General features: G+C 32.7%; 207 protein-coding genes, 1 tRNA gene and 2 pseudogenes (1 of these 210 cut by a window edge). 92 read left to right on the top strand and 118 right to left on the bottom strand.

Annotated features, from left to right (window positions below; all coding sequences use genetic code 11):
- The 12 genes from ACSVH2_RS07095 to ACSVH2_RS07040 all read left to right on the top strand — a co-directional run.
- Positions 1-2,817, top strand: the 3' portion of a protein-coding gene (locus tag ACSVH2_RS07095; RefSeq protein ID WP_438092467.1) for a hypothetical protein. 636 nt of this gene lie to the left of the window's left edge; 2,817 of the gene's 3,453 nt are visible here — the last part of the coding sequence; its start codon lies off the left edge, out of view; the stop codon is at positions 2,815-2,817.
- 80 nt (positions 2,818-2,897) lie between these two features.
- The gene (locus tag ACSVH2_RS07090; RefSeq protein ID WP_438092466.1) at positions 2,898-4,088 is read left to right on the top strand and encodes a glycosyl hydrolase family 17 protein; all 1,191 of its coding nucleotides are present in this window, start codon (positions 2,898-2,900) and stop codon (positions 4,086-4,088) included.
- Between the two features lie 53 nt (positions 4,089-4,141).
- A complete protein-coding gene (locus ACSVH2_RS07085; protein ID WP_438092465.1) occupies positions 4,142-5,590 on the top strand; it encodes a glycoside hydrolase family 30 protein in 1,449 nt (482 codons plus the stop codon).
- Positions 5,591-5,612: 22 nt separating this feature from the next.
- Positions 5,613-7,961 (top strand): MFS transporter, encoded by a 2,349-nt coding sequence (locus ACSVH2_RS07080; RefSeq protein WP_438092464.1) that lies wholly within the window; start codon positions 5,613-5,615, stop codon positions 7,959-7,961.
- Between the two features lie 10 nt (positions 7,962-7,971).
- Complete coding sequence (locus ACSVH2_RS07075) at positions 7,972-8,907, top strand: glycosyl hydrolase family 17 protein (RefSeq protein ID WP_438092463.1); 936 nt, start codon at positions 7,972-7,974, stop codon at positions 8,905-8,907.
- 91 nt (positions 8,908-8,998) lie between these two features.
- Positions 8,999-10,699, top strand: coding sequence for a family 16 glycosylhydrolase (locus tag ACSVH2_RS07070; protein ID WP_438092462.1), 1,701 nt, complete (start codon positions 8,999-9,001; stop codon positions 10,697-10,699).
- A 389-nt stretch (positions 10,700-11,088) separates the two neighbouring features.
- Positions 11,089-14,136 carry a SusC/RagA family TonB-linked outer membrane protein gene (locus tag ACSVH2_RS07065; RefSeq protein WP_438092461.1) on the top strand — a complete coding sequence of 1,016 codons (3,048 nt, stop codon included), beginning with the start codon at positions 11,089-11,091 and terminating at the stop codon, positions 14,134-14,136.
- An 11-nt stretch (positions 14,137-14,147) separates the two neighbouring features.
- A complete protein-coding gene (locus ACSVH2_RS07060) occupies positions 14,148-15,623 on the top strand; it encodes a RagB/SusD family nutrient uptake outer membrane protein (RefSeq protein ID WP_438092460.1) in 1,476 nt (491 codons plus the stop codon).
- Positions 15,624-15,636: 13 nt separating this feature from the next.
- A complete protein-coding gene (locus ACSVH2_RS07055) occupies positions 15,637-17,244 on the top strand; it encodes a hypothetical protein (protein WP_438092459.1) in 1,608 nt (535 codons plus the stop codon).
- 13 nt (positions 17,245-17,257) lie between these two features.
- Positions 17,258-18,904 carry a glycoside hydrolase family 16 protein gene (locus ACSVH2_RS07050; RefSeq protein ID WP_438092458.1) on the top strand — a complete coding sequence of 549 codons (1,647 nt, stop codon included), beginning with the start codon at positions 17,258-17,260 and terminating at the stop codon, positions 18,902-18,904.
- Positions 18,905-19,196: 292 nt separating this feature from the next.
- Entirely contained in the window at positions 19,197-19,784 is a 588-nt protein-coding gene (locus tag ACSVH2_RS07045) for an RNA polymerase sigma factor (protein WP_438092457.1), read from the top strand.
- Positions 19,785-19,843: 59 nt separating this feature from the next.
- Complete coding sequence (locus ACSVH2_RS07040; protein ID WP_438092456.1) at positions 19,844-19,987, top strand: hypothetical protein; 144 nt, start codon at positions 19,844-19,846, stop codon at positions 19,985-19,987.
- Positions 19,988-20,005: 18 nt separating this feature from the next.
- Here the strand turns inward: ACSVH2_RS07040 and ACSVH2_RS07035 are convergent, their stop codons facing one another.
- Complete coding sequence (locus ACSVH2_RS07035; protein ID WP_438092455.1) at positions 20,006-20,665, bottom strand: endonuclease III domain-containing protein; 660 nt, start codon at positions 20,663-20,665, stop codon at positions 20,006-20,008.
- A 66-nt stretch (positions 20,666-20,731) separates the two neighbouring features.
- Here ACSVH2_RS07035 and bcp point away from each other — a divergent pair, with 66 nt between their 5' ends.
- Positions 20,732-21,184 carry a thioredoxin-dependent thiol peroxidase gene (bcp, locus tag ACSVH2_RS07030; protein WP_438092454.1) on the top strand — a complete coding sequence of 151 codons (453 nt, stop codon included), beginning with the start codon at positions 20,732-20,734 and terminating at the stop codon, positions 21,182-21,184.
- 45 nt (positions 21,185-21,229) lie between these two features.
- Here bcp and ACSVH2_RS07025 read toward each other — a convergent pair whose 3' ends face one another.
- Positions 21,230-22,687, bottom strand: coding sequence for a TonB-dependent receptor (locus tag ACSVH2_RS07025; RefSeq protein ID WP_438092587.1), 1,458 nt, complete (start codon positions 22,685-22,687; stop codon positions 21,230-21,232).
- A gap of 136 nt (positions 22,688-22,823) precedes the next feature.
- Between ACSVH2_RS07025 and ACSVH2_RS07020 the strand changes: the two genes are divergently transcribed.
- The 3 genes from ACSVH2_RS07020 to ACSVH2_RS07010 are packed head-to-tail and all read left to right on the top strand — an operon-like array spanning position 22,824 to position 24,593.
- Complete coding sequence (locus ACSVH2_RS07020) at positions 22,824-23,591, top strand: MBL fold metallo-hydrolase (protein ID WP_438092453.1); 768 nt, start codon at positions 22,824-22,826, stop codon at positions 23,589-23,591.
- Between the two features lie 5 nt (positions 23,592-23,596).
- Complete coding sequence (locus ACSVH2_RS07015) at positions 23,597-24,088, top strand: hypothetical protein (RefSeq protein WP_438092452.1); 492 nt, start codon at positions 23,597-23,599, stop codon at positions 24,086-24,088.
- A 19-nt stretch (positions 24,089-24,107) separates the two neighbouring features.
- The gene (locus tag ACSVH2_RS07010; RefSeq protein ID WP_438092451.1) at positions 24,108-24,593 is read left to right on the top strand and encodes a hypothetical protein; all 486 of its coding nucleotides are present in this window, start codon (positions 24,108-24,110) and stop codon (positions 24,591-24,593) included.
- Positions 24,594-24,630: 37 nt separating this feature from the next.
- Here ACSVH2_RS07010 and ACSVH2_RS07005 read toward each other — a convergent pair whose 3' ends face one another.
- Genes ACSVH2_RS07005 through ACSVH2_RS06990 form a run of 4 tightly spaced genes read right to left on the bottom strand, consistent with a single transcriptional unit; the run spans position 24,631 to position 28,787 of the window.
- Positions 24,631-25,275: an alpha/beta hydrolase gene (locus ACSVH2_RS07005; RefSeq protein WP_438092450.1), complete on the bottom strand. Its 645-nt coding sequence runs from the start codon at positions 25,273-25,275 to the stop codon at positions 24,631-24,633.
- Positions 25,275-25,598 carry a hypothetical protein gene (locus tag ACSVH2_RS07000; RefSeq protein ID WP_438092449.1) on the bottom strand — a complete coding sequence of 108 codons (324 nt, stop codon included), beginning with the start codon at positions 25,596-25,598 and terminating at the stop codon, positions 25,275-25,277. Before ACSVH2_RS07000 ends, ACSVH2_RS07005 begins: the two co-directional genes overlap by 1 nt.
- A gap of 10 nt (positions 25,599-25,608) precedes the next feature.
- Entirely contained in the window at positions 25,609-26,862 is a 1,254-nt protein-coding gene (locus ACSVH2_RS06995) for a dihydroorotase (RefSeq protein ID WP_438092448.1), read from the bottom strand.
- Positions 26,859-28,787 carry a vWA domain-containing protein gene (locus ACSVH2_RS06990; protein WP_438092447.1) on the bottom strand — a complete coding sequence of 643 codons (1,929 nt, stop codon included), beginning with the start codon at positions 28,785-28,787 and terminating at the stop codon, positions 26,859-26,861. Before ACSVH2_RS06990 ends, ACSVH2_RS06995 begins: the two co-directional genes overlap by 4 nt.
- 170 nt (positions 28,788-28,957) lie before the next feature.
- Here ACSVH2_RS06990 and ACSVH2_RS06985 point away from each other — a divergent pair, with 170 nt between their 5' ends.
- Complete coding sequence (locus tag ACSVH2_RS06985) at positions 28,958-30,061, top strand: lactonase family protein (protein WP_438092446.1); 1,104 nt, start codon at positions 28,958-28,960, stop codon at positions 30,059-30,061.
- A gap of 3 nt (positions 30,062-30,064) precedes the next feature.
- Here the strand turns inward: ACSVH2_RS06985 and ACSVH2_RS06980 are convergent, their stop codons facing one another.
- The 3 genes and pseudogenes from ACSVH2_RS06980 to ACSVH2_RS06970 form a co-directional block, all read right to left on the bottom strand.
- Complete coding sequence (locus tag ACSVH2_RS06980) at positions 30,065-31,411, bottom strand: DEAD/DEAH box helicase (protein WP_438092445.1); 1,347 nt, start codon at positions 31,409-31,411, stop codon at positions 30,065-30,067.
- Positions 31,412-31,635: 224 nt separating this feature from the next.
- Positions 31,636-32,391, bottom strand: a complete 756-nt coding sequence (locus ACSVH2_RS06975; protein WP_438092444.1) for a response regulator transcription factor — start codon at positions 32,389-32,391, stop codon at positions 31,636-31,638.
- 145 nt (positions 32,392-32,536) lie between these two features.
- Positions 32,537-32,707: pseudogene (locus tag ACSVH2_RS06970) on the bottom strand (transposase); the annotation flags it as partial.
- Between the two features lie 176 nt (positions 32,708-32,883).
- Here ACSVH2_RS06970 and ACSVH2_RS06965 point away from each other — a divergent pair.
- The 6 genes from ACSVH2_RS06965 (at position 32,884) to ACSVH2_RS06940 (ending at position 39,191) form a co-directional block, all read left to right on the top strand.
- Complete coding sequence (locus ACSVH2_RS06965; RefSeq protein WP_438092443.1) at positions 32,884-35,211, top strand: arylsulfatase; 2,328 nt, start codon at positions 32,884-32,886, stop codon at positions 35,209-35,211.
- A 119-nt stretch (positions 35,212-35,330) separates the two neighbouring features.
- Positions 35,331-36,122 (top strand): hypothetical protein, encoded by a 792-nt coding sequence (locus ACSVH2_RS06960; RefSeq protein WP_438092442.1) that lies wholly within the window; start codon positions 35,331-35,333, stop codon positions 36,120-36,122.
- A gap of 168 nt (positions 36,123-36,290) precedes the next feature.
- A complete protein-coding gene (locus ACSVH2_RS06955; protein ID WP_438092441.1) occupies positions 36,291-36,986 on the top strand; it encodes a hypothetical protein in 696 nt (231 codons plus the stop codon).
- A gap of 84 nt (positions 36,987-37,070) precedes the next feature.
- On the top strand, positions 37,071-37,694 hold the full coding sequence (locus tag ACSVH2_RS06950) for a hypothetical protein (RefSeq protein WP_438092440.1): 624 nt from the start codon (positions 37,071-37,073) through the stop codon (positions 37,692-37,694).
- A gap of 81 nt (positions 37,695-37,775) precedes the next feature.
- A complete protein-coding gene (locus tag ACSVH2_RS06945; protein WP_438092439.1) occupies positions 37,776-38,240 on the top strand; it encodes a hypothetical protein in 465 nt (154 codons plus the stop codon).
- 219 nt (positions 38,241-38,459) lie between these two features.
- Positions 38,460-39,191 carry a DUF2490 domain-containing protein gene (locus ACSVH2_RS06940; RefSeq protein WP_438092438.1) on the top strand — a complete coding sequence of 244 codons (732 nt, stop codon included), beginning with the start codon at positions 38,460-38,462 and terminating at the stop codon, positions 39,189-39,191.
- A gap of 55 nt (positions 39,192-39,246) precedes the next feature.
- On the opposite strand, the gene ACSVH2_RS06935 is transcribed toward ACSVH2_RS06940, so the two are convergent.
- The 11 genes from ACSVH2_RS06935 to ACSVH2_RS06885 form a co-directional block, all read right to left on the bottom strand.
- Positions 39,247-40,512, bottom strand: coding sequence for a BamA/TamA family outer membrane protein (locus ACSVH2_RS06935; protein WP_438092437.1), 1,266 nt, complete (start codon positions 40,510-40,512; stop codon positions 39,247-39,249).
- Positions 40,513-40,698: 186 nt separating this feature from the next.
- Positions 40,699-41,298 carry a hypothetical protein gene (locus ACSVH2_RS06930; protein ID WP_438092436.1) on the bottom strand — a complete coding sequence of 200 codons (600 nt, stop codon included), beginning with the start codon at positions 41,296-41,298 and terminating at the stop codon, positions 40,699-40,701.
- Positions 41,299-41,522: 224 nt separating this feature from the next.
- A complete protein-coding gene (locus ACSVH2_RS06925) occupies positions 41,523-42,593 on the bottom strand; it encodes an AI-2E family transporter (protein WP_438092435.1) in 1,071 nt (356 codons plus the stop codon).
- A gap of 40 nt (positions 42,594-42,633) precedes the next feature.
- Positions 42,634-43,326 (bottom strand): ion channel, encoded by a 693-nt coding sequence (locus ACSVH2_RS06920; protein WP_438092434.1) that lies wholly within the window; start codon positions 43,324-43,326, stop codon positions 42,634-42,636.
- Positions 43,327-43,361: 35 nt separating this feature from the next.
- Entirely contained in the window at positions 43,362-44,930 is a 1,569-nt protein-coding gene (locus tag ACSVH2_RS06915; protein ID WP_438092433.1) for an MFS transporter, read from the bottom strand.
- Between the two features lie 3 nt (positions 44,931-44,933).
- A complete protein-coding gene (locus ACSVH2_RS06910; RefSeq protein WP_438092432.1) occupies positions 44,934-45,998 on the bottom strand; it encodes an HlyD family secretion protein in 1,065 nt (354 codons plus the stop codon).
- A gap of 12 nt (positions 45,999-46,010) precedes the next feature.
- The gene (locus ACSVH2_RS06905; protein WP_438092431.1) at positions 46,011-47,282 is read right to left on the bottom strand and encodes a TolC family protein; all 1,272 of its coding nucleotides are present in this window, start codon (positions 47,280-47,282) and stop codon (positions 46,011-46,013) included.
- A 115-nt stretch (positions 47,283-47,397) separates the two neighbouring features.
- Positions 47,398-47,931 (bottom strand): hypothetical protein, encoded by a 534-nt coding sequence (locus ACSVH2_RS06900; RefSeq protein WP_438092430.1) that lies wholly within the window; start codon positions 47,929-47,931, stop codon positions 47,398-47,400.
- Positions 47,932-48,019: 88 nt separating this feature from the next.
- Positions 48,020-48,784, bottom strand: a complete 765-nt coding sequence (locus ACSVH2_RS06895) for a TIGR02757 family protein (protein ID WP_438092429.1) — start codon at positions 48,782-48,784, stop codon at positions 48,020-48,022.
- Complete coding sequence (locus ACSVH2_RS06890) at positions 48,777-50,459, bottom strand: LIC_10190 family membrane protein (protein WP_438092428.1); 1,683 nt, start codon at positions 50,457-50,459, stop codon at positions 48,777-48,779. The genes ACSVH2_RS06895 and ACSVH2_RS06890 overlap by 8 nt, the downstream gene beginning before the upstream one ends.
- A 4-nt stretch (positions 50,460-50,463) precedes the next feature.
- Positions 50,464-51,123 (bottom strand): ABC transporter ATP-binding protein, encoded by a 660-nt coding sequence (locus ACSVH2_RS06885; RefSeq protein WP_438092427.1) that lies wholly within the window; start codon positions 51,121-51,123, stop codon positions 50,464-50,466.
- 159 nt (positions 51,124-51,282) lie between these two features.
- Here ACSVH2_RS06885 and folE point away from each other — a divergent pair, with 159 nt between their 5' ends.
- On the top strand, positions 51,283-51,963 hold the full coding sequence (gene folE / locus ACSVH2_RS06880; protein ID WP_438092426.1) for a GTP cyclohydrolase I FolE: 681 nt from the start codon (positions 51,283-51,285) through the stop codon (positions 51,961-51,963).
- 33 nt (positions 51,964-51,996) lie between these two features.
- Here the strand turns inward: folE and ACSVH2_RS06875 are convergent, their stop codons facing one another.
- The 6 genes from ACSVH2_RS06875 to ACSVH2_RS06850 all read right to left on the bottom strand — a co-directional run bounded on the left by ACSVH2_RS06875 (position 51,997) and on the right by ACSVH2_RS06850 (position 57,642).
- On the bottom strand, positions 51,997-52,320 hold the full coding sequence (locus tag ACSVH2_RS06875; protein WP_438092425.1) for a DUF6787 family protein: 324 nt from the start codon (positions 52,318-52,320) through the stop codon (positions 51,997-51,999).
- Positions 52,321-52,346: 26 nt separating this feature from the next.
- The gene (locus tag ACSVH2_RS06870) at positions 52,347-52,781 is read right to left on the bottom strand and encodes a DUF6146 family protein (protein WP_438092424.1); all 435 of its coding nucleotides are present in this window, start codon (positions 52,779-52,781) and stop codon (positions 52,347-52,349) included.
- Positions 52,782-52,890: 109 nt separating this feature from the next.
- On the bottom strand, positions 52,891-53,853 hold the full coding sequence (locus ACSVH2_RS06865; RefSeq protein ID WP_438092423.1) for a D-2-hydroxyacid dehydrogenase: 963 nt from the start codon (positions 53,851-53,853) through the stop codon (positions 52,891-52,893).
- A 52-nt stretch (positions 53,854-53,905) separates the two neighbouring features.
- Positions 53,906-55,003: a 3-phosphoserine/phosphohydroxythreonine transaminase gene (gene serC / locus ACSVH2_RS06860; RefSeq protein ID WP_438092422.1), complete on the bottom strand. Its 1,098-nt coding sequence runs from the start codon at positions 55,001-55,003 to the stop codon at positions 53,906-53,908.
- A gap of 133 nt (positions 55,004-55,136) precedes the next feature.
- Positions 55,137-56,552: a T9SS type A sorting domain-containing protein gene (locus ACSVH2_RS06855; protein ID WP_438092421.1), complete on the bottom strand. Its 1,416-nt coding sequence runs from the start codon at positions 56,550-56,552 to the stop codon at positions 55,137-55,139.
- A gap of 31 nt (positions 56,553-56,583) precedes the next feature.
- Positions 56,584-57,642 carry an acyl-CoA reductase gene (locus tag ACSVH2_RS06850; RefSeq protein WP_438092420.1) on the bottom strand — a complete coding sequence of 353 codons (1,059 nt, stop codon included), beginning with the start codon at positions 57,640-57,642 and terminating at the stop codon, positions 56,584-56,586.
- A 63-nt stretch (positions 57,643-57,705) separates the two neighbouring features.
- Here ACSVH2_RS06850 and ACSVH2_RS06845 point away from each other — a divergent pair, with 63 nt between their 5' ends.
- A complete protein-coding gene (locus ACSVH2_RS06845; protein ID WP_438092419.1) occupies positions 57,706-58,056 on the top strand; it encodes a 4Fe-4S dicluster domain-containing protein in 351 nt (116 codons plus the stop codon).
- Between the two features lie 51 nt (positions 58,057-58,107).
- Here ACSVH2_RS06845 and ACSVH2_RS06840 read toward each other — a convergent pair whose 3' ends face one another.
- A complete protein-coding gene (locus ACSVH2_RS06840) occupies positions 58,108-60,600 on the bottom strand; it encodes a TonB-dependent receptor plug domain-containing protein (RefSeq protein ID WP_438092418.1) in 2,493 nt (830 codons plus the stop codon).
- A gap of 133 nt (positions 60,601-60,733) precedes the next feature.
- On the opposite strand from ACSVH2_RS06840, the gene ACSVH2_RS06835 reads away from it, so the two are divergent.
- From ACSVH2_RS06835 to ACSVH2_RS06795, 9 genes are all read left to right on the top strand, one after another.
- On the top strand, positions 60,734-61,900 hold the full coding sequence (locus ACSVH2_RS06835; RefSeq protein WP_438092417.1) for a hypothetical protein: 1,167 nt from the start codon (positions 60,734-60,736) through the stop codon (positions 61,898-61,900).
- Between the two features lie 141 nt (positions 61,901-62,041).
- Positions 62,042-63,136, top strand: a complete 1,095-nt coding sequence (gene ychF, locus ACSVH2_RS06830) for a redox-regulated ATPase YchF (RefSeq protein WP_438092416.1) — start codon at positions 62,042-62,044, stop codon at positions 63,134-63,136.
- 110 nt (positions 63,137-63,246) lie between these two features.
- On the top strand, positions 63,247-64,392 hold the full coding sequence (locus ACSVH2_RS06825) for an FIST signal transduction protein (protein ID WP_438092415.1): 1,146 nt from the start codon (positions 63,247-63,249) through the stop codon (positions 64,390-64,392).
- Positions 64,393-64,396: 4 nt separating this feature from the next.
- Entirely contained in the window at positions 64,397-65,914 is a 1,518-nt protein-coding gene (locus ACSVH2_RS06820; protein ID WP_438092414.1) for an ATP-binding protein, read from the top strand.
- Between the two features lie 103 nt (positions 65,915-66,017).
- On the top strand, positions 66,018-67,874 hold the full coding sequence (locus ACSVH2_RS06815) for a DNA topoisomerase IV subunit B (RefSeq protein WP_438092413.1): 1,857 nt from the start codon (positions 66,018-66,020) through the stop codon (positions 67,872-67,874).
- Between the two features lie 6 nt (positions 67,875-67,880).
- Positions 67,881-68,291 carry a nucleotidyltransferase substrate binding protein gene (locus tag ACSVH2_RS06810; RefSeq protein ID WP_438092412.1) on the top strand — a complete coding sequence of 137 codons (411 nt, stop codon included), beginning with the start codon at positions 67,881-67,883 and terminating at the stop codon, positions 68,289-68,291.
- Positions 68,291-68,596, top strand: coding sequence for a nucleotidyltransferase domain-containing protein (locus ACSVH2_RS06805; RefSeq protein WP_438092411.1), 306 nt, complete (start codon positions 68,291-68,293; stop codon positions 68,594-68,596). Before ACSVH2_RS06810 ends, ACSVH2_RS06805 begins: the two co-directional genes overlap by 1 nt.
- A gap of 14 nt (positions 68,597-68,610) precedes the next feature.
- Complete coding sequence (locus ACSVH2_RS06800) at positions 68,611-71,322, top strand: DNA gyrase/topoisomerase IV subunit A (protein ID WP_438092410.1); 2,712 nt, start codon at positions 68,611-68,613, stop codon at positions 71,320-71,322.
- Positions 71,323-71,331: 9 nt separating this feature from the next.
- Positions 71,332-73,005: a formate--tetrahydrofolate ligase gene (locus ACSVH2_RS06795; protein ID WP_438092409.1), complete on the top strand. Its 1,674-nt coding sequence runs from the start codon at positions 71,332-71,334 to the stop codon at positions 73,003-73,005.
- A gap of 46 nt (positions 73,006-73,051) precedes the next feature.
- On the opposite strand, the gene ACSVH2_RS06790 is transcribed toward ACSVH2_RS06795, so the two are convergent.
- From ACSVH2_RS06790 to ACSVH2_RS06745, 10 genes are all read right to left on the bottom strand, one after another.
- The gene (locus tag ACSVH2_RS06790) at positions 73,052-73,909 is read right to left on the bottom strand and encodes a TerC family protein (protein WP_438092586.1); all 858 of its coding nucleotides are present in this window, start codon (positions 73,907-73,909) and stop codon (positions 73,052-73,054) included.
- 33 nt (positions 73,910-73,942) lie between these two features.
- On the bottom strand, positions 73,943-74,314 hold the full coding sequence (locus tag ACSVH2_RS06785; protein ID WP_438092408.1) for a DNA topoisomerase IV: 372 nt from the start codon (positions 74,312-74,314) through the stop codon (positions 73,943-73,945).
- A 21-nt stretch (positions 74,315-74,335) separates the two neighbouring features.
- Positions 74,336-74,563, bottom strand: coding sequence for a DUF6095 family protein (locus ACSVH2_RS06780; RefSeq protein ID WP_438092407.1), 228 nt, complete (start codon positions 74,561-74,563; stop codon positions 74,336-74,338).
- 1 nt (position 74,564) lies between these two features.
- Positions 74,565-75,029: a hypothetical protein gene (locus ACSVH2_RS06775; protein ID WP_438092406.1), complete on the bottom strand. Its 465-nt coding sequence runs from the start codon at positions 75,027-75,029 to the stop codon at positions 74,565-74,567.
- Positions 75,030-75,041: 12 nt separating this feature from the next.
- A complete protein-coding gene (murQ, locus tag ACSVH2_RS06770; protein WP_438092405.1) occupies positions 75,042-75,854 on the bottom strand; it encodes an N-acetylmuramic acid 6-phosphate etherase in 813 nt (270 codons plus the stop codon).
- Between the two features lie 4 nt (positions 75,855-75,858).
- Positions 75,859-76,239 (bottom strand): PH domain-containing protein, encoded by a 381-nt coding sequence (locus ACSVH2_RS06765; protein WP_438092404.1) that lies wholly within the window; start codon positions 76,237-76,239, stop codon positions 75,859-75,861.
- Positions 76,240-76,442: 203 nt separating this feature from the next.
- The gene (locus ACSVH2_RS06760; RefSeq protein WP_438092403.1) at positions 76,443-76,784 is read right to left on the bottom strand and encodes a DUF5615 family PIN-like protein; all 342 of its coding nucleotides are present in this window, start codon (positions 76,782-76,784) and stop codon (positions 76,443-76,445) included.
- A gap of 1 nt (position 76,785) precedes the next feature.
- Positions 76,786-77,025: a DUF433 domain-containing protein gene (locus tag ACSVH2_RS06755; RefSeq protein ID WP_438092402.1), complete on the bottom strand. Its 240-nt coding sequence runs from the start codon at positions 77,023-77,025 to the stop codon at positions 76,786-76,788.
- A gap of 41 nt (positions 77,026-77,066) precedes the next feature.
- The gene (locus tag ACSVH2_RS06750) at positions 77,067-77,735 is read right to left on the bottom strand and encodes a ZIP family metal transporter (protein ID WP_438092401.1); all 669 of its coding nucleotides are present in this window, start codon (positions 77,733-77,735) and stop codon (positions 77,067-77,069) included.
- Positions 77,736-78,497, bottom strand: a complete 762-nt coding sequence (locus ACSVH2_RS06745; protein ID WP_438092400.1) for a class I SAM-dependent methyltransferase — start codon at positions 78,495-78,497, stop codon at positions 77,736-77,738.
- Between the two features lie 169 nt (positions 78,498-78,666).
- Between ACSVH2_RS06745 and ACSVH2_RS06740 the strand changes: the two genes are divergently transcribed.
- Complete coding sequence (locus ACSVH2_RS06740) at positions 78,667-79,833, top strand: THUMP domain-containing class I SAM-dependent RNA methyltransferase (protein WP_438092399.1); 1,167 nt, start codon at positions 78,667-78,669, stop codon at positions 79,831-79,833.
- Between the two features lies 1 nt (position 79,834).
- On the opposite strand, the gene ACSVH2_RS06735 is transcribed toward ACSVH2_RS06740, so the two are convergent.
- A complete protein-coding gene (locus tag ACSVH2_RS06735; RefSeq protein ID WP_438092398.1) occupies positions 79,835-81,346 on the bottom strand; it encodes a thioredoxin-like domain-containing protein in 1,512 nt (503 codons plus the stop codon).
- A gap of 166 nt (positions 81,347-81,512) precedes the next feature.
- Positions 81,513-81,842, bottom strand: a complete 330-nt coding sequence (locus tag ACSVH2_RS06730) for a hypothetical protein (protein WP_438092397.1) — start codon at positions 81,840-81,842, stop codon at positions 81,513-81,515.
- A 205-nt stretch (positions 81,843-82,047) separates the two neighbouring features.
- On the opposite strand from ACSVH2_RS06730, the gene ACSVH2_RS06725 reads away from it, so the two are divergent.
- Positions 82,048-82,278, top strand: a complete 231-nt coding sequence (locus tag ACSVH2_RS06725; protein ID WP_438092396.1) for a hypothetical protein — start codon at positions 82,048-82,050, stop codon at positions 82,276-82,278.
- Between the two features lie 12 nt (positions 82,279-82,290).
- Here the strand turns inward: ACSVH2_RS06725 and ACSVH2_RS06720 are convergent, their stop codons facing one another.
- From ACSVH2_RS06720 to rlmD, 3 genes are read right to left on the bottom strand one after another with little or no spacing between them, the layout of a single operon-like run.
- Positions 82,291-83,043, bottom strand: coding sequence for a DUF6048 family protein (locus ACSVH2_RS06720; protein ID WP_438092395.1), 753 nt, complete (start codon positions 83,041-83,043; stop codon positions 82,291-82,293).
- Positions 83,015-83,524 (bottom strand): DUF6452 family protein, encoded by a 510-nt coding sequence (locus tag ACSVH2_RS06715; RefSeq protein WP_438092394.1) that lies wholly within the window; start codon positions 83,522-83,524, stop codon positions 83,015-83,017. Before ACSVH2_RS06715 ends, ACSVH2_RS06720 begins: the two co-directional genes overlap by 29 nt.
- Before the next feature lie 25 nt (positions 83,525-83,549).
- Positions 83,550-84,965, bottom strand: coding sequence for a 23S rRNA (uracil(1939)-C(5))-methyltransferase RlmD (gene rlmD, locus ACSVH2_RS06710; protein WP_438092393.1), 1,416 nt, complete (start codon positions 84,963-84,965; stop codon positions 83,550-83,552).
- Positions 84,966-85,042: 77 nt separating this feature from the next.
- Between rlmD and ACSVH2_RS06705 the strand changes: the two genes are divergently transcribed.
- From ACSVH2_RS06705 to ACSVH2_RS06680, 6 genes are all read left to right on the top strand, one after another.
- Positions 85,043-85,591 carry a DUF1697 domain-containing protein gene (locus tag ACSVH2_RS06705; RefSeq protein WP_438092392.1) on the top strand — a complete coding sequence of 183 codons (549 nt, stop codon included), beginning with the start codon at positions 85,043-85,045 and terminating at the stop codon, positions 85,589-85,591.
- Between the two features lie 43 nt (positions 85,592-85,634).
- Positions 85,635-86,879 carry an NRAMP family divalent metal transporter gene (locus ACSVH2_RS06700; RefSeq protein WP_438092391.1) on the top strand — a complete coding sequence of 415 codons (1,245 nt, stop codon included), beginning with the start codon at positions 85,635-85,637 and terminating at the stop codon, positions 86,877-86,879.
- A gap of 132 nt (positions 86,880-87,011) precedes the next feature.
- On the top strand, positions 87,012-88,292 hold the full coding sequence (rocD, locus tag ACSVH2_RS06695) for an ornithine--oxo-acid transaminase (protein ID WP_438092390.1): 1,281 nt from the start codon (positions 87,012-87,014) through the stop codon (positions 88,290-88,292).
- Positions 88,293-88,329: 37 nt separating this feature from the next.
- A complete protein-coding gene (locus ACSVH2_RS06690; RefSeq protein ID WP_438092389.1) occupies positions 88,330-88,764 on the top strand; it encodes a DUF5362 family protein in 435 nt (144 codons plus the stop codon).
- A gap of 99 nt (positions 88,765-88,863) precedes the next feature.
- Positions 88,864-89,055, top strand: coding sequence for a hypothetical protein (locus ACSVH2_RS06685; RefSeq protein ID WP_438092388.1), 192 nt, complete (start codon positions 88,864-88,866; stop codon positions 89,053-89,055).
- On the top strand, positions 89,045-89,584 hold the full coding sequence (locus tag ACSVH2_RS06680; protein ID WP_438092387.1) for a Smr/MutS family protein: 540 nt from the start codon (positions 89,045-89,047) through the stop codon (positions 89,582-89,584). Before ACSVH2_RS06685 ends, ACSVH2_RS06680 begins: the two co-directional genes overlap by 11 nt.
- A 73-nt stretch (positions 89,585-89,657) precedes the next feature.
- Here ACSVH2_RS06680 and ACSVH2_RS06675 read toward each other — a convergent pair whose 3' ends face one another.
- Positions 89,658-90,032, bottom strand: coding sequence for a hypothetical protein (locus ACSVH2_RS06675; RefSeq protein ID WP_438092386.1), 375 nt, complete (start codon positions 90,030-90,032; stop codon positions 89,658-89,660).
- A gap of 296 nt (positions 90,033-90,328) precedes the next feature.
- Between ACSVH2_RS06675 and ACSVH2_RS06670 the strand changes: the two genes are divergently transcribed.
- The 4 genes from ACSVH2_RS06670 (at position 90,329) to ACSVH2_RS06655 (ending at position 93,114) form a co-directional block, all read left to right on the top strand.
- A complete protein-coding gene (locus tag ACSVH2_RS06670) occupies positions 90,329-90,661 on the top strand; it encodes a ribonuclease Z (protein WP_438092385.1) in 333 nt (110 codons plus the stop codon).
- Between the two features lie 6 nt (positions 90,662-90,667).
- Positions 90,668-91,576 carry a ribonuclease Z gene (locus ACSVH2_RS06665; protein WP_438092384.1) on the top strand — a complete coding sequence of 303 codons (909 nt, stop codon included), beginning with the start codon at positions 90,668-90,670 and terminating at the stop codon, positions 91,574-91,576.
- Between the two features lie 73 nt (positions 91,577-91,649).
- Positions 91,650-92,294: a pyridoxamine 5'-phosphate oxidase gene (pdxH, locus tag ACSVH2_RS06660; protein ID WP_438092383.1), complete on the top strand. Its 645-nt coding sequence runs from the start codon at positions 91,650-91,652 to the stop codon at positions 92,292-92,294.
- Between the two features lie 319 nt (positions 92,295-92,613).
- Positions 92,614-93,114, top strand: a complete 501-nt coding sequence (locus ACSVH2_RS06655) for a CAP domain-containing protein (protein WP_438092382.1) — start codon at positions 92,614-92,616, stop codon at positions 93,112-93,114.
- Between the two features lie 91 nt (positions 93,115-93,205).
- On the opposite strand, the gene fumC is transcribed toward ACSVH2_RS06655, so the two are convergent.
- Positions 93,206-94,603, bottom strand: a complete 1,398-nt coding sequence (gene fumC / locus ACSVH2_RS06650; protein WP_438092381.1) for a class II fumarate hydratase — start codon at positions 94,601-94,603, stop codon at positions 93,206-93,208.
- Between the two features lie 184 nt (positions 94,604-94,787).
- Here fumC and ACSVH2_RS06645 point away from each other — a divergent pair, with 184 nt between their 5' ends.
- Positions 94,788-94,961 (top strand): hypothetical protein, encoded by a 174-nt coding sequence (locus tag ACSVH2_RS06645; RefSeq protein ID WP_438092380.1) that lies wholly within the window; start codon positions 94,788-94,790, stop codon positions 94,959-94,961.
- 54 nt (positions 94,962-95,015) lie between these two features.
- On the opposite strand, the gene ACSVH2_RS06640 is transcribed toward ACSVH2_RS06645, so the two are convergent.
- Positions 95,016-97,469, bottom strand: a complete 2,454-nt coding sequence (locus ACSVH2_RS06640; RefSeq protein ID WP_438092379.1) for a TonB-dependent receptor domain-containing protein — start codon at positions 97,467-97,469, stop codon at positions 95,016-95,018.
- Between the two features lie 72 nt (positions 97,470-97,541).
- Complete coding sequence (locus tag ACSVH2_RS06635) at positions 97,542-97,883, bottom strand: arsenate reductase family protein (RefSeq protein ID WP_438092378.1); 342 nt, start codon at positions 97,881-97,883, stop codon at positions 97,542-97,544.
- A gap of 74 nt (positions 97,884-97,957) precedes the next feature.
- On the opposite strand from ACSVH2_RS06635, the gene ACSVH2_RS06630 reads away from it, so the two are divergent.
- Both ACSVH2_RS06630 and ACSVH2_RS06625 read left to right on the top strand, forming a co-directional pair.
- A complete protein-coding gene (locus tag ACSVH2_RS06630; protein WP_438092377.1) occupies positions 97,958-98,884 on the top strand; it encodes a CPBP family intramembrane glutamic endopeptidase in 927 nt (308 codons plus the stop codon).
- Positions 98,885-98,911: 27 nt separating this feature from the next.
- Positions 98,912-99,952: an AMP-binding protein gene (locus ACSVH2_RS06625; RefSeq protein ID WP_438092376.1), complete on the top strand. Its 1,041-nt coding sequence runs from the start codon at positions 98,912-98,914 to the stop codon at positions 99,950-99,952.
- Between the two features lie 47 nt (positions 99,953-99,999).
- On the opposite strand, the gene ACSVH2_RS06620 is transcribed toward ACSVH2_RS06625, so the two are convergent.
- The 6 genes from ACSVH2_RS06620 to ACSVH2_RS06595 all read right to left on the bottom strand — a co-directional run bounded on the left by ACSVH2_RS06620 (position 100,000) and on the right by ACSVH2_RS06595 (position 109,267).
- On the bottom strand, positions 100,000-101,616 hold the full coding sequence (locus ACSVH2_RS06620) for a M1 family metallopeptidase (RefSeq protein ID WP_438092375.1): 1,617 nt from the start codon (positions 101,614-101,616) through the stop codon (positions 100,000-100,002).
- Between the two features lie 5 nt (positions 101,617-101,621).
- The gene (locus ACSVH2_RS06615) at positions 101,622-103,256 is read right to left on the bottom strand and encodes an RluA family pseudouridine synthase (protein ID WP_438092374.1); all 1,635 of its coding nucleotides are present in this window, start codon (positions 103,254-103,256) and stop codon (positions 101,622-101,624) included.
- A gap of 39 nt (positions 103,257-103,295) precedes the next feature.
- Positions 103,296-105,764, bottom strand: a complete 2,469-nt coding sequence (locus ACSVH2_RS06610) for a DUF748 domain-containing protein (protein WP_438092373.1) — start codon at positions 105,762-105,764, stop codon at positions 103,296-103,298.
- A gap of 118 nt (positions 105,765-105,882) precedes the next feature.
- On the bottom strand, positions 105,883-106,314 hold the full coding sequence (locus tag ACSVH2_RS06605; RefSeq protein ID WP_438092372.1) for a hypothetical protein: 432 nt from the start codon (positions 106,312-106,314) through the stop codon (positions 105,883-105,885).
- Positions 106,315-106,340: 26 nt separating this feature from the next.
- The gene (locus tag ACSVH2_RS06600) at positions 106,341-107,606 is read right to left on the bottom strand and encodes a hypothetical protein (protein WP_438092371.1); all 1,266 of its coding nucleotides are present in this window, start codon (positions 107,604-107,606) and stop codon (positions 106,341-106,343) included.
- 32 nt (positions 107,607-107,638) lie between these two features.
- The gene (locus ACSVH2_RS06595; RefSeq protein ID WP_438092585.1) at positions 107,639-109,267 is read right to left on the bottom strand and encodes an acyl-CoA carboxylase subunit beta; all 1,629 of its coding nucleotides are present in this window, start codon (positions 109,265-109,267) and stop codon (positions 107,639-107,641) included.
- A gap of 176 nt (positions 109,268-109,443) precedes the next feature.
- On the opposite strand from ACSVH2_RS06595, the gene ACSVH2_RS06590 reads away from it, so the two are divergent.
- From ACSVH2_RS06590 to ACSVH2_RS06575, 4 genes are all read left to right on the top strand, one after another.
- Positions 109,444-110,088, top strand: a complete 645-nt coding sequence (locus ACSVH2_RS06590) for a DUF47 domain-containing protein (protein ID WP_438092370.1) — start codon at positions 109,444-109,446, stop codon at positions 110,086-110,088.
- A 25-nt stretch (positions 110,089-110,113) separates the two neighbouring features.
- Positions 110,114-111,439 carry an anion permease gene (locus ACSVH2_RS06585; protein ID WP_438092369.1) on the top strand — a complete coding sequence of 442 codons (1,326 nt, stop codon included), beginning with the start codon at positions 110,114-110,116 and terminating at the stop codon, positions 111,437-111,439.
- A 133-nt stretch (positions 111,440-111,572) separates the two neighbouring features.
- Positions 111,573-112,796 (top strand): porin, encoded by a 1,224-nt coding sequence (locus tag ACSVH2_RS06580; protein WP_438092368.1) that lies wholly within the window; start codon positions 111,573-111,575, stop codon positions 112,794-112,796.
- 96 nt (positions 112,797-112,892) lie between these two features.
- Positions 112,893-113,657 (top strand): dienelactone hydrolase family protein, encoded by a 765-nt coding sequence (locus ACSVH2_RS06575; protein ID WP_438092367.1) that lies wholly within the window; start codon positions 112,893-112,895, stop codon positions 113,655-113,657.
- Positions 113,658-113,824: 167 nt separating this feature from the next.
- Here the strand turns inward: ACSVH2_RS06575 and lpxD (ACSVH2_RS06570) are convergent, their stop codons facing one another.
- Together lpxD (ACSVH2_RS06570) and prfB are read right to left on the bottom strand one after the other, a co-directional pair.
- Positions 113,825-114,823, bottom strand: a complete 999-nt coding sequence (gene lpxD / locus ACSVH2_RS06570; RefSeq protein ID WP_438092366.1) for a UDP-3-O-(3-hydroxymyristoyl)glucosamine N-acyltransferase — start codon at positions 114,821-114,823, stop codon at positions 113,825-113,827.
- 109 nt (positions 114,824-114,932) lie between these two features.
- Positions 114,933-116,028, bottom strand: a protein-coding gene (prfB, locus tag ACSVH2_RS06565; protein WP_438092365.1) for a peptide chain release factor 2 whose coding sequence is annotated in 2 segments (ribosomal slippage) — positions 114,933-115,964 and positions 115,966-116,028 — 1,095 coding nt in all. Because the reading frame shifts where the segments join, the coding sequence is not laid out codon by codon here.
- 46 nt (positions 116,029-116,074) lie between these two features.
- Here prfB and ACSVH2_RS06560 point away from each other — a divergent pair.
- The 3 genes from ACSVH2_RS06560 (at position 116,075) to ACSVH2_RS06550 (ending at position 120,379) form a co-directional block, all read left to right on the top strand.
- Positions 116,075-117,100, top strand: a complete 1,026-nt coding sequence (locus ACSVH2_RS06560; protein ID WP_438092364.1) for a threonine aldolase family protein — start codon at positions 116,075-116,077, stop codon at positions 117,098-117,100.
- Positions 117,101-117,194: 94 nt separating this feature from the next.
- Positions 117,195-119,258: a S9 family peptidase gene (locus ACSVH2_RS06555; RefSeq protein ID WP_438092363.1), complete on the top strand. Its 2,064-nt coding sequence runs from the start codon at positions 117,195-117,197 to the stop codon at positions 119,256-119,258.
- An 80-nt stretch (positions 119,259-119,338) separates the two neighbouring features.
- Positions 119,339-120,379: a PLP-dependent cysteine synthase family protein gene (locus ACSVH2_RS06550; protein WP_438092584.1), complete on the top strand. Its 1,041-nt coding sequence runs from the start codon at positions 119,339-119,341 to the stop codon at positions 120,377-120,379.
- A 63-nt stretch (positions 120,380-120,442) separates the two neighbouring features.
- Here ACSVH2_RS06550 and ACSVH2_RS06545 read toward each other — a convergent pair whose 3' ends face one another.
- From ACSVH2_RS06545 to fahA, 6 genes are all read right to left on the bottom strand, one after another.
- Positions 120,443-122,230 (bottom strand): ABC transporter ATP-binding protein, encoded by a 1,788-nt coding sequence (locus ACSVH2_RS06545; RefSeq protein ID WP_438092362.1) that lies wholly within the window; start codon positions 122,228-122,230, stop codon positions 120,443-120,445.
- Positions 122,231-122,355: 125 nt separating this feature from the next.
- On the bottom strand, positions 122,356-124,266 hold the full coding sequence (locus ACSVH2_RS06540) for an SPFH domain-containing protein (RefSeq protein WP_438092361.1): 1,911 nt from the start codon (positions 124,264-124,266) through the stop codon (positions 122,356-122,358).
- 282 nt (positions 124,267-124,548) lie between these two features.
- On the bottom strand, positions 124,549-125,259 hold the full coding sequence (locus ACSVH2_RS06535; protein ID WP_438092360.1) for a YebC/PmpR family DNA-binding transcriptional regulator: 711 nt from the start codon (positions 125,257-125,259) through the stop codon (positions 124,549-124,551).
- A gap of 105 nt (positions 125,260-125,364) precedes the next feature.
- Positions 125,365-127,389 carry a S41 family peptidase gene (locus ACSVH2_RS06530; protein ID WP_438092359.1) on the bottom strand — a complete coding sequence of 675 codons (2,025 nt, stop codon included), beginning with the start codon at positions 127,387-127,389 and terminating at the stop codon, positions 125,365-125,367.
- A 6-nt stretch (positions 127,390-127,395) separates the two neighbouring features.
- Positions 127,396-128,478: a glycine cleavage system aminomethyltransferase GcvT gene (gcvT, locus tag ACSVH2_RS06525; RefSeq protein ID WP_438092358.1), complete on the bottom strand. Its 1,083-nt coding sequence runs from the start codon at positions 128,476-128,478 to the stop codon at positions 127,396-127,398.
- Positions 128,479-128,541: 63 nt separating this feature from the next.
- Positions 128,542-129,825 carry a fumarylacetoacetase gene (fahA, locus tag ACSVH2_RS06520; RefSeq protein WP_438092583.1) on the bottom strand — a complete coding sequence of 428 codons (1,284 nt, stop codon included), beginning with the start codon at positions 129,823-129,825 and terminating at the stop codon, positions 128,542-128,544.
- A gap of 110 nt (positions 129,826-129,935) precedes the next feature.
- Here fahA and glyA point away from each other — a divergent pair, with 110 nt between their 5' ends.
- The 4 genes from glyA to ACSVH2_RS06500 all read left to right on the top strand — a co-directional run bounded on the left by glyA (position 129,936) and on the right by ACSVH2_RS06500 (position 134,386).
- On the top strand, positions 129,936-131,210 hold the full coding sequence (glyA, locus tag ACSVH2_RS06515; RefSeq protein ID WP_438092357.1) for a serine hydroxymethyltransferase: 1,275 nt from the start codon (positions 129,936-129,938) through the stop codon (positions 131,208-131,210).
- A gap of 125 nt (positions 131,211-131,335) precedes the next feature.
- Positions 131,336-132,427: an efflux RND transporter periplasmic adaptor subunit gene (locus ACSVH2_RS06510; protein WP_438092356.1), complete on the top strand. Its 1,092-nt coding sequence runs from the start codon at positions 131,336-131,338 to the stop codon at positions 132,425-132,427.
- A complete protein-coding gene (locus tag ACSVH2_RS06505) occupies positions 132,427-133,683 on the top strand; it encodes an ABC transporter permease (RefSeq protein WP_438092355.1) in 1,257 nt (418 codons plus the stop codon). The genes ACSVH2_RS06510 and ACSVH2_RS06505 overlap by 1 nt, the downstream gene beginning before the upstream one ends.
- A gap of 28 nt (positions 133,684-133,711) precedes the next feature.
- On the top strand, positions 133,712-134,386 hold the full coding sequence (locus ACSVH2_RS06500; RefSeq protein ID WP_438092354.1) for an ABC transporter ATP-binding protein: 675 nt from the start codon (positions 133,712-133,714) through the stop codon (positions 134,384-134,386).
- Between the two features lie 245 nt (positions 134,387-134,631).
- Here the strand turns inward: ACSVH2_RS06500 and ACSVH2_RS06495 are convergent, their stop codons facing one another.
- Positions 134,632-135,204 (bottom strand): pentapeptide repeat-containing protein, encoded by a 573-nt coding sequence (locus tag ACSVH2_RS06495; RefSeq protein WP_438092353.1) that lies wholly within the window; start codon positions 135,202-135,204, stop codon positions 134,632-134,634.
- A 202-nt stretch (positions 135,205-135,406) separates the two neighbouring features.
- Complete coding sequence (locus ACSVH2_RS06490; protein WP_438092352.1) at positions 135,407-135,700, bottom strand: GIY-YIG nuclease family protein; 294 nt, start codon at positions 135,698-135,700, stop codon at positions 135,407-135,409.
- A gap of 296 nt (positions 135,701-135,996) precedes the next feature.
- Here ACSVH2_RS06490 and ACSVH2_RS06485 point away from each other — a divergent pair, with 296 nt between their 5' ends.
- Complete coding sequence (locus tag ACSVH2_RS06485) at positions 135,997-137,037, top strand: GMP reductase (RefSeq protein WP_438092351.1); 1,041 nt, start codon at positions 135,997-135,999, stop codon at positions 137,035-137,037.
- A gap of 5 nt (positions 137,038-137,042) precedes the next feature.
- Positions 137,043-137,570: an NUDIX hydrolase gene (locus ACSVH2_RS06480; RefSeq protein WP_438092350.1), complete on the top strand. Its 528-nt coding sequence runs from the start codon at positions 137,043-137,045 to the stop codon at positions 137,568-137,570.
- Between the two features lie 38 nt (positions 137,571-137,608).
- Here the strand turns inward: ACSVH2_RS06480 and ACSVH2_RS06475 are convergent, their stop codons facing one another.
- The 14 genes from ACSVH2_RS06475 to ACSVH2_RS06410 all read right to left on the bottom strand — a co-directional run bounded on the left by ACSVH2_RS06475 (position 137,609) and on the right by ACSVH2_RS06410 (position 150,394).
- Complete coding sequence (locus ACSVH2_RS06475; protein WP_438092349.1) at positions 137,609-137,923, bottom strand: HepT-like ribonuclease domain-containing protein; 315 nt, start codon at positions 137,921-137,923, stop codon at positions 137,609-137,611.
- Positions 137,924-137,954: 31 nt separating this feature from the next.
- Positions 137,955-138,254 carry a nucleotidyltransferase family protein gene (locus ACSVH2_RS06470; RefSeq protein ID WP_438092348.1) on the bottom strand — a complete coding sequence of 100 codons (300 nt, stop codon included), beginning with the start codon at positions 138,252-138,254 and terminating at the stop codon, positions 137,955-137,957.
- A gap of 50 nt (positions 138,255-138,304) precedes the next feature.
- On the bottom strand, positions 138,305-138,712 hold the full coding sequence (locus ACSVH2_RS06465; protein WP_438092347.1) for a nuclear transport factor 2 family protein: 408 nt from the start codon (positions 138,710-138,712) through the stop codon (positions 138,305-138,307).
- A gap of 239 nt (positions 138,713-138,951) precedes the next feature.
- Positions 138,952-139,308 carry a hypothetical protein gene (locus ACSVH2_RS06460; protein ID WP_438092346.1) on the bottom strand — a complete coding sequence of 119 codons (357 nt, stop codon included), beginning with the start codon at positions 139,306-139,308 and terminating at the stop codon, positions 138,952-138,954.
- A gap of 319 nt (positions 139,309-139,627) precedes the next feature.
- A complete protein-coding gene (locus ACSVH2_RS06455; RefSeq protein ID WP_438092345.1) occupies positions 139,628-140,056 on the bottom strand; it encodes a hypothetical protein in 429 nt (142 codons plus the stop codon).
- 80 nt (positions 140,057-140,136) lie between these two features.
- Entirely contained in the window at positions 140,137-140,853 is a 717-nt protein-coding gene (locus ACSVH2_RS06450; RefSeq protein WP_438092344.1) for a hypothetical protein, read from the bottom strand.
- 10 nt (positions 140,854-140,863) lie between these two features.
- On the bottom strand, positions 140,864-141,244 hold the full coding sequence (locus tag ACSVH2_RS06445) for a hypothetical protein (RefSeq protein WP_438092343.1): 381 nt from the start codon (positions 141,242-141,244) through the stop codon (positions 140,864-140,866).
- A 404-nt stretch (positions 141,245-141,648) separates the two neighbouring features.
- Positions 141,649-142,257: a DUF559 domain-containing protein gene (locus ACSVH2_RS06440; protein ID WP_438092342.1), complete on the bottom strand. Its 609-nt coding sequence runs from the start codon at positions 142,255-142,257 to the stop codon at positions 141,649-141,651.
- 243 nt (positions 142,258-142,500) lie between these two features.
- The gene (locus ACSVH2_RS06435; protein WP_438092341.1) at positions 142,501-144,180 is read right to left on the bottom strand and encodes a hypothetical protein; all 1,680 of its coding nucleotides are present in this window, start codon (positions 144,178-144,180) and stop codon (positions 142,501-142,503) included.
- Positions 144,181-145,887 carry an McrB family protein gene (locus ACSVH2_RS06430; protein ID WP_438092340.1) on the bottom strand — a complete coding sequence of 569 codons (1,707 nt, stop codon included), beginning with the start codon at positions 145,885-145,887 and terminating at the stop codon, positions 144,181-144,183.
- Between the two features lie 8 nt (positions 145,888-145,895).
- Positions 145,896-146,540 carry a hypothetical protein gene (locus ACSVH2_RS06425; RefSeq protein ID WP_438092339.1) on the bottom strand — a complete coding sequence of 215 codons (645 nt, stop codon included), beginning with the start codon at positions 146,538-146,540 and terminating at the stop codon, positions 145,896-145,898.
- 1 nt (position 146,541) lies between these two features.
- Entirely contained in the window at positions 146,542-148,062 is a 1,521-nt protein-coding gene (locus tag ACSVH2_RS06420) for a DNA cytosine methyltransferase (RefSeq protein WP_438092338.1), read from the bottom strand.
- A complete protein-coding gene (locus tag ACSVH2_RS06415) occupies positions 148,055-149,266 on the bottom strand; it encodes a DNA cytosine methyltransferase (RefSeq protein ID WP_438092337.1) in 1,212 nt (403 codons plus the stop codon). Before ACSVH2_RS06415 ends, ACSVH2_RS06420 begins: the two co-directional genes overlap by 8 nt.
- Positions 149,267-150,001: 735 nt before the next feature.
- Positions 150,002-150,394, bottom strand: coding sequence for an HU family DNA-binding protein (locus ACSVH2_RS06410; protein ID WP_438092336.1), 393 nt, complete (start codon positions 150,392-150,394; stop codon positions 150,002-150,004).
- A gap of 499 nt (positions 150,395-150,893) precedes the next feature.
- Here ACSVH2_RS06410 and ACSVH2_RS06405 point away from each other — a divergent pair, with 499 nt between their 5' ends.
- From ACSVH2_RS06405 to ACSVH2_RS06385, 5 genes are all read left to right on the top strand, one after another.
- The gene (locus tag ACSVH2_RS06405) at positions 150,894-151,718 is read left to right on the top strand and encodes a DUF4189 domain-containing protein (protein ID WP_438092335.1); all 825 of its coding nucleotides are present in this window, start codon (positions 150,894-150,896) and stop codon (positions 151,716-151,718) included.
- Positions 151,719-151,882: 164 nt separating this feature from the next.
- Positions 151,883-152,128 carry a hypothetical protein gene (locus ACSVH2_RS06400; protein ID WP_438092334.1) on the top strand — a complete coding sequence of 82 codons (246 nt, stop codon included), beginning with the start codon at positions 151,883-151,885 and terminating at the stop codon, positions 152,126-152,128.
- Positions 152,118-152,861 (top strand): zeta toxin family protein, encoded by a 744-nt coding sequence (locus tag ACSVH2_RS06395; RefSeq protein ID WP_438092333.1) that lies wholly within the window; start codon positions 152,118-152,120, stop codon positions 152,859-152,861. The genes ACSVH2_RS06400 and ACSVH2_RS06395 overlap by 11 nt, the downstream gene beginning before the upstream one ends.
- A 255-nt stretch (positions 152,862-153,116) precedes the next feature.
- Positions 153,117-154,235: a vWA domain-containing protein gene (locus ACSVH2_RS06390; RefSeq protein WP_438092332.1), complete on the top strand. Its 1,119-nt coding sequence runs from the start codon at positions 153,117-153,119 to the stop codon at positions 154,233-154,235.
- 510 nt (positions 154,236-154,745) lie between these two features.
- A complete protein-coding gene (locus ACSVH2_RS06385; protein WP_438092331.1) occupies positions 154,746-156,209 on the top strand; it encodes a magnesium chelatase in 1,464 nt (487 codons plus the stop codon).
- Between the two features lie 176 nt (positions 156,210-156,385).
- On the opposite strand, the gene ACSVH2_RS06380 is transcribed toward ACSVH2_RS06385, so the two are convergent.
- From ACSVH2_RS06380 to ACSVH2_RS06350, 7 genes are all read right to left on the bottom strand, one after another.
- On the bottom strand, positions 156,386-156,973 hold the full coding sequence (locus tag ACSVH2_RS06380; RefSeq protein WP_438092330.1) for a hypothetical protein: 588 nt from the start codon (positions 156,971-156,973) through the stop codon (positions 156,386-156,388).
- A 447-nt stretch (positions 156,974-157,420) separates the two neighbouring features.
- Positions 157,421-157,494: transfer RNA gene (locus ACSVH2_RS06375), tRNA-Arg, on the bottom strand.
- Between the two features lie 71 nt (positions 157,495-157,565).
- The gene (locus ACSVH2_RS06370; protein WP_438092582.1) at positions 157,566-157,709 is read right to left on the bottom strand and encodes an SsrA-binding protein; all 144 of its coding nucleotides are present in this window, start codon (positions 157,707-157,709) and stop codon (positions 157,566-157,568) included.
- Between the two features lie 61 nt (positions 157,710-157,770).
- Positions 157,771-158,655: a hypothetical protein gene (locus tag ACSVH2_RS06365; RefSeq protein ID WP_438092329.1), complete on the bottom strand. Its 885-nt coding sequence runs from the start codon at positions 158,653-158,655 to the stop codon at positions 157,771-157,773.
- Between the two features lie 80 nt (positions 158,656-158,735).
- Complete coding sequence (locus tag ACSVH2_RS06360) at positions 158,736-160,502, bottom strand: M56 family metallopeptidase (RefSeq protein ID WP_438092328.1); 1,767 nt, start codon at positions 160,500-160,502, stop codon at positions 158,736-158,738.
- A gap of 1 nt (position 160,503) precedes the next feature.
- Positions 160,504-160,863, bottom strand: coding sequence for a BlaI/MecI/CopY family transcriptional regulator (locus ACSVH2_RS06355; RefSeq protein ID WP_438092327.1), 360 nt, complete (start codon positions 160,861-160,863; stop codon positions 160,504-160,506).
- Positions 160,864-161,000: 137 nt separating this feature from the next.
- Entirely contained in the window at positions 161,001-162,224 is a 1,224-nt protein-coding gene (locus tag ACSVH2_RS06350) for an MDR family MFS transporter (RefSeq protein WP_438092581.1), read from the bottom strand.
- A 155-nt stretch (positions 162,225-162,379) separates the two neighbouring features.
- Here ACSVH2_RS06350 and ACSVH2_RS06345 point away from each other — a divergent pair, with 155 nt between their 5' ends.
- The 6 genes and pseudogenes from ACSVH2_RS06345 to ACSVH2_RS06320 all read left to right on the top strand — a co-directional run bounded on the left by ACSVH2_RS06345 (position 162,380) and on the right by ACSVH2_RS06320 (position 165,557).
- Positions 162,380-162,562, top strand: coding sequence for a hypothetical protein (locus ACSVH2_RS06345; protein WP_438092326.1), 183 nt, complete (start codon positions 162,380-162,382; stop codon positions 162,560-162,562).
- 12 nt (positions 162,563-162,574) lie between these two features.
- Positions 162,575-162,958 (top strand): annotated as a pseudogene (locus tag ACSVH2_RS06340) (DUF1684 domain-containing protein); the annotation flags it as partial.
- Complete coding sequence (locus tag ACSVH2_RS06335; protein ID WP_438092325.1) at positions 162,958-163,608, top strand: TatD family hydrolase; 651 nt, start codon at positions 162,958-162,960, stop codon at positions 163,606-163,608. The pseudogene ACSVH2_RS06340 and the gene ACSVH2_RS06335, both read left to right, overlap by 1 nt.
- A 45-nt stretch (positions 163,609-163,653) precedes the next feature.
- Positions 163,654-164,373, top strand: coding sequence for a tRNA threonylcarbamoyladenosine dehydratase (locus tag ACSVH2_RS06330; RefSeq protein WP_438092324.1), 720 nt, complete (start codon positions 163,654-163,656; stop codon positions 164,371-164,373).
- A 61-nt stretch (positions 164,374-164,434) separates the two neighbouring features.
- A complete protein-coding gene (locus tag ACSVH2_RS06325; protein ID WP_438092323.1) occupies positions 164,435-164,896 on the top strand; it encodes a DUF1648 domain-containing protein in 462 nt (153 codons plus the stop codon).
- Position 164,897: 1 nt separating this feature from the next.
- Positions 164,898-165,557: an HAD family hydrolase gene (locus tag ACSVH2_RS06320; RefSeq protein ID WP_438092322.1), complete on the top strand. Its 660-nt coding sequence runs from the start codon at positions 164,898-164,900 to the stop codon at positions 165,555-165,557.
- A gap of 45 nt (positions 165,558-165,602) precedes the next feature.
- Here the strand turns inward: ACSVH2_RS06320 and ACSVH2_RS06315 are convergent, their stop codons facing one another.
- The 4 genes from ACSVH2_RS06315 to ACSVH2_RS06300 form a co-directional block, all read right to left on the bottom strand.
- The gene (locus ACSVH2_RS06315) at positions 165,603-165,827 is read right to left on the bottom strand and encodes a hypothetical protein (protein WP_438092321.1); all 225 of its coding nucleotides are present in this window, start codon (positions 165,825-165,827) and stop codon (positions 165,603-165,605) included.
- 84 nt (positions 165,828-165,911) lie between these two features.
- Positions 165,912-167,198, bottom strand: a complete 1,287-nt coding sequence (locus ACSVH2_RS06310; protein ID WP_438092320.1) for a cryptochrome/photolyase family protein — start codon at positions 167,196-167,198, stop codon at positions 165,912-165,914.
- Between the two features lie 112 nt (positions 167,199-167,310).
- On the bottom strand, positions 167,311-168,009 hold the full coding sequence (locus ACSVH2_RS06305) for an SDR family NAD(P)-dependent oxidoreductase (protein ID WP_438092319.1): 699 nt from the start codon (positions 168,007-168,009) through the stop codon (positions 167,311-167,313).
- A 50-nt stretch (positions 168,010-168,059) separates the two neighbouring features.
- Positions 168,060-168,530 carry an SRPBCC family protein gene (locus ACSVH2_RS06300; protein WP_438092318.1) on the bottom strand — a complete coding sequence of 157 codons (471 nt, stop codon included), beginning with the start codon at positions 168,528-168,530 and terminating at the stop codon, positions 168,060-168,062.
- A 137-nt stretch (positions 168,531-168,667) separates the two neighbouring features.
- Between ACSVH2_RS06300 and ACSVH2_RS06295 the strand changes: the two genes are divergently transcribed.
- Entirely contained in the window at positions 168,668-169,522 is an 855-nt protein-coding gene (locus tag ACSVH2_RS06295) for a DUF2911 domain-containing protein (RefSeq protein ID WP_438092317.1), read from the top strand.
- 53 nt (positions 169,523-169,575) lie between these two features.
- Here ACSVH2_RS06295 and ACSVH2_RS06290 read toward each other — a convergent pair whose 3' ends face one another.
- The 9 genes from ACSVH2_RS06290 to ACSVH2_RS06250 all read right to left on the bottom strand — a co-directional run bounded on the left by ACSVH2_RS06290 (position 169,576) and on the right by ACSVH2_RS06250 (position 178,636).
- The gene (locus tag ACSVH2_RS06290; protein ID WP_438092316.1) at positions 169,576-171,297 is read right to left on the bottom strand and encodes a sodium:solute symporter family transporter; all 1,722 of its coding nucleotides are present in this window, start codon (positions 171,295-171,297) and stop codon (positions 169,576-169,578) included.
- A gap of 110 nt (positions 171,298-171,407) precedes the next feature.
- Entirely contained in the window at positions 171,408-173,885 is a 2,478-nt protein-coding gene (locus ACSVH2_RS06285; RefSeq protein WP_438092315.1) for a PIG-L family deacetylase, read from the bottom strand.
- A gap of 98 nt (positions 173,886-173,983) precedes the next feature.
- Positions 173,984-174,364 carry a hypothetical protein gene (locus tag ACSVH2_RS06280; RefSeq protein WP_438092314.1) on the bottom strand — a complete coding sequence of 127 codons (381 nt, stop codon included), beginning with the start codon at positions 174,362-174,364 and terminating at the stop codon, positions 173,984-173,986.
- A 235-nt stretch (positions 174,365-174,599) separates the two neighbouring features.
- Positions 174,600-175,142, bottom strand: coding sequence for a hypothetical protein (locus ACSVH2_RS06275; protein WP_438092313.1), 543 nt, complete (start codon positions 175,140-175,142; stop codon positions 174,600-174,602).
- Between the two features lie 132 nt (positions 175,143-175,274).
- On the bottom strand, positions 175,275-175,805 hold the full coding sequence (locus ACSVH2_RS06270) for a mechanosensitive ion channel domain-containing protein (RefSeq protein ID WP_438092312.1): 531 nt from the start codon (positions 175,803-175,805) through the stop codon (positions 175,275-175,277).
- A 2-nt stretch (positions 175,806-175,807) separates the two neighbouring features.
- A complete protein-coding gene (locus tag ACSVH2_RS06265; RefSeq protein WP_438092311.1) occupies positions 175,808-176,395 on the bottom strand; it encodes a Maf-like protein in 588 nt (195 codons plus the stop codon).
- Positions 176,382-177,314 carry a geranylgeranylglycerol-phosphate geranylgeranyltransferase gene (locus ACSVH2_RS06260; RefSeq protein ID WP_438092310.1) on the bottom strand — a complete coding sequence of 311 codons (933 nt, stop codon included), beginning with the start codon at positions 177,312-177,314 and terminating at the stop codon, positions 176,382-176,384. Before ACSVH2_RS06260 ends, ACSVH2_RS06265 begins: the two co-directional genes overlap by 14 nt.
- Before the next feature lie 49 nt (positions 177,315-177,363).
- On the bottom strand, positions 177,364-177,891 hold the full coding sequence (locus ACSVH2_RS06255; protein ID WP_438092309.1) for a KdsC family phosphatase: 528 nt from the start codon (positions 177,889-177,891) through the stop codon (positions 177,364-177,366).
- Positions 177,875-178,636 (bottom strand): Rossmann-like and DUF2520 domain-containing protein, encoded by a 762-nt coding sequence (locus ACSVH2_RS06250; RefSeq protein WP_438092308.1) that lies wholly within the window; start codon positions 178,634-178,636, stop codon positions 177,875-177,877. The genes ACSVH2_RS06255 and ACSVH2_RS06250 overlap by 17 nt, the downstream gene beginning before the upstream one ends.
- Positions 178,637-178,791: 155 nt before the next feature.
- Between ACSVH2_RS06250 and ccsA the strand changes: the two genes are divergently transcribed.
- From ccsA to ACSVH2_RS06235, 3 genes are all read left to right on the top strand, one after another.
- Positions 178,792-181,911 (top strand): cytochrome c biogenesis protein CcsA, encoded by a 3,120-nt coding sequence (gene ccsA / locus ACSVH2_RS06245; RefSeq protein ID WP_438092307.1) that lies wholly within the window; start codon positions 178,792-178,794, stop codon positions 181,909-181,911.
- Between the two features lie 84 nt (positions 181,912-181,995).
- Complete coding sequence (locus ACSVH2_RS06240) at positions 181,996-182,601, top strand: glutathione peroxidase (RefSeq protein WP_438092306.1); 606 nt, start codon at positions 181,996-181,998, stop codon at positions 182,599-182,601.
- Positions 182,602-182,792: 191 nt separating this feature from the next.
- Positions 182,793-183,167 carry a hypothetical protein gene (locus tag ACSVH2_RS06235; protein ID WP_438092305.1) on the top strand — a complete coding sequence of 125 codons (375 nt, stop codon included), beginning with the start codon at positions 182,793-182,795 and terminating at the stop codon, positions 183,165-183,167.
- Positions 183,168-183,223: 56 nt separating this feature from the next.
- Here ACSVH2_RS06235 and ACSVH2_RS06230 read toward each other — a convergent pair whose 3' ends face one another.
- Complete coding sequence (locus ACSVH2_RS06230) at positions 183,224-183,724, bottom strand: N-acetyltransferase family protein (protein ID WP_438092304.1); 501 nt, start codon at positions 183,722-183,724, stop codon at positions 183,224-183,226.
- A gap of 73 nt (positions 183,725-183,797) precedes the next feature.
- On the opposite strand from ACSVH2_RS06230, the gene menD reads away from it, so the two are divergent.
- From menD to ACSVH2_RS06180, 10 genes are all read left to right on the top strand, one after another.
- The gene (gene menD / locus ACSVH2_RS06225; protein WP_438092303.1) at positions 183,798-185,459 is read left to right on the top strand and encodes a 2-succinyl-5-enolpyruvyl-6-hydroxy-3-cyclohexene-1-carboxylic-acid synthase; all 1,662 of its coding nucleotides are present in this window, start codon (positions 183,798-183,800) and stop codon (positions 185,457-185,459) included.
- A 30-nt stretch (positions 185,460-185,489) separates the two neighbouring features.
- A complete protein-coding gene (locus tag ACSVH2_RS06220) occupies positions 185,490-186,725 on the top strand; it encodes an HD domain-containing protein (protein WP_438092302.1) in 1,236 nt (411 codons plus the stop codon).
- A gap of 124 nt (positions 186,726-186,849) precedes the next feature.
- Positions 186,850-187,869: a UDP-3-O-(3-hydroxymyristoyl)glucosamine N-acyltransferase gene (gene lpxD / locus ACSVH2_RS06215; protein ID WP_438092301.1), complete on the top strand. Its 1,020-nt coding sequence runs from the start codon at positions 186,850-186,852 to the stop codon at positions 187,867-187,869.
- Positions 187,870-187,887: 18 nt separating this feature from the next.
- Positions 187,888-189,276, top strand: coding sequence for a bifunctional UDP-3-O-[3-hydroxymyristoyl] N-acetylglucosamine deacetylase/3-hydroxyacyl-ACP dehydratase (locus ACSVH2_RS06210; RefSeq protein ID WP_438092300.1), 1,389 nt, complete (start codon positions 187,888-187,890; stop codon positions 189,274-189,276).
- 74 nt (positions 189,277-189,350) lie between these two features.
- Positions 189,351-190,136: an acyl-ACP--UDP-N-acetylglucosamine O-acyltransferase gene (lpxA, locus tag ACSVH2_RS06205; RefSeq protein WP_438092299.1), complete on the top strand. Its 786-nt coding sequence runs from the start codon at positions 189,351-189,353 to the stop codon at positions 190,134-190,136.
- A gap of 92 nt (positions 190,137-190,228) precedes the next feature.
- A complete protein-coding gene (gene efp / locus ACSVH2_RS06200) occupies positions 190,229-190,795 on the top strand; it encodes an elongation factor P (protein WP_438092298.1) in 567 nt (188 codons plus the stop codon).
- 76 nt (positions 190,796-190,871) lie between these two features.
- Positions 190,872-191,801, top strand: a complete 930-nt coding sequence (locus tag ACSVH2_RS06195; protein ID WP_438092297.1) for a UDP-3-O-(3-hydroxymyristoyl)glucosamine N-acyltransferase — start codon at positions 190,872-190,874, stop codon at positions 191,799-191,801.
- A 2-nt stretch (positions 191,802-191,803) separates the two neighbouring features.
- A complete protein-coding gene (locus tag ACSVH2_RS06190) occupies positions 191,804-192,163 on the top strand; it encodes a nuclear transport factor 2 family protein (protein ID WP_438092296.1) in 360 nt (119 codons plus the stop codon).
- A gap of 97 nt (positions 192,164-192,260) precedes the next feature.
- Entirely contained in the window at positions 192,261-193,133 is an 873-nt protein-coding gene (gene sucD / locus ACSVH2_RS06185; RefSeq protein ID WP_438092295.1) for a succinate--CoA ligase subunit alpha, read from the top strand.
- An 80-nt stretch (positions 193,134-193,213) separates the two neighbouring features.
- The gene (locus ACSVH2_RS06180) at positions 193,214-195,574 is read left to right on the top strand and encodes a DUF7619 domain-containing protein (RefSeq protein WP_438092294.1); all 2,361 of its coding nucleotides are present in this window, start codon (positions 193,214-193,216) and stop codon (positions 195,572-195,574) included.
- A 240-nt stretch (positions 195,575-195,814) separates the two neighbouring features.
- Here the strand turns inward: ACSVH2_RS06180 and ACSVH2_RS06175 are convergent, their stop codons facing one another.
- Positions 195,815-196,288 (bottom strand): hypothetical protein, encoded by a 474-nt coding sequence (locus tag ACSVH2_RS06175; RefSeq protein WP_438092293.1) that lies wholly within the window; start codon positions 196,286-196,288, stop codon positions 195,815-195,817.
- 204 nt (positions 196,289-196,492) lie between these two features.
- Here ACSVH2_RS06175 and ACSVH2_RS06170 point away from each other — a divergent pair, with 204 nt between their 5' ends.
- Positions 196,493-197,563 carry an IS110 family transposase gene (locus ACSVH2_RS06170; RefSeq protein WP_438092292.1) on the top strand — a complete coding sequence of 357 codons (1,071 nt, stop codon included), beginning with the start codon at positions 196,493-196,495 and terminating at the stop codon, positions 197,561-197,563.
- Positions 197,564-198,001: 438 nt separating this feature from the next.
- Here ACSVH2_RS06170 and ACSVH2_RS06165 read toward each other — a convergent pair whose 3' ends face one another.
- Together ACSVH2_RS06165 and ACSVH2_RS06160 are read right to left on the bottom strand one after the other, a co-directional pair.
- Complete coding sequence (locus ACSVH2_RS06165) at positions 198,002-198,607, bottom strand: hypothetical protein (protein ID WP_438092291.1); 606 nt, start codon at positions 198,605-198,607, stop codon at positions 198,002-198,004.
- Positions 198,608-198,751: 144 nt separating this feature from the next.
- Positions 198,752-199,243 carry a thermonuclease family protein gene (locus ACSVH2_RS06160; protein WP_291251719.1) on the bottom strand — a complete coding sequence of 164 codons (492 nt, stop codon included), beginning with the start codon at positions 199,241-199,243 and terminating at the stop codon, positions 198,752-198,754.
- Between the two features lie 97 nt (positions 199,244-199,340).
- Here ACSVH2_RS06160 and ACSVH2_RS06155 point away from each other — a divergent pair, with 97 nt between their 5' ends.
- From ACSVH2_RS06155 to ACSVH2_RS06140, 4 genes are all read left to right on the top strand, one after another.
- The gene (locus ACSVH2_RS06155; protein WP_438092290.1) at positions 199,341-200,144 is read left to right on the top strand and encodes a hypothetical protein; all 804 of its coding nucleotides are present in this window, start codon (positions 199,341-199,343) and stop codon (positions 200,142-200,144) included.
- Positions 200,145-200,212: 68 nt separating this feature from the next.
- The gene (locus ACSVH2_RS06150; protein WP_438092289.1) at positions 200,213-200,665 is read left to right on the top strand and encodes a DUF5675 family protein; all 453 of its coding nucleotides are present in this window, start codon (positions 200,213-200,215) and stop codon (positions 200,663-200,665) included.
- A gap of 12 nt (positions 200,666-200,677) precedes the next feature.
- Positions 200,678-200,941: a hypothetical protein gene (locus tag ACSVH2_RS06145; RefSeq protein ID WP_144071029.1), complete on the top strand. Its 264-nt coding sequence runs from the start codon at positions 200,678-200,680 to the stop codon at positions 200,939-200,941.
- Complete coding sequence (locus tag ACSVH2_RS06140; RefSeq protein WP_235893295.1) at positions 200,931-201,173, top strand: hypothetical protein; 243 nt, start codon at positions 200,931-200,933, stop codon at positions 201,171-201,173. The genes ACSVH2_RS06145 and ACSVH2_RS06140 overlap by 11 nt, the downstream gene beginning before the upstream one ends.
- Positions 201,174-201,358: 185 nt before the next feature.
- On the opposite strand, the gene ACSVH2_RS06135 is transcribed toward ACSVH2_RS06140, so the two are convergent.
- The 18 genes from ACSVH2_RS06135 to ACSVH2_RS06050 all read right to left on the bottom strand — a co-directional run bounded on the left by ACSVH2_RS06135 (position 201,359) and on the right by ACSVH2_RS06050 (position 230,060).
- Positions 201,359-201,781, bottom strand: coding sequence for a DUF6943 family protein (locus ACSVH2_RS06135; protein ID WP_438092288.1), 423 nt, complete (start codon positions 201,779-201,781; stop codon positions 201,359-201,361).
- A 1,399-nt stretch (positions 201,782-203,180) separates the two neighbouring features.
- Positions 203,181-203,816 carry an SOS response-associated peptidase gene (locus tag ACSVH2_RS06130; RefSeq protein WP_438092287.1) on the bottom strand — a complete coding sequence of 212 codons (636 nt, stop codon included), beginning with the start codon at positions 203,814-203,816 and terminating at the stop codon, positions 203,181-203,183.
- Between the two features lie 15 nt (positions 203,817-203,831).
- On the bottom strand, positions 203,832-204,965 hold the full coding sequence (locus ACSVH2_RS06125) for a restriction endonuclease (RefSeq protein WP_438092286.1): 1,134 nt from the start codon (positions 204,963-204,965) through the stop codon (positions 203,832-203,834).
- A gap of 30 nt (positions 204,966-204,995) precedes the next feature.
- Positions 204,996-206,252 (bottom strand): Y-family DNA polymerase, encoded by a 1,257-nt coding sequence (locus tag ACSVH2_RS06120; RefSeq protein WP_438092285.1) that lies wholly within the window; start codon positions 206,250-206,252, stop codon positions 204,996-204,998.
- The gene (locus ACSVH2_RS06115; protein ID WP_438092284.1) at positions 206,252-206,701 is read right to left on the bottom strand and encodes a LexA family protein; all 450 of its coding nucleotides are present in this window, start codon (positions 206,699-206,701) and stop codon (positions 206,252-206,254) included. Before ACSVH2_RS06115 ends, ACSVH2_RS06120 begins: the two co-directional genes overlap by 1 nt.
- A gap of 389 nt (positions 206,702-207,090) precedes the next feature.
- Positions 207,091-208,155 (bottom strand): hypothetical protein, encoded by a 1,065-nt coding sequence (locus tag ACSVH2_RS06110; protein ID WP_438092283.1) that lies wholly within the window; start codon positions 208,153-208,155, stop codon positions 207,091-207,093.
- Positions 208,156-208,169: 14 nt separating this feature from the next.
- Positions 208,170-208,721: a hypothetical protein gene (locus tag ACSVH2_RS06105; RefSeq protein ID WP_438092282.1), complete on the bottom strand. Its 552-nt coding sequence runs from the start codon at positions 208,719-208,721 to the stop codon at positions 208,170-208,172.
- Positions 208,718-209,413 (bottom strand): hypothetical protein, encoded by a 696-nt coding sequence (locus ACSVH2_RS06100; RefSeq protein ID WP_438092281.1) that lies wholly within the window; start codon positions 209,411-209,413, stop codon positions 208,718-208,720. Before ACSVH2_RS06100 ends, ACSVH2_RS06105 begins: the two co-directional genes overlap by 4 nt.
- Position 209,414: 1 nt before the next feature.
- Complete coding sequence (locus ACSVH2_RS06095; protein WP_438092280.1) at positions 209,415-213,962, bottom strand: DEAD/DEAH box helicase; 4,548 nt, start codon at positions 213,960-213,962, stop codon at positions 209,415-209,417.
- A gap of 56 nt (positions 213,963-214,018) precedes the next feature.
- On the bottom strand, positions 214,019-215,866 hold the full coding sequence (locus tag ACSVH2_RS06090; RefSeq protein WP_438092279.1) for a DUF262 domain-containing protein: 1,848 nt from the start codon (positions 215,864-215,866) through the stop codon (positions 214,019-214,021).
- A 73-nt stretch (positions 215,867-215,939) separates the two neighbouring features.
- A complete protein-coding gene (locus ACSVH2_RS06085) occupies positions 215,940-218,972 on the bottom strand; it encodes a type I restriction endonuclease subunit R (RefSeq protein ID WP_438092278.1) in 3,033 nt (1,010 codons plus the stop codon).
- Between the two features lie 6 nt (positions 218,973-218,978).
- Positions 218,979-219,728 (bottom strand): restriction endonuclease subunit S, encoded by a 750-nt coding sequence (locus tag ACSVH2_RS06080; protein ID WP_438092277.1) that lies wholly within the window; start codon positions 219,726-219,728, stop codon positions 218,979-218,981.
- A complete protein-coding gene (locus ACSVH2_RS06075; protein ID WP_438092276.1) occupies positions 219,725-221,905 on the bottom strand; it encodes a type I restriction-modification system subunit M in 2,181 nt (726 codons plus the stop codon). Before ACSVH2_RS06075 ends, ACSVH2_RS06080 begins: the two co-directional genes overlap by 4 nt.
- Before the next feature lie 9 nt (positions 221,906-221,914).
- Positions 221,915-224,671, bottom strand: coding sequence for a hypothetical protein (locus ACSVH2_RS06070; RefSeq protein ID WP_438092275.1), 2,757 nt, complete (start codon positions 224,669-224,671; stop codon positions 221,915-221,917).
- Between the two features lie 418 nt (positions 224,672-225,089).
- Complete coding sequence (locus ACSVH2_RS06065) at positions 225,090-227,216, bottom strand: VapE domain-containing protein (RefSeq protein WP_438092274.1); 2,127 nt, start codon at positions 227,214-227,216, stop codon at positions 225,090-225,092.
- Positions 227,217-227,313: 97 nt separating this feature from the next.
- Positions 227,314-227,595, bottom strand: a complete 282-nt coding sequence (locus ACSVH2_RS06060) for a helix-turn-helix domain-containing protein (protein WP_011964270.1) — start codon at positions 227,593-227,595, stop codon at positions 227,314-227,316.
- A gap of 89 nt (positions 227,596-227,684) precedes the next feature.
- Positions 227,685-228,572 (bottom strand): hypothetical protein, encoded by an 888-nt coding sequence (locus tag ACSVH2_RS06055; RefSeq protein WP_438092273.1) that lies wholly within the window; start codon positions 228,570-228,572, stop codon positions 227,685-227,687.
- Between the two features lie 270 nt (positions 228,573-228,842).
- The gene (locus ACSVH2_RS06050; RefSeq protein WP_438092272.1) at positions 228,843-230,060 is read right to left on the bottom strand and encodes a tyrosine-type recombinase/integrase; all 1,218 of its coding nucleotides are present in this window, start codon (positions 230,058-230,060) and stop codon (positions 228,843-228,845) included.
- Positions 230,061-230,686 lie beyond the last annotated feature (626 nt).

Here is a 230,686-nt window from a genome sequence, read left to right as displayed (position 1 = left end):
CTAAGTGCCATAATAGTTGATAAAGCCGAACCAAGTGAAGCGTTAAAAGCTAATATAGTTTGGTCATTAGGATTAAATAAACCAATATATTTACTTTCCTCATTGCAACTTTCTGCCTTTAGAAAAAAACAAAAAATTCAAACAGAAACAGACATCAAAGGCGAAAAAGGCGCATATTTTGTTTCAACGGATATTGAATTAGATAAGAAGGAAGTAAAAAGTTGGAAGATTATAGCCAATGTTAACCAAAATCAATCACAAGTTATTCAACTTGCGGATTCTATTTGTAATGATAAAACATTAAATGATCAACTGACTAATGATATTGAGTTAGGTACCAAAAATTTGGTAGCTCTTAACGCTACTGCCGATGGTTTACAATTCACTGCTGATAAGCGAAAAGATACCCGACATTTTTCAAACGTGTTGTTTAATATTATGCGTGGCGGAATTTTTGACAACAATTATCAAATTGAGAAAGGTGATTTTGTTAACTATATAGCCAAAGCAAATAAGGATGTTTCAGAAAAAAACACTGTTTTTTTAAATAACTTGCCTTTAACTTTCGAGTACGCTCATCTTCAACAATTGATTTCAAAAATTGACGATGCTGATTTAATTCGACTTTGCACGGAGTATCTTCCGTTAAAATTTAGTAGACGTCATGGCGATCCTAGTCGACCTTGGAATAAGTTTTCTATCAATACTAGAAGCGAAATTGATGGCTCAAAAATATTAGATTATGAAGGAAACTGGCGTGATATTTTTCAGAATTGGGAATCTTTAGCCAATGCATTTCCTGAATTTATAGATGGAATGATTCACAAGTTTTTGAATGCTTCTACTTTTGATGGCTATAATCCGTATCGTGTAACAAAAGAAGGCTTTGATTGGGAAACTATTGAACCAGATAATCCTTGGTCTTACATTGGGTATTGGGGCGATCATCAGATTATTTATCTATTAAAATTTTTGGAATTTATTGAGAAATACCAACCCGGTAAATTGAATTCATATTTTTATAATGAGTGTTTTGTTTACGCTGCTGTGCCTTATACAATTAAATCGTATCAAGATATTCTACAGAAACCCAAAGACACCATTGAATTTAATCACGAATGGGATTCAAAAATCAATAAGCGCAGAAATAGTATAGGTGCTGATGGTGCTTTGTTACGAGATAATAATGACGAAATTTATCATGTTAACTTAATAGAAAAAATATTGGCTACCGTTTTGGCCAAAATGTCAAATTTTATTCCAGAAGCTGGAATTTGGATGAATACACAACGTCCAGAATGGAATGATGCTAATAATGCTTTGGTGGGTAATGGCGTTTCAATGGTTACGTTATATTATTTAAGAAGATTTTTGAAATTTTTCCAACAACTATTAGAAAATTCAGACCAAGAAACTATCAAGATTTCAAACGAAATGGTAGAATTTTATCATGCCATTAGAGAAAGTCTTATTGCTTTTCAACCACTTTTATCAGGTTCTATTACTAATCAAGACCGAAAAAAAATACTTGATTCTTTAGGTCAAGCCGCATCAGAATATCGTTTTCAAGTTTACAACAGTGGATTTTGGGGTAAGAAAAGAACCCATTCAATGGCTGGATTGAAAACGTTCACACAAGTGAGTATTGATTTTATTGAGCACGCTATTAAAGCTAACCAAAGAGAAGATAAATTATTTCATGCCTACAATTTAATGTCGGTTGAAAATGATGGTGTTTCTATTTCCTACTTACCAGAAATGTTAGAAGGACAAGTAGCCGTTTTAAGTTCAGGATTTTTGAATGGTCAAGAGTCATTAGAAATTTTAGATGCCTTGCGTCATAGCGCCTTGTATAGAAAGGATCAAGACAGTTATATTTTGTATCCAAACAAGGAATTACCGAAGTTTTTAGAAAAAAATACAATTCCTCAAGAAAAAATTGAAAAATCAGCTTTACTCTCAAAGTTGCTTCAAAATAATAATTACCAAGTAATCAATAAAGACATAAAAGGAGGATATCATTTTAATGGTAATTTTCATAATGCCAATGACTTAAAAGCGGCACTTTTACTATTAGAAAACAATCAAGAATACAGAGAATTGGTTTCAATAGAATCGGAAAGTGTTTTACAAATTTTTGAAGATGTCTTCAATCACAAAGCTTTCACAGGTCGATCTGGAACTTTTTATGGTTATGAAGGTCTAGGTTCTATTTATTGGCACATGGTTTCCAAATTATATCTTGCAGTTTTAGAGGTGACAAACCAAGCCATTAACAATAACGAAGATCAAAGTCTAATTAATTCTCTTATTACTCATTTTGAACAAATTGGCGCAGGTATTGGTGTTCATAAATCTCCAGAGGTTTATGGTGCTTTCCCTACTGATCCTTATTCGCATACACCATTCAATAAAGGAGCACAACAACCTGGAATGACTGGTCAGGTAAAAGAAGATATTCTGACTCGTATTGGTGAATTGGGCTTAAAGATGAAAGATGGAAAATTATTTTTTCAACCTAATTTACTTCACAGAAATGAGTTTTTGCAAAGTGAAACTGAAGCTACATTCGTGCTTGTTAATGGAAATACAAAAACCTTAACATTAGAGAGTGATAGCTTAGCATTTACCGTTTGCCAAGTTCCAATAATTTACAGAATTTCAACATCCAATAAGATAGAATTATTTTATGAAAATGGAACAAATGAAGTTCTCAATACGCTTGAGTTAAATCAACAAATAAGCAACAAAATATTTAATAGAACAGGAGAAATTTCACTAGTAGTGGTTTACTTAAGTAAAGATTTCTTAAGATAATGAATAAGATTTTTTACATAGTATTACTCTTATTTTTATCTTGTAACAAACATAATACCCGAAATTTAGTTTCAAAAGAAATGACCGCAGAAAAATTATTAGGAAATACAAAGTATCAGGCGATGTCTTATGGAGGATACAGAGCCAATTCTAGAAGAGTACAACCCACCATTGCGCAGCTGAAAGAGGATATGAAAATCCTTTCTGCTATGGGCATTAAAATTATCAGGACTTATAATGTTCATCTACCAGAATCAGTAAATGTGCTGAAAGCTATAAAAGAACTAAAGCATGAAGATCCAAATTTTGAGATGTATGTAATGCTCGGAACATGGATTGATTGTAAAAATGCGTGGACGGGATTTGAACCTAATCATAACGAAGAAAGCGAAAGAAACGCTTCCGAAATAGCGCGAGCTGTTGAATTGGTTAATGAATATCCAGAGATTATAAAAGTAATTGCAGTAGGAAACGAAGCAATGGTGAAATGGGCAACCGCTTATTATGTGCAGCCATCCGTAATTTTAAAATGGGTAAATCATCTTCAGGATCTTAAAAAGACTGGTAAATTATCAAAAGATTTGTGGATTACAAGTTCAGATAATTTTGCATCTTGGGGTGGCGGTGATAAAGAATACCACACCAAAGAACTTTTTGAATTAATCAAAGCAGTAGATTACATATCAATGCATACCTATCCAATGCACGATACTCATTACAATCCAGTTTTTTGGGGAATTTCTGAAAATGAATTTCAATTTTCTAAAGAAAAACAATTAGACATAGCGATGCAACGCGCAGTGGATTATGCAAAATCACAATACAATGCCGTTAGAAAATATATGCAAAGTTTGGGTATCGAAAAACCAATTCACATAGGCGAAACAGGTTGGGCCACGTTTTCAAATGAGCTTTACGGCAGTAAAGACTCTAAAGCAGTAGACGAGTACAAAGCTGGAATTTTTTATCACAAAATGCGCGATTGGACAGACAAAGAAGGTATCTCTTGCTTTTATTTTGAAGCTTTTGACGAGCCATGGAAAGATGCAGGAAATCCGAATGGCTCCGAGAATCATTTTGGTTTACTCACTGTTGATGGTAACGCAAAATATGCAGTTTGGGATTTGGTAGATAAAGGTGTTTTTAAAAAATTGAAGAGAGACGGCAACACCATTCAAAAAACATTCAACGGGAATTTGAATACACTTTTAGATTCTGTAGAAATGCCTCCAAAAAGAGAATTTGACAAGGAATTAATTAAGATAAAGTGAATTGAATTATGAAAATTCAAAATTTTTTATTTCTCGCATTACTATTTAGTATTATGAACACTCAAGCTCAAAAGAAAAATTGGCGTGTAGAAGTATACGAAACTTCCGAAAAAGGAAATGCTTTAACGAAAATTACAACTTTTTCAAAAAATGAAAATTCTAGTGTTATTATTTTAAATCCAGAACAAAAATTTCAAACCATAACAGGTTTTGGAGGATCTTTTACCGAAGCTTCCGCTTCATTACTGAATAAATTGAGTAATGAAAACCGAAAGAAAATTCTAAATGCTTACTTTAGTAAAGAAGGTGCAAATTATTCACTTACAAGAACTCACATTGCTTCATGCGATTTTTCATTAAGCAATTACACGTATGCTAAAGTTGAGAATGATTTAGACTTAAAACATTTTTCCATTGAAGATGACAAAGACGATTTAATTCCAATGATATTGGAAGCTAAAGCTATTTCAAAAGATGGTTTTAATATCATTGCATCTCCTTGGACTTGTCCACCTTGGATGAAGGACAATAAAAAATATATTGGTGGAAAATTATTGCCTCAGTTCAATGATACTTTTGCTTTGTATTTTTCAAAATATCTTGATGCCTATAAAAAAGAAGGAATTTCAATTTGGGGAGTTACGGTTATCAATGAACCTCACGGTAATGGCAACAATTGGGAAAGCACCAATTTTTCTCCATCAGAAATGACAGAATTTGTTCAAAATCATTTAGGTCCAAAATTAGAAAAAGATGGCTGGAGTGATACAAAAATATTGGGTTATGATCAAAATAGAGCTGGTATAAAAGAATGGGTAGACGTGATGTATAAAGATGAAAAGTCATCTAAATATTATGACGGTTTGGCCATTCATTGGTATGAAAGTACCTATGAAGTATTTCCAGAAGACCTACAATATGCCCACAAAAAAGCACCAAATAAATATTTAATTCAAACCGAAGCTTGTGTCGATTCTGAAATTCCACATTGGAACGACGATGCTTGGTATTGGAAAAAAGAAGCCACCGATTGGGGTTGGGATTGGGCCAGTGAAAAAGAGAAATATTTACACCCAAAATACGCTCCAGTAAATCGTTATGCAGTTGATATTATAGGTTGTTTGAACAATTGGGTTGATGGATGGGTTGACTGGAATATGGTTTTAGATACACAAGGTGGACCAAATTGGTTCAAAAACTGGTGTGTTGCTCCTGTAATTGTAGATCCTAATAAAGACGAAGTATATTTTACACCGTTGTATTACGTTATGTCACATTTTAGTAAATTCATGCGTCCAGGTGCCATAAAAATTGGATGTACTATAAGTAATAGTGATTTGATGTCAACTGCTGTGCAAAATCCGGATGGTTCAATTGCTGTAGTAGTTTTTAATCCAACAGAAAATGGGCAAACATTAGAGATTAAATTAGAAAATAAAATTTCAATTATTTCCATTGATAAAAAAGCTTTACAAACCATACTGATAAAACATAATAATTAAACAATCTAAAAAAATACCTTATATGTCAAATAGTAATTCAAATTCCACGACTTTAGTTCCTATGGGTCAAAAAATAGCTTTTGGCTTGGGTATGTTGGCCAACCAAATGTTTCCTGCTGCTTTAGGTATTTTTATGGTAGTATTAGTAGAAAATTTAGGCATGCCATCTTGGATGTGGGGTGTTTTATTTTTTGTACCAAGAGTTGTCGATGCCTTTTTTGATCCTATCATGGGTTTCATTTCTGACAATACTAAATCGGTTTGGGGAAGAAGAAGACAGTATGTTTTTATTGGTTCCATAATAATGGGAGTTGCATTCATGATTATGTGGCAATTACATAGAGAAGATAGTGTAATGTACAATTTTACCTTTTTTCTAACGTTTTCACTAATATTCCATATTGGACTTTCAATTTTTAGTGTTCCTTATGTTGCCATGGGTTATGAGATGAGTGATGATTTTCATGAGCGTACAAGCATTATGGCAATTTCTCAATGGATTGGACAATGGGCATGGGTAATTGCACCATGGTTTTGGGTGATAATGTATGATCCTTCTTGGTTCCCAAATGCAGATACAGCAACAAGAACATTGGCAGTTTTAGTTGGTGGAATATTTATGATATTAGCTATGGTTCCTGCAATTTTTATTAAAAGTAAATCAACTAAGTTTGATGATAATTTACAACCACTAACTATTAAAACTATAGGCGGAAGTTTAAAAGAAATTTTAATTAGTTTCAAAGAAGCATTTTCTAATAAACCTTTCAGAAAATTGTGTATTGCTACATTTTTTATTTTTAATGCTTTTAATACCGTTGCCGGTTTTACTTTTTTTATAGTTGTTTATTATTTATTTAATGGAGATACTGCTGCAGCAGGAATTTGGCCTACACTTTTTGGATGTGGAGGTGCTTTAGCAACCACATTCGTAGTAATTCCTATTGTAGCTTGGATAGCCAAAAAAATGGAGAAAAAAAGAGCTTTTTTGATTTGTCAAGGTATCTCTATTTTCGGTTACATATTGTTGTGGTTTCTTTTCATTCCAGGTAAACCTTACATGTTTTTGTTTGCTTTGCCTTTCTTTTCTTTTGGGATTGGAAGTTTGTTTACATTAATGATGTCAATGACAGCTGATGTTTGTGACATGGACGAGTTAGAGTCGGGAAAACGAAGAGAAGGAGTTTTTGGAGCCATTTATTGGTGGATGGTTAAGTTTGGTTTTGCTATAGCTGGATTATTGACAGGAGTTATTATGTCTGTAGTTTCTTTTAAAGCTGGTGCTCCAACGCAACCCGAAGGTGCAGTTACAGGTTTAAGAATTTTCTTTTCTGGCGTTCCAATTTTCGGAACTTTGGTAGCCATGTGGGTGATGTGGAATTATGATTTAACAGAGAAAAAAGCTAGAGATATTAAAAAAGAATTAGATACCAGAAAAGGGAAAGTAAAAGTTCAATCATCGGCCTATCTTTCAGGAAAATTACTTTCGCTATTAAAAAATAAGTCATTAAATACAATTGCTGGAAAAGATCTAAGTTCAAAAAGTGAAGCCGAAATGAAGATGGAATTTTCTAAAGTTTTAGAAAATGGCTTACACGGAATTTGTTTTAGTCCTTACATCGAAGGTCAAAATGAGAGAGATATTTTGTCGGCAGAACAAATAAAAAGAAGATTAGACATTATTGCGCCACATACTAAATGGATTCGTACTTTTTCTTGCACCAAAGGAAATGAATTAGTACCTGAAATTGCACATCAAAAAGGATTAAAAACAATTGTTGGTGCTTGGATTAGCAATGATATGGATAGAAATGAAAAAGAAATTCAATCACTAATTGCTTTAGCCAAAGCTGGATTAGTTGACGTTGCAGCTGTTGGGAACGAAGTGCTTCATCGTGATGAAATTTCCGAACAACAAATTATTACTTATATCAAAAGAGTTAAAGAGGCATTGCCTCAAATTCCTGTTGGCTATGTTGATGCCTATTATCAGTTTTTAGAAAGACCCAATTTAGTTTCTAATTGCGATGTACTTTTGGTAAACTTCTATCCGTTTTGGGAAGGAGCAAATATTGATTATTCGATATCCTATTTGCAAAACATGTTAGAGCTTACAAAAAATGTAGCTAAAGGCAAAAAAATTATTGTGACAGAAACTGGTTGGCCAAGTAAAGGTGATACCATAGAGCAAGCAATTCCATCAGAAATTAATGCTATGAAATATTTTGTCACTACTCAAGATTGGGCAAGTAACAATAATCTAGAGTTATTTTATTTTTCCTCTTTTGATGAGTCTTGGAAAATGAAAGATGAAGGAACCATTGGAACGGCTTGGGGAATTTGGGATAAAAATGAAAATTTAAAATTTTAAAATAAGCAGTATGTCATATAGAGAAGGTCATGATTTTTCAATTAAAAATTATTCTAATGAAAATCAATTTCAAAACACAAATGAAAACGACACTCCAAGAATAGATTTTTCTGAAATCTCTTCAAAAAAGTTGGCTGAATTGTGGAACGAAACTTTAGCGAAAGGAATGCACGGTATTTGTTTCAGTATGTATGAAGACGGCCAAAAACCTGGAGACATTATTACAGCAGAACAAGTTAATAGACGTATTCAAATATTAAAACCATACACCAAATGGGTTCGTTCTTTTTCATGCATTGAAGGAAATGAACATATACCTAGAATTGCTCATGAAAACGGAATGAAAACCCTTGTTGGCGCTTGGCTAGGAGATGATTTAGAACTAAATGAAAGAGAAATTGAAAGTTTAATCGAATTAGCCAATGAAGGTTGTGTTGATATTGCTGCAGTAGGTAATGAAGTAATGTATAGAGGTGATTTAACCGAAGAACAATTGTTGAATTACATCAACCGTGTTAAAGAAGCGTTACCTAATATTCCGGTGGGTTATGTAGATGCTTATTATGAGTTTTCTCATCGTCCAAATATTACCGAAGCTTGCGATGTTATCCTCACGAATTGTTATCCCTATTGGGAAGGTTGTCCAATCGAGTACTCTTTACCTCACATGCAAAGTATGTTTTGGTCTGCCAGTGGTGCTGGAAATGGAAAGCGAGTAATCATTACTGAAACAGGATGGCCTAGCGAAGGAGGATTTCTAAAAGGTTCTATAGCTTCTAATGAAAATGCCATGAGATATTTTATTGAAACCCAGCAATGGGCAACTCAAAATAATATTGAAACATTCTATTTTTCTTCTTTTGATGAGTCATGGAAAGTTGGCCCTGAAGGTGCAGTAGGAGCGTATTGGGGATTGTGGGATAAGAATGAAAAATTAAAATTTTAAACTAACCAAATTATAAATTTCTAATAAATTAAAAATAGAGGTGTTAAAAGAGTAATGCTTTTTTAAATCCTAATGATTACAAAAAATAAATATGAAAAAAAGTTTTTTATTCCAAGCACTGTTAACCCTATTATTAGCTTCACAATATGGGTATTCTCAAGTTGACGTTGTCTATAATAATTTAGTTTGGTCAGATGAATTCGACAACAATGGAGCAGTTGATTCAAACAAATGGTATCACCAAACCCAATTACCGGCTGGTGGTAGTTGGTTTAATAACGAAGTACAACATTATACTAATTTAATTTCCAATTCGTTTGTAGATAATGGAAACTTGAATATAGTAGCAATAAAAGAACCTTTTACCGACCAAGGAGTTACTAAACAGTATACTTCTGCACGTTTAAATGCTAAATTTGCTTTTAAATATGGTCGAGTAGATATACGAGCCAAAGCTCCAAACGGACAAGGAACATGGCCTGCTTTGTGGTTATTGGGCAAAAATGTAAATGAAGATGGTGGTTTTTTTGATTCTAATTTTGGGACAACAAGTTGGCCTGCCTGTGGTGAAATTGACATCATGGAACATGGAATATTTCCTGGCCAACCAGTTAATTATATAGGTGCTGCTATTCATACACCGTCTTCTTCTGGAAATACTGTTAATAAGGGAGGAATTCAAGCTTCGGATATAGCACAAAATTATCATGTTTATTCCATGAATTGGTCTCCAAACCAAATTTCATTTCTACTTGACGGAGTTTTATTTTATACCTACAATCCATCTGTAAAAAACGCAAGTACTTGGCCATTTGATGCTGACCAATATATTTTATTAAATATTGCCATGGGAGGATTTGCAGGAACTATTCCAGCAAATTTCACTCAAACTTCTATGATAATTGACTACGTTAGAATTTATCAAAACACGGCTGTTGATACCGAATCGCCAACAAATTTTGTAGCTTCTTTAGGTGCGGTTACAGGATCTTCTGTTGAATTATTAATGAATGCAAATGATAATTCGGGAACTATTGCCTATACCATTTCTTATCCAGGTGGACCAACTACTACCGTTTATAATCCATCAGGAGTGCAAAAATCAGTAATTATTCCAAATTTGGCATCAAACACTAATTATACTTTTACAATTGCTGCAACTGATATGTCTGGAAATACAGTTACTAATAGTCCAATAGTTTTGAATGCCACAACTAGTTTTAATCCACAATGTTCGGGTAGCGATACTCAAGCATCAGAAGGTGCTTTTACATTGGGTTATAATTACACCTTTCAAACTATCGGAACAGATGTAAAAATCACATTTGAATTATTAGACAGTAAAGTGGGTTTAGTTGCTTTTTTAAGAAGTCAATCTCCTTTTACTGAAACACAAATGTCTAATGTTTCAGGGCAAACTTTTACCCAAACCATAACTGGACAAACTCTAGGTTCTACTATCAGTTATGCTGTTAAGTTTGCCTATGCTGGAGGATTGGCTGTTACTCGATACATTTCTTATGTGGTAGGAAGTAATTGTTCATTAGGTATACAAAATGAAACTGCTTTCAAACAATTGGTTTATCCTAATCCAGTTGATGATAATTTGCATTTACAATTATCTGATAACCAAAACAAAATTACACTTAGCGATGTTGTTGGTAAAATACATCTTGTTGATTTGGTCAATTCTGATCACATTTTAGATATGAGTAGTTTCAAAACTGGAATTTACTTTTTAAGAGTTGAAAATTCTCATGGAATTCAAAACTTAAAAGTTATTAAGAAATAATGATTAATAGTTTTAGAATTATAAATGAATAAAATTTTTATTTAGTTGTATGCTTATTTGACATAATTCTATTGAATTGTTTTCTTATTTTGTATTGATAAAATAGTTTTTCAATAAATAGGAAAACGAAAAATATTACATTTTTTTGAATTCAACACATGAGTTTTACCTATACATTACCTTAACAATAACGTTTGAGATTGGTCTTTTTTAGCTTTTTAAAAAAGATTTTTTTCTTGACATATGTAAAGTTTGTTAAAGAAACTTAATGCGAATGCAGTATTCTCTAATAATTTACATTTTTTTTTCGTTGTATACTTTTTGTAGTGGTAATTTTTAAGATAATAACAATACTATTGATAAATTTACAAATCAAAAACCAATTTATTATGAAATCAAAATTACTTCTAATCGTTTTCATGCTTTCTTCCTCATTTGCATTTTCTCAAGTGTTCGAAGTTTCTGGAACGGTTATCGATGCTATTTCTGGACAACCCTTACCAGGAGTTAATGTAGCAGTCAAAAATCAAAGCATTTCTACGACAACAGATTTTGATGGAAATTTCAAACTACCTAAAATTCCATCTGGTTCTGTGCTTGTGGTCAGTTATGTTGGGTACAAAAATTATGAAACCAAAGTTGACAAAAATGAAAAACTTTCTATCCGACTTTCCGAAGATACCAAAAATCTTGAGGAAGTTGTTGTCATTGGTTATGGTAGTAAAAAGAAAAAAGATGTAACTGGTGCAGTTACTGTAGTATCTGCCAAAACTATTGAGCAATTGAAACCTTTCAAAGTGGAACAAGCTTTACAAGGAACGGTTGCAGGTGTAACAGTTACACAACAATCTGGTGCTCCAGGTGCAGGATTAGATATACGAATTAGAGGTATCGCAACTAATGGGAATAATGCTCCGTTAGCAATCATTGATGGATATCAAGGAGATTTAAGTTTGTTAAATCCAGATGATATTGAATCCATTACAGTTTTGAAAGATGCACAAGCTGCTATTTATGGAACTATTGGTGCCAATGGTGTTTTATTAATTACAACAAAAAGTGGTAAGAAAAACCAAAAGACAAAAGTTTCTTTCAACTCCTATGTAGGAATGCAAGAAACAAGTAGAGAATTATCTCTTTTAGACGCTACGGAATATGCACTTTTATTAAATGAAAGTTATGCCAATGGTGGGCAACCAGTACCTTATCCAGACGTTTCTGGCTTAGGTTCGGGAACTAACTGGCAAAATGAAGTTTTTCAACAAGCACCTGTTGTAAATACAGACTTTTCTATAATGGGTGGTTCTGAGAAAATCACTTATACTTTTAGTGCTTCTGATTTAACACAAGAAGGAATTGTTGGAAGTGGAAAATCAGATTTCAAAAGAAATACAGCAAGATTGGGATTGAATGCTGATTTATCAGATAAATTTAAATTACAAACTAATATTATTTATACCTATATTGATAGAGATGCTTTAAACGAAAATGGTCTTGGTTCGGTTTTGTTTAATGCTATCAATACACCATCTACTTTACCAGTATATGATTCGAATGGAAATTATACTCTTGTGCCAAGTACGCCAGGTTTTGGTATTGAAGTTATTAATCCTTTAGCTCAAATTGATAATACTTTTAATGATTATAAGTTGAAAAAACTTAGTGGAACTTTCGCTTTGGAATATAAAGTTATAAAAGATTTAAAATTAACTGGAAGAATGGGTTTCAACTCATCTAATAGTAGAGGAAAATCGTTTGCTAAAGAAGTTGATTATGGTGGTAAAGTTTTTGATGTAACTAGAAGTAGTGTTTCTCAAAATGCTATTGAAGATAATAATTACACCTTTGACTTTTTTGCAGATTATAATTTTAAACTTTTAGAAAACCATAATTTCAAAGCCACTCTTGGAACTACAGTATACAAAGAGTATGGTTCTGGGCTTTTTGCTACAGGATTTGATGTGCCAAACAATACATGGCATAATGCCGATATTGCATTAGCATTGGGAACAAGTCCAAATGGAGGACGCGATGTAGGTTCTTATGCTTATGATGAAAGAAGACTTTCTTACTTTGGTAGATTAGAATATGACTACAGTCAAAAATATTTAGTTTCATTAATGGTTAGACGTGACTCTTCTACAAAGTTTGGTCCCGATAATAAAACAGGTATTTTCCCTTCGGTAACTGCTGGTTGGAAAATCTCAGATGAAAGTTTCTTTAACAAATCAAATTCTTTTAATTTCTTAAAATTAAGAGCTAGTTATGGTATTCTAGGTAATGACCAAATTCGTAACAATGGTTATGTAGGTTCGTTGAGCGGAGAAGGTACTTATGTTTTTAACGGCACTTTAGTAAATGGTGTTGCTATTGGTGTGTTACCCAATCCAAAATTACAATGGGAAGAAGCTAAGAAATTTGACGTTGGTTTAGACGCTAATTTTTTCAACAATAAAATAGAAACTGTTATCGACTATTTCATTGACACAAGGGATAAGTTGTTAATCAGTAATATTCCAGTTTCAGGAATCACAGGAGTTTATGCACCAGGTTCAGGTTCGCCAACAATCAACGCGGGTTCTGTTGAAAATAGCGGTTTAGAATTTACAATAAATTATAAAGAGTCTATATCAGATAATTTTAAAATTTCTTTGGGATATAACATTACAACATTAAAAAATGAAGTTACCGAAGTGAACAACAGTACTGGATTTTTAGAAGGTGGATCTTTCGGTGTTGGTCAACCAGCAATATCTAGAATGGAAGTTGGTCAACCTCTGGGATATTTTTATGGTTTTCAAACCGATGGAATATTTCAAAATGCTGCTGAAGTAGCGGCACATCCTTCACAATTAGCATTGGGTGCTAATGCTGCTCCAGGAGATATTCGTTATAAAGACTTAAATAATGATGGCGTTATCAACTTTGACGACAGAAAAAATATTGGCGATCCTATTCCTGATGTCACAATGGGACTTAATCTTAACTTAAATTATAAAGGATTTGATTTTGTTGCCTATACATTTGCTTCAATTGGAAATGATATGGTTAGAAATTATGAAAGAACGCTATCAGATGTAAATAGGTTAAATTATGTTTTGGGAAGATGGACTGGCGAAGGTACAAGTAATACAGTTCCAAGAGTTACAACTGCTGCAACGGCTAATAATGTTTTTTCTGATTACTTTGTAGAAGATGCATCATTTGTTCGTATTCAAAACGTTCAATTAGGTTATACAGTTAACAGTAAAGATTCTGAGAAAATGGGGATTAGCAAACTTAGAATTTATACCTCATTAAATAATTTATACACTTTTACAAAATACAGAGGATTTGATCCTTCTGCTTCTAGTGGAAGCCCAATAGGTGGTGGAATAGATTATGGATTTTATCCAACACCAAGAACATTTATTGTTGGACTTAATATTAATTTTTAAAATTTAGAAACATGAAAAATAGAATATTAAAAGCAGTAATTGCTATTGTAGTTTTCACTACTATAAGTGTTTCTTGCTCTGACGAGTTTGTAAACAGAGATCCTGTTTATTCCATCGATTCAGAAAACTACTTTAATTCAGAATCCGATTATAATCAAGCTTTAATAGCAGCTTATGATTTACTTCAAGCTTCCTATGTTAATGTGCTTCTTGGTGAAATAGCTTCTGACAATACACTATCAGGTGGAGAAAGTGCTAGTGATGTCCCAGGATTTCAACAAGTAGATGAAATGACACATACTTCCAATAACAGTAATTTGAGAGATATATGGAATTGGATGTTTGCTGGGGTAAATAGAGCCAATTATATCTTAGAATTTAAAGACAAAACAGACTTTGATGGTAAAGAACAGATTATTGCAGAAGCACGTTTTTTAAGAGCTTATTATCAGTTTGAATTGGTAAAATGGTTTGGAGGAATACCAATGAAAGGTGATGCCCGATTTAAGCTTAATGACGAAAAAACAATTCCACGTTCAACTGTAGATGAAGTGTATACTTCTATTGAAAATGATTTGTTATTAGCTATAGCTGATTTAAGTGCCACTGCTCCTGAAACAGGAAGAGCAACAAAAGGTGCTGCTCAAGCACTTTTAGGGAAAGTTTATTTATATCATGAAAAGTTTGTAGATTCTGCTAATATATTTGAAACACTTATTACAACTGGTGGTTATTCATTAGTATCCAATTACAATACTATTTTTGAAAACAATAATGAAAATAATGTAGAGTCAGTTTTTGAAGTACAATATACTGACGGTGAAGGTGCCGGATTTGGTTGTCTTCAATGTAGTGAAGGTAATGTAGCTGTTGGATTTAATGGAATTAGAAATTATTCAGGACCAGTATTTGATTCTGGTTTTAGTTTTAATGTGCCAACACAACAATCTTATGATGCTTATGAAGTAGGTGATAATAGGAGAGACGTTGCTATTTTAAACATAGTAACATGGGCAGCAGCAAATAATGCTACTTATGGAACAGGATATAAACATACTGGTTTTTTCAATAGAAAATATTTGCCACGTCAAGGAGATTTAAACATAGGTGATCAAAATTTAACCAATCCAAACAATTACAGAGCCATCCGCTATGCTGATGTGCTTTTGATGGCAGCAGAAGCTAACAATCGCGGTGCAATTGATGATGCTAAAGCTAGACAATACTTAAACGAAGTGAGAAGAAGAGCATTTGGTGATACTAATCATGACATCACTGCATCAGGACCAGCTTTAACTGATTTCATTTTAAATGAAAGAAGACTGGAATTAATGGGAGAAGGTCACAGATTTTTCGACTTAGTAAGAACAGGAAGAGCGCAACAAGCTATTACTAATTTTACACCAAATAAAAATGAATTATTTCCAATTCCAATTGAAGAAATTCAATTTTCAAATGGCAATTGGCAACAAAATCAAGGATATTAAAAAAAAATAAAATATGAAAAAAGTAATTGTATTTAGTATAATTTTTTTGAATGTCCTCTTGGGATGTTCGGATGAAAATAGTGATGTAAATCTTGATGCTTTGGAAGCACCAACTAATATTTCAGCACTAATGACGGTAAAACAAGATAATTCAGGAAAAGTAACAATAACTCCAAAAGGAGAAGGTGTTACCCGTTTTGAAGTATTTTATGGTGATGGAACTGTTGAACCAGCCTATGTTGTCCCTGGCAATTCAGTTACGCACAACTATTTAGAAGGAGTTTATCAAGTAAAAATTGTTGGTTCCACAGTAAATGGAAAACGTACCGAAGCTATTCAAGAATTGACGGTTTCGTTTTTGCCTCCAACAAACTTAAATGTAACTCTGACAACTGGAACAAATCTTTCGGTTAATGTGTCTGCAACTGCCAATTTGGAAACTTATTTTCAAGTATACTTTGGGGATGTTACAAATGAAGTTCCTGTAAGTTTCATGGAAGGAGAAGTTGTTAATCATGTATATGCAGTTTCAGGTACTTATCTAGTTAGAGTTGTGGCATTAAGCGGTGGCGTGGCAACAACAGAATATACAGAAAATGTATCTGTAACTAACTTATTACCTGCACCAACACCACCATGGCCATCAACGAATGTGATTTCAATGTTCAGTGATTCCTATACGAATGTACCAGTTGACACATGGAGAACTTCATGGTCTCAGGCAAACTTAGAAGATATTTCTATTAGCGGTAACGCTACCAAGAAATATACTTCATTAAACTTTGTAGGTATAGAAGCAACCACTTCTCCAATTAATGCAACTGCAATGACTTATTTCCACACTGATATTTGGTCTTCTGATTTTACTCAATTTAAAGTGAAACTTGTTGATTTTGGTGCTAATGCTGTATTTGGCGGTGGAGATGATGTTGAACACGAAATTACCATCAATTCTCCTGCACAAAATACTTGGGTTAGTTTAGACCTGCCGTTAAGTTCATTCACAGGATTAACAACTCGTGCGCATATTGCTCAGCTAATATATGTAGGTGCACCTTCTGGAACTACAACAGTGTATGTTGATAACGTGTATTTTTATAATTTAGGAGCACCACCAACTACACCAACAGCAGCTGCGCCAACTCCAACATTACCTGCTGGAAACGTAATTTCTATGTTTAGTAATGCTTATACAAACGTACCAGTCGATACTTGGAGAACAAGTTGGTCAGCGGCAACATTAACGGATGTACAAGTTGCTGGTAATGATACTAAAAAATATACTTCACTAAATTTTGTAGGAGTTGAAACAGTAGCTAGTCAAATAAATGCTTCATCGATGACCCATTTTCATGTAGATGTTTGGACGCCAAATATGACAGCTTTTAGAATAAAACTAGTAGACTTTGGTGCCAATGGAGCCTATCAAGGTGCACCAAATGATGACACCGAGCATGAGTTAACTTTTACCCCAACACAATCTGGATGGAATAGTTATGATATTCCATTATCAGATTTTACGGGTTTGTTAAACAGAAGTCACATTGCTCAATTGATTTTCTCAGGAAATCCGTCAGGTGCAGGAACTGTATATATTGATAACGTTTATTTCCACAATTAATAAAAAAAATAAAATGAAAAAAATAGTAAATATACTTTCAATTTTGACCCTATTTTTAGTGGTCGGTTGTCAAGAAGATGAAAAATCCTTTGGTGATTTGAAAGCACCTGCGGACCTTCAAGTTGCAGTTGATATAGTAGGGAAGACTGCTGATTTACCATATGGTGATGGTTCGGGTATTGTTAAATTTACCGCTACTGCTGACAATGCAATTTCCTATAAATATATATTTAGTGATGGGACATCTGCTAATGCTCCGAGCGGTATTTATGAAAAGCGTTTCACTCAAACAGGAACAAATACTTATTCTGTAAATGTAATCGCGACAGGAACAGGAGGAATAACAACAAACACCACACTTGAAGTTGAAGTAAGAAGTGACTTTTCAGATGATGAAGCAGTTCAATTTTTAACTGGCGGTACTCAAAAAATTTGGTATTGGGCAGCTGCTGAGCCAGGTCATTTGGGTGTTGGACAAAACGATAGTGATGCTACTAAAAATTATTATGCCAATTATTATCAAGCTGCACCTTTTGAAAAAGCAGGTTCTCCAAATAGTAGTTGTCTTTATGATAATAAATTGACATTTTCATTACAAAGTGGACAGTTAAAGTATGAATTGGATAATGGTGGGCGTACTTTTTTTAATGCTGCTTTTCTCAGTGTTGCTGGTGGAGGTGGTCCAGATGATAATTGTTTAAACTATGATACTAGTGGTCTTAAAACTGTTTCACTTTCGCCATCTGAGTCTGTAGTTGTTGCTAATAATGTTCCTGGTCAAACTAGAGGAACGATGTTAAATTTCTCTGATGGTGGTTTTATGGGATATTACATCGGACAGAGTTCCTATGAAATCTTATCTATTACTGCTAATAGAATGGTGGTAAGAGCTGTAATGGGTGGAAATCCAGCTTTAGCATGGTATCATATTTTTTCTACTTCACCTCCAATACAAGATCCAGTTTCAGATTATACCAATTTAGTTTTTTCTGATGAATTTGATGTAGCTGGTGCTCCAGATCCAACAAAATGGGGTTATGATATTGGTGCTGGTGGCTGGGGAAATAATGAACAACAATTTTATACTAACAGTCCAGAAAATGTTACGGTTACAGGTGGAAATTTAAGAATAACTGCCAAAGCACAGACCCAAGGAACGTCCAATTATACTTCTGCTAGATTAAAATCGGAGAATAAGTTTGAATTTACTTATGGTAAAATTGAATTTAGGGCTAAAATGCCAACTGGTGGTGGAACATGGCCAGCATTGTGGTCTGTGGGTCAAGATATCGCAACAAATACGTGGCCAGCCTGTGGAGAAATAGATATTATGGAGCATAGAGGCAACACGCCAAATGTTATTCATGGTACTTGTCATTATCCTGGAGTATCTCCTGGAGCAGGCAACACTAATAGTACAACTATTCAAAATGCTTCAACAGAATTTCATGTATACAAAGCTATTTGGACACCAACGGCTATTAAGTTTTACGTAGATAATGTATTATATCATTCAGTGGCCAATTCAAATTCTCTACCATTTAACAGTGATTTCTTTTTGATAATGAATGTTGCAATGGGGGGAACTTTTGGAGGCGCAATAGATCCAGCATTTGTTCAATCAACTTTGGAAGTAGATTACGTTAGAGTATATCAATAGCAATATTCAATAAATCTGTTTTAGATTAATAAAAAAAAGGTTAAAATTTATTTAACCTTTTTTTTATTTCACAATTTTACAGAACAAATTTTATAAGCATAAGCAAAGTAAATTAATGGTGTTTTGATGTTTTTTTGTGTTTTTTCATCTTTTTTTTATTTTTTATTTGTTTTTTAAATTAAAATATTGTTAAATTTGGTTCATAAATAATTCACAAACAGCTTTTGCCTATAGAAAACAATTACTTTTTAGATTAAAAATATTTTTTTAACCCTTACTAAAAGGTAATGTTATGGCAAAATTGCAACTTCCTGATGCTTTATTAGTTAATAAGTATATTGCTGGAGATGAAAATTCTCTAGCTATATTAATTAATAGACACCAATCAAAAATATATGGTTATATCTATTCTAAAGTTTTAGATAGAGATGTCACCGAAGATATTTTTCAAGAAACTTTCTATAAAGTCATATACACTTTAAAAGAAAAAAAATACTACAATGAAGAAGGTAAATTTCTTTCATGGGTTTTACGTATTGCCAGTAATTTGATTATTGATAAGTTTAGAAATGATAAAAAAATGCCTTTAAATCGTGATACTGATGATTTATCAGTTTTTTCAAAAATTACGGATAACTCACATAATATTGAAAATATCTTAATTAAGGATCAAGTGAACATCGATTTAAAAGCAATAATTGAAAAATTACCACATGATCAAAAAGAGGTAATTATGATGCGTTACTTTCTGGAAATGAGTTTCAAAGAAATTGCTGATTTAACAGGTGTTAGTGTCAATACTACCTTAGGTAGAATGCGTTATGCTATGACAAACTTGCGTAAGGTTATCGAAAAAAATAAAATTTATTTGCCAACATAAACAATAAAAAGTATTTTTTTGCGTTACTATATAAACAACTTAAAATTAATTGTTAGTATATGGCAAAACTTTACTCTAAAAGAAAATTAGCACAAAAAACTATGTTACCAAAAAAAGAAACAATTCGATTAATTTTACAATATTCTTGTGCATTGAATATTATTAAAATTGGCAACATGAACTTCGAAACTATAGCTAATTAAGAAACAGTCCGATATAATTTATCGGACTGTTTTTTTTAAATATTCCTTTAAAACTGTTTTTCTTCCTATTGTTTTGGTGATTATATCTTTTTCTAAATCCCAACCTCGTGCCGGAGAATATTCCCTACCATACCAAATAATTTGAAGGTGTAAATCATTCCAAATTTCTTCTGGAAAAATAGCTTTGGCGTCTTTTTCTGTCTGAACTACATTTTTTCCATTAGTAAGATTCCATCGATACATCAGTCTGTGAATATGAGTATCAACCGGAAAAGCTGGCACACCAAAAGCTTGCGACATTACTACACTTGCGGTTTTATGACCTACCGCTGGTAATCTTTCCAATGCTTCAAACGATTGTGGTACTTGACCATTGTGCTCTTCAATCAATATTTCAGACAAGCCATAAATTCCTTTTGATTTCATAGGTGATAATCCGCATGGGCGTATTATTTCCTTTATTTCTTCTACAGAAAGTTTTACCATATCATAAGGATTATCAGCTTTTTCAAATAGTAAAGGAGTAATTTGGTTTACTCGAACATCAGTACATTGAGCGGAGAGTAAAACAGCAATTAATAGAGTATAAGGATCTTTGTGATTAAGCGGAATTGGTATTTCGGGATATAATTCTTTTAACGTATTTATAACAAATGTTACGCGTTCTTTTTTAGTCATTTTTGTATTTTTATGATATGCAATTTATCAACTTTGCACAAAAGTAAACTTTAAACAATAAATATAATGACAACACTAAAAAAAGGTGATAAAGCACCAAACTTTTCAGAAAAAGACCAAGACGGAAATCTGCATACACTAGCAGATTATAAAGGTAAAAAGCTAGTTGTTTTCTTTTATCCAAAGGCAAATACGCCAGGTTGTACCGCTGAGGCATGTGACTTGAGAGATAATTTTGAACGTTTTGTCGCCAATAATTACGCGCTACTTGGAGTTAGTGCTGATAATGCAAAAGCGCAATCCAACTTCAAAAATAAATATGAATTTCCTTTTCCATTATTAGCCGATGAGAATAAGTCGGTAATACAAGCTTTTGGCGTTTGGGGACCAAAAAAGTTTATGGGTAAAGAGTATGACGGAATTCATAGAACTACTTTTGTCATCGATGAAGAAGGAATAATTGACGAAGTCATTACCGAGGTAAAAACCAAAACACACGCTTCACAAATATTGAAATAATCAATAATAAAAAAAGCCAAGAATTTATTTTCTTGGCTTTTAATTTTATGCTTTTTCTAAAACTTTATTAGGGTCGTAACCAAATAAGTGGTGTTCTTTAATTAAATCAGCAATTCCTTCAGGCAACATTTTTTCCCAACCAGGAGTTCCGTTGGTAATCATTTTTAAAACTTCACGAGAGAATATTTTTAAGTGACTTTTATCAAAATCAGTAATATCAACTACTTTACCATTGTAGGCAAAAAATTTATATAACTCTTTCATTCTCGGATGCACTTTTAAGTTTTGAGAAGTAATAATTTCACCATTTTCATCTTCCATTGGATACAAGAAAACTTTCAAGTCACGGTAAAATAATTTTCCAAAAGCTTCCAAGATTCCACCACTCAAATGACGGTAATATTTTTCATCAAAAATATCTACCAAGTTATTAACTCCCATTGCCAATCCCATTCTGGCTTTAGTATAACTTGAAAAATATTCGACAACTTTATAATATTCTTGGAAATTTGATATCATTACAGTTTGACCTAGATTGCAAAGCAACTCAGCTCTATCCATAAAATCTCTTTCATCAATTTCACCTTCAGAACGTAAATTAGAAAGTGTAATTTCAAAGATAACTAACGTATTCTCTTTTTCAACCTTGCTTTCCTCCAAGAACATTTTTAATGATTTCTCATACATATCAATGTTTACTTGCGTAACAGGGCGAAAACTTCCTCTCAAAGCCAAGATATTCTTTTTGTAAAGTATGGATGCTGGTAAAATGTTTTTCCCATCTGGACCAAACATTACCGCATCAGTCATTCCATTTTTAACCAACTGCAAACTCATTAATCTGTTATCAACATTTTCAAAACGCGGACCTGAAAAGTTAATAGTATCAATTTCTAGTTGGTCTTTATCCAAATGGTCATATAAATAGCGTAGTAATTTTTTTGGGTCATTGTATTTGTAAAATGCACCGTAAATAAGATTTACGCCTAGAATTCCTAATGTTTCTTGTTGAAGTCTAGCATCAGTTTCTTTAAATCGAATGTGAAGCGAAATTTCATTATAGTCTTCATCAGGTTCGACTTGATATTTTATTCCAACCCAACCATGACCTTTAAATTGTTTAGCAAAATCAATGGTTGCGACAGTATTTGCATAGCTGAAAAACATTTTATGAGGATGTTTGTCTCTTTTTAAACGTTTTTCTATCAATTCAACTTCGTGAGAAAGCATCTTTTTTAAACGACTTTCGGTAACATAACGGCCATCATCTTCAATACCATAAATAGCATCACTAAAGTCTTTATCATAAGCAGACATAGCTTTTGCAATAGTTCCTGATGAACCACCAGCTCTAAAAAAATGCCTTACGGTTTCTTGACCAGCACCAATTTCTGCGAAAGTACCATAAATGTTATCATTCATGTTAATGCGCAATGCCTTATCTTTGATTGCAGGAATTTGCTCTATGGCTTTGTCTCCTTTGAGCTTTATGTTTGTTACAATATTATTCATGGTAGTATTTATTCATTGCAAAGTTAGTAAAATAGCCATTTTAATAAAAAGATAATTAACTCTATTTTTGCAATTAACTATTATTAAAATCAAACTTTAAAATAACCCTATCAAAAATCGTGCTATAATGCAAGTTTATTTTCTTGGCACCGGAACTTCACAAGGTATTCCAGTAATTGGAAGCAATCATCCCGTTTGCATGAGTACTGACTCAAGAGACAAACGGCTACGTGTTTCAGTTTGGATAAGTTGGGACGATTGTTCAATAATAATTGATTGTGGTCCTGATTTTAGACAACAGATGCTCACTTCGGGTTGCACTAAAATGGATGCATTATTATTTACCCACGAGCATGCTGATCATACTGCAGGTTTGGATGATATACGACCTTTTTTCTTTAAACAAGGGAAAAATATTCCGGTTTATGCACATAAACGTGTATTAGAAAATTTAATGAGACGATTTGACTATATATTTGAAACAGAAAATAAATATCCCGGCGCACCAAGTGTAGAAACTTTTGAAGTGGTAAATAATATTGATTTTATAATTGGAAACAAGACTATTATTCCAATTAATGTAAATCACGGAAATTTAGCTGTTTTTGGGTATCGTATTCAAGATTTTGTATATTTAACAGATGTAAAAACAATTGATGATTCAGAAATCGAAAAGTTGAAAGGCATAAAAGTATTGGTTGTAAATGCGTTACGTGAAGAAGCACATCATTCTCATTTTAGTTTGCAAGATGCTTTAGATTTTATACATTTGATACAACCTCAAGTTGCTTATTTAACCCATATAAGTCATTTGTTAGGTTTTCATGAAGAGGTTCAAAAACGATTACCGCCAAATGTTTTTTTGGCTTATGACAATTTAAAAATTACTATTTAGCATTTATGAAAAATTCTTTATTTCTATACCTTTTTATCATTGCATTGTTGATGAATATTTTTACCTATAAATATTTCACTACTAAAACTGAAAGTGAATTAAAGTCGATGTCTTCGTCTCTTAAAAAAGCAAAAGACAGTGTGGCTACTTTAAGTAATACACTAGACGACACCAATTATTTTTCTCTTGAACACAATGATAGAGCACAGAATTATTTAAATCAGAATGATTTACCCGCTTTTGAAGAAAAAGTAAAGCAATCGCTATTAGCTTTTAATGATGATGCAGCAGGAAATAAATATATTGATCAACCAAAAATGGGTGAGCAAAAGTTCATTATTAACAAAATTAAAATTTTGAACCACCGTTGGATCATTGCTGATTATAGTAACGGCAGTCTATGGGGTGAAGTGCTTTTGAAATATTTTATAAACGAAGATGGAACGATTTATTTTGAAACCATGAATTCTTATTTATACACTTTAGATTTAAATTAATAACTCATACTTATCTGTAATGAAAAAAATAGCCACCCTTTGTATTTTGTCTATTATCATTTACTCCTGTAAATTGACTGATCAGAATGATGAAGATGTACAAGTAACAACAAATACAGTTGCTAAGGACTCCAGTGTAGTGAACGACAAAGATGAAAATGGTTGTTTAGCATCTGCAGGTTATGTTTGGTCAAAAGTAAATAAAGAATGTGTCAAAGGATATTCAGGAATTCAGTTAAATCCAATGGATGACGCAAATAATGAAGATGAAACGGTTAGTGCTTATGTCTTATTTAACGAGGATGCTAGTAAGGCTGAGGTTTTCTTGCCAAAAGATACTACATCAATTGTTTTAACAAGAAGTGCAGAAGGAAAACCATGGGTTTATCAAGATTGGCAACTTATTGCTTGGAAAGGATATGTTCTGAAAAAAGGTGGCGAAAATAAATTTTCTGGTGATGCCGAAATGGGTAAAAAAGTTTTGGGTAGTGATACAGAACAGTAAAATATTAGATTTTAAATATTAGATATATAATTTAGTTTTATTTGAGTAACCAATTTTTAAAGTCAAAGAAATTTTGTGGCGCTACACCATGTCCAACAGGATATTCTTGATAAATTAATTCAATTCCCAAACTTTCTAAAACAGGTTTTGATTTTCTTGCCCATTCCACAGGAATAACTTGATCAACAGTTCCATGAGAGGCAAATACTTTTAAAGTGCTCAAGTCGTTCTCTTTAAAATCGTCAACAGCCATTTCTGTATTTAAGTAACCACTCATGGCTACTAATCGTTGTACTTTTTCTGGATAAGACAAAGCTACAGCATAACCTAAAATAGCACCTTGACTAAAGCCAATCAACGCCACGTTAGCACTATCAATAGGATAAGTCGTTATTAATTCATCAATAAATCCAACAATTACATCTCTTGAAGCTCTTGCTTGACCTATATCTGAAAATTTATTCTCATCTGCATCAAAATTGATAGCATACCAAGCATAACTACCATACATCAAATCAAATGGTGCGCGAGCAGAAACAATATAATAATCATCTGGAAGTTCTGAAGCGAAAGAAAATAAGTCTTCTTCGTTGCTACCATAACCATGAAGCAATAGGAGTAAAGGATTTTTATCTTTCTTGATTTTTGGTTCTCTAATTAAGTAATGCAATGATAAAGCCATTATAAACTTTTAAATGTATTTTGAAAAAACGAACCCACTATAGGTAATTCTCTTTTAATTCCTTGCAAAGCACCAGTGAAGCCATAAATCCAAAGAATAAAATAGAATAGGTAAAATGCTGAAGTAGCAGTCCAACTATTGGCATAACCAACGAAATAGCCCAACAAAAAGAAGGAGAGAAACAACCCTAAAGCTTGTCGGATATGAAATGAAGCAAATTCACTTTTGTTTTCTTCTTGGTTCATGAAAATCGCAATGATACTTCCAATAATGGTTAGGTAGGCAATGATAGCGGTGTTTTTTGATTTTTCTAAATTTTCCATGTCGTTCAAATTATGATTTCACTAATTTTCCTTTGTTATAAATCCCAATTACTCCGCCTTTCATCTCTTGTTCAAAAAAAGCAGAATTCTTCGATTTTGAAAGTATATTTTCTTTGGTGAATTTCCAATTATCTTCGGTAGTAAATAATGAAAATGAAGCTTTATTGTTTTCTTTAATACTATGACTATCAATATTTAAAATAGCTTTACCAGAAGTTAATTTATCTATAATCACTTCTAAAGGCAATACGGTCATTAGTGCTGAAAAAGCACTTTCCAATCCGATGGTTCCATTTTTTGCCAAATCAAATTCCATCTTTTTATTTTCAATATCTATCGGATTATGGTCACTCGTGATGCAATCAATGGTATTATCTAACACACCTTGAAGTAATGCTTTTCTATCCTCATTGGTTCGCAATGGTGGCGACACTTTATAACGAGTATCAAATCCATCTAGTTTTTCATCGGTTAAGACTAAATGGTGAACAGAAACACTACAAGTAACTTGTAATCCTTTGCTTTTGGCTTCTTTTATCATTGCTACCGATTTAGCTGTTGAGATTGTCGGGATATGAATTTTTCCTCCAGTATATTCCAATAAAAACAAGTTTCTTGCCACAATCAATTCTTCGGCCAAATTTGGAATGCCTTTTAATCCTAATCTTGTAGAAACGATACCTTCATTGGCAACACCATTTCCTTTTATATTTTCATCCTGGCAAAATACCAAAACTAACCCATCAAAATCTTGAACATATTGAAGACCAATTTTAAGTAAATTAGCATTAGACAAACTTTTTCCATAATCGCCAAAAGCAACAGCACCAGCATTTTTCATATCAAAAAGTTCGGCTAAATCTTTGCCTTCACTTCCTTTTGTCAAAGCTCCAATGGGATATAAATCAGTAACGGCGTTGGCAGCTTTTTGTTTTACAAAATGTATTTGGGATTGGTTGTCAATAATTGGGTAGGAATTGGGCTGTAATGCAATGCCTGTAAAGCCACTTTTGGCAGCTACTTCTAATCCATTAGTTATAGTTTCTCTATCTTCAAAACCTGGTTCGCCTAATGAAACGCTTGTATCAAACCAACCTTGCGAAACATGCAATCCTTCTTGCTGAAATTCTTCATGAGTTGTTTCTTTAGGAATTGAAGTGCCAATTTTCTCAATGATACCATTTGTAATTTTCAAATCAACAGTTTGATTATGAAAAGGACTTTGTGCATCGATTATGGTTGCTTTTCGGATGATTAAATTCATTTTACAAATTTTTGAATGAGCATTTCTAATACTAAGAAGAGTAGGGTAAGCATCACAAACCATTTCCAGATTTGCGTATCGGTTCTGTCGGTTTGAATGGTGTTAAAAACCGTTTCTATGTCCTCAATTTCTTTGAAATTTGAAGCAACTTCTGGATTGGCTAATCCCAAATTGCTTTCGGTTCTACTGTAATTAAAACTAATATTTTGCACCAAATTATCTCCGTTAACTATGCTAAAGTTTCCAGCTTCATTCGGATTGTTGTCAAAAGTCATTTTTACTTTAGTGTTGAGTAACTGTTGAACGGGAATAAAACTTTCACTGTTATTTTTAACTTTAAGTATTTCATCTTTAGACAGCAAGGCATCAACAACAAAAGTTTGACTTTCACCTATTGTCATCGCATTAATACCCGTTTTCATACTGTTTTGTGCCATGTTATAGAACAAGGGAACAATTAAAGGTGAATTTTGAAAATTACTATTGGTCTTATTTATTGGAGCAGCAAAAACATATACCGATGACAAAGGATTGGACAATGAAGTGAGAAAAGCAGTTTGGTCTTCAAAGCTCAAAATAGCCGGTGTTGTGCTACTCAAACTAAATGATTTTTTAGTAGATGGATACTGGAAGTTGTCTATTTTCTTCTCAAATACAGCACTAAAAACGGGATGATTGAAATTAATTTTGGTTACTTTTTTTTCTGTATTTAACTCTTCTTTTAATTGGAGTGCACCAAAATTCCCTAAAAACCCATTCATGCTATTTTGATTAACCTCTAGCGAAGGAATTACAACAAGGTTTCCGCCTTTGTTCACAAATGATTTTAAGGTAGTTTGTAATGCTTGTGGAATTTCATTTAATTCATTCAACACTATGGCATCTTGTTTTTCAATCAAGTTATAATCCAAATTAGCAACAAGAAAATTAGAATAAACAAACTCATCATTCGTATAAATCCGCGACAAGAAATTACTTTTATTATCATCGCCAATACTGATTACATTTGTTTTACTTGGTTTAGCAATACTAAAATAATAGGTGTTGTCATACGCCAACCCTTTATCCGAAATAGAAACATAACCATGAAAATCTTCTTTTGGAATGGTGAAATTAACCGTCTTAGTATTGGTATCAAAACTAAGTAAGGTCTTAGCTGTCAGTTTATTATTATTGTAAAGCGCAATGGGAATTTCTTTGAAGTCATCGCCATTAGCAGAGAGTTTTACCCCAATTTCATAAAAGTTATCCAACGTTTGTTGCAAGTAAACACTATCAATAGCAATGTTGTTTTTTTGTTCTGCCTCAGGAACGATGAAGTACACATTGTCTTCTTTTCTAAAGCTTTTTGTTTGATTGTTTTCTAATCCTACAGCATCGGTAATAACGATAATGTCTTTGTTGAATGCTGACTTTCGGGCGTTTACTTTAGCAATCAGATTGTCCAATTGGAATGCTGTGGCACTGTATTTCAAATCTTGCAAATCCTTTTGGATACTTTTTATATCGGTATTCCAATAGGTTTCGGAATTAGTTATTACAGAGAAATTTTGGGTTTCAGGTGTGTGTTCAAGCAAGTCTTGTACGGCACGTTTTAGCAATTCTCCTTTTTTGCCTTTGGCTTGCATGCTATACGAATTATCTAAAATGATATACATTTCATTACTCGCTTTTAAGCTTTCTTTTGCAGTAAAGAAAGGTTGGGCAAAAGCCAATATTAAGCATGTTAAGAGTAACAATCGAGTGAAAAGTAACAGCCATTTTTTGATGGTCGAACTTTTTCGGGTTTGTATCGATAGCTCTTTTAGGAATTGTACGTTGGTAAAATATTCTTTTTTGAAGCGTCGCAATTGAAACAAATGAACCAGAATTGGAATGACCAATAAGAAAAGAAAATAAAGAATTTCTGGGTGTTTAAATTGCATTATTAATTTCGTTTACTTCACTAAGGGCATATTTTATTTGAGTTCAGTGATTTTAATTGTCAAAAATAGCACTTTTTATTATTTATAGAAGTGGTTTGATAATTTAAAATCATAAAAAAATAAGGGATGGTTCTAAAATCCATATTTTTGTTTTTCACTAAACCAAAAAAATGAAAACTCTATTTTTAAATTCAATACTAATATCTTTTGTGATGATGGCTCAAGCACAACAAAATAATGTCAATTTACTCATTGGAACCTACACAAACTCTTGTGAGAGCAAAGGTATTTATGTGTATGATTTCAATTTGAAAACTGCAGAAACAAATTTGAAAGCTACTACCGAAAATGTTATTAATCCTAGCTTTTTGACAATTTCTGAAGACAAAAAACAAGTGTTCAGTGTTAATGAAAATGGAGAACAAAGCGAAGTAAGTGCTTTTAATTATTCAATGGAAAATGGCACATTAAGTTTAGTAAATTCTACTAGTTCAGAAGGTGCTGATCCTTGTTACCTTATTAATGATGGTAAACATGTTCTTGTAGCTACTTATTCGGGTGGAACGATTTCAGTATTTGAAAAAATGAATGATGGAAGTTTACAATTTCAACAGAAATACATACATAATGGTAAGAGCATTAATGTTTCACGTCAAGAAAAATCACATTTGCACATGGTTCAATTTACTCCTGATAAACAATATGTTTTAGCCACTGATTTAGGCGCTGATTGCATTTATGTGTATAAATACAATCCTGCTGAAAGAAATACTGTTTTAGAACCAAAATCGGTAATCAAAATTAAAACGGGTAGTGGACCAAGACATTTTACCTTTAGTAAAGATGGAAAATATGTTTACCTAATTCAAGAACTAGACGGAACTTTAACTATTTTTGAATATAATGATGGTAATTTAAAAATGCTTCAAGAAACTTCAGTAGTTAAAGAAGATTTCAAAGGAGAAACTAGTGCTGCAGATATTCATATTTCTCCCGATGGAAAATTTTTATATGCTACCAATAGAGGAACGGCTAATGATATTACTTGTTTTGAAATCAAGAAAAGTGGGAAGTTAAAATTAAAACAAAGCACTAGTTCTTTGGGTAAAGGACCACGGAATTTTGCAATTGATCCTTCTGGAAATTTTCTTTTGGTTGCCCATCAATATACCAATGAAGTGGTGATATTTAAAATCAATAAAACTACAGGAGAATTATCAGATAGTGGCAAAAGAATTGCGCTGTGTTCACCAGTATGTTTAGTTTTTGAATAATTATTATTTCTTTTTCCTTTTGGCAGCTCTTGTTTTTAGTATATTTCTATTTACCGATGTGCCAGTTTTTTTCTTTGTTTTTGATGGTCCGCCAAGGTTGACTTTCTTGTTCTTGTCTATTTTTTCATGGAATGAAGCACCGCCTTCTAGTTTTGGTTTTTTCATCAAGAACTTCATTTGTTTCTTTTTGTCTTTTTCAAATTCGAGTAAACGCACTGAAACTTCAACAGCAGGAGGAAAGGGAATGAAACTGATTTCTTTTTCCATCAATACTTCTGCTTCAATCATGATGTCTTCTTCTCTTGGACTGATTAGACTGATAGCTATTCCGGATTTATCTGCTCTTCCTGTTCTACCAATTCGGTGAATGTATTGCTCGGGAATTTCTGGAAATTCTACATTGATTACATGAGTAATATCTGAAATATCCAAACCTCTTGCCATAACATCGGTGGTTACAATACCTCGTATTTCTCCCGCTTGAAACGTTGCCATGGTTTGCAATCGGTAGTTTTGTGACTTATTGGAGTGTATCGTTCCAAATTGGTCTGGATATACTTCTTCTAGTTTATCTGCTAGTAAATCAGCGGTTTTTTTATTGTTTACAAAAAGCAATACTCTTTCATAGGCATCATCTTTCAGCAGTTCCACAATTAGGTTAACCTTTGTTAGAAAGTTAGGTGTTTTATAACCCAGTTGTTCTATTTGTTCTAGTGGTGTGCCACTAGCTGCCAATGAAACTTCTTCGGGAAATTCAAAATATTCTTCGAGCATATCATCTACTTCATCGGTCATAGTAGCAGAGAAAAGAATGTTTTGACGTTTGTTTTTTAACATGGATAAAATGGAAGTCACCTGTGAACGAAAACCGAGGTTTAGTATTTCGTCAAATTCATCAATAACTAGTTTTTGTAAACTGTCAAATCGGATGACGTTATCGAGCGCTAAATCCATTATTCTTCCTGGAGTACCAACCAATATGTCAACACCACTGTAAACCGCTTTTTTTTGTGTATTAATATTCACGCCACCATATACACCGAGCGTTCTCACCGACATGAATTCGGTTAGTTTTTCCACTTCTGCGGCTATTTGTACTACCAATTCACGAGTAGGAACTAATATCATAACTCGTGGAGTATCTGTTGCCACAAACTTCCATTGTTTGAGTAAAGGCAAAAGGTAGGCAAAGGTTTTTCCTGTTCCAGTTTGTGCAATACCCATCATATCGCGACCTGACATGATAACCGAAAAGGATTTCTCTTGAATAGGAGTTGGGGTAATTAGCCCAAGATTGTCAACGGCTTTTTGTAATGATTTTGGAAGATTGAATTGCTCGAAAGTACTCATTATAGGGAATTATTTGTGGCAAAGATAGGGAATTGAAAATTAAGAGTTTGTGAGAGTTGTGAAAGCGTTTGTGTATCTTTTTTAAAATCAATTTATTAAGAGACAGGTGTTACAAATGATTAAAGATGAAATTAATAAAAGTTATAATTTCTCTTTTTTGACAACATTGTAAAGACTTTCAAGGGTTTATCTTAAAGTTATTACCTAAATAATTGCCGTTTAGCTTAAATAATTCCTTTCTCAGTAAGTTCATGAATTAATTCATGCATTGAAGCTTTATTTGTTTTCTTTAAAATATTGGTACGATGTGCATTTACAGTGTAATGACTTAAAAAAAGTTTATCTGCAATTTGTCCACTACTCAACCCTAATTCAATTTGTTTGATAATTTCCAATTCACGTTTTGTAAAATCATTACCTATTTTTAGGAACTCTTCATCAGGATATTTAAAATTTGATATATCATTTCCAACATGATAATGATAGCCATTTTTCTTCACTTTTATATTATCAATATTAGTGTGAACTTGTAAATCATAAACTGTTTTGTAAGGTAGATTTCTATAAAACAAATAGCACTGATAAAGTACTTCAGAGAAAGTGCCTTTTGGATTTCGCATTTTCATGTTAACTGATAATAAAGCGCTTCCATTTTGGTTAACAAATAAATCATTTGCCAAGCAAATTAATTTTGCCCAGCCTTTGGTATGTCGATAAACTTCATCAGGATGTGTAGCTTCAACACCATGGTATGGATTAAGTTTATCCGATTCAACTCCAATAATATCTTTACTCTTTTTACTTGCAAAGATAATCTTGCTTTGAAAAATGTCAGCAATAAAAAAATACTGATTGTTTTTTTCTAACATGTCTTCCAACTCCAATATCAGTCTGTCATTCCTATTGATAGAAGTAAATCCAGTTGATTCGTATTGTTCTATAAATTTTTGAAATAAAGTATAATCTTTATAATCATTCATATTCTAAGCATTGATGAGTTCTGAAATTATTTGTCTTATCCTTACAAATATAAAAAAACAGGGATTAATAACTATTTTTTTGAATATTAATTGAAAGTAATTTTAATCCCCATGCTAGCGCGAGCATCTTGCTCGTGCCCACAATCTAATTGATATCAATCTCTAAAACAGTATGGTCATCATTACCATAATTTCTAGCACTACTGTATTTCCAATCAATTGGGTTGGTTACAAAACCTGATTCTACAGGGTTTTGATGTATATAATTTAATTTTTGTTCAAATACTTTTAAAGACCAGATTTCAATTGGATAGTTACTTTTCGTTCTAACGTGTTACTTTTATGTTTTAACGAGTTGCTTTTTCGTTCTAACGAGTGACTTTTTCGTTTTAACAAGGAGTAAAACTTTTTTTATAAAAAGTATTTATAATAATTATCATTTATTTATATATTTATCTCTTTAAATTTATTCATCAATAAATATCAATACTTATGAAAAAATGGTCAACATCAATTATTCCTTTTTTTGCATTTAGTTTATTATCGGTTAATGCAATTGGACAAGAGTTAGACAGAACAGCATTGCCAATCAAAGAACCAAAGCGTCAAACCTATAAAGAGCTTGATGTACGAAATGTCACCGCACCACCACGTTTTGAAGTGAAAGCGCCAAAAGGAGCTCCAAACGTTATAGTGATTTTAATAGATGATCAGGGATTCGGGGCAACTAATACTTTTGGCGGACCAATTCCTACACCTAATATGGATAAATTGGCACAAAACGGTTTAAGATACAATCGTTTTAACTCGACTGCACTTTGCTCACCTTCACGTGTTGCTTTACTCACAGGATACAATCACCATAGCAACAATATGGGAAGTATAGGAGAAACCGCTACAACTTATAGTGGAAATACTGCAGTAAGACCGCAATCCATTACACCAATGGCCGAAGTACTTCGTCAAAATGGATACAATACCGCTGCTTTTGGAAAGTACCACGAAACTCCACCCTGGGAAATATCAATTGCTGGTCCACAAGACCGTTGGCCAACCCGTTCTGGATTTGAGAAATTTTATGGTTTTATTGGAGGCGAAACGAATCAATGGGCGCCACTTATTTATGATGGTATAACAATAGTTGAAACACCTGAAGATCCAAATTACCATTTCACTACCGATATGACTAATCAAGCCATTTCTTGGGTTCGTTATCAACAAGCATTAGCACCAGATAAACCTTTCTTTATGTATTTTGCACCTGGAGCCACTCATGCACCACATCACGTTTCGGCAGCATGGATTGAGAAATTTAAAGGAAAATTTGATCAAGGTTGGGATAAACTTCGTGAAGAAACCTTGGCACGCCAAATAAAATTAGGTATTGTTCCTGCAGGAACTAAATTAGCTCCAAAACCAGCCGATATCAAAGATTGGGCAACACTTTCAGCCGACGAAAAGAAATTATTTACTCGTCAAATGGAAGTTTATGCTGCTTTTGCTGCACAAACCGATTATGAAGCAGGAAGATTGATTTCCTCGATTGAAAAATTAGGCATAATGGATAATACTGTTATTGTTTATATCGCTGGAGATAATGGTGCCAGTGCCGAAGGACAAATGAACGGAATGTATCAGGAAATGACTTATTTCAGTGGAGTTCCAGAAACGGTACCTGATATGTTAAAGCATTATGATGAATGGGGTAGTCCAAGTACTTATCCTCATTTTGCAGCAGGTTGGGCTGTAGCCTTGGATTCGCCTTTTGCCTACACTAAACAAGTAGCTTCTGATTTTGGAGGAACACGTAATGGAATGATAATTCAGTGGCCAGCAGGTATAAAAGGAAAAGGAGAAATCCGTTCGCAGTTTGGTCATTTTATTGACATTGCCCCAACAGTTTATGAAATCACCAAAATACCTTCACCAAAAATGGTAAATGGAATCCAACAAGATCCAATTGAAGGAACTAGTTTGGCTTACTCTTTTAATGATGTTAAAGCACCGGAACAACACAAAGTTCAGTATTTTGAAATGTTTGGAAACAGAGCTATCTATCAAGACGGTTGGTATGCCCGAACTATTCACAGACCGGCATGGAGAGTAAAACCATTGAATACTTTGCAGGAAGATAAATGGGAGTTGTATAATACTACTAATGATTTCAGTTTAGCCAATGATCTGGCTCCAAAAAATACAGACAAGTTGAAAGCGATGCAAGAATTATTTATGAAAGAAGCCGAAAAGTTTCATGTGTTGCCACTTGATGACCGTTTGTTAGATAGAACCAATGCTGAATTGATGGGAAGACCTACAGTTATGGGTAACAGAAATACAGTGACTTATGGCGAAGGTATGAGAGGAATGGGAGTTGATGTTTTTATTGACCTTAGAGGAAAATCGTATACTATTACTTCAGAAGTAGCTGTTGATGCTAATGGAAACGGAGTAATTGTATGTCAAGGTGGTCGATTTGGTGGTTTGGCTTTTTATTTGAAAGATGGTAAGCCAGCCTTTAGTTATAATTACTTAGGATTAGAATCTACACAGATTATTGCAGACCAAGCTTTGAAACCAGGTAATTACAAATTAGTTTTTGAATTCAAGTCTGACGGTGGTTTAGGTAAAGGCGGTCTTGGAACTATTTCCGTTAATGATAAAAAAGTAGCTGAAAAGAGACTTGATAAAACACAACCTGGAATCTTTTCGGTAGATGATTTAGCTGATGTAGGCGTTGATGATGGAACTCATGTTGCCGATTATGGTGCTTCATCCAAATTTAAAGGGAAAATTGAGTATGTAACAATTGAAAGAAAATAGAATATTTTTTGAGTTGCCCAAATGAAAACAAGAACTCTTTTTGTATGGGCAATTTCTTTTAAAATTGTAAAAAGGATTAATTTTTAAAAATAAATTTTATAATTAAAAAATCAACAATTATGAAAACTAAACTATTTATAAAACATACTTTTTTTGCATTTGTAGTATCCTTTCTGATTTCTGGAAACCTAATGGCACAAGAAAGTGAAACAGCAACAACTCCAAAGAGTGAATGGAAATACCTTGCTGAACTCTACATGATGTTTCCTAGCATGAATGGAAGTGTTGGATTGGGAAATTTACCAGATGCTACTTTAGATGCCAGTTCAGGCGATATTCTTGGAAAACTAAAAATGGGTTTTATGTTAAATGCAGAAGCAACTAATGGTAAATGGACCATTGGTTCGGATATACTTTATATGAGTCTTGTTCAGGGAGTTGAGCCAAGAATTCTAATTAATAGTGGCGAAGTAACAGCAAAACAGTTAGGATGGGAAGTAGCAGGTTTGTATACTGTAACACCTTGGCTAGATTTAGGACTTGGAGGACTTTTGAACTCGATTAATTCTGAAGTTAATCTTAATTTAAATGCCATTGGAGGTGGAACAACACCAACAAGTAAATCACTTACCCAAACTTGGTTTGACCCAATGTTAATTGCAAGAGTTAAAAGCAAACCAGGAGAGAAATTTATTTATATGTTTCGTGGTGAAATAGGTGGCTTTGGTATAGGTTCTGATTTGGCTATGCAAATGCAAGCGTATGCAGGATATCGATTTTCAAAACTTTTTCAAATCACAGGTGGTTATAGAATAATTAGTTTGGATTATGAATGTGGTAGTGGACAAGACCGATTTATGTATAATGTTGATACGTCTGGACCTGTGGTGCGATTTGGATTTAATTTCTAAATAATTAATAAAATATAAGGATTAATAACTATTTTTTTGAAAACTAAATGAATATAACTTTGACAGCAGTAAAATTAACAAATCAATATTCTTTTCATGATAATTATCATATTTGTATATAAAGAAAAGTTCTTACATTTGAGTAATAAATAATTAAATATAAAAACTATGAGAAATATTAACTTTGTGATTTTGCTGTTACTGTTAACAGGCTTCACGAAAATTGTTGCTCAAGCAGATGCTAAAGAAAATGTAGCCATAATTAAAAAAAATCTTGCTGATAGTAAAGAGGCTTTAAAAAAGTATGAATGGATAGAAACCACCACAACATTCTATAAAGGAGAGTCAAAAGGTGTTAAGCAAAAACAATGTTATTATGCTGTGGATGGCAAACTAACAAAAGTAGAAACTGGCGGTTCCACACAAGAAAAAGCAAAAGGAGGGATTCGTGGTAAGGTTGCTGCCAACAAAAAAGAAGATATTACGGAATATATGAAAAAAGCAGTTGCCAAAATTCAGACTTATCTTCCTCCAAACCCAGATAAAATTCAGGCAATTTATGCATCGGGTGCAGTTTCTATTCAAGTTTTAGAACCAAATAAAAAATTCAAGCTCAATTTTCCTAATTATAACGAGAAAGGAGATATGCTTTCGGTAACTCTAAATAAAGAAACAAAAAAATTGAAGGCTATTGATGTATCAACAACCGTTGAAGGTTCAAAAGAGAAAGCTGTTTTTAATGTTACTTACAAAGATTTACCAGATGGAACTCAATTTGCTGAAACTACAACACTTGATGCAAAAGAAAAATCGGTAAAAATTGTTATAAAAAATTCTGGATATAAAAAGGGTTCTGGGCAGTAAAACATGACAAAAATCATATTTGTATGTCAAAAAAAGTTCTTACATTTGAAAAATAATTAATAATTAATTAAACAAAAAAATCTTATGAAAAAAATTGCAGTATTAGCAGTAGTTTTATTAGGTATCGGTTCAGTAAATGCACAACAGCAAGGAACTGTTACATTATTTGCCAACGCAGGTTACACTTTAGAAGAAACAGTTCCTTATGATTTTGGTGACCTTAAAATTAAAGATGGACTACAATGGGGTGGTGGTTTAGAGTATTATTTATCTAACTACAACTCTGTTGAATTTAAGTACAACAGATTTGATTCTGATTTTACTTTTTCGGGTATTTTTGATGGTGATAATTTAGTTCAAAGAGGAAGTGGATCTATTCAAACTTATATGTTAGGTTATAATAATTACTTTGTTAAAGACGGAAGTAAAAAAGCGGTACCTTTTATTGGTGGTTCAATAGGTCTTGGAATTGCAGACTCTCCAGACATTTCAGCTGAAACAGGTTTTGCTTGGGATGTTAGAGTAGGGGTTAAAATGAAAGGTTCTGGTCCAGTTTCTTTAAAGTTACAAGCTTATCTTCAATCTATGCTAACAACAGCTGGTTATGATTATTGGAATTATTATGGTTATACTTATGCTGTTCCAGATTATTCTAGAATTTTACAATTCGGTTTCGGAGCTGTTATAGGGTTTGATGTTAAGAAATAATAATTTGTTGTAAAGACAACTCATGACATTCTTTATAGATTGTAAAAACAAATTTTATTACTAATTACAAAAACAAAACAAATGAAAAAAATATTTTTAATGATGATTCTTGCCCTTTCTGTGGGTTCATTTGCACAATCAACTGAAAAGGAAGATTTAGATATCATCCAAGCTAAGTACGGAAAATCCAAAAAAGAATTGGTTAACGTTTACATGAACTTATCAGGAGAGAAAGCTACTGCATTCTGGAAAACGTATGATGCTTATGAAGTAGAACGCAAAAACTTAGGTAAAGAAAAGATGCGTATTATAAATGAATATGCTGCCAATTATGATAATCTAACTGATGCAAAAGCAGATGAAATTGCGAAAGCAACTTTAAAAAACAACATGGATTTTGAAAAATTAATTTCAAAGTATTATGACAAAACCAAGAAAGATATTGGTGCTGTGAATGCTGCGAAATTTATTCAAATTGAAGTTAGTTTGCAAACAGCTGTTCGTTCAGAAATTCAAAATGCAATTCCTTTAATTGGAGAAATGTAAAATTGAAGTAAAAATTATTACTCAATGATACTAATCAAAGTTTCAAATTAATTCTAAAAGCACTCTTTATCGGAGTGCTTTTGTTTTTTTAGACTAAAAATTATAGCAAAAAGAAGATTTATTTTCCAATGAAATAATGATACTGTGTATGAAAATTATTTTATATTTGATTACAGCATCATGCAAATCAACAATACAGTCTTACCTAAATGCCTAGCAATGCCTTTACGATATAACATTAAGTTATTTAGTTTACTAATTCTATTTTTTGTTGCTAACAACAGCGCTAAAGCACAAAATTCATCATTAGAATTTTGGCCTGAAGCTGATTTATGGTATACTTTGAATTCTTCTTGGCGTTTTTCTGCATTTGTTCCTGTTACAAGATATAATGAAAGTAAGGCACGTGACATAAATGTTTATTTACAAACTGACTACAAATGGGGTCATTCAAAGTTCAAAATATATAGAAGACTTGTGGATGAAAATAAGTTTCAAGAAATGAAGCAGTGGATGGTTCGTGGTGGTTACATGAAAGGTTGGAGTCTTGGCGATGGTGAGTACTCTGAAGACATGGTTTTTTCAGAACTTCACAAAAGATTACCATTAAAGAATAATATTTTGATATCACACCGTTTAAGAAGTGATTTTAGATGGTTAGGTGAAGATTCTGATTATTCTTATAGACTTCGATACCGAGTAATGATTGAAAAAGAGTTTGCCTCAGGACCATATTCGATTGTGCCTTATGTAAATGCAGAGCCATTTTGGGATTCACGTTATGATGCTTTTACTCGTCTTCGAACAGCTACAGGTGCTACTCTTTCTACGAGAAAACATTTTGCCTACGAAGCTAATGTAACCTATCAATATGATAATTATTACGCTACAAAAAATTTATTTGCACTCAATGTGATTTTACATATTTACCTAGAAAAGCAAGCTCAGTAATTCTTGTTTGAGTACAATTACTTTTTTATAAATCCTTCACAAGAATACTAAAATATTAGAAAGATTCTCCAGCGTTAAGATAGAATGCTTTTGAACTTCTTCCCCAAGCGTAATTAGCAATTAAATTAGTTCGAGTAGCTTTATCAATTAAAATACGCAAACCAATTCCGGCAGCGGGTTGAATATATTGTAGCATTTTAATGTTTCTACTTTCATCACTTGCAGAGGTGAAATTAGTATATACAGTTCCGCTTATTAATTGGTTGCAACTAATTGGGAAGCGATATTCTGCTTCGAAATAGGATAAACTGTTACCACGGAATAATCCTTGAACGTATCCTTTTCCACCTCTACTTCTCGAGTCCCAACCAATAGCTGGTAAATTCAAATAAGGCACAGCTCCAGTAGTAACAAACTGTCCATAAGTCCAAAATCCTAAAACATGTTGTTTGTTTGTTTTACTTAACGGAATAAAATAACGGAATTCTGTAAAAAGAATAGAACTCGGTTTTTGATTTCCATTTAAAGCAGGATTCATTCGGTAGTTCAAATTGGCATACCAACCATGATTGGCGTTAATTTGATTATCTCTTGAGTCATATAATAAATTTAAACTTAATCCATTAACAAAATAATCAGTATTACTAAAACCATTGGCTACATTATAGTTGTAATGCGCTGTATACTGTCCATTTGGAACATCCAATTTATAGTCATAAATAGAACCATATAAATCAACATGCAATCCAGTACCAACATAAAAATCACCTTTTACTCTCCATGACACCGTTTGATGAAATTTAAGATAATTATAATCCATTGGTTCTTCAAGGGCATCAATAGAAAAATCTTCATTATCTCTTGTAGGTGGAATAATATCGGTTCCCAATCCATAATTAGGTTGTGTGAAAATATAATAACGCCAATCACCGCTCAATGTAATTTTGTTATGACTGAGCATTAAACTGTTTTTACAATTAATCAGCAATTGATTTTTTTCGGTGTACTGAGCACCAAGATTGATGGTTGAATATTTATCTTCGGTACTTTTCCCCTTGAAAGTGTATTGTCCTGTAAATCCAAACATAAAACCCGTAGCAGGTTGTGAGCCAATAACAGGGATGATAATGAAAAAACTGTTTTTTAAGGGCTTAACAACTATCGTAGAATCTTTCTTTTTAAATAAATCAGGAAGTGATTTTATGGGACATTTCAAAGAATCGGTTTCTGAAGTTGTTTGAGCCGTACTATTGTTTGGTATAAAAAAACATACTAAAACAGAAAAAAATAAAAGATATTTTAGGTTTGAGAAAAGTTTCATAGCTTGATATTTGTGTTTGGTTTGTAATTTTTATTGCTTCTCTCAAGAAATTGAAAGTTATAGTGATTAACTTTTTAAGTATAATTCAACATGCTTATTTTAAAACCACATAGACCTGAAAATAAGTAAATAGGTCTATGTGATTTATTTTATCATTAACCTTAATATGAAATGATTAATTTTTCTTTATTTTAAGAAACCATCATTTCTCATTTTCACTGAAACAGCATCCGCAATTTCATTTACAGTTTTATCAATTTTTGATGGATTGACTGTTTTTGTTGTTCCTGTCCACAATAATTTATTTGGATTTACAGAGTAAACTGTTGTTTCTACAAAATAGTTTTTATCAGTGGTGTAATAACCTGGTGATGAGTAATAGCCAGCACCATAACCATAATATCTACCATAGCCACCATAGTAAGCTGTAGTTGTTCCTTCAACATAGTAGGTATCTTTTTCAACATCGGCTAAACGCATTAAAAGAACATGTGTGAAATTCCCTTTTTGTAATTGTTCATCAAGACTATTTTCACTGGCATTTTTTAGCATATCTAAAGTGATTGTCTTGTAAGAAGCAGCAGCATTATTATTGAAACGGGTTACTAAAATATCTTCGATAACACGTCTTGAGGTTTCATCTTTCACTAAAGCGATGATAAAAACTTTGTTATCTGGACTTTTTGTAACACTTGCGTTTGGATCTTTCCAAGATTTTTCAATTGTTGTAGAAGCGCAACCCATCATTAATAGTGCAATAGTCACTGTTAGGATTAAATTTTTCATGATAGTTTAAATTTAAATTGTTCAAAGGTATTGTTTTTATTCGATATTAAATTTTACTCGACATGGTAATTGGCATTACATTACTCTAAAATAAAGATACTAATTCCATTCAAAAGCAAAACGTATTATGGTATTAATGTTCTTGCAAATTTATTAAAAAAAATCCCCTTTAAAAATGACTTTTATCATTTCTAAAGGGGATTTCATTAGTGCGTAATTAATTTTTAATCATTCACCGTTTCTGGTTTATCTTCTAACCAAGAAGTGAATAATTTATAGCCAATAGAAAAAACAATTGGTCCAACAAACATTCCAATAAATCCTGACATGATAAACCCACCAATAACTCCTAGAAAAATAACAAGCATTGGTACAACAGCTCCTTTTCCTAATAATAATGGTTTTAAAATATTATCCGAAAGTCCACTTAATAAGAAATATACGGTCCAAAAAATAGCAGCACTATTACTATCGCCTGTAGAAAATAAATATATAATTACACCAATATTAATTATGATAGGACCAATTTGTACTATCGATAACATTAAACATAATAAGGTTAAAATCCCAGCAAAAGGAACACCACATAGAAAAAGTCCAATAGCTTGAATTATTGTTTGAATAACTGCTACACCTATAATTCCTTTTACCACTTGAAGTACAGTTGATTTTGAAATATTTAAAACTTCTTCACCTCTATCACCAGCAATTCGCATAATAAAATCAGTGGCCAATTTTTGTGAACTTGTAGAAACTAGAAAAATCCCTGCTATTATAACAGAAAGCACTATTTGTAAAAAACTAACAGCTGAACCAACGATGCTTCCAGCAATTTTTTTTGAGATTTCAACTATAGGTTCTCTATAATCTGTCATTGCTTTTTCTAAATTGGTAGAGGCAGCATATAAAAAGTCATACAGTTTATTTCCTATAATCGGCCAATCCTTAATGTTCTGACCAGGCAGATGTATTTTTAGCGTATTGGCTTCTATTTGTGATTTTAAATCTAAAATGTTTGACGTTACCGCGCTAAAAAAATAAAAGGCAGGAACAAACAAGATTAACAATATTAAACTAATTATTAAAAAGGAAGCTAAGCTTTTGCGTCCTTTTAGTTTTTTTTGAAGAAAATTAAAAAATGGAAATAATATTATTGAAAAAATTATCGCCCAAAGAATAGGCATTACAAATGGCGATAAGAGTTTAGCACAAAAAGCTAAAACTAAAAACACAAGTCCTAACTGAAGGATTATTTCGAAAATCTTTTTGCTGTTAATTTCATTAGAGTTTTTCATTTTTATTTTGGTTTAAGGTTGGTTGAATATACTAAATTATTTATTTATTTTTTTGCCAACTTGAATTATCTGAAACAAGTTTTCCAATGAGGACAACGGGATACAAAACTCCAATCATAGCTTCAACTTGAACTAATGAACGCGCTATAGGATGAAGAGGTGCAATTTCACCAAAGCCAGTAGTTGTTAGAGTTATATAACTAAAATATAAAAAATTGGCTTGCAAACTATTTGAATCGAATGGTGGGAAAGTAACTTGAAAAGAACCTTCAATATTATAATAAATATATATATAAATTATAGACCAAAGGTTTGCAATAAGCATATAAACAACTATAGAACCAATGATTCTATGTATTGTTATTGGTCCGGGTTCGAAAACTTTAACTAATACAAGTGTGACTAATAAAACAAAAGTTAAAACAGAAAGAATTAGTTCGGTGGTTACTATAAATACACTTTTATTGAATGTGCTAATCCAACTCACGACAACAAACAAAAATGGAAGAATTGAAATAATTAATGCCTGACTTTTACTTTTGGAAAGGGAAAAAATTCCTGCCGTAAGTAAAAGCATCCAAAATATATCGAGCATAACCGAAAAAAGTGAATGGCTACCAAATATAGGGATAAGAACGAAGTGCATAACGAAAAGTAGAATTAACATTCCGCTGAGTCCACTTTCATTTGCCCATAAGTTTTTTAATATTCTTGATTTCTTTTTAATTGTCATATTACGCTTTTATTAACGATAGTAAATTTAAAAAATTAAAATGGAATTGGCTCATTTTCAACTCTTCCAATTGGTCTTCGTCCAAGTTTGAATAATAACAATATTATAATTGGGAAGAAGCATATGGCTGCCAAAACCAAATAAATATCTTTATAGGAAAGTAATATTGATGCTTGCGATGTATGGCTTGAAAGTTTTCTTTCTGCCATTTTTTGAGCTTCGTTTTCAGATGAACCCATTTGCAAAAACATCATTTTGTATTTTTTTAATTGATTAGCTGCCATGGTATTTTCCTCCGTTAATTGCTGACTTAATCCTGTTTTATGTAGCACATTAGTATTAGAAATAGTAGTTCCTAAAATGGCTCCGCCTAATAATGTTGCAATAATCACTCTGGAAATAATACCACTCATCATCCGGGAATCTCCTAAGTTTTTTGGAACTCCTTCTGAAATGTATAAAGCAGCTATCGTATACAAAAAACCAATGCCTAAACCTTTAAATATTAATGGAAGCAAGAAATCTATAGGTGCAATTCCTGGATATAATCTGAAATAAATGGTGATGTGATACAATCCAAAACAAGCAAATCCAACAATCCAAATGGTTGACAAATGGATTCTTTTAAATAAAAGATAAGTCGAAAGCGGAATAGCAATTATGAGCCCAATGAGTATAGCTAAGTGTGTTTTTGCCTGATAAATACTGTCAAATCCAAGTACATTTGACATAAAACCTGTAACTACCGAGCCTGTGCCATTTATTAATCCAGTTAGAAAGAAGAGGAAACTGCCAATAACTACATTTTTATACTTAAATACATCAGTATCTATTATAGGTTCTTTTGTATATCGAACATGTAATAAATAGACGCCGATAATAACAATTAAAAATGCCACTGCGATTGAGATTTTTGAATCGCTAAACCAATTTCTGGTTTGTCCTTCGGCACATAGGAAAAGAATAATTGTAAATAATAGTAATAAAATGAGCCAACCTCTCCAATCAAATTGGAATTTTACTTTCATAGGTGCTACATCTTTTCTGTAAAAAATCCATGCCAAAATGATACATATTAAGAAGTTTATGTTCAGAAAATAAACACTAAATGTCCAGTCATAAATACTTGTAAACTGAGCTCCAATATATTTATACAAGTGCTGGCTTCCTTGAATTATAAATTGCATGATGCCATACATAATTGGCATGTTAAACTTTGGATTATACTTTATCAAAATAGGTAGCAAAGAAGCAAATATTCCCAGTATAGAAATAATCGCTAATAAAGAACGCCAAAAGGTAAACCAAAGAATATTAGTAGTGTAAAGTGAAGCTGTATTGAATAATATTGATAAAAAACTGGCGGTTAAAATAAGTGTTCGCACCGGAATTTGTTTGGCTACCTTTAGTGCAAGCGGAATAAATCCTATCATTACAAAAACAGGAATGTAACTTGAATAAGTAAAAACTGTTGTTGAATCTCCAAAATGACCTAAAATTTGGGAGTTGTCGTAAGTAGTTACATTTAGTGCATTAAAAAAGGGGATTGTAAGAATGTATAATCCAATAAGAATGAGAATGCTTCCTTTTTTTAATCCAAACATCTTTTATTTTTTTATTTCAACGGTAACATTCATTCCCGGTTTAACATCGATTAAATCTTCAGGACTAGCTTCAAATTCAATTTTTACGGGAATACGTTGTGTAATTTTTACAAAATTTCCAGTAGAATTATCGGGTTCGACCATAGAGAATTTAGCTCCTGTAGCTGGGGATGAATTAACAACAATTCCATTAAATTTTTTATCATTTAGTGCGTCAACAATGATGGTTACTTTTTGACCTTCTTTAATTTTACCTACTTGTGTTTCTTTAAAATTAGCCGTAACCCATATTTTTTGTTTCAACACTATTGAAGCAACCACTTGATTTGTATTTACCAAATCGCCAACCGAAAGATTGCGTTCACCTACGTATCCATCAATAGGTGAGGTGATTATAGTATAAGACAATTGTAACTTTGCCGCTTCCAAATCTGCTTGTTTTCTTGCTACTGTAGCTATTGCAGCTTCAAGATTGGTTTGGCTTTGTTTAGCAATAGATCCACTAGCTTGCAATTCATTTTCACCTGCTTTGAGATATGCTTGAGTTGATTTTAATTTGGCTACCACTTGATCGTATTGATTTGCTGTCACTGCAGAGTCGGCATACATATTTCTAAATCGTTCATAATCTTTTTGTGCTTTTTCAAGACTTGCCATATCACCAGCTAGTTTTGCTTTAGTAGCCGCTTGATTTGAAAGGGAAGTAACTGTGGCTTGTTGTAAAGAATGTAGATTACCTTCGGCCGACGCTAAATCGGCTTCAGCTTGTTTTACTTTTATTCTGTACTCTTGATCATCCAATAGTATTAAAGTATCTCCTTTTTTTATAGCTTGATTGGCTTCAAATTTTATAGTAATTATATGTCCTGTAGCTCTGGCCGCTATGTTATTTATATACGACTCAACTTGAGCATTATTTGTAGATTCGTTACGACTGAAATCAAAAAATAAACTTAGTATCCATAATCCACCAGCTATTAAAAAAATAAATGAGAGTACTTTTAATATCTTATTTCTTTTTTTATCCTCAATTTGAATTGTTTCGTCTTTTGTATTTTCTTCGCTCATAGTGATATTGTTTTAAAGTTTTCCCATTGCATATTTCAAAGAATAGAATTGAATTATCAAATCTAAATTGGAATTAATGAGTGATATTTTTGCTGCATTTAATTGTAATTCAGCATCTACCATATCACTTATTAATGCAAAGTCATTGTCATATCTGCTTTTTACAATTTTATAATTATTTTGAGCTAGTTCTACATTTTTTATAAAAGTGGGTATATTTTTTTTATTTTCTGCATAACGAACTAGTGCTTTTTTTACTTCTTTATCTATTTCATCTTTGGTGATTTGTAGTTGGGTATTACTTTTTTCAATTTGTAACTTATCACTACCTACTCGGTGTTTTAAATTGTAAAAACTAGAAATATCCCAATTTAAAGAAAGTCCAGCAGCCCAAAAATTAAGTGTGTTATTAATATAATTTGGCCATTGTGCAGGATATTGAGAGTTGAAAATAAAGTTGGCGTTTATATTTGGTTTAAAGCCACTCTTAGTTGAGTTTAAAAACGACTCATATAATTTAATATTTGTTTCAGACAGCTTTATTTCATATCTATTTTGATACGCTTCTGAAAGGATTTCATCTAAACTTAATTCTTTTGAAGGAATAATATCTTCTACTAGTTCTGGTCTGAGTATGGTATCAGTAGGTAAACCAATTAAAATGTCTAAATAATTACTTACCAATTTGATATTGTTAATGTCTTGAAATACTGAAACCTGAAAATTAGATTGTTGCAGTTCTGTTCTCAGCAAATCACTTTTTAGATTTTGTCCGTTAGCAACACGAGATTTCAATTGTTTTATACGCAATTCAATATTAATAATGTTTTTTTTAGTTACTTCTATTTGTTGGTATAGTTTTTCTAGTGAAAAAAACTGTTGTGTTACAGCTAACTTTATTTCAGCTTCGGTCATTTTAACAACTGTTTCCTGAATTTGAGTTACCAATTTTTGGCTTTCAATCTTATTCTTAATTAATCCACCATAATATAGTGGCATTGAAGCAACCACACTTCCAACAGTTTGATAGTCAAAATAATCTACCGTGACACTATTTTCATAAAATCCTTCATATACTTTTGGATTACCAATATAGTTGTAATCCATATTTAGGCCCAAACGCGGCGCTTTTGAAATCTTAGCTTGACTCAAATCTTCATTGGCAATAGCAACATTAGTATTGGCAATTTTAAGTTGTCGATTGTTTTGAATTCCTAATTTTAGAGCTTCCTCTAATTTAATAATTCTTAAATTACCAAGGTCATATTCCTGACTGTATACCATATTGTTTGCAAAACAATAAACAGCTAGAAGTAGATAATTTATTTTAATTTTTTTTACGATTGAAAAACACATTAGTAATTAAAATCTTTTAGTTTTGATGTACATAATTATAAAATTAAGTGGTAGTTTTTCCTTTAAAAAAAAGGTCAATTACTTTTTTATGTCCAATCAAATTAGATAGTTCCTTAATGGCAAAATAGGGAATAAATGAACTAAAAATAATTAACAAACGTGCAGGATATTCATAAGTCAAAAGTTCATGAGATATGTTATTAATTGCGCCGTCAAAAGTGGAAGTTTTGTAAAAACCAACAATAAATTTCTCTAATACGTTAAAAACTATAATACAAAGTGTGAATGCAAAAGTTTTATAAGCTGTTAATAAAGCTAAATGGCCTTGGCTTGTTTTTCTGCCTATTTTGGTCATTCCAATAATAGAAACTACTTTGCCTAAAATAAAGGCACTTATTAATGCAGCACCATACTCTTCATAATCTATTTCATACTGTGCTAAAATCAATCTTTTATAAGTGAAAAACACCCCAAAGTAAAACGACAAATACAAGACGTTTATCCAATATTCAATAAATTCTTCTTTAAATTTTTCTTTAAAACTTTTCTTTTTGGCTTCGTCAATAGTTTCACTCATATTTGTTAAATATTAATTGTTAAAATATTCTTAAAACTACAATAATAAGAATTTTAAATACTTTGTGCAAATAATTAAAAATCAATAATTAAAACCCTTCAAAAACTCCTAAACCAAAAAGTGCAAAATCATATTTTACAGGATCAGTAGAGTCAAGTAGACGTAGATTGGTGTCAAGTTCAAACAATGCTTTTCCATCATTTTGTTTTCTAGTTAGTAATCCAAGTTTACGTGCTACATTCCCAGAGTGAACATCTAGCGGACAGGATAACGCAGCAGGAGAAATTGTTTTCCAAATTCCTAAATCAACGCCTTTATTGTCTTGTCTTACCATCCAGCGCAAAAACATGTTGATTCGTTTCGCAGCGGAACCTTGCAATGGGTCAGAGATATGTTTTGTTGTGCGCTGTTGATGGTCGATAGTAAAGAAAACTTTCTTGAATTCAGCAATGGCAGGTTGCATGGTAAAGGGTTGCTGAAAATTTGCAAAGACGATTTCTATTCCACCATGTTTATTATAAAGATTCTGTAAACCCAAAATAAAAGTCTTAAAATCACCGCTATTGAATGTGCGATGTACAAATGTATCTAAGCCATCCAAATGATATTCTTTGTGGTTCATCACAAAATCATAAGGAGAATTTCCCATCAAATCCATCATGCGTTTGGCATTATTGATAATCATTTTGCGATTGCCCCAAGCAATAGTAGCAGCCAGAAAACCTGCAATTTCGATGTCTTCTTTTAATGAAAATTGATGCGGAATTTGAATTGGGTCACTTTCAATAAAGTTGGGATTATTGTACAAGTTTACCTTTTCATCGAGGAATTCTTTGAGTTCGGTTTTAGTCATTGGAATTTACTTTTTTGGCATAAAAACCATCGCCTAAACTTGCGCCACGTTGTTCTGGAATGACATGAAAATGGGTTTCAAAATAATTTAATTGTTCAGCGTTTACGCAAGGTAAATTTCCATTACCTGTTACCCAAAAGAAAGGATAATCAATAGGCGAGTAGAAGTCTAGATCATCTTTTGGAAGTAAAATAAACTTTTCATTTCCTTTGGTATTTGGCTCGGGAATGAGAACGTTTTTTAGATGAAAAGTTGAATTACTGGCCAATGATTTATTATTGGTTATTCTACTAAATGAAATTGGAATAAAAATCAAAACAGCAACAAGTAAAAAACTAAAGCTGAATAAAATCATGATTATCTTTTTGTTGGTCAATAACCAAGAAAGCCATAATAACCCAAAGAATATTGTGAAATACAAATAAAAACGATATTGAGGCGAACTGAAAATCAACAGAAAAATTAAAATAATAAAAGTCAAATAAATAGTCCAAAGAGATTTATTATGATACTGTTTTTTAATAACAATTGGCGAAAAAAGCAGCAAAAAAACGGTTACAATAGCAATTATGCTGTCAAGTCCATTTTGTAGAAAATAATGTTTAAGTAAATATAATAATGAAGAATCTTCAAATGCTCCGAATGGCATATAAAACGAATGCATCATGCTTCGACTAAAGAAAAAATCTACTACTTCTTTTGGCACCACATAATTCACGTCATGTAGAGAAATGAAAGTCATTGGAAAAAAAGGATAACCAGTTAGTATTCCATTTTTGATTATAAATAAAGAAAAAATCAATACTCCCAAAAAGATGGAACCAATCAATTTATTTTTTATAGCAGCATAATTTTTAAATAGTAAAAGAGCAGGTAAAAGTAAAAGAACTACTGCGGTTATTTTGATATACACTAGGAATAGAGCTATCGCAGTTATTAGCGTAAAATTTTCTTTATCTATGTAAAGACTGAAAAGTATTAATCCAAAAATATAAATGGGTAAATCAGGTGATGGCGCATTCGCAAACTGAAACAAGAAAACAAAAGTCAATGGCAGCAATCCAAATGCTAAATCCATTCTGCTTTTGGTTTCAAAATAGGAGTGAAGCTTTCCAAATGCCCAAAAATTGCCAATCAACAAACAATATCCATTTAAATCATTAAAGCGTTCGTAGAGGAACGAAAAACTATATACACTTTGCGTAATATGCCAACCGCTAGTTTGTCCAAAAAACAAATGAAGATTTGCCAATCCGGGAACAAAACCATATTCGTTTAACCATTTTATAGTTTGAATATAATAGGTTTCGTTGTCGATAATAAAAGGCAAAGTTGCACTTTGAGCTAAAACTAGTAAACTACTAATAATTAAAAGCAATTTCATAACCATTGGAAATGAGACCAAAAGCACTTTTGTTTTTTTAATAATAGTAAGGAATTGTTCTTTATTAAGTATTAATAAAACAACTGAAAATAGGAATAAAAATAGATGAAAAGCAATATTGATAGATCCAAATAGTGCCCAAAAACTGGCTAAAACTGTAATAGAAAATAATCCTAAAATAGAAGAGATTACTATATCAAATGATGGAATGCGAAACCACTTAGGAAAACCTATTCCAAAAACAATAGAAGTTAAAAAAAGGTAAAGCCAACAAATGAAAATTAGCACCATGATGTCACACTATTAAGCCATCTTTCATAACCAATTTTCTATCTGCCATATTAGCTAAATCTTCGTTGTGAGTAACAATAACAAAGGTTTGTCCAAACTCTTCTCTTAATTTAAAAAATAACTGATGCAAGTTTTCAGCCGATGCTGTATCTAAATTTCCAGAAGGTTCATCAGCAAAAATTACGGCAGGTTTGTTTATCAATGCACGTGCAACCGCAACACGTTGTTGTTCGCCACCAGAAAGCTCATTTGGTTTATGATTTATTCTATCGGATAAACCTAAATACTCCAATAATCGCTTGGCTTCAATTTCCGTTTCCGATTTTTCTTTACCAGCAATGTAAGCAGGAATACAAACATTTTCTAAAGCCGTAAATTCAGGTAACAATTGATGAAACTGAAAGATAAAACCCAAATGTGTATTTCTAAATTTTGACAATGCTTTATCCTTCATTTTTAAAAGGTTTTCCCCATTTATTTCAAGAAAAGTATCATTCGATTTTGATGGATTATCGAGTGTGCCTAAAATTTGTAGTAACGTAGTTTTTCCTGCGCCAGAAGCACCAACAATAGAAACAATTTCACCTTTTTCAATATGTAAGTCAACACCTTTTAAAACGTGTAAAGTATCGTAGTATTTGTGAATATTTTTAGCAGTAATCATGAAGTAAATTTTTCACAAAGTAACAAAGTATTTTCTTTTATTGATTGTCATAAGGTTTTTTTATCGTTGAATAAATTATAAAGTTATGTTAACAATTATTTTTTGTTTAATTATTTATTACATTTGTTAAACAAAAAAAACAAACTAAATTTAATTCTTATGAACACAACCATTGAAAAAGAATTATTTGAATTGATAGGCGACAATCATCAAATGACTTCTGCAGAAACACCAATGCGACCAGACGCATTCATCAAAACAGATGAACAAAAGATGACTACTATCGAAAAACATTTTCATGCTATCATGGAGGAAATGGGTTTGGATATGACTGATGACAGTTTGCAAGGAACGCCACACAGAGTAGCTAAAATGTTTATCAAAGAGATTTTTTCAGGATTAAATCCAGATAATAAACCTAAAATTTCTGTTTTTGATAATTCCTATCATTATGACAAAATGTTGGTTGAAGCTGATATAAGTTTCAATTCAACTTGTGAGCATCACTTTTTACCTATAATTGGTAAAGCACACATCGGTTATGTTTCTAGCGGAAAGGTAATTGGATTATCAAAATTAAATAGAATTGTCGATTATTATTCTCGTCGTCCTCAAGTTCAAGAGCGATTGATTATGCAAATTTTTAATGAATTGAAAACTGTTTTGGAAACCGACAATGTTATCGTTGTTATGGAAGCCAAACATTTGTGTGTTTCCAGCAGAGGAATTCAAGACGAAAGCAGTTATACATCTACTATTCAATATGGTGGTATATTCAATCAGAAAGAAAATAGAAATGATTTTTTCAGTATGTTAAAAACTGGAGCCAAAAATAGTTAGGATTGTAATTTTTAGGTGGAAATTCCCGGATAATTATTTATTCGGGTTTTTTTTGTCTTTAACTAAAAATCCTAATCCCATACTCACTAACATTTTCTTTTCAAAAGCCCAAAAGAAAGTGAATTGACCAAATAGAAACCCGAAACTAACTAACAAAACTTGGTACACGAGAAAAATGAGTATTATATATAAAGGATAATAGACCCAATTTGATACACTTCCTTTGATAATTCCAAATAGAGATAAAATGGGTTTTGAAAGATAAGCAGCCGAAGAACCTGTAATGGCAAACACCACAATAATGACAAAAACTTGCCAATTTGATTTAATATTCCAGCGTTCTTTAAAACTTGACATAAAAAAATTTTGGCAAATATACTCTATTATGGACTTGGAACAAATCCTGCTAATTGTTGTTTGTTAGTTATTTGAAAATAAATAAAATAATTATAAAGCAGGTAATTTACTTCGTAACCATAATGGGTAAAAGGTTCATAATCAATTCGCATTTCATATAAATTCCTTGAGTAGCGTTGAGGTTGATTTACTCTGCTGTTCCATTCAATAACATAAATTCGATTCTTGTTTTCCAAATACGATTCGGAATAAAATCCTCTAGGTTTTGCATAGCTAGCTAACCATGGATTAAAACCCGGATCAATAATCATTATCTCATATTCCAAACTATCATTTGCTATTTTTATAGTATCAGAGGTTTTGGTAACAAGATTTTTTCCATTGGTTGCGCTAACTGATTTTGTTGAACTACAAGCGATTAGTAGTGTAATAAATAAACCTGCTAGAATTATTTTTCGCATCATCATTTGTTTAATATAAAAGTACTAAAAATCAATTGTTTGAACCACATTTTTAACATAAAAAAAACCACGCAATAACGTGGTTTTCAGATTTGATTAGTGTCTTAAATTACACTTTTTCTACTTTCAATATACTGATGATTTGTTCAGCTAATTCTGTTCCAATTCTGTCTTGTGCTTCCAATGTAGCAGCGCCAATATGAGGTGTCAATGAAATTTTTGGATGCATCAAGATTTGAATTTCTGGTGTAGGTTCGTTTTCAAATACGTCTAATCCAGCAAATAATACTTTTTCATTATCCAAAGCTTCAATCAATGCTACTTCATCAATTACGCCACCACGAGAACAATTTACAATCCCAACATTGTCTTTCATCAATAAAAATTCTTCTTTTCCGATAACGTATCCTTCTTGTGCAGGAACATGAAGTGTAATGAAGTCCGAATGTTTAAAAATGTCCTCTAATGGTTCTGTTTCAAAAGCAACATTGATAAACTGTCCGTTGTAAAAATCAACTTTTACATCTGCTTTAGCAACAAATTTATCGGCAGCAATAACTTTCATTCCTAATCCCAATGCCATTTTAGCAACCGCTTGACCAATTCTTCCAAAACCTATAATCCCCAAAGTCTTTCCGCGAAGTTCAATTCCGTCAGCATACGCTTTTTTCAAACCATCAAAATTCGTATCACCTTCTAAAGGCATGTTTCTATTAGAGTCTTGCAAAAAACGAACACCTGTAAACAAATGTGCAAATACCAATTCAGCCACACTTTCCGATGATGAAGCTGGTGTGTTAATTACATGAATTCCTTTGCTACGTGCATAATCCACATCAATATTATCCATACCAACGCCACCACGACCAATGATTTTTAATCCTGGACAAGCATCAATAATATCTTTTCGCACTTTGGTAGCACTTCTTACTAAAATCACAGATACATCATGAGAATTGATATAGTTGGCTACTTGCTCTTGAGCCACTTTGGTAGTGATTACTTCAAAACCACCTTTGTGTAATGCGTTAATTCCACTTTTAGAAATTCCGTCGTTAGCTAATACTTTCATTTTTTATGCTGAATTTAGTTCAGCATCTTTCGATGCTATTTTATTGTTATTATTATTTCTCTAAACACTGTTCTTGTGTGCTGTATAATTTTTCAAATTCTTTCATCACATCAACGAGAACTTGAACACTTTCTATTGGCAAAGCATTGTACATTGAAGCACGATAGCCACCAACTGAACGATGACCAGTTATTCCTGATATACCAGCTTCTTTCCACATTTTATCAAACGATTCTTGAAGTTCTGGATTTTCTAGTAGGAAAGTAGCATTCATGTTACTCCTATCTTTAACTGCAGCTGTTCCTTTGAATAATGGATTTCTATCAATTTCGGTGTACAATAAAGTAGCTTTGGCTTCGTTTACTTTTTCGATAGCAGCAATTCCCCCTTGCTTTTTCAACCATTGCAAGGTTAAAAGACAAGTATAAACGGCAAAAACCGCTGGTGTATTATACATACTATCGGCTTTGATGTGTTTTTCATAATCCAAAATACTTGGAATAGTTCGACCTGATTTACCAAGAATTTCTTCTTTTACTACAACTAATGTTGCTCCAGCTGCACCCATATTTTTTTGAGCACCAGCATAAATCAAATCAAATTGAGAAAAATCTAAAGTTCTTGAAAATATATCAGAACTCATATCACAAACTACAGGAATATTAGTTTTTGGAAATGATTTCATTTGAGTTCCAAAAATAGTATTGTTGCTCGTGCAGTGAAAATAATTAGCATCAGTTGGAATACTATAATCTGTTGGAATATGATTGTAATTTTGCTCTTTTGATGAAGCAACAACAACTGTTTCACCAAAAATTTTGGCTTCTTTAATAGCATTGTTCGCCCAAGTTCCAGTGTCAAGATAAGCTGCTTTTCCGCCAACTTTCATCAAGTTTTGTGGAACCATTAAGAACTCTAAACTTGCTCCACCTTGAAGAAATAACGCTTGATATCCTTTTCCTTCAAGACCTAAAAGTTCTAAGACCAAAGCTCTTGCTTCTTCCATCACAGCCACAAAATCTTTGCTTCTATGTGATATCTCCAAAATGGATAATCCAGAATTATTAAAATCTAAAACAGCTTGTGCTGATTTTTGAAATACTTCTTGAGGTAAAATGCATGGACCAGCGCTGTAATTGTGTTTTTTCATCTTGAGCAAATAATAATTTTAATGACACAAATTTCGGAAATAGGTAACGAATATGAGATAAGAAATCAGCTTTAATGAGTTCATCTTATCAACGAAAACGTTTTAGTTTATAACAAAATAGTGAAGTAGTATTTTAATTTTTCACAATTTTTCTTGTGAAAGAAACACCATTATTTTTTGTAATTTTCAAGAGGTAAATTCCGTTGCTCAACTCTTTTAAAGAAATAGAATTTGAGTTTGACTTAACCTGTTTGATTAGTTTTCCATCAAATTGATAGATATCAATAAAACGTATTTCATTAACCAAATTGTTCGACAAAAAAACTTTATCATTTGTAGGATTGGGATACAATTTAAATTCGTTTAATGTATTTTCATCAATTCCCAATGTAGTATCAAAAGTATACGCTTTTCCTATGGGTAAAGGATAATTTTCATTTGGTGCACCAATAAGAACAAGATTATCAGTTATTGCAATTCTCGAACCAAAATAATCATCATTCCCAATATTTCCATTTCCATAAATCACTTCTTGAAATACCCAATTACCATTAATTTTTTTATAATAAGATAATGGTGATTTTCTGGTCATTTGAAGAATATAGGCACCAGATCCAATAAACATCATATCGTTTTTCACTACAAAAGTCGTTGCTATATTATCACCTTGATTGACATTGGTTAATGTTGATGACAAATTCCAAATATTTGAACCTGCTTCATAAATAATTACGTTTGCATTCAATCCTGTACTTAATAAAACAAAAAGTTGGTTGTTGTCAAGATTAAAATCAGAGATATACTGTTCAGCTGTTGATGTTGGATTAAGACTATTTGAATAATTCCAATTACTGCCATTAAAATTATAGGTATGAATATTAATTAAAGGTGCAAAAGTTGAACCAGAAGAAATGGCTAGTGAATTATTTGAAATCTTTATTTTTCCACCAAATTTATAAGATGCTCCAAGTGTTATTTTTTGAAAAAAAACCCAATTTAAACCATTAAAATTATACACATAAACAGCTCCGTTATTTAATGCTGTTGGTTGTCCCGTTGGTTCATCGTCAATGGCGGTTACAAAAAGTTGGTTGTTGTATACTTTGACATCATAACCAAAATAATCGTCTGCAATGCCATCAAAAGCTGTTATTTTTTGAATAAATTGCCAACTGTTTGCTACTTTTCTATAAAGATAAACCGCTCCAGCATTGGATGACACTTCATCATGAAATGGAGAACCAACGGCAATAAAATCATTATCTATGGAAACTGTGTTACCAAAACCATCACTCGCAATTCCATCGGATGGTGTTGTGAAAAACGTTTCTTGATTTATTATACTACCATTTTTTTTAAATACAAAAACGTTATTTCCGTCCATGAAATTCATACCATTCGTAGCACTAATAACCATGTCATTTCCATAAGCATCTAATGCTTTTCCAAAACTGCTATGATTAATGTTAGGACTAAATGAAGTTAATGTTATTTGAGAAAATAATGCCTGAAAAAATAATAACGATGTGCAGAAGATAATTTTTTTCATAATTTCAGATATTTAGTTGTAAATGTAAGAATTAAAGTTTATTCAAAAACAATAAAGTATCCACATTATCAGCATAATCCCAAAGTTCGGGTTGTTGGGTTTTTCCAAATGGAATACTTTTTTCAAAAACATCTTTTGAAACAATACATTGAATATGTTCGGCATCATTTTCCAATTGTTTTTTTATATCTTCAATATTTTCATATCGTTCATAAAACACAGATGAAATAGGCGAGGCGTAACTTTTATCTTCTTTCAACGTGAGGAATTCATTATCCAATAATTTGAAATTACTCATCAAAAAAACGGCTTTGTTATAGTCGTAATTATTAGAGTATTTTTCATAATAAATAACATCTCTATATTCATATATGGCTTTAAAGAAAGGTTGAAAATCATACTCTTTAGGCACAAATAGTTTAGAAACATTTCTACATCCTAAACCAAAATAACGGAAAATATCTTCTCCCAAATTAACCAAATCTTCATGCGTTTCGTTACCAGTTAAAACGGCAACGGAGTTTCTGTTTTTACGTATAATACTTGGTTTGTCTTTAAAATAATATTCAAAATAGCGTGCGGTATTGTTACTTCCTGTGGCAATGACAGCATCAAAGTTTTCCAATTTTCCGTCTGTAAATGTGATGCAATTTTCAATTTCAGGATTTACTGCAATTAGATATTTGGCTAAAAATTTAATCAGATGTTGATCGTTTGAAGATGTTTTTACCAAAACGTTATGTCCTGAAATCAGCACAGAAAGAAAATCGTGAAAACCAACAAGCGGAATATTTCCAGCGAGTATCAAACCAACAGTTTTAGGTTCTGTTTTTGAAAAATCATAGGATGAAATCCATTGATTAATATTGTCTTCTTGCAGGGCTTTTGCCCATGATTGAATAGCGTAATACACTTGTTCCGGGGTAAACCAACCATTATGTGATTTCGATAATTTAATTAAGTTAACAAAGTCATCAAAGAACAAATCATTATGAAGAACCGTTTCGTCTCTAATATCTTTATCTAATGAAAACTGGCTTAAAAACTTCCCTAATTCAACAAAACATTTTTTTTTATGAATTTGTAACATTTGTTTACTTGTTTATGAATGGTTTTGATTGTAATTTTGCACAAAATTAATTAAAAATTAGCTATGGCAATCATTATAACTGACGAATGTATCAACTGTGGTGCATGTGAACCAGAATGTCCAAATACTGCTATTTATGAAGGTGCTGACGATTGGCGATACAAAGATGGAACCAAATTAAAAGGAAAAGTAATTTTACCCGATGGTTCCGAAGTAGATGCTGATGCGGCTCAAACTCCAATATCAGACGATATATATTATATTGTACCAGGAAAATGTACCGAATGTAAAGGGTTTCATGATGAGCCACAATGTGCGGCTGTTTGTCCTGTGGATTGTTGCGTTCCCGATGATAATCATGTTGAGAGTGAAGAAACGCTTCTTAATCGACAATCATTTTTACACAATGAATAAAAAAAATATCCTGAGTTAAAGCTCAGGATATTTTTTTATAAAGATTTTTTATTAGAATTTAAAACCAAGTCTAGCATAGTAATAAGCACCGCCAAATCCCATTTGAACAGCATCCCAATATCCACCAGCTTCTACCCAGTCATCTTGTTGATCAGGATAAATATTGAAAAGGTTGTTGCTTCCAATACTAAGTTTTGTTGATTTAGAAAGTTGAAATCCTAAAGTCAAATCGGTTACTATTTTTGCGCCATAGGTATCAGTTGCTGCTTTAATTTGATTTTCAAATGAACCATAATCAGCAACGTCTTCATACATTTGATAATCCAATAAAATCACTTCACTAAAACGGGTGAATGCTAAACCAGCATCAAACCATTTGCGAGCATAATTTAAATTCAAGCTAAATTTATTATCAGGAGCAGAAGCCAAAAGGAATGCTTTTTCTCTTTCTCCAAAGAATGTTTGTTCGTCTAAATTTCCATTATTCACTTTATCAACTTTCATATCATTGATGTTTCCTAACAAAGTTGCCCCAAATAAATTTTCGCCAAATTTCTTTTTCCAAGAAATTACCACATCAAGTCCAACAGTTTTGGTATCAACTCCGTTGACGAAAAATTGGGCTTGGTCAACCCCAATATTCAACGCAGAGGCATCAAAATATCCTGTTAACACAATACGGTCATCAACATTTACTAAATATCCATCAAAAGTCGCTGTAAAATCACCATAGCTTGCTGTGAAACCAAGCGAACCGTTTATAGCAGTTTCTTCTTTTAATTTTCCAATACCAAAAGCTTGTGTTACCGGACTATTGTTTGGAGAAAGTAATATTTCAGAAGCACCACTTGAAGAGAAATTGGTAAAACGTAAATTATAATAAATTTGAGCTAATGATGGTGCTCTAAAACCAGAACTAACAGAACCTCTAAAATTAATATTAGCTCCAGTTTTTAATCTTGCAGCTAATTTTCCGTTTATAGTACTTCCAAAATCACTGTAGTTTTCAAAACGCAAAGCTGTTGTAACCATGAAATTATTAGAAACATCTAATTCTCCATCTGCATATAAAGAAACATTGGAACGTCCTCTATTTACAGCATTTGCCGGACTATAACCAGGAAATCCTTGAGCACCACCAGGTCTTGTATCACCAGTTTCTGGATCAATCGGGATAGTTTGATTCACTGGATCGGTAACTACTTGTCCATTTACATCGTAGGTTGCATAAGAAGCTTCTTCACCAGCAAAAATGGTAAATTGTTCTGTTCTATATTCACCACCAAAAGCCAAGTTAAAACCATTTAAGATTGAATCGTAATTTTTTGACAAATCTAAATTTACCGTATTTTGACTTAAAGTATGTCCACCAGCATCAAAATCTGTTGGTGATGCTTCTTCTAAGGAAGCATTTAATGTCCCTTTGATGTAATAGTGGAATAAGTTTTTCCCATAAGTATTACTAATATCTAATTTCCAGCCACTCGCCATTTCTGTTCTAAAACCAGCCGAAATAGAGTTGTCAATAATGAGAGATGTAATTCTTGGTGTAAATCCGTTAGGATAAATACTGGTAACAATTCTAGCCGATGGATTATTTCTGGTAAAGGCATAAGCATCAGTATCTCTATAATTTCTACCACCAAAAGCGTAAAACTTTGTTTTGTCTGAAATTGGAATAGCGGCATTTACAAAAAAGTTAAATCCTTCAATGGCTGCTTCTCCAAAACCTCTTCTAAAATCAAAACCTGGACGTAGTGTTTTGTCTTTACCAATGTACTCTGCGGTGAAATTGGCAAAACCTCCTTTGTCACCAACTTTGGTTCCGTAATTGGTAGTAACTTTTATAGAGTTACCATCAAAACTTTTGCCATTGGTTGTTTTATTTCCATCAGCATTAGTGTCAAGATAATTGTCGCCAGTATTGGCAGTTCCAGCTGGAAAATCACCATTAGCATTGGTATTGTAAACACCATAACTAATAGTTCCAGTTAATTCATCAACATTGTCATTTAAAACAATATTGATTACACCAGCAATCGCATCTGAACCATATTGTGCCGCAGCGCCATCGCGAAGAATTTCTATTCTTTTGATTGAACTTGCTGGTATAGCATTCAAATCGGTTCCTGTATTTCCACGACCACGAGTACCAAATAAATTGATTAACGAAGATTGATGTCTACGTTTTCCATTAATTAAAACTAAGGTTTGGTCTGGACCCATTCCTCTTAATGATGCAGGATCAACATGATCTGCGCCATCTGAACCGGATTGTTTATTTGCATTAAAAGAAGGTGCTGCATACTGAAGTAATTCATTAATTTCCAGTTTCCCGCTTTGAGTAGTAACACTTTTTACATCGATAATATCAATTGGCACTGCCGAATTTACATTAGTTCGTTTGATATTTCTAGAACCTACAATTTGAACTTCTTGTAACTGTTGCACTTTTGTCGTGTCTGGTTGTGTTGCCGTTGGATTGTTTTGTGCAAAAACAAAACCAAACGGAATTAAACAAAAAAATAGGGTAGTTTTTTTCATAAATAAGGTTGATTAAAAGTTAATGTCATGCAATATACAATTATTATTATCAATATTAATTTTTCGTCTAATCGCTTTTTTCTTATGGAAAATCTATTGTTTTTTATTAAATTTGTTGAAAGCCAAAGTAACTATGAAGAAAATCTACCTCGTATTCTTACTGATTTTTAGTTTAATTGGTTTTTCACAAACTACCGAAAAGTCAATTATTTTAATTGATGCTGCCAGTAATCTTCCTATAGAATCTGCGACTGTTTATATTTTAAAAACGAAACAAACATTATTGAGTAATGCAGAAGGAAAAATAACATTTGAGCTCAATGGCACTTCAAATATTCAAGTTACACATTCCTCATATCTCAGTGTTACTGTTCGTTCATCGGCATTGCAAAAAACAGATTACATCATTTATCTCAAGAGCAATATTAATGATTTGGACGAAATCATTGTGACGAAACAACATCCACAGAAAATCTTAAAATCAATTGTTGAAAATTCTATCAAGAAATTGACTTCTCCCGCGCGATTGAAAGTGTATTCGAGAGAATTTTTTAAGCAAGATGGAGCACATGCTTATTACAATGATGGTCTCCTAAATTTCCAATTAACAGGTAAAAACAATAAATTCAAAAGCACTATTTTAGTTGAACAAAATAGGTCTTTTGGATTGGTAAATGATGCTATTGGAGCCGAAGTTTTGGGTTATAATTTGAATGATATCATGCAAAATTATTATAACTTCAAGTATTTACTTCCCATTTTGGAAACTAAAGCTATAAAGCAATATGATTATGTCATTAAAGGATACACTGCCAATGCAGATTATAATGTGATGCTAGTAACTCCAATAGATAAGACTAAAGAACTTCGTGATGATTTTAAAATAATCTATGACAATAAGAAAAAAGTAATTGTAGAAGTAAGTTCTACTATTTCACCCTCAACTCTTGCCAATACACGAGAAAAGAAAATGGTAGGTTCAAAAAATATTTATAAATCAATATTCAAAACAATCTACAGAATTGATGATGTAAACTATTATTTAGTTAGTTCGCAAGAGGAAATTGGTTTTGAAAGAATTGATAGAGATAAAAAAACAGATATTGAGGTTAGAAATTACTTTGTAACAACCTTTTTTAGCACTCAAAACTTCGAGTATAAAGAAAGTGAAGTCTTTAAAGACAAAACACTCTACAATAAAAAAAATGTCATTCTAACTAATTATTGGGATATCTCTGGACTAACTTCTACCGAAGAAGAGGAGAAAATTATTGAAGTAATGGCAGCCAAATCCTATTAGAATACTAATCAAATTTCCCTCCATTTCATTTCATTGAAACTTGATTTTAATATCTTATATTTGCACACTTTTAAAAATAAAACTTAAAATGAAACGCTTTAGCGTTACATATCACAAATAAAAAATCAATATCAAAAAGATATGAAAGCAGGAATTGTAGGATTACCCAATGTTGGAAAATCAACTTTATTTAATTGTTTGTCTAATGCAAAAGCGCAAAGTGCCAACTTTCCGTTTTGTACCATCGAACCTAACATTGGTGTGGTAAATGTTCCTGACCCAAGAATAAATAAATTAGAGGAATTAGTAAAACCTGAACGCGTTCAAATGGCAACTGTTGATATAGTTGACATTGCAGGATTGGTAAAAGGAGCAAGTAAAGGCGAAGGATTAGGAAACCAATTTTTGGGAAATATTAGAGAATGTAATGCTATTATTCATGTTTTGCGTTGTTTTGACAATGATAATATTGTGCATGTTGATGGCAATGTAAACCCGATTCGCGATAAAGAAACTATAGATATTGAGTTGCAGTTAAAAGACTTAGAAACGGTAGAAAAACGTTTAGAAAAAGTAAATCGTGCCGCTAAAACAGGGAATAAAGAAGCGCAAACAGAAAAAGTACTTTTAGATAGAATTCGCGAAAATTTATTGCAAGCAAAATCAGCAAGAACAGTTGTTCCTCAAAATCAAGATGAGGAAGAATTGATGCAAGATTTTCAATTGATAACAAACAAACCCGTTTTGTATGTTTGTAACGTTGATGAAGCTTCAGCGGTTAATGGAAATAGATACGTTGAACAAGTTCGTGAATTGGTGAAAGATGAAGATGCAGAAGTAATTGTACTTTCAGTAGGAGCAGAAGCCGATATTACTGAGTTAGAAAGCTATGAAGAACGTCAAGTTTTTCTAGAAGATATGGGATTAACAGAGCCAGGTTCGGCGGTTTTAATTCGTGCAGCTTATAAATTATTGAAACTACAAACCTATTTTACCGCTGGTGTAAAAGAAGTGCGCGCTTGGACAATTAACGTGGGCGACACAGCACCAAAAGCAGCAGGAGTTATCCATACTGATTTCGAAAAAGGATTTATCCGTGCCGAAGTTATCGCTTTTGAGGATTTTGCTCATTATGGTTCCGAAGCTAAAGTCAAAGAAGCAGGAAAACTTAGAGTAGAAGGAAAAGAATATATCGTAAAAGATGGAGATGTGATGCATTTCCGTTTTAATGTGTAAAATTAGAAACATCCCTAAATACTAAAACCTGTAAATTAATTTGCAGGTTTTTTTGTTTGTTACATTATCTTTTCTTTTCTTTATAATCCCATCTCTAAATAATTGATGATATGAAATTTAAACAATTGATTATTGATAAATTAAATAATCAAAAAATTATCGCCAACTCACATAGTTTAGAGTCTAAAGATGTTAATTTAGTTCTAGCTTTCGGTCAACGAACTCTATTGGAGGAAACCTTACCATACCAAAAATTAAACGAAAGATATCCTAACGCTGATATTGTAATGTGTTCCTCATCTGGACAAATTTCCAATTCATGTAATATTGAAAGTGATATTGTTGTAACAGCCATTTCATTTGAAAAAACAAAAGTAAAAACAACTCAAATAGATATTTTATTAAATAGTGACCTAAACGATTTAGGCAAAAAAATTAAGAATGATTTATCATCTGAAGATTTAAAGTCCATTCTGATTTTATCCGAGGGAAGTTTAGTTAACGGAACGGAATTGATTAATGAATTGATAGCACAAACCAATAAATCAATACCGATTTTTGGAGGTTTAGCAGGTGATGAATATAATTTTGAAAAAACAATAGTAGGATTAAATGCTGATGCAACACCTGGGAAAATTGTCGCAATAGGATTTTATGGAAACAACATTCATTTTGATTATGCTTCAGAAGGTGGTTGGGGAGATTTTGGTCCAGAACGAGAAGTTACTTCATCAGAAAAAAATGTTTTATACAAAATAGGTGACCGTTTTGCATTAGATTTGTATAAAGAATATTTGGGTAAATATGCCGAAGAATTACCAGGTTCATCTTTATATTTTCCTCTTTCTATGAAAGAAAATGCCGAAACAGCAACAGTAGTTAGAACAATATTAGCGATAAATGAGGAAAATAAATCAATGACATTTGCTGGTAATATTCCACAAGGTTCAATGGTAAGATTGATGAAAGGAAATATCGATAAATTGATTGATGCAGCATCAACAGCGGCTTATAAAATTAAGAAGAAATCAACCGATAGAAATCAATTAGCACTTTTGGTTAGTTGTGTAGGCAGAAGAATTGTTTTAGGCGAAAGAATAGAAGAAGAGCTTGAAGTAATTCGAGATGTATTTGGAGAGAACACGCTTTTATGTGGTTTTTATTCCTACGGAGAAATTTCTCCAACATTAAAGAATGTTGCTTGTGAACTTCACAATCAAACCATGACAATTACTACAATGTATGAAGATGAATAGTTAAATGGAAAAACCAAATTTACATAGACATCTTAATCGTCAGATAAATAAATATTTATCAGAACACACTATTAATGAAAATCCTGAACTATCTGCTTTTATTGACGTTATCAATCAAACGTATTTAAATTATGAAAAAGATTCTGAGTTATTTGAGCAATCAGCTCGTTTGAATGACAAAGAATATTTGGAAATGAATAAAAAGTTAAAAGACGAAATAGCTAAAAGAGACTTATTTGAAAAAAAGTTGGTAGAAGCTATTAAGCAACTTAATGTTGATGGTGTCAACCTAGAAGGAGAAGATAATTTACTGAACTTAATTAAAATTCTTAATCGAGAAATCGAAATTAAAAAAGAATTTCAAGAACAGTTAAACATAGCCAAAACGGTTGCTGAAGATGCTAATGAAGCTAAATCGGAGTTTTTGTCTATTATGAGTCATGAAATTAGAACGCCACTCAATGCAATTATTGGTTTGGTTTATATCATGGAAAAAGAAAATTCCTTGCAAAGTTTTCATGAAAATATTGAAGTTTTAAAAAATTCAGCCCAAAACTTATTTTTATTAATCAATGATATTTTAGACTTCAATAAAATTGAAGCAGGTAAAGTTGATATCGAGAGAATCCCTTTCAATTTGATTGATTTAGTAAATCAAATTACAAAATCAATGCAAGCAAGAGCTTCTGAAAACCTCAATACAATTGAAATAATTGTTGCTGATGATTTTGTGCCAAATTTAATAAGTGATCCTCTCAGAATTAATCAGATTATCACAAACTTGGTGTCAAATGCTATCAAATTTACCCAAGATGGAACTATAAAAATCAAACTAAATCAACTAGCAGTTATAGAAAATTATTCGACTTTTAAAGTGGAGATAATAGATACCGGAATAGGCATTGACAAAGAAAAATTTCAAACTATTTTCGAAAAATTTTCACAAGCCGAAACAAGAACGTCAAGACAATTTGGAGGAACTGGATTAGGTCTTTCCATTACAAAAAAATTATTACATCTATTAGGTTCAGATATTTTTGTTGAAAGTGAAATAGGCGTTGGAACAAATTTTAACTTCACATTACGACTTCCTATTGATAGAAAATTGGTGGCAGTCAATACAAATGATTTACAGGAAAATTACAAGGAAGAAAATCTTAAAGGATTGAAAGTTTTACTAGTAGAAGATAATTTAATAAACATCAAAATTGCTCAAAAAATCATGGGTCAATGGGATGTTGAAGTAGATTTAGCAGAAAATGGACTTGTAGGTGTTGAAAAATTTAATACTAATAAATATGATGTCATTTTAATGGATTTATCAATGCCAGTGATGGATGGTTATGAAGCCACTACAATCATCAGAGAGACAGATAAAATGATACCAATTGTAGCATTAACAGCATCAGCTTCTTTTGGATATTTAGATAGAGCGCTTCAAATTGGTATTAATGAATACATCATAAAACCATTTAATCCAAAAGAACTCAATATGAAATTGAGAAAATATTACACTCTTTAATTTCAATCTTTTATTGTCAATATCATTATTGATAACTTCTCTATTTACCGTTATTATTTTCTCTCGATTTCCACTATATTAGCGAAAAATCGATAGTTTTAAAATGCCTGAACAAAATCAATATACCGAAGACAATATCCGTTCACTCGACTGGAAAGAACACATCAGAATGCGTCCCGGAATGTACATTGGGAAACTTGGTGATGGTTCATCGCCTGATGATGGAATTTATATATTGCTTAAAGAAACTTTAGACAACTGTATCGATGAATTTGTCATGGGTGCAGGAAAAGTTATTGAAGTTACCATCAAAGACAAATTGGTCACTGTTCGTGATTATGGTCGTGGAATTCCTTTAGGAAAAGTGGTTGACGTAGTTTCCAAAATGAATACTGGTGGAAAATACGACTCCAAAGCCTTTAAAAAATCGGTTGGTTTAAATGGTGTTGGTACCAAAGCAGTAAATGCGTTGTCTAATTATTTTCGAGTTGAATCCGTTCGTGATAACCAACAAAAAGCCGCTGAGTTTTCTGCTGGAAATCTAACTATTGAGGAAGATGTTGTAGAATCTACCAAAAGAAGAGGAACAAAAGTTTCTTTTATTGCTGATGAAACGATTTTCAAAAACTATAAATACCGTAATGAGTATATCATCAAGATGCTCAAAAATTACTGTTATTTAAATACAGGATTAACCATTTATTACAATGGCGAAAAGTATTATTCGGATAACGGTTTAAAGGATTTGTTGGAAGAAGCCATTCACGAGGACGATATGGTTTATCCGATTATTCATTTGCTAGGCGAAGATATTGAAGTGGCACTGACACACAGTAAATCACAATATTCAGAAGAATACCATTCCTTTGTAAACGGACAAAATACGACACAAGGAGGAACGCATCTAGGTGCATTTCGCGAAGCGATTGTAAAAACCATCAAAGAGTTTTATAACAAACCTTTTGAAGCTTCTGATATACGAAAATCAATTGTTTCGGCAGTTTCTATAAAAGTTGAAGAACCTGTTTTTGAAAGCCAAACCAAAACCAAATTGGGTTCAACAGAAATTGGTCCGAATGGTCCATCGGTACGAACGTTCGTAAATGATTTTATCAAAACCAAACTCGATAATTTTTTACATAAAAATCCAGAAATAGCCGACCAGTTATTACGCAAAATCCTTCAGGCCGAACGAGAACGAAAAGAACTCTCGGGAATTAGAAAATTAGCCAAAGACAGAGCCAAAAAAGCCAGTCTTCACAATAAAAAATTACGCGATTGTCGTGTGCATTTAACCGACGCTAAAAATCCGAGAAGTTTAGAAAGTACACTTTTCATCACCGAAGGAGATTCGGCTTCGGGTTCTATTACTAAATCGCGTGATGTCAATACTCAAGCTGTTTTCAGTTTACGTGGAAAACCATTGAATTCCTATGGCATGACCAAAAAAATTGTGTATGAAAACGAAGAATTTAACTTGCTACAAGCGGCTTTGGATATTGAAGAAGACATGGGAGATTTGCGATACAATAATATCGTAATTGCAACCGATGCCGATGTGGATGGAATGCATATTCGATTGTTATTGATTACGTTTTTCTTGCAGTTTTTCCCAGAATTAATTAAAGATGGACATTTATATATTTTGCAAACACCATTGTTCCGAGTGCGAAATAAAAAGGAAACCATTTATTGCTACAGCGAAGAAGAACGCGTAAATGCTATCGAAAAACTCAAGCCAAAACCCGAAATCACCCGATTTAAAGGTTTGGGAGAAATTTCTCCCGATGAGTTTAAGAATTTCATTGGTGAAAGCATCCGATTAGATCCTGTGATGTTAGATAAGGCCACATCAATTGAAACGTTACTAGAGTTTTACATGGGAAAAAACACGCCTGACAGACAAACGTTCATTATCAATAATTTGAAAGTGGAATTGGATGTGGTGGAGAAAATTTAAATAAATATGGAAAATCAAGATATACGATGGAAACAAAGGTTTGAGCATTACAGTAATGCACTTAAGCAACTAAAAAATGCAAACGATATAAAATCACAAAGAGATTTTTCAGAGTTAGAATTACAAGGAGTAATTCAAGCTTTTGAAGTTTCTCAAGAACTATCTTGGAAAGTAATGAAAGATTTTCTTGAAGAACAAGGAAAAACAGATTTATATGGAAGTAAAAATGCTGTTAGAGAAGCTTTTAATGTTGGATTAATTGCAAATGGTGATATTTGGCTAGAAACAATAAAAAGCAGAAATGTAACCTCACATATTTATGATCATGAAGAAATAAAAATAATTTTAGAAACAATATTAACTAGGTACTTGCCAGTTTTTATAGATTTCGAAAATAAAATGAAAAGTCTACTATAATGTTTGGTTTATATCCTGATAGTTTCAATGAGATAATAAATATTCTAAAGGAATTAAATTCTATTGAAAAAGTAATAATTTATGGTTCTAGGGCAAAAGGAACTCACAAGGAAGGTTCGGATGTTGATATTACTATTCTTGGAAATATAACAGATGAAGATTACAACAAGTTTTGGCAAAAACTAGACGATAGCTATATTCCATATAAATTTGATATCTCGATTTTTAATAATTTGAAATCAAAAGAATTAATCGAACATATTAATAGAGTTGGAAAAGTATTTTATGAAAAAGAGAATACTTAAATAAATCAGCATAAATGAAAGACGAAGAAGAAGATAACATCAATGAAGACGAAACTAACGACGAGTTAAACGATTCTACAAATGATGATCCCATAGAAGAAGGTTTTGAAGACATCAAATCTTCTGGTAATCATTTCTATGAAAATGACGAAAACCCTGAAGACACAATTACCAAAGTTACAGGAATGTACAAAGATTGGTTTTTGGATTACGCTTCCTATGTAATTCTTGAACGTGCGGTTCCAGCTATTGAAGATGGTTTCAAACCAGTGCAGCGCCGAATTATGCATTCGATGAAAGAGTTGGATGATGGTCGTTATAATAAAGTAGCAAATATCGTTGGTCATACTATGCAGTATCATCCACATGGTGATGCGAGTATTGGTGATGCGATGGTTCAAATCGGTCAGAAGGATTTAATCATCGACATGCAAGGAAACTGGGGAAATATCCTCACAGGCGATAGTGCTGCGGCTTCACGTTATATTGAAGCGCGAATTTCTAAGTTTGGTCATGATGTATTGTTTTCGCCAAAAATTACAGAATGGGGAATGTCGTATGATGGTCGTCGTGCCGAACCCATAAATCTTCCCGTTAAATTTCCATTGCTTTTAGCACAAGGTGCAGAAGGTATTGCAGTAGGTTTATCGACTAAAATACTACCACATAATTTCAATGAATTAATTGATTGTTCGATTAAAGTATTAAAAGGAAAATCATTTACAATCTTTCCAGATTTTCCAACTGCCGGAATTGCCGATGTGTCAAATTACAATGATGGAATGCGTGGAGGACGAGTTCGTGTACGTGCCAAAATCGGACAATTGGACAAACAAACGCTAGTAATTACCCAAATCCCTTTCTCAACTAACACTTCAACTCTAATTGATAGTATATTGAAAGCCAACGAAAAAGGAAAAATAAAAGTTAAAAAAATTGAAGACAATACCGCTGCCGAAGTTGAAATTTTAATTCATCTTCCGCCAGGTGTTTCTCCAGATAAAACTATTGATGCTTTGTATGCTTTCACGGCTTGTGAAACATCGGTTGCGCCATTGGGTTGTGTCATAGAAAATCACAAACCGTTGTTTATTGGAGTTACCGAAATGTTGAAAATTTCAACTCACAGAACGGTTGATTTATTGAAACGCGAGTTGGAAATCCAATTGGACGAACTTGAAAACAAATGGCATTTTTCTACCTTGGAAAAAATCTTCATTCGTGAAGAAATGTATATCGATTTCAAATTGTATTCGGATAGAGAATCTTTGAATGTTTATATGTATGACCGTTTCAAACCGTTTTCTAAATCGTTTGTTCGAGAAATTAATGATGATGATTTACAAAAACTGACCCAAATCCCAATGATACGTATCACGCGATTCGACTCGGATAAAGCAGATGATGCCATTGCCAAGTTGGAAGCCGAAATGGAGCAAGTGAAATATCATTTAGATCATATTATTGACTACACAATTGACTTTTTCCAAAAGTTAAAAGACAAATATGGCAAAGGACGCGAACGCCAAACTGAACTTAAAAGCTTCGATAATATTGAAGCCACAAAAGTAGCGTTGCGCAATACTAAATTGTATGTCAATAGAGAAGAAGGTTTCTTTGGAACAGGTTTGAAAAAAGACGAATACGTTGCCGATTGTTCTGATATTGATGACATTATTGTTTTTCTGCGAGATGGAAAAATTATGATATCCAAAGTGGATGACAAGAAGTTTGTTGGCAAAGATATTATTCATATTGCTGTTTTTGATAAGAACGATAAGCGAACGATTTACAATATGATTTATCGTGATGGTAAAAACGGTTCAACTTTTATCAAGCGATTTAATGTTTCGGGAGTTACTCGTGATAAATTTTACGATTTAACACAAGAAAAACCAGGCTCACAAGTCTTGTATTTTTCTGCTAATCCAAATGGAGAAGCTGAGGTTGTTACTATTCTGTTACGTCAAGTAGGAAGTGTTAAAAAACTGAAATGGGATTTAGATTTTACCGATATAGCTATCAAAGGAAGAGCTTCGAGAGGAAATACCGTTACGAAATATCCAATCAAGAAAATTGAGTTAAAAGAAAAGGGAATTTCAACCTTACGCCCAAGAAAAGTTTGGTTTGATGATACCGTTCAACGATTGAATGTGGATGGAAGAGGAGAATTATTGGGTGAATTTAGACCAAATGATAGATTGCTACTTATTAACCAATCGGGAAAATTGAAAACCATTATTCCTGAATTAACCACACATTTTGATGAAGATATTGTGGTGATGGAAAAATGGAATCCAAAAAAACCGATTTCAGCAATTTATTTTGATGGTGAAAAAGAACGTTATTTCATCAAACGTTTCTTGGTAGAAAATGAGAACAAAGAAGAAGTATTCATCACCGAACATGAAAAGTCACAATTAGAAATTGTTTCTACTGATTGGCGACCAATGGCAGAAATTGTTTTTGCTAAGGTAAAAGGTGTTCAAAAAGAGAATCAAACGATAGATTTGGAACAATTTATTGCCGTTAAAGGAATCAAAGCATTGGGTAACCAACTCACAGCCGATAAATTGAAACAAGTTAATTTACTAGAACCATTACCTTTTGAAGAGCCAGAAGAAGTACAACCAGAAGAAATGGAAGTTTCTCAAGAAACCAATATTTCTGATGACATTCAAACAGAAACGGATGATGATGGACAAATAACATTGGCATTAGAATAATAAAATTAAATGAAAAATTTTCCAACAGATATCGAAATTGCTCAAGATGCAACTTTGATACACATAAAAGAAATTGCAAATAAAATTAATATTGCTGCTGATGATTTGGAATACTATGGAAAATATAAATCTAAGCTTCCATTGTATCTTCAAAAGGAAAATCCTCAAGGGAAACTAATTCTGGTTACAGCTATGTCACCTACAAAATATGGCGAAGGAAAGACTACTATGACTATTGGTTTAACCGATGGATTAAATACGATTGGGGAAAAAGCCATTGCTGTCTTGCGCGAACCTTCACTTGGACCCGTTTTTGGTTTAAAAGGTGGTGCAGCTGGTGGTGGTTATGCTCAAGTAATTCCAATGGAGGATATTAATTTGCATTTTACAGGAGATTTTTCAGCAATCGAAAAAGCAAATAATTTACTAGCTGCTGTAATTGATAACAACCTTCAAAATCCTAAAGCTTCACTGAATTTAGATCCAAAATCTATAGCGTGGAAACGTGTTATGGATATGAATGACAGGTCATTACGTCAAATTATTATTGGAGTTGGTGGAAAAGCAAATGGAACCATGCGAGAAGATGGTTTTAATATTACACCAGCTTCCGAAGTGATGGCTATTTTATGTCTTTCCAAAGATTTAGAAGATTTAAAAAATCGTTTAGGAAATATTTTTGTTGGAAAAACATTGGAAGGAAAAGCAATTTTTGCTAGAGATTTAAAAGTAGTAGGAGCAATGGCAGTACTTTTAAAGGATGCTTTGAAACCCAATTTAGTTCAGACATTAGAAGGAAACCCTGCCATTCTTCACGGTGGTCCATTTGCTAGTATTGCACAAGGGACAAACTCGGTTATTGCCACCAAAATGGGATTATCGCTTGGTGATTATGTGGTTACCGAAGCTGGTTTTGGCGCTGATTTAGGTGCAGAAAAGTTTTTTCATATAAAGTGCGGACAGTCAGGACTAAAACCTGATGCAGTTGTTATTGTTGCAACAATAAGAGCCATAAAACATCATTCAGGTTTGAGTGAAAATGAATTAAAAACACCTAATGTTTTGGCTGTTGAAAAAGGTTTTTGCAATTTAGAAAAACACATAGAAAATATTCAAAAATTTGGTATCAATCCTGTGGTTTGCATCAATTCATTTCCCGACGATTCAAATGATGAATACGATAAACTAAAAGAACTGTGTTTGACAAAAGGGGTAAATGCCATACTAAATACATCCTTTGTTGATGGTGGAAAAGGTTCCGTTGCATTGGCACAAAAAGTAGTAGATGAAATCAATAATGGTGAAAATCATTATAAACCACTATACAAAGCTAGCGATAGTATTGAACATAAAATAAAAACGATTGCTACTGAAATATATGGAGCTGATGGAGTAGAATTCTCAACAAAATCTAGAACTCAGTTAAAAATGATTAACGATTTAGGATTTAATGATTTTTCAATTTGTATGGCAAAAACGCCAGCCAGTTTTTCGGATAATGAGAAATTAATTGGTAGGCCAACTAATTTTACGATTACCGTTAGAGAGTTTGAAATAGCAAGTGGTGCAGGATTTATTATTCCCCTTTTAGGCGATGTGATGCGTATGCCAGGATTACCGTCAGTTCCAAATGCAGAAAGAATTGATATTGATAATAACGGAAAGATTTCGGGTTTGTCTTAAATATAAATTCCGTCTCGTTCAAAAAAACGAGACGGAATTTATTATTTTAATTTGTAAGATTGTTATCTTTTAATTTTTCATCTACAATTTTATTGTTGTGTAATTTAACCGCATTTCTAGATTTCTTCATTCTTAAATTTAAGAACTCAACAAACAACGAGAAGAAGATAGAAAAGTATAAATATCCTTTTGGAATACTTGTTACTTCAACATCATTACCAAATCGGAAATGTGCTAAATGCGAACCTTCAGCTAATAGCATTACCCCAATTAATATTAAAAAGGATAGTCCAAGTATTTGTATAGTTGGATGTTCATTTACAAATTTAGAAACTGGTCCAGCAAAAATCATCATGATTACTATGGAAATTACTACTGATAAAATCATAATGAGTAATGCACCTTCATAGCCAAAACCACCAGCACTTGGTTCTTTCATGCTTACCATTCCTACTGCAGTAAGAATACTATCAAATGAAAAAACAATATTCAGCAAAGCAATTTGAATAATAGCTTGTGATATGGTATTACTTGCTTTTCCTGTAGTTCCTTCTTCTTCGCCTTCTAGTTTGTGGTGAATTTCGGAAACCGATTTATACAATAGAAATAAACCTCCACCAAAAATAATCAAACTTTGTCCTGTTACATGAGCTTCAAAAAATCCCCAGTCAATAGAGAACAATGTGTCTTGCAAACTTAAAACCCAAGTAATACCAAATAATAAAATTATTCTAAACAACATGGCTAGTAATAATCCAATTCTTCTAGCTTTTGGCTGATCTTCTATTTTTAATTTTCCAGAAACAATTGAAAGGAATACAATGTTGTCAATTCCTAGAATAATTTCTAAAAAGGTTAGTGTAAGTAATGCTATAAGCGCATTCGGCGTAAATAAAATTTCCATCATTGTGAGATATTGTTTAGCTGTTAAACGTTATTATTCTTGTTTTGTTACAACACCACGTTGTTTTTTGGCATCGCCTACAAATGAGTATTCAAAAGTATAACTATTCTTGTCAGTTGCCAAAATAGTCATGCTTATTGCTTTTCTTTCATTCATGGTTTTGGGATGTAATTTTTGTAAAACAAACTCGCAATCGTTAACCCATCTCACAGAAGCCGTATCGGTTTTGCCATTATAGGTTTCTATTTGTAAATCTTCGGTTCTTGTAAAAGTAGAGGTTTGTTTTTTACCATTAATTTCTTGGGTAAATATAAACGTTCCCGTTTTGAAATCTTTACAATTTCGTTCTTTTTCAGAACAAGAAATTAGGAGTAATGCGAATAGAAGTAAGGATATTTTTTTCATATTTATAACTTGAAATAGAAATTATTTTTCATTATCAAAAAGTGCATCTGTCAATGTTTTTATTCCTTTGAACAAAAAATAAACAGCCGACAAACAAAGGAAAATACCAATAGTCAATACCAAATAGTGCCACACATTTTTTTTATTGATAAATGCATTATAAATCACACTCGGACCAATAAACATCAACGGTAATGCATAGAGCATAAATTTTATTCCTTTGTTGAGAAGTTCTTTTTTTGCGGACATCTTAAAAATTGATTTGAAAACCTAAACCGTTTTGGTTTGTAATAGCATTGACTGAATATTTATTATGAAAGCCCAAAGTATTGTTTGGATTTTCCTTGTTGTAAATGTCAATAGCTTCCTCAATTTTCTTCTTTCTTCCCGATAAAATAGGAATTGAAACTGCAATTGAACTTACACCAACATAAGTTAATGCTGAAGGATAATCTTTATCAGAAAATAATCCAATAGCTAAATCACCAACTGTCAAACCTATTCCGAAACCTAACAGAAATCCACCCAAACTTTCTTTTGATTTGGCTTGTTTGAAAAGTGTAGCTGATTTTACGTTTGTAGCTAATAATTTTTGGGTTTCTCTCGTAGAAATTTGCTCACCTTTAACATAGAATTTCCCTTTGGTATAAGTTATTTGTTGGGAAAAGGTCAATAAAGAAGATATAAGGAAAACTAGTATAATGATTTTTTTCATATTCATTGGTTTTTATTTATTATAATTCTCTACTGCTTTTCTAACACTACCGTATTTTTTCAATAAAACAGAAGCATTTTCATAGCTTACAGGAATTTCACTCATAATCATTTTCACACCGCGATCCACAAGTTTATCATTACTCAATTGCATATCAACCATTTTGTTTCCTTTTACTTTGCCGAGTTGTATCATGGTTGCCGTTGAAATCATGTTTAACACTAGTTTTTGTGCAGTTCCAGCTTTCATTCTCGAACTTCCAGTTACGAACTCTGGACCAACTACAACCACCACTGGAAATTGCGCTGTCAACGCTAATGGACTTCCTTCATTACAAGTTATACAACCAGTAATAATATTATTCTCGTGACATTTTTCTAAACCGCCAATAACATAAGGTGTTGTTCCCGAAGCAGCTATACCAATGACAACATCGATCTCAGTAATATTTTCATTTTGCAAATCAATCCAAGCTTGTGTTGGGTTATCTTCTGCATTTTCAACCGCACGACGAATGGCTTTGTCACCTCCAGCAATGATGCCGTTTACTAAATCAAATGGAACACCAAAGGTTGGAGGACATTCCGAAGCATCAACAATACCAAGTCTTCCAGAAGTTCCTGCGCCAATGTAAAAAAGTCTTCCGCCAAGTTTCATTTTATCTACGACTTTGGTAACCAAAATTTCAATTTGTGGTAAAGCTTTTTCTACCGCTAACGGAACTTTTTTGTCTTCGTTATTGATGTTAGCCAACAAGTCATGAACCGACATTTTTTCTAAATGTTCGTAGTGAGAAGATTGTTCGGTGGTTTTTGTGAAGTTCATAATGCTATTTTAAAACGTGATGCGCCAAAACATTTTGTACATCATATACATTAACGGATTTGTTAAATTGCTTTACAATACTTGGATTGGTTTCACTTGAAACCCATATTTTCAATTCAGCTTCAAGGTCAAATGTTCCCGCGGTTTCCACACTAAATCTGGATATACTTTTGTATATAATTGATTTGTATTCCACTTTACTTCCTGTAATTCCTTGTTTTTCAATAAGGATTAATCGTTTAGTTGTAAAAATGAATGTATCACGTATAAGCTTGAAACCTAATTCGATTTCTTCGCCTTCAATAAGTAATTTTCTATACTCTTTTAGCAATGTCTCTTGTGAAACAGCTCCAGCGTTTCCCATTAATGCAGAAAAAAATCCCATAAATTGTTGTTTTAAAAATTGTTTTTGTTGAGTTGCTAAAGTTACTGTGTTTTATTGTTTTTTGAAAGTTGCAATTCTATGATTAAAAGGGAATTTTATAATTATTTTAATTTGTATTTTTCACCTTTTTACGTTTTCATTTGAATTAAATTTTTATATTCAATTAAGATTAAAAAAAAAACGTGTATTGAAGTAAAATTATTTTAATAAATACTTTCAATGTGATCTTCTTTAGCTATTATAAATTTGCAATTTTGAATTTCTTTTTCAATAATTATCCAATTGGAATTAAAGTAGGAATGAAGTTGTTTTATCGAGCAATTTCCAATTTTGAAATAAATTATTTTAGGGAATGTATCTGCCAAAAGAAATTTTGAATAAAAATCAACATCTTTCGTTAAAATTATTAAGTTATTTTCGATGGCATAGTTCCAAATTTCAGTGTCAGACATTCTTAAATTAACATCGGCAACAAAAACAAAGTTTTCATGATTGAAAAAACTAAAGTTCTTTGGTAGATTTACATCAACTAAAAACGAACTCATATTAACTAGCTAATTGAGTATCATTTCGTTGTAATGATAAATTTTTTAAAGCAAAAGCAACAGCAGCTTGAATGTCTTCTTTTTCTAAAAAAGGATAAGCATCAATTATTGTTTCCGCGGAGTCACCAGCAGAAAGAAACTGTAGAATAGTTTCCACGGTAATTCTTAAACCACGAATTGTCGGCTTACCATTGCAAACATCAGGAAGAATAGTAATACGTTCTAAAACAGACTTTTCCATTTTTAATGCTTTTTAAACAAAGTTAATTAAATTATTGAATACTAAACAAACCAAGCCAACAAAATCCCTAAAATAATCATCGAAATCTTAGCAATGTTGAACTTGTGACCTTCACTACTTTCAAAGATAATAGTGGAGGAAATATGAAATAAAATTCCAATAACTATAGCGGTAATTTGTGTGTAATATTGATTTAATACTGGAAAATAATCAGAAACGAATGTTCCCAATGGTGTCATTATAGCAAAAGAAAGCATGAATAGGAACAGCGCCGTTTTGTTCAACTCAGCATTCAGGAAAAAAGTGGTTAGAATAATTGCAATAGGCAAGTGGTGAATAGCAATTCCGTAAGCCAAATCGTGGTGATGTCCCACAGGAAATCCTTCTAAAAAAGCATGAATACACAAACTGATAAATAACAACCACGGCATTTGTGTCATTTTATCATGACCATGAACGTGACCGTGTTCTGCGCCTTTGGAGAAAAACTCTAATATGATTTGGAATAAAATCCCAATCATGATAAAAATCCCAACGGAATCATCATGACTTTCATATACATCTGGCAACAAATGCATCACTGTTAACGATAGTAAAAACGAACCACTAAACGCTAATAATAGTTTGAGATTGTTTTTCTTTTTTGGCTTAATAAACAATGCAATTGCATAACCCAAAATAACTGATAGTAAAGGAAGTATGTAATTCATTTATTTAAAAATCATTATCAATCGTTCACTGCTATTCTTGTGGAATTTTTTTAGTTTATAATCTCCAAAAGTATCCAATAAGTAAATGCCAACTTCGGTCATCATTTGTTGAAAATCTTCTAACGTATACGCTCTAACTTTTTCTGTAAAATGATATTTTTTTCCGTCTGCTTCAAAATCAATTTCTTTGGAAATAAAACCGTTTAAAAGATACCGTTTGATGTGAAAAGTAATTCCATCAACTTCTTTGTTTTCCTCTGGAATTAGATTTTCAAGAACTGTATAAACATTCATAAAATCAATTACTGCAAAACCATATTCCGAGAGACTTTCTTTAATAGCTATTAGCGTTTTTAAGTTGTCTTCTTCATTTTCGAAGTAACCAAAACTGGTAAACAAATTAAAAATGGCATCAAATTTTTCTTCAAAAGGTTCACGTTTGTCATGAACTACAAAGTGTAGTGTTTCATTCGCGTTTTTATTGGCTTCGGCTATGCTGTTTTCTGATAAATCGGCACCAATTACATCGTAACCTAATTGGTTCAAGTATATCGAATGACGGCCTTTGCCACAAGCTAAATCAAGGACTTTGGCTTTTTCGGGTAAGTTTAAATAATGGGTAAGATTGTCCATGAAGATTTGAGCTTCGCGGTAGTTTCTGTCTTTATATAAAATGTGGTAATACGGTGTATCAAACCAAGAGGCATACCAAGTTGATTGTTGATTGCTGATTTGAGATTGTTGATTTGAGATTTTTGACATTTAATCTATTCTAATGAATTCATCACCCGCAAAATTAGTGTATTTTTGCCGAAGAATGTCCAAGTTTGAAATTTGAAATTTATGATTTGAAATTTATTTGGGATTTATTTGGGATTTGGAATTTTTATATTGACCCTTCGACTTCGTTCAGGGTGACAAAATGTGAATTATGGAGAATTTTAAAATGGTAGCCAAGACCTTTTTTGGTTTTGAAGAAATATTAGGTAAAGAGTTACAACAATTAGGCGCACAAGAAGTTGAAATAGGCACGCGTGCTGTGAGTTTCAAAGGTGATAAAGGATTTATGTATAAAGCTAATTTGTCTTTGCGTACAGCGCTGAAAATCCTAAAACCAATTTATTATTTTCGTGCAACGAATGACCAGAATTTATACAAAGGCATTCAAGGCATTGATTGGAGTAAGTATATGAATGCCAATCAGACTTTTGTGATTGATACTACCATTCACTCGGATAATTTTAAGCATTCGCAGTTTGTTTCCCAAAAAGCAAAAGATGCTATCGTTGATCAGTTTAGAGATAAAACGGGACAACGGCCAAGTGTTGATAAAGATTTTCCTGATTTAAGAATTAATATTCACATTGATAGAGACCAAGTTTCGTTAGCACTTGATACTTCTGGTGCTTCTCTGCATCATCGAGGTTACAGAACGGCTACCAATATTGCTCCAATAAACGAAGTGTTAGCGGCAGGAATGCTATTGCTTTCAGGTTGGGATGGAAGTTCAGATTTCTTGGATCCAATGTGTGGTTCGGGAACAATTTTGGCAGAAGCTGCAATGATTGCATGTAATATTCCAGCCAATATTAACCGCAAAGAATTTGCTTTTGAAAAATGGAACGATTGGGATAATGATTTGTTTGACCAAATTATAGATGCTTTAATGAAGCGAACCAAAGAGTTTCATCATACCATTGTGGGTTACGACAAAGCACCGAGTGCGGTTCAAAAAGCCAAAGACAATATTAGAAATGCCAATCTTGACGAATATATAACTATCTCACAAGCGAATTTCTTTGATACTAAAAAAGAAACAGTTGGACCTTTGCACATGGTTTTTAATCCTCCTTATGGCGAACGTTTAGACATTGAGTTAGAACGTTTTTACCGAGAACTTGGCGATACTTTAAAAAATAATTATCCTAATACCAATGCTTGGTTCATTACCGGTAACATAGAAGCACTCAAGTTTGTTGGACTTCGACCATCACGTAAGATTAAACTCTTTAACGGAAGTTTGGAAGCACGATTAGTAAAATACGAAATGTATGAAGGTAGTAAACGAACAAAATTCCAAACTACTACAGAAGAGTAAATTACTTTTTGTTTTCTAATTCAATAGCTTTGATAATGGTTGTGACTTTATCAGCGTCAATTCTTTTGGCTTTGATGACTTTGTTTTTATCCAAGATATAAATCACAGGAGTAGAGTAGACGTCATATTTTTCAATGGCATTGTTATAATGTGCACCATCATAAACGTTTATCCAAGGTAGTTTATTATCAGCTATATATTTTAGATATTTTTCACCTTCATGTTGCATATAAACACTGTAGACTTTTACATTTTTTTTCTCTTTTAGCAATTCATTGTAAGCATCTAATAGTTTGGGAATTTCTTTTTGGCAATGACCACAATCTACATCCCAAAAAACGAGAATAGTATAGTCGGCTTTGACATCGCTGAGTTTTACCCACATTTTATTAACCTCATTCACATTGGCATAAAATACTTTGGTCATTTCTTCACTATTCTTTGCGTTTTCAAAACCCATGGCTTTCATTTTACTAAAGTCATCTGCTTTTATCATCATCAAATCCTGCGCAACAGCACCAATGAGCAGTGGTCTAATTTTATCTGCTCGTTTAATTATCTTTTGAACCACTTCTTCATCATCATAAATACCATTGGCTTTTCCTGTTTTGAAATAGGTATCAACAACATGAACAAATACTTTGTCAAATCCCATAATTTTAGAGGTTTCATAGGTATAAGTAAAATTCGCCAACATCAATTTGTAGAGTAAACTTCCTGTTACCGTTTTGGCCAATATTCTGTCTATCTCAACACTTACTGAATCGGGATGAGTAACTACTACTTTGTCAAAATACTTGTTTAACTTATTCGAAAAGAAAGGATTTCGCATGATGGCATCATCTTTAAAATCGACATTGTCCCAATAATGTGTTTTGTAATATTTGTAAACCATCAAACTATCTGGTCTTCCATTGGAAGCTTTTGGCACGTTTTTCAAAATCTTTTCAGTTTTCAAATTCAACACATCGGCAATGAGTGAACCTTTGTTTCTGATAATGAAATCTTCTTCATAATCCATTATACGTCTTTCGAATTCATTTTGTTTTTCAGCAAGTGCCAGCGTATCTTTTTTATTTTTCAGTAGTGTTTTTTGTTTTAAATCCAAAAACTCCTTGTTTTGTTGGGCTATATAATTGAGATATGAAAAAAAATCGTTTTCTCTTTTGGAGTTTGATGCAGTCAGTTCTTTGGTGATATTCATTCCTATTTCAGAAGATAACTCAAGTTTTTGAGTATCATCATCAATAAAAAAATCGAAGAGTATTGTTTTTTGTTGACTTACTAATGAATAAATTCCTTTTTCAAGTTTTTCTTTGCCTTTAAAAACTATTTTTCCGTTTTTTATGGTGGTACATGTATCTTTAATTAATGTTTTATCAAAACGGTAGAAAGTGAGATAGGCTAAACTATCATTACAATTTTTTAAATTAATGGTGATTTCATAACCGGATTGGGCTGTAGCATAAAGTGAGTAGAAACAAAAAACTAAAGCAATGAGTGTTTTTTTCATAAACAATTTAATTTTTTTATAGTTTTCAAAAATTCAAAAATAATCTATTTTTAAAATAAACAACTACTTCAATTTTTAAAGTTTTCTTAAAATAAAAAAAGCACCCCAACAAAGGAGTGCTTTCCACTTTAACCTAATCTATTATGAATTAAAAACAAGAAAACCCTTAACTATCAAAGAGAATTAACCCTTTTTTCTCTAAATTTAATCTAATTCTTTTTTTGGAATAATTGTATTGTGTGGATAAATCTTCTAACGAAATACCAGAAAGAAACAAACTCACCATGGTATCAAGAATTGGCGTTTCTATATCTGTGGATACCGTTAATGACTCTTTTGTATTGTATAGCAAACTTATTACAGTATCAATATTTTCAACAGGAAACTTAAATAGTTTCGCTTTACCATTTTTTTGAGATATTTTTTTCAGTACAACGAAAGCTGTGTCTGACTCCTCATTTTCAAGAATTGTTTTATAATCATATTCATTATCCATACGATAGAGTGTTAATTTATTAGTAAACTTGGGTACTTCAAAATTAATAATTGTTTATTGTAAATAAATTTTAATTAACATTTTTTGGGTGTTTTTTCGATGAAATGCACCTTTTAGCATGAGTTTTAAGATTTTTATACTATCTATTATAAGTTTTAAAGTGTAGTTTTGCACTATAAAATCTATTCACCTTAATTATATAGCTATGTCAAACAAAACAAAAGCGTTACTTTATAACCTTATTTCTTTTGCATTTATCTTTATATTGGTTCGGATACTTTTGGGAGAATATTCAGGATTGTATGGAATTTGGTTACCGTTAACGGCATTTATAGTAAGCACTATTTTAGCACCAAAATTTCAAGCCGTTACTACTCGTGACGGTGATAAGATTTTTATGAAATGGATGTTTATTAAGGGAATAAAACAGTTCTAGAAGAATTACTAATTATTTCTTTTTTGCTTTTTTATCTGATTTCGCATTTGCTTTTACCGTTGACTTATATAACGGAATAAAATAGGATACAGTATAGTTGAAGCCTACACCAAAATTACCATCATAAGTTCGGTTAAAACCCGGAATGTATAGATTGTCGAAATTATCAGGAACTTTTTGAGTAACTAGATATTTTAGCGAAAAATTAAAACCTACAAATACATTATTGAATACTTTGACTTTGGTTCCAGCAATTACTTCTATCCATTGTGCCGATAGGCCATCAAATTTTTCACCAGAGGTAATTATAGGTGCTTCTCCAAAATAAGGATTTGTATTGTAAATTTGGTAATTATTCAACGTTTGGCTAAAACTACTCACACCATAACGAAGTCCAATGGAAATGATATTTTCCATATTGAGCCAGTTTTCATAAGTATTGTAATCAAAACCTGCTTTGAGATAAGTACCGCTTGTAGTGAAGTTTAATTGATCATCATCAACGGTTTTTTCTTCATTTCCTATTTCTGCCGCTAAAAAGTGTCTGCGTGTCAAACGATAATCGCCCACGAGTTCAATACCACGATAGTCTTTCTCATACAACATGCGAGTTAGTTTGAACAAGTCAACACCTAAGCGCAAACCATAGCGCTCAGTTTTTGCCGGAATAGTATCTTTTTTTACAGTACTTTTTTCTTGTGCATTACTCATAAATGAAAGTAATACCAAGTATATGCTAAAAGAAAACTTTGATATGTACTTCATTTTCTGTGTCGATGTTTGTTGTTTGTATGTTTATAAATTGCATCCAAAAACCGTCTGTGGTGTTAGAGTCTGTTCGAGTTACTCCATTTGGAGAATTCAAAGTAAAAATAGTTTTATAACCACAAGCTCTTGATACATATACGTTTTGACGTGTATAATCAAATTGAATTTTGTCTTCATTGATATTTGTAGTAATTGCACTGTTTAAAATTAAACTGTAGGAAGTTGTATCTTCAGTAATTCTCAAAGGTAATTTAATTACACTTACTCCATTAAAAGTAGCCAATGGTGTTACCATTAATGTATTATCTGAATTGTAACCAGTAACTTTTAAATTGTTTACATTTTTTTTAACCGTAGGATTGGTAACATCATAAAACTCCATAACCAATTGAGGCGTTGTTTCATCAGCACATATATCATCTTTCTCACAACTCGAAAGTGTTATGGCAATGAATAACAACAATATAATTTTTTTCATAAGTCTTTGTACTTAATTCTTGATACTACCTTTTTTCCAAAAGTACAACATTTTCTACATGATGCGTTTGTGGAAACATATCTACAGGTCGCACTCGAGTTACTTTGTAGTTGTAGTCCATCAAAGCTAAATCTCTGGCTTGTGTAGCGCTATTACAACTCACATATACTACTTTTTGAGGAGCAATTTTAATAATTTGTTCTACAACATCCTTATGCATTCCATCTCTTGGTGGATCAGTGATTATCACATCAGGTTGACCGTGTTGTGCAATAAAATCGTCATTAAAAACGTTTTTCATATCGCCTACATAGAATTCACAGTTGGTAATATTGTTTCGTTTGGCATTTTCATTGGCATCAAAAATTGCTTCGGGAACTGCTTCTACACCGATAACTTTTTTGGCTTGTTTCGATACAAATTGGGCAATAGTTCCTGTTCCAGTATATAAATCATACACCAGTTCGTTACCTGTTAATCCGGCAAACTCGCGTGTAATTTTGTACAATTCATAGGATTGATCGGAATTGGTTTGATAGAATGATTTAGCGTTAATACTAAAATGCAATCCTTCCATTTCTTCCAAAATATAATCTCTTCCTTTGAAGAGTTTAATATCTTGGTCATACAAAGTATCATTGGCTTTTCCATTAATTACATATTGCAGCGACGTGATTTGAGGAAAAGTAGAATAAATATGATTTAACAACAATTCGCGTTGTGTTTTGTCTTCTTTAAAAAATTGGATTAACACCATAATCTCACCAGTCGAAGCGGTTCTAATCATCAGTGTTCGCAATAAACCTTCATGATTTCGGGCATTGAAGAAAGTCATGCAGTTTTCTGTGGCAAAATGTTTTATTTCGTTTCTAATGGCGTTTGATGGATCTTCTTGCAAGTGGCATTTCTCAATATCCAATATCTTGTCCCACATTCTAGGAATATGGAAACCTAATGCTGGTTTTTTGCTCAAGGTAGTATCTTCGGATTGGATTTCTTTATCCGATAACCATCGCGTGTCTGAAAAACCAAACTCCATTTTGTTTCTATAAAAAAACTGTTTAGCCGAACCCAATATGGGTTCAAAGGTTGGTAAATCAATTTTACCAATACGTTTCAAATTATTAAAAACCTCCTGATTTTTATAGAAAAGTTGTTTGTCATAGTTCATGTTTTGCCATTTGCAACCACCACAAGCACCAAAATGCTGGCAAACAGGGTCGGTTCTATCTTTAGAATATTCATGAAACTTAATGGCTTTGCCTTCGTAGTAAGACTTTCTTTTTTTAAGTGTTTGAACATCTACCATATCGCCAGGAACTACATTGGGGATAAATATGACTTGACCTTCAGGAGCTTTAGCAACAGATACGCCTTTGGCACCAGCATCTAAAACGGTTATATTTTCAAAAATGACTTTGTTTGTTTGTTTTCTTCCCATGAGGCAAAAATAAACTATTGCTTAAAATCTGATAGCTAATTAAAGGAAAAAATATAATTTTATAAAAATTTAAAAAAATGCACACTCACTTAGCCCTTCTTCGCGGTATCAATGTCTCGGGACACAAGATGATAAATATGGTGGCTTTGAAAAAAACACTTGAAGGTATTGGCTTTACAAATGTGGTGACGTATATTCAATCGGGGAATGTGTTTGTGGACACTGAGGAGGAAAATCCGGCTAAAGTTGGGTTTATTATTAAACAAGAAATATTTAAGGTTTTTGGTCACGATGTGCCGGTTATTATCATTGGCAAGGAAGATTTACAAGCTTGTTTAGATAGAAATGGTTTTCTGAATGACGAAGGTGTTGATTTGAAGAAACTATACGTGTCTTTTATATCGGCGGAATTACCAGAAAATATGATTACACAACTCAATTTAAATTTTATCAAACCCGATGAAATACAATTGGATGGGAAACGCATTTATTTGAAATATGATATTTCTCCGGCCAAAACTCGATTAGACAACAAGTGGATAGAGAAAAATATGAATGTGATGTCCACTACTAGAAACTGGAATACCGTTAATAAATTATTGGAAATGTTTAACGAAAAGAACTAAAATCAGAAATAATAGTTGTAGATTGTTACTATAAATATGTACAATGAATAAATTGAAACGATTTTGGAAGATTCTTGGGCCAGGTTTGATTACAGGAGCAAGTGACGATGATCCTTCTGGAATTGCAACTTATTCTCAAGCTGGTGCGGCTTTTGGTCTTTCAACACTTTGGACAGCTATAATCGCTTTCCCTTTGATGGCAGCTATTCAACAAATGTGCGCCAAAATTGGCTTAGTTACTTCACAAGGATTGACAGGTGCACTTAAAACTAATTATCCAAAACCTGTTTTATATTTAATGTTGGTTTTTAGTTTTCCGGCCATTGTTATGAACATTGGAGCAGATATTGCAGGAATGGGAGCTGTAGGGAATCTACTTTTTCCAAAAATTGAAGCCATGTATTTTAGTGTCATTTTTACCCTTTTACTACTAGGTTTGATAATCTATTTACCCTATCACAAAATTGCAGCTACACTCAAATACCTATGTATTGTCTTGTTGGTTTATCTAATTGTTCCATTTTTATACAAACAGGATTGGCTTGATATTGCCAAAAATACATTTATACCTACTATACAATTCAATAAGGAATTTGTTGCTGTCTTAGTAGGGATTTTAGGAACGACCATTTCTCCTTATCTTTTCTTTTGGCAAGCATCTATGGAAGTGGAAGAAATGGCTCATAAGAAAAAGCACTTGATAGTAAATAAAAAAATTATCACAGAAATGCAGCAAGATGTTGATTTTGGAATGTCGTTCTCTGGTTTGGTAATGTTTTTTATAATTCTCACCACAGGAACGGTGTTATATAAAGGTGGAATTCACCAAATAGATACTGTTGAACAAGCCGCAGCAGCTTTGAAACCATTAGCAGGAAATTTTGCGTATTTGCTTTTTGCAATTGGAGTTATTGGCACAGGACTTTTGGCAATTCCTGTTTTATGTGGTTCTTTATCCTATATTATTACAGAAACTTTTGGATGGGAGCAAGGTCTGGATAAAAAGTTTCATGAAGCAAAAGCTTTTTATTTAGTAATGACAATATCTTTAATACTGGGTTTGTCATTAAATTATATTGGAATTTCACCAATAAAAGCATTGATATATACCGCTATTCTGTATGGAATTACTGCACCCGTTTTAATTGCAATAATTTTGCATATTTCCAATAACAAATCGGTTATGGGTAATTTAACCAATAGCCGACTTTCAAATATATTGGGCTTTGCAACTTTAATAATTATGACATTAGCAGCATTGACTCTTTTATATTTACAATTTGTTTAATCCAATAATTTTATAAGTATACTAATCTTTTTATACTTTTACCGATAATATGGATGATTTCTCTCCAATTAAGAAGGAATTGCGATTTAAAAAATAGTCTATAACGAGATTAGACTTTAAAATTCAATTACAATGTCAGTTTTAGAAAAATTAACTTCAGCCGATGCAATTACATTGGAAGATAAATATGGAGCACATAACTACCATCCTTTGCCAGTCGTCCTGAATAGAGGAGAAGGAGTATATGTTTGGGATGTAGAGGGAAAAAAGTATTATGATTTTCTTTCGGCTTACTCAGCGGTAAATCAAGGTCATTGTCATCCAAAAATAGTTGGCGCTATGATAGATCAAGCTCAAAAATTAACACTAACGTCTAGAGCTTTTTACAACGATAAATTAGGTGTTTACGAAGAATACATCACCAACTATTTTGGTTTTGATAAAGTATTACCAATGAATACTGGTGCCGAAGCTGTTGAAACTGCTTTGAAGCTTTGTAGAAAATGGGCTTACGAAAAGAAAGGTATTCCAGAGAATGATGCACAAATTATTGTGTGTGATGGAAATTTTCACGGAAGAACCACTACTATTATTTCATTTTCAAATGATGAGAACGCGCGTAAAAACTTTGGTCCTTATACAGCCGGATTTATAAAAATTGCTTACAACGATGTTGAAGCTTTGGAAAAAGTCATTACTTCTACCAAAAACATTGCAGGTTTTTTAGTAGAACCTATTCAAGGAGAAGCAGGTGTTTATATGCCAAGTGAGGATTATTTGGCAAAAGCCAAAGCTTTGTGTGCTGCTAACAATGTTTTGTTCATTGCCGATGAAGTACAAACAGGAATTGCAAGAACGGGTTCATTACTAGCTGTTTGTGGTAATTGTACTTGTGAAAACAAATGTGAAAAGCAAGCCAGTTATGTAACACCAGATATTTTGATTTTAGGAAAAGCCATTTCTGGTGGCGCTTATCCTGTTTCGGCAGTTTTGGCCAATAATCACATTATGAATGTCATTAAACCGGGTCAACACGGCTCCACTTTTGGAGGAAATCCTGTTGCAGCAGCAGTAGCTATTGCTGCTTTGGATGTCGTGAATGATGAAAATCTTTCTAAAAATGCCAGACGATTAGGGAAAATATTTAGAAGTGAGATTGGAAAATATATAGAAACTTCAACTATAGCTACTTTGGTTAGAGGAAAAGGACTTTTAAATGCTGTTGTCATCAACGATACAGAAGACAGTGACACAGCATGGAATATTTGTATGAAACTGGCAGAAAATGGTTTATTGGCAAAACCTACACATGGTAACATTATTCGTTTTGCACCACCTTTAGTAATGACAGAGGAACAACTATTAGATTGTATTTCTATCATTATTTCTACTTTAAAACAATTTGAAAAGTAATTTAGTAACCAATTTATAACCAACCAATTTTTTTACCATGGAAGAACAAAACAACGGAATGCAATTAGAATCAGCAGCTAAAGATTATTTGAGAGAAAGTGCTAAATGGTCTATGTTTTTAGCCATTTTAGGATTTATCGGAATAGGGTTTTTAGCATTATTAGCCATAATAATGACATTTACCATGTCAATGTTGCCTGAAACACCTGGGCCTTTTGGAGCGATTAAAGGATTTATATCCATAATTTATTTAGTATTTGCCATTTTATATTTATTCCCGATTTATTATTTGTTTAAGTATGCTGACAATACAAAAAAAGCACTCAATTCTGGTAACACAGAATTATTAACTAGTGCTTTTTGTAATTTGAAATCACACCATAAATTTTTGGGAATTGCATCTATTATTATAATTGCACTTTATATTGTGGCAGCTATTGTAATGGTTATAGGTTTTAGTGCTATGATGTAATAACAAATTAAGTTTCATTGAAAAGCATCTTCAAATGAAGGTGCTTTTTTTATTCGATTTCATACTAAAGTTTATTATTTTTGAGAGAAATTCTATTGAATGAAAAAATTACTACTTCCGTTAATGATTTTGGCCATTGCAGTTGGCTTATATGAGCAGTCAAATGATAAACCCAATCTATATATCATGAGTATTGCTATTGTTATATTTATGTATGGCATGATGAAATTAAGTGCTAAAACGCCAAGCAAACATACAGAAACTGAAGAAGAACAAGACAATGATAATTAAAGGAGATAAAGTTTCGGTATTGGATGATGCTATTGATGGTGTTGTCACCAATGTTAATGGCAATGAAATAACCATAGAAACTGTTGATGGTTTTAATTTGACTTTTAAAAGAAATGAATTGATTAAAATTGGAAATAATGACATGAATTTTAGTTTCAATAAAAGTCAAGTTATTAATGAAAAGGAAGTTGCCAAACCCAATTACACCAATGTCGTTAAAAAATCTAAAAAAGAAATTCCACCACCAGAGTTTGATTTGCACATTGAAAAATTAGTAAAAAATTATAAAGCAATGAGCAACTATGATATTTTAACATTGCAAACAGAAACAGCCAAACGACATATTGAATTTGCAATCAGAAACAGAATTCCTAAAATTGTTTTTATTCATGGTGTTGGAGAAGGAATCTTAAAATCGGAACTCGACTTTATGCTTGGGCGTTATCATAATATTAGTTTTCAAGATGCCAACTATCAAAAATATGGTTTAGGCGCTACCGAAGTTTATTTCAAACAAAATACTAAATAAAAAAAATCCCGATATGGCATCGGGAATTTTTCATTTCAAAACTAACCAAATTACTTATAAAACTCTATCTTTATTATGCTACGTCGTTTCCTTGATAGCTAATTTTTTTCAAAATTGATCTGATTAAAACACTATTTGTATTAACTCCAGAATTTATTAATTGTTTTTTACTAAAACTTCCATTTGATTTATCTTCAGATTTAGTGTTTTTTGTTCCTGTAAACCATACTGCAAAATCCATTGATGTTGAAGCAATAGTGTTATCAGTTGAAATAACATTTGTAGCATCTTTAGAAGCAGAAACTTCTGTTGAAGTAGTCAATGTTAAAACTTCTACTTTGTTTTGACCAAAAACTCCTGTATTTGCAATTACTAATAAAACGAATAAAACAAATAATCTAACGTTTGTTACATTTTTTTGAGTTGTTGTGTTATTAGTTGTTTTCATAAATTCTTTGTTTTTGTTGTTATTTCTTGGTCAAAACTACTGCAACAGTTCTTCGGTTGGAAATTTTTTCGTTAACTAACCTGAAAACTCGTTTAAAGCACAAAATCAATGAATTCAAGGGTTTTCAGCGTTTTTATTGTACAGTTAATCTATGAAATGTTAAAAAAACATGCATTTCATCGATGAAATACCTTAATATTCTATGAACGACATATTGGATAAGATAAATAGTAATTCAAATGATAATTAATTGCAAAATCTTAGTAAATTAGCAACACGTTAAAAATTCAGACCAAATGAAAGTAGAACACAAAGGACATACAACAATTATTAAAGACACAAAGGGACAAACAGCTGAGTTTTTGATGAAAGTGACGCATGAACACAATAGTTTTAAAAACGATAATCTAATATTAGATGTGTCACATGATGAAAATTTAAGTTTGGAAGATGTAAAATCTTTTTCTGAATTGATTAAGTTGCATACCAATGAGAAAAAATCAATTGTTTTAGTAGCGCACAACATCAACTATAATTCGGTTCCACAAAATATTACAGTAGTTCCAACCATTCTAGAAGCACATGATATTATTGAAATGGAAGAAATAGAGCGAGATTTAGGATTTTAAACTACTATGAAATTAACCATTTTGGGTTGCTATGCAGCCACACCACGAACGCTTACTAATCCAACAGCACAGATATTAGAAATTCGAAACCGTATGTTTCTTATAGATTGTGGTGAAGGAACACAAGTTCAACTTCGTAAAAACAAACTCAAATTTTCAAAAATCAATCATATTTTTATTTCACACTTGCATGGTGATCACTTTTATGGATTGGTGGGTTTAATTTCAACATTTATGTTGTTGAATCGTCAAACCGATTTGCATGTATATGGACCAAAAGGAATTAAAGAGATTGTATTACTTCAATTGCGATTTTCCAATTCATTCACGGGTTATAATTTGTATTTCCATGAATTGACCGCAACAGAAAGTGTAGTTGTTTATGAGGACGAAAAAGTATTGGTAAAAACCATTCCTCTAAAACATAGAATATATACCAATGGATTTTTATTTCAAGAAAAAGTAGGTGACAGAAAATTAAATGTGGATGCTGTTCAAAAACACAAAATAGAAACTTGTTATTTTCAAAAAATTAAAAACGGTAGCCATATAACATTAGATGATGGAACTATAGTTTCTAATCAAGAATTAACGTTTGATCCAATTCAACCCAAAAGTTATGCATTTTGTAGTGATACGGCATTTGATGAAAGTATAATTCCGACTATCCAAAATGTAGATGTTTTATACCACGAAACTACTTTTTTAGAAACTGAATCCGATAAAGCAGAAAAAACAATGCATAGCACAGCCAAACAAGCCGCTTTAATTGCAAAAGGAGCAAACGTAAATCAATTAATTTTAGGACATTATAGTACACGTTATGCTAGTATTGAGTTTTTTAAACATGAAGCTGAAGAAATATTTCCAAATATTCTCTTAGCCGATGATGGGAAAATTTTCGAATTTGAATAGTGTTTGATTTTTCAATTATTACAATCAAACTTTCTTACTAAATTTACAATCAAAAATTATACATACAATTGTAATGGAAGACTTAAGCGATTATAGAAAATCTTATGAAAAGAGCCAACTTTTGGAAACTACTATTCCAGAAGATCCCATTAATTTATTTCACAGATGGTTTTATGAAACCGAAGAATATAGTGATATTGAAGAAGTAAATGCGATGACAGTGGCTACATTTGGTTTGGACGGATTTCCAAAAAGTAGAGTAGTGCTGTTGAAAAAATTTAATGAAGAAGGTTTTATTTTTTATACCAATTATAATTCAGAAAAAGGTAAAGCTATTATCAATAATCCCCATATTTGTCTATCATTTTTTTGGCATAGTATGGAACGACAAGTAATCATTAAAGGAATTGCCGAAAAGACATCTGAAATAATTTCCGATAATTATTTTGATTCAAGACCAGATGGAAGTAAGCTTGGCGCTATTGTTTCTTCACAAAGCGAAATTATTCCTTCGCGAGATTATTTAGACACCAAACTAAAAGAACTTGAAAAAGAATATGAAGGAAAAACTATTCCAAGACCTGATTTTTGGGGTGGTTTTTTGGTACGTCCAATAGAAGTTGAATTCTGGCAAGGAAGACCAAATAGATTACACGACCGAATTAGATATCAATTGCAGGAAGATTATAATTGGAAAATAGATAGATTATCTCCATAGAACATTAAAAGTTAAGCTTATGAACCACTCAATTGAGTGGTTTTTTTATTAAATAAGTAAAAAATAGTTTTAAATACTATATTTTGTAAGACTAAATCTCATTTATATGTTAAAAAAATGTATTTCATCGATTTTATTTGTTGTTTAAACGATAAAACTAGTATCATTGTACAACATAAACAAACAATACGTTCTTTCGATATTAACTAAATAAAGTATTTGCCCCACATCTACCAAATTTAAATAATACGTTCTGTCAAAATTATTAACCTTAAAGTGTTTGCCCCACATCTACTTTAAAAAAACTTAACCTACTACTATGAAAGCAAAAATGTTTAGAGCATTGTTGCCGTTAGCAATCGTGTTCACTATGGTATCTTGTTCCTCTGATGAAACATCAGAAACAGCACAAGACAAAAGAGTTGTAACTACTTATAATTACAACGATACGGAATTAAAATTAGTTACACTAATTAACAATCACCGTCAAAGCATTGGCTTAAATCCCTTGGAAGTTGTGAATCACATCTCCTACAAATCAGAAGAGCACAATATCTACATGATTGATAATAAAGTGGTAAATCATGATTATTTTCAACAACGCTCAGACAATCTTATTCAAGTTTTAGGCGCTGAAAGAGTAGGCGAGAATATAGCTTATAATTATCAAATGCCCGAGAGTGCTTTTAGTGCGTGGATGAATAGTCCAGCTCACAAAGCCAACATCGAAGGTGATTACACACACTTTGGAATATCAGTGACCACCGACACTCAAACAGGAAGAAAATATTACACCAACATGTTTATGAAAAAACAGTAAACATGTGTAACCCCAAAATAGTTTGATTATTGTTTTGTTTGATTTTGACAGATCGAAAAACCCACTCAATTGAGTGGGTTTTTGCTATTTATTATTTTAAACTTCCAACCATTTCTTCTGGTTTTACCCATAAATCAAAATCTTCTTCCGAAACATAACCTAGTTGAACAGCCTCTTCTTTTAAAGTAGTACCATTTTTATGTGCCGTTTGAGCAATCTCAGCTGATTTATAATAACCAATTTTAGTATTTAAAGCCGTTACAAGCATAAGTGAATTGTTTACTAATTCATTTATTCTGGTATAATTTGGTTCAATACCACTAGCACAGTGTTCTTCAAAAGATACACAAGCATCACCTAATAATCGTGCAGATTGTAAAAAGTTAGCAGCCATTACAGGTTTAAAAACATTTAATTCATAGTGTCCTTGCATTCCTCCAACGGATATAGCCACATCGTTACCCATTACTTGAGCACAAACCATAGTTAGCGCTTCACATTGCGTTGGGTTAACTTTTCCTGGCATGATAGAAGAACCAGGTTCGTTTTCTGGAATCAAAATCTCACCAATTCCTGAACGTGGTCCAGAGGCTAACATTCTAATATCATTAGCTATTTTATTTAATGATACTGCCAATTGTTTTAAAGCACCGTGTGATTCAACAATGGCATCATGAGAAGCTAATGCTTCAAATTTATTGGGTGCGGTTACAAATGGATGACCAGTGAACTTGGCAATATATTCGGCTACTTTAACATCATATCCTACAGGAGTGTTCAATCCTGTTCCAACAGCTGTTCCACCAAGTGCCACTTCTGATAAATGAGATAATGTATTTTTAAGTGCTTTTAAACCATAATTCAATTGAGCAACATATCCCGAAAGTTCTTGTCCTAAAGTTAAAGGTGTTGCATCCATTAAATGCGTTCTTCCAATTTTCACAACATTCATGAACTCTCGAGATTTAGCATCTAAAGTATCACGAAGTTTTTCAACGCCAGGGATGGTAGTCTCTACCGCAGCTTTATAACAAGCAATGTGCATTCCTGTTGGGAAAGTGTCATTTGAAGATTGCGATTTATTGACATCATCATTAGCTTTTACAACAGCTTCACCTTCACCAATTTTAAAACCAGCAAGTACTTGTGCTCTATTGGCAATAACTTCATTCACATTCATATTGCTTTGTGTTCCTGAACCTGTTTGCCAAATTACCAATGGAAATTCATCATTAAGTTTTCCTGCAAGAATCTCATCACATACTTGTGCAATGGCGTCTCTTTTTTCAATTGATAAAACGCCTAAATCACAATTAGCATAAGCAGCAGCTTTTTTTAGATAGGCAAATCCTTCAACGATTTCCTTTGGCATTGAAGCCGAAGGACCAATTTTAAAGTTATTTCTAGAACGTTCAGTTTGTGCTCCCCAATATTTATCGGCAGGAACTTTTACTTCACCCATTGTGTCTTTTTCAATTCTGTATTCCATTGTGTATGTTTATTTGTTTGTTGTTTAATTTTATGTTTGGATTGTGTAAAAAAGCTGAAAACAGCTCTTAAAAAAGCATTGCAAAATTACGCATAAAAACTATTTAATAAAAATTGATTTTGTTTTTTGGTTACCTTAAATATTACTCATACATTTGCGTATAATTCAAAAAATTCCGGAAAACATGTTTGAATTTCAACAGTATTTAGGTTTCTTAGCGTTCTTAACCATTTTAACCATTGGTTTTTGGTTGATGATGTTCTTAATCACTTTCATTGTTCCTTATTGGATATTTGGTGGTGTTAGAGAATTTCTACAAGAAAGAAAAGCAAAAAAAGAAGCCGAGCAAACAGCATAGTTACAAACTATATGTTATAAAAAAGCCCCGAATTTCGGGGCTTTTTTAGTTTTATTATCCAGGGAAATCTCCGCCATCTTCTTGCTGACCTTTTGGTCTTCTCTCTTTTTCATTTTTCTGTTTATTGAAACGATAGGTGAAGGATACCGTAAATTGTCTTACTCTCCATTGGTTTTCGCTATAAGCATCAACTACACCATCTAAATAGTTTTCTAAAATTCTTTTTCTAGAATTGAATACATCGCTAATGTTGAATGCAATAGTTCCTTTATCTTTCATAACATCTTTGCTGAAAGCTAAGTTCATTCCAAAAATACCAAGACTTCTACCTTGCGCATTTTTCTGTTCACCATTATAAGTCATGTTAGTTTGCCAATCGATTTTATAAGGTAAAGTTACTTTTGAATTTATCCTTGCAAACCATGACGTTGCTTTAAAATCAAAATTTTGATAAATTTCAGCACCACTGCTGTTAGTGTAAGTATAGTCACCATCAGTTTCATTGTAGAAGAAATTGAAATTTCCATTTAATCTCCACCATTTGTAGGGAGAATAATTGAGCGTAAACTCAAATCCTGCTCTATATTCTGTAGCTAAGTTAATAGGTGTTGTTATAATGATTGGAATTCCATTATCTTCCAAATCAGTTTCTTGTCTTACCCATTGAAATACACCAGAAGTTTTATTGATATACATTGAAGTATTAAAGGTTAATTTTGACCATCTTTTGATGTAACCAAAATCAATTGCATCTGTGTAAGCAGGATCTAAATCAGGGTTTCCAACGAAAATGTTGACATTACTTGATAAACTATTAAAAGGATTCAATTGTCTTCCTCTTGGTCGTTGAATTCTTCTGCTGTAACTAGCCGAAGCACTGCTTTCTGCTGATAATTCGTAAGTGAAAAAAGCACTTGGAAAAAAGTCACTATACTTTTTATTGTTATAATCATTTGTTCCTAACTGATTTACATCAATATTGGAGTCCTCAAAACGAAGTCCAAATAATACCGACGTTTTGTTTACTTTAAATCCATATTGCGAATAAAGAGCATTTACTTTTTCGTTGTATTCCAAAATGTTTGTAAACTCACTAATAGGAGCACCATTTCGATTTGCATTATAATCTGAAGTTGATTCTAAAAAGTTACCACGATAACCTGCTTCAAATTGTTGTCCTTTACCAAATGGTAATACATAATCAGTTTGAAGTAAAATTCTTTTTTGTTCTTGATCATTGGTACTATCATCAATTACAACGGTTGATGTATTGGTATTAGTATCAGTAATAAGTGCTGTACTATTATCTTTGTTGTCAGAAATTGAAAAGTCAGCGGTTAATTTATGTCCATCTTTATTAAAATCTTTAATGAAATTTGACGTAAATTCTATGTTCTCACTCTTACTGTCTTCTTCGTTAAGACGATTTCTAGTATATTCAAAAACATTGTTAACATCATAATAAAATTGATTTACATCATCACGATTATTTCCATTGCTATTTCTGTAATTTATAGCATTTGTCCAACTAGTAGTTTCATTTAAATACAATTCTATGCCAAGAACACTATTATAACTATTACTGAAACGATCGTTTTCTCTTTCTTCGTTCATGTAGTTTTTAGTAGTATTGTCTGGGTTTAAATATCTTGAATTGGTGATAGCATTTCCGGGACTATTTCTACTATTATATCCTTGAGTAGTGAATAAATTATAATTTTTTGATTTGTAATTAATATTGGCACTTAAACCCGTGTTTTCTGGATAACCAGCAGTTCCAATAATGGTTCCGTTTAATCCTTGATTTTTCCCTTTTTTAAGTACAATATTTAATATTCCACCACCACCTTCTGCATCATATCGAGCAGATGGATTTGTGATTACTTCCACTTTGTCTATAGCGTCTGCAGGAATTAATCGTAATGCTTCAGTTATATTAATGGCATTTGATGGTCTTCCATCTATCAAAATTCTAACATTTTCATTACCACGCAAACTCACATTTCCTTCAACATCAACAGAAACAGATGGAATATTGTCCAATATATCACTAACTGTTCCTCCTTTTACCATTAAATCTTTCCCTACGTTGTAGACTTTTTTATCTAATTTAATTTCAACAGTAGTCTTTTCGGCACGAACAACGACTTCGTTTAGTTGCGTAAAATCTTCCTCTAAACTTATTTTCCCTAAATTAGTGTTGGCAGTTAATTGTTTTTCTTTCAACTCAAATGGTTTGAAGGAAATGAATTCAAATATGATATTATAAGTTCCAGGTGATGCTTCAATGGAAAAATTTCCTTTTCCATCAGTTATACCTCCAGAAATTATTTTTGGATTAGTAGTGTTTTTAAGGGTGATAGTAGCATATTCCAAAGGTTTTTTGCTCACAGCTTCGATTATAGTACCACTAATAGTGATTTTAGAAAGTTCTGGTTTTTGTTGGCCATAGCTTATTACTGAAATCAAAAGTAAAATGTACGAGGAAATTTTTTTAATTTTTTTCATATTTGTATATACAAATTATATTTTATGGTGCAAAATTAAATAGATTGTATAACTTATATTCCCAACTGAATGTTAAATAAAATCATTTAACTTTTGAATTTCTCTACCAATTATGGCTTTTTCACCATCAACTACTATTGGTCTTTCGATTAGGATAGGAAACTTTGCTAGAGCATCTATAATAGCATCATCGGTAATAGATTTTCCTTTAAAGTTTTCTTTCCAAATAGTTTCTTTTTGACGAACCAATTCTATTGGTTTGTAATTCAATTTTTTAAGTAAAGTTTTGATTTCTTCAGTAGAAAGAGGATTCTCCAAATAATTTATTATTTCAAACTCTTTTTGAGATTCTTTTAGAAAAGCTAGACAGTTTCTCGACTTTCCACATCTTGGATTATGAAGTACTTGTAACATAGTTAATTTTTTTACAAAGTAATTGATATTAGTAGAAAAAAGTTAATTTAGTCGAAATAAAAATTTTGATATTCATGTTTATAGAAAATGGGTTTTTACCCGAAAATAAATTTTGGAAATACATACTAGGTTCAGTATTGATTATTCTCGCTTCTACCATTGGTCAAATTCCCTTAATGGTTGCTGTTTTAATAAAATCTTTTAAGTCAGGAAAAGGTTTTCCGACGAATGAAAGTGAAATAATGACTTTTTTAGAACCAAATACAACTTTATTTCTGCTCTTACTTTCTTTTGTGTTTGCTTTTTTTGCAATCGTATTGGTGGTTAAAAATTTTCACAAACAAACTTTATTATCAGTTACTACTTCAAGAGAAAAAGTGGATTGGCGAAGAGTGTTTTTCTCCTTTGGAATTTGGAGTGTAATTACGATTGTTTCTACGTTATTTTTATACTATTCAAATCCCGCAGGTTTTGAGGTCAATTTTAAACCTATTCCTTTTCTAATTTTAGCTCTAATTGGAATTGTATTAATTCCTGTTCAAACCAGCACTGAAGAATATGTTTTTAGAGGTTATTTAATGCAAGGATTTGCTTTATTGGCCAAGAATAAATGGTTCCCGTTAATAATGACATCGGTTATTTTTGGAACGTTGCATATTGCTAATCCTGAGGTTGAAAAAATGGGTTACATCATTTTGGTATACTATATTGGTACGGGTTTATTTTTAGGTATAATTACGCTGATGGATAATGGAATGGAGTTAGCACTTGGATTTCATGCAGCTAATAATTTAGTAGGTGCATTGCTCGTTACTTCTGATTGGTCAGCTTTTCAAACGCATTCTATTTTAAAAGATAACTCAATGCCATCAGTTGGCTTGGAAATTTTAGCGCCAATTTTTATTATTTTTCCAATGCTATTATTTATCTTTAGTAAAAAATACAATTGGACCAATTGGAAAGAAAAACTAACTGGAAAAATCGAAATAAATACTTTATAATTAATTCAAATACAAATAATTAAAATAATGAATACTCCAACCTACGAAAATGTGCATAATCAATTTAAATTGAATGGTTTTCATCTTAATAGAGAAGATTTATGCCGCGTGGCCTACAGTTTTATCAAAGAAGGCGAGGAATTTGAAAAACCAGTAGGTGATTTTCTTTTAGACTGGTTTGATAGCAAAGATTATATCGAAATGTTTACTTCTGGTTCGACAGGTGAACCAAAAACGGTAATTGTAAAAAAACAAGCGATGGTCAATTCTGCTATCGCAACGGGTGATTTTTTTGATTTACAACCCGGAAATAGTGCCTTGCAATGTTTGCCAGTGAAGTATGTAGCCGGAAAAATGATGTTAGTTCGTGCTATGATTTTAGGTCTTGATTTAGAATTTGTAGCGCCAAGTTCACATCCTTTGCGCAATAATGAAATCAATTTCGATTTTGTGGCTATGGTTCCATTGCAAGCTCAAAATTCAATTCAAGAGTTGAAAAAAGTTAAGAAATTGATAATTGGTGGTGCAGCCGTTAACAAAACATTGGAAAAACAATTACTCAAGCTACCAACTGAAGTTTATGAAACCTATGGAATGACGGAAACGATTACTCATATTGCTGCCCGAAAATTAGGCGAAAAGGCATTTACTGTTTTACCAGATGTTACGGTTTCTTATGATGATAGAAATTGTTTGGTTATTCACGCACCAAAAATATCGACTGAAGTAATTATTACCAATGACATAGTAGAGTTAGTCAATGAAAACCAATTTATCTTCTTGGGAAGAATTGATAATGTGATTAATAGTGGAGGAATTAAACTAATTCCAGAACAAATTGAGAAAAAATTAGTGAGTAAAATTGAGCAACGTTTTTTCATTTCTTCACAACCAGATGAAGAATTAGGCGAAAAAGTAATACTCGTGGTGGAAGGTGAAAAACGGGATTTCAACGATAATCTATACGAAGATTTAGATAAATATGAAAAACCTAAAGCAGTTGTTTTTGTTCCTAGATTTAAAGATACGGCGACAGGAAAAATTATGAGGAAAGAGTCACTTTCGTAAATAAAAAAAACGCACTTAAATATAAATTTTCAGTGCGTTTTTTTATTCTATTGATTGGTTAAAACATAAAAATGATTGGTCAATACTTGAACTTTTTTAATATCTCTAATTTTTATTTTTGTTGAAGTCCATTCACTTTTTGGATCAATTCTTATTGTTTTGTTATTGATTATGACATCAATTGGCATAGTGAAACTTGTATCAACATCTGTCCAACGACAATCTAATTTTCCTTTTGTAATTTTTAAATCTAGTTTTGGGATTGTTGTTTTTTGTAAATAGTGATTAAAAATCGGGGTTAAATTCATCCCACTTTCTTTATTAAAAAAATTGATGACGGTTTCTGAATCAATTATTTTATATTTGAAAGTATTGTAATAATCGAATAGTAATTTCCACCATTTTGTATCATCATTGATCACATGACGAACTGTGTTTAACATCAAAGCACCTTTATAGTACATATCGACTGAACCTTCATTATTAACTCCATAAGAACCAATTATAGGTTTGTCATTTTCTACACTATATCGAAGTCCATTTACATATTCCATTACTTTTTCATAACCCAATTGACATTCTACATAAACTGATTCGCTATACATGGTAAAAGCTTCGTGTATCCACAAATCAGCAATATCTCTGGATGTAATGCTATTTCCAAACCATTCATGGCCACTTTCATGGATGATAATATAGTCAAAGCTTAATCCAATTTCTGTTCCTGATAAGTCATCTCCTAAATAACCTTTCATGTACTTATTCCCATAAGCAACAGCACTTTGATGTTCCATACCTAAATAAGGAGTTTCGACTAATTTGTATCCATCATTCTTGAATGGATATTCGCCAAATTTACTTTGGAAACAATCCATCATTGGTTTTACTTCCTCAAAATGAATTTTGGCTTTTGTTTCATTTTCGCGCAATACATAATAGTCTAAATCCAATCCTTTATAATTATCATGAATGTGAACATAATCGGCAATATTGACAGTGATGTCATAATTGTTAATAGGATTTTTAACTTCCCAATCCCAGCGTGTATAACCATTTTTTAAATCTGTTGAACCCATAAATCTTCCGTTAGAAACATTCATTAAATCATTTGGAACGGCTACTTTTATAGTGACACCAAAATCGGGTTCGTCGCTTTGTGAGTCTTTGCAAGGAAACCATAAACTTGCTCCAGTGCCTTGTACTGCAACACCTATAAATGGTTTTCCGTTTTGATCTTTGTTCCAAACAAAACCACCATCCCAAGGTGCATTTTTAGCAACTATAGGATTTCCATAATATGAAAATTTAATGGTGTAAATTGAGTCTTTTTCTAGTAAATTATTGAAATTTATAAAAACTGCATTGTATTCTCGTTTCCATTCTAATTTTCCAAAATTTATAGATGAAATTCCATCAATAATTATATTTTCAAACAAGTCCAGTTGAATTTTCTTGGTTGGTTCAATTATTTTAAATGTTATTTCATTAGCTCCGAAAATCCATTTTTCTTCTGGTTTTACAGTGATATTCAAATCATAGCGCAACACATCAAAGCACGTTCGTTCAAAAGGTAATCCACCTTGAAGGGTGTCTTTTCTAGTGAAAGTTTCTTGGGAGTATGCTATTTGAAAACCAAATAGTAAAAAAAGGAAAATTGTTTTCATCGCAATCAAAAATCAGTTTCGACCGAAATTGTCATAATTTCATCCGAAATAGGATGAGTAAAAGTAATACTTTCGGCATGTAAATGCAAACGATTGGATTTCGTTCCATATAAGTCATCACCTACTATTGGTGTGTTTAAACCCAATGGATGCGCAGCATGAACCCGAAGTTGATGCGTTCGTCCAGTGATAGGATAGAAGTAGAGCAAGGTTTTATTGTTTCGTCTTTCAATCACTTCCCATTTGGTTTGTGCTGGTTTGCCATGTTCATAGCAAACTATTTGATTAGGTCGATTGTCTAAATCTACTCGCAAAGGCAAATCTATCACACCATTTTCTTCCTCTAATAATCCATCTAGTAAAGCAACATAACGTTTTGAAACTTTTCTTTTGATGAATTGTGCTTGTAGTTTTTTATAAATTTCGGGAGTTTTTCCAATTAATAGCAATCCCGATGTGGACATGTCCAACCGATGGACAATCATAGCATTAGGATACTTACTTTTCATTCTAGTTTGTACCGAATCGGTAATTTTTTTTCCTGGAACAGAGAGAAATTCAGCAGGTTTATTGACTAAGAGTAAAAATTCATCTTCAAAAACGATTTTTAATTCTTTTCCTGCTGCAGGATTTGTGTTAAAGGGATTTTCTTCCAAAGGAATTCCTTGGAGCATATGTGCCAATATAGGTTCGCATTTTCCAGTACAAGCAGGATAAAATTGACCGTGTTTTCTAACCTCAGATTTAGGCGATTGTCCCCACCAAAATTCCGCCATAGCAATGGGTTTTAACTGATGTTGAAAGGCATAATGCAATAACTTTGGCGCAGCACATTCGCCAGCACCAGCTGGAGGATTTCCGTTGAAAATTTCACCCAAACTTTTAAGTTCTTTATATTGATTTAAAAAAGCATATTCAGTAAATAATTTTTGTTGTAACGTGGCCGATTTTTGTCTGCGTTCTTCTTTGAGTTTATTGATTTGATTGGCAAATATTGCAACTGCTTCCGTTGCCGATTCAATAGTATAATTCCAGTATTGTGACATTTTTTTGAGCAAAATGCCTTCGTCTTGACTTTCTTTATTGAGCTGATTTGCATCATCAATGGAAAGGGTTTTTCGCTTTTCGGCACGTAACTTTTTGTTACGTTTTATCAATGTTTTTTGTTCTTCAAGTTCTTTATTGGCTTGTGCTTTTGTAGTTTCTAATTGTTTTTTGGCGAGTAAAAAGTCGCTATCATTTTCCAATTTTTCGATTTGATGGTTGTATTGATTGAGAATGGCTTCTTCTTTTTTGAAATAGCTATTTTCCTGTAGCATATCAAAAACAGTGGGTACAAATAAAGGATGATGATTTTGCTCTGCCAATTTCCCAGAAAAAGCCCAAAGATATCCCAATTCTTTGTTTTGATTTTGAACTACTAAAACACCAAACATCTTGCCAATAGCCAATCCGTCTTGTGAAGTATCTAACCCAAAATTGTGAACAAAATCGGTTTGAGTTTCAAGATAATCTTGCAACGCTTTTGCAGTGATTACGCTCAATTCATGTGGTTCGTAATAGAACGGGAACGTAAATTTTTCTGGTAAAGCAATACCTGAAACATCAGTTTTAAAGACTTGAAAAAGGGACTTTGACATGCAACAAATATAGAGTACAAAAATTAAAATTGATGTACCTTATTTCAAAGGATTATTGGAAGATTTTTGTTTTGCCTTATTACTGCCAGGAGCAATTTTCATTTTTCCATTGTTGTCATTAGTAACATTGAGCCATACTATTATCCCTTTACTGTTGTCTAAATTAAAAATAGTATTCTTTTGCGTTGTTGTTTTTACTTTCGGATCTTTTAAATGGACACCAACTTTCATATCTGTTCCGTCTGCAAAACCATAATCTCCTGAAACATCAATCTGCATTACACTTGTTTTAATTTCCATAGGTTTTATGGATAAAACACCTTTTTTTAATGTTCCATCACAAGTCATATTTTCGATAGTAACATGATTGAAATCTCTTTTTGGAAAAACGGATTTACCTATTTTTTGAATAGGTTCAAAATTAATAAGTGCGGCATTTGATAAAGTGAAATAGAGTGAACCTGACAACGATTTTTTATCCAAACCCTTTCCTTCATTTAAAAAACCGATTAAATTAGTTTTTAGGTTTACAGTTCCTTTTACGGTTTTTGAATTCATCATGGTAGAACCAAAATTATCAAAGGAATTTAGCAATTCAGAAATATCACTATTGGTTACATTGGCCCGAATGTTAAAGGCTTTTTTTGATCCAATATTGCTAATAATTCCATTGATTTTATAACTTCCTTTTCCATTTTTTATCGACACTTCATCAATTAGAATTTTATCATTCAAAAGTGAGATTTTTGCAATAGCATTTTTTCCAATAAACTTTTTGTAAACGAGTTGTTTTACATTTAAGTTTAACACTACTTCACTGTGATGCAAAGCTTTTTCTAGTAATTCGTTTGAAGTATCATTTTTTATTTTTTTAGGACTTGTTTTTTTAATACTTTTCAAGAAGAATAGAAACCCGCCCAAATCAATTTTTTCACCATTAATATTCCAATTGAGCACAATTTTTTCTGGATTATCATAAACCAAATTCATGAAATTTTCTGAATAGCCAGACATAACAACAGCACTCTTTTCTGTTTTTAGTGTAATGTTTTTAACAACTAATTTGTCCGTATTGAATTGCAATTGAATGGAATTGTTTGTGAAATTTACATTTCCTGGTATATAACTAAAGTCACTATTCACAATGTCAACATTACCAAGAATAAAGGGTTTTGATATTTTTAAATCAACAACATCGCTTTTGAACTTCACATTGATTTTGGCTTTTCCTTTTTTAAATTCGAAAGTTTTTTTCCCAAAAATGGAATTTAGTTTGTCAACATCAAAATTAGACTCAATATAACCCGAAGCAATTGGTTTTTTTAAATTCAATATCGATAAATCTTTGGTTATAAAAGGTATTTCATTGTATTTTCCTTTAAAATCATGAAGTAAAATAGCTGAATTTGGGTCGCCATTGATAACATTTTTAGCGTAGTGATTTGTAAATTCTCCTCTGAAATTGCAATCGTGTATTTCTGAATTTAATGCCGTAAGCACATTGTCTTTTATATTGGCAATTACGTGAATAGAAGGTTCGCCTTTTATTTTAAAATCGCCTAGTATATCACATTTAACACTGAATTCTTCTTTAAAGTCAAATTTATTTAATTTGGCACTTATGTTTTCGGAAACTAAAGAAGCAGCATTCTTCCAATAAATCGACTCGCTGTTAAGATGAATACCAAATTTACTATTATTGGGAGAAACGCTTAATTCTGCATCCACTTTAAAATCGGTTTCACCAATGGTTAGTTTGTCAGAGTGAACAATGACTTGTCCTTTTTCTTTATTAAAATCGGCATTAAGTTCTCCTTCAATGATTTTGTCTTTTGCAAAACTTCCTTTAGTGGTATTGAAAGCCAAGCTATTTACTTTTGTTACCAAATTTACTTTGGCATTCCATCCGTTGGAAAGAAATTTTAATTTAATATTTAGGTCTTCAGTATCAAAGGCAAAACTTTTATTTTTTACACTATTATCCGAAACAATATTGACATTATGGAGTATTATGTTGTCAATTTCCACGTCCAACATAGATTTTGATTTTGGATCTTTTTTCACCTTTTTCCTTGGAGTTAAAGCCGATGCATTGCTATAGCCATTTTTGTCTACGAAAATATCAATTTTTGCATTTTCTAACGTAATGGTATTAACTTCAATGTTACCAAGTAAAACAGACCAAGGCAAGACTTTGACATAAATGCTTTTGGCATCGATAATCGTTTTTCTATGTTGATACCACAAACTGTCTTTAACAACAACATCTTTGACTTCTACATTTAAATTGGGGAAACCTTTGAAAAAAAGGATTTCAACATCACCAATTTTGATATCACCGGTGAATTTTTCATGGACTGCTTTGTTTAAATCCCGAACGATTTCAGTATGGCGAGAAGAAATATAAATTCCGAGAATTGTATATAAAACACCTATTATGATAACAAAAATCCCTAAAATTTTAAGAATTTTGAAGGCTATAGATTTTCCTTTTACTGCTGCGGACATGATAAATAAATTTAGTAAAAGAAATGTTGAAATATTTCTCTTATTTCTAAGTAAAATTAAGAAAAATTAATGATTTTATCGGATCAAATAATTTTTATTTAACTCCATAATTCTTACTTTATCCCTTCAGTAAAAGTTTTAAATTGGCTATCAAAGAAATTTCGGATTTGTAAAATTGAAGTGATGTTGGGACAACTTTATCGGACGTGTCACGTGGAGATTTTTTGATAATTCTAGCGGTTGTACCCGTGAAATTCATAGTATGCTTTTCATCTAAATCAGCAGATTCAGTTGTGAAATAAATAATTTTATTTTCTACTTTCCAGGTTCCTTTACCGTAATTATATTTATTTTGTTCTCCTCTGATGTCTATGAGCTTTTGGAAACTAACAAACATAAAAGTATGGTCTTTATTTAATACAAGGTTATAATCTAAAATATTTCCATCTTTTCCTTCAATATGTAAATTATAAGTTCCTGAGTATTCGTCTGTTTGAGCAGAAGGACTAAAATTTAGTGTAATAAAAATAAAAAGCAGTAATTGTTTCATGGGAAATGGTTTTTATTTTAGTCAAATTATTTTCTAAATTTAGGTTTAATTATTGAATATCTAAAAGATAGGGAAAGAGTATTGTGATTGGTTCTATAATCATAATATCTTTCAAAATAATTTTTTGACATTAGATTGTATTTTATCTCAAATCCGTATCTCCAATCGTAAGTGTAACCTAAGCCAAGTTGAATAAAATTATCTCCGTATGTTTGATAAGTTATATTTGCGTTTTCGTCTGGAAGATTAAGATTTTCATCGTACTTTTTAGTAATAGATACTTTAATATCATCATTTGTAAATGAATAACCAAACGAAAGATTTGAATAAATCTTGTACTTTATATTTGATACAAAATTATATCTAAAACCCAATTCAGGGCTTAAAATTGTAGGTTCAAATGTTGTAGTGTAGTATTGAGTGAAATCTTGAAAGTCGGCAGCTTCAGTATCATAGGTGAAGTCATGTTTACCAAAAGAAATCCTAATAAAAGCTTCAAATTTTTTATTTATGTCAGAGGTAAGAACAGAAAATTCTATACCAAAATTAATATTTTGTCTATTTATTTTATCTTCATTAATACCGAAGTTTTCATAACTAAAGGTATTAAAGGAATAATCAACATAGGGAGTTACTATTATTTTTTTTGAATGCTTTATTGTGTCATAATTAAAAAACACACTATCACAAGTATTATTTTTATTTATTATTTCTTTTAACTTATTTTCTTTATAATCAACAGCTAAAAAGTTATTTAACGTTAACTTCTTGCATAATAAGTTTTCTGAAAGTTGTTTTTTGTAGTTTGTAATTTCTCTGACACTTCCATCATTAAATATTTTTTTGTATTCAAGTAAAGTAACGTTTTCTTCGTTTTTTTTCTTTATGTAATAGCTTTTAAAGTCGTTAATGGTTACTAAATAAAGTGAAACATCTCCATCAACTAACTTTTGTAAAAATAAAGTTTTTGTTTCGGGTTCAATTTTAGGATTAATTCTTCTTAAGACGTCAGCATAATTTACAGATTCTTTATCATAGGTTACTTGAAATCTTTCAAATATTATTTTATCTTCTTCAAATACAATCTCTCTCGTGTTTTCAATATTTAAAAATACAATCTCAGAATTCATACTCTTTTTAAATTGAAATTCAGTTGGAGTATTAGTTGTTTTATTAAATAATATAAATCCAGAAATTTTGTTATTTAAATTATCAATATAATACCCTTCACTGAAACTTTTTTGGGCGAATAATGTGTTTGATACTAATAATAAAATGAATATTTTTTTCATGATTTTGATATGTTGATTTTAATTAATTTAGATTAAACCTGTATCACTCCCAAATTAAACTTCTTTTCAATAGGCGAGTGGTTTGCCGCTTCAATTCCCATAGAAATCCATGTACGAGTTTCTAGCGGATCAATAATGGCATCAGTCCACAAACGTGCTGCAGCATAATAGGGAGAAGTTTGGGAGTCATAGCGCGCTTTGATTTTGTCAAAGAGTGCTTGTTCAGTTTTTTCATCAACGGTTTCGCCTTTGGCTTTTAAGGAAGAAGCTTCTATTTGTGCCAATACTTTTGCCGCTTGAGTTCCACCCATAACTGCTAATTCAGCACTTGGCCAAGCGAATATCAATCTTGGATCATACGCTTTACCACACATAGCATAATTTCCTGCGCCGTATGAATTACCTACAATCACAGTAAATTTTGGTACTACTGAATTGGAAACAGCATTTACCATTTTGGCGCCATCTTTAATAATGCCACCATGTTCACTTTTGCTTCCTACCATAAAACCAGTTACATCTTGCACAAAAACCAATGGGATTTTCTTTTGGTTGCAATTGGCAATAAATCGTGTGGCTTTGTCTGCAGAGTCCGAATAAATAACACCACCAAATTGAATTTCGCCTTTTTTAGTTTTAGAAACCGTTCTTTGATTGGCAATAATTCCCACAGCCCAACCGTCAATTCGAGCATAACATGTGATGATGGATTTTCCATAATCTTCTTTATACATATCCATTTCTGAGTTGTCTACCAATCGTTTAATGATTTCCATCATGTCATATTGGTCACTTCTTGATTTTGGAATAATGCCGTAAATATCCTTTTCTTCTAAGGCTGGTTTTTCGGGTTTTTCACGATTAAAACCTGCTTTTTCGTAATCACCAATTTTTCCGACTATGCTTTTAATTCGGTCCAAAGCGTCTTTGTCGTCTTTGGCTTTATAATCAGTCACTCCTGAGATTTCGCAATGTGTAGTTGCACCACCCAATGTTTCGTTATCTATGTTTTCGCCAATAGCCGCTTTCACTAAATAACTTCCGGCCAAGAAAATACTTCCAGTTTTATCAACAATCATGGCTTCATCACTCATGATAGGAAGATAAGCACCACCAGCCACACAACTTCCCATCACGGCTGCAATTTGAGTTATTCCCATGCTACTCATTTGGGCATTGTTTCTAAAAATTCTTCCAAAATGTTCTTTATCGGGAAAAATTTCGTCTTGCATGGGCAAATAAACACCTGCAGAATCTACTAAATAAATAATAGGAAGTCGATTTTCCATGGCAATTTCCTGAGCGCGAAGGTTCTTTTTTGCAGTAATCGGAAACCAGGCACCAGCTTTTACAGTAGCATCATTGGCCACTACAATACATTGTTTGCCCTTGATATAGCCCATTTTTACCACCACACCACCAGATGGACAACCACCATGTTCTGCATACATTCCATCGCCTACAAAAGCACCAATTTCAATACTTTTTGCCTTAGAATCCAGTAAATAATCAATACGTTCACGAGCCGTCATTTTACCTTCGGCGTGGAGTTTTTCAATTCTTTTTTGACCGCCACCTAATTTGACTTTGGCAAAATGTTGTTTTAAATCGGTTAGTAAAAGTTTGTTGTAATCTTCGTTTTTATTGAAGTTGATGTCCATGGTTAAAATGTGTAGTTTTGATTGTGTGCTAAAATACAAAAAGGATTTCAAAGTTTTGTATTCTGTTTTTTTAAGAAATAATGTTAACAAATTGTATACTTTTGTCACTTCATTATTTTGATTTATTAATATTCACTTAACATAAGTGATTTACATTTGCATCAAATTTTAACACTATGTCATTAAACAGTATTTTCCAATTTCTAGTTCCAAAAGATAAAAAATTCTTTCCACTTTTCGAACAAGCATCAGCAAATCTAGTTATCCTTGCCGAAACATTACATGAAGCGGTTAATGCACCTAAAGCAGAACGAGAAGAATATTACAGCAAGATAGAGGATTTAGAAGCAGCAATCGAAGAGATTACACATAAAACTCACTTAGAGTTGAGTAGAAATTTTATTACACCTTTCGATAGAGAAGATATCCACGCTTTAATAAAAGCCATTGATAATGTGGCCGATTATATGCATGGCGCTGCCAGTAGAATGCGCTTGTATCAAGTTGAAAAAATCACAAAGTCTATTCGAAAATTAACCGAGATTAATTTAGAAGCCTGTCAATTGATTAATGTTGGTATCAAAGAGTTGAAAGATATGAAAGATCACAAAGCCATTAAAGAAACGTGTAAAAAAATCAATAAATTGGAAAGCAAAGCGGACTCTGTTTTTGATAAAGCGGTTGCCGATATTTTTGAGAACGAAACCGATGTTAAAAACATCATTAAATACAAAGAAGTACTTTCTGCTTTGGAGTCTGCTTCGGATAAATGCAAAAGTGTTTCCAATGTTATGGAACAAATTTCAGTAAAACATTCATAAAAGTTTTTAATTAATAATAACGTTTATGGATTTTACTTTATTAATAGTCATTATTGTTCTTGCTTTGATATTTGATTATATCAACGGTTTTCATGATGCAGCCAATTCCATTGCTACCATTGTAGCTACAAAAGTTTTATCGCCTTTTCAAGCGGTGCTTTGGGCAGCACTTTTCAACTTTATGGCTTATTGGGTTTTTGGTTTTGGTGTTGCTGATACTGTCGCCAAAACGGCTCATACTAGTAGCATTGATTTGGTCGTTATTTTAGCAGGTGTAATTGCAGCTATCATTTGGAATCTCTTAACTTGGTGGAAAGGAATTCCATCCTCTTCATCCCATACTTTAATTGGAGGTTTTGCAGGTGCGGCAATAGCTCATGGATTTAGAGATGTTGTTAATCCAGAACATGCTGGTTTTAAAATAGTCAATTGGATTAATGAAGCAAAACATGGGGAGTTATTGCCATCAGGTGTTTTGATAGTAATTTTATTTATTGTTTTTGCACCGTTATTGGGAATGATAATTTCCTATTTTATTTCTCTTTGGATGATGTATTCTTCTAAGAAAAATATTTATCCAAAAATATTTACCATTACACTAATGGTTTTGGTCACTTTGTTTTTGCTATCAGTTTTAAAGTATGATGCAGTTCCAAAAAAAGCATTATTTCATAATAAATATTGGTATTTTATTAGTGAACCTTCTAACATCAAATGGTTTTTGGTTGCTGTAATATTTTTTAGTTTGGCAATTTTTAATTTGGTATTCAGTAGTTTTTCTACTGCCAAAGCGGAGAAAGTTCTAAAGAAAATGCAATTGTTATCTTCCGCAGCTTTCAGTTTAGGACATGGTGGAAATGACTCCCAAAAAGTAATGGGTATTATTGCCGCAGCAGTTGCTGTTTACTTAAGAATGAATCCACACGTAAATATGTCTGATGGTTGGTTAGATTTGAATGTGGTTTTACCTGATCCTGATAAAGGAATTGAAGCCAGTATGCCAGGTTGGATTCCATTAACGTGTTATACGGTTATCGCATTAGGAACATTGAGTGGAGGTTGGAAAATTGTGAAAACAATGGGTTCTAAAATCACGAAAGTATCCGCTTTTGAAGGTGTTGTCGCTGAGTCAGCAGGTGCACTAACTTTATTTACAACAGAACATTTTAAAATTCCAGTTTCTACGACACATACTATTACAGGTTCCATCATTGGAGTAGGAGTAACCAAAAGAGTTTCTGCGGTACGTTGGGGTGTAACTGTAAAACTATTGTGGGCTTGGATTTTAACAATACCTGTTTCCGCTGTTTTGGCTGCTTTGGTTTATTATTTTTTAAAATTATTTTTATAATATTTTTTGCAAGTTCAAAAACCAACTATAATGGTTGGTTTTTTTATGAATATTTTTAACGTATTACTAAATTGTAATCAAAACATTAATTGAAAGTTACTAACCCTAAATTAGAACTTAGAAACATCTTAAAATGAAAAAAGCATTTCTAATTTTATTTTTTCTAATTTCCATTGTTACTTATGCTCAAATTAATATTGAGCAAACCAAACAGGATAATGATATCAAGTTATCTACTTTGCCTTATTATAGTTTCGGGAAAGGAATTGGGATGACTTCACCCGATAGTTTGTTTCAATTGAACATTCGTTTCCGAATGCAAAATAGGGTTACTTACATTCAAGAAGAAGATGAGAATGGTGCCTATCAGGGTCAAGTACGTCGATTGCGATTGCGTTTCGATGGTTATGTTGGTTCACCAAAAATATTATACGTAATTCAGTTATCATTCGCTCCAGGAGATGTTGGCGAAGTACAAGAAGGTGAAAGCATCAACATTATAAGGGATGCTGTAGTAATATACCGCCCGAATAAAAATTGGAATATGAGTTTTGGACAAACTAAATTACCTGGTAACAGACAACGTGTAAATTCATCGGGTGCTTTGCAGTTAACCGATAGAACTATCAATAATGCTAGATTTACTATTGATAGAGATTTTGGATTTCAAGTACACAATATGAATGAGTTCAAAGATAAATTCTCTTATAACTTTAAAACTGCAATTTCTGGTGGTGAAGGAAGAAACCAAACTGGAAACGCCGATGATGGAATAGCCGTTACAGGAAAAGTAGAGTTGTTACCGTTTGGTGCCTTTACAAAAGACGGAACCTATTTTGAAGGTGATATTATGCGGGAGAAAAAACCAAAGCTAATGTTTTCTGGTGCTTTCCAGCAAAACAATCATGCACAGCGAACCCAAGGTCAACTAGGAAATGATTTGTTTGAAAAGCGAACAATGAAATCAGTTTTGCTCGATGCTATGTTCAAATACAAAGGTTGGGCAGCCATGATGAGTTATATGTCGAGAACTACTTCTGAAAATCCTATAACGTACAATCCTGATAATGTTTCGGAGTTTAATTATGTGTTTGTGGGTAATGGTTTCGATTATCAAGCTAGTTATATTACCAAATCCAATTATGAATTTATAGCAAGATATTCTTTGCAAAATGTGGGTAATGATATTGAAACTTTAACACCCAATACAAGACAGTATTCCATTGGAGCAACTAAATATTTTTGGCAACATACTTTTAAGTTACAAGCTGAACTCAATTATGATACTTTGCAATATTATGATGGTAGTTCCAAAAATCTTTGGTATTTACGCTTTCAAGTTGAAATAGGGATATAAATTTCAAACTGTTGAGTTGTTTGACTATTTAATATTCTTTTAACCTTTGTTCTATTTGTAAACAGTTAATTTTGCTCAAAATAAAAAAGATAAAAAATGAAACATATTATTCTTGCCCTAACTTTTCTATTGGCATCTAATACAATATTTTCTCAGCTTAAAGCTGTAGATTATAAAGATGGCGAACAAGTACTCAGTGGTTTTAGTATCAAACCAAAAAATGAATTGAAAGACAAACCAGGTGTATTAATATTACCAGCTTGGTTAGGAGTTGATTTGCATTCTAAAGAAAGTGCCACAAAACTTGCTGAACTAGGCTATTACTCATTTGTTGCCGATATTTATGGTAAAGATAGCAGACCTAAAAATCCTTCAGAAGCGGGACCAAAAGCTGGTTATTACAAAAAAAATTATACCGAATACCAAAAAAGAATTCAATTGGCTTTGAATGAACTGGTTAAACTTGGAGCAAATCCAGATAAAATTGTGGTCATGGGATATTGTTTTGGTGGTACTGGTGCCATCGAAGCGGCAAGAGCTAATATGAAAGTACAAGGCGTTGTTTCTTTTCATGGTGGTTTGGGTAAAGATGCTACAAGACCAATAGATAAAATAACTCCAAAAGTGTTAGTGCTTCACGGTGCAGATGATCCTTATGTGCCAAAAGAAGAAGTAGATAATTTTCAAGAAGAAATGAGAGCTTCTGGAGCCGATTGGCAAATGGTTTTTTATGCTAATTCGGTACATGCGTTCACTCATAAAGATGCTGGAAATGATAATAGTAAAGGTGCAGCTTACAATCAATTAGCTGATATGCGTTCTTGGCAAGCTTTACAAAACTTTTTAAAAGAAGTTTTATAAAATTTACTTATTATATAACGAAAGCCCAAAATAGTCTTCTATTTTGGGCTTTCGCTATTTATATAAAATACAAAAGTCGATCTGGAGCGATCGACAATTGCGGTAAGGTGTAACTTCCTTTCGGAATCCTCGTTGCAAATATAGGTATTTTTTAAGGCAATAAAAATTTATTTATTAGAATCTCTGACTAATCGTTTTAAAATAGCCCATTGCTTCATAGCATCACGAGCTTCAACTGCTGGATAACCCAAAACAGTTTTACCAGCTTCAACATCGCCAGCAACACCTGAACCAGCACCGACAATCGCTCCATCGCCTATGGTTACGTGATCTCTAATAGAAGCACTTCCACCAATAATCACTCCATTTCCTAAAGTTACAGAACCAGCCAAACCAGAATTTCCAGCCATAATACAGAATTTTCCAAGTTTGGAATTGTGTCCAATTTGAACCAAGTTATCTATTTTACATCCATCACCTACAATAGTTGAACTGAATTTTCCTCTGTCAACACAAGAGTTTGCACCAATTTCAACATTATTTCCAATAATCACATTACCAATTTGTAGAATCTTAACCAAACCTCTTTGTGGATCGGGACGAAACCCAAAACCATCAGCACCAATAGATGCATTCGGATGTAAAATGCAATTGTTTCCTATATGACATCGTTCTCTAACAACTGTTCCCGACCAAATAATAGTGTTGTTTCCTATACTGCATTCGTCTAATATGGTAACATTTGGATAAATAATGGTTTTTTCTCCGATAGTTACTTTTGGACCAATGTAGCAACCTGCACCAATTTTAGTTCCATTTCCTATAACACAAGAACTGTCTATGACAGCTGTTGGATGAATATCTATGCTAAAAATTGGAGTAGGTGGCGCAAATAATTCCAAAACCTGAGACATGGCCAAATCGGCATTCTTAACTTTTATAAAAGCACGATTTTCCCCAGGTTGAATAGCGATATCTTCATTCACTACTGCAACACGCGCTTTTGATGACTCCCAAAACTTCTCATATTTTTTATTGCCAATAAATGAAATTTCAGTTTCCGATGCGGATTCTAATTGTTCTGGAGCAGTGATTTTTGTTGAAGTAGAACCAACAATTTCACCACAAAGTATGTCATTGATTTCAAGTATTGAGAATGTTTTCATATTAAGTAATTAATTTTGAATATTTCTCAAATTAAAGCAATTGAAATTGAATATCCTATAATAATAGTCAAAATCTGTTTCCTGTTCCCGAAGTTTCGGGACTGACTGATTACTGCTCTTTTTGTCCCATCATCATTAAATAGGCTTTTAGAAATTCATCTAAATTGCCATTCATAACACCTTCTACATCACTAGTTTCATATCCAGAACGGACATCTTTTACTAATTTATAAGGATGCATTACATAGTTGCGAATTTGCGAACCCCATTCGATTTTCATTTTGCCAGCTTCAATATCACTACGTTGCGCTTGTTGTTTTTTTAACTCAATTTCATACAATTGTGATTTCAACATTTGCATCGCACGTTGTCTATTATCTTGTTGCGAACGCGTTTCCGAACATTGAATTTGAATACCTGTAGGTTTATGAAATAATTGCACTTTAGTTTCTACTTTATTTACATTTTGTCCACCTGCACCGCTCGAACGAGACGTAATGATTTCTATATCAGCAGGATTAATGTCAATTTCAATGGTATCATCCACTAATGGATAGACATAAACGGAAGCAAAAGAAGTATGGCGTTTTGCATTACTATCAAATGGTGAAATCCGCACCAAACGATGTACACCGTTTTCTCCTTTCAAATAACCAAAAGCAAAATCGCCTTCAATTTCGAGGGTTACCGTTTTTATACCAGCAACTTCACCTTCTTGAAAGTTCAATTCCTTGATTTTGTATCCTTGTTTTTCAGCCCACATCAAATACATTCGCATCAACATCGAAGCCCAATCGCAACTTTCAGTTCCACCAGCACCAGCAGTAATTTGAATCACAGCACTCATACTGTCGCCTTCATCTGAAAGCATGTTTCTGAACTCTAAGTCTTCAAGATGTGCATTGGTAATTTCATATTGATGGTCTAGTTCTTCCTCAGTAGCATCACCTTCTTTAAAGAATTCGTAAATTATTTGAAGTTCTTCCGCCATGGCATTGCCTTTCTCAAAATCTTCTACCCATTTCTTTTTGGAGCGCAAGTTTTTGATAATAATTTCGGCATCTTTTGCGTTATTCCAAAAGTCGGGTGCAAAGGTTTTTTCTTCTTCGTTCGTTATTTCGATAAGCTTGGCATCAATGTCAAAGATACCTCCTCAACGCACCAAGACGTTCTACAATACCTTTAATTTGTTCGGTATTTGTCATAAATAATGTAGTTTTGTGGCACAAATGTAAGTCATACAATTAGAAAATGGAAATTAATTTAATAAGCGATACCGTTACCAAGCCATCTCCAGAGATGTTGCAAGCCATGTTTAATGCCAAAGTGGGTGATGATGTGTTCAAACAAGATCCAACTGTCAATGCTTTTGAAAAAATGGTAGCCGATTTATTTGGAATGGAAGCTGCTTTGTTTTTTCCAACAGGAACGATGGCAAACCAAACGGCAATTAAATTAAATACCAATCCTGGTGACCAAATCATTTGCGATAAATGGTCTCATATTCATTTATATGAATCTGGTGGTGCATCAGCCAACAGTGGCGTTAATTTTAATTTATTAGATGGAAACCGTGGCATGATTACAGCCGAACAAGTAAAAGCAGGTATCAATGATCCAGAATTTTATCATGCACCATTATCCAAAATGGTAGGAATTGAAAACACCACTAATAAAGGTGGTGGCGCTTGTTATGAACTAGAAGAACTCAAAAAAATCAAGCAAGTTTGTGTGGATAATAATCTAAAATACCATTTAGACGGTGCTAGACTTTGGAATGCTATGATTGCCAAAAAGCAACAACCCAAACAATTCGGAGAATTATTTGACACTATTTCGGTTTGTTTTTCAAAAGGGTTAGGCTGTCCTATTGGTTCCGTCTTACTCTCAGATGCTGAAACAATGCATCGTGCTTTACGCATCCGAAAAATATTTGGAGGCAACATGCGCCAATCGGGATATTTAGCTGCAGCCGGAATTTACGCTTTGCAAAATAACATCAATAGATTAGAAGACGACCACAGAAGAGCAAAGGAATTAGGAGAGGTTTTACAACAACTACCTTGGATAGAAAAAGTAGCAACAGTAGAAACCAATATTTTAATTTTTGAAGTAATAAAAGCATTGAATGAAAAAATTGTTATCGAAAAATTAAAATCAAAAGGTATTCTAATTAGTTCCATGGGACAAGGTAAACTACGTATGGTAACCCATCTTGATTACCGACAAGTAATGCATGAATATGTTTTAGAAGCTTTGGAAAAGATTACTTTCTAGGAAAAAAATGTTAATTTCTAAGTGCATAACTTTCTTTTCATAGCGATTAGTCCTTCAATAGTATAATTAATTTTGTCTTTGATTAATATAAACTATGAACGAAACTATTCTTCTTCCGCCCAAAGCTAAAATTATTCCTCATTCTTTGGAAAAAAACGGGCACATACGCACGGACAATTACTATTGGTTGAACGATAGAGAGAATCCTGAAGTAATAGAGTACCTCAATCAAGAAAACGAATATTACCAACAATCAACCGCACATACAAAGGATTTTCAGAAAGATTTATTCGAAGAAATGAAAGCTCGTATCAAGGAAGATGATGAGTCTGTACCTTATTTCTATAATGGCTACTATTACATCACACGCTACGAAAAAGGAGGTGATTATCCAATTCATTCTAGAAAGAAAGGAACTTTGGATGCCCAAGAGGAAATACTTTTCGATTGCAATGAAATGGCAAAAGGACATTCCTATTTCAATTTATCAGGATTGAGTATTAGTGAAGATAATATATGGGCATCTTTTGGAATTGATACGGTATCTAGAAGACAATATACTATCCAAATAAAAAATTTGATAACAGGAGAAATTCTTCCAGTGAAGTTAGAAAATACTACTGGTGGAGCAACATGGGCAAGTGATAACAAAACGCTGTTCTATTCTCGAAAAGATGAAGTTACCCTTCGTGCCGATAAAATATACAAACACAAAATAGGAACATCGCCTGAGGAAGATGTACTAGTATATTTTGAAAAAGATGAAACTTATGACGTATCGATTTATAAATCGAAATCAAAAAAATACATTATCATCAACTCAAGCAGTACATTAACTACCGAATATCAAACGGTTTTGTCTGCAACACCCGATGCTAAATTTAAGGTTTTTCAAAAAAGAACACGTGGATTGGAATATTCCATGTCGCATTTTGGGGACTATTTCTATATAGTTACTAATAAAGACAAAGCAACCAATTTTAAACTCATGAAAACTCCTGAAGCATTGACTTCAAAGGAAAATTGGATAGATGTAATTCCGCATCGAGAAGAAGTTTTGTTAGAAGACATCGATATTTTTGCTTCCTATTTAGTAGTTTCAGAACGTGCTGATGGCTTGAATAAAATACGAATTATACCTTGGACTGGGAAAGGAGAATATTATTTGCCTTTTGATAGTGAAACCTATATGGCCTATACCACAACCAATCTTGATTTTGACACTGAAATACTAAGGTATAGTTATCAATCATTAGCAACACCATCTTCTGTTATTGATTTTAATATGCACACAAAAGACAAAACGGTTTTAAAAGAACACGAAGTCTTGGGCGGAAAATTTGATAAAAACAATTATCAGGAAGAAAGAGTTTGGGCAACAGCCGAAGATGGAGTGAAAGTACCAATTTCTATAGTGTATAGAAAAGGAATGAAAAAGGAAGGCAAAACCCCAACATTATTATATGCCTATGGATCTTATGGTGTAACGATGGATTGTCATTTTTCTTCGGTTAGATTATCATTGTTAGACAGAGGATTTATTTTTGCTATTGCTCACATTCGTGGTGGAGAAGATTTAGGTCGACCTTGGTATGAAAGTGGCAAATTATTGAAAAAGAAAAATACATTCACTGATTTTATTGATTGTTCGAAATTTTTAATTGAGGAAAAATATACTTCCCTAAAACATTTATATGCCGAAGGTGGTTCAGCAGGTGGATTATTAATGGGTGCTGTAGTAAATATGGCGCCAGAATTATACCATGGCGTGATTGCACAAGTGCCTTTTGTTGATGTTGTCACTACTATGTTGGACGAAACAATACCATTAACGACAGGCGAATATGACGAATGGGGAAATCCAAATGAAAAAAAATATTACAATTATATGCTTTCCTATTCGCCATATGACAATGTAATAGCTCAAGACTATCCAAACATGTACATTTCTACAGGTTTGCATGATTCTCAGGTACAGTATTGGGAACCAGCGAAATGGGTAGCTAAATTAAGAGTTTTGAAAACAGATAATAATCAATTATATTTGGATACTAATATGGAAGCAGGACATGGTGGTGCGTCTGGAAGGTTTGAAGCTATTAAGGAAATAGCTAAAGAATATAGTTTTTTGTTAGATTTAGAAGGAATAAAAAGATAGTTTAAAATATTTTTTATTAAATTTGCAAAGTTTATAAGACTGTAATAATGTCTTCTTACAATGCCTTGACTAATTATTTTATGAAAGAAAATATAAAAGCTTACGATAATGTATTAGGTTTAATAGGGAACACTCCTCTAATTAGACTCAACAAAATCACCGAATCTTTACAAGGAAATTTTTACGCAAAAGTTGAAGCTTTCAATCCGGGTCACTCTACTAAAGACCGAATTGCATTATATATCATAGAAGAAGCTGAAAAACAAGGAATTCTTACTCCTGGTGATACAATCATTGAAACTACATCAGGTAACACCGGTTTTAGTTTGGCTATGGTTAGCATCATCAAAGGATATAATTGTATATTAGCCGTAAGTTCAAAATCTTCTAAAGATAAGATTGACATGCTTCGTAGCTTAGGTGCCAAAGTATATGTTTGTCCAGCACACGTTTCTGCTGATGATGAACGTTCTTATTATAATGTTGCTAAGCGTTTACACGAAGAAACAAAAGGTTCTGTCTATATCAACCAATATTTCAATCAATTGAATATTGATGCGCATTACAAATCTACAGGTCCAGAAATTTGGGAACAAACCAATGGAAAAGTAACTCACTTAATTGCTTGTAGTGGAACAGGTGGAACAATATCTGGTGCTGCTAAATATTTAAAAGAAAAAAATCCAAACATTAGAATTCTTGGTGTAGATGCTTTTGGTTCTGTATTGAAAAAATACCACGAAACTAGAGAGTTTGATGCTGATGAAATTTATCCATACAGAATAGAAGGATTAGGTAAAAATCTAATTCCAACTGCAACTGATTTCGATGTAATTGATCATTTCATGAAAGTTACCGATGAAGAAAGTGCGCACACTACTAGAGAAATTGTTAAAAAAGAAGGATTGTTTGTAGGTTATACTTCAGGTGCCGTAATGCAAGCTATCAAACAATATGCAGAAGAAGGTGAGTTTGATGAAAACAGTAATGTAATTGCCATTTTCCCAGATCATGGTTCGCGTTATATGAGCAAAGTATTCAGCGATGATTGGATGAATGAGCAAGGTTTCTTCGATAGTATTAATGCTGAAGAAGTTCAGAAAGTAGAATTTATTAAATAAAAATAAGTTAAAAACTGATTAGATATATAAAACGCCAAGCAAAGCTTGGCGTTTTTGTTGTTTTTAACTCCCAGAGAATTGAAGATTGCTAAGATTCTTATATAAACCTTTATCAATTGCCAATAATTCTTGGTGCGTTCCTTTTTCAGTTATCATTCCTTCGTTTAAAACTAATATAGCATCAGCGTTTCTAATCGTTGCTAAACGATGCGCGATGATGATACTAGTTCTTCCTTCCATCAAAGTTTCTAAAGCTTCTTGAACCAATTTTTCACTTTCACTATCTAAAGATGACGTTGCTTCATCCAAAATTAAAATACTAGGATTTTTCAATAAAGCTCTAGCAATAGCAATGCGCTGGCGTTGTCCACCAGAAAGTTTGATACCACGTTCTCCTACCAAAGTTTCAAATTTTTCAGGAAATCCGTTAACGAAATCTAATGCATTCGCCTGTTTGGCTGCCAATAGAATTTCTTCATTGGTAGCATTTGGTTTTCCGTAAGCAATATTTTCTCGAATGGTTCCACCAAATAGGATTACATCTTGTGGAACGATACTCATATTGCCACGAAGATTTTCTAAATCATAATCGTAAATGTTTTTATCATCAATTAAAATTTGCCCACCATCAATATCATAAAAACGGAGTAGGAGTGAAGAGATTGTAGATTTTCCTGCGCCACTTGGACCTACAATAGCAATCTTTTGGCCAAAATTTGCCGTAAATGACACATCTTTCAATACCTGAATTTCTGGTCGTGATGGATAACTAAATTGTACATTTTTAAAAGTTACATTACCTTTAATCTTTGCTGTGGAATGATTTTGTGTGGCATTGATTTTCTCAGGAGTTTCGTCTAATAATTCAAAAACACGTTCGGTGGCACCAACAGCTTTTTGAATTTGAGCATACAATTCGGCAATGCCACCAAAAGAAGCACCAATAAAAGTGGAATATAAAACAAAAGAAATCAATTCGCCAACACCTTTAATTTCACCATTGATACACAAACTTACACCATACCAAACAACGGCAACAATAGCACCAAACAAACAAAATATAATAAAGGAAGCAAAGTAACCACGGTATTTTCCGCCTTTGATAGCTAATTTAACTACTTCTGAAATCTTACCTTTATAGCGTGCAATTTCATACCATTCGTTGGCAAAAGCTTTGACATTACTAATGCCTTGTAACGTTTCTTCTACAATAACCTGACTTTCGGCAACTTGATCTTGCACACTTTTTGAAAATTTACGAATAAATCTACCAAAAATAACAGCCGCAACCGCTACAACCGGAACGATGCAAAGCATCATGACTGTTAGTTTAAAACTAATGGTCGCCAAAAAAATCACACCACCAATAATCAAAATAAATTGTCGCAAAAACTCAGCAATAGTTGTGGTTAAAGTATCTTGAATTTGGGTAATATCAGAACTAATACGACTGTTCAATTCGCCAACACGTTTTTGAGAAAAGAAGGTCATGGGCAATTTTATCAAATTACTGTACAAAGCCAATCGAATATTAGCCAACGTATTTTCAGTAAAATTGATAAACAAGGACAATCTGAAAAACGAAAAGAACGATTGTAAAAGTAAAATACCCATCAAACCAAGTGCAATATTTCGCGCTTGAACTAAATCTTTAGCAGTAACACAATCCACAAGCATTCCTAATAATTTAGGGAAAGCCAATGCCGTTGCACCTGTGAATAAAAGAAAAACCAAACCCAAATAGAATTTCCATTTGTGGTTTTCGGCATATTTGAATATTAATAGGGCTTTGCTTAAGGTACTGGCATTAAGTTTTGCTTTTGGTAAGTCGTTTTCTTGAAATCGAGCCATTTTATTTTTTTTGTAAAAGTAACTAATATTGGACTGCAACTTTTTTTTACAAATGCTAATATTTTGTGAAAATAAAAAATCCGCTTTGCTTTCACAAAACGGATTCCAATGTATTCAGAAACTAATTATTTCTTTTTAGAATCTTCTTTTTCATTTTTAGTGTCCATCATTTCCATCAATTTCATTCCGAGTAAGCCACTTATTCCGCCTTCGGAACCATTGTTGCCAGTGATTAACACATCTGGAATTACTTTGATGCCACCTTTACCAATTTCTTCGGTGATTTTGTATTTAGTAAAGTTATCACCACCCATTGCCGAAACTTGTAATTGATAAGCTTCTGCAGTTGATTTTCCAATTGCCATAATTTTTTCAGCTTCGGCCAAACCTGTTTTAGAAATCTTTTCAGCTTCGGCACTTGCGTTTAATTTTGTTGCTTCGGCTTGTGCGCCAGCTCTTGCTTTAGTCGCTTCTGCTTCTGCATTAGCACGCATTTTTGTAGCTTCGGCTTCGGCATTTACATTTAACTTTAAACTTGTTGCATCACCTTCGGCTTTCTTAACCGTTGCATCGGCAGTTCTTTGAGCAATTTCAACACTTTGCGACGCTTTTACAATTTCTTTTTGCATGTCGGCAATTGCAGTTTCTTTTTCTACACCTTGACGTTGTTCTTGCGCCATTCTTTGGGTTTGATACGTTTTTTGCTCTTCTTCAGCAATTTTTCTATCGGTTAACGTTTTCATCAAGGAATCGGGTGGAACAATATCTCCAATCAAAGTATCAACAGCATTCACATTGTATTCATCTAAAACCGCTTTGATATGGTTCTTGGCTGATTCTTGTCTTTCTTTACGTGTACTCAAAAACGAAATCACATCGCTATCTTGCGCTGAGTTTCTAAAATAGTTACCAATCGTAGGTTCTAAAACTTGTGAAACCAAGTTGGTCATGCTTCCAAAACGCGCAATAACTTTTGGCGCTTCGTTGGCAGGAACGTGAATGATTTGTGCCACATCCAAATTAAATGGAAAACCATCTTTTGAACGTACAGTAATTGTAGATAAGTTTTTATCTAAATCATGTGACTCACTTCGTGCATTTGCCCAGTTTAAAACTAAGTTAGTGGTTGGAACAGGTTCTAATTTGGTAGTGTACTTATTCAAAGCATATTTTCCAGGTCCAAATGGCTCCATCCAAACTCCACGCTGACCTTTTGAAACGATATTTCCGTGTTTGAACGTTTCACCAGTAACGTCTTTACCATCTTCTCCAATATAGGATATTACAACGCCAACATAACCAATTGGCACATCAGTCATTGGATTTTGTTCAATTTGAATGGCCCAAGAATTAATATAATAGGAACCCGCTAACATTACTTGAGGTTGTAAACCACGATTGCCACCTTTTTCTAAGAAATAATCGAAATCTTGAAAATTATTATGTCCATCAACATATTTTCCTGCAATTTGTCCTTGAGGAATTGGATCTCCATCAAGCGCAGTGACAATTCCGACCATGTTTTCAAAAATCTTGATTTGATCCGCAATTACAATTTCGAATAAAAAAGTATTAATACGATACGAACCTGTAGTAATAAAAGCGGATTGACGACCTTTTTGACCACCATTATTTAAAAAAGCTGTGGCATCTTGAAAGTTATCGCTATCTACTTTACGAGCAAGAATTCTACCCGTTGGAATTTCTTTTCCGTCTTTACTCAATATTAGACCAATTTTCCCTTCGGGAATGATAGTAAAAGATGTCATATCTATAGAATATTGCCAAATCCACTTCATCCAATATAAACCTGGTGCTAAAGTTTGTGCCTGATAACCTGCTTCACCTTTGGTAGCGATAATTCGTCCATCGGGTAATGATTTATCAGCTCCAAATAGTACAAATTTCTTGGTTACTAACCCAATTTTATCCTCGGGAACGATTACCATTCCAAAAAATACGCGTAAAACAAATTTGTAAAGTACAATAGATAATACAAGAAGTAATACCCACCAATAAGTAAAAATGTCTGTCATTGTTAATTGATTTAAATTAATTTTTTTGTTGGAATTTTTAGAGTAGATGATATTGAAAAGAGGTTAATTCAAATTTTATTAATTTGAAATGTCGCTACATAGCGTTAATTCGAAATACTTTTCTAATATAAAAATCTTTAGTTATACGATGTACTTATTTGAATGTTACAAATTTTTTATACTATTTTTTTTATAAAACTATAAGTAATTATTAATCAATAAAATAAAAAAATCCGTTCTGCTTTCACAAAACGGATTTACTAGTTATAGATTAAATTTTGATTACTCTTCCATAGTATGATATACGTTCATCACGTCATCATCTTCTTCAATTTTTTCAATCAGTTTTTCAACGTCAGCCATTTCAGCTTCAGTAAGCTTTTTGGTGATTTGTGGAATACGCTCAAATCCTGAAGATAAGATTTCAATGCCACGGCTTTCCAATTCTTTTTGAATAGCACCAAAACTTCCGAAAGGCGCATAAATTAAAATACCATCTTCATCAGCAAAAATTTCTTCGGCACCAAAATCAATAAATTCCAATTCCATTTCTTCAATATCAATATTGTTATTTGGAATTCTAAAATTACACGTGTGATCAAACATAAATTCCACCGAACCTTGTGTTCCTAATGTTCCGTTGCATTTATTGAAATAACTTCTAATATTAGCAACTGTTCTATTGTTATTGTCGGTAGCTGTTTCTATTAAGAGAGCAATTCCGTGAGGAGCATACCCTTCAAAAAGTTGTTCTTTGTAGTTAGCCGTGTCTTTGTCCGTTGCTTTTTTAATAGCACGTTCTACGTTCTCTTTCGGCATGTTGGCCGATTTTGCATTTTGTATAACAGCTCTTAAACGTGAGTTGGCTTCGGGATTTGGTCCGCCTTCTTTAACCGCCATTACAATATCTTTTCCAATACGTGTGAACGCTTTGGCCATAGCTGACCAGCGTTTCATTTTTCTCCCTTTTCTAAATTCAAATGCTCTTCCCATTCCTGCGACTATTATTTTTTATGTCAAATTTGATTGCAAAAATAAGGTATTATTCGGTTAATGCAAATGATGCAACCTAATTTGGTTTATAAACCAAAAAAACCTTTAGGGTTTCAAATTTTTAATATCATTTAAAATATTCACAGCTTCTAGTATATGATAATTTTGTCTGACAACTTTGGCTCTTTCGGTATTATTTGTTTTCAAAAAATCATCTTGTTTTTGGTATAAAACATCAACTGTGTTTAATTCAACGGCAATAGGATATTCTTTTTCAGCCGCTGTTTTAACTTCTTTCCACAAGGTATTTATTTTTGCTACATTATCAAACACAGTATCAAATTGCAACGTAATTGGTGGTAAATCATTATCAAAAAAGGGATTAATTCTAGCGTTCAAATCCGAAATTTCGTTGGAATATATATTACTTTCGACTCTAGTTTTACTGTTGGAAATGACTTGTGAATAGACACTTTTCGGCAAATAATTAAAGCTTAAACTTTCACCTAAAATATCATTTTTCAGTGCCGTTTTATTACTACTTTCTCTCGGCATTTGTGAATCAAACAACGTTGGAATTTCAATATCGGGAGTAATGCCATCATATTGATTACTTTTCCCAGTAACACGATAAAATAATTCGAGCGTTAGTTTTAAAAATTCATCATTATTTGGATTGAGTGGATAAATTCTTTGCATGGATGCCTTTCCTAATGATTTAGTACCTATAATAATACCACGATTGTAATCTTGAATCGCATTGGCAAAAAATTCACTAGCAGAAGCAGAAAATCCATTAATCAGAACCACCATTGGACCATTGTAAATTGTGCCTACATTGGTATCTCTTAAAATGGTTTTATTGTTTTTGTTATTGTTTAAAATGGCCAAAGGACCAGAGTCAATTAACATTCCCGAAAGCGTCATGGCTTCTCCCATCGAACCGCCACCATTGTTTTCAACATCTATAATTAAACCATCGATGTCATCGTTTTGAAGTTTGAATATTTCTTTGGCAAAATCATCCGTCATAGTGGTTTTTCCGTTTTCGAACGTGGTATAAAAACTCGGAATTTTAATGTATCCAAAAGTGGCGTTATCTTTTTTTAACAAAAAACTATAGACATTGTTCTGATAATCTCTCATAACTTTTTTTCGCAATCGCACACTGTATATTTCACCGCTTTTTTTTCTGAACGTAAAATCAGCAATCTTATAATCATTGGAACTAATAATTTCCTCAATTTTTTTCATCGAAGAACAAGCAATTTCAAATTCCTCTTTCTTGTATTTTATTTTCAAGATTTGATCACCTTTATCAATTTTATGCAACGCATAAGCTGAACTCCCAGGAATAACTTCATCAACAATCAAATCCTCTTTTTCATCTAGTGAAATATACAAACCGAAGGTAAGATTGTCAGGGCTAACGGTGGATAAGAACGAAGTTTTGTCGTTTTCTGAGAAATATTCGGTGTGTGGATCAAAATAGGAGCAGAACACTTCATAAAAAATAGCGTTAAAATCACTTTTACTCAGCTCGTAACTGGCTATTTTACAATCAAATTTTTCAAAAACTTTATCCTTATTTTTAAGGGTAATGGCATTAAAATTGGCTAGTAACGAATCTTTATTGGTACTCAATTCTGCCGTTTCTCGAAGTATGGTAAAAAGTATTCTTTTTTTGTACAAATGTTTGAGTTCAGTTTCATCTTTCACATGAGGAAAAGTATCTTTCGAAAAAATAACATTTTCATCACTGCTCAAAGCAAAAGGTTCTTCTTTGATGACCTTTAATAATAACCTATATCTGGCAATAGTTTTGGAATAGGCAACATAAAAATCGTTTAGAAAATCACAGTTTTTGGAGTTGATGTAATCGTCAATTTGATATTCGTGTTTTTTAAGCGCAGCGATTTCGGGTTCTATAAACAAGCGATTGTCTTCATCTAAGCGGCTCAAAAAGGTTCTAAAAACATAAACCGATAAACTATCGTCTACCGGTTTAGGTCTGTAATGATTATTTTGAATAAGTGAATTTATGCTAGATAGTGTTTCACAAGGATTTTTTTCAGATTGACTGAAAAGAAAAAGAGGAAGAAAGAAAACTACTAGAATGAGTTTTTTCACGTAACATTATTTTTTATAAAAAGGAAGCTTAACTACTTTAGCTTTTACTTTATTATTTCTGATTTGAATATAGATTTCACTGTCAACTGCTGAAAATTCTGTTTTCACATAACCCATTCCAATTCCTTTGCCAACCGTTGGAGCCATGGTTCCCGAAGTTACTATACCAATATTGTTACCATCAGCATCTACAATTTCATAATCATGACGCGGAATACCTCTTTCGATTAATTCAAAACCTACTAATTTTCTCGTAACGCCAGCTTCTTTCTGTTTTTTCAGATTTTCTGAATTGGTAAATTCTTTAGTAAATTTGGTAATCCAACCCAATCCAGCTTCTAAAGGCGAAGTAGTATCGTTGATGTCATTGCCATACAAACAGAAACCCATTTCCAATCGCAACGTATCACGTGCTGCCAAACCAATAGGTTTAATACCAAATGATTTTCCCGCTTCAAAAACTTTATTCCAAACGTGTTCAGCATCTGAATTTTTGCAATAAATCTCAAAGCCACCCGAACCTGTATAACCAGTTGCCGAAATGATAACCTCTGCTACTCCAGCAAAATCAGCTACTTCAAAATGATAATATTTGATAGACGATAAATCAACGGATGTTAACGATTGCATCGCTTCCACGGCTTTTGGTCCTTGAATAGCAAGCAAAGAATACTCTTCGGAAATGTTTTTCATATCCACACCTAAATCATTGTGCGACGAAATCCAATTCCAGTCTTTGTCAATATTAGAGGCGTTAACCACCAATAAATATTGGTTTTCTTTCATTCGGTAGACAATTAAATCATCTACAATACCGCCATCATTATTAGGCAAACAAGAATATTGAGCACGACCAATTTCTAGTACTGACGCATCATTGGAAGTTACTTTTTGAATAAGCGCCAAGGCATTTTCTCCCGAAAGTAAAAATTCCCCCATGTGTGACACATCAAAAACGCCCACACCATTGCGCACGGTTTCATGTTCGGCATTTACACCTTCATATTGCACCGGCATATTATAGCCCGCAAAAGGCACCATTTTGGCGTTTAAACTTTCGTGAATGTGTGTTAAAGCTGTATTTTTCATTTTATTTTAAATTGTAATTGCTATATTTTTATTGTAGTTGTTTTTTGTAATTGCTATTGAAAATTATTTTCTAACAAAAGGCGGCAATAATTTAGTAGTAACTTCTCCAAAACCTATTCTCACTGTTCTATTTTGACAATATCCTTTAATAGTAACGGTATCGTTATCATTAATAAACTTACGTTCTGTTCCATCTTTAAGAACTATTGGATTTTTTCCACCCCAAGTCAATTCGAGCATAGATCCAAAACTGTCTGGCGTTGGTCCTGAAATAGTACCCGAACCCATCATATCGCCTGAGTTGACACGACAACCATTAGAAGTATGATGTGCCAATTGTTGACACATTGACCAATACATGTATTTAAAATTGGATTTAGAAACCAAAGTTCCTTCTGCATTTTCTGGTTCGATATAAACTTCCAAATTAATATCGAAAGCATGTTTTCCTTTTTGTTGTAAATAGGGAAGAGGTGTTGGCTCTTGTGTTGGCCCTTTTGTTCTAAATGGTTCTAAAGCATCCATAGTTACAATCCAAGGTGAAATAGAGGACGCAAAGTTTTTGGCTAAAAAAGGTCCTAATGGCACATATTCCCATTTTTGAATATCTCTCGCACTCCAATCGTTTAATAAAACCATCCCGAAAATATAATCTTCGGCTTCATTAATAGGAATGTTTTCCCCCATGATATTGGCATCAGTAGTGATGAAAGCGGTTTCCAATTCAAAATCAACTAATCGTGACGGACCAAATACAGGCGTGGTTTCACCGTTAGGTAACGTTTGTCCCATCGGTCTGTGAATAGGAATTCCCGATGGAATAATAGTAGAACTTCTTCCGTGGTAACCTACAGGAATGTGAAGCCAGTTAGGCAACAACGCATTATCGGGATCACGAAACATTTTACCCACATTAGTAGCATGTTCTTTACTCGAATAAAAATCGGTGTAATCACCTATCAAAACAGGAAGTTGCATCTCTACATCTTCCATATTAAAAATGACTATATCACGGTGCTCAGGGTTATCCCTTAGTTTTGGATTGTTACTATCAAAAATATCGCCAATGCGATTTCGAACCAAACGCCATGTTTTTTTCCCATCAGAAATAAAATCATTCAAAGTATCTTGCATGAACATATCATCGGTCAAATCGATACCCTCAAAATAATCTAACTGCTGCAAAGCACCCAAATCGATGGCATAATCACCGATTCTTGTTCCAATGGTAATTACATCTTCTTTGGTTAAAAAAACTCCGAAAGGAATATTTTGAATAGGGAAGTCACTGTTTTCGTGGACTGTAAGCCATGATTTTCGATTGGAACTATTGGTCGTAATGGGCATGATGTTGTGAATAAAAGTTGTTGAAAAATTAGTAATCAAATATATCATTAACTATTAATTTACCAAACGATTTTTGTAATTTTGACCTCAATTTAACGAAATATTTTCAAATGCAACGCGACGAACAAATTTTTGACCTTATTCTTGAGGAACAAGAAAGACAAATTCACGGAATTGAACTCATTGCTTCAGAGAACTTTGTAAGTGATGAAGTGATGGAAGCTGCAGGTTCTGTTTTAACCAATAAATACGCTGAAGGCTATCCTGGTAAAAGATATTATGGTGGTTGTGAAGTAGTAGATGTAGTAGAACAAATTGCCATAGATAGAGCCAAAGCTTTATTTGGTGCAGCATATGCCAATGTACAACCACACTCTGGTTCACAAGCCAATACAGCAGTGTTTTCTGCTTGTTTAAAACCAGGTGACAAAATCTTAGGTTTTGATTTATCACACGGTGGTCATTTAACTCACGGTTCGCCAGTAAACTTTTCTGGTAAATTATATACACCAAGTTTTTATGGTGTTGAAAAGGAAACAGGCCGTTTTGACTATGATAAAATCCAAGAAATTGCGTTGCGCGAACAACCTAAAATGATTATTGCAGGTGCTTCTGCTTATTGTAGAGACATGGATTTTGAGCGTTTTAGAGTAATTGCTGATAGTGTTGGCGCTTTATTATTAGCTGATATTTCCCATCCATCAGGATTGATTGCCAAAGGACTAATGAACGATCCTATGCCGCATTGTCATATTGTAACAACCACTACTCATAAAACATTACGTGGCCCAAGAGGTGGATTAATAATGATGGGTAAAGATTTTGAAAACCCATGGGGATTAACTACACCAAAAGGAGAAATCAGAATGATGTCTTCTTTATTAGACTTGGCAGTTTTCCCAGGTAATCAAGGCGGACCATTGATGCACATTATTGCTGCAAAAGCAGTAGCCTTTGGAGAAGCACTAACCGATGAGTTTTTCCATTATTCTATGCAAGTGCAAAAAAATGCCAAAGCAATGGCAGAAGCTTTTATGAAAAGAGGATATGATTTAATTTCGGGTGGAACAGATAACCACATGATGTTGATAGATTTAAGAAATAAAAACATCACAGGTAAGGAAGCTGAAAATGCATTGGTTAAAGCAGAGATTACAGTAAATAAAAATATGGTGCCATTTGATGATAAATCGCCTTTTGTAACTTCAGGAATTCGTATAGGAACACCAGCAATAACTACGCGTGGTTTGGTGGAAAGTGATATGGAAACCATAGTGGAGTTGATTGATAGAGTATTGATGAACCATACCAATGAAGCGGTTATCGAACAAGTTGCCGATGAAGTAAACGAAATGATGAGCGAAAGAGCTATTTTCGTTTTCTAAATCACTTTACGAATTTTTAAATACACCTTCAAGAGTTAGCTCTTGGAGGTTTTTTTATGTAAAAATCTATTTAAAACACTTGATTATGTTGTAAATTTGAGTAACTTAATGCAATACATTTTCTAATGAAAGTAGTGAAAGTCTTTTGTCTCTCGATGGTTCTTCTTGTAGTTTCTTGTTCCAAAAAAGAAGGTGAAGAAATACAACCCACGCTGGGAACTATTACCGAAAGTGTCTATGCTTCGGGTGTGATAAAATCCGAAAATCAATATACTGTGTACGCTACCGTTAGTGGTGTGTTGCAGAAAATAAATGTCACTGCAGGACAAACCATAGTGGCAGGGCAAACTTTATTTCAAATAGAAAGCGATAAAGCATCGCTCAATACTGAAAATGCGCGCTTGGCGTACCAATTAAGCGATGAAAAGAATCGGTATATACAAGATAAAATTGCCGATATGGAAACCAAAGTACAAATGGCAAGAGATAAATTAGCACTAGACCAATCAGTTTATAATCGCAACAAAAACATTAAGAAATACAACATCATTTCCGAAGTTGAATACGAACGTGTCGAACTGGCGTATAAAAATTCGAAATCCAATTATGAGTCTACGTTAAAACAATTGTCACAATTGAAGGCACAATTAAAAAACGACCAAAACAGAAACAGCATCAACCTTAAAATAAGTAAAAAATCACAAAGTGATTTTGACGTTAAAAGTGCTTTTTCGGGTGAATTGTTTGATGTACTGGTTAAAGAAGGAACGCTGGTTACACCTCAAATGCCATTGGCGGTTATTGGAGAGAAAAATAAGTACTTGCTCGAACTCGATGTGGACGAAAACGATATGGTAAAAGTGATTGTTGGACAGAAAATAGTCGTGACACTGGACAGTTATAAAGGCAAAGTATTTGAAGCCAAAGTGGATAAAATTTATCCTATCATGGACGAACGCTCTCGAACCTTTAAAATTGAAGCGCATTTTGACCATCCACCAGCAAAATTATATCCCAATCTAACAGCCGAAGCCAATATCATTGTTCAAACCAAAAAGAATGTCTTGACGATTCCTAAAAGCTATTTGATAGACAACAAATATGTTTTGGTAAATGAAGACGAAAAGCGTCAAGTAAAAATTGGACTAAACGATTATCAAAACGTAGAAATTCTCGATGGGCTAACCGCAGGTGAAACCATTTACAAACCTAAATAATGAATTTCAAACTTATTCTAAATATTGCCATACACTTGCTTCGGGCACGATTGAAACAAACCATTGTCGCTGCTGTAGGTGTAACTTTTGGAATTGCTATGTTTATTGCCTTAGTCAGTTTTATGAATGGATTGAACGATTTACTCGATGGATTGATGCTCAATCGTACGCCTCATGTTCGTTTATATAACGAGATTAAACCATCTGAAAATCAACCTATTTCGCTTTCAGAAAACTATAAAAATGATGTTAATTTTATTTCCTCTGTAAAACCAAAGGATAGAGGCAAAGCCATCTACAACAGTAAAGCCATTGTACATTTCTTGAAGCAAGACCAACGCATTATCGATGTAGCGCCTAAAATAACAACCCCTGTGTTTTTTAATTCAGGAACCATTGAAATTTCGGGAGTGATAAATGGCATTGATGTAACTGCCGAAGAAAAGCTATTCAAGATAAGCGATTATATAATTGAAGGTAATATCGTTGATTTAGACCAAAATAATAGTATCATCATTGGAAAAGGATTGGCAGACAAAATGCTTTTAGTAAAAGGCGATATTATCAAAATCACAACAGCCAAAGGAAACTTAGCATCATTGAAAATTATAGGCATATCTCAAATTGGTATCTCCGAGATTGATGATATTAGCAGTTACACCTCTTTAGAAACTGCACAAAAATTATTGGGCGAAGCCACTAATTATATCACCGATATTCAAATAAAACTATACGATATTACCACTGCACCAGCGGTGTCAAAGGAATTTCATTATAAATTTAATTTAGATACAATTGATTATCAAACCGCCAACTCCCAATTTGAAACTGGAAGTTCAGTAAGAAGCATCATTTCCTATGCCGTGGGAATTGTCTTGTTGATTGTAGCAGGTTTTGGGATTTACAATATTTTGAATATGATGATATTTGAAAAGATGGATAGTATTGCCATACTCAAAGCAACCGGATTTTCGGGAAAAGATGTCAAATGGATTTTTATTTCGTTATCCTTAATCATTGGAACTACAGGCGGCATATTTGGTTTGCTATTTGGTTATGTTTTCACCAAAATCATTGACAACATTCCTTTCAACACAGCAGCTTTGCCCACTATTTCGACCTATCCCATCAATTATAACCCGATGTTTTATGTAATAGGAATTTCATTTGCTATCATCACCACTTTTATTGCTGGGTTGTTGCCTGCCATAAAAGCGAGTAAAATTGATCCAGTTGAAATTATTAGAGGAAAATGAGAACTAGCCACATTTATAAAAAGTAAGCATGAGCAACATAGTTTTAGAAACCAAAAAGTTAACCAAATACTTTTATGACCCTATCAAGTTTCAAGTATTGAAAGAAATCAGCATGAGTATAGACCATGGCGAATTTGTTTCAATCGTAGGAAAATCGGGTTGTGGGAAATCGACTTTGTTGTATTTGCTCTCCACCATGGATACCGATTATGAAGGGCAATTGTATATCCACGACGAATTGATTACTGGAAAACCCGATAAGGAATTGGCGCAAATCAGAAACGAAAAAATAGGGTTTGTATTTCAGTTTCATTACTTGTTAGCGGAATACAATGTATTGAAAAACGTCATGTTGCCAGGAATGAAACTCAGTAAACTCACCGAAAAAGAAATCGAATATAATGCCATGGAACACCTGCGAACTTTGGATATGGAAGACCAAGCCTTAAAAATGCCCAATCAACTAAGTGGTGGACAAAAGCAACGCGTAGCCATTGCCAGAGCTTTAATCAACAATCCTTTGATTATTATGGGTGATGAGCCAACAGGAAATTTGGATAAGAAAAACAGTGATTTAGTTTTTGATATTTTCCATAAATTAACCGAAGAAAACAATCAAACACTCCTAATTGTAACCCACGATACTGATTTTGCTCAACGAACCCAACGAACCATTACGATGGAAGATGGCAGAATAATATAATTTATGGGATTGGTTTTATCAACTGAAATTCATTATAAAAACAAAATAGAGGCATAGAAAAAAAGAGATACTAGACCAATTATTGGTTCACAAAGCTATGGCTTACTATTCTAAAGTGAAACGTCTTATTGTTTTTAATAAATCCTATGAATCTATGTGGTTTAAAAAAAATTAATGTATAATATAATTCACCTTCAACACTTCCCACTTTGTACTTTGTACCTCGAACCTCGTACCTCGTATTTTCACTTCACCACAATATCATACTTCTGCAACAATCCTTTCAAACCATCAGTAGAAAAAATAGCTTTCTTGAGTTTATTCTTTTCAGGGTCAATGGTGTAATCATAACTGGTAGAAAAATCGGCTTTGTTAGCTATAGTGTCTATAAAAACAGCTCTTCTCAGATTACAATTATCAAAAAATACTTCAGTTAAATCACTTGCCATGAAATCAACGGCTATCATACTGCAATTGATGAATTGCATTTTCTTCATTTTCAAGGCATAAAATTGAGCATAATCCAGCAAACAATCCTTGAAATGAAATTCAAATATCACTTGGTCGGTCATGGCAAAGTTCACTGCAGTAAAATTGCATTTGGTAAACCATACGCCACGTAGGGAAACATAATTGATTTTGGTGTCTTTAAAATTGCAATCAAAGAAGTTGCAATCTACAAAAGTGACGGTTTGAAAAGTACAATCAGTAAAATCGCAATAGCGAAACGTACAATTTTCATATTCTTTGAACTTAATATCAGCGTCAAGGAAAAATTCGTCTTTGAATTCTTGGTCTGCGATATAATCTGAATGCATACTTTAAAATTTGAGTGTAAAACTACTAATAAAAACCACTATAACTGTGAATGCTTTTGCTTTTTCCACTATCGTCAGTTCGAGTGATTTTTTATTTTAAAAACGCTTAGTTTTTAAAATAGAAAATTGTATCGAGAACCTATAGAAACGTAATAAGTTCAATTAATCATCGACTTTTTGTTCAGTAGAAATGGTAATTTTTTTATTTATCAAAATTTTTTTTAGCAAGATTAGGCAATGCATCAAAATCATCATTTATCAAAGCTAATTTCTTAGCTCTTGACCATTTTTTGATTTGCTTTTCTTTTTCAATAGCAAAATTAATATCTGTAAACTCGGCATAAAAAACTAACTCGACAGGTCGTCTTTTAGCTGTATAACAATCAGGATAAAACCCGATTTCATGCTGAAACATACGTTGAGTTAAATTACTAGTCACACCAGTGTAAAAAGTAGTGTCGGCACATTTAAGAATATATACATAGGATTGTTGCATAATGTAAAAATACTATTTTTTATAGCTTCTCGATACTATTTTTAAAATAACAAACTCACGTTTGCTATTCCAAAAATCACTCGAAGTGACGTATTCAGGATGTCTGTCTTTACCACTAACGTCAGTTCGAGTGATTTTCTAATTTAAAAACGCTAGTTTTTGAAATAGAAAATTGTATCGAGAACCCTTAGTTTGATTACTAACAATTGTTAATAAAATTCAATCGAACAATCACATTTTTTCAACCACATCATTCCCTAAAGTAATACATTTGATAGCAATGTAAAACCACCCTTATGAGAATAGAAACCGACCTAAAACTGGGATTTAAAGATGTCATGATAAGACCCAAACGCTCCAACCTCAACAGTAGAGCACAAGTGTCTTTGGAACGTGAATTTAAATTTTTACACAGTACCCACACTTGGACAGGCATTCCTATTATGGCGGCAAACATGGATACAGTAGGTACTTTTGAAATGGCATTGGCATTGGCAAAAGAGAAGCTATTTACCGCCATTCACAAACATTATTCTTTGGCACAATGGCAGGCTTTTTTAAACCAAGCACCTGCTGATATTTACAACTATATTGCCGTGAGTACAGGAACAGGCAAGCACGATTTTAAAAAAATGGACGAGATATTCAGTCACTTTCCGCAATTGAAATTCATTTGTATTGATGTGGCCAATGGCTATTCCGAGCATTTTGTTGGGTTTCTACGCCAAGCGCGTAAGCAATATCCCGACAAAGTTATTATTGCAGGCAATGTAGTAACGGGCGAGATGGTAGAAGAGTTATTACTTGAAGGTGCCGATATTGTAAAAGTAGGCATTGGTCCTGGTTCGGTGTGTACTACAAGAGTAAAAACAGGAGTAGGGTATCCGCAACTTTCGGCTATTATTGAATGTGCCGATGCAGCACATGGATTAGGCGGACACATCATTAGCGATGGTGGTTGTGCTACACCAGGTGATGTGGCGAAAGCTTTTGGTGCGGGCGCTGATTTTGTTATGCTAGGCGGAATGCTAGCCGGACATAATGAAAGCGGTGGAAAACTCGTAGAGGTGAATGGCGAAAAGTACAAACAGTTTTACGGCATGAGTTCAGAGACAGCGATGAAAAAACACGTGGGTGGTGTGGCAGAATATAGAGCCAGCGAGGGCAAAACCGTGCAAGTGCCTTTTAAAGGCGAGGTGATTGATACCTTGCACGACATCTTGGGTGGCATTCGCAGCACGTGTACCTATGTAGGAGCTTCCAAATTAAAAGAACTGACCAAACGAACCACTTTCATTCGAGTAACGGAACAAGAAAACACTGTGTTTGGAAAATAGTAATTATGCCCACCGAAACCAACTTTTTCCAATACTGTCCCAATTGCTCCAGCAAAAACTTCACCTATGATAACAACTTCAAGTTGCATTGTAAGGACTGCGATTTTGTTTTGTATCATAACATTGCTGCGGCTGTAGCGGTAGTTTTTACTTTTGAAGATTCAATTCTTTTTACCGTTCGAAAAGTAGCGCCTGATGCAGGGAAACTTGATTTGCCCGGCGGTTTTATCGATCCTAACGAAACGGCGGAGGAAGCAGCTTGTAGAGAAATTAAAGAAGAATTAGGTTTGGCTATTACTTTAACTGATTTGCGTTATATTACCACAGCACCAAATCATTACGTGTATAAAAATGTAGCGTATCGAACTATGGATATTTTCTATGGATGTGCTTTGGAACGAGCTGATGTTTCGATTACTGCCGAAGATGAAATTCAGCAATTGGTTTGGATTAAGCGAAGTGAAATTGATTTGGATGCGATTGGTTTTGTGTCGGTACGGAAGGTGATTGCGTCCCTTGTTTTAGGTTGTTAGTAAGTAGTAGAAAGCTAAGGAGACTTTATCTTCGCTATTTATTTTTCGTTCTTTATGATTAACGCATCAACTTCGAGTTTTAATTTAGGAAGATGATTTATCAAAATGGACCAAATATTCTCATCAGAAATAGTGTCATAAGCATGTATTACTTGATTTCTCAGTCCGATAATTGCTTTTGCATTACTGATTTTTTCAGTAAAAGAATTGTCTCGTATTATTATTCTGTTTACTGCTTCACCAATAATCTCAAGATTTCTTTCGACAGCTCTTTTAAGCATTAAGTTATTCCTGTACTTGAAAAAATCTTTTTCTTCTTCTATGAAAAAGCTGTCAATTTCGTCAATGCACATTTTAATATCGTAAAGCCATTTAAGAATTCTTTCATCCATAAATAAGCTCTTTAGTTTTGTTTATGGAGTTTAGTAAGATAGGATTTCTTAGCGTTTGTTCTTCAACTAAGTCAACTTCACGTCCAAATAGTTTTTCCAAATTATCTTTGAAATCCATATAATTATCAAAATAAGTCGACAACTCAATGGATTTAAATTTTACAAGAAAATCAATATCACTTTCTTTATTGAAGTTTGAATTTAGTGCCGAACCAAATAGATACATCTTTTCTACATTGTACAAGGTACAAAGCCTTTTCAAGTCTTCTATATTTCGGTCAACTATTCCCATAAAGCAAATTTAGACAAAAAATGTTCTCTTTTATAAGGGTTCCAAAATAATTACTGTTCAGCGTCTGCCAACTTCTTAGTATCTACATATTGCTGAAACGCACTAATTTTCCCTTCATGATTTAGCGTCCACAGGTGTGCGGCTTGTGCATTATAACTTTTTCCAGTCGCTCTCACTTTAGCATCATAACGCAGCGTCACTAAGACCATGTTATTATCCATGCCGTGGATTTTAACACCCTGCAATCCAAAGCTCTCGTGGTTTGCTCCCAGACGACCAAAAACACCTTCTAAAATCGCATTCGGACCAATATAGGGATTACCATCGGCAAGCGAATTACTTTCGGCTTCGTTCCATGTGATTTGGGGATGCATTAATCCCAAAAAAGAGGGCATATCGCCAGTGGCAAAAGCGTTGTATGCAGTTTCAATCACTTTAATGTTTTGTGCAGTTGTCATGATTTTGGTTGTTAGTTGGTGCTTACTCTATTCGGTTTTCAGCATCCCCGTTGTATTATTTTCTATCAAAGATAAAATTTCTTCCGAAACACAAACGTGAATGTTTCACAAAATCCCCATTCTTGTCATTCCCGCGCAGGCGGGAATCTAGCACACCATCCAAACACATCACCCCAAACTTGTCATGCTGACTAAGGAAGCATCTCATAAAAATTGTCACGCTAAACCCATTCAACCTCTTATTCTTTAACAGTAATCTGTTTTGAAGAGGTAACAATAATTTGTGGTTTCTCCTTATAAATACTAACCTCACCAGTAACACAAACATTCTTTTTTTTCAAATAAACCATCGGGTCATAGTCAAAATTCTTTAAATCTTTTCCAAAAATAACAACCGAAAAACTATGATTAGGATAAGGTTTACCAAAGTTAAGATAAGTAACTTTACTGTCGCTTTTAGTTTGAAAAGTGCTTTGCACTGCCTCACAAACGGTAACTGTTTTCCCCTCATATTTTGCAATGCTATCCAATGTAATGGTTTGCGAATAGGAGATAGGAGCAAAGGCAAGGAAGAAAAAAAAGAAAAGTAGTTTCATGGTATGTGATTTAAATGGAACCCGTTAGATAAAAATACTATAAATTTAAAATTAGTAAATAAAAAACACATAGAAACATAGAAAAAAATAGACCAATTGCTACGCCTGTATACTACCACTCGGGTTTTGAGTTCATATAGCTATGATTAACTATCCTAAAGTAAAACGCCTTTCTTTATTTCATTAAAATCTATGTCTCTATGTGTTTAAAATAACCAATTCGATGTTTTTAGCTGATTTATTATAGTCTTTACTATTAGTATAACTCAGCGGAGCGACCTATCAGCGCTCAACCAAGAGAGGGTTTTTCTATTGAGCATCACTCTTCCTCATCATCCAAAAAATCATCATCATCAAAATCATCATCGCTATAATGGTCAGCATCACTGGGCGGAATAGCACCCGGCGGATTGAACAATCCCCAATCATCCCAAATGTGATTATCAGTATCAAAACCTTCAACCCATTCTATAAACAGCAATCGGAAAGCGTCTATTTCGGAGCGAATGAGTTTGACATACTCTAGGTTTTTATACGTTTCATGAAACCTTAAACTGCCCACTTGCACATACAAGTGCATGGCATGATCCCTAATGATAGCGGCATTTTGCATTCGGATGCTGTACAAATCCCCACCTTCAGCACCCGCTATTTTGGCAGGTATCATCATGGCATCTTCACGCATGAAGTGTTTGGTGTCTTGGATATACTCATCATCTTCCGGTAGTGTGGCGATTAAGCTTTCCACCAGTCGGTAGAGTAGTTCGGCTTTTTGATAAATAGGAAGCTTGCGGGTGTGGTCTAGTGCCATAGGACAATGGTTTAAGGTTACACAGTAATGCCCATAGTTTCTGGAATAACATTGGGTGTTTTGGCAATTTCAAGTGACAATCCACCTTCTCTTATTTCATCCAATAGCCATTTGCCTTCGGTGTATTCTAAAAACCAAACGTATTCCAAACTTTCATACCCCGATTTCCCTTGTACAATCTTATTCGTGTCTCGATCTTTCAGGTAGTCTTCCGCAACTACATCTATTGCGATAGCAATGCGGGAACCTTCAAAGTTAGGTGCTGCGGTAAGCTCAAGGTATAAAGGTCTAATTTTTTCAATATCCCTCAAATTGGATACATTCTTTAGGTTTTCTCTTTTCCATTGGTCTAAATAAACACTTTGTTGGTTTTGCCAATACCAATGGTTGACATACCCTTTTACCTCACTCATATCCTCATTAGTCCAAGCATTATAAACCCGTCTGATGATATTGGTGAATTCTTTTTGCAACTGTAACCAACTGAATTCTTTGTGCTCAAGGCTTAGTTGGGCTAAGATTTTTTTAATCTTCCTTTCTTTTCTATATTCTACCAAACGCACATAAATGATGAGCGGTAGCAATACGATGGTCAAGACCACCAATATCATTTTTCCCCACCAAGTTTTAAAAAAGGCTTTGGCAACCGTGCCACCAGGACCAGCATACACTGGGTCGATGGTGAATAATATTATGACAATTGTGATGAGGAATAGCCATTCTTTTTTAGACATAGTCATGGTGTTAACAATTTAAAGTTATAATTCTAATCAAACTAAAAAAACTAATGAGGCTTACTATAATGATGTACCTATAATTTTTGTTGGTATAATACGCTTTCCGTAAAAAGAAGCTCCCAAAACCAATAAAAGCCAATGCCATACCCATTTGAAAATAGATTTCGCTGGTGTTGTTTTCAAGAATAGCCGAGCTGTTTTGTACTTGTAGTGTCTTCACTTCTTTGCTGAGATAAAGCGTTTCAAGCACAACAGTATCAGACACGGTAACCGCATTATAAATCTCTGCTGTAAACTGGTCGTTATTGTTGGTAAAATCAATAGAGTAGGTAGTAGTACCAAAGCGTTGACGCTCGCTACTATTTTTGCGCGCTACGGTGGTGGTCATTTTTTGTAGTGGTAAAAAGAGGTCCACCACGGTCAGCAAACCCGTTACTAAGGGTATCAATAAAACGATTTTGGCTAGGGTATAATACTTATTGGTTTCCATACGAGGTTGGTTGGTTTTGTAAATATAAAATTATTTTTGATTATTTTATAGTTGTTTTGAGATAGGGAAACTTTTGAGAGTAGGGTAATTTATTCAGCTTTTTTTGATACAGATTTATAATACACCATCACCCCACGTCACCCTGAGTGTTTTTGGCTCTGCAAAAAATGACCCGAGCAAAAGGAGAACGGAACTTAGCTTATCGAAGGGCTATGTAGAGAGAGAGGCATCTCTTCAAACTAAGCAACAAAAAACCGAAAGGAACATTCCTCTCGTTTTTAGTTCAATTCCATCGAATATTATTAAGTAATCCATTTTTTAATATCACTAATTATTTTGGACATATTTTCATTTACTTCTTTACCAGTATAACGCAACACATTAAAATCTAGTTCTTGCAGTTTTCTATCTATATTTCTATCTCTTTGTGCTTGCTCTTCAGTTCTTTCATGATAAGTATGACCATCGGTATAAACACATAATTTAGTGTCTTTTTTTGTGATATGAAAATCCACAACTGTTAGAACTTCTTTAAAATTATTTTTCTCATTACCATAACTTTTCCCTTCGATAGAAATAGTTTCTCCTGCCCAATTCAATCCGTGTTGTACATCAAATCTAATATGATTTTTTTTAAGCTCTAAATATAATTTACGTTCCAATGGACTTTGTAATGTAAATAAACAAACTCTACAAGATTGACTTAATTTATATTCACAACCTTTACACATCGGGTCTTCCTTGTGATGTTGGTCCATTATTTTGCCTTGCTCTTCTGTAACATTCAATTTTTCAGCAGTAGTCTGAGAACTAAGAACTGCATTTATTTCATCTCTTAATATTTCTAAATCTCTATGACCTACTAAAAGACACTTATCCCATGCTTCATATCTATCTGAGAGTGTGACCATAAAAGATGTAGTTTCAATTTTTGATCCATTATAGCTAGCTTGTGATGTTTTAATTTTTTTTATACTAATGGGTAATCTTGCCATTTATTTAAATTTAAGTTGTTGTTAATTAAGATATAATATGAAAACTATAATTACGAAAAATAGTAATTTGAGGTTTTTAAAATTGATTTATTATTTGTACTATAAAACCATGCTTTAATATAGTAATGAGTTATTTGTAAAAACAAGTGAAAATTACATTCATTCTAATTCTTTTAATAGTCTAAAATTGTCAAGCAAACTATCAACCGAGGTGTCAGAATTATGCCTTGCAAGTAAAAGTCTATTGTCAATTGTACAAAAGCATTTACCATTTAGTTTTTTAAAATGTGTTTCAATGAATGTTGGGTAATCTTCTACATTAAATATAGCTTCATATAATTCAAAGCCACAAGCTTTACTATCATTAAAGAACTTCACAAAGTTATTTCGAAAAGTTTCTTTCACCTCTTTTCTAAAAGATTCTATTTCTGTTTCGTTAAAGTGGGTATAGGCTTTTAAAACATATAAAAAATTAATTTTATATTGGTGAACAAATAATGTATCTCTATCAAATAATCTCTCTTTAAAATGATAGGATGCTTTAGGTTCTCCTTTTTTATAAATAGAATGCAAATCATAATTTGACACATCATCAATATATCCATAAATAAAGAAATTGGGTGAAATATTATATCCTTCTGTTATAATATCTCTATACCTCAAACTACTTGTTTGAATTTGTTTGTTTTTATTGAGTATATCTATATTAAATTGAATCACATTTTTGGCATATGTAAACTGTTTGTATTTTGAAACTTTTCCCAAAGTAGATTCTGATTTATAATATTTAGAGTCACCTATATAAAAAATATCACTTGTATCGATTAATGATTTATAATCGTATATATGGTCAATAATTTTACCATCATCATTGTGTTTTAGTTTCTCAATTGTGATACCATCTACCTCTAATTCATTTAATTTATCCGAGAATAATTTATCAATCATATCTTCAAACACTAAGTTATAGTTGCTTATCGCTAAGAAATCTTCTTTTTTTCTTTTGATGCTACTTTTGTCAAATTGCGAGAAGTACAATTCACATAAAACATACATTTTCTTTAAAATATCATTGAAATAACGGTATTTTATTTTTCTTAGTTTAGTTCTACCGTTTTCACATAATCTTTCAAAAGAATTGCCTTCAATTAGGTTAAAAGATTTATCAATTTTCAGATTTAGATTGTGTTGTTTATTTAAGTGATTTAATATAGAAAAGAAATAAGTTAACAATTCCTCTTCGGTATTAATGATTTTTTTCTTGTTTCTTATTTCAGTATAAATAGGGGTTTTTCCATTTAATAGTAAAGGCAAAGACTTTCTTATGGTTTTTTCCCATTTTGGTTTTTTAGCTTGATTGGAAACAAACTCTATGTGTTTGAATAATATCTGTTGTTTGTTCTTTTTATAAAAGTTCACAAAACTCAATAAGAAGTCAAGATACGAATATTCTTTATCCCCTAAATTGGTGTTTAATTCAAATGTCTCGGTATTATGAATAATAGATGTATCATTATTCCTTTTTTTAAATTCAGATAAACTATTGTAGAAATGAACTGATAATTGACGAACCCAATTGTATTGTGTTTTGTGTTTTACTGATTCGTTTTTAATTAAATCAACCAATTCATTTTTTTTACAACCGAATACTGTTTTGTCATTATCTCTCATAAAGACTTTTGGAAGCATAAAAACTAGACTGTTTTTCTCAAATGAATGATAATAACCTACAGACGTAATCATCCCTTCCAATCCGTTTTGTTTATAAAACTTTGGATCATCAAATACTTCTTCAAGTATTTCTATTGGATATATTTCATTCTCTATGAGGATTTTCATCTATGAACCTATTTCTTCTTCCTCTTCTGCAACTCGTCTTAATGGAGTATCTTCTTCTATAATTTCTATAGGTTTAGATTTTATTGGGCTTAATTTAATTCTTTCAAACAACTCTTTAATTTTCTTTTTACCATTTATTTCAATTGGGTAAAAGTCTTCATATGAGGTTTCTTCAAAAACTTCATTATCTTCATCTTTAAAAACATCATTCCATAGGTAAAAAATAACTTTATTAATAAATGGTTTTAGTGAAATTGTCTTATTATTATCAGGTTTAATAAAGTAATTTCCAATGCATTTATCCATGCCTAAAGAACGGTTGTTCTTTATATGATTTAAGTTGACTTTTTTTATGAATTCTATCCAGCTATATTTTTCGCCATCTTCTATATCGATTTCAAAATCATTAGAATCATTTATTTTTCCAAAATCGTCTCTGGATTCGTAACAAATGGGAATATACTCCCAATCCCAACGTCTTTTAAATGCACTATCCATTGGAAATAATGATTGGTCAGAAGTATTCATAGTTGCTAGTATACTTAAATTATCTGGTAATAGCATTTCACCATTATTATAATATTTAGAATTTGAAATGCTTTCGTTTAAAAAAATTATAAGTTCATTAGATGGAGTAATTTTATAATTTTCATCACGATCTAATAATTGAAATAATTCACCAAATATTTCTGCACAATTCCCTCTATTTATTTCTTCAATAATTAAGTAATATTGATGAATAGGATCATTACAAGCCTCTACATAAATATTTGTAAAGATCTGTGGGACAAATTCATATTTAATCTCTCCTTTGCTATCAGTTACGGGTTTATAACCACCAACAAATGATGAATTATCATATTCAGGATGAAAAGTTATTCTTTTCTGAAATATTGTGTCTACATCTTTTAAATCTTGTGTAATTCTGAATGATTTTCCAGTACCAGGTGCACCAAAATATATTTTATTTATAGGTGTAACTTTTGGAGATTTTGCTGAGGTTTTTTTTGATTCTATAAAAAGTTCCTTTAGAAATCTTAAGTAGTTATTTTTACCAAGAATTGCTCTAGGCATATGGGTTGAGGTTTTTAGACTAAACTCATAAAATTCTCCTTTATCACTATAGAGATTACTTTCTAATTCATTAATAAACTCTCTGATTTCATTTTGTGGCAAGCTAAATACAGATGTTCCAAATTGTTCTTTATATATAGTATCATATTTGGTTAATTGTTCTAAAAGCTTATCTCTGTTCGATCCGAAAGAGTCAGTAAAATAATTATGCTTAACCTTATCTAGTTTAATAAACCAATCTGCAAAATTTTCTTTTAAATTCTCAACATTAACTTTTTCAATTGGGGCTGCACTAATATTGTTATAGTCTGAAAATAAACGAGTACAAATATCTTCGTATTTTTCTTTATCAACTTTTTCAAAAGAACCAATAGGTTCAATATTAAAACCAATACTTTTAGCAATTTCAAAAGCTTTTTCAAGTTTTAATGCATCATTAGAAACTTCTTTTACTACAAAATCATAGTACACTCTATCTTCTATTGTTGCTAAAATTTTATCACCAACAGCTATTACTTCATCTTCAAGATTAGTATTTTCTGTCTTTATAATAAAATCAAATACTTTTCCAGATTCAACTCGTGAAAAAGTTGTGATTAATGAATCTATTGAAACTATATAATATTTTGTCATAATTATTTTTATAATTGAAATTCATATTTTTGCCAAACTACAACTTTTTTTAAAGTAGTTTGATTAGGCAACTCTTCTAAAACTAAAAAATCATTGCTTTTAAATTCATTTAGAATATTTTTATCAGACACAATAATATCGTAAAAATCAGTCATTTCTGGAGAGTCGGATCTTTTTCTTGAGGATTCCTTAAATTCAATTTTAATATCTTGAAAATTACCATTAAAAAAACCTTTAAGCTCATATTTTCTCCCACTCATCTTTGTTGTTAAACGATCAATATTTAAAACTTCAAATCCTTTACTGTTTTTTTGAAAAGTTATAATGTTTGATTTGATATTTAAATCAATATAAAATTCAGTTGAATCTATAGTATCTCTTCTTTCAAAAAGAATTTCATCACCAGCATTGACATTATTATATCTGTAGAAATCTCCTAATCCATTAATCCTAAACTCTCCACCATCTGTAATATGCACATTATTAATAAAACCACCATTTTTTAAATTAAAAAATCTTGGTTTTAAATTATTTGTGTCAAATATATTTTCAATATTAGGCACTTTTTTTGAAACTAGAACATAGCACTCATGAGTGCCACCTTTTCCTATTTCAGTATTGTTCAAACTTTTAATAAATTGTTTTATTTTCATTTTATTCTAAGTATTTTTTTATTTCTTTTGCTATACCTTTCGCCATAACTGGAGGAACTGCATTACCTATCTGCATATATGTTTTTAAATATGCTCCTAAAAAAACATAATCATCTGGAAAGGATTGTATTCTTGCAGCTTCTCTAGGAGTTATACTTCTTATCTGGAAAGGATGTATATGAGAATGACAATCCATTTTTAAATGAGCCGTGATTGTTCTACTTGGTTTATCAGCTATTAATTTGAAATACTTGTCCTTAAAAACATGATTACGATGTGCATAAGGCATAATATCTTTTATTTTCTCGTTTGTACCATCATCACCCTGATTTAATAATTTATATATTTCGAAGTTTATCTCGTTAGTATATCTAGCTTTATGATTAAAAACATATGGTATAGTTCTATTTTGATTAATCATTTTTAAATAACCATTTTCATTACCTAAAAAACTATTAATATCAATTTTTTTACCAGTTGTCTCATCGTCCAATTCTGTTAAGTTCTTAATTTTAGGTGCATCGAGAGGTTTTATATAATCTATAGCGTCTTTTAAAACATGTCTTTTATTTTTCTTTGCAGCACTTTCTATTTCATCGAAAAGTTTTGAAGGTGTAACTTTTTTATTTTTTACAATATCGCTTCTTATAGCAATAAAAATTAATCTTTGTCTTTTTTGAGCTACTCCAAAATCATCAGAAACAAGTACTTTATATGCAATTTTATAAGTGTACTTATTTCCGTCTTTTTTTACAGTAATGTTTTGATAATCTTCAACTACTTGTTCAGCATACGGAAGCATCCCTCTTACATTCTCCATGATAACAATTTTTGGAGCTATTTTTTCGATTGCTTTAATGTAATATTTGTAGAGCTCATTCCTAGGATCATCTATAACTCGTTGCTGATTTGCAGAACTAAAACCCTGACACGGAGGACCACCAATCACAACATCAATCTCATTTACTATATAGTTATCTAAATGATCTACAATCTTTCTAATATCGCCTTGGATTACCCTTTCTTCTGGTATTTCAGGATGGTTATACCTATATGTTTCAATACAAACTGCTTCATGATCATTAGCTAAATCAATATGAAAACCCTCTTGAGCGAAACCTAAACTTAAACCACCAGCACCACAGAAAAAATCAACTATTTTTGGTTTGCTGTTTTCTTTAGAACTTTCTTGAAGTTGTTTTCTTTTTTGAGAATCTAGTTTATCAAAAGTATTATCTAATTTATCTTTATTAACTGTTGTGAATTTAACACTTGAAATGAAATCATTATATAAATCTTTTTTTAATAACTTTTCTAATTCTTTAAGTTCGTTTAGAGATTCAACAATATTAAGTTCAACTAACCTTTTTAACACAAAATCTTCATCTCCATCATTACAAACCTCTAAAGATATATTATTTTTTTCTGAAAATACTTGAACTAATCTATTGAAAAGCATAACCTTTTCAATAAAGAATTTTTTAGTATTTATATCTTTAATTTCTGAAACTTTATTAAACATTCTCTATCCTCTCTAATGTTTTCTTTATACTTTTCGCAATAGCTTCCGCCATTAATGGAGGTACAGCATTTCCTATTTGCTTATACTGTTGTGTTCGTGAACCTTCAAAAACAAAGTTATCTGGAAAAGATTGTAATCTGGCAGCTTCTCTAGGTGTAATAGTTCGTTCTTGTTTATAATCGGGATGTATAAACTGATTACCATCTTTATATAAATGGGCAATAATAGTTTTAGAAGGAAGGTTCCACCATTGAACTACATAACTATTATTGAAAACTCTTTGTTTCATATGATTCAGATCTGGCTTTTTTTCCAATAGGTCAGTAAAAGTCCATTTATTTTTACTCATTGTTTTATAACGAAGTCTATCTTGTTCATTATGCGTTCTTGCAATATGATCCCTAAGTAATGTCTCATCTTCATTTCTGATTTTTAATAGAAATTCATTTTGTTCTTTGACATTATGCTTAGTAATAATTTTACCTTCACCTGGTTTAATAACTGGTAAATCAGAGATTGCATCTTTAACAGTGACATATTTCTTTAAAATGCCTTTTGAATTCAACTCATTTTCAGGGCTATAGTGAGTCTTGATTATTCCTTCATAAATTTCAGACGGTTTTATAGACAAATCCTTTCTAGTTCCAATTAAAATAACTCTTTTTCGAATTTGTGGAACACCATAATCACAAGAATTAAGAACCATATTTTCAGGTTCTTTTATTAAATTATATTTTCGTCCAAGTTCTTTTAGAATTTTTTTTAGGATTGGTTTCCCTTTTACTTTTGCACTTAACAGACCAGTAACATTTTCAAAAACAAAAACTTTAGGTTCAAAATGATTTAATATCTTAACATAGCTTTCAAATAAAAAATTACGTGGATCGTCAGCCATACCTTTATCATCTTTAGCTCTACCAAGTGTTGAAAAACTTTGACAAGGTGGTCCGCCAATAATTATATCTACTTTATTATCTTTTATTTCGTTTTTAATTTGATCTATAATATTATCATTTGTTATATCTGTTTCTAAGACAGATGCTTCTTCTTCGGAATAACCATAATGTAACATTCTTGTTTTTAAAGTTCTGCAAGCATAAGAATCATATTCTACATGCGTTAAACTTCTAAAACCTTGTTTATAGAACCCTTCACTCAGACCACCACAACCTGCGAATAAATCTATAAAAGTTAATTTACTCATTTAATTATTTTATTATTGTTTTGTTGATAAATTTTAAATTCATATTCCAAAAATCATAAAAACCAGATAGATAACTTTTTTTATAACTTCCTAGATAATTTTAATATTATATATGTTTTATAAATTTGTTAATGCTCAAACTTAACGATAATACTCCACTTACACAATCCACTAAGTGTGTATTTATAAACATTTTGTTTTTTATAAAAAACTGTATCAATAAGTTGTTTTTGGAAAGGGTAAACAAGTATAATTATCAGAAATTTAGTCGTTGTCTGTCAAGTTATTAACAGCTTATTTTGGCTTAAAGTCAATAGGAGTAAGGGTTTTAAAAAAATATATGCCTATTTTATTAACACATGTTTTGGTTTTACAAATAATAGTATATTTACACTATCGATACAGATAGCTGGAACTATTTGAGGTTTTCGATAAAAAAAATCAAGCTCAGGCGCGTGGTACAAAACGTTTTGCTGAGCTTTTTTTTATGTCTATTAGTTATTCGTTAAAATTGTTGCTCAAGAAAAAAAAAGTGTTGCCCAAGAACAACATTTTTATTGCGCAAAAAAGGAATGGTTCTTGCGCAACAAATGAATAAATATTGGACAAGAAAAAAAAAGTGTTGCGCAAACTTTTTGAGTAGTTAATCCTGATGTTCGCAAAAAAAAAACCTCCTGTAGCTGGAACTACAAGAGGTTTTCAATAAAAAATACCTAAACTCAGGCGCGTGGTACGTTACGCTGCATCATTAGATATACGGAAAGAAAGATTTTTTAACATCTTTTTCAGTTCCTCACCAGGTCTGAAATTAAGACGCGCTTTCTTTACCGAACTCGATCCTACTTCGTTTGAAGTATCACTTCCCATAGAGTTGACACCCAATTGAAAAGTTCCCAATTCGCCCAATTTGACAATTTTACCTTCTTGAAGCTCCATAATAATGTTGTCTTCAAGCGCTGCTAAGACTGCTAAACAATCAGCACGGTTAACGGTACATTGCATAGCAATCAATTTTGCTAGGCGTTTTAAATCTGTTCTTCCATCAGCCACGGCTTTGGCATAGAACTTTTGCGGTGCATTCACATCCTGTGGATTCACTCGCTGCACTGGTTTAATTTTTACGGACATAATTGTAAAAAATTAAAAGTTAAAAAAAATTAAATTTGACTTAGTACATATTGGCGCCTATATGTCTAACTGTCAGATACAAAGATTAACTATTTAAACGTAAAAAGAAAGTCAAACTTATTCACAATCGGTTCAAGTTCTTAACAAAAAGCACCTTTTAAGTCGAGTTTTTGCGGTTATGTAAAGCATTGTAATACAAGCATTTAGTTTTTATCTTTGCGCAAAAAAGCCCTAAAACAAAGGAAGTTAAGAATTTTCTTTCTATGAAATTTTAACATTTTTTAGTTGTCTTGAAATGATGATTCTGATGAATAAAGTGAATAAAAATACAACTTAAAAAGAGGATAAAAATTGCAAATAATTAATTTAAAAGTATTCATATGGTAAGTATCAAAAAACCACCAAAAAATACCACCACATTTATATCCAAAATTACACTACATTTGATTTTCAGCTACAAATAGCCAATAACCAAACCGTTAACTAAAAACCAACCACTATGAAACTAGGGAAAACAGTACGCATCGCAATAGCCCTTTTGGTAATAACAACAGCCAGTGTGGCACAAACAGCACCAAAATATGGTGCACTAGCCATTGATAGAAGCAATGGTTTTTATTATGGTTGGGCCTACGATCAAGGTTCGTTGGCTGCTGCCGAGCAACGCGCTTTGCAGGAATGCCAACAGCGAGGTGGTGATTGTAGTGTAGTTTTGGCTTGGTCGGGTAGTGGTTGTGGCGCCTATAGAACTATTGATGGTAATGTGGGCACAGCCTATGGTTGGGGTTTGGCCTCAACAAAAGAAGCCGCTGATGCTATTGCTACTCGGGAATGCCTACAACGAAGTAACGGCAAACCTGCGGTCAATTATGTTTGGTCGTGCAATTCGGCAACCAGTGCCCCTTTGAAGGAACTCATCAACGACAAACAAGCACCACCAGCACCCAGCCCAGTATCGGCTCCAGCCATAGACGAGTACATCAATTTTAAGGGTTCCAAGCTTACCGCCAGTGGCGATTGCCCGGGTGAAGGCGTAGCGTTGATCACTGCCGAGGACGAAACGGTTATGGTGTTGTTCAACAATGCACCATCAGGAGGTTCAGCCACGGTGAATGCCAGTTTCTTCACCGAAGGATGCACGAGCTGTTTGGGTATATCGGTGCAGGATATTACCAACTCCTTGACCTATGTAGCGGTGAGTGGTTCATTTTCCAAAAGTGGCAACCAAGTGAGTTTTAACGTGCAGGTAAAAGAAATGTTTGATTTGATTGAGGGCACTGGGAGTGGTTTTACTGTTTCGGGTGTGTTTGTGTGTGAGGAGTAGGAAGAAGCAAGAGAAAAAGAGAAAAGAGTTAAGGGATAAGAAAACGACCTAAAACGAACTTAAACCACTTTAAATAAATAAAAACCCTAAACTTTTAAAAAATAGCTATGAACTATTTTTATTATTATATTTGTATAGTATTTAAAATATAATCCGAATAGTGTATGAAATCAAAGTTTGTATTTAGAAAAGATGCTACACAAACTAAAACATTAGTTAAAGCGGGTAAAGAAAGTGCTAAAAATGCACTTAGAGCATCTAGAGCATTGGGAATTTCAGTTTCTTATATAGAAAATGGAATTTTATATGAAGAGCGCGCCGATGGTCAAGTAGAAGAGATACAAAAGTTAGCCGAACCCAAAGAAGCTCCCTTTACCTTAACCAAAGGAATGGTATTGCATGCCAAGTAACAGAAAAATTAGAATTTTCGCGGGTCCAAATGGCTCTGGTAAGAGTAGTTTGTTTCAGGAATTTTCCAAGACTTACAATACGGGAGTTTTTATAAATGCGGATGAGCTTGAAAAACAATTAGCTCTTGGTGGTCTAATTGATTTAAATGAAATAGGAATACATGCTAATGAATCGGATTTAGACTATTTTAAAACGTTAGATTCTGCTAAGTCTTTATTGCTTAAAGCAGCAAAAGAAAATCAACCCATTACTATATCAATTAAAGAAAACTTTATAGTTGATTCTTCCAAAGACACTCATAGCTATGAAGGCGCTTTTATTGCCTCATTTATTAGATATTTATTGATCAAGCAACAAAAGTCATTCAGTTTTGAAACTGTAATGAGTCACACCTCTAAATTAGATGAAATAGAAGCAATTGTAGCTAAAGGATATCGTTCCTATTTGTATTTTGTTTGTACAGATAGTCCAGAAGTGAATGTGTCTAGGGTTAATAATAGAGTAGAAAAAGGAGGGCATTATGTTTCTGACGAAAAAATAATAGAGCGATATTACCGAACCTTATCGCTTCTTCATCAGGTGATCCCTTTGTGTTATAGAGCTTATCTGTTTGATAATTCAGGCAAGCAACTCAAATTAGTAGCTGAAGTTTATAATAATTCTATGGAACTAAAAACAAATACACCACCTAATTGGTTCATAGAATATGTATTGCCCTATTATTTTAGTTAGTTTTTAGCTCTGAAAATAATATCGAGAAGCTTTACAAAGACAAAAGTTCTAGCATACGCTCAGTTCGGATTTGCCTTAGGTTACTATAGTTATGCGATTTTATACTAGAGTGAAACGACTTTAAACATTCTAAAATAAACTTTGTCTCTATGTGGTTTAAAATCTTTTAACTGAATTCCACCCATCATTCCTTTAACTAAAAATTAATATTCGTTCTACCACCAATCCTAAGATTAAATAGTATTTTTATACACTATGAAAAAGCAGGTAAAAAAAGGGTTTATATTCAAGCAGTACGAAGCGCCGTTTCAATCGCCTTTTGACAAACTTTTTGAAATATTTAAAGAGCTAATCACCCACACCTCAGGTGATTTTGACGAAGCTATTGATTGGTTACGTCAACTGGATGTGGAGTACAAACTCACCGATGCTAGCTACACTATCGATGATTTTATTGAAGATTTAAAGAAGAAAGGCTACATCCGCGAGGAGCTAAAAGACGATGGCACCCAAGGCACGGGAATAACCGCTAAAACAGAACGCGCCATCAGGCAACAAGCATTGGATCAAATCTTCGGGAACTTGAAACGCTCGGGAACGGGCAACCACAAAACCAAATACAGTGGCAGTGGCGATGAACAAACGGGAGAGTTTAGGGAATATCATTTTGGCGACACGCTCGAAAGTATTTCCCTTACCGAGAGTTTGAAGAATGCCCAAATCAATAACGGTACCGATGAATTTCGTTTAACCGAAAATGATTTGGTAGTAGAAGAAGCTAGGTTCAAAGCCCAAATGAGTACGGTGTTGATGATAGACATCAGTCACAGTATGATATTGTATGGCGAAGATAGAATTACCCCTGCCAAGAAAGTGGCGATGGCTTTGGCGGAACTAATTACAACACGTTATCCTAAAGACACTATAGACATCCTCGTTTTTGGTAATGATGCTTGGCCTATTGCGATTAAAGATTTGCCCTATTTGAAAGTAGGACCGTATCATACCAATACCGTCGCAGGGTTGCAACTCGCCATGGACATGCTACGAAGAAAGCGCAACACCAACAAGCAAATCTTTATGATTACAGACGGAAAGCCAAGCTGTGTTCGTGAAAAAGATGGCACCTATTACATGAACAGCAACGGATTGGATGAATACATAGTAGAGCAATGCTACAATCAAGCGGCACAAGCCAGGAAATTACACATTCCGATTACCACTTTCATGATTGCCAATGATCCTTATTTGCAACAATTCGTCAACCGCTTTACGGAAGCCAACCAAGGAAAAGCGTTTTACACTGGGTTAAAAGGATTAGGGGAAATGATTTTTGAGGATTATGAAACGAATAGGAAGAAGAAGATAAAATAGAAGTTAGTTTTCAGTTGTCGGTTGTCGGTTGCAATTGATTTTTAGTAGATGGGAAAAACACTTAATGAAACTTAATTATCTAAATGGTTTAAAAAAAAAGTAAAAATTTAAACACATAGAGTCATAGAAAAAAAAGGGAGAGATAGCCCAATTATTGGGTTCACATAGTGTAATTGCATTTAATAAACTTAGTGAACATTGTGTAAAACCTTATGCCCTTTGTGGTTAAAAACAACAAAATAGTAATAAATAAACTTAGTGACCTTTGCGTAAAACCTTTGCGAACTTTGCGGTTAAATACAATAAAAATTTAAACACATAGAGTCATAGAAAAAAAGGGAGGGATAGCCCAATTATTGGGTTCACATAGTGTAATTGCATTTAATAAACTTAGTGAACTTTGTGCAAAACCTTAGCGTCCTTTGTGGTTAAAAACAACAAAATAGTAATAAATAAACTTAGTGAACTTTGCGTAAAAACATAGCGAACTATGCGGTTAATCAACTCAACATGAAAATAGAAAATACAACAACCTTCGGACAATTAAAACAATCGGGCTACGTTTCCCGCAGTATTAAAGACGAATTACGAGATAATTTGAGAGCTAAAATCAAATCGGGGCAACCTACTTTTGAAGGCGTACACGGTTTTGAAAACACCGTTATCCCTGAATTGGAACGCGCTATCTTATCCCGTCATAACATCAACTTACTGGGTTTGCGTGGACAAGCCAAAACACGATTGGCGCGTAAAATGATAGAGCTATTGGACGAATACATGCCAATAGTGGCAGGTTCTGAAATCAACGATGACCCATTCCGTCCTATATCGCGTTATGCTAAAAATATAATAGATGAAAAAGGAGATGATACGCCTATTGCTTGGGTACATAGAAGTGAGCGTTTTTCAGAGAAGTTAGCCACACCCGATGTAACCGTTGCCGATTTAATAGGCGACGTTGACCCCATCAAAGCAGCCAATTTAAAGTTGTCGTATGCCGATGACAGGGTAATCCACTTTGGGATGATACCGAGAGCGAACCGATGCATATTTGTCATCAATGAGTTGCCCGATTTACAAGCCCGCATTCAAGTGGCTTTGTTTAATATTTTGCAAGAAGGCGATGTGCAAATCCGTGGTTTTAAATTGCGTATGCCACTAGACATGCAGTTTGTGTTTACCGCCAATCCCGAAGATTACACTAATAGAGGTAGTATTGTAACGCCATTGAAGGATAGAATTGGGTCTCAAATCCTGACGCATTATCCCGAAACTGTCGCTATTGCCAGAACCATTACCCATCAAGAAGCCAAGTTGGATGATACCCAACTGGAAACGGTATATGTGCCTTCGTTGGCCAAAGATTTGTTAGAGCAAATTGCCTTTGAAGCGCGGGAAAGTGAATTTGTAGATCATAAAAGCGGTGTGAGTGCTCGTATGAGTATTACGGCTTATGAAAACCTATTGAGCACTGCCGAGCGCAGAGCTTTGCAAGCGGGAGAGGACCAAACCAGTGTGCGGTTATCTGATTTCATGGGGATTATTCCAGCGATAACAGGCAAAGTGGAACTAGTGTATGAAGGCGAACAAGAAGGCGCTGCAGTGGTAGCTGAACATTTATTAGGCGATGCTATACGCACTTTTTTCCCGGCTTATTTCCCAAAGATAGAAAAGTTAGAGCGCGATGCCGATGCTAGTCCGTATGCTAAAATTCTAGAATGGTTTTTTAATGAAAGTGGTTTTACATTATTAGATGATGCCAATGATGAAGCATATCAAAAGCAATTGGACGCCATAACTCCAGTAGAAGACTTACTCCAAAAATACCAACCCGAAATACCTTTGGAAGATAAATATTTCCTAAAAGAGTTTGTCCTTTGGGGATTGGTAGAAAATGCTAAACTGAGTAAAGACAGAGTAGCAGAAGGGCATCAGTTTAAGGACTTGTATAGTAATTATATTAATAAATTGTAGGTTTTGTTTTTTGAACCTATAAGGTTTAAAGGTTTATTTGGATATAATTTATTTGGCTCGCAAAGACGCTAAGGCACAAAGTATTTATTTATAAACTGCGGCTTTGCGACTTTGCGAGACCTAGTTTATAACCGTTTTGAATAAAAAATATCTTTAATCAAATAAGAATGATAGGGTTATAACTTTTTGGCTATTCCAATTCCGAGTGTCCAACTATCGTAAGCATTCCACTTGAAATCGTAGTTAAAGCTCCCAAAAACTTCCCATCCGGCTGAAATTTCAGCGCCATATTCTATTCCGGCACGGGTAAAGGTTAGATTTTCTTCTTTGGCAAACTCTTCCCCGAAACCTAGCAAAAAAGCCCAATGACGACTGGTTTTATAAATCCCCATAATGGCAGGTGCGATAGGATTGGTTCGTTCTATTTCTTCTTCGGGATTTTCGCTATCCAGATTTTTGGTCACCTTAAATGTTTCTGTGATAATATCGGTATGTAGTCCAATTCCCCATGTAGGCTTGTTCTCTTCGGTTTTAAAATAATACGTATAGTCAATGCCCCAAGAAGGTAAGAACAGCACTTGTTTATCGCCGTTTTCATCTTTACCGTCAAATATGGTTGTGTGTCCAACGACTAGCGAGACTTGATGATGAGAACCATTTGTTTGTTTTTCCTCTTGTGCCATACTGACACAGGGAAGGTTGAGTGAAAATACTACAATAATGGCTTTTATAAATATGCTGTTTGAAAAGGATTTAGATGTCATAATGTTAGTGTTTTGGTACTTTATGATGAGATAAATACTAATTTCAAAATTAGTGTTTTTTTGGAAAGATGCTGTTTTAGTAAAATAAAATAATTTTTATAATTTGATTATGCTTTGCAAGATCTAGTAAAGCAACGATTGATGTCAAACTGGATTTTATACCGATTATGTATTCAATATAGTCCAAGAAAAATGGACTATTTTCATACTATCCCGAATTTTCGGGACAAGTGATCGGCATTACACCATAAACTATTGGACTACTTTATAAATGTTATTGGTATTACTTCGCAAGTGACAGTAAAGCATCATAGTGAAAATGATAAAGCTTTTTCAATCAGAGATTGAAAAACTTTTTTTGTGCCAATTTTAATTTTATGTGCAAGCTCAACATTAAAATTGGCACAAAAAAAACTCTGAATTTCATCAGAGCTTTTCATTCTTTAGTGACCTCGACTGGATTCAAACCAGTAACCTCTTGAGCCGTAATCAAGTGCGCTATTCAGTTGCGCCACGAGGCCTTTTTTGTGGGTGCAAATATAAGTATTAATGTGTAATATGCAAATGCAAAATAGGATTTAAAGCATATTTTTTACTTTTTTAAAGCGCGTGTGGTCACATAATACCGCCAACCAATAATGGCCATTTGCCACTTTTTGGCTTTGCTTAGATCCAATTGCCTTTTGGTAAAACTTGGTAATAGTAGCTTGTTTACTTTGGCTAACAGTATATACATCATTATGTTATTTGTTGTAAAAATATAAAAAAATAACCGTCAATACGACGGTTACTTGGTACTATGCTTTCTGAGTTTTGAAAGTTGATTTGGTTTTTTCTAACTCTTGCTTGGCTTTTTTGAGTTCTTCTTTTGCTTTTTCCAACTCCTCTTTAGATTCTTGTAAAGACTTATCGCTTTCCTCAGGTTGATTGTTGCCTTGTTGCTTTTGCATCAACTGATTGAGTTGTTCTTGCATTTTTTTCATTTTTTCGGCTAAATTACCTTGGTTGTTAAAATTAAAATTAGGAAAATCATCAGTTGTGCGTTCTATTTTGTTGTTTTTCTTAAGCTCTTCAATTTCTTCTTTGGTATAGTCATCACCACCTTGTATTACCTCACCATCTTCTATAATTAATGGATTTTTACCATCTTTTTGAATAAACATTCTCGATTTTGCAGCCGCATTATCATCGCTAAAATTAAAGCTATACGATTTGGAGTTTTCATCGTCGCGACCTTGTCCGAAATTGAAAAATTGCATCGGATTTTGTCCGTTTGGAAAACCTCCAAAACCATTTGCACTAGCAAAAAAATCATTGTTTTTAGGTTCTCCAAAACCCACATCTTCGCCTTGTTTAAAAAACTTAATGGTGTTTATGGGTTTTTGATTGTCCATTTCCATAGTACCTTTATTGCCTTTTCTATCGGCATAGGTCACTTTGATAGCGGTTATTTCTCCCTTACTGTTTCGTCTTACATTATCATAGGTAATCGTTACTCCATGATCTGCTAATGCTTTGATGTCGTCTTTCATTTCTTGCTCTGGAGTAGTGGAATTCCAAGTCATCACGATATCACCTTTGTTATCATTTTGCTTTAAAATAAATGGTTTCTTTTCTTGTGAAAATCCATTCCCTATAGCGATAATAAAGGCTACCAACACTAAGTTTAGTTTTGTCTTCATAAGATATAAGTTTTAATTTTAGAGTGTTACAAACTTATAAAAAGATGTTTTTTAGTAAAAATGATTTAAAATTTCTTTAACTAATTCCCGCTTTTCCTCTTTAGCTCTGCTTTGGCTTTTTCAAGTTCGGCTCTAGCAGCATCCATTTCGGCTTTGGCTTTAATCATTTCATTTTTGGCTTTTTCCATTTCAGGTTTAGCTCGTTCTATTTCATTTTGAGATTTAGCTATTTCTTCTTGTGCTTTAGCTTTTTGGATAGTGACCATTTTCATTTGGTTTGAGAAGTCTCTTTTAGGGTTATAATTAAATGATTTAAATTCTTTATTGCCATGAATGGTAGCGTTATTTGCTTGCATGATTTTTTCTAATTCTTCTTTTGTATAATCATTTCCTCCTTCAATTATTTTTCCATCTACAATTACTAAAGGTTCTTTATCATCTCTCTTGATGATTATACTTGTTTTTTGAGTGTTTTTCCATGGTTGTACTTCTGGCACTTCTGGCGCTTCTGGAACTTCAAAATCAAAGTTAAAGTCTTTCATTTCTGGAATGCTGTCATTAAAGTTAAAAGCATAAGCATCTTCCCCGTTTTTAGAAATATAAATACCATGTCTTTTTCTGTCTATTTTATTTCTAACGGCACTTATTTCATCATTAGCAAGATGTTTTACTCCAAAATCATAACTTCCATTTTCTAACCTATTGGTATAAATGAATATTTTATCAATAGGAGTACTTTGATTAATTTTTAATTCTTTTTTTCTGCCGTCTTCACATTTCATTTTGATGCAAATTCCTGTGATTTCACCAGCTGAGTTTCTTTTTATTTTGGAAATATCAGTAGTGATTTTTTCTTCTTTAAATACATTTTTTAAAGTGCTTAAAGACTTGTCCGATTCTGTTGCATCAAAAGTGATATCACCACCTTCGTGGGTTTCTATGATACCAGGACTGTTTTTTGTTTCTTTCTCTTGAGCAATGGTTTTGATTTGAAATAAAATTACAAACGCAATTAATGCTGGAATTACTAGTGAGTATTTCCAAGAACTTCTTTTGTGGGATTGATTTTTGTTTAACATAACGATTCGTTTTTTGATTAATGATTGATAAAAATTATTAGTAATAGAGAGGCAGTTTTGATTAGAAACCACTTTGAGTAAAGCACGTTGATAGGATTTTTTGTCTTCCAATTGTTGAATAGCTTTTTGGTCGGCTATGTATTCTAGGTTTTGAGTAATGGCTTTTTTGTATAACCACACAAAAGGATTAAACCAAAAGATTATACAAAACAGTTTAGCTATCATCACATCAAATGAATGTTTCTCTTTGCTGTGTATTTTTTCGTGTAATAGGATACTTTGCAACTCTTCATTTGAATACAAATCAGCGTTGTAAACAATGTAATTAAAGAATGAAAATGGAGCTATATTTTCATTGAGATTAATTAGTTTAAACTGTTCTTTTTTAGTAATTTGCTGTTGATGAAGTATTCGATAAAGGGAAATAAAGTTCAATACTATTTTAATCGCTAAAAGACTTGCTATTAGGATATAACTCATCCAAATTAATTGCACCCAATCGAATGTTTCAACAGGAGCAATATTTTGTGTTATTGTGGATGAATTAGTATAAGGCACTATTTCTTGCAGAACCACTTTTGGTCTTTCTACATAGATAACTTTGGTGATTGTAAACAACGGTAATAGGAGCGAAGTGAACAATCCTGTTATTAAGAACCAACGGTTGCTAGTAAAGAATGTTTCTTTACGCACTAGGAAATGATACGCCAAATAAAATACCGCAATCAAGCCGCTCGATTTTAAAAGATAGATAAATAGTGTTTCCATACTATTTCTTTTTTTCGATTATAGCTAATATTTCACGAAGTTCGTCAGCCGATATTTTTTCCTCTTCTGCAAAAAAGGAAACCAAATTTTTATACGAACTATTGAAATATGTCTCAATGGCAGTATTCATAAAACGTTTTCTATAGTCTTCCATCTTTATAATAGGGAAGTACTGATGCGTATTTCCATAGGCATTGTGACCTACAAATCCTTTTTCTTCCAAGTTTCTAATGATGGTTGATAGCGTATTGTAGTGTGGTTGCTCTTCAGTGATTTCAGCTAACACTTCTTTTACAAAAGCTTTTTTAAGCTTCCATAATATTTGCATAATTTCTTCCTCTTTGTTCGTTAACTTTTGCATAATGATTAGGTATAAAGCTGGTTATCTTTTATGATGAAACAAACGTATAACTATTTTTTTAGTTACACAACTACATTTATAGTTATTTAACTATTTTTTAAGTTTTAAAAGAAAATAAAAAATAGTAACAAGTTCTTTTATAATGACTTATGTTCGTTCTGAATTAGACGATACACCCAAATACCTAAAATAGCCCCAAGAATTCCGAGCATTCCCATAAAAAACCAATTGGCTTGATACCCATAATTCGATATGATTTCCATTCCAGTTTTGGCACTAAGAATATGCGCTAAACTAAAACTCATAGTATAAATAGCCATGTAGCGACCTTCATGCCCTTTTGGTGCTCTGCTTAACGCCACGGAATTGGAGAAAGGAAAGGCAAACATTTCGGCAAATGTCATGAAAAGCATCATGATAATTAGTATGCCTGCCCAAGTATTGATGAGCATTAAAAACATACTGATAGCCATAAATAAACTACCAAAGGTGACTACTTTTACTTTGTTGATATTCTTACGTTCTACATACCCAACAATAGCCATCTCACAAAAGAAAACGAGCACACCGTTTAGGGTTAACAACAAGCCCGTTTGAAATTCAGACAAATCGAATTGCTCACGGTGATATAAAGGTATGGTCGTAAAAAGTTGAAAGAATAAAATTCCTGTGATTAAACATGTGGTGAGGAAAATCCAAAACGGTTTGTCTTTAAAAACAGAGTGTGTCAATACTTCGCCTGGATGTTCTTTGTCTCTAAATGCTGTTTTTTTCTTTTCTTTTACTTTCAGCCAAAAGATAAGTATAGCAACAATACAAGTAGCGCCATCCACCCAAAATAAGCCACGATAGCCAATATTCATAATTATCAATCCGCCCAAAGCTGGTCCGGCTGCAAAGCCAAGGTTAATTGCCAGTCGCACAAGGGTCAAGGCGCGCGTTCTATTTTCGGGTTTGGCATAAGCACCTAGCGATACAAACATGGCAGGACGAAACATATCGGCCACCACCATAATGACAAACATACTGATGCAAAGGCCAATGAAACTAGTGATAAACTGAATTACAAAAAACAGCAAACCACTAGTAAATAAGCTAAAAATCATGATTTTATAAAACCCTATTTTATCTGAAAGTTTGCCGCCAAGCCACGAACCTAGCATGGAACCCGTTCCGAAGCAAACCATAATCCAACCGACTTCACTATAAGAGAAATGCAAATCTTCTTTCAGGTATTTGGATAGAAAGGGCAACACCATCGTTCCGGCACGATTGATAAACGTGATAATGGCGAGTATCCAAATTTCTCTAGAAAAGCCTTTGAAATTATTGATATAGCGTTGAAAAGCGGTTTGAAGCATGAAGTGATGATTTTCTCCGCTGCGTTCCAAACAATTCGGCAACGCCTCGGGTGATTTTGTAAAGTTACGAAGTTGCTGAGTTTCTGAGTGGCTAAGTTTCTGAGTTTGCAAACAATTTTTACTGTATTTTTGTTAAAAACTGTCCGATGAAAAAAATGCTTTTCCTATTGTTATTGCTTAATGTTTTTGGGTTAACTGCTCAAGAGACTTCAAAAGAATTTCAAGATATACTCAGTAAAGAGTATGGAAATAGGGAAGAGAGTCCGTTAACTGAGGAAGATTTTAAAGTTTTTACTGGCTTAGATTTTTATCCGATTAACGAGAAGTTTATTGTATAAGCTAAATTTACCAGAACACCGAACGAGAAAGTTTTTAAAATGAAAACATCAACCTCACGAGTACCCGAATACTTAAATTATGGCGAATTGTTGTTTACTATTGATGGAAAAGTTTTCAAACGGAATTTGTATCAAAATATAGAATTAATTAAAAAAGCAGGTTTTGAAGATTATCTTTTTCTGCCATTTTCCGATTTGACTTGTGGAAAGGAAAGCTACATTGGAGGAAGGTATATTGATTTGCGAATTCCTAAAGGTGCTACTATGACTATCGATTTCAATAAAGCGTATAATCCTTATTGTGCTTACAATTACAAATATTCTTGTCCAATAGTTCCTTTAGAAAATAATTTGGACATCGCCATTTTGGCTGGTGTTAAAAAGTTTCATGAGTAATGCAGTATTTCAATTTACATACTCATAAATTCACTAACAATCCCAATACGTTAGAATTAGTCAACCAATATCCATGGCAATTTGACGAAAGTATTCCGCAGTATTCCATTGGCATTCATCCTTGGTATATTGATGAAAAAAGATTGGAAAGCGATTTGACAATTATTGAAGAGAAACTAAAACTACCAGAATGTTTGGCTCTTGGTGAGTGTGGCTTAGACAAACGAATTGAAATTCCCATGGCTTTGCAAATCGAAGTTTTTGAAAAACAAATTGCGTTGGCCGAAAAGTATCAAAAGCCATTAGTATTGCATTTGGTAGCCGCGTTTGACGAATTAATCGAAATCAAAAATAGATTGAAGATAACGGTTCCTATTATTATACATGGTTTCTCCAAAAATGAACAAGTGGCAAAGCAGTTATTAGATAATAGTTTTTATCTTTCTTTTGGTAAATATTTATTGCGTAATCCAGAATTGGAACAGGTCTTTAAATCGGTTCCCGATAATCATTTTTTTCTTGAAACCGATACGATTGAAGAAACATTGGAAGAAGTTTATATTTTAGCAGCAAAATATAGAAACGTAACTTTGGAGCAACTTCAAAAACAAATAGCGGATAATTACAGTGTAGCTTTTAAAACAATTTAACTATTAAAATAGAGGACACAATTACTTATCCTCGCAATTACAAATATGAAAAAGTGGCAAGAAAGAGCAGCGCTCTTATTTAAAACCGAAGGATTACATAATTTGGAAAAAGCCAACGTTTTGGTTGTCGGATTGGGTGGCGTTGGTTCGTTTGCTGCTGAGTTTTTGGCACGTGCTGGCTTGGGAAGCATGACCATTGTAGATGGTGATGTGGTTGATATTACTAATATTAACCGTCAATTACCTGCGTTACATTCTACCGTGGGAATGCCCAAAGTGCATGTTGTTGGTGATCGTTTACTGGATATCAATCCCGAATTGAAGTTAACCCGTGTTGAAGAATTTCTTTCTCCAGAGAGAGCTTTAGAAATTGTCACCCCCGATTTTGATTATGTTTTGGATTGCATTGATAGCATCACGCCAAAGTTGAATTTGATTATTGCATGCAAGAGAAAAAGGGTAAAAATCATTTCGAGTATGGGTGCTGGAGGTAAAATGGAAGCCGCAAAAGTGAAAGTTTCTTGTATCAGCAATGCGACCAATTGCTTGTTGGCAAAAACCGTTAGAAAGCGGTTGAAAGAGTACAAAATTGACAAACTGAAAGTAGTTTTTTCTTCTGAAATTCAAGATGAAAGTAGTTTGAAAATGACCGATGGTACAAACTATAAAAGATCGTTTTATGGAACCAACAGTTATATGCCAGGACTTTTTGGGTTGTATGCTGCAGAAACGGTGATACGGTATTTATTACAAGTAAGAAAATAGTAAATCGTAAGCTTTTTAATCGATACAGATGGAGAGACCAAAAATTAAAATCCCTTTAACAATGACAGATAAATTTTTGGAAGTCATGGGTTTATTGGTGTTGATTTTCTTTTGGATTTTTACCTTATCCAATTACAATCAATTGCCCGAGATTATTCCGACCCATTTTGGTGCCGAGGGAAAACCAGATGAATATGGTGCCAAATGGACTATTTTTACCCTTCCAACGGTGAGTTCTATATTGTACATTGGTTTAACAATTGCCATTCGGTTTCCGCATCATTTTAATTATCTCGTTACCATCACAGAGGAAAATGCAGAAAAACAGTATACTTTAGTGACACGATTGCTTCTCATGTTAAAATTAATGGTGCTTTTGGTTTTTCTTTTGTTAGATTTTCAAACCGTTCAAATTGCTTTGGGTCAGCCCGATATTTTTGGTCGTTGGTTTTTGCTCATTGTGTTTGGGATGGTTTTTGTTCCTTTATTTTATTTTTTAATTCAAACCTCTAAAAATTCCTAAATTGATACAAACTGTAATTTTCGATATGGATGGCGTCATTGTAGATACAGAACCTGTTCATCATTATGCTTATCAACAACATTTCAAGCAACTTAATATTGATGTCACTCCTGAAATGTATGCTTCATTTACGGGAAATTCTACTAAAAATATTTTTGAAAAATTAAAAGCACAGTTTGGTTTAGGAGAAGAGGTAGCCACTTTGGTGGAAACCAAACGGCAATTGTTTAACGACGCTTTTGACCGTAAAGAAGATTTGTTTTTATTGGATGGAGTTGAAGCGTTAATAAAAGATTTATATGATAACGACATTCAATTGGTTTTGGGTTCTTCTTCTGCTAAAGTTACGATTGATAGAGTTTTCAACCGATTTGGATTGCATCGTTATTTTACACATATTGTTTCGGGAGAAGATTTTCCAAAGTCAAAACCACATCCCGCTATTTTTGAGCATGCTGCCTTTTTAGCTCAAACACCAGTCGAAAATTGCATCGTTATTGAAGATAGTACAAATGGAATCTTAGCTGCCAAAGCTGCAGGGATATATTGTATTGGGTATGATAGTTTTCATTCGAAAATGCAGGATTACTCCAAAGCCGATAAGGTTATTACACATTTTAACGAATTGAGTTATGCTACTATCAAAAATATTAAGCTATAAAAAAAGCCAGTAAAACTGACTTTTATTTTTTATTGGGAGTGAAGTTTATTTTTTCACTTCTACTTTAACATCTTTACTGTTTACGTCAACACCTTCACTACTTACTTTAACGGAAGTTCCTTCGGGTTCTTTGACAGTATCTTTAACAATGACAGTTTCTTTCTCAATAGTGTTGGTTTCGATTGTTTCTGTAGTTTTTTCGCCTTCTTGTTTACAAGATAAAAGCAACATCATCGAAAAAAGGAGTACACCAATAGTTTTACATTTCATAATAAAAAATTTTATAATTAATTGTAAATGTACCACTTAATACCCCAATTAAAATTTTAATTCTCAATATTATACCATTTTTGATTAACCCACGGCTTCTTTATACACTTTTAAACATCGTTCTCTAGCTTCTTTATGATCTACAATTGGTTGTGGATAGGACATTGTATCGAGTTCGGGTATCCATTTTTTGATGTATTGTAACTCTTTATCAAATTTTTTGATTTGTTCTGTAGGATTAAAAATTCTAAAATAGGGTGCAGCATCCACACCACTTCCTGCAGCCCATTGCCAGTTGCCCACATTGCTGGCTTGTTCATAATCTAAAAGTTTGGTAGCAAAATAAGTTTCTCCCCAACGCCAGTCAATTAATAAATGTTTGCAAAGAAAACTTGCCGTAATCATTCGCACCCGATTGTGCATGTGTCCTGTAGTGTTCAACTCTCGCATACCTGCATCTACAAAAGGATAACCCGTTTTACCTTCGCACCATTTTTGAAATAAAACTTCGTTGTTATCCCATTCCACGGCATCATACTTAGGTCGGAAACTTGATTTAGTAGTATGTGGAAAATGCCATAGTATTTGCATGAAAAACTCACGCCAAATCAATTCTTTGAAAAAAGTTTCGTTTTTGCTTTCTATTGCTTTGGCTATTATTTTCCTAATAGAAACAGCACCAAATCGCAGGTAAATTCCAAGATAAGAGGTTTTATTCAAAGCTGGGAAATTGCGTGTAGCTTCGTAATTGTCGATAAGAGTATTTGATATATCAAACGATGTTACTTTTATAGATGACGTTTCAAAACCAATGTCAGATAAACTTAAAAAAGGATAGGAGTGAAGCGTTATTTTATTTAGTAAATCTTCTGAATTGTAGTTGATTAACTGTATCTTCTTAAAGTTTTCTTTCCATTTATTAGAATAAGGTGTATAGACTACATATGGTGTTCCGTCATCTTTTACCACTTCGCTTTTTTCGAAAATAACTTGGTCTTTGCTTGTTTTAAATTCAATAGTACGTTCTTTAAATAAATGGTATAAATCCAAATCTCTTTTACGAGCATAGGGTTCGTAATCGTGATTCGTATAAACTGCTTTTATAGTGTTTTCGGCAATTAGTTTCTGAAATATTTCAAGGGGTTTTCCGTGGAATACAGCCATTGATTTTCCAATCTTTTGCAGTTGGTTTTGCATTTTTTCTAACTGCTGATGAATGAAAGTTACACGGGCATCGTCAGCTGGCAATTGGGAAAGAATATCTTCATCAAAAATAAAGATAGGCAACACTTCTTCTCCACTATGTAAAGCGTGAAAAAGTCCAACATTATCATCCAATCTTAAATCGCGTCGAAACCAGAAAATGTTCATTATATCTAATGTTTTTGTTTAAATTGGTTTAAGGTTGTTTAAAGTAGTTTAAGTTTATGAAATCTGGATAGTAACCATTTTAAACTCTTAAACCTTTAAACTTTTAAACTTCTTACCCATTTACTAATAAAGTTGACATACCACCATCAACATGGAAGATTTGACCTGAAATCCAACTGCTTTTTTCACTTAACAGGAAACTGGCCATTTGTGCCATATCTTCAGAAGTTCCCACTCTTTTTAAAGGATGACGTTGAGCTGATTTTTCTTTTTTCTCCTCGTTACTCAAGAATTTTTCGGCCAATGGAGTATCAGTTAATGAAGGTGCAATGACATTCACTCTAATTTTAGGAGCATATTCGGCTGCTAATGCTTTAGAAAAACCTTCGATAGCACCTTTGGCAGCGGCAACACTAGTGTGAAACGGCATTCCCATACTGGCTGCAACAGAGCTAAATAATACTATACTCGATTGATCTGCAGCAGTTAGATTAGGCAAAACAGTTTGAATAACTTTTACGACACTAATAAAATTAATTTGCAAATCGTTTTCAAACGCCTCAGGTTTTAATCCACGAAATGGACGAAGGTTGATGCTTCCTGGGCAATACACTAAACCGTGAATGACTTCGGGTAACTTTGAAGTATCTAAAGTATCGTGTAAGGCATCAAAAGGAATATGAGTAATATTCATATCCGCAATATTTTCATTAGTTCTGGATGCGATGAATACTTTATTTTCGTATTGTAGTTCTTTGGCAATTGCCAAACCTATGCCGTATGAACCACCTATAAGGAGTATATTTTTCATTTTAATAATTTATTTTACAATGTGTACTTTTAGTGTGATAGATATTTTTTTTATACCTCTTTAAATTCACCAAACATTTCTATCAGTTTTTTTCTTCTGTATTCAAATATTTCTTTGAGTTTTGGAGCCACCAAAATAGGATGTACTAATTGACCCAGAATTCCCATTGGAACTTTATAATCTACAATATCTTCCATTTCAACACCACCAGGAATTTCCTTTAAAAAATGTTTGTGATGCCAAAGAGCATAAGGTCCGAAACGCTGTTCGTCAACAAAGTATTTTTTATCAACAACATGTGTGATTTCCGTAACCCATTTTGCAGGAATGCCCAATACTGGTGTAACGATGTATTGAATTATTTGTCCGGGAAACATCGGTCTATCGGCTCCAGAAAGAATTTTGAAACCCATGTACTCTGGGGTTATTTTTTGTAGATTTTTGGGATCAGAAAGTAATTCCCAAGCTTCGTCGAGTGTTATTGGTAATTTTTGTTTTGTGTGTAAAGTGTAAATTTTCATTGTAAATTTTTGTGTAAAATTAATCAAATTGTTTAATTCTTGTTTATTAAAGTTAAACAAAAAACAATATTTAAGTTATTATTAACATTCACCAATACATAGTATCAGTAATTTTGGGCAAACTAATAAATTATATTATGAAAAAAATCGTTTTTATGTTGGCAATGATTATCGCTAATTATGCCATTTATGCACAAATCAAAACTCCTGCACCTAGTCCAAAATCAACTTTGACTCAAGTAGTAGGTTTAACAGATGTTACGGTTGAATATTCTAGACCGAGTTCTAAGGGAAGAGTAGTATTTGGAGATTTAGTTCCTTTTGGAAAACTATGGAGAACTGGAGCTAACCAAAATTCTATGGTCACTTTTAGCGAAGATGTAGTTATTAAAGGTGCTACCTTAAAGAAAGGGAAGTATGCTATTTTTACGAAACCAAAAGCGGATGTTTGGGAAGTAATTTTCTATTCAAACACTGATAATTGGGGAACGCCAGAAAACTGGGATGAAAAAAATGTGGCTTTAAGCACAACCGCTACACCGGTAGTTCTTGGAAATAATGTTGAAACATTTACCATTGCTATAAACAATCTGACTAACGATAGTGCTACTTTAGACCTATCATGGGAAAAAACTATGGTGTCAGTGAAATTTGAAGTTCCTACTCAAAAAGCGGCTATGGCAAGCATTTCCAAAACTTTAGCTGGTCCAACCGCTGGTGATTATTTCTCGTCTGCTCAATATTTTTATCAATCAGAAGGTGATATGAATAAAGCATTGGAATATGTGAATAAAGCAGTAAATATGACCAAAGCAGGTGAAGATGTTCCTTTTTGGTATTTACGTTTAAAATCATTAATCCAAGCTAAGTTAGGTGATAAAAAAGGAGCGATAGAAACTGCTAAATTATCATTGGCTAATGCTCAGAAAGCTAAAAATGAGGATTATGTGAAAATGAATAACGATAGTATCAAAGAATGGAGTAAAAAATAATTTACACTTTCTAAAAAATAGAAACCACGAATATTCAACTATTCGTGGTTTTTTTATGCTGTAACCTTTCTTCTGTTGTTGAAACTAAATTGGAATAGTATGGATAAAATTACGGTTAAAGAAGCTCCAATAAAATTCAACCATAAATAGCCTAACTTTTCTTGACCGTTTGGATAGATATGGATAGTAAAGTAATAAATAAAGAAAATGGTAGTTTGACTTAACACGGCGCTATAAAATATGGCATTCGCTTTGACATATTTGATATAAAATCCGACTAAGAAAACGCCTAAAACAGTACCATAAAATATCGAACCGACTATATTGACCAACTGAATTAAGTTTTCAAATAGCGTTCCCACACAAGCAAAAAGAATAGCAATAATTCCCCAAAGTAATGTAAAATACTTCGTGGCACTCACAAAATGTTTCTCTGATTTTTCTCCTTTTACATTGCGCTTATAAATATCAATTGCGGTTGTGGAAGCTAAAGCAGTCAATCCAGAAGCTGATGATGACATGGCTGCAGAAAGTATAACCGCTAGTAATAAACCTATTAATCCTGATGGTAAATAATGCAAGATGAAATAGATAAAAACATAATCTTTGTCGTTTGTTTCCGCTTTGCTATCGACTTTGGTAATAATTTCTTTGGCTTGCTCGTGCAAATCTTTTTCTTTTCCAGAGAGTGAAATTAGTTTTTTTCGAAGAATAGGATTGTCATAATTTTGATTTAAATGATCAATATAGAGTAAGTTGAATTCTTTTTTTTCTTCAGATAATTGCGATAATTGTTTTTCTAGGGAATTATATTCTGAGGCATATTTTGATTTTTCAATAGCAGATCTATTTACTGGATTGAAATGCAAGGGAACAGGATTAAATTGAAAAAAGACAAAAACCATGACTCCTGTTAATAATATAAAAAACTGCATAGGCACTTTAAGAAATCCGTTCATGATTAATCCCATTTGGCTTTCTCTGTCTGATTTCCCAGATAAATAACGTCCAACTTGCGATTGGTCAGTACCAAAATAGGATAACATCAAGAAAAATCCACCCGTAATACCACTCCAAAAAGTATAACGATTTTCGGGATCAAATGAAAAATCTAGGATATTCATTTTGTCGTTGGCACCAGCAATATGAAGCGCATTGGAAAATGTCATGTCATTGGGTAACAAGTGTAATATCAAAAAGAAGGTAATAAACATACCACTCATGATGATGAACATTTGTTGTTTTTGGGTCACATTTACTGCCTTTGTTCCTCCTGCAAAAGTGTATATCATTACTAAAATACCAATGATAATATTGAGGAGTGTTAAATTCCATCCCAGAATAGAGGAAAGAATAATAGCTGGTGCATATATGGTTAATCCGGTGCCTAATCCTCTTTGAATTAAAAATAAAATAGCGGTAAATGAACGCGTTTTTAAATCAAATCTTTGTTCGAGGTATTCGTAAGAAGTGTAAACTTTAAGTCTATGATAAATAGGAATAAATGTCATGGAAATAACTACCATCGCAATGGGTAATCCAAAATAGAATTGCACAAATCCCATTCCGTCATGATAGGCTTGTCCAGGTGTGGAAAGAAAAGTAATCGCACTCGCTTGAGTTGCCATTACGGATAGCCCAACAGTCCACCACGGTGTTTCTTTATTTCCAAGGATATATTCTTCTACGTTTTTACTTCCTTTGGTTTTATACACACCATAGAATACAATAAAAAGTAGTGTTACCGATAAAACAATCCAATCGAGTTGTTGCATATTAGAAAAATAATTGCATTAAAATAAAAAAAATAATAATGTAAATAGCATTGGCAATTAATACCCAAGTATAACTATTTTTCCAAGAAGCGGTTTTTTTTGTTTCCATGTTATTTTCCTATAGCGATGATGTTTGCTAATAATCTAAACGCTCCAGGAACGCCTTCGGGTAATTCTCTAAAGAAACTTAGACCTGTATAAATGTAATTTCCTTTGCCATATTTGGCAATTAATAAGGCACCATTTTTTGGTTTTTCTCCTTTGTCATTAGCCGAAAGAATGGGAGTGAAGTTGGCATCCCATTCGCTTGGATAATATAATCCTTGTTCTTGTTTCCAACCTTTGAAATCATCGGGAGTGATTTTATTTGGATAATTTAAAACCGAATGTTTAGGTGCTAAAAAACGAACTTCTGCGTTTTCTTCGGTTACACGGTCGCGAGCAATTTTTAATGGAAATGGCGACATGTCTTTGGTTACTAAATCATCCAAGGTATTGTATTGCACTATCATGGTTTTGCCATTTTTGACAAAATCCAAAAGTATATTTTGTTTTACTGCTAGTGTGGTAACCACATTATAAGCTCTAATACCAGTCATCACCACATCAAAACGTTGCAGGTTTTCTGTTGAAATATCTTCTGGTTTTAGGATAGTAACTTCATAGCCCATTTGTGATAAACTTTTTGGCACTTCATCTCCAGCACCCATTATGTAGGCTATCTTTTCGTCTTTGGTTTTTATTTTTAGTCGAATGCCTTTGGCTTCAGATGGTTTCAACACTATTTGTTTGTATATATGAGAATAGTTGATGTCGATTTTTTCTTTGTCATATTGCTGTCCGTCAACGGTTACAATACTTTTAATATTAATTTCGCTGGCTTCTTTTGAAGGAGAAACAGTGAAAACGGCCAAAACTTCTTCTCCTTTTTTGGTAACGGAAAATGGAATTTCTTGAGGAGAAACAGACCAATCAACCGGAAGTGCTAGTTTTACATTTCCTTTAATGTTGTCTTTGCCTGCTTTGACTTTTACTGTAATGGTTTTGCTTCGGTCAGAATTAAAAATATATACTTTTTCAGCCAATGAAGAGGTAACTGCAGGAACAATATCCAGTGGTTGATAGACTTCGCCTTTAACATCGTCATTGTATTTGTAAATAATATTGCGCTCAAAAGGAATAGTCACACCATTAATTTCTATCAAAAACAGCTCTGGAATTCTACTAATGATATCTGGTATTCCAATGTTTTTTTGATTATCCACTCGATACATACCTATTGTGCCAGTTTCGTTTAAATAATAGGGACTTGTGTAGGGATCATTGTTTTCAATTTGAATTTCAAAAGTATCATTTACCACTTTATTAAAAGGTAATTCTATGCTGTTGGTACTGCTTCTAGTTATCCAATTCATTTTTATAAAACTTCTGTTGATAACTTCTAATTTGACTTTTGCAGTTCCACCATTTGCTACTTCTTGACTATCTGCTATAGCTTCTAGATATAAACCGGCGCAAGCAACAATTATTTTTTTAATTTCGTCCGTTTTTATTTTTTTCCAATGTTCATCTTCCAATTTTTGGATTAAAACATATGCTTTTACTAATTCTGGAATACTGGCGGAAGGATTTTTGAAATCGAAATCTTTTTCTACATCATAAAGAATATCTCCAATAGGTTTTCCATTTTTAATGCGACTCCAAGAAGTATCGATTCCTTCAAAAAGATTGGTTTTATCTTTAGGCATATCACCTTTTAGTAACTCTAAATATTCATCTTCTTCGCCACGAGTTCCTGTAGAGCCAAATCCCTGTGATTGATGGCGACTTCTACTCAAAGCTGCAATTTCTTGGTTGGATTTACCAACGGATGGATAATATGTTCCCGTTTTTAGATTAATTAAGTTGGTTTTATCGGCTGCTTCAAATTTTTCTCTGCTACCATAAAACCACCATGAAGTATTGAAAAGTAAGCGTTTGGGCTGCCAAGTTTTCACATATTCTAATTGTTTTGGAAATACAGTTGGATCATTTACTTTATCAAAAGCTTCAAAACTTAACATAGCTGACGATGTGTGATGACCATGAGTAGTTCCGGGTGAACGATGGTCAAAACGGTTGATAATGACATCGGGTTGTAAATTTCGAATAATCCAAACCACATCACTAAGTACTTGTTCTTTATCCCAAATTTGAAGTGTTTCCTCAGGATTTTTCGAGTAACCAAAATCATTAGCACGTGTAAAAAATTGGATACCACCATCAATTTTTCGTGCCTCAATGAGTTCTTGTGTTCTTATGACACCTAATAATTCTCTCAATTCTGGTCCAATAAGATTTTGACCGCCATCACCACGAGTTAGGGATAAATAGGCAGTTTGTGCTTTGGTATTATTGGATAAATAGGATATTAATCGTGTGTTTTCATCATCTGGATGAGCAGCAATGTAGAGAACAGAACCTAGAAAATTCAGTTTTTGAATTTGATTGTATATTTCAACAGCATCAGGTTTTGCAGGTTGTTGCGCTATGCTGCTATGGAATGTTAATAGAAATAAAAAAACAAAAGAGAGGTAAAGCTTGTGCATGTTTGTTACATTAAGTTGCAGTAGCTTCAAATATACAGATTAAATAAAAAGGTGTAGTTTATTTAATTTGTTTTTAACAAAATTCAATTGTACAAAATTTAATCGCTTGATGCTGTTGTATTAGTAAATCTACCTTTAGCATTGTAGGGATACATTTTTTTGTGAACATTCAAAAATTGTTGAGGATTTTCTCCATCATAATCTTTAATGATTACACGAGCTTTGTTGTATAGAGAATAACCACCATAATTTGTTGGTAATTCTGGCGCAGTTTGCCATACGTTTTTTTCTTTATAATAATAAACCATTTTCACGTTATCAAAATACGCTTGAAGGTTAGGGAAATAGTAATAACGAGAAGTACCTTTTGAATTTGCAACTGGAGATGGGTTCTCTGTATTTTTAGTAAATTCTTGAGAGAATACTTCGCTAGAACCTAGCATTACGCCAAAAAGAATTATAAGTTTAATCGTTTTCATGATCTTGTAAATTTGGGGTTAACAATAAATCAGTGTAAATATACGACAAATTTATTTATAAAAAATCAATTAAAAGTAAAAAATACCGATTAAATACATAAATATTCCTTTAAATTAAGAAATATACTATTATAGTCTATTCGTTATTAAGAGGTTAAATGCTAAGAAGAACCAAATTAAAACAAAAAAAGCAAGGAAAATTTCCTTGCTTTTTTATTGGTTATGTTAGAAAAAACTACTTTTTCCCTTTGCCTTGCTTGTTTCCGTTATCATGATTTTTTTCATTATCATGCTTATTTCCATCTTTATTCTTATGAGCATTATTATGATTATTACCATTATCATGATCATAAGGTTTGTAATTTCCATTTTTAGGGGCATTCCCTTTATAATTTCCTTTGCCAGTGTATGAACTTTTGTAGAAACTGTTGTTATTCTTATGGTATTTCACTTTGTGTTGTTTGAAATAATAATAAGGATAATTACCTCTATAATTAGTTATGTAAACTGTTTGTCCTTTTGCTAAATTATAATTTCTATACTGTGCAGGTAGAGTTGCTGAACGAAACCAACTTCCATTCCTTACATAAATATATCTTCTGGAAGGTACATCATAATAGGTTTCAATTTCTGGCAGATAATAGAATTTAGCTGGTTCGGCATTTTGAGGAGCCCAAACTGGAGGCGTACCAAAATTAAAACTGGCTGTTACTTGTGCTTTTATGTTTACTGAAATTACTAAAATTGTAGCAAACAGCAATAATTTAATTCTTTTCATACTATTTTAATTTTATATGATTAAAACCTGAAATTTTTTCTTGTTTTAATTAAAGTTTAATAATATCAAAAGTAGTATACTGTACCTTGAAAGAAGTTACATAATTCTGTTTAAAGCTTATATGATTAAAGCTTAATCGGTGAATTCTTTCTCTACGAAGTCTGTTTTTACAATAGTGATTCCTTTTTGAAGCAAAAGACTGTTTGGATAAATAATTCGTTCGTTGTCTTTGGTAATTAAATCAGTGTGAAACGCGTTAATATCTATAATTTCTCCTTCTATAGGAAATTCTTTATCATGGATTTTAATAATATCACCAATTTTGAAGGGATATGAAAAAAACAATATAACGCCTGAAGTGATATTACTAAGAATTGACCATTGGGCAAACATGGCAACACCAACAACAGTGGCAATTGAGGAAATGGTTAATAAAATATCTTCACTTCGTACACCCCAAATTACAATGAGTGACAATACAGCTAAAATGCTTATTAATAAATGAATATACTTTATAACTAAATTGGTTCTTCTTTCAATTCCTGCATGTTTTTTGGTATAACTTCGAACTGCTTTGGTTACTATTAATCTCAATATAACAACAGTAAATACCACAATTCCTGTGGCTATTTCTTCTTTTATGTATTGTTCAAAAAAGTTCATAATTAGTATTTTAATGTATTTAAATAATGATATACCAAATTAGTGGGAAGTCCAACTACATTGGTATATGAGCCTTCAATTTTTGAAATACCAATTAACCCAATCCAATCCTGAATACCATAAGCACCAGCTTTATCAAAAGGTTTGTAGTTTTCTAAATAATAATGAATGGCATCATCTGAAAGTATGTTAAAAGTCACTTTGGTAACATCAAATAGGATTTCTGTTTGCGATTTAGTTTTAAAACAAACCGAGGTAATTACTTCATGGGTGGTATTGGACAACGATTTCAAAATAAAAAATGCATCGGTGTAATCTTTGGGTTTTCCTAATGCTTTGCTGTTTAACCAAACAATAGTATCGCTGGTAATCAGGATTTCATTTTCAGTAAGTTCTCCGTCAAAAGCTTTGGCTTTGAGTTCGGCTAAATAATTGGTGATTTCAACTCCTTGAAGATTTTCAGGATATATTTCGTCAATTTCTTTCAATCGAATTTCAAAATCAAGATCTAAATCTTTGAAAAATTGCTGTCTTCTGGGCGAACCTGAAGCTAAAATGATTCTGTAGTTTTTGAGTTTATCCTTTAGCATTGTATTTTATATTTAAAGTAATAATCAAAACCGATAGAATTCCAAAAAATATAACCCATTTCAAAATAGTACTTAACCATGCAAACTCTTTCTTTGAACTAGCATTCCAGATTTTTGTGACAAATAAAATAAGTGGCGCAACAACAAAAAGCAAACCATAAATCACCGCAAAATAGAGATTGTTTGACATTAGATAACTGTTGATGTACCAAAGTAAAATTAACGTCGCAATGATGCCTAAAACAAAAACAACTGTCGATGTTCTCTTTACGCCAATGGCAATAGGTAAAGTACTCATTCCTTGATTATAGTCACCATTTACATCTTCCATATCTTTAACAATTTCACGCATAAAATTTATGATAAAAGCAAAGATGGCATAATCAATTAACATGGAAAATAGCACTCCCATTTCAGCTCGATTTCCCTCATAAGTGGCCGGAAGCAAATCAAACAATCCAATTATCAAAACACTAAAAGAGAGCAATAATGCCACAATAACATTTCCTATCAAAAGCATTTGTTTTAAACTCGTTGCATACATATAAAGTGTGGCTGCAATGATAATAAAAGCACCTGCAAAACTAGGTTTTTGAATTACATTGGATAAATAAAACCCTATACCAACTCCAGTCACATTCAATGCAAAATATAAATTATAACCCAAGTTTTCTGAAATGCCTTTACCAATGAAAACTTTATGAGGTTTATTTTCATTGTCGGTATCTTGATCGAAAATATCGTTGATAATGTAGCCAGCAGCAGCTATTAATACAGTTGACAAAACCAATAAACCATATTGAAAATGATTTAATGCCAATGGAATATTTTGAAATTTTAAAAATCCGTAACGAAAGATTAATTGCATGAAGGCAAGTAACAATAGATTTTGATATCGTATTAACTTTAAAAAATTCATTTGGTCTTTTGTTTATTTAAATCTGAATTATCAACTCTACATTCTAAAATCAATCGTGTTTTCCATTATAATACATGTGCCATTTGTCCTGCACTTTCATCACTTGTTCTATCACTTCACGTACAGCACCTTTTCCTCCGTTTTTATGAGAGATGTATTTGGAAATTGCTTTTATTTCAGGACTTGCATCTTGTGGACAAGTGGGTAAACCTACTAGTTGCATCACATGAAAATCGGGGATATCATCGCCCATGTACAAAACTTGTTCGGGTTTAATGTTATACAATTCGATGTATTCTTTAAACGTAGCCACTTTATCTGGAGAAGCCAAATGGATATCAGTGATTCCTAAATTTCTCAGCCGAATACGAACACCTTCATTATTGCCTCCAGAAATAATACAAACATTATAACCACTTTCGAGAGCTGCTTTCATAGCAAATCCATCGCGAATGTTCATGATGCGAAGCATTTCACCTGTAGCAGTAACATGAACAGAACTATCGGTCAAAACGCCATCAACATCAAAAATAAAGGTGGTGATGGTATTCATGAGTTCTTTATAACTTTTTTCCATTATCAATAATCGATTTGGTTAGTAATTTATAGATTTCTTTTTGATTGTCATTTTTTAAAAATGACAGATGCGCATTGATGGTTTGTGTATCATTTCGCTTTGCAGGTCCAGTTTGTGCTTGAGCTGGACTTAGGGTTTTTATTTTGTTGGCTGTTTCAGTAATCAATGGCTTTAGAATGTCAAAAGGCAAATCGTTTTCATGACATATTTCGTTGCCAATTTGGTACAAGTAATTAACAAAATTAGACACAAAAACAGCGGCAACATGCAATGCTTTTCGTTGTTCAGAATTGATATGGTACACCACTTCAGAAATAGATTTGGCTATTGTTTCCAGAATTTGATAGTCTTTTTCGGTTGTTGCTTCAAGGCAAATAGGAATTATGTTGAAATCAACTTCTTTGGAAACAGAAAAAGTTTGTAATGGATAAAATACTCCTTGGTGATTTTTACTATTTAGTGCATCCATAGAGACGCTTCCTGAAGTGTGCACTACGAGTTGGTTTTCAAAAGGAATTTGGTCTGAAACACCAGCAATAGCATTATCAGTAACAGCAATGATGAGTAAATCAACAGCTTTTAACAAATTGTAATTGGAAATAATTTTATCATTTGGTACCAAGGAAGTTAGCAATTCTGGTTTTCTTGAAAAGACTTGTACCAACCCAATTTCAGTCGTTTGAGAAAACGCTTTGATAAGATGTTGGGCAACATTTCCTGAACCAATAATTGAGACTTGAATCATGTGGCTAAATTATTGAAAATTAATTTTACTTTTTATTTAAAATAAAAGAATTATACAAGTCATAAAAAAGAATTAAAACCTAAAGTAAATGAGGTAGAAATCTATTTATTTCATTTATTTTTGTACCACTTTTTAAAAAAACACTATTCCTTCCTATGGAAAAGAAATTATACTCCTTTTTATTCTCTACACGATTAATGGCGGTTTTGTTTATTGGTTTTGCTGTTGCGATGGCAGCAGGAACTTTTATTGAAAGCAAATACAATACAGACACTGCCCGAATTTTAGTTTACAATTCTTGGTGGTTTGAAGCCATTATGTTGTTTTTTGTCATCAACTTCATTGGAAATATCAAGCGTTACCAATTGTATAAAAAAGAAAAATGGGCAACATTACTGTTTCATTTGTCTTGGATTTTTATCATAATAGGTGCTTTTGTTACTCGTTACATTAGCTATGAAGGTATGATGCCTATCAGAGAAGGTGCGAGTTCGAATCAAGTTTTTTCAGATAAAAATTATTTAACCGTTTTTGTTGATGGTGATTACCAAGGCAACATGATGCGACGCATTTTTGAAAAACCGTTATTGCTCTCACCAGTGACTGATAATCATTTTTCCATCAATGATAAATTCTCAGATATTCCCTTTGAAATTGAGTACAAAAATTATGTTTTAGATGCTAAAGAAACCATTAAAGAAACTCCTAATGGAAATATTTATTTGAAGTTAGTTGAGTCGGGAGATGGCACTCGTCACGAACACATGTTGAAAGAAGGTGAAGTGCAAAATATTCACAATGTGTTGTTTGCATTAAACAAACCTACAAAAGGAGCAATCAATATTGATACCAAAACCAATACTATTTCAGCGCCGTTTGATGGACAATTCATGAGAATGGCAGATAAATTACAAGGTAAAGTAGCTAAAGATTCGGTGCAAGAATTGATGTATCGTTCGTTGTATAATCTTGGCGGTACGCAATTTGTAATTCCTGACCAACCCAAAAAAGGAGTAAAATCATTTGAAGCTAGTGGAAATTTCAAACCAAAAAATGGAGAAGATGCACTCACAGTTGAAATCCAATCAAATGGTAAAAAAGAGACTGTAACTTTGGTAGGTTCAAAAGGAAAACAAGGTGAGCCAAAAGTGATTAAAGTGGGTAATTTAGAATTCACTTTGAGTTTTGGCAGCAAAGTGTACACATTACCGTTCAACATTCAGTTGAATGATTTTGTTGCCTTGAAATATCCTGGAACTGAGAAGAGCTTTTCTTCATTTGAAAGTAAAGTCACTGTTAAAGACTCTACAAAAACGTTTGATGCGCGCATTTACATGAATCATATATTGGATTACAAAGGGTTTCGTTTCTTTCAAGCTTCTTTTGATCCAGACGAAAAAGGAACAGTACTTTCGGTAAACCATGATTTTTGGGGAACAACGATAACTTATATTGGTTATTTTCTACTGTTCTTTTGCATGATGGCTTTGTTGTTTACTAAACATTCTCGTTTTGCTGATTTGAAACGAAAACTAGAAAATGTAAAAAGAAAGAAAGAAAAACTGCTAACAATTGCAGTATTGTTTTGCGCTTTTACTGGTTTTGCTCAACAAGATCCGCACTCCAAACCTAATATGAATTATCTGGACTCTATTTTACATTATAAAGTTCCCGAAAAACAAGCTGCTCAATTTGGACGATTGGTTATTCAAGATGCAGGTGGACGAATGAAACCTATCAATACTTTTTCATCTGAATTATTGCGAAAAGTGAGTCACAGTAATGAATTCAATGGCATGAATCCTGATCAAGTGTTTTTGTCGATGAAACAATTTCCGTTTGCATGGATAGAAGTTCCCTTAATTTATATCAAAGGTGGTAATGATAGCATCCGAAAAATTATTGGTGCCGATGCCAATGAAAAGCTTATTCCTTTCAAAAAATTCTTTGATGATAAAGGCAATTACAAATTATCACCCTATTTGGATGAAGCATACAAAACAGCTAACCCAAACCAATTTGAAAAAGATTTTGTTGAAACGGACAAGAAAGTTAATTTGATGAATAGTGCATTGTTTGGCAGTATTCTCAAAATTTATCCTGTTCCAAATGATAAAAACAATAAATGGCTTTCTAATTTAGAACTTAGTCATGCTACCGGAAATGCCTTGGATACTATCAAAACCGCTTTTCCTTATTATTTAGAGTCTTTGATGATTGCCACCAAAACAAAAAACTATACGATGGCAAACACCATGCTGAATGGTATTGAATCATATCAAAAGAAATTTGGGAAAGCAGTTCGACCATCGGATAAAAAGATTGATTATGAAATACTGTATAATAAATACGATGTGTTTCAAAAATTGCCTTATTGGTATTTGACTGTTGCAGCTTTGATGATGTTATTCACTATCATCAGAATATTTAAAGAAAAGAAATGGCTAGCTATTACAGTGAATGTATTTCACATTATGGTTGGTTTATTGTTTGCTTTGCATACACTTGGGTTAATTGGGCGTTGGTATATTTCTGGACATGCACCTTGGAGTAATGCTTATGAAGCCATAGTTTATGTAGCTTGGGCAACCATGTTTTTTGGATTGGCATTTGATATTAAATCAAAACTAACAGTAGCTTCTTCTGCCTTTGTTACTGCTATGATTTTAGCTGCTGCCTATGCCAACTGGATTGACCCCGAAATAGCCAATTTGCAACCGGTTTTGAATTCATATTGGTTGATGATACACGTGGCAGTAATTGTAGCTAGTTATGGTCCATTTGCTTTAGGAATGATATTAGGGTTCGTGTCTTTATTGTTGATATTCTTTACCAATGAAAAGAATAAAGCCAAAATGGAATTGAATATCAATGAGATTTCATATATCAACGAAATGGCATTAACTGTTGGTTTAGTGATGCTGACTATTGGAAATTTTTTAGGAGGACAATGGGCTAATGAAAGTTGGGGAAGATATTGGGGTTGGGATCCAAAAGAAACTTGGGCTTTGATTAGTATTATGGTGTATGCTTTTGTTATTCATGCACGTTTTGTCCCTTCATTGCGCAACAAATGGATATTCAACTTAATGGCGATGTATGCTTTTGTATCCATATTATTTACTTATTATGGCGTTAATTTTCACTTGGTAGGTTTGCATTCCTATGCTAGCGGCGAAGCAAAATCGTTGAGTTGGATTTGGCAAACTTTGGGTGGTATGACATTAATAGGAATTTTGGCTTATCCTAAGTATAGAAAGTATTATAAAAAATAATTAACTATAAACCATTCATAAAAGACTCTTAATAGAGCATTACTCTGATTTTAATAATAGTAATTTTGGTAAAAATTTTAATCTATGAAAAAACTTGTAACCTTTACTTTCGGCTTATTACTACTTTGGAGTTGCCAAAATAATGCACAATCCAATACTGTTGCAACCATTACTAATTCAAATGAAAACATGAACACAGAAACAAAAATTGAAACTATTTACCAGTTTAAGGTAAAAGATTTATATGGCAAAGAATTTGATTTTGCTTCGCTAAAAGGAAAGAAAATATTAGTGGTCAATACCGCTTCGGAATGTGGATTAACACCACAATATAAAGACCTTGAAGCTATTTATAAAAAATACAAAGACATGAATTTTGTTATTGTTGGTTTTCCTGCTAATAATTTTGGATCACAAGAGCCAGGAACCAACGAACAAATTGCTAAATTTTGTGAAATGAATTACGGTGTTACTTTCCCCATGATGAGTAAAGTTTCTGTAAAAGGGAAAGACATGACTGAAATCTACCAATTCCTAACACAAAAAAGTAAAAACGGTTTACAAGACAGCCAAGTAGAATGGAATTTTCAAAAATACCTTATCAATGAAGAAGGTCAATTGGTAAAAGTATTATCGCCACGCGTGTTACCAACTGATGCTGAAATAGTAGGTTGGATAAACGGAAAATAAATATTTTTCATTCTTATTGATACAAACCTGATGGAGTAATTCATCAGGTTTTTTGTTTTAATAATACCGACGAACGTCACTGCTAGTGCGGTTTGTAGAGTTTTTTATCCTTTAAACGATTTTATTAGAGACACTATGAAATTGTAATTACTTTTGATATTAAGATTTCGATACCACAACACAATAGTAAGATGAAAGACATATTTAACCCAGTATACAGACAAGAATACCTTGATGGATATTCAAACGGTTTAAACCCACATTTGAATATAATTGATAATAAAAATGAAGCTTTTATTATGGGATTCAATCAAGGACGATCAAATTATGAAGGAATGAATGGTAAAGTAGCTCATGGCATTCCTCAACTTATAGTCACCAATAAAGTTTTAGAAGATTTTCTTTTAGCCGGAATGCTCGGAATGAGTATTAATGCTGATGGTTATAATGCCTTTCAAATAGATGTGATACAAAAATGGTATCAAAGCGGAGTAGAGAAATACGATGCTAATCAAAGTGCTTATCTTTTATCCATTTTAGAAGAAAATGGCATTGAATTAATTTAATAACCCTGATTTTTATACAAGAAACCTGATGAAGTAATTTGTCAGGTTTTTTTAATTTACTCCAAGATCAATTGCATTATTACCGAATGCAGCCATCGGTCAAACTTATATCCAGATTCTTTGATGATACCAACTGTGGTAAAACCAAATTGTTCATGAAATGCAACACTGCTTTGGTTCTCAGAGTCTATAACCGCTACCATCGTATGTAGTTTTTGTTGTTTGGCTAATGCAATCAGTTCGGTCAAGAGGAGTTTTCCAATCCCTTTACCATGATAATCATTAGCAACGTAAACCGAATGTTCTACCGTAAAACGATAGGCTTCACGAAAACGAAATTCGCTGTAATAACCAAAACCAATCACTTTATCATCTATAGTGGCCACAATAACAGGAAAGTCTTTGCTGAGTTTATCCTCAAAAATAGCTTGTTGTTGTGCTTGTGTTCGGGGATGATAATCATACAGTGCAGTTGAATTTAGAATATTATAATTTATAATCTCCACAATGGCTTGTGCATCATCGAGTTTGTAAGGTCTGATTGCTATTTTTTCCATTTCATAATTAAAAAGTTAAATGTAAAAAAAACTTTGAACCTTTGTATCTTTGTTAATTGAAAGTTTAAAATAAATGATTTACCCAAAAATACCTTTGGCACAAAGCATCATTGAGATTTGTAATGCCAAAGGAGTTCACGATATTATTATTTCACCTGGTTCTAGAAATGCTCCGCTGACTATTGGGTTTACTAATAATCCAAAGTTTAGATGTTACAGCATTGCGGACGAACGTTGTGCTGCTTTTTTCGCATTAGGCATAGCACAACAAACTCAAAAACCAGTGGCTGTTGTTTGTACTTCGGGTTCTGCATTACTGAATTATTATCCTGCATTGGCCGAAGCTTTTTATAGTCAAATTCCGTTCATAGTGATTTCTGCCGATAGACCATTTGAAAAAATTGATATTGGCGATGGACAAACTATTCGTCAGGAAAATGTTTTTATCAATCATTCTTTGTACAATGCGAATCTTACTGAAGATGCTACTGAAGAAAACGATGTTTACATTAATGAAGCTATTAATGTGGCCATTGCCCGAAAAGGACCAGTGCATATAAACGCTCCATTTGAAGAACCATTATATGAAACTACTAACAAACTATCTATTGATTGCAATGTAACGGGTTTGCTTAAAATTCTCCGTTTAGTAGGTGTAGATGATATTATTGCTTTTTCTACTTTGTGGAATCACAGCAAGAAGATTTTGATTGTAGTGGGTGAGAATCGTCCCAATACTATTGAGCAGAAATGGATTGATCTATTAGCTACTTTTCCATCCGTTGTAGTGTTAACAGAAACTACTTCTAACTTGCATCATCCTTCCTTTATCAATACAATAGATACTTTGATAACACCATTTGGGTCAAAAGAATTTACAGCATTACAACCCAGAATACTAATTACATTTGGTGGTATGATTGTTTCTAAAAGAGTGAAAGCTTTTTTGAGAAAATACAAACCAAGACATCATTGGCACATTGATGAGTTGAGAGCTTATGATACATTTGGTATTTTAACAAAACATTTTCATGTGCATCCCAATCAGTTTTTTAAACAGTTTTTACCGTTTGTAAAACACATCGAAAGTGATTATAAAAACACTTTTGAAACTATAAATGAGTTGCGAAAAGTGAAACGTGCAGCTTATCTTTCGGCTCTTCCATTCTCAGATTTTAAAGCGTTTGAATGCATACTTTCGAGTTTGCCAAAGCATATTCAGTTGCAAATTAGTAACAGCTCGGCAATTCGTTATGCCCAATTATTTGATATTGACAAAACCATTGAAGTATATTGCAATCGTGGCACAAGTGGCATTGATGGCAGTACATCTACCGCAATTGGTGCCGCTGTTGGTAGTAAAAAACCAACGGTTTTAATTACAGGAGATGTTAGTTTCTTGTATGATAGTAATGCGTTGTGGAATAATTATATTCCTAAAAATTTCAAAATCATAGTGATAAATAATGGTGGTGGAGGAATCTTTAGAATATTACCTGGCCATGAAGAAACAGAAACTTTCAACACTTTTTTTGAAACATCCCATTGTTTGACAGCAGAGCATTTAGCCAAAATGTATCAATTTAATTATTTTACGGCTAGTGATGAAGCTACTTTAAAGAATGGTTTGAATCAATTGTACCAACAAAAAGAGATACCGGCAATATTGGAAGTTTTTACGCCAACTCGTGAAAACAATAAATTATTATTAAACTTTTTTAAAGCATTGGTTTAAAATTCTATTTTTACTAAAATTGATACAATCGTGAGCCAAACTAATAAACTTAAAATATTCAACGATCCCATTTATGGGTTTATTACCATTCCAAATACTTTGGTGTATGATTTAATTCAGCATCCTTATTTTCAGCGACTGAGACGAATTTCTCAAATGGGATTATCTTATTTAGTATATCCTGGTGCCAATCATACTCGTTTCCACCATGCACTTGGTGCGATGCACATGATGCAAAAAGCCGTTGAAGTACTTCGTTTTAAAGGTGTTTCCATTTCTAAAGAAGAAGAAAACGCTTTGTATGTTGCTATTCTTTTGCATGATATTGGACATGGACCGTTTTCTCATGCTATGGAGCACAGTATAGTGGAAGAAGTAAATCACGAAGCCATTTCGTTGTTATTTATGAATAAACTGAACGAAGAATTTGATGGACAATTGAGTATGGCCATTCAAGTTTTCAAAGGTCAATACCATCGAAAGTTTATGTTGCAGTTGATTTCTAGTCAACTCGATATGGATAGGATGGATTATTTGAAGCGTGATAGTTTTTATTCGGGAGTCGCCGAAGGTAATATCAATTCGGATAGACTAATTCAGATGATGAATGTAGAGGATGATGTTTTAGTAATGGAAGAAAAAGCTATTTATTCTATTGAGAAATTCTTGATGGCACGACGCTTAATGTATTGGCAGGCGTATTTGCACAAAACCAGTTTGGTAGCCGAATTGACTTTAACCAAAACACTCCAAAGAGCCAAAGAGCTATTGCATAAAGGAGTAAATATTGAATGTAGTCGTCCGTTAAAATACTTCATGGAGCATAAAGTAACGCTTGAAAATTTCTCAAATAATGATTTAAATACCTTTGCACAACTAGATGATTATGATATTATTAGCGCATTAAAAGAATGGCAACATCACGATGATTTTATTTTGTGTAGTTTGAGTAAAATGATTATCAACAGAGACTTATCCAAAATAAAACTGAATAGCGAAAAATTCCCTGTCGAAGTGTTGCAAGAAATGTCAAGTCGATTTGCAAAAGCGCATAACATCAGTATTCAAGAGGCCAAATATTTTATTTTTAAAGGAAAAATTAAAAATCAAGCGTATTCAAAAGAAGCCGAACCTATTCGAATTTTTAAGAAAGACCGAACTATTGAAGATGTAGTGGAAGCTTCGGATCAGTTGAATTTAAAAGCATTATCAAAGCCCGTAACTAAGTATTTTATTTGTTTTCCAAAACTACTGGACGAAAATTAACATTAAAATTGTTTTTTTTATACTTTTGTATGATTGAAACGAGTCAATACAAATCATATGATTCAAATAGAGAATGTGCTTAGCAAGTTTCATCTTATTCTGATTAAAAATATAATCTGATACGATGAAATTTACAGCAGCTCAAATAGCGGGAATTCTTGAAGGCGAGGTTGTAGGTAATCCTGAAGCCGAAGTATTCAAATTAGCCAAAATAGAAGAGGGAACTAAAGGTTCACTTACCTTTCTTGCTAATCCTAAATATGTAAATTTTATTTATTCCACAGAAGCTACCATTACCATTGTTAATAGAAGTTTTGAGCCAGAACAAGCCATAACCACTACTTTAATTAAGGTTGAAGATGCCTATCAATCCTTTTCAAAACTACTGGAATATTACAATCAAGTAAAGTTAATGAAATCGGGAATTGAACAACCTTCTGTTATTTCTGAAAATGTTACTTACGGAGAAAATCTGTATTTAGGAAGTTTTAGTTACCTTGGTAAGAATGTGGTAATTGGTAACAATGTGAAAATTTACCCTAATACATTTGTTGGAGATAATGTGAGCATTGGCGATAATACCATTTTATTTGCTGGTGTGAGAATATATTCTGAAACTGTAATTGGTGCTAATTGCACTTTTCATTCGGGTTGTATTATTGGTTCTGACGGATTTGGTTTTGCACCAACAGAGGAAGGAACTTTTAACAAAATACCTCAAATAGGAAATGTTATTTTGGAAGATGATGTTGATGTTGGTGCTTGCACAACCATTGACAGAGCCACTTTAGGTTCTACCATCATCAGAAAAGGAGTGAAGTTGGATAATCATATACAAATTGCACACAATGTTGAGATTGGTGAAAACACTGTTATTGCAGCTCAAACGGGAATTGCAGGTTCTACTAAAATTGGTCACAATTGTATGATTGGTGGACAGGTTGGATTTGCAGGACATTTAATCATTGGAAATAATGTTCGAATTCAAGCACAATCAGGCATCGGAAAAAATTTAGCTGATGGAGAAACCGTTCAAGGTTCACCCGCTTTCAATTATGGAGATTTTAGTAAATCCTATGTGCATTTCAAAAATTTACCTAAAATTGTTAGCGATTTAGAAGAATTAAAAAAGAATAATAAATAAATTAAAAACTAGATTACAATGGTTAAACAAAAAACCATCCAAAACGAGATTTCATTGTTAGGAGTTGGATTACACACAGGAAAAGAGGTTACAATGACTTTTAAACCTGCACCTATTAATAATGGTTTTACCTTTGTTAGAGTTGATCTTGAAGGAAGTCCCATTATTGAGGCCGATGCAAATTATGTGGTTAATACACAACGAGGAACAAACTTAGAAAAACTAGGCGTTAAAATTCAAACACCTGAGCACGTTTTAGCCGCTTTAATTGGTTGTGATCTTGATAACGTAATTATAGAACTTGATGCTTCCGAATTACCAATAATGGATGGCTCATCAAAGTTTTTTGTTGAAGCAGTAGAAAAAGCTGGTGTAGTTGAACAAGAAGCTGAGCGAAATTATTATGTGGTTAAAGAAATAATTTCTTTTACTGATGAAACTACCGGCAGTGAAATTATTTTAATGCCAGCTGAGGAATATCAAGTTACCGCTATGGTTGATTTTGGAACTAAAGTTTTAGGAACACAAAATGCTTCTATGAAAACTATTTCAGAATTCAAAACTGAAATTGCTGATGCCAGAACGTTTAGTTTTCTTCATGAATTGGAAACTTTATTGGATAACGGATTAATCAAAGGAGGCGATTTGAATAATGCTATTGTTTATGTGGACAAAGAAATTTCTCCAAAAACCATGGATAATTTAAAAGTTGCTTTTGGTAAAGATTCTATTTCAGTAAAACCAAACGGAATTCTTGACAATCTTACATTGCATTATCCAAACGAAGCAGCACGTCATAAATTATTAGACGTTATTGGTGATTTGGCATTAGTTGGAACCCGTATAAAAGGAAAAGTAATTGCCAATAAACCGGGACATTTTGTCAATACACAGTTTGCAAAAAAATTGGCTAAAATCATTAAAATTGAACAACGCAATCAAGTTCCAGTTTACGATTTGAATTTAGAACCGTTGATGGATATTCATAAAATCATGAGTATCTTGCCACATCGTCCACCATTTTTATTTATTGACCGAATTATCGAAATGTCAGATAGTCATGTGGTTGGGATGAAAAATGTTACCATGAACGAAAGTTTCTTTGTAGGTCATTTTCCAGAAGCACCGGTTATGCCTGGAGTTATCATTGTAGAAGCAATGGCACAAACAGGAGGGATATTAGTGTTGAGTACCGTTCCAGATCCAGAGAATTACCTAACATTTTTTATGAAAATAGACAATGTGAAGTTCAAACATAAAGTATTACCAGGTGATACTTTGATATTTAAATGTGAATTAATAACACCAATAAGAAGAGGAATTTGTCACATGCAAGCCAAAGCATACGCCAACGGAAAGTTGGTAGCTGAAGCCGAACTAATGGCACAAATAGCCAAAAAACAATAACAAAAAGTTTATAGTTTTTAGTTTATCGTTGAAAAACAATAAACAATTAACAACAAACCATAAACCAATTAATTATGAATCAACCGTTAGCCTATGTACATCCTGGCGCCAAAATCGCTAAGAATGTCGTTATAGAACCTTTTACTACAATCCATAACAACGTTGTCATAGGCGATGGAACTTGGATTGGCTCCAATGTGACCATTATGGAAGGTGCACGTATTGGAAAAAATTGTAACATTTTTCCAGGAGCTGTAATTTCTGCTGTGCCTCAAGATTTAAAATTTGGTGGTGAAGAGTCGCTTGCTGTGATAGGTGATAATGTTACCGTAAGGGAATGTGTGACCATCAACAGAGGAACAATTGCTTCAGGACAAACTAAAATTGGAAACAATTGTTTGATTATGGCAACGGCACACATTGCACACGATTGTCACATAGGTGATAACGCCATCATTGTAAATGGTGTGGCTTTGGCCGGACATGTTATTGTTGGGAATTATGCCATCATTGGTGGTTTAGCCGCTATTCATCAGTTTATACATATTGGTGATCACGCCATGGTTTCTGGCGGTTCATTGGTTCGTAAAGATGTTCCACCTTATACTAAAGCGGCAAAAGAACCACTTTCATATGTAGGTATCAATTCTGTTGGGTTAAGAAGAAGAGGATTTACTTCTGAAAAAATTAGAGAAATACAAGATATATACAGAATATTGTACCAAAAAAATTATAATACGTCACAAGCAATGGGAATTATTGAAGGCGAAATGGCTGCTTCTCCAGAGCGTGATGAAATTTTAGATTTTATCCGAAACTCATCTAGAGGAATCATGAAGGGATATTCGGGTTCGTATTAAAAAAAGTTTATGGTTTAGGGTTTATAGTTCCAAATTAATCCTGCAACCATAAACCAAAAACAATAAACAATAAAACATTAAACAATTATAAAATGGCATCTACATCAGATATTAGAAATGGATTATGCATCAAGTACAATCACGATATTTATAAAATCATTGAATTTCTTCACGTAAAACCAGGAAAAGGTCCAGCTTTCGTTAGAACAAAATTAAAATCATTAACCAACGGAAAAGTATTAGACAATACCTTTTCTGCAGGACACAAGATTGAAGAAGTTCGTGTTGAAACTCAGAATTTCCAATTTTTATATGCTGAAGGTGATCAGTATCATTTTATGAATACGGAGTCTTACGAACAAATTACTTTGGATAAAAAAGTACTCGATGCTCCCGATTTATTAAAAGAAGGAACAATCGTGATGGTTCAGATTAATACTGAAACAGATTTACCACTTTCTGTGGATATGCCAGCTTCTATTGTTTTGGAAGTTACTTATGCTGAACCAGGTGTAAAAGGAAATACTGCAACTAATGCAACCAAACCAGCCAAAGTGGAAACGGGTGCTTCTGTAAATGTTCCGTTGTTTATCAATGAAGGAGATAAAATCAAAATTGATACGGCTACAGGTTCTTATATGGAAAGGGTTAAGGAATAATTTGTTTCAAGTTTAAAGTTTCAGGTTTTATCAATTAACCTGAACATGAAACCTGAAACCTGAAACAAATAATAATATGAAATTCCCAAGAATACATACATTAAAAGAAATTGCTGAAATCATCGGTTGCCAATGTATTGGCGGCGATGATTTTCCTGTTTATGGCATGAACGAAATTCATGTAGTAGAACCAGGAGATATTGTTTTTGTTGATCATCCTAAGTATTATGATAAAGCATTACAATCAGCGGCGACTATCATCTTAATCAACAAAGAAGTAGAGTGTCCAGAGGGCAAAGCCTTACTAATTTCTGATGATCCTTTTAGGGATTTCAATACTTTGACCAAACATTTTAAACCTTTTGTAGCTGCGAATGCTAGTATTGCATCTTCAGCAACTATTGGAGAAAATACAGTTATTCAACCCAATTGTTTTATCGGTCATCATGTAGTAATTGGCAAGAATTGTTTGCTTCATGCTAATGTAACGGTATATGATAATACGGTTATTGGCGATAACGTAATTATTCATTCGGGAACTATTCTTGGTGCCGATGCTTTTTATTATAAAAAACGTCCCGAAGGTTTTGATCAATTACTTTCAGGCGGAAGAGTAGTCATAGAGGACAACGTTGGAATAGGAGCAGCTTGTACAATTGACAAAGGTGTTACAGGCGATACCACCATTGGTGCAGGAACAAAGATTGACAATCAAGTGCATGTTGGCCATGATACCATAATTGGAAAAAAATGTTTGATTGCTGCTCAAACAGGCATTGCAGGTTGTGTTATCATTGAAGACGAAGTAACTCTTTGGGGACAAGTTGGAACTACCAGTGGTATTACTATTGGTGCCAAAGCAGTTGTTCTAGGACAAACTGGAGTAAGTAAATCTATAGAAGGCGGAAAAACCTATTCGGGAACACCAATAGATGAAGCCAGAGAGAAAATGAAACAATTTGCCTACCTCAAGAAAATACCAGAAATTTTAAATAAATTAAAATAAATATGAGCGCTAAAGAAATCGTTCAAGATTTTTATAAAACAGATGCCTTACTTGAAACAGAAACTGTTGCTAAGTTTTTACACCACGATGCTGTTTTAGAATGGCATAGCAGCAAAGGGTTTTTAAAGTTGCATCGTGATGAAATCATAGCATTAACTGCAGAAATGAGTAAAGCCTATGTACGTTCTAAAATTAGAATAAGTCATATAGTGGCAGAAGGTAATACTGTTGCCTTGCGTTATTCCCATTATGTAAAAACGATTGAAAACCCAAGAGAGGAAATGTTATTGGCCCATTTCATGGTCGTTTGGGAACTTAAATCCAACAAATTATACCGTGGCTATCAAATGAGTCAACTATAGTAAATTTGCAAAAAAACTGTGCACTTGTTACTGAACACTGAACAGTTTTTTCTACTTTTGCAACACCAAAAATAAACACAAATAAACAAACACAAACATGAGCGTTTTAGTTAATAAAGATTCAAAAATAATAGTTCAAGGATTTACAGGTAGCGAAGGAACTTTCCATGCTACACAAATGATTGAATACGGTACCAATGTTGTAGGTGGTGTAACTCCTGGAAAAGGTGGTTCAACGCATTTAGATCGTCCAGTTTTTAATACCGTGAAGGATGCTGTGACACAAGCAGGTGCTGATACTTCAATCATTTTTGTTCCACCAGCTTTTGCTGCTGATGCTATTATGGAAGCTGCCGATGCAGGAATAAAAGTTATTATTTGTATCACAGAAGGAATTCCTGTAGCTGACATGATTAGAGCGTATTCCTATATCAAAGATAGAGCGTGTACTTTAATCGGACCAAACTGTCCAGGTGTTATCACTCCAGGTGAAGCTAAAGTTGGTATTATGCCAGGTTTTGTTTTCAAAAAAGGGAATGTTGGAATTGTTTCTAAATCGGGTACGTTGACTTATGAAGCGGCTGATCAAGTGGTAAAACAAGGCATGGGAATTACAACGGCTATTGGAATTGGTGGTGACCCAATTATTGGAACTACAACCAAAGAAGCGGTTGAATTATTAATGAATGATCCAGAAACACATTGTATCGTTATGATTGGTGAAATTGGCGGACAATTGGAAGCTGATGCTGCCAAATGGATTAAAGCCGATGGTAACCGCAAACCTGTTGTTGGTTTCATAGCTGGTGAAACTGCTCCAAAAGGAAGAACGATGGGTCACGCAGGTGCAATTGTTGGTGGTGCCGATGATACTGCAGAAGCTAAAAAACGAATCATGAGAGAAAACGGAATTCATGTAGTAGACTCTCCAGCAGAGATAGGTAAAAAAGTTAAAGAAGTGATGGGATAATTTCCTGAACTTATTTTATTATAAATAGAAAGCTGCACGTTGTGTGGCTTTTTTTATATATTTGAAATTCAAACTTTTTTATGAAGAAACTTTACACACTTTTAGTTTTTACACTTTTCGGATTTGTTGGTAATTCACAAATAGTGAATATACCTGATGCGAATTTTAAAACCAAGCTACTACAGTCGGATACCAATAATTATATCGCTAAAAATTTGATTGGAAACTATTTCAAGATTGATGCCAACAGTAACGGGCAAATAGAAGTCAGTGAAGCCCAAAACGTTTCTTATATAGATGTTTATAGGTCTTATTATGATCCCTATATTGCTAACTTGACGGGCTTAAGCAGTTTTCCTAATTTAAAATTTTTCAGATGTACTAACCATTCAATTACCAATTTGAATTATTCAGGACTCTCTAATTTGCAAGAACTGTATTGTAACAATAACCTGCTGACCAGTATTAATCTTGCCAATTATCCTAATTTAAAGAATTTTGACTGTGGCGCTAATCAACTTACAAGTTTATCTCTAATTAACTTGCCTAACCTGGAACTTTTATATTGCGGTTCAAATCAACTTACCGGTCTTAATCTGTTAAATCTGCCCAATTTAAAGACTCTTGATTGTGGTTCCAACCCATTTAATACACTGAATTTATCAAATAACAATGCCCTTACTTATTTGGGATGTAGTCAACTTGGTTTAACAAGCCTGAATGTTTCCAACCTATTGAATTTGGAGCATTTGGTTTGCCTAAACAATCAGTTAACACAATTAGATATTTCGGGCTTGACAATGTTACGTGATTTACAATGCCCTAACAATATGATCGAATTTATTGATTTAAGTGATTTTGCTACTGGCGGACCTCCCAATCAAGGTAATGGATTTTATGAACTCCGGTTCAATAATCTGCAGGCCATCAATGTCAAAAATGGTAATTTTGACAATTTTGGTATGATAGCTGAAGGAAATCCCAACATAACTTATGTGTGTTGCGATGAATCAGAAGTTTCCATGGTTCAGAGTTATTACAGCAGCGCTGTTTGTAACACGAACACTTATTGTAATTTTACACCAGGAGGCATTTCCTATACAATTCAGGGAAATCACAAACTTGATGTTGATAATAACGGTTGCGACAACAACGATATTAGTATTCCCCATCTAAAGTTTTCCATTACTGACGGAACTAATTCGGGAACCATAATCAGTAATTTATCTGGGAATTATTCGATACCTGTTTCTGCCGGGAACTATACCTTAGCACCGATTTTGGAAAATCCCGATTATTTTACAGTTTCTCCGGGTTCGCTATCCGTTGACTTCCCAGGCACATCAAGCCCAGTGACACAAAACTTTTGCATCACTCCAAATGGCGTTCGCAAGGATTTGGAAATAATTCTTATACCGTTAAATCCAGCGAGACCAGGTTTTGATGCTAATTATAAAATAGTTTATAAAAACAAAGGAAATCAAACACAATCTGGTTCGGTGTCCTTAGAATTTGAAGATGATAGAATAGATTTGGTTCTTGCTAATCCGATTGTTTCAAGTCAAGTATTTAATTTGTTAACTTGGAATTATACCAATTTGCAACCTTTTGAAAGTAGAGAAATTTTAGTTACTTTAAATATCAATGCTCCTACAGAAACTCCTGCCGTGAATAATGGTGACCAATTAGATTTTGTGGCAACTATAACGCCAACTTCTTTGGATGAAATACCACAGGACAATATTAATACACTAAAACAAATTGTTGTGGGTTCGTTAGACCCAAATGATAAAACATGTTTGGAAGGAACAACAGTTTCACCAAGTATGGTGGGCGAATATGTACATTATCTAATCCGTTTTGAGAATACTGGAACATTTGCTGCTGAAAATATTGTGGTAAAAGATATCATTGATGCCAATAAATTTGATGTGAGTTCTATCATTCCTTTGAGCGGAAGCCATCAATATGTGACCAGAATTATTAATAATAATCAATTGGAATTCATTTTTGAAAATATCAATCTTCCTTTTGACGATGCTACTAATGATGGTTATGTGGTTTTTAAAATCAAAACAAAACCAACGTTAGTGGTAGGTGATACATTCTCTAATAGTGCCGATATTTATTTTGATTATAACTTTCCGATAGTTACTAATACTTACACAACTTCAGTTACTCAGGCATTAGGAAATCAAGATTTTGATTTTGGAAGTATATTTAGTTTGTCTCCGGTTCCAACAAAAAATACTTTAACAATTTCTACAAAAGAACCATTGGTTATGAGTTCTGTAAGTATTTATAATACACTTGGACAAATGGTACAGGTGATTACAAATCCGAGTGAAACGATAGATGTTTCTGGATTGAAAACAGGAAGCTACTTTATCAAAATTATAAGCGATAAAGGAAGTACTACTGGTAAGTTTGTTAAAGAATAGAAAAAGCCCCGATTTCTCGGGGCTTTTGTAATTTAATTTGGAAACGGATTTGACCATTTAATATCCACATTAAGACTACTATCCGAAAGCGTTCTTATGAAAGCAATAACAGTATTTACTTTGGGTTTCAAATCCTCGTGAGGGGTGTGAACTTAAAAGAAAACGACATATAACCCTTACTCAAAGTTGTTACTACCTTTATGGTGCTTTACATAGGAACGCCTGTTATGTGCAGTATTACTAAAGCATATTTTCATTTAAAGAATAACCTAAAGCCATACATTCTTCACTAAATCTATTTCTGAACAATTCTGATTTAAAACCACCTAGTTTTTTCTCTTTTGTACTTAGAACTAATAATTCTTTATAAATTAAACTTAGGCAATAAGGTATTACCTCACTTTTTGGAATAGCGATTAGATAAGAGAAATTTGGTCTGACACTAAAATGTCCCACATTATGATAGTCTGGAGAAGGCGGTAATCCAAAACTTGAGCGTCCAGAAACTCTTTTTTGAAACCTAAATGGATGTCTAGGTTTTCCATCAGGTTTTGCATGACTTTTAATTAGTTCAAAATCAATCCATAAGTGTTCAATAATTCCACCATAGTTGCCATTTAATTTTTCGCATAAAAGTTTAAAAACGCTTCTAAGCATATCAGAAATCTCGTTTGTATCGCGATCACACATATTAGCGTGAAGTCCAATTTCCATTATTTAGTTTTTTAAGTTTTACGTCTGGTAATATTGCACATAGCGTTTTGCAGCTTGGCGATGTGGCGGATTAAAGAAGCCTAAACTTTCGGTTAAACACTGACTTTGAAAGTACAAAACCAACTTCAAATTAAGCCCAAAACCCGCCATATTGCCAAGCATCTATGTAAAAGCATAAATTTGAGTTTCCTAAAAACAAAGATTATGCAATTACATGATGCCTTAACTAATCCAAAGATATTCATTGGATTAGATATTCACAAAAAAAGTTGGACCGTTTCGATCCAAACCGATTTATTTTTTCACAAAACCTATTCCATGCCATCAGAACCGGAGGATTTGTTTCAATATGTTGAGCGAACCTTTCCTGGTCATGAAGTTCATTTAGTTTATGAAGCAGGTTGTTGCGGATTTTCTGTTGCTCGCCATTTTTTTAATTTAGGTTGGCATGTGTTGGTGGTTAATCCGGCCGACGTTAAAACGGGTGACAAAGAACGGTATCAAAAAACAGATGCCTTAGATTCTAAAAATCTATCTAACCAATTAAAACTGGGAGTACTCAAAGGGATTTACATTCCAACAGAAGAACACGAACAGTTTATGACTTTAGCCCGTCATAGAACCCAGATTACAAAGAAACTCCGTCAAACAAAATCGCACATCAAAAGCATGCTGCTCTTTCACGGTATCAAAATCCCATCTCAGTTTGATAACTCCAATTGGAGTCAAGATTTTGTTAATTGGTTAGAACAATTAAAATTCAGTACCGCTTGTGGTGATTTAGCTTTGCAAGGCAAAATACGCCTGTATAAATTCATTAAATCAGAATATTTAGAAATCGCAAATCAAATGCGTAGGCATTGCAGAAAGAATACCAAAAAGGATTACTACTTATTAAAATCCATTCCGGGCATAGGCGGTTATTTAGCCAGTGTTATTATAGCCGAATGTGGTGATTTAAGACGATTTAACAACGAAAGACAATTTAGCTCTTACATCGGACTAATTCCTGGCATTTACAACAGTGGTGATAGTGAAAAATGTTTAGGAATAACCCCCAGAAGTCGCTCACAACTTAGAAGTTACTTGATAGAAGCAGCTTGGGTAGCCATCAGAAAAGACACTGAAATGCAATTGTATTACAGAAAACATCACGGTAAAAACGTAAAGAGTATCATCGTTAAAGTAGCCCACAAAATGGCACGAAGAATATTATCAGTCATCAAAACTGAAACGCCGTATCAAATAAATAAAAATCTGGTTTTGGAAAAGTAAGAATTAAAATAAAAACAAAGTATAACTTTCTTAACAAGCTCAACCATACAAGAGAGATAGACTACAAAACAGCCGTGGTGGTCTCGTTTTTTAGGACGAGAGCCACATCGCCAAGCAGGTAGCTATCTTATTTTTCTTAACAATCATACCGATGCTGGTGGCTGCGCAAGCAGACCACATATAGGAGCGTGAGCTTTAAGAACTTTAAAAGAAATAAATATGAAATAAAAGAGAAATTAATTCGTGGCATTATTGATAAAGTTAGCCTAACTTTTTATGTCCTTGCTTTCAGCGGACAAAAGTTAGTTGCCAACTTTACCAACAAGCCTTGTTGCGGAGTATAATAATCGAAAAAAAAACTAACATATAACCCTTACTCAAAGTTGTGAATAACTTTATGGTGCTTTACATAGGAACTGCTGTTAGCCGTTGTTTTTTTTATTTGTTATTATTTTCAATTTGTTTTTCTACTATTGATTTAATTTCTTTTTCATTAATTTGTCTCAAATCTGAATTGTAAAATTCTATTTTGCAATTATTTATACTATCATATCTCATTTGTAAAGAATTCCATTTTTTTGGAGATAAAATTTTAGTTCTATATTCTGATTTTATTTCATTTGGAATAACTACGTAATTTTTTTCTACTTTACATTTTTTGTCAAATAACATTCTGCTAACAATTTCAGTATTTTTTAATTTTCCGTTGTTATAAATCACAACGAAATAATTTTCTTTATAATTTTCTAAATCTACAATTATTTCTTTTTCTCTGAATTGATAAATTACAAGAAAAATAATTGAAAATAAGATTTCAAATAATGTCAATTTTAAAGGTTTAATTTTAGATACAATTCCTCTATCAATCGCAAGTATTATAATTGCAATGAATACTCCAATTAGAATTAAAACTCCGCCCAAACTTGCTCCGCCTTTTAGTGTTAGTCCGTAAAATCCGTATGGAATTCCAACAATTATAGCAATGATTGATAAAATTGAAAAAAATGTTGGTTTTTTAAAAATTTCGGTTGTTAAATATCCCATTTTTAGAGTATAAATTTCTTTTGGTATTCTGTCGCTCGAAAATAACGGCTAACTTGTATATATCTTCTTAACGCCTGTAAGGGGTTGTAATTATTGGTACTCTTTAATTTTTAAAACCCTCTGGTACAACATAAGTACAACAAATCAGAATACTTTTATTTGACTATAGATCCCAATATTATTAAGCTGCGCTTGGCGGTTCATCGCTTGATACTCTGCTAGCTTGCCACAATAATATTGTTGGGTTGCTTTAGCATACCCATTTTGTAAAAGTAATTCATTTAAACATAATCCACTAGGCAAAATTACATACCCTAATTGCCTGTTCCAGTAGTCGTAATAGTTCTCCTGTTCCGTAATGATAGTTACAACCGTTTTTGGCGGTGCAACCGACAAAACGAAGTGCAAGGATTGCAAACCAAATTGGAGCAATAATTGGGCAGGTAAACTGCTTTTCTCTTCGTCCTCTTTCATCTTCCTATTAATCTTTACTTCTGGTGCATCCAAGCCATAAAGACGGATTTCTTTTTTCATTTGAGTGAAACGATTGCAAATGATTATGCTATCTCCATCAAGCACTTCTTCAATTTGCCAATGGGTTTCCACTATGTACGGTGCTTTTGCGTTGTATTGCATTGATTTACAGTATTTTAAGTTATTGATAATCAAAGATAATCATTGAAATTTGTCTTATGAATTTAATCTAATTATTAACTTTTTAAATCTTAAAAAAATGGCAAGACAAAAAGGTGTTATTAAGTATGTTGGAACTCTTGGGGATATCCGACACTTCAAAATCAAAGGACAGGAAGGCTACTTCGCTGGAATGGTTGGTGGACCAACTGGTGACCAAGTGAACACAGCTCCTGAATTTGAGAGAACTCGTGAGAATATGAACGAATTTGGCGCTTGTGCCAAAGCTGGAAAATCTGTTCGTACTGGTTTATCTCAAGTAATGAAACAAATGGCGGACAGCCAAGTAACTGGAAGATTGACTTCAATTATGAAGAAAATCAACCTTGAAGACCAAACGGAAGCCAGAGGTTACCGTAAAATTGAAATCTCCACACAAAGAAATTACTTAAAAGGTTTCGAGTTTGACAAAAACTCTTCTTTCAATGGTATTTTCAACGCTCCTTACTCATTAACTCATACAGTTGATAGAGAAAGCGGAGAGTTTGTTGTTGATGCTTTTAACCCAGCGAATTTGGTTAATGCTCCATCTGGTGCAACTCACTTTCGTTTGATTTCTTCACTTTCAGTAGTGAGTGATTTTGAATACAACGCTACCACAAACAGCTACGATCCTATGGATGCAGCATTGAATGAGGTAAACGATATTCAATACAGTCCTTTCTTGGATTTGTACGCTCCAGTTCCTGCCACTACAATTGTTGCAACTTTACCTGGTGGAGTTCTTCCAACGGTAAACACAACCGTTTTGCAGTGCATCGGAATTGAGTTCTACCAACAAGTGGGACCAAATTACTACTTGTTTTCCAGTGGTAACTGCTTGAAAGTTGAGGATGCTTTTTAGAAAAACCTTCCGAAAATCCCTCACCAAAAGTGAGGGATTTTTTATTTAATCTCCAATCTATCACAATTATGGAAACTAAAATAATAAGAGTAGCCCAGGGCAAAGAAAGCACTTTGAGCCAATTGTACATTAACGGAATATTTCAATGCTATTTGTTAGAGGATAAAATAAGAGAAGTGAAAATCCCTTCACAAACTGCTATTCCAAAAGGAGTATTTAGTTTGAAGTTGAACACTTTCGGAGCTAAAAATGTGGATTACAAAAAAGCTTTTGGAAAGCTGCACCAAGGAATGATTGAAATTACTGGTTTACCAAATTTCAGCTTTGTTTATATCCATACCGGAAACACTATCAAAGAAACTGCCGGTTGTCCGCTTTGTGGTTTTGGTTTCCAGTTTGTTGATGGCAATTTTCAAGTTACTCAAAGTGTTGCAGCTTACAAAATGATTTATCCAAAATTGGTAGCATTGGCAAAAGTTGAAAACAATGCAATGATCATTGAAAATAATTTTCAATTCTAAAAAGTCCAAAAAATGGAAAATATCAACATCATCGCTACACTTTTTGGAACGTTAATCACCTTGTTACTCTCGATTGTGGCTTATTTTATCAAGCAATTACACACTGATTTTAAGAGTATGGAGAAAGATTTGATTGAAGTAAAAACGATGGCTTTAATCATCAAAACCGAGTTCAAAAGTGGGAACGACTTACTGAACCAGAAAGTAGAATACATCGAAAAAAGAGTACACAATTTAGAATTATCAATTTATAAAAATCAAGATTATGAAAAATAATAAAATGAATTTAGTAGAAAGAACCTTGGCACCAACTCCAAAATGGTTTAAAATTCTTCGCACTGTTGGAATTGCCTTGGCAAGTGTTGGCGGAATTATCATCGCTTCGCCTATTGCTTTACCTGTTGGATTAGTTTCGGCTGCTGGTTACTTGGTTCTGGGTGGTAGTATTATTTCAGTAGTTTCTCAAACTGCTGTAAAATCGGAAGAAGAACCGAAAACAAACCCTTAAAAACGGTTGAAAACAACGTTGAAAGCTCCATTTATTGGAGCTTTTTTTGTTTTTAGCAGTCAATAAAAGTAGATTGCTTTGCTTTTCTTCGATTTATTTAAGTGGTGCAATCATATTGCACTTATGCGTTGGTTTGCTTGGGAATAAGGCGCAATCAATCCTAGTCCGCAAGGACCAGGATTGTTTTATTTTCTGCAATAACGGTATAAAATGGCTTTGCGGATGTCATTTATGAGCATCATATCCTCTTTGTACTGTTTTTCTTTTTTCTCCAGAAGTTTGAGAGCTGCAACATTTTTTTGGTGCTGCTCGTGTTCGACCATCATTAAACTGGCTTGTGGATTGAATTGTTTTTTGAAATCTGGAAGACGCAAAAACGAAATAACCGAACCTACTAAATACTGATGCCAGAATTTTGTTTGCCATAAACTATATGCAATGAAAAAAAGGCTTTCGCAGTCCTCTTCGTTTTGAAAAATGATAACAAAACTGTTAGTAAATGGCGTTTTTTGTGGTTTTCCGCTGTTCATCCCCTTGTTAAGTACAAATAAATGGGGTTTTGTGTAAACGGTGTCTTTTCGGTGGGTCTTGATGATGAAATTTAGCATAACATTCGGCTTTAAAAATGGGTTAGATTTTCAATTTTCCGCAGGGTTTCGGTTGAAAGACCAATGTGCCTCGCTACGCTCCGCCCATTAAATTTTTCAAAAGAAAAAAAAGAAAAAAAGAAAGCCAGTCGTTCAAGTGGAAGGTTTCAAAAAAGCAAGTTTTTTTGAAAAAATACTACCCGATACATCTGCGGAAGAGTGGGCGTGAAGTCGGAAATGAATGTTATTGCGAACCGTTATGGGTGGAGATTTTTTCAAAAACCCGTAGGGCTTGAACTTGCTTTTTTGTAAACCTGGAACTTACCTTTGCTCTCTTTTTTTTTATTTTTTGTTTTGATTTCATTTACCAAAAGTCATCGTATAATCGGAATTTGTTTGAAGGATTGGGAGTTGATTTGGAAGAGGGTCGTCATCGGAAAGGGTGTGGATTTTCAAAACAGAAAAAAGAAATATTAAATCCATTCCAATTATTTTTCTGTTTTGAAAATCCACACTCTTTCTTGGACTTGATTTTGTGGGTATTGAAAATCACTTTACGGAGGTTTTTCTATTATAATGCGAAAGTTTCAAGTGATTTTCAATACTTACAAAAACAATGAAAAAATAATACCTAGTGCGATGGGGCAGTAGCGCAAGCAAGTGTGTGGTTTTTTATTTGCTTACTGGGGTGTTTCTGATTGCTTTAGTGGAAAAGTCGATGCCATAGACTTGAAAGAAAGACAATGCTTCAGGCTGGTCGATATTATGTTATGGAACGGTATGGCATCGGCTTTTCCGCTGAAGCAATTAATTCTTGTTTTGTGGCAAATAAATAACCACACTCTTGCTGGCTTCTCTTGATTTTGTGGGTGACGCAAATTGCTTATTCCTATGTCGTGAATGTTAGAAATGGAGTTGATAAGCAATTTGCGACACGCACAAAAACAATGCAAAAACTTACCGCTTTAAACATCAAGTTGCTAAAAACAGTGACCGTGAACGTCCTTGAAACTAGGTAGTTCAGTAAAAGTTCTTATGAAATGGCGAACGTTGTTAATGACAGTGGCGAAGGATGGTCTTTTTTATTGCAGGCCGGTGCGAGGAAGCAATAAAAAAGACTGTCCTGGAGCCACTGTCTTGCGCGTTGGGTGTGGCGGCTGTTTTACATAAATGATATTATAGCTTCATTGCAAAAACCAAAAAAACAATATAAAAGCTTTGTAATGAACTATAATACTCAATTATGTAACACAGCTTGGGGAAAAAAATTACTGGCGCGAGTTGCGAAGCGTACGTGTTTTTGTACCAAAAACCGTGACAGTAATTTTTTTTGGAGCGATGGCAAAGGTGTGCCTTCTGAAATGCAAATCGTTCTTTTACCACCGAACTTTTAGTGGTTTCTTTTAAACGAATTAGGTCATTAGAAAAGAGAATTTTGATTTAGGTTTTTAGCAACCAAATTTACTTCGTAAGGAAAAGCAAATTCTTGTATTGGGTGATGTTCTAACCATTTTATTTCGTCTTCTGGTTTTAATATTATTGGCATACGTTTTTTGATGTTGTGTATTTCTGCCATTAATCGATTGGCTTCTGTAGTAACAATTGTATAGGTGTTTTTTATTTCTCCAGTTATAGTATCAATCCATTGGGAGTATAATCCTGCGAATGCAAATAGATCATCATTACCAATTCCTATTGCAAATTTGTTTTTATTTTTTCCTTTACTATCAAGCCATTGCCATTCATAAAAACCATTAGCAATAACAAGACAACGTTTGTTTACAGAATTTCTGAACGAAGGTTTTTCTACAACTGTTTCTATTCTTGCATTTAGAGTAAATTTTTTGATTTCATCATCTTTGGACCAGGAAGGAATTAAGCCCCAACCATAATTTGCAATGATTTGTGGTGTTTCATCTATTATTATTGGAGTTAATGGATAATCAAAACCATTAATGCTTTCTCGTGGTTTAAACACAGTAATATTGTCGATTTTAGCATTAAATCTATTTTCGACTTCAGTTGCAGCTTTTGATTGTTTGGAATGGAAACACATTTATTATTAAAGAAGTTATTCGTTAAAAAAAAGTCCTTTTTTAAAAATTTCTGGATGAGTTGAAAATTTAATATCAAAAGTGTTTCTTTGCCAAATTCTTGTTTCAAACTTATATTTTTCATTTTTTGGAACTTCGTGCATTTGATCATATAAATCTGGAGTTAAGTCATTATTAGTTATTAGCCAATATCCATCAACATTATGTTCAACTATTCTAGTTACCCAATCAGGAATTGTTCGTGGAGATATGCTATTTTCTGAAAATTTACATTGAACTAACCATTTTTTGGTCAATTTTGTGCCAAATGTATCATTAGTTTCCTCAATAACAATGAAATCTCTTCCTCTATCACCTGCTCTTGTTTTACCGATAGTTTCTACAATTGTAATATTTTTTTCCAATGGTAATATAGTTTCAACTAGCTTTTCAAAATAATCCCCTTTATCATCTTTTAGTTTTTTCCAATCAACTTTATTTACTGGAATAAATTCAAAAAATGGTTTAGCTTCTGCTAATTTGGAAGTTAATATAGCTCTTTCAATTTCTTCTGTATCTGATATTAAAGTGGCTGAAATTAAAAATTTAGTTTCACCAGTGTCAATAATTAATATTGTTCCAGATTTGTTTATATAATATTTTTCTATTGAAGAGTTTATGTGATAATTTAAATCTCTAATTATTTCTTTAATATTTTGATAAAATTGAATATTAAAAGTAAATGTTTCTTCTTTAACTTTTACTAACAAAAACTCATATCCTTCATAAATGTAATCAACTGATATTAATTCGCTTAATTGATCAATTATCTCCTTTGGTAAATATTGCTCGTTTGCAACATTGCTAATAATTGCTCTAGATTTATTATCATCAATATAAAAACCTTGCACAACATTTTGAACTGTAGTTATATTTCCCTGTGCATTAGTAAAATTATTAGTAGTATATTTTTTAAATCCATATTGAGAAATATTTTCTTCTAATAAATGATATTCTGAATTTTCTAAAATATATTGATTACAACTACCTCCACATTCACCCCAAAAATAATTTCTAATACATTCAGTATTTGTAAATTCTACAGATAGTCCTCTTTGTATTTCATCAGTTGTTAAGAAATTATCTAATTCGGGGCATTTATTTTTTTGCATAATATAAATTTATTTTAAAGTAATTTTTTATTAATTAATAATTATGACATCATCTATCCTAGTCGTGTAACAAGGTGAAAGTTTTTCTTGTTTCATTTTCCATTGTCTACCGTGTGATTGAGTTGCAAACTTTACTTTATTGGCACCGAAGCTTTTATTCATTTTGTCTATAACGCTCATTAGAGGTTGATGTCTTGGGTTTGAAAAATTGAATAAAGATAATTGTGTTTCGCTGTTTGGAGTTAATCCCATAACAATAACACCTGCTTTTTTATAATGAAAACCTTCTTTGAAAATGGCTTTTAGTCCTATTTGAGCATAATGGTTAAGTTCTATTGTAGAATTGGTTGGGAAGTCAGTATTTATTATAATGTTTCTTGAATATTGTGGTTGGTCTTTGCGGAAATAGTTAGTATGTACGAAAATCATAATCATATTGCAATGGCTGTTTTGCTTTCTTAATTTTTCTGAACAGGAAGCTGTAAAAGTTGACACTCTTTCTGATATATCCTCGAATTTTGTGAATGGTTTTTCAAATGATCGTGTTGTAGCAATCATTTTTTTACTTTTTGGCTGCTCTAAATCTAAAGTTGGTTTTCCTTGTAATTCGTGTTTTAGCCTTAATCCCACTACTGCCATTTCTTTACGAACCCATTCATCTGATAGTAAAGTAAATTGATATGCGTTGAAGATATTTTTAGCTTGTAATCGCTTAGCGTGTTTTCTTCCAACACCCCAAACATCTTCTATTTTAGTCCATTTGAGGGCTTTAATTCTCTTTTCCTCATTGTCTATTGTATAAACACTTTGGGTTCTGTCAGGGTACTTCTTTGCTATTTTATTAGCTACTTTGGCGAGTGCTTTCGTTGGTGCAAAACCAATACTTACTGGAATGCCTGTGCCTTTGGTAACTGTTCGCTGCATTTCTAAACCAATTTTTTGCAAATCAAATAATTCAAAACCTTTGAATTTTAGGAAAGCTTCATCGATACTGTAAATTTCAATTTCTGGTGAATATCTTGTTAGGATATTCATTACTCTTGAACTCATATCACCGTATAGAGCATAATTTGAAGAATAAACAAATACATTATTGGCTTCAAAGATATTTTTATATTCAAATGCTGGTGCACCCATTGGAATACCTAATGCTTTAGCTTCATTGGAACGTGCAATAACACAACCATCATTATTAGAAAGTATAACCACTGGTTTATTTCTTAAATGAGGTTCAAATACTCTTTGACAAGAAGCATAGAAATTATTACAATCAACTAATGCAAACATTAAAAATATTTAATGGAATTTATTACTATCCCCCAAATAACAAAATCATTTTCGGGAGTAACTTTTATAGGTTTATAGTCTTCGTTTTCAGCTATTAGCCAAATAACGTTTTCTTCTTTTTTAATACGTTTGATTGTAAACTCACCATCAATTTGACAGATTGCAATTCTACCATCTTGTGGCTCCAAGCTTTTATCAATGACCAATAAATCACCATCAAAAATTCCAACATTTTTCATAGAATGACCTTTTACCTTTGCAAAGAAAGTAGTGTCTTTATGTTTAATTATATGCTTATTTAAATCAATTGACAACTCTATAAAATCATCTGCTGGTGATGGAAATCCTGCACTAATTCCTGTGTCAAATAGAGGCAATTGTAATTCTGTGGAATAATCCGGGATGTAAAATTCTAATGTGTTTGTATTGTGTAGGTTTCTCAATTTCATTTAACAAAATTAGAAAACTAAAGTTTCATTTAGTGCAAAACGGTGTAAAATAGTTATTAACGAAATGAAGCAAACAAATACGTGAGTTTAGGAATACTTGGACTAAACGAGGGTTTTGTGCAGATGAATGAGGTAATGACTATTTGAGTATTTCGATACTGGCGCGAGTTGCGAAGCGTACGTGTTTTTTCTAAAAACCGTGCCAGTAATTTTTTTTGGAGCGTTGGCAAAGGAGTGACTACTGAAATGTAAAACTTCCATTTTACCACCGAACGAAAAAAGATATTCTCGTTATTGGAAATGAAATTAGCGAAATGAAGCAAACAAAGATGTGAGTTTAGGAATACTTGGACTAAACGAGGATTTTGTGCAGCTGAATGAGATAATGATTAGATAATTCCTCTTGTTTGTAAATGATATTTTAAGGATGAAGTTCTTTCGTAATCATCATCAAAAGGTATTTGATTTTCTTGTTCTTCCGGAGATAGTGTATTGTATTTATTCAATTTTTCGTAATAATGCTTTTCAAGTAGTTCTTGCAAATCGATACAGTTTCTTAATATATCTATTTTGAAGTAAACAGTATGGTCTTTATGTAAAACACAATTACCTGTTTGTAAACTTTCCTCAGGCAAAATATTACCATATAATAATATTAATTCGTTATATAAATGTTCATACTTTACTAACCATTTTAATAAATCTATTTCGTTATCAAGATTAATAGATTTAAATTCATCAATCGCTATTTTAGCTTCATTTTCAATTATTAAGAATTTATAAATTTCATTGATATGATAATAAAGCCAATAAAACGAATAATGATACTTGTAATAATTATTTATCCAATTCATAGAATTGTATAATTCTTCATAGCTTTTAATCCAAGTAATTATTTCATCTTTTGAAATTTCACAGTCATTGAGTTGCTTTATTTCATTCAGAGCAGTGATTGATTTATTTTTTAAATAGTTATATGAAGATGAAGGTTTAAAATTGACCTTTTCATCATTATAAACCGTAATATCAAGTTTTCTTTTATTTTCATTGATAACATTCTCATTAGTGCAAAAAACCGAACAAGTGTATATGTCCTTTACTGTGCCGTCTTCTTTTTCTTCAATAATGAAATTAATATAACGATTTGATTTATTTCCAACGAAGGCTATACCTTTTTTATTTTTATTGGTACATTCACCGGAATTACATTTACCCTCATAAGGAATAAGTTTGCTGTCTTCTTTTTGGAAATCTGTGAAAACTTCTTTCAGTTTTTGGAGAAAAATTGTCTTTGTAGTATCTTGATAACTTACGTCATCTTCTAAAATTAATTCAAGTGCTTTGCTATTCATTTCTGAAATAGCATTAATAAGACTTGATGTGCCTCTTTTTACAATGGTAACATCGCCTAATTGTGCAAGTTGCTTTATTAATTTTAGTTGTTCTGGTGTCATTTTTAAATTAGGGTTTAAAATAATGAAATTCCTCGCTGATATTCTGGTCTTAAACCTTCGTTTTTATATTTTTTTAATTCGTATTCTAAATGCTCCTGCATAAAATTTTCCCCAAATTCTTCATATACTTTAAAGAATTTCATAGCTATTGTATTCAAATTATCAGCAGGTATACGTTCTTGTTTCTCTGAGCTAGCTTTTCTGAATGAGGAACAAATTAGAGTGTATATTTCAATAATCTTTTCATCATTAGTTTTTTCTGTTGGTGCTGTATTATTAAATTCGCCGATATTTCTAAGTCTTTTTACTAAACTAGTATTTAGCTTATCTTCGAATGAAACTGGTTCTTGTGGTTTTCTTTTAAGTATATAATAACTAAAATAAAAAACAGGATAAAAAATGGTCATAAAGGATCTCGTCAAAATAATAAATGAGTATCTGTAAAACCAACTTTTGTTTTTATTTTCTTTTAAAGAGTGTTTATCCTCAATGGCCAAATGTTTGGCAAGTGGACCAATGAAATTAGATATAATTCCAACAACTAAATATATTAAAAATATCTTCATAAGAATTTTATAACAATTGAAATAATTACTAATGCTATGATAGCAAAACTTAATTTTTTATTGAAATCTAGTTCTTTTTTTAATAATTCATTTTGGGAAATAATTGAATTCAGTTTAGTGTCTGATTCTTCAATTTTAGCCAATAGTTCTTTTTTAATACTCTCTTGATTTTCAGTTGCTAATTCAAAAAATTTGATGATTTCCTTTTGGTTTTTAGAAAGTATTTGTTCAATTTCACCAAAGTTTTGAATGATCTTATTGATGTTTTGAGAAATGGTTGTTAGTATGCCATTTATTCCATTAACCGAGATAAATACTTCTGAAAGTTTGTTTTGATGTTTATTGAAATGTTCTTCTAAATCTATTTTTGATAAACGATTAATTTCATTTTTGAAATCATCATTAATTTTTTTAAATTGGGAAATATTATTCTCAATTTGATTTATATTTTTCACTAATAGATCATTGTTACCCTCAATAAATAATTTTACTGAATTCCCTAAGTTTTTATTATACTCGGTTGCGTGTTCAATTATCAATTGAAACCTCTTTTGAAATTCTTCAGGTAATTTTTCATTACTATCCTTTAACTCTTGAATTCTTTCCTTTAAGTTTTCAATTTGTTTTAATTCTGATTTTAGTTTATCTAATTGCTCGTAATTATCAGATAAAATTTGGTCTATATTATTCATATTATAAATCTTTTAAGCTGTTGTTAATATTTTGAACGAATTTGGTGTTAATCCTAAGCATTAATCTGTGTTTTGCTCTTTTAATAAATTCTTTTGAATTTTCAAATTTTACTTCTTCTGATAAGATTTCTTCAAATTGATTTAATTTATTTTCAAAATCTTTATAGTTGTTGCATTTGTCATAGAAATTCTCAAATCCTTCCATAAAATGCTTTTCAGCCTCTTCAAAATAATATGGATTGTTTAACCCGAAACTAGCATAAGCATACATCAATTTTAAAACATATTCCCCTTTAGAATCTTCACCTGCTATGGAACGCCAAATTCTTTTACAAGAACCACGCATCATTTTACATTCGTTTATGAAAGATGCTTTATTATTTAATATTCTAGTGTACTTTATTAACACTTCCCAGTGATCTAACTCTTTCTTTTTAAAATCATCTATTAATGAACGGTCTTCACCATCTTCATTGAATTCACTTTTTGCATATTTTGCATTGAAGTAATAATACATTAGCTGCTTGAAATGACTATTGTATTTTGAATTTTTGAACTTTAGTTCTGTCTTTTTATTGTGATTAATACTTTCTGTAATAAATTCTTTTATGTCTTCAATTGCCCTTTTTCTTTTTTTTACAATGTCAGAATATGTAAATTCCAAAATTACTTTGACCGATTTTTTAATTGTATTAAATACATTCAAATCGTTACAAGTTTGTTGTAAGGTGTCAATCTTTAATTGTGTTTTTTCTTTGGATAGGTATTTTAATAAATGATTTTTTGTAGCTTGAATATAGAAGTTTTTTTCTTTTTTATTAATACTGACTGTTACCAAGCCTTTATTGTAATCGATAGTGTAATCCGAAATAAATTGAATACTATATAAACGATAAATAATCCGTAATATATCCTGTCGGTTAATATTTGAATAATATAATTCTTTATACTGTTTTTTGTTATTAGAATACATTTCAGACTTTAAAATTTCTATATCCCAAGTTTCTTCTACTCTCTGAATATAATCTCTAAAATCAGTTGATTGTTTTTGTAAGGCTTCTAAATAGCTTTGAATATTTTGAATATTTGGTGTTGCAACTAATTCAAAATCCAAAATTAGTTTTTCAGAAAGACTGTCTTTGATTAGATCTAATGGCACAATGAATTTTAAATTATTGCTTCCCAATTCAAAGAAATCTTTTAACGATAGCCCATTATTAATAACATTTTCAACAGGTTTACTTAAATATTCATAAAGTGTGGTATTTGGACTGTTTTTATCCCATTGACTTGTTATAAAATCGAAAATGTTATTTGTTAGTGGAATGTTCATAGTACCACCACCAGCACCAAAGTTAAAATCAACAGTTAAGTTTCCATTACCTCTAGTATTAATTATTTTACCAAAAACAAGGTTATCTTCATTTCTAAGCCAAATATTACCTTGATAAGGCCCATCAGGTGTTAAGTAAAACTTTATTTCCCTATCGTTTTCAAGATTATAAATATCTGTAATTTGTTTAAATACTGTTTTATTAATTTCTTCCTTTCTAGTAAAAAAACGTTCTAATTGATACAATTCTGTTTCTATACCTTTGAAACTGTTATTGTGAAAGAAATCGTGAGTGCTTTCATCTAAATTATAGGTTAAAATGGTTTTTTGTTCTTCATTTTCATTATTAATAACAGTGTTAAATGTCTCAGAGAAATTGAGAATAATTAATCTGATGTCATTTATTAATGCTTCTTTATTTGAATTTCTAATTAATGTGAATTTTTCTCCATTGAATGATTCAACTAAATGTCTTAATCTTATTCTTGCTTCTTTTGGGAATTGTTTAATATAATTTGGGTTTAAAAAATAGAAATCTTCTGTATTAATCAAGTTCACACATAAAGACTTTTTCTTGTCTCTACCTGCCCTTCCTGCTTCTTGGATATAACTTTCAGGTGAAGAAGAATAGTTAATATGATAAACTGCTCTTACATCTTCCTTGTCGATTCCCATTCCAAATGCTTTTGTACAAACCATATAACTGGTTTTGCCGTCTAAAAAATTATTGAAATGGTTATGAATTTCTTTGCTTAATCTTCCTGCCTCATCATTCCCTATGAAATAGGATTTTTTAGATTCATTTATTACTAAGTTTTCAAATATTTCAGAAGAACGTAATCCATTATGAACTCTGCCTGTAACGCCTAATATTCCTTGGGTATGTGGACAAAAAATTATTGAAGTAGTAGTGTCAAATGTCAAACTATTTGGAATACTATTAATTGACTGTGATTCAATTTCAATTATATTATTCTTCTCATTTTCTTCAAATTCTGCAACCTCAAATTCTTCATAATGTTGTTCAAGAGAATCTGCAATAACTTTATCATCAATAGTTTTTAAATTATTTACACTGCTTTTGACATATTCATTTAATTTATCTCTTTTGATGGTGCCAATTCGTATTTTAATATCTCTATCTGTTATACTATGATCTGAGATATCAGCGTTACATTCTATAAAATCAAAAAATAATTCTTTTCTTATAGTATTGTCAATTGAAATTACTGCATTTGCTGAGTCTTTGTGGTCAATGTCTAACTCTCTTTCAATATCGGATAAAACATCGTAAGATGCTGTTGCAGTTAGTCCTACTAAAGTCACTTTGCCGTTCCTCGTTTTAATAAATTTTTGAGCATTTTTACCTAACATTAGATAGGTTGAACGGAAATCGTGTCCCCATTCAGATAAGCAATGTACTTCATCAATGATACAAAATGAAAATGCTAACTTATATTTAGTATTATCAATAGACATTATGATGTTCCTAAAGTCTTGCATTACAAATCGTTCTGGAGACACAAAAAGGAATTGTGTTTTTCCAAACTTAAAATCAATTATCTTTTTTTGCTTTTCAGTCCTCTCCAAATTGGAATTTATATAATCGCAACAGTCAATCCAATTATTGTTTAAAACTCTTACTTGGTCTTCCATTAATGATTTTATGGGATCAACGACCAAACATAAACCTGGTTGTAAAAAAACCGGTAACTGATACGTTAACGATTTACCTCCACCCGTAGGTAATAAACCAATAACTGGTTTTTGCTGTAATGCTCTAGAAATTATTGGTAATTGACCTGATCTAAAACTAGATTTTCTAAAAATATTTTGAATGAAAAAATTAATGTGTTTTTCAAGTTTTTCATTTGAAGTATAAGAACCATCATTATTTTTATGAACTAATTCATTATATTGTAACAAATTGGCACAGTAAATTTTTTTACTGCTTTCAATACTATTGTCAAAATAATGTGATGAACGAATTAGTATGGCTTCACGAAGCGAGTAATCTTTTTCTTTATAGATTTGAGAACGTCTTAAAATGGAATGATCAATAATAATATCAAAATCATTTGCTCCAAAGTAAGTTTCATTTTTTGGTTTGTTATTACAATGTAATTTTTGATTATTTACCCATTTTTCATTTTCAAAAATACTTAACTCAATTTTTGGCAATGGTAGTTTGTCTTTATCTTCCAACAAAGCATTTATGTTTGTGAAAAAATCTTCTAAACTTTTAATCGCTAAAGCACCACACGGCAAATCTCTTTCAATAATTGCTATTTGTAAGGATTCCTTATTTAAAAATTCAGGTTTTGCTATAAAATGTTCAATTATTGCTTTTTGAATTCTAGCAACAGCAAAAGGGATAAAAATTAAACTGTATTCCTCTAAAAACTCATTATGTTTCCTATTGAAGTTTTTTTCGAAAATTTTATATAAATCTTCAGAAAATAATTTAGCATAAGGAATCTCATTTGCATTAATCTCATTTTGAGTGAAACGAAAAGTTTCTGCATTCACTGTTTTTGCAGCTAAATCTCTATTTGTATCATAGAAAACGTATTCGTCTAATAAATGATGTGGGCCATCTATTTCAAAAATTCTAGTTTTAAATTCGGTTCTATTTTTGTTATTATTCCAATACAAATATGGCGATGTAAAACTAAAATCGACTGATCGACCTCCTGGTAAATCATTTGTGATTGTAGCAAAATCTCTTTGTGATTGGAAAAGTTGTTTGATAAATTGATGGTTTCCTAAAAATTTTAGTTCTAATTGACTTCCTAATTCTCCAATATAGTTTTCATCTTTGAACTTTAAATTTGGTTCAATGATGTGGAGTAACTCAAAAACAGTTTCAAAACTCAATTTTTTAACAGTCTTTGAATATTCTAAAATAATTTCATTTTCATTTTTATTGGTTAATCCAATTTCTAAAAAAGTCTCTTCAATTGCAAGAGGTGCTTTTGTTGGTAAACCACGTGTAATGATGTTATTTATTGTCGCTAAAACAGGATGTATATTGTTATAATCAATAGAATGGGTATATGGAAATTGAACATTAAAGGCACTAAGGTTTTGAAGCAATCCTTTTACTTTATTGATGTCATCATTTTCATTTTCATTGAAATAATTAAATGACTTGAAATTCTCAGTAATAAGATTACTGATGGCATCCACGATATAACCTGCTTTAAATTGTTTCATTGATTATTTTAAATAGTAAATATTCCTAACCTCTCAACTACTAAAAAATTTAATTATTAATCTATGGTTCTAAAAAAATCTAAACTCCAAATTTCTTCGCTGATTTGTTTGTATAGATTTTGGCGTTCGTTAAGGTCTTCTTTTTTGTATTGGTCGTGTGCTTTAAATGGCAACCCAGATTGGTTTACATAATTTAGGAAATTTGGATTGCGCTCATAGCAAACTGTGTTTAATGATTGTGCTAATAAATTTTCTTTTATGTAATGAGGTAATTTTTTTTCATAACGATCTGCACCAAATGATTGATTTGTTCCTCTTGGCAATAGAATTAAATCTCCTAAACGGTTTCGCATTTCGTTGAATTCGTGTACTTGAGTGAATTCGTCATCGTGATACTGCATTTTGTCAGCCCAAATGTGTTCTATTTCGAAAGGTTTACCACCCGGATTATGGAAGTAGGTTACGAAATTGGTCGATTTTCCTGATTTTAATTCGATATGAGAAGTTATACGGCTTAAAAGAAACTTGATAAAATGTTTGTTTTGCATATGCATACCTAAACGTAAAAGGCCATTTAGATTTTCTTCAATATCTTGTAGTTTCTGAGCTAATATATTTCCGACTTCCTGAACTGATTTATCTCTTAATTCCAGCACTAAATTATACATAGTGTATCTTATCGAACTTTGAGAGAAGTTTCGATAATTAGCCCCTCTATAGACTGCAAAAGTTTCTATAAAACGAGCTACTAGATTAAGTTTTTTATCAATAGTTTCCTCATTGTCATTCAAACCAATTGCCGCTAATAGTAATGGGTCAGCCAATGAACTTGCAAAACCCCAATGTTGCGCATAATAAAGGTGTTCTAATCCAATGGTGAAGTATTCTCTTGCTTGATAAATTTTAGTAAACACCTTCATAAAGAAAATCATATTGGTATTTACGAATTCATAAAAATCGTTTGGGTTTTGAAGGGTTATTTTGTCATTGTTGTCTTTTACCCAAGTATGAAAACGAGTACCTATTTTTTCGAAATCTTCATTGGCAGCACCTATTTTACCGGGGCGGATTGTTAGTGCATATTTTGCTCTTAGCCAAGATTGAAAGAAACTTATATCTGCTTCGTTCCATAATTCGTGTATTCCTTTTATTTCTTTTTTCCAAACTGCATTTATTTGATCTCTTTGCTCTGAGGTTCTCACTTTTGAAAGTAAATACCCTTTTAACATTTCGCTTGGGGTTAGATTCAAACCTCGATCATTCATAGTTTCGAATATCGTATAAGCGTTATCATCAGAATAAGCCGTGATAACAACCAAAACCACATTTTGTGTTAACCAGTCTATGAAAAAGGGTAGTGCTTTTCCTTTTAGTTCGTCAGGAAAAAGTTCAACAATATCAAAATATCTTTCTGTAATGTTTTTTACAGTTTCGTCGTCTTTATCTTTAATTTCATAATTACCATTGCTATACAAGGCATCTAAACAATGTTTACGTTCCGGAACATCGAGATTAAATGATTTTTGACCGTAGGTTTCGGAATAAATTAAAGCATCTAGATTTACTTTATGGGGTTGTTCTTTTTGTAAATTATTGAGGTAAATCAATAATATTGTTAAAGATGTAAGCCTTTGCTGACCATCAATAACAGATTTTTTACCGTCTTTGTTGCTTAGTACAATTGGTCCCAAATAATAGGAATTGTAATTGGCTACTTCCTGACGCTCGTGTGTTTCATCATAATTGAGATTAAAGGAGGTTTCTAAATCCGCAATTAATTGTTCAATGTGTCTTTGCTGCCATTTGAATTCACGTTGAAAATAATCAATGGTGTATTTTTTGTTAGACAACACATCCGAAATACTGTAATCTTTTGCTTCTATTTTACTTGCTACTTTGCTCATTTTTGTTTTGAGTTTATTTCTTAAGTTAATTTATAATAGTCATTAGTTATTTTAAATATTATAGCTTAACTGTTTAAGGATTTATAGGTGGTTGATTTTTTGTTTGCCAAACACTATCGAAAATAAATTCTTTATAGCGTCTCTGGAAATCTAAATCGGTTGTGAACTTCTTGAAAATTTCTGTTTGTGAGAACAAATATTGTTGCATTAGTTCTTCTACTTTGTTATCAGAAGAAATCTTTGCATTTTGTTTGTCTGGTGATGTAGTTATTGCATCCATTATCCTTTTGTCTGCTTTCATTGCAGCTGGAATCTGTTGGGTTAAAATTTGATTGACTTTATCCTTGTCAGTCCAATCGACATCGCCAAAACGGTGATTGAATATTTGCAAAATATTTTCAAGTGTGTCAAATTCATTTTCTAATTTACCGCCGCCAACATCTACGGGGATTGGGGCTAAATAACCAGGATCTTCAGCTAAATTAATTTTTTCAGTGGCTATTTTAGAGGGGCGATAACTATCCATATTAACTGCTTCTATAATGCCCTTTGCAAAATCGTCATCATTTGGAATTGTTAATTTGGGTAATAAATATTTTAAATACCACCATAATTGTTCCCAATAGATATTGTTAAAATCTAGTAACTTGGCTAAATAGCTATATGTTCTTAAGAATGCTTTTACCTTGATTTTAAAGTCAATTTTTTTGTCTAAATCCAAATTGTGTGTAAAAATATGAGCTGCTGAGTCAACTATTGGGTCTAAAATATTTCTGTCCGCTTTATTCGCATATTTTTCAAAAAAATCAATAACGACTTCTTCGTTGTAAATTTCGAACTTCTCTAAAGCGTCGACTAGGTCATTGAGTTTATTCGGATTTGTTTCTTCACTTAATATTGTAGCGGTGTAATAAGGTTCAAAAGCTTTTTGGATGTCTTCGGCTTTATTGAGAAAGTCCAAAACAAAAGTGTCTTTTTTATAGGGTTTGTAAGCTCTGTTTAATCTAGATAGTGTTTGTACTGCCTGAACATCACTTAATTTTTTATCTACATACATTGTATGTAAAAGTGGTTGGTCAAAACCAGTCTGATATTTATTAGCCACAATTAAAAAACGGTATTCGTTTTTTTTGAAGTTTTTTGGAACGTCATTTTTGAAACTTTCAAAACTGTTCATCGAGGTTTCATCGTACTCAATGCCTTTATAAGTTTTCTTTCCTGAAAAAGCCACAATGGCTTTATAGGGTGATTTAATTTCTTTCAAGTACCCATCAAAAGCTTTTTTGTATTTGATAGCCGATAAAATACTTTTGGTTACTACCATTGTTTTTGCTTCCCCGTTAATCAGGTGTTTTACATCGCGATGAAAATGATCCAGCATAATCTTTGCTTTCTCCTTAATGGCGAATTCGTGACCCTCTACATAGGCTTTCAATTTTTTCTGAGCTTCTTTGGTGTCAAATTCTGGATTTTGCTCTACTGATTTTATTAGTTTGTAAAACGAGTTAAATGTTGTGTAATTTTCTAAAACATCTAAAATAAATTCCTCTTCAATCGCTTGTTTCATTGAATATAAATGGAATGCATCAAATGCAGTTTTTTCTTCTCCATCTTTCAAATATTTTCTTGGCACTCCAAAAGTTTCTAATGTTTTGTTTTTTGGTGTCGCCGTGAAAGCAAAATAAGAACCGTTTTTAATCATCTTTCGACTATCAATCAATTGATTGATTTTATCTTCAAATGATTGTTCTTCTTCCTCTTCGCCTTCTTCTTCCTCACTTTTTGATTTATCTGATAATGCTGCATTCATTTTGGCTGATGTTTCCCCATTTTGACTGCTGTGCGCTTCGTCTATGATAATGGCAAATCTCATTGAACCTAAATCATCCATTTCTTTTAACAAGAATGGGAAAGTCTGTATGGTGCAAATGATGACTTTTTTCTTGTTGGCAATAGCTTCTCTAAGATTGCTAGTTTTGCTACCTCCATCACTTGTGATAGCAGCCACTATTCCTTTTTTTGGTGAAAATTGTTTTATTTCCTCACTCAATTGTTTGTCTAAAACGGTTCTGTCAGTAACCACGATAACAGAATTGAACAAATTGTTTTCACCAGTTGCATCGAACAATCCGTGCAGCTGATGTGACAACCAAGCGATAGACTTGGATTTGCCTGAACCTGCTGAATGCTGGATTAAGTATTTATGACCAATGCCGTTTTGTTTTGCGTGATTAAGTATTTGTTTTACGGAAGTCAGCTGATGGTAGCGAGGAAAAATCATTTTCCTTTTTTTCTTTCCTGTGTCTTCGTCTGTTTCCTCAATTACTTGGGCAAACTTGTCTATGATGTTGCTTAAAGCATCTTTGCTCAATATATCTTCCCAAAAATAATGGGTTTTTAATCCGTTAGGGTTTACAGGGTTTCCGGCACCAAAAGGAGGTAAAGATTTCCCATCGTTTAAGCCTTTGTTGAACGGAATAAAAAAGGATGCTTTCTTTTTTAATTCAGAACACATATAGACCATTTCCGTATCGGCGGCAAAGTGAACCATACATCGGGCAAATGAAAATATCTTTTCTTTTGGTTCACGATCATCTTGATATTGGCGAATGCCATTTTGAACATATTGACCACTCAAAGGATTTTTAAGCTCGCAAGTGATGACAGGAATGCCATTAACAAAAACGGTTAAGTCTAAACGATTTTCGTGTTCTAAACTGTATTTTAATTCTTGTGTTACCGAAAAAACATTGGCTGCATATCTTGCTGCATCTTTAATATTGTAGTTGGAGGATGGTTTATGGTAAAATAAATCAATGGTTTCTCCAGTAACGTGTTTAATGCCTTTACGAAGTACTTCTATAACTCCTAATTCTTTCAATTTTTCATCTAAACGGACTAAAAAACTTCGCTCATTTTTTTTAATCCTTTCGTAAACTGTTGGTTGCGTTGCTTCAATAAAAGCCAGTACTTGTTTTGGATTAATGCAAAAATCACGATCAAACTCGGATGGTGAAGTTTCTATAAACTTGTGTTCTGTTACCAAATAATTGGTAATGAATTTTTGAAAACCTCTTTCGGATGTATCTGTGAATTTAACTACCATTAATTTTTAATTTATTTCTTCGTTATCAATATCCGCATCAACAAATTCTTCACTTTCTAAATCAATCTGAGAATTAAACTCAAAATGAGAAACATCAATTATACCCATTACCGCATCAGTAATTAAACGGTGTTTGTATTCTTGTAAAAGCCCCGCATCTTTAAATGTTTTGCCAATGAGAGATTGGCCTAGTTTCATTATTTTATTCAATGAATGAATTCTATTGTCTAAATAGCTTACAATTTTATTTTGCTCCTCAATAGGGGGAACAATAGTATACATACGTTTAAATTCCGAATATCTTAATGGAATTTGTCCATCAGCGATTCCGTATGAAAAACGTTCAACATAATTTTTATAAAATTCCGTCCTAAATAAATAGTGAAAATATTTTTGATTTATAATAACACCTTTTCTTGGTTTAAGAACTGTACAGGCAGGGCTAACTATTCCTTTATAATTGCTATAGCCAGATGCACCTTGCCTAAAACGCATACTGTAAACTACGTCGCCAGGATATACCAGCAGATATTTTGATTTGTCGAGTGTTGATGAATCCTTTTTTGTTAATTCATTTTGCTTAATTACCCCTCTACCTATGGTAACTGAAAGTAACTCCTCTTCCTCGTAGCCACGTTCAATTCTTTCTTCAAAAATTGCAATATTGGGTAGTAAGTTCCATCCTGCTGGTAGATGGCTTAAATAGTCATAATTGACAGGATAATAGATTTTGTATTTATTTAATTTTTCACTCATACTATGTCTATTGCTTCTGTTAATAATGTTTTTATTTCTTTTTTCATTTCCAAAATTAATTCAGTTAACACATCAATTTGTCTTGGGGGATTATAATTGTAAAAGAAACGGGTGAAATGTATCTCGTATCCTTTTACTGTTTTACTATCATTCAACCAAGTATCTGGAATATGCTGTAGTACTTCTCTTTTAAAAAACTCCCTAATATCTTGGTCAAGAGGAACATTTTCAGTATCTCTTAAATCACTGTCGGCTTCATAAATAATAGTTCCATCTTTTTCGATTTTTTTAATTACTTTTTTAGCATCTTCGTTTTTCCAAGTAATAGTATCAATAATTGTTTTCAATCCTTTGGCATCAATGTCTATCTTCAATTCCTTAATCGTTTTGTATAGCAAGGGCAAGAAAGTGTTATAATCGTCAAATTTTTTGTCACCTAAATTATCAGCAATCTTCTGAGCAATATGCAACAATTTTAATTGAGATTTCCAATTTTCTACACTAAGTAATTTGCTCTTCTCAGCAGGTTTTAATTTTATATCGTTCTTGCTTAAGTGTACTTCAATTCTTTCTTTATATTTTTCCAATTCTTCATATAAATCATTGCCAAATTGTGAATATGCCCATTCCATTTCATTTTTCACACTTTTTTCGTAACGTAATGATTCTAATCTTTCTTTTGATAATTGAGCAGAAAGTCTTAAAGGTCTCTCTATAGTTATTTTATTGTAACCGAAATATTCATTAGGATAAATTTTAGATATTTCACTTTCCTTAAAATCTATATACAATTTGGTTATAGAATCTATTTGGGTAGATTTCATTTCGCAATTTTTCTGACCTAAGTTCTTCCGTAATATTTCATATGAATCTATTGCATTAATCAATTGTACTTTTCCTTTTCTTTTGGCTTCCTTTTTATTGGAAACAATCCAGATATATGTTGGAATACCTGTGTTGTAGAAAATGTTTTTGGGTAATGCAATGATGCATTCCAGCCAATCATTTTCAATAATATTTTTTCTAATCTCACTTTCGCCACCGCCAGCATCACCTGTAAACAAAGCGGAACCATTATGAACAGTTGCAATACGGCTTCCTAATTCGGTATTGTGTTTCATCTTGCTCACCATATTGGACAAGAACAATAGCTGACCATCAGAAATAGTAGGCAAGCCAATTTGAAAACGATTATCTTTAATCTTCTGACTTCCTTTTTTTCCTCTGTCATCCACAATAGCTTCCTCGTCTAATTTCCAAGTTTTACCATAAGGCGGATTGGAAAGCATAAAATCAAACTGCAATTGTGAAAAACCATCTTTCGATAGCGTAGAGCCAAAGGCAATATTTTCTGATTTCTCTCCTTTGATCAACATATCACTGGTGCAAATCGCATAAGTTTCCGGATTTACTTCCTGACCATAAAGCTTAAAATCTGCTTTATTATTGGTAATTTCCATAGCGTAATGTTCAGCTTCTGTAAGCATTCCACCACTACCGCAAGCAGGATCATAAATAAGATAGGTTCCTTGTTTAATTTTATCTTTTACTGGTGTGAATAAAATATGTGTCATCAATTTGATGATTTCACGAGGTGTAAAATGCTCTCCAGCTTCTTCGTTATTCTCTTCGTTGAATTTTCGAATCAGTTCTTCAAATACATAACCCATCCCTAAATTAGTCAAAGGCGGTAATACAATCCCTTTACTGTTTTTGGTTTCAATAGGACTTATGTTTATTTCTTTGTTGGCCAGTTTTTCAATAAGTAAGTAGGTTACACCTGCTTCTTTCATTGTCTCCAACTGATTTCTCAACTTGAACTTGCCAATTATTTCCTGTACATTGGGGCTATATCCGTCCAAGTAAGCTTCTAAATTAGTGTCAATGTTATCGGAGTCATTGAGCAAAGTTTCAAATGTAAATTGGGATATATTCCAGAAGGGATAGCCTGATTGGCTTTCCAAAGCTTTTTTATCATCAATATTCTGTTCTAATAAAAATGCATTGGCTTCTAAAACTTTTTCTTTAGTAGGTACAAGCAAAGCATCTAAACGCCTTAAAACGGTGAATGGTAAAATTATATCTCTGTATTTTCCTCTAACAAATACATCTCTCAATACATCATCTGCAATACTCCAAATAAAACTAACTATTTGATTGTGGACTTTTTGGTTCATTTAATTTTTTTATAATGATAATAATTGTTCTATTTTGGATCTAAACCAATCTGTTGCTATTAACATATCGGTAGTTAATTGGTATTTTGAAATTATTTTTTTATCAAATTCTGTTTTCAAACTGTATGATTTTAAAAATATTTCAACATCATCTGATTTAAGATTTTCACAGATTACCTCTTCATTTTTCTCTCTTATCTTGTTGTGAGGTATCTTAAATTCTTGGTAGCCATTTCTAGCATTGACTAATTTCATCACAATTGAATCATATTTTTTATTTTTCTGGTTTATCAATTGTTGAATGTACCATTCAGTACTAAATTCTGGAATATTTAATTCTGCTAAATTTTCGGGATGAAATAAGTAATTTTCAAAACAATAATAATCTAGAATTATATAATTCTTGTATTGTTTCTTTAATTTTAAGATTTCATTATCGCTAAGATAATCTCTATCTCTAATACCAAAATGTGTAGGATTTGCAACCACCTTAATGTAAACACCGGCGCTGTTATTTTCCGGTATAAAGTGGATGTTTTCAAACTTTAAATTATTAAAAAATATAGAATTTTGATTTTCGCAATAAATAATAATTTTCCCTTCAGTAGAAGGAATAATTAATTGATCATATTGACTGTTAATTGCTTCAAGTTCTGTCTTTAAGCCTTCTAATTTAGACTTGTCGTAGAATTTATTATGAGTTGTAGTTCTTATATCTTCTTCTACTATAGATTTGCCAATAAAAAAAGATTTGAGCTGGTTACCAAAGGAATTAATCAGTAAGACAGACTCTTTTTCTGCTTTTTCAATGAGTTCTTCAATGTCGTTAATTCTCTCTACTAATTGTGCTTTTTGTTGGTTTAATCCCTCTTTTTTATTTTGAAGTTCTTGGATATTGTTTTGACGGATTAAATCTAATTCTTTTTCAATCTTTTTATTAGAACTGTCTTGAAGTATATCAATTTTGTGACTTAATGATTGTAATTCTGTTTTTACAGTTGAGAGTTCTTCTGCCAATTCCTTTTTTTGAATTGTTTCTTCTTTTAAATGTCGATTGGTCTCCTCATATTGTATAAAAATTTCTTCTTTAAGCAATTGTGCATTTTGTTCAACAGAATTGTTTGGTTTAATTTTCTGTCTTAATGCTTTGTTGGTCAGAATTTCAGTTACCAATTCACTACTAAACTTTTCATTGTCTTCATATTGTGTTAGTGCCCTTAAAATATCCATACTTATCTTTTCAGAATCAGAATCAACTTCTTTGAAAAAGAATGGTAACCTGAAACTGCCTAGTATAGCATTTTCAAATTTCTCTGTTCTAGGAACCCAAAACTGTAACATTGAAATAAATTCATTTGGATGAAGGCAAATACTAATTTTTGTATTTGTATCATTGTACTGTTTGAATTTATCATATTCCAAAAAGCTAAAATCCAAGGTTAATATCCAATTTGAAACATCTTTTGTTGAATCAATATAAGCTGGTCTTTTATCTTTCACATAATACCATATCTGGCAATCGTGATTAAACTTGTCATAAATACTATTTTTTCTTTCCTGCTTTTCTTCCACAGTTAAACCTTGAAATTTACCCGCTTTAAAATATTTATCATACCTGTATTCAACCTGTTCTAGTAAATCATCTACAACCCTAGAATCAGTAGCATATTTATCCATATTATCTTGTTGAATTTCAACACCTTTTTTTCTAATATTAACTGAAAAATTATCTAAATATGGATCAAAATAATCATCTAAATCTAAGATAGAATTTTTCTCATAACACTTGTGGAAATATTTTTTTACTATTCCTGTAAACTCCTCAGTACCCTCAGCTGCTATAGCTTGATTGAGCGTTGGTTTTAGTTTTTTAAGATGACTTTTAAATTTTTTAATTAAATACTGAAACTCTTCAACTGTTTTTGGTAGTACATAAAACTTTATAATTACTTTGTTTTTGATTTCCTCTATCAATTCTAAAAGAGCAGAAGTTGCATCATTAGAAGGATTGTCGTGAAGATCTAAAAGTGTAAGTAAAAAATTGGTGTCAACAAAGATCTTTAGATTTGATTGTGATTTAGAAAGTTCATATACTTTTTCAACTGTTTGTTGATTCAGATTAGTTGCCTCAATGAAAAAGTATGCGTTTAATTGATGAAGTATATATTTTTTTACAAATTCATTTGTAAAATCAAAGTATTTAAGCAACAGGGCTTGTACTCTTGCTTTGACACCATTATAACGGGTTAAGAATAATTGGAACTGTCCATATTGTTCAATATTCATTGAATCTACACCACTAATAAGTTCATATGTCTTTGCTCCAATTTCCTTAATCAAAGGAATTATTAAATGTTCATTTAATTCATTCCAGAGTTTTTTTGAATCGATATCGGGACATAATTGAACACATAATTCCTCAAATCGATTCTCTGCTTCAAATTCAATCTCCTTTTGGATAGTGAATGAACTATTGAAGTCATTATAGGTTTCATCAGATAATAAATAAAGATTATCTGCTGTAGAAATGATTATTCTTTTACTTTTCAATACATCAAATTGTTTTGAAAGCCTAGCAATATCAATTTCCGTTTTTATTTCATTATGTAAATTTTCATATATTTCTTTTTCGGAAATAGGAGCATTGTTATTAATTCCAAATGTAGAAATAATGATGTTTTGTATTGCTTTTTCCCACCAACCACTTTCATTAAGCTTGACGTGATGTACTAAAGAAACTATTTCAGAAGATAAAATTTTCGACATACTTGAAGTATTATGTTGATTTAAACATATTATCTACAATATTACAAAAAAGCAATTGAAAGTTCTTTGAGGGAAACCGTAAAACGAGGAAAAATAGTGTAAAAAAGTGAAAATAAATTTAGGGTAAGGAGGGTAAGGTAATTTGGGATAAAAGATATTTAATTTTTTTATAAAATAAAAAACGGTTTTAAGTGGCTGTTTGAGTGCAAAATGAAACGACTACTTTATTATTTTACACTGATATGGTCTTATGTTACCCGATTGTTTTAGAAGAAAAAAAATAAAAAATGTTTGTTGCGTTTTTTGGTTACCCTGCCTGCCCTGTGAAAATGATGTAAAATGAAGTAATGCAAAGAAGAGAACACAAAAAAAGTGGAAACGCTAGTTTTCCACTTTAAAAATGATTATTTGTTGTTGTTTATTCTTCAACCACTTTGTTTCTGTTATCAACGTCTTCCCAAGTATTTTCTATTAAAGCGTACACTGCTATTCCATTCTTTTTTAATCTAATGAAGTTGTGTTTTTTTAATGCTTTGCCTAACTTGTTTATTGTACCATCAGTTATATTTATTTTAGCTTTTTCAGCCAGTTTAGCTGCTATTTGAGAAGCATTGAGAAAAACATTAGCCTTTTCTCTTTCGCAAGGTTCAAACCACGTTAAAAGCAATTCTTCCTCTGGGCTGTGGAGTTGGTATTGTTCGTTATTTTCGGTGATGTTTTTGATTTCTTCTTGGTCGAACCAATATCTAAAACCACTTTTAAAAAGAAACAATGCTTGTGAAAATGCCATATTAATATCTACATTGTGTTGGTATTTGATGCCTTCTAATTCAAAACAAAGAAACCTACGGCTACCTGTACTGTCGTTCAAGAACTGTGCTGTATTGACGCTACCAGCAAACGATGCCCTTCGGGGCATTGTTTCGTTGTTGTGTCCATAGGCTTTTCTCATTCTGATTTGGGTTTTTGTTATGATTTCTTTGAGTGATCCAATTTCGGAACGGTTTAAATTTTCGAGTTCGTCCAAGTTGATTAACATACATTCTGAAAGCTGTACCAATGTATCTTTGTTGTTTGGGTTTATGGTTCCGGAAAATAGATATTCTTTCAAAGGTTTCGGAACGAGTTTCTCCACCCAAGTTGTTTTACCTAATCCTTGTTTGCCGCTAAAGACAATAACCGTATGATTTATTACTTTGTCATCCAATACACAACCGACCATAGCTACTAACCACTTTTTAAAACATTGCTGCCAAAGGTCTTGTTTTGTAGTCGTGATTGTATTGGCTAATTCGGTAATGTAATCGGTCTTTTCATCATAAGAAGGTAAATTGAAAAAATAATCTTCAAATGGATTGAATAGTACACAAAAATCAGAATACAATAAATTTCGTAATGAAGATAAGTTTGTTTTAATCCGACCTTTTAAACATTCTCGAAGCATTGAATTTTCAATAAAATCATTCATTACATTCCAAGCCCCACCCGGCCTCCCCGAAGGGGAGGTGAAAGAAAATCCTTTGTTGATTTTGAATTCCAATTTTCCAGAAACAACATTGTGCCGGAACGTAAATCGTTGTGTCAAAAACAGCTCTAATCGGTCTATTTGTGTTGGTTTTGGTTTGTCTTCGTCGTCGTCTTCAGTAGTATCTGTTATTGAAAAGTTATCTTTCTTTTTTGTTTTATTTGGTTGTTCAAATTTCTCATTTTTGCCAAACTCGTGGATGTTTCCGTAGGCGCTGTTGACTGCTTGTGTTACTTCTTTTTCATCATAGCCAAAATCGGTTAAAATATATCCTAGTGCTTGTTGTAACGCAACTCCTTTTCGGTTTAGGTTACAAGCTAGTTGATGAACGAATACGTTGCGACTACCATTCACGAATTGCACTTTTTTTTCAGTGAATTTTATGCAGTGGTTGTAGATAGCGTCGTAATCAGTGGCAGTCACAGTCGCGGTTGGCAGTGGGGAAACTGAAACGAGTTCAGTTTGACAAGATTGCTTCGTTTCACTCGCAAAGACAGAAGCGTTTTCGTTTAGGTATAAATTTTCATCCCAGGAATAAAAGCACAACCTCGTTAAATCTTTGCCTGATTTGTCAATTTCTAGTTTTAAAATATTCTCGTAATAAGCTTGAACCTTTAGGAACGTTTCTTTGTGTTCGGTTTTTGGTGTATCGATTTTGACTAGAATTTTTAAGCCGTTTCCAGAAGGACTTATAAAACACGCATAAGTAAACTCACTTTGTGCAGCTATACTTTTTGATTTTTGTAAATCGTTTGTACTTAATTTGTCAATATCTAAGATTATAAACTTTGAATATTCTGTTAGGAATTCTAATTTACGACCACCAACAAATTTACCTGAAGGTGTAAATGCTGGAAGTGATTTTTTAGCTTTATTATATGCTTCTTCTTTCTTTTCTGCCAATGATTTACGCAAGTAAATGATACCTGGTCTGTACTTTCCTGTTTTGATTTCTTCTAAAATTGTTGAAATTGTTTTGTGTTCTACAACCTCATTGAAATTCTTGAAAATGGTTACCATAGTTTTAATTTAGTGGTTAATAGTTGGCGGTTGTTGGTTCTCGTTTGTGTGAGTTTTGCAATCGCAAAACTCACAAGTTCCGTTGCAGCTGCTCATACTATCTTCCTTTAAAAGATTTGTTGTAATGCTCCGTAAGGAGTTTTTCAACATCAGAAAGTTTGTAATAGATTTTGTTTCCCACTTGGCTAAATGAAATTTTACCTTCGTCTCTCCAGGTTTGCGCTGTACGTTTTGAAATTTTCATCAGTAATAAAAATTCTTGATTGTCCAGAAAGGTTTCTTTCTTCGGGTCAGCCTTGATAGAGATTTGGCTTTGAATTGTGTCTAATTTGCTCATTAGATCTGTGAACTGGTCTTTTGTGAAGATAATTGCATCCATTTTTAAAAGTTTTAAATTGTTATGGTGCAAATGTGAGAAGTTGTAAAAAGTCCAAAAGTCCTGAAATGGTCTTTCAGGACTATTTTGTTTTAGAGCATTTTGTCGATGTCTATTCTTTTATGGGGTTTCGGACGTTTTTCGGTTCGTGAAGGAGTTAGTATTGTTTTGACTGTTTCAGGACTTATATCTTTTCCATCTTTGTCAAGATAAGAATTTACGATAATTGCCACCATATCATTAACCGAACCATCAAGGATAGATTTTCCATCCACAAATAATTCTCTTAAAAACTGATAATGAATATCAATGAACTGGTTTAAATTGCAATTGATTTGCATTTTTTTGAATGGCATTTGAATGCCTGCGTTGTGATTTTTAGCTTGTTCAATTGCCGCTTGTATTTTTTGTAAGGCATAAATATTCTCTATTTCTTTGGTGCATTGTGCATCATAAAAAGGTGTTTTTTGATTGATAAACTCAATATTAGCTTGTTGGTATTCAAACATTTCTTTGGTTAGCAACAATATTTTTTGATTGTCATCATTGATATTATCCAACTGCTTTTTTAACTCATAAAATGAAAAATGACGGTCTTCACTTTCAGCATTAATGAATTTTTTAGGAGTTTTTGCAACTGGTTCTTTTACTCTGGAAGATTGCAGCTCTGTTCGTTTTTTCTCGATTAAAAAATACAATTTATTGTATCTACTCATAGCCGTTTTGGAGCTGAAAAAGGCTTCATTATTGGCTAATAATTTTTCTAGTTTGCATATCCATACTTCCGGGTTCTTCACCTGGTTGAATTGATAATCTATAAATGCAGGAAATTGAGATTGTTTGAGTTCTAGAATTTTTGCAATTAAGGCATTGCAATAGTTTTGAATGTTGATTTTGTCTTCAACGATTATATCAAATAAAGGATTTTTGGCTAGAGCCGCAGGCACTGCCAATAATTCTACAAACGGAGCTGTTTGCATATTTTGATCCTTTGTATTCAAATTTTAATATGTTTTTTTTGGTATTCATTTAGTATTTAAAGGTAATTAAAAGCGGTTTTAAATTGGTTGCTTTTTGGAAGTCCTAGTGTTTTCAACTAGTGTTCGTTTATCACTCGTTTCGAATGCTTTAAAAATTACTTGTTTACTCTGATGTAAAGTTATAAAATAAAAAAAATCCTTGTTAAAGGATTTTAGTTGAAGTTATTAACAATTGTTTAATGTCAATAAAATAGACACTTAACACGTTATTTAAAAAATATAGTTGTCTACAGCTTTGTCCAGTTCTTCGCTGATGATTTTGGCATATACTTGTGTAGTGCTGATGTCACGGTGGTCCATAAGTTTAGAAACGTGCTCAATTCTCATACCATTATTTAACGCATTGGTTGCAAAACTGTGTCTTGACAAATGGAAAGAAAGGTCGAATGGTAAATTTATTTTTGTACCCATTTTTTTAAGATGCCAATTTGCCAATTTATTGAAAGCTGCTGTTTGAAAATAACGTTTTGCTTCGCTGCTCAAATAGCCTTCTTTGTCCATAATAATCGGAAAGATAAAATCATCGTGATTAGCATTTACTTTTTTGTATTTTTCTAGAATATCTATAGCCACTTTTCCAATTTTGAACTGGTGTACTCTTCCAGTTTTACGAATGTGTTTGTTGATTTTATGTTCAGCTTCATTGTAATTGGAATATTGCATTTCGATAACATCACTAAAACGCAATCCTCCGGCATAAATAGAGAAAAGAAATAAATCTCTCCACATCATCGCTTTTTTGCCTTCTATGAGCTTTAATTGGGTTAAATTATCTATCTGTACTTTATTAAGAAATAATCTTTTAGAAGAGCTGATTTTGAGGGTTATTTTGCTAAAAGGAAACATAGTTTCAGGAATTACTTCTTCACGAATTGCATCCCTGAATATGGTTCCGAGCACAATTATGGAAAGGCGTTGCGTTGTATCTCCGTTGCCTAAAGTATCTCCTAAATGAAATTTATAGTCGTTTAATAGTGCTACCGTAATTTCATCAAAATACACATCCTTTGTTCCCATATATTTTTCAAATTTATCAACCTGAGAGGTGTATGCTCTGTAAGTGGAATAAGAAACAGTACTTTTGATTTTCTCTAATCTCTTTCTGGCATATTCAAAAAAGTTTGGCACTTCTTTTCCCTTTATGGCTTCTTTGAGCTTTTTAACGGACACGGTTTTGATTTTACGTTCCATATCTGCAACCTGACCTTCAGCATCTGCAATCTTTTGAGATAATGCAGCATTCATCCTGGCACTATTGGAATGGTTCTTTTTTACTTTCTGCTTTACTTCATCCCACTCGTTCTCTTTAAGCTTCACTCCAGCAGTGATAAATTTCGTTTTTCTATCTTTTATAATTCGGATATACAAAGGGCTGTGTCCGGTTTGGTCTACCTGATGCGTTCTTAAAATTAGTTTTACTGATGCCATAATAATAGGAATTTAGAAATGTTATACTACTTTTGTAAATTAATGCAAACGAGTGAAAGTATTGTAAATAAAGGGTTTTCAATTGGGTGCATCGTGATACGAAGGTACAACATTGGGTACAACAAAACAAGTATTTCGTTGCTTTTTGTTGCTTAAAATTGCATTGTTCATTTTTATAAAGTCAATGAATACAACACTTTAAGTGCAAATGGGAGGGTTGAATGAAAAGTTGTAGATAACTTGTATATAGGCGATATAAAACTTCGCCAATCTACCCCTATTTGGGTGTATAGGCGAAGTTTTGTTTCGCTTTATTTTTCAAATATATAAAAATAATTTTCCGCATCAACCAAGTTATTAAACACAAAGTATAGAAATCTTAAATACTGAGTTTTCAGCCCCAATCCACCTCTCGGGAAGGTAAACGCGCTGCGTCTAGCTTCAATTTACTTTGCGGGAAGGTAAACGCGTTGCGTCTTGCTCTAATTTACTTCGCGGGAAGTTAGATGCGCTGCGTCTAGCTTCAAATCACCTTGCGGGATGGTAAACGCGTTGCGTCTAGCTCCAAGTTACCTCTCGGCAAACTAAACGCACAGCTTTTCATAGTAAAACACTAAGTGATACCT

It is taken from the genome of Flavobacterium sp. RSB2_4_14, assembly GCF_051547085.1.
In the GTDB taxonomy this organism is placed as follows: Bacteria; Bacteroidota; Bacteroidia; order Flavobacteriales; family Flavobacteriaceae; genus Flavobacterium.
The sequence above is the reverse complement of the archived record's forward strand: the minus strand, read 5'-3'. Positions and strand labels throughout refer to the sequence as shown.

Coding starts and splice junctions, on each gene's coding strand:
- ACSVH2_RS07090 (WP_438092466.1), top strand. CDS start 2,898: ATGACCGCAGAAAAATTATTAGGAAATACAAAGTATCAGGCGATGTCT.
- ACSVH2_RS07085 (WP_438092465.1), top strand. CDS start 4,142: ATGAACACTCAAGCTCAAAAGAAAAATTGGCGTGTAGAAGTATACGAA.
- ACSVH2_RS07080 (WP_438092464.1), top strand. CDS start 5,613: ATGTCAAATAGTAATTCAAATTCCACGACTTTAGTTCCTATGGGTCAA.
- ACSVH2_RS07075 (WP_438092463.1), top strand. CDS start 7,972: ATGTCATATAGAGAAGGTCATGATTTTTCAATTAAAAATTATTCTAAT.
- ACSVH2_RS07070 (WP_438092462.1), top strand. CDS start 8,999: ATGAAAAAAAGTTTTTTATTCCAAGCACTGTTAACCCTATTATTAGCT.
- ACSVH2_RS07065 (WP_438092461.1), top strand. CDS start 11,089: ATGAAATCAAAATTACTTCTAATCGTTTTCATGCTTTCTTCCTCATTT.
- ACSVH2_RS07060 (WP_438092460.1), top strand. CDS start 14,148: ATGAAAAATAGAATATTAAAAGCAGTAATTGCTATTGTAGTTTTCACT.
- ACSVH2_RS07055 (WP_438092459.1), top strand. CDS start 15,637: ATGAAAAAAGTAATTGTATTTAGTATAATTTTTTTGAATGTCCTCTTG.
- ACSVH2_RS07050 (WP_438092458.1), top strand. CDS start 17,258: ATGAAAAAAATAGTAAATATACTTTCAATTTTGACCCTATTTTTAGTG.
- ACSVH2_RS07045 (WP_438092457.1), top strand. CDS start 19,197: ATGGCAAAATTGCAACTTCCTGATGCTTTATTAGTTAATAAGTATATT.
- ACSVH2_RS07040 (WP_438092456.1), top strand. CDS start 19,844: ATGGCAAAACTTTACTCTAAAAGAAAATTAGCACAAAAAACTATGTTA.
- ACSVH2_RS07035 (WP_438092455.1), bottom strand. CDS start 20,665: ATGACTAAAAAAGAACGCGTAACATTTGTTATAAATACGTTAAAAGAA.
- bcp (WP_438092454.1), top strand. CDS start 20,732: ATGACAACACTAAAAAAAGGTGATAAAGCACCAAACTTTTCAGAAAAA.
- ACSVH2_RS07020 (WP_438092453.1), top strand. CDS start 22,824: ATGCAAGTTTATTTTCTTGGCACCGGAACTTCACAAGGTATTCCAGTA.
- ACSVH2_RS07015 (WP_438092452.1), top strand. CDS start 23,597: ATGAAAAATTCTTTATTTCTATACCTTTTTATCATTGCATTGTTGATG.
- ACSVH2_RS07010 (WP_438092451.1), top strand. CDS start 24,108: ATGAAAAAAATAGCCACCCTTTGTATTTTGTCTATTATCATTTACTCC.
- ACSVH2_RS07005 (WP_438092450.1), bottom strand. CDS start 25,275: ATGGCTTTATCATTGCATTACTTAATTAGAGAACCAAAAATCAAGAAA.
- ACSVH2_RS07000 (WP_438092449.1), bottom strand. CDS start 25,598: ATGGAAAATTTAGAAAAATCAAAAAACACCGCTATCATTGCCTACCTA.
- ACSVH2_RS06995 (WP_438092448.1), bottom strand. CDS start 26,862: ATGAATTTAATCATCCGAAAAGCAACCATAATCGATGCACAAAGTCCT.
- ACSVH2_RS06990 (WP_438092447.1), bottom strand. CDS start 28,787: ATGCAATTTAAACACCCAGAAATTCTTTATTTTCTTTTCTTATTGGTC.
- ACSVH2_RS06985 (WP_438092446.1), top strand. CDS start 28,958: ATGAAAACTCTATTTTTAAATTCAATACTAATATCTTTTGTGATGATG.
- ACSVH2_RS06980 (WP_438092445.1), bottom strand. CDS start 31,411: ATGAGTACTTTCGAGCAATTCAATCTTCCAAAATCATTACAAAAAGCC.
- ACSVH2_RS06975 (WP_438092444.1), bottom strand. CDS start 32,391: ATGAATGATTATAAAGATTATACTTTATTTCAAAAATTTATAGAACAA.
- ACSVH2_RS06965 (WP_438092443.1), top strand. CDS start 32,884: ATGAAAAAATGGTCAACATCAATTATTCCTTTTTTTGCATTTAGTTTA.
- ACSVH2_RS06960 (WP_438092442.1), top strand. CDS start 35,331: ATGAAAACTAAACTATTTATAAAACATACTTTTTTTGCATTTGTAGTA.
- ACSVH2_RS06955 (WP_438092441.1), top strand. CDS start 36,291: ATGAGAAATATTAACTTTGTGATTTTGCTGTTACTGTTAACAGGCTTC.
- ACSVH2_RS06950 (WP_438092440.1), top strand. CDS start 37,071: ATGAAAAAAATTGCAGTATTAGCAGTAGTTTTATTAGGTATCGGTTCA.
- ACSVH2_RS06945 (WP_438092439.1), top strand. CDS start 37,776: ATGAAAAAAATATTTTTAATGATGATTCTTGCCCTTTCTGTGGGTTCA.
- ACSVH2_RS06940 (WP_438092438.1), top strand. CDS start 38,460: ATGCCTTTACGATATAACATTAAGTTATTTAGTTTACTAATTCTATTT.
- ACSVH2_RS06935 (WP_438092437.1), bottom strand. CDS start 40,512: ATGAAACTTTTCTCAAACCTAAAATATCTTTTATTTTTTTCTGTTTTA.
- ACSVH2_RS06930 (WP_438092436.1), bottom strand. CDS start 41,298: ATGAAAAATTTAATCCTAACAGTGACTATTGCACTATTAATGATGGGT.
- ACSVH2_RS06925 (WP_438092435.1), bottom strand. CDS start 42,593: ATGAAAAACTCTAATGAAATTAACAGCAAAAAGATTTTCGAAATAATC.
- ACSVH2_RS06920 (WP_438092434.1), bottom strand. CDS start 43,326: ATGACAATTAAAAAGAAATCAAGAATATTAAAAAACTTATGGGCAAAT.
- ACSVH2_RS06915 (WP_438092433.1), bottom strand. CDS start 44,930: ATGTTTGGATTAAAAAAAGGAAGCATTCTCATTCTTATTGGATTATAC.
- ACSVH2_RS06910 (WP_438092432.1), bottom strand. CDS start 45,998: ATGAGCGAAGAAAATACAAAAGACGAAACAATTCAAATTGAGGATAAA.
- ACSVH2_RS06905 (WP_438092431.1), bottom strand. CDS start 47,282: ATGGTATACAGTCAGGAATATGACCTTGGTAATTTAAGAATTATTAAA.
- ACSVH2_RS06900 (WP_438092430.1), bottom strand. CDS start 47,931: ATGAGTGAAACTATTGACGAAGCCAAAAAGAAAAGTTTTAAAGAAAAA.
- ACSVH2_RS06895 (WP_438092429.1), bottom strand. CDS start 48,784: ATGACTAAAACCGAACTCAAAGAATTCCTCGATGAAAAGGTAAACTTG.
- ACSVH2_RS06890 (WP_438092428.1), bottom strand. CDS start 50,459: ATGGTGCTAATTTTCATTTGTTGGCTTTACCTTTTTTTAACTTCTATT.
- ACSVH2_RS06885 (WP_438092427.1), bottom strand. CDS start 51,123: ATGATTACTGCTAAAAATATTCACAAATACTACGATACTTTACACGTT.
- folE (WP_438092426.1), top strand. CDS start 51,283: ATGAACACAACCATTGAAAAAGAATTATTTGAATTGATAGGCGACAAT.
- ACSVH2_RS06875 (WP_438092425.1), bottom strand. CDS start 52,320: ATGTCAAGTTTTAAAGAACGCTGGAATATTAAATCAAATTGGCAAGTT.
- ACSVH2_RS06870 (WP_438092424.1), bottom strand. CDS start 52,781: ATGCGAAAAATAATTCTAGCAGGTTTATTTATTACACTACTAATCGCT.
- ACSVH2_RS06865 (WP_438092423.1), bottom strand. CDS start 53,853: ATGAAAGTATTAGCTAACGACGGAATTTCTAAAAGTGGAATTAACGCA.
- serC (WP_438092422.1), bottom strand. CDS start 55,003: ATGAAAAAACACAATTACAGCGCTGGTCCATGCATTTTACCTCAAGAA.
- ACSVH2_RS06855 (WP_438092421.1), bottom strand. CDS start 56,552: ATGAAAAAAATTATCTTCTGCACATCGTTATTATTTTTTCAGGCATTA.
- ACSVH2_RS06850 (WP_438092420.1), bottom strand. CDS start 57,642: ATGTTACAAATTCATAAAAAAAAATGTTTTGTTGAATTAGGGAAGTTT.
- ACSVH2_RS06845 (WP_438092419.1), top strand. CDS start 57,706: ATGGCAATCATTATAACTGACGAATGTATCAACTGTGGTGCATGTGAA.
- ACSVH2_RS06840 (WP_438092418.1), bottom strand. CDS start 60,600: ATGAAAAAAACTACCCTATTTTTTTGTTTAATTCCGTTTGGTTTTGTT.
- ACSVH2_RS06835 (WP_438092417.1), top strand. CDS start 60,734: ATGAAGAAAATCTACCTCGTATTCTTACTGATTTTTAGTTTAATTGGT.
- ychF (WP_438092416.1), top strand. CDS start 62,042: ATGAAAGCAGGAATTGTAGGATTACCCAATGTTGGAAAATCAACTTTA.
- ACSVH2_RS06825 (WP_438092415.1), top strand. CDS start 63,247: ATGAAATTTAAACAATTGATTATTGATAAATTAAATAATCAAAAAATT.
- ACSVH2_RS06820 (WP_438092414.1), top strand. CDS start 64,397: ATGGAAAAACCAAATTTACATAGACATCTTAATCGTCAGATAAATAAA.
- ACSVH2_RS06815 (WP_438092413.1), top strand. CDS start 66,018: ATGCCTGAACAAAATCAATATACCGAAGACAATATCCGTTCACTCGAC.
- ACSVH2_RS06810 (WP_438092412.1), top strand. CDS start 67,881: ATGGAAAATCAAGATATACGATGGAAACAAAGGTTTGAGCATTACAGT.
- ACSVH2_RS06805 (WP_438092411.1), top strand. CDS start 68,291: ATGTTTGGTTTATATCCTGATAGTTTCAATGAGATAATAAATATTCTA.
- ACSVH2_RS06800 (WP_438092410.1), top strand. CDS start 68,611: ATGAAAGACGAAGAAGAAGATAACATCAATGAAGACGAAACTAACGAC.
- ACSVH2_RS06795 (WP_438092409.1), top strand. CDS start 71,332: ATGAAAAATTTTCCAACAGATATCGAAATTGCTCAAGATGCAACTTTG.
- ACSVH2_RS06790 (WP_438092586.1), bottom strand. CDS start 73,909: ATGGAAATTTTATTTACGCCGAATGCGCTTATAGCATTACTTACACTA.
- ACSVH2_RS06785 (WP_438092408.1), bottom strand. CDS start 74,314: ATGAAAAAAATATCCTTACTTCTATTCGCATTACTCCTAATTTCTTGT.
- ACSVH2_RS06780 (WP_438092407.1), bottom strand. CDS start 74,563: ATGTCCGCAAAAAAAGAACTTCTCAACAAAGGAATAAAATTTATGCTC.
- ACSVH2_RS06775 (WP_438092406.1), bottom strand. CDS start 75,029: ATGAAAAAAATCATTATACTAGTTTTCCTTATATCTTCTTTATTGACC.
- murQ (WP_438092405.1), bottom strand. CDS start 75,854: ATGAACTTCACAAAAACCACCGAACAATCTTCTCACTACGAACATTTA.
- ACSVH2_RS06765 (WP_438092404.1), bottom strand. CDS start 76,239: ATGGGATTTTTTTCTGCATTAATGGGAAACGCTGGAGCTGTTTCACAA.
- ACSVH2_RS06760 (WP_438092403.1), bottom strand. CDS start 76,784: ATGAGTTCGTTTTTAGTTGATGTAAATCTACCAAAGAACTTTAGTTTT.
- ACSVH2_RS06755 (WP_438092402.1), bottom strand. CDS start 77,025: ATGGAAAAGTCTGTTTTAGAACGTATTACTATTCTTCCTGATGTTTGC.
- ACSVH2_RS06750 (WP_438092401.1), bottom strand. CDS start 77,735: ATGAATTACATACTTCCTTTACTATCAGTTATTTTGGGTTATGCAATT.
- ACSVH2_RS06745 (WP_438092400.1), bottom strand. CDS start 78,497: ATGTCAAAAATCTCAAATCAACAATCTCAAATCAGCAATCAACAATCA.
- ACSVH2_RS06740 (WP_438092399.1), top strand. CDS start 78,667: ATGGAGAATTTTAAAATGGTAGCCAAGACCTTTTTTGGTTTTGAAGAA.
- ACSVH2_RS06735 (WP_438092398.1), bottom strand. CDS start 81,346: ATGAAAAAAACACTCATTGCTTTAGTTTTTTGTTTCTACTCACTTTAT.
- ACSVH2_RS06730 (WP_438092397.1), bottom strand. CDS start 81,842: ATGGATAATGAATATGATTATAAAACAATTCTTGAAAATGAGGAGTCA.
- ACSVH2_RS06725 (WP_438092396.1), top strand. CDS start 82,048: ATGTCAAACAAAACAAAAGCGTTACTTTATAACCTTATTTCTTTTGCA.
- ACSVH2_RS06720 (WP_438092395.1), bottom strand. CDS start 83,043: ATGAAGTACATATCAAAGTTTTCTTTTAGCATATACTTGGTATTACTT.
- ACSVH2_RS06715 (WP_438092394.1), bottom strand. CDS start 83,524: ATGAAAAAAATTATATTGTTGTTATTCATTGCCATAACACTTTCGAGT.
- rlmD (WP_438092393.1), bottom strand. CDS start 84,965: ATGGGAAGAAAACAAACAAACAAAGTCATTTTTGAAAATATAACCGTT.
- ACSVH2_RS06705 (WP_438092392.1), top strand. CDS start 85,043: ATGCACACTCACTTAGCCCTTCTTCGCGGTATCAATGTCTCGGGACAC.
- ACSVH2_RS06700 (WP_438092391.1), top strand. CDS start 85,635: ATGAATAAATTGAAACGATTTTGGAAGATTCTTGGGCCAGGTTTGATT.
- rocD (WP_438092390.1), top strand. CDS start 87,012: ATGTCAGTTTTAGAAAAATTAACTTCAGCCGATGCAATTACATTGGAA.
- ACSVH2_RS06690 (WP_438092389.1), top strand. CDS start 88,330: ATGGAAGAACAAAACAACGGAATGCAATTAGAATCAGCAGCTAAAGAT.
- ACSVH2_RS06685 (WP_438092388.1), top strand. CDS start 88,864: ATGAAAAAATTACTACTTCCGTTAATGATTTTGGCCATTGCAGTTGGC.
- ACSVH2_RS06680 (WP_438092387.1), top strand. CDS start 89,045: ATGATAATTAAAGGAGATAAAGTTTCGGTATTGGATGATGCTATTGAT.
- ACSVH2_RS06675 (WP_438092386.1), bottom strand. CDS start 90,032: ATGAAAACAACTAATAACACAACAACTCAAAAAAATGTAACAAACGTT.
- ACSVH2_RS06670 (WP_438092385.1), top strand. CDS start 90,329: ATGAAAGTAGAACACAAAGGACATACAACAATTATTAAAGACACAAAG.
- ACSVH2_RS06665 (WP_438092384.1), top strand. CDS start 90,668: ATGAAATTAACCATTTTGGGTTGCTATGCAGCCACACCACGAACGCTT.
- pdxH (WP_438092383.1), top strand. CDS start 91,650: ATGGAAGACTTAAGCGATTATAGAAAATCTTATGAAAAGAGCCAACTT.
- ACSVH2_RS06655 (WP_438092382.1), top strand. CDS start 92,614: ATGAAAGCAAAAATGTTTAGAGCATTGTTGCCGTTAGCAATCGTGTTC.
- fumC (WP_438092381.1), bottom strand. CDS start 94,603: ATGGAATACAGAATTGAAAAAGACACAATGGGTGAAGTAAAAGTTCCT.
- ACSVH2_RS06645 (WP_438092380.1), top strand. CDS start 94,788: ATGTTTGAATTTCAACAGTATTTAGGTTTCTTAGCGTTCTTAACCATT.
- ACSVH2_RS06640 (WP_438092379.1), bottom strand. CDS start 97,469: ATGAAAAAAATTAAAAAAATTTCCTCGTACATTTTACTTTTGATTTCA.
- ACSVH2_RS06635 (WP_438092378.1), bottom strand. CDS start 97,883: ATGTTACAAGTACTTCATAATCCAAGATGTGGAAAGTCGAGAAACTGT.
- ACSVH2_RS06630 (WP_438092377.1), top strand. CDS start 97,958: ATGTTTATAGAAAATGGGTTTTTACCCGAAAATAAATTTTGGAAATAC.
- ACSVH2_RS06625 (WP_438092376.1), top strand. CDS start 98,912: ATGAATACTCCAACCTACGAAAATGTGCATAATCAATTTAAATTGAAT.
- ACSVH2_RS06620 (WP_438092375.1), bottom strand. CDS start 101,616: ATGAAAACAATTTTCCTTTTTTTACTATTTGGTTTTCAAATAGCATAC.
- ACSVH2_RS06615 (WP_438092374.1), bottom strand. CDS start 103,256: ATGTCAAAGTCCCTTTTTCAAGTCTTTAAAACTGATGTTTCAGGTATT.
- ACSVH2_RS06610 (WP_438092373.1), bottom strand. CDS start 105,764: ATGTCCGCAGCAGTAAAAGGAAAATCTATAGCCTTCAAAATTCTTAAA.
- ACSVH2_RS06605 (WP_438092372.1), bottom strand. CDS start 106,314: ATGAAACAATTACTGCTTTTTATTTTTATTACACTAAATTTTAGTCCT.
- ACSVH2_RS06600 (WP_438092371.1), bottom strand. CDS start 107,606: ATGAAAAAAATATTCATTTTATTATTAGTATCAAACACATTATTCGCC.
- ACSVH2_RS06595 (WP_438092585.1), bottom strand. CDS start 109,267: ATGGACATCAACTTCAATAAAAACGAAGATTACAACAAACTTTTACTA.
- ACSVH2_RS06590 (WP_438092370.1), top strand. CDS start 109,444: ATGTCATTAAACAGTATTTTCCAATTTCTAGTTCCAAAAGATAAAAAA.
- ACSVH2_RS06585 (WP_438092369.1), top strand. CDS start 110,114: ATGGATTTTACTTTATTAATAGTCATTATTGTTCTTGCTTTGATATTT.
- ACSVH2_RS06580 (WP_438092368.1), top strand. CDS start 111,573: ATGAAAAAAGCATTTCTAATTTTATTTTTTCTAATTTCCATTGTTACT.
- ACSVH2_RS06575 (WP_438092367.1), top strand. CDS start 112,893: ATGAAACATATTATTCTTGCCCTAACTTTTCTATTGGCATCTAATACA.
- lpxD (WP_438092366.1), bottom strand. CDS start 114,823: ATGAAAACATTCTCAATACTTGAAATCAATGACATACTTTGTGGTGAA.
- ACSVH2_RS06560 (WP_438092364.1), top strand. CDS start 116,075: ATGGAAATTAATTTAATAAGCGATACCGTTACCAAGCCATCTCCAGAG.
- ACSVH2_RS06555 (WP_438092363.1), top strand. CDS start 117,195: ATGAACGAAACTATTCTTCTTCCGCCCAAAGCTAAAATTATTCCTCAT.
- ACSVH2_RS06550 (WP_438092584.1), top strand. CDS start 119,339: ATGAAAGAAAATATAAAAGCTTACGATAATGTATTAGGTTTAATAGGG.
- ACSVH2_RS06545 (WP_438092362.1), bottom strand. CDS start 122,230: ATGGCTCGATTTCAAGAAAACGACTTACCAAAAGCAAAACTTAATGCC.
- ACSVH2_RS06540 (WP_438092361.1), bottom strand. CDS start 124,266: ATGACAGACATTTTTACTTATTGGTGGGTATTACTTCTTGTATTATCT.
- ACSVH2_RS06535 (WP_438092360.1), bottom strand. CDS start 125,259: ATGGGAAGAGCATTTGAATTTAGAAAAGGGAGAAAAATGAAACGCTGG.
- gcvT (WP_438092358.1), bottom strand. CDS start 128,478: ATGAAAAATACAGCTTTAACACACATTCACGAAAGTTTAAACGCCAAA.
- fahA (WP_438092583.1), bottom strand. CDS start 129,825: ATGCCCATTACGACCAATAGTTCCAATCGAAAATCATGGCTTACAGTC.
- glyA (WP_438092357.1), top strand. CDS start 129,936: ATGCAACGCGACGAACAAATTTTTGACCTTATTCTTGAGGAACAAGAA.
- ACSVH2_RS06510 (WP_438092356.1), top strand. CDS start 131,336: ATGAAAGTAGTGAAAGTCTTTTGTCTCTCGATGGTTCTTCTTGTAGTT.
- ACSVH2_RS06505 (WP_438092355.1), top strand. CDS start 132,427: ATGAATTTCAAACTTATTCTAAATATTGCCATACACTTGCTTCGGGCA.
- ACSVH2_RS06500 (WP_438092354.1), top strand. CDS start 133,712: ATGAGCAACATAGTTTTAGAAACCAAAAAGTTAACCAAATACTTTTAT.
- ACSVH2_RS06495 (WP_438092353.1), bottom strand. CDS start 135,204: ATGCATTCAGATTATATCGCAGACCAAGAATTCAAAGACGAATTTTTC.
- ACSVH2_RS06490 (WP_438092352.1), bottom strand. CDS start 135,700: ATGCAACAATCCTATGTATATATTCTTAAATGTGCCGACACTACTTTT.
- ACSVH2_RS06485 (WP_438092351.1), top strand. CDS start 135,997: ATGAGAATAGAAACCGACCTAAAACTGGGATTTAAAGATGTCATGATA.
- ACSVH2_RS06480 (WP_438092350.1), top strand. CDS start 137,043: ATGCCCACCGAAACCAACTTTTTCCAATACTGTCCCAATTGCTCCAGC.
- ACSVH2_RS06475 (WP_438092349.1), bottom strand. CDS start 137,923: ATGTGCATTGACGAAATTGACAGCTTTTTCATAGAAGAAGAAAAAGAT.
- ACSVH2_RS06470 (WP_438092348.1), bottom strand. CDS start 138,254: ATGGGAATAGTTGACCGAAATATAGAAGACTTGAAAAGGCTTTGTACC.
- ACSVH2_RS06465 (WP_438092347.1), bottom strand. CDS start 138,712: ATGACAACTGCACAAAACATTAAAGTGATTGAAACTGCATACAACGCT.
- ACSVH2_RS06460 (WP_438092346.1), bottom strand. CDS start 139,308: ATGAAACTACTTTTCTTTTTTTTCTTCCTTGCCTTTGCTCCTATCTCC.
- ACSVH2_RS06450 (WP_438092344.1), bottom strand. CDS start 140,853: ATGTCTAAAAAAGAATGGCTATTCCTCATCACAATTGTCATAATATTA.
- ACSVH2_RS06445 (WP_438092343.1), bottom strand. CDS start 141,244: ATGACCACCACCGTAGCGCGCAAAAATAGTAGCGAGCGTCAACGCTTT.
- ACSVH2_RS06440 (WP_438092342.1), bottom strand. CDS start 142,257: ATGGTCACACTCTCAGATAGATATGAAGCATGGGATAAGTGTCTTTTA.
- ACSVH2_RS06435 (WP_438092341.1), bottom strand. CDS start 144,180: ATGAAAATCCTCATAGAGAATGAAATATATCCAATAGAAATACTTGAA.
- ACSVH2_RS06430 (WP_438092340.1), bottom strand. CDS start 145,887: ATGACAAAATATTATATAGTTTCAATAGATTCATTAATCACAACTTTT.
- ACSVH2_RS06425 (WP_438092339.1), bottom strand. CDS start 146,540: ATGAAAATAAAACAATTTATTAAAAGTTTGAACAATACTGAAATAGGA.
- ACSVH2_RS06420 (WP_438092338.1), bottom strand. CDS start 148,062: ATGTTTAATAAAGTTTCAGAAATTAAAGATATAAATACTAAAAAATTC.
- ACSVH2_RS06415 (WP_438092337.1), bottom strand. CDS start 149,266: ATGAGTAAATTAACTTTTATAGATTTATTCGCAGGTTGTGGTGGTCTG.
- ACSVH2_RS06410 (WP_438092336.1), bottom strand. CDS start 150,394: ATGTCCGTAAAAATTAAACCAGTGCAGCGAGTGAATCCACAGGATGTG.
- ACSVH2_RS06405 (WP_438092335.1), top strand. CDS start 150,894: ATGAAACTAGGGAAAACAGTACGCATCGCAATAGCCCTTTTGGTAATA.
- ACSVH2_RS06400 (WP_438092334.1), top strand. CDS start 151,883: ATGAAATCAAAGTTTGTATTTAGAAAAGATGCTACACAAACTAAAACA.
- ACSVH2_RS06395 (WP_438092333.1), top strand. CDS start 152,118: ATGCCAAGTAACAGAAAAATTAGAATTTTCGCGGGTCCAAATGGCTCT.
- ACSVH2_RS06390 (WP_438092332.1), top strand. CDS start 153,117: ATGAAAAAGCAGGTAAAAAAAGGGTTTATATTCAAGCAGTACGAAGCG.
- ACSVH2_RS06385 (WP_438092331.1), top strand. CDS start 154,746: ATGAAAATAGAAAATACAACAACCTTCGGACAATTAAAACAATCGGGC.
- ACSVH2_RS06380 (WP_438092330.1), bottom strand. CDS start 156,973: ATGACATCTAAATCCTTTTCAAACAGCATATTTATAAAAGCCATTATT.
- ACSVH2_RS06370 (WP_438092582.1), bottom strand. CDS start 157,709: ATGTATATACTGTTAGCCAAAGTAAACAAGCTACTATTACCAAGTTTT.
- ACSVH2_RS06365 (WP_438092329.1), bottom strand. CDS start 158,655: ATGAAGACAAAACTAAACTTAGTGTTGGTAGCCTTTATTATCGCTATA.
- ACSVH2_RS06360 (WP_438092328.1), bottom strand. CDS start 160,502: ATGGAAACACTATTTATCTATCTTTTAAAATCGAGCGGCTTGATTGCG.
- ACSVH2_RS06355 (WP_438092327.1), bottom strand. CDS start 160,863: ATGCAAAAGTTAACGAACAAAGAGGAAGAAATTATGCAAATATTATGG.
- ACSVH2_RS06350 (WP_438092581.1), bottom strand. CDS start 162,224: ATGCTTCAAACCGCTTTTCAACGCTATATCAATAATTTCAAAGGCTTT.
- ACSVH2_RS06345 (WP_438092326.1), top strand. CDS start 162,380: ATGCTTTTCCTATTGTTATTGCTTAATGTTTTTGGGTTAACTGCTCAA.
- ACSVH2_RS06335 (WP_438092325.1), top strand. CDS start 162,958: ATGCAGTATTTCAATTTACATACTCATAAATTCACTAACAATCCCAAT.
- ACSVH2_RS06330 (WP_438092324.1), top strand. CDS start 163,654: ATGAAAAAGTGGCAAGAAAGAGCAGCGCTCTTATTTAAAACCGAAGGA.
- ACSVH2_RS06325 (WP_438092323.1), top strand. CDS start 164,435: ATGACAGATAAATTTTTGGAAGTCATGGGTTTATTGGTGTTGATTTTC.
- ACSVH2_RS06315 (WP_438092321.1), bottom strand. CDS start 165,827: ATGAAATGTAAAACTATTGGTGTACTCCTTTTTTCGATGATGTTGCTT.
- ACSVH2_RS06310 (WP_438092320.1), bottom strand. CDS start 167,198: ATGAACATTTTCTGGTTTCGACGCGATTTAAGATTGGATGATAATGTT.
- ACSVH2_RS06305 (WP_438092319.1), bottom strand. CDS start 168,009: ATGAAAAATATACTCCTTATAGGTGGTTCATACGGCATAGGTTTGGCA.
- ACSVH2_RS06300 (WP_438092318.1), bottom strand. CDS start 168,530: ATGAAAATTTACACTTTACACACAAAACAAAAATTACCAATAACACTC.
- ACSVH2_RS06295 (WP_438092317.1), top strand. CDS start 168,668: ATGAAAAAAATCGTTTTTATGTTGGCAATGATTATCGCTAATTATGCC.
- ACSVH2_RS06290 (WP_438092316.1), bottom strand. CDS start 171,297: ATGCAACAACTCGATTGGATTGTTTTATCGGTAACACTACTTTTTATT.
- ACSVH2_RS06285 (WP_438092315.1), bottom strand. CDS start 173,885: ATGCACAAGCTTTACCTCTCTTTTGTTTTTTTATTTCTATTAACATTC.
- ACSVH2_RS06280 (WP_438092314.1), bottom strand. CDS start 174,364: ATGAAAACGATTAAACTTATAATTCTTTTTGGCGTAATGCTAGGTTCT.
- ACSVH2_RS06275 (WP_438092313.1), bottom strand. CDS start 175,142: ATGAAAAGAATTAAATTATTGCTGTTTGCTACAATTTTAGTAATTTCA.
- ACSVH2_RS06270 (WP_438092312.1), bottom strand. CDS start 175,805: ATGAACTTTTTTGAACAATACATAAAAGAAGAAATAGCCACAGGAATT.
- ACSVH2_RS06265 (WP_438092311.1), bottom strand. CDS start 176,395: ATGCTAAAGGATAAACTCAAAAACTACAGAATCATTTTAGCTTCAGGT.
- ACSVH2_RS06260 (WP_438092310.1), bottom strand. CDS start 177,314: ATGAATTTTTTAAAGTTAATACGATATCAAAATCTATTGTTACTTGCC.
- ACSVH2_RS06255 (WP_438092309.1), bottom strand. CDS start 177,891: ATGGAAAAAAGTTATAAAGAACTCATGAATACCATCACCACCTTTATT.
- ACSVH2_RS06250 (WP_438092308.1), bottom strand. CDS start 178,636: ATGATTCAAGTCTCAATTATTGGTTCAGGAAATGTTGCCCAACATCTT.
- ccsA (WP_438092307.1), top strand. CDS start 178,792: ATGGAAAAGAAATTATACTCCTTTTTATTCTCTACACGATTAATGGCG.
- ACSVH2_RS06240 (WP_438092306.1), top strand. CDS start 181,996: ATGAAAAAACTTGTAACCTTTACTTTCGGCTTATTACTACTTTGGAGT.
- ACSVH2_RS06235 (WP_438092305.1), top strand. CDS start 182,793: ATGAAAGACATATTTAACCCAGTATACAGACAAGAATACCTTGATGGA.
- ACSVH2_RS06230 (WP_438092304.1), bottom strand. CDS start 183,724: ATGGAAAAAATAGCAATCAGACCTTACAAACTCGATGATGCACAAGCC.
- menD (WP_438092303.1), top strand. CDS start 183,798: ATGATTTACCCAAAAATACCTTTGGCACAAAGCATCATTGAGATTTGT.
- lpxD (WP_438092301.1), top strand. CDS start 186,850: ATGAAATTTACAGCAGCTCAAATAGCGGGAATTCTTGAAGGCGAGGTT.
- ACSVH2_RS06210 (WP_438092300.1), top strand. CDS start 187,888: ATGGTTAAACAAAAAACCATCCAAAACGAGATTTCATTGTTAGGAGTT.
- lpxA (WP_438092299.1), top strand. CDS start 189,351: ATGAATCAACCGTTAGCCTATGTACATCCTGGCGCCAAAATCGCTAAG.
- efp (WP_438092298.1), top strand. CDS start 190,229: ATGGCATCTACATCAGATATTAGAAATGGATTATGCATCAAGTACAAT.
- ACSVH2_RS06195 (WP_438092297.1), top strand. CDS start 190,872: ATGAAATTCCCAAGAATACATACATTAAAAGAAATTGCTGAAATCATC.
- ACSVH2_RS06190 (WP_438092296.1), top strand. CDS start 191,804: ATGAGCGCTAAAGAAATCGTTCAAGATTTTTATAAAACAGATGCCTTA.
- sucD (WP_438092295.1), top strand. CDS start 192,261: ATGAGCGTTTTAGTTAATAAAGATTCAAAAATAATAGTTCAAGGATTT.
- ACSVH2_RS06180 (WP_438092294.1), top strand. CDS start 193,214: ATGAAGAAACTTTACACACTTTTAGTTTTTACACTTTTCGGATTTGTT.
- ACSVH2_RS06175 (WP_438092293.1), bottom strand. CDS start 196,288: ATGGAAATTGGACTTCACGCTAATATGTGTGATCGCGATACAAACGAG.
- ACSVH2_RS06170 (WP_438092292.1), top strand. CDS start 196,493: ATGCAATTACATGATGCCTTAACTAATCCAAAGATATTCATTGGATTA.
- ACSVH2_RS06165 (WP_438092291.1), bottom strand. CDS start 198,607: ATGGGATATTTAACAACCGAAATTTTTAAAAAACCAACATTTTTTTCA.
- ACSVH2_RS06160 (WP_291251719.1), bottom strand. CDS start 199,243: ATGCAATACAACGCAAAAGCACCGTACATAGTGGAAACCCATTGGCAA.
- ACSVH2_RS06155 (WP_438092290.1), top strand. CDS start 199,341: ATGGCAAGACAAAAAGGTGTTATTAAGTATGTTGGAACTCTTGGGGAT.
- ACSVH2_RS06150 (WP_438092289.1), top strand. CDS start 200,213: ATGGAAACTAAAATAATAAGAGTAGCCCAGGGCAAAGAAAGCACTTTG.
- ACSVH2_RS06145 (WP_144071029.1), top strand. CDS start 200,678: ATGGAAAATATCAACATCATCGCTACACTTTTTGGAACGTTAATCACC.
- ACSVH2_RS06140 (WP_235893295.1), top strand. CDS start 200,931: ATGAAAAATAATAAAATGAATTTAGTAGAAAGAACCTTGGCACCAACT.
- ACSVH2_RS06135 (WP_438092288.1), bottom strand. CDS start 201,781: ATGCTAAATTTCATCATCAAGACCCACCGAAAAGACACCGTTTACACA.
- ACSVH2_RS06130 (WP_438092287.1), bottom strand. CDS start 203,816: ATGTGTTTCCATTCCAAACAATCAAAAGCTGCAACTGAAGTCGAAAAT.
- ACSVH2_RS06125 (WP_438092286.1), bottom strand. CDS start 204,965: ATGCAAAAAAATAAATGCCCCGAATTAGATAATTTCTTAACAACTGAT.
- ACSVH2_RS06120 (WP_438092285.1), bottom strand. CDS start 206,252: ATGTTTGCATTAGTTGATTGTAATAATTTCTATGCTTCTTGTCAAAGA.
- ACSVH2_RS06115 (WP_438092284.1), bottom strand. CDS start 206,701: ATGAAATTGAGAAACCTACACAATACAAACACATTAGAATTTTACATC.
- ACSVH2_RS06110 (WP_438092283.1), bottom strand. CDS start 208,155: ATGACACCAGAACAACTAAAATTAATAAAGCAACTTGCACAATTAGGC.
- ACSVH2_RS06105 (WP_438092282.1), bottom strand. CDS start 208,721: ATGAAGATATTTTTAATATATTTAGTTGTTGGAATTATATCTAATTTC.
- ACSVH2_RS06100 (WP_438092281.1), bottom strand. CDS start 209,413: ATGAATAATATAGACCAAATTTTATCTGATAATTACGAGCAATTAGAT.
- ACSVH2_RS06095 (WP_438092280.1), bottom strand. CDS start 213,962: ATGAAACAATTTAAAGCAGGTTATATCGTGGATGCCATCAGTAATCTT.
- ACSVH2_RS06090 (WP_438092279.1), bottom strand. CDS start 215,866: ATGAGCAAAGTAGCAAGTAAAATAGAAGCAAAAGATTACAGTATTTCG.
- ACSVH2_RS06085 (WP_438092278.1), bottom strand. CDS start 218,972: ATGGTAGTTAAATTCACAGATACATCCGAAAGAGGTTTTCAAAAATTC.
- ACSVH2_RS06080 (WP_438092277.1), bottom strand. CDS start 219,728: ATGAGTGAAAAATTAAATAAATACAAAATCTATTATCCTGTCAATTAT.
- ACSVH2_RS06075 (WP_438092276.1), bottom strand. CDS start 221,905: ATGAACCAAAAAGTCCACAATCAAATAGTTAGTTTTATTTGGAGTATT.
- ACSVH2_RS06070 (WP_438092275.1), bottom strand. CDS start 224,671: ATGTCGAAAATTTTATCTTCTGAAATAGTTTCTTTAGTACATCACGTC.
- ACSVH2_RS06065 (WP_438092274.1), bottom strand. CDS start 227,216: ATGGTAACCATTTTCAAGAATTTCAATGAGGTTGTAGAACACAAAACA.
- ACSVH2_RS06060 (WP_011964270.1), bottom strand. CDS start 227,595: ATGGATGCAATTATCTTCACAAAAGACCAGTTCACAGATCTAATGAGC.
- ACSVH2_RS06055 (WP_438092273.1), bottom strand. CDS start 228,572: ATGCAAACAGCTCCGTTTGTAGAATTATTGGCAGTGCCTGCGGCTCTA.
- ACSVH2_RS06050 (WP_438092272.1), bottom strand. CDS start 230,060: ATGGCATCAGTAAAACTAATTTTAAGAACGCATCAGGTAGACCAAACC.